The sequence below is a fragment of the Pedobacter sp. AC212 genome (assembly GCF_979258625.1).
On sequence record NZ_OZ409870.1, the window covers coordinates 2,768,234 to 2,998,919 of the forward strand.

Sequence of the window (230,686 nt, forward strand, 5' to 3'; positions counted from 1 at the left end):
GCAGTTCCCATCATTTAATAAGAACTATTATGGCTTTTCTGGGAGTTTAGGATTAACCTATAATCTATCAGATAAATTTTTAATCAAGGCAAATTTAGCTAGAGGATATAGAGCGCCCAACATTACCGAAATCGGTTCAAATGGTTTAGATCCAGGTGCGCACATCGTTTATTTGGGAAACAGAACTTTTAAGCCAGAGTTTAATCTTCAACAGGATATTGGCATTATCGCCTATTTAAAAGATGTAGATATTAGCATGGAAATATTCAACAATAACATTCAAAACTACATCTATCAATCGCGTTTAACTGATGAGAATGGAAATCCGGTGGTTATTGTTCCAGGGAATTTAACTTATCAATATCAGCAATCAAAAGCCCGCTTGTATGGCGCTGAATTGGCCATAAACTTACACCCATCAACATTAAAGTGGTTTGCCTTTAACAATAGTGTCGCTTATGTAGTTGGCTTAAATAAAAATGAAGCTTTATTGAATTTACATGGGAAAGCAGCAAAATATTTACCATTTATTCCACCATTGCAAATCAGATCTGAAATAAAGTTGACAGCACAAAAGAATATCGGTTTTTTGGATAAACCATATTTTAAAATTGATGCCGCAATATTTGCAAATCAAAATAAGTTTTATGCACTTGATGATACTGAGACTTTTACTAAAGGATATACTTTAATTAATGCTGGAATTGGTTCCTCTATAAAAGCTAAGTCAGGCAGAACTGTTTTGGATATTTTTATTCAGGCGGATAACGTTTTCAACATCGCCTACCAATCTCACTTAAATCGGTTAAAATATTTCGAGTATTATGAGTCATCGCCCAATGGCCGCTCTGGAATTTATAATATGGGCAGAAATATGAGCTTTAAGGTGATTGTGCCTTTTTGAATTGCGGAAAATGAGGAATAGGTGATGGGGAATGGAAAATGCAATATTGATCATGTAAGAAGGACGGTTTTTAAATATTTGTGAATAGAGAAAAAAATGGGCTTTCCATCTTAAAGATCGTGTTTCCATTGCTATATTTACTTCACCCATCATAGCTTAATATAACTTACATAAACATGGAACCATCAATAAGTGAGCAAAGATTAAATTTTCTAAGACAATCTATTGGCAAGGTGATCTCTAATTCACCATCGAATTTTATGAATTGGTTGGCGCCGGTTTTAATCAAAGCTGAAAATGGTATTTTGGTATGCCAATATACCATTCGTAAGGAGATGACTAATCCGTATCAAATTTTGCATGGTGGCGTTACCGCTGGAATTATTGATGATTTAATTGGTGCAACAGTTTACACTATGGGTTTAAATGATCGTTACACTACCGTAAATAATTATATCGATTACTTTGCCCCTGCGAAAGAAGGAGACGAGGTTGTTGCTGAAACATCAATTGTGAAGCGAGGGAAAACAATTCTAAATCTTCAGTGTGAGATATATTTACCAGCAAAAAAACGTTTAATAGCCAAAGGATATTCGAACATGTTAAACATAGGTTAACACATTCTTTGAAGCTTTAAAATAATTTGTTAATTCCTTTAAATTAGCGAAACATTCTCATTAATACATTGTTGTAACTTAACCAAAAATATAATGAGCCATGTTAGAAAATTATTCCACCCTGCAATTCATTGTTAGAGGCAAGATTTTTAAAGGATTTTGCATGCGTATTCAAGATGATTTTCATGAAACTTATGCCGTTGTTTTAGATGGCTACCATTCTTTTTGTATCTGGTTAGATAATAAAAATGAGAAGTGGTGTGCATCTAAAAATGTGGCTATCGATCCAGATGCGATCGATGAAATCATCAACAGGATATCTCCTCGTCCGCAAGTCTCTTAACAATCCATCAGAATAATGCTCAAAAAAAATCCCTGCTTTATTAGTTTCTAAAGCAGGGATTTTTTATGTTTGACATTTTCTATCCAAAGAATAAATAAGCCAAGCCAATTGCGGTACAAACACCCACTAAATCGGCCAATAACATTGCCCCAACGGCGTAGCGTGTATTTTTGATACTTACTGAACCAAAGTAAACCGCAATGACATAAAAGGTTGTATCAGAAGCACCTTGGAATATACCAGATAACTTACTTGGAAATGAATCGGCACCATAAGCCGTCATCGTATCCACCATCATTCCTCTGGCGGCACCTCCACTTAGCGGCCGAATCAAAGCAGTTGGCAGCGCCTCTACAAAACGGGTATCGGCTCCAAGCATTACAAATAAATTTTTAATACCCATAATTACCACATCAAATGTTCCACTGGTACGCAACATACTGATGGCGACCAACATGCCAACGAGATAAGGGATAATTTTTACTGCAGTTTCGAATCCATTCTTTGCGCCATCAATGAACGCATCAAACACATCGATTTTTTTATATAAGCCACCTAGCACAATTACTAAGAAGACAAATAGAATTAATCCGTTGCTTAATAAGCCTGAAAATGATTTAATACCATCAGCATTTAATGAGGTTACATACAAAACAAGCAATGCAATTACTAAAGATATGCTCAAAACCCAACCAATAATTACGGGCTGGAGTAAGTTAATCTTTTGCTTAAAAGAAACGATTAACATGGCTGCCATAGTTCCAACAAAAGTTACAATTAAGCATGGGATAAAAACGTCGGTAGGATCAGAAGCATTTTGCGAAGCACGTATTGCAATAACACTCACCGGAATTAAACTTAAACCCGCTGCATGAAGGCACAAGAACATAATTTGAGCGTTTGATGCAGTGTCTTTACTTGGGTTTAATTCTTGGAGACTTTCCATCGCTTTTAAACCGAATGGCGTTGCAGCATTGTCTAATCCCAATAAATTTGCAGAAAAATTCATGATCATGTGCCCCATTGAAGGGTGACCTTTAGGGATCTCCGGAAAAAGTTTTGAGAAAAAAGGACCCACAATTCTTGATAACAAGCGAATTCCGCCAGCACGTTCAGCAATGCTCATAAAGCCCATAAATAAGGCCAGAATTCCAATCAATTTAAGGCACAACTCTACTGATGTCCAGCAGGTTTCGATGATGCCATTAACTTTCGTGAGGTTGGTTGGATCATCTGCCTTACCAATCACCATCCAACTAAAAATTTCAGTTTGTCCGAAAAAGAAGCACTTTACCGCCGCTACTAAAATTGCGATAACAATAAATCCAGACCAAATTCTACTTAATGCCATTAGGGTTGTTTAGTTTTTTAACTGGTGTAAAATAGGGGTTTTAGTTTGTAAATCCATGGCCAAGTCCAAAGTCTGCAGTCATACGTATTCAGTCTTAAGTTTACAAATTATGAAATCAAAAAAGTCCATAGTTCCTAGTATAAAACTAAAGACTATGGACTTCAGACTTTAAACTCTGTACTAGCTAAGGTTTGTCATCAGTTAACTCGAAACCCCATGTTTTTCCTTTTTCAGTTGCCGGGATTCCACTGGTCATCCAGGCAGGCGCTTTTGCACCTTTTAAATAATAATCGAAAAACTGTTGTTCACGAATTTGAATATCTTTACGATTTTGGCGTTGCACTAAATTGTGTGCTTCCCCATTATAGTTTAACATCCAAACTGGTTTGCCCAATCGGCGTAAGCCAGTAAACATTTCTATTCCCTGGTACCAAGGCACCGCTCCATCGGCATCATTGGCCATTACCACCACTGGTGTATTTACCTTTGGAAACATAAATAGAGGGGAGTTTTCGGTGTATAATTCTGGCTTCTCCCAAAGGGTTGCACCAATTCTACTTTGTGTTTTTTCATATTGAAACTGACGGTTCATTCCGCTTTCCCAACGAATACCGCCGTAAGCCGAGGTCATGTTTACCACTGGCGCTCCTGCCCAAGCTGCAGCATACATGTCATTTTGAGTAATTAAATAGGCTACCTGATAGCCACCCCAGCTTTGTCCTTGAATACCAATTTTTGTTCCATCAACCCAACTGTTTTTCTTTAAACTCTCTACGCCCGAGTTGATAAATTCGACTGCCGATTGACCTGGATGACCAGTTTCGTAACTAATATCTGGAGCGAAAACCAAATACCCATTACTCACAAAGAAAGAAATGTTTAATCTTGAAGGGGTAGGCGCTGGAGCCTGATAAGTGTACAATCCATCAGAAAGCTTTTCGTAGAAATAAGCAATCATTGGATATTTTTTATTCGGATCAAAGTTCTCTGGTTTGTACAAAATACCCTCAGCTTTATATCCTTTTGGTGTAGTCCATTTAACCAACTCTGCAGTGCCCCAATTGTAATTTTGCTGTTGAGGATTGGTATTGCTTAATTTCGTTTCTGTCTTGAAATCATTCGTAACATAAACATTTGGCGATTCTGTGTAGTTTGCTTTATCATAAATATAAACATCTGCATCTTTGGCTTTGACTAAATTTGAGTATTTATATTTTGCCATAACCACCAATTCTGGTGTTTTTGCCGAACCTACATTCGTTCTGTAGAAACCATTTTCTTTAGTCACGTTATTAAATCCATCTAGCCACACCAATTCGTTTGCTTTAACAAACTTATTATCCACCATGCGATTGAACGGGTTGTTATCTTGTTCAACGCGTTCATAACGGAAGGTGATTTTATTTGCTCTACCGAAACCAGCAGTAATGTTTTTAGCAGGCGATTTTCCATCAGGAGAAAACGACCAAATATCATATCGATCATTTAATAAAACTGCTTTGTCGCCCTCTGTCCAGGTGGCAACTCCGTAGGCTGATGGAAGATCTGGAACATCGTTGTCCTCATCAACAAATTTTACGTTTAAGCTTTCTGTTAAGGCTACAATTTTGCCGGTTGCTACAGCGTAAGTGTACCAATTACCGTTTTTTCTATCGAAATATAAAATGTAATTACCACCCGGAGAAGCCATGGCATAACCATTTAATTCGCTGATGATCTTTTTGCGTTGGCCATTTTTAGTATCCACTAAGTGATAATCTTTCGATGTTGCACCACTCCATTGCGATTCAATTCTACGCCCGAAATCTGTAGATGCCAAAACGAAATTTGCATCACCTTCTGCGACCATATTAGCGTCAGGTAAACTTAAATCTGTTAACGGGATTGCTTTTGGATCGCTGCTATATACATCAATAACTGATAAATAACTTTTTTTGCTATCGCGATCTGCATTTTTCAATTGCATTGGCTGCAAGTAGTCGTCTTTGTAATTCCACACATCAACTTTAGCTACTTCAAAATCTACGATGGTCGTATCTTTTGGCTTTTTAATAGGAGAGATGCCAAAAAATAGTTTCTTACCATCTTTACTAAAGGTCACCCTGCCATCACCGTTAACCGACCATTTTGCAGGTAAACCTGGCATGTCATAATCTACAATGGTTTGTGCGGTATCTAATGTTAAAGAGTTGTAATAAACATTATAATTTTTAATCTCCTTTTTCTCTGGATCCTGCTCGCCAACAAACGCTAAGTGCTCACTTTCGTCATCGAAGGCAAAATTTTTAAAACTGCCTTTTCCTTTGATCAAGGTTTTAAGGGTTCCTTTTTCGGTGTTTAATAAAAACACTCCTTGAGGAGCTGTTTTATCCTTTTTAGATCCGCTGCAAGCAAAAACCAATTGTTTTCCATCTTTACTAAAAGAATAATCGGTCACATATTTATAGGTTTTATCGATTCCGGTTAATAAATTTTTAACAATAAGATCAGTTCCTTCTTCTGTTTTTCCTTTACCAGCTGGTTCATCATCAGCCAAATCTATTTCCGAATCTTTCTTTTCAACAGGTTTAGCTGGTGTTTTTTTAGCCGTGTCTGGTTTTTCAGTTAAGTAAGCCATAAAACCATTGCCTTCCTCAGGAAATTTAAACGATTTTACACGAGGTACTTTGGTAATTGCATTTGTGGTCAGGTTTGCAATACCTAAAGAGTCCTTGGGCATTTCATCAGGTTTTCTTTTCTTTATTTTTGCCTGGCGTAAATCTTTATTTAATGGACGGATATTGAAAACAGCAAATTTAGAGTCATTGCTAAATTGTGAATTCATTCCCCTAGGGACATTTATTTTAGCGTTTGTTTTGATATTGGTAATATAAAGTTGCGCATCGCCCTCTTGCTGCAACACACTATACATTGCCCAAGTACCGTTGTTTGATAATTGCTTGGTGCCTATTGACTCCCATTTATCATAAACACTATGATCTAATGGTTTTTTCTGAGCATAGGCAATGCCGACAACGAAAAACAGAATAATAGTTAGTCTTTTTTGCATTTTTTGAAATGAATTAATTTGTTGGTGGTGATTTAATCTCCTAAAATTGGAAATTTTTAGGTCATTTGAAAACTTGTACGCCAAATATTACATTGTAAAAATGTTTTTGGCATCTATTTGACCAATACTTCAATGAGAAATGGTTTTAGCGAATTTTCAACGGTAATGGTGAAGATGTGTATTTGCTACAATTTCGAACAAGATCTGTTTTTACAACTCCTGTGCTAGGTTGACTAGAAATCCCTTTAGTTTTTCTAATGAATCAATAATCCTTTGATTCTCTTTAACATCGCCCTTATTATTTTTTAAATGCTCTTTTGCTCCCTTTAAAGTGAAACCTTTTTCATCAACAAGGTTGAAAATAATTTTTAGGTTTTCAATATCTTCAGGAGTAAATAATCGGTTGCCTTTTTTGTTTTTCTTGGGTTGAAGAATGTCGAATTCCTTTTCGTAAAAACGGATTTGTGAAGCGTTTACATTAAACATTTCAGTGACTTCACCCATGGTATAATACATTTTATTAATCTCTCTTTCTTTATAGGGCATAAATTGTGCTTGATTATTAGGGTATTACAACGATTAATTAAAGTATTCAAATGTAGTGCGATTTTTCCTTATTAACGCAATAAAATTTTAATTTTGTTCCTCCAATCATAAAGTAATGACAGCTAAAGAAATTAGACAAGCCTTCCTGAATTTTTTCGAACAGAAACAACATCATATCGTTCCATCGGCGCCAATTGTTGTGAAAAACGACCCAACTTTGATGTTCACTAATGCCGGAATGAATCAGTTTAAAGATTTGTTTTTGGGTGAGGCTGCTATAAAATATTCGAGAGTTGCTGATACTCAACGCTGTTTGCGTGTATCTGGAAAACACAACGATTTGGAAGAGGTGGGTATTGATACTTATCACCATACCATGTTTGAAATGTTGGGCAACTGGAGTTTTGGCGACTACTTTAAGAAAGATGCAATTGCCTGGAGCTGGGAGTTATTGACTGAAGTTTACAAAATTCCGAAAGAAAAATTATACGTTACCTATTTTGAGGGTGATGAAAAGGAGGGGTTAGAGAAAGATCAGGAAGCTTATGACCTTTGGAAACAATATGTGGATGAAAGCCATATTTTACCAGGAAATAAAAAAGATAATTTCTGGGAAATGGGTGATACCGGTCCTTGTGGCCCTTGTTCTGAAATCCACGTAGACTGCCGTACTGATGAGGAAAAAGCTTTAGTTAATGGCGCCACATTGGTAAATGCTGATCATCCTCAGGTAATTGAAATATGGAATAATGTATTTATGCAATTTAACCGTTTAAAAGATGGTTCGTTGCAAAGTTTACCGGCCAAACACGTTGATACCGGAATGGGTTTCGAGCGTTTGGTACGGGTTTTACAGGAGAAAACATCAAACTACGATACTGATGTTTTCCAACCGATGATTCAGTTTATTGCTGAAAAATCGGGGATTAAATATGGTGCTGACGAAAAAACCGACATTGCCATGCGTGTAATGGCCGATCACATTCGTGCCATCTCGTTTGTAATTGCAGATGGACAATTGCCATCAAACAACAAAGCAGGTTATGTTATTCGCAGAATTTTACGCCGTGCTGTGCGTTATGCCTATACTTTTTTAAACTTTAAAGAGCCCTTTTTAAACCAACTGGTTCCTCTATTGGCCGAACAGTTTAAAGGTGTTTTTGATGAGTTGATTTCACAGCAGGATTTCGTTCAGAAAGTTGTACTGGAAGAAGAGGTTTCGTTTTTAAGAACTTTATCTACTGGTATTCAACGTTTCGAAAGATATCAGGCAGCCAATAATTTAGTGGAAGGAAATTTCGCTTTCGAATTATCTGATACCTTCGGCTTTCCTATCGATTTAACAGAATTAATGGCTAGGGAAAAAGGTTGGAGTGTTAATTTAGCTGGATATGAGCAAGCGCTTCAAAAACAGAAAGATGATAGTCGTGCAGCTACTGCAATTGATACCGGCGATTGGATTATCGTAAACGCTGATGACCAGAGCGAATTTGTGGGTTACGATGATTTAGAAATTGAAACCGAGATCTTAAAATACCGTAAAGTTAAAGCTAAAGGAAAAGAGCAATATCAAATTGTTTTACGACAGACACCTTTCTACGCCGAAAGTGGTGGTCAGGTGGGAGATATTGGTCGTTTAGAAGATCATAGTCGCCAGTTTTGGGTTGATATTACGGATACTAAAAAAGAAAACGGCTTAACGGTACACTTTACAGATTTGCTTCCTGACAACCTTGAAGGTAAATTTTGGGCAGTTGTTGATGAAGATAAACGCATTCTGACGGAGGATAATCACTCGGCTACACATTTATTGCATGCCGCTTTAAAGCAAGTTTTAGGTAAACATGTCAATCAAAAAGGTTCTTTGGTAAATCCTGATTATCTACGTTTTGATTTTTCTCATTTCGCTAAAGTAACCGATGAAGAATTGGCTCAAATTGAGGTAATTGTAAATCAGAAGATCAGACAGAACATTAAATTAAAAGAGCAAAGAAATGTGCCTTATCAAGATGCGATTGAAAGCGGGGTAACTGCGTTGTTCGGCGAAAAATACGGCGATTTCGTCCGTATGATTACCTTCGATGACCATTTCTCGAAAGAGCTTTGCGGTGGCACACACGTAAAGGCAACAGGTCAAATCGGTTCTTTCAAAATCATTTCTGAAAGTGCTGTTGCAGCTGGAGTACGCAGAATTGAGGCAATTACTGCAGATAAAGCAGAACAGTATTTCCTTGATCAACGTAAAGAACTTGGCCATTTGAAAGCATTGCTAAACGGATCTAAAGACTTATCTGCATCGGTTCAAGCCTTGCTTGACGAAAATGCAAAGCTTAAAAAAGAGATCGAAAAATCTACTTTAGAACGTGTGGGCGCTTTGAAACACGAAATTGTTCATCACGTTCGTGGAATAAATGGCGTTAACTTAATTGCGAAACACATCGACCTACAAAGCGCCGATGCCATTAAAAACCTTGCTTTTTCATTGAAAGATATGATTGATAATCTTTTCCTGGTTTTTACTACAGAAATTGAGGGAAAACCTGGAATAACGGTAATGCTATCAGATGATTTGGTGAAAAAAGGAATGAATGCCTCAAATATTGTGCGGGAGCTGGGTAAAGAAATTCAAGGTGGAGGCGGTGGCCAGCCATTTTATGCAACTGCCGGAGGTAAAAATTCTGCTGGTTTAACAGCGGTTTTAGAAAAAGCTGAAGGATTTATCGCAGGATAGATCGTTTTGATATTTGTTAATAGAGCGGAGAAATCTTAGAATTTGGCTACAAGTTCTAAAGATTTCTCCATTTTTTTGAAAGCCCAATTTTTAATGGGGAAGCCTAAGATTGTAAAAAATCTATATTCCTTTTTAGGCCAACAAGTTTGGTGCGTTTAATAGCCGACCCTTTAAAAACCTTTTTAAAAACTTCGTCGGTTATTTCGATAAGATCTTCCTTTGTTAAATCCAACAATCCGTTTTCAGGTTCTAAAGCAGGTTCGTTGTGTACTTTCGAAAACCGGTTCCAGGGGCACACGTCCTGGCAAATATCACATCCAAATGCCCAATTGCTCATTTTATCCTTAAACTCAGTAGGGATTTCATTTTTCAACTCTATAGTGAGGTAGGAAATACATTTAGTTCCGTCTACCACTTGTGGAGCAATAATCGCATCAGTAGGGCAAGCATCTAAGCAACGGGTGCAGGTGCCACAATGATCGGTTTGGAAAGCATGATCATAGTCCAACTCTAAATCGACGATCAACTCTGCCAAAAAGAAAAAAGACCCCTCTTTTTTGCTGATTAAATTTGAGTTTTTACCAATCCATCCAATACCTGATTTTTTTGCCCATGCCCGGTCTAAAACCGGAGCCGAATCTACGAAAGCTCTTCCAGAAACCTCTCCAATATGCTCGTGAATAAATTGTAAAAGTGATTTCAATTTATCTTTTATTACATGATGGTAATCTTGCCCAAAGGCATATTTTGAAATTTTTGGCGCCTCCGGATCTACCTGTTTTTCATCAGTATAATAATTTAACGATAAAGAGATTACTGACTTTGCATCATCAACCAGGAGGCGGGGATCAAGACGTTTATCGAAATAGTTTTCCATGTATTTCATTTCGCCGTGATGGTTTTGAGCTAACCATTTTTCAAGTCTGGGTGCTTCTTCTTCTAAAAATTCTGCTTTTGAAATGCCGCAAGACAAAAAACCCAAACGAAGGGCTTCATCTTTAATTTGTTGGCTATATTTTGCAGTATTACTAAACACGATATACAAAGATAAGGCTTAGGAAGCAAAACCTTTTTAACAATCACTTGTTCTATCTACAGAAAACTAAATTAATTAATTTGCAGTTCTTCAAAATTCGATGAATTGGATTAAAAGGAACTTAACTCACAACATAAATGGAAAACATAGATCCAAAACATACGGAATCGGGAGAAGCTCCTAAACCGATAGAACAAGATTACGAAAACCATAAAGAAGATCCAGGACCAGCACAACCTGCAGTTACAGAGCGTGATGAAAATGGGGCAGGTTCTGTTTTAAAATGGATCATCCCAATAGCAGTTATTATCGGATTGATAGTATGGTTTGCAATGAAAAAGTAATTAGCTTTAGATTATAATTGAACGCCGGTTGTTGATGCGACCGGCGTTTTTTTGTTTAAATAACTTCTGGTTTAGGTAATTAGCCCCGACTGATAGCGATATCCCGATTCATCAAACGATCAGTGAGTACCTAAGGACCGGGATTTAGCAAAAGGCGGGAACAAATTTTATGGTTTGCAGAAACTTGCGCTTCAAAAAACTATTTAAGCAGTTTTACCTGATACAAGTCGTTTCGTCTATCTTTTAACACTTTAACTGTTCCATAATGGTGCAATTCGTCAAGAAGATGCAAATCTACATCGACCACCAAAACCATTTCTGTGTTTGGAGTGGCCTCGGCCTTAACTGCATTGGTAGGGAAAGCAAAATCAGAAGGAGTAAAAACGGCAGATTGGGCAAATTGGATATCCATATTGTTCACCTTTGGTAAATTGCCAACGCAGCCTGCAATAGCTACATAACATTCATTTTCTATGGCTCTTGCCTGTGCACAATGGCGTACCCGTGTATAGCCATTTTGCGTATCGGTTAAGAAAGGTACGAACAAAATCTGCATTCCCTGATCGGCATAAATGCGGCTTAACTCAGGAAATTCTACATCATAACAAATTAAAATGCCGATTTTACCACAGTCGGTATCAAATACCTGCACCTTGTCGCCACCAATCATTCCATAATATTTTTGTTCGTTGGGGGTGATGTGAATTTTTCTGTACTCATCAATTTTTCCCGTTCTATGGCATAAGTACGTAGCATTATAAAGTTTTCCACCATCAAGTAAGGGCATGCTTCCGGTAATAATGTTCACATTATAGCTTAAGGCATACTCATGCATTCTGTCCACAATCTCCTGAGTTTTCTCTGCCAATTTACGCATGGCTTCAATTTCTGGAAGATGGTTGTAAGGCTGTAGCAACGGTGTATTAAACAGCTCCGGGAACATAATGAAGTCGGATTTGTAACCACTTAACGCATCGACAAAAAATTCCACTTGCTCATAAAAAACGTCCATATCTGGAAACAAACGCATTTCCCACTGCACCAAACCTAGACGAATGGTCATTGCTGAACGGGCGGAAGCATCGATACCCTGATAATAAATGTTGTTCCACTCAATTAACGTTGCATATTCTTTCGATTCCTTATCGCCGGGAAGATAATTTTTCAATACTTTTCTAACGTGAAAATCATTAGAGATTTGAAAGGTTAGGGTAGGATCATAGATTTCCTTAGCCTTTACTTTATCGATGTATTGCCTTGGCGTTAAAGTTTCTGAATAGGTATGGTAACCAGGAATTCTTCCACCAGCGATAATGCTTTTTAAATTTAAACTTTCGCAAAGCTCTTTTCGAGCTTCATAAAGTCTGCGTCCTAACCTTAAGCCTCTAAATTCAGGGTGAACAAATATTTCAATGCCATATAGTGTATCACCATTAGCATCGTGAGTGCTGAAAGAGTAATCGCCGGTAATTAGTTTGTAAGTATGTCTATCGCCATATTCGTCGTATTCTACAATAATTGAAAGTGAACAAGCTACTACTTTATCATCAACAGCAATACAAAGCTGTCCTTCGGGGAAGATACTTAATAATTTAGCGATGCTTGATTTTGGCCAGATTGAACCTCCCATGCTATCGTAGGCTTGTAACATTGATTCTTTTAAATCGGCATAATCTTCAAGCGTGAGCTTACGTAATTCGATATTCATAATTTGTTGGTTTTATAGATAAGGAACAGAAAGATGAGATAAATGTTCAAATATATTTGAGATTTTTTAAAAGAACTTTAAAAGCTTTGCAACCTTTTGTATTGATAAACGCTATTGTTCATCGACATTAACCAATCATTATTTATTATTAATAACTAGAAGGATTTCATCAGTTGTCAATAAAAGATTGGAGAATGCCCTATCATTAATACTCCATTTGGTATGGCAATAGGAGAGATATTCTTGTTCTCCTCTCGTCATTGCGAGTTCCGATTTTTCATCGGGACGTGGCAATCTTTATCACAGTCAACCTCTATTGAAATAAGCGCAGTAATATGCTAAACTGTTTTAAAACAGATATTAAAATGGCAAGGTAATAAACCTATTTTAAAACAACTTACCAGTTTGCCCAGGATAATTCTTTTTCAAATGTTTGTAAGCAGCTTCGGTCACTTCTCTTCCCCGGGAGGTACGCATAATGTAACCTTCCTGAATTAAAAAAGGTTCGTAAACTTCTTCAATTGTTCCTTCATCTTCTCCAACTGCAGTAGCTATAGTTTTTAAACCCACTGGGCCTCCTTTAAATTTATCAATGATCGTAGATAGAATTTTATTATCCATTTCATCTAAACCATGTTCATCGACATTTAAAGCATTTAAGGCATAGTTTGCTATTTCAGGATCGATATTTCCATTTCCTTTTATTTGTGCAAAATCTCTTGTTCTACGCAAAAGTGCGTTTGCAATACGAGGCGTTCCACGACTACGACGGGCAATTTCATAAGCGCCTTCGTCGTCAATTGGTGTATTAAGAATATCAGAAGAACGAAGCACGATTGTAGTCAAAAGCTTTGCATCATAATAAGCCAAACGACAATTGATGCCGAAACGAGCCCGTAGTGGTGCAGTTAACAAACCTGAACGGGTTGTTGCGCCAACAAGCGTAAACGGATTGAGTGAAATCTGCACCGAACGAGCATTGGGCCCGGTTTCGAGCATAATGTCGATTTTAAAATCCTCCATGGCAGAATAGAGATACTCTTCAACCAAGGGTGATAGGCGATGGATTTCATCAATGAACAGGATATCGCCTGTATCTAAACCGGTTAGCAAACCCGCCAAATCGCCGGGTTTATCCAATACAGGACCAGAAGTTACCTTAATGCCGGCACCCATCTCATTGGCAATGATATAAGATAGTGTAGTTTTTCCTAATCCGGGAGGGCCGTGTAATAAAACGTGATCAAGGGCTTCGCCACGAAGTTTTGCAGCCTGAACAAAAATCCGAAGGTTTTCCATCACTTTCTCTTGCCCGGTAAAATCTTCAAAAGCCTGTGGTCTTAATACCCGTTCAATATCTTTGTCCGTAGGACTTAAGCTGCTTGCGTCTGGATCAAGATTTTCGTTCATACAGCAAATATAAAATTAAATGCTAAAAAAATTAGGATTATTTGAATTTATCAGCAACCACCAATTCTTTTGATCCAGCTGTATATTTATAAAAACCTTCACCCGATTTTGCACCTTTTTTTCCGGCAACAACCATATTAACCAATAACGGACAAGGGGCGTATTTAGGATTTCCAAATCCATCGTGAAGAACTTTCAATATTGCTAAACATATGTCTAAACCTATAAAATCTGCCAGTTGCAATGGACCCATAGGGTGAGCCATTCCTAATTTCATTACAGTATCGATTTCGTAAACACCGGCAACGCCTTCGTATAAGGTGTATATTGCTTCGTTAATCATCGGCATCAAAATTCTGTTGGCTACAAAACCCGGATAATCATTTACTTCGACAGGCGTTTTTTCAAGGCTTTTAGAAAGCGACATAATCGTTTGAGTCGTTTCATCGCTGGTTTGATATCCCCGAATCACTTCAACCAATTTCATCACCGGCACTGGGTTCATAAAATGCATACCAATTACTTTATCTCCACGATTGGTGGCTGCAGCGATTTTAGTAATTGAAATAGATGATGTATTGGAAGCCAGGATAGCATTTTCTGGTGCTGCATCATCCAGATCTTTAAAAATTTGAAGCTTTAATTCTATATTTTCCATAGCTGCCTCCACTATTAAATCAGCATGTTTAACGCCTTCTTTTATCGACGTGAACGTAGAAATATTCTTTAGTGTTAGTGTTTTTTGATCTCCAGTAATTAGTCCCTTCGCAACCTGTCGGTCTAAGTTTTTAGTAATGGTTTGTATCGCCTGATCGAGGGCTGTCTGATTAATATCTACCAAACTAACCGAGTAATTAAATTGAGCAAACACATGTGCAATCCCATTGCCCATAGTTCCCGATCCTATAACTGAAATATTTTTAATCATTAAAATTTTGGTTAGGGGTTTCTGTAATGTTTTATTTTCGAAGTTTCCAAAGATATTACTATTTGATGTAAGTGTTGGGGTGGTTACAGAACACTTATGTTTTTCGATATAGATTTGCATCTTATTTCTGACAAAAATCTGATTGACTAACAAAACAAATAAGCCTTTCGATTGCTTGATAATGATAGAAAATAATCGTCAAGTTTTCAGTCATGACGTCTTTATAAAAGCACTTCCTAGTATCATTTAGGTTAGTTAATGATTAGTTAAAATAGAGATCTGGCTGGATAGCAGATCTCTATTTATTCGAAAACACTTTATGGGGCTAACCTGCTTTTCACCCAGCTACCCTTAACAAGTTCAAAATTAATTCTATCGTGCAACCTGCTTCGGCGACCTTGCCAAAATTCTATCCGAGTTGGCTTTACAATATAACCACCCCAGTGTGCCGGCTTGGCAATACTTTTACCCTCGCTTTTTTCTTTTAGCTCTTCAAATTTTTCTTCTAAAAATTTTCTGTCGGGAATAACCTGACTTTGCGGAGAGGCTACCGCACCAATCTGACTGGCTACTGGCCTGGTTACAAAATATTCTTCAGAGGTTTCTTTATCTAGTTTTTCTACCGTGCCTTCAATTCTAACCTGGCGTTCTAAATCTGGCCAAAAGAAAACCAATGCCGCGTAGGGGTTACGTTTCAATTCCTTACCCTTGGCGCTTAAATAATTAGTAAAAAATCTGAAACCATTTTCATCAACGCCTTTCAGTAATACAATCCTGGCATCTGGTCGGCCGGCTTTGTCAGCTGTGGCCAATGTCATCACATTTGGTTCATAAACTTGTGCTTCAACAGCATTTTCAAACCACTTTTGAAATTGCGTAATAGGATTGTTATCTACGTCAGCTTCATCTAACGTGGCGCTTTTATAATCTTGGCGCAGGTTTTGTAGAAATTCGTTTGTAACTTGCATAGAACAAAAATAGGCATCTTTTATGGTGCTTCAAATGATTATCGTGATGCTGAACAATATAAAACCAAAAACCGGAAGATTATTAATTTCTGAACCCTTTATGGCTGATCCCAATTTCAAACGTTCGGTGGTGTTATTAACCGAGCATGGAGAAGATGGAACAGTTGGCTATATTTTAAATCAGATGGGAAATTTGCTGGTTAAAGATGTGATTCAAGATTTATGGGAAGCCAATAACCACATCTATTTTGGTGGGCCGGTTGCCGCAGATACTTTGCACTTCATTCACCGGGCTTATGATAAATTACAAAGTGGAGAAGAAATTGGCAATGGTATTTATTGGGGAGGCAATTTTGAAACACTAAAAATTTTAATCAACAACAATGCGATTGACGAAAGCGAGATTAAGTTTTTTATGGGTTACTCAGGTTGGGATAACGGACAATTAGCAAGAGAGCTGGAGCAGAATGCCTGGATGGTGAGCGACATCTCACATCCGGAAATTATTTTCGGCAATGATGAAGAAAAACTTTGGAGAGATGTAATTGTAAACCTGGGTCCGAAATATGCCCATGTAAGCAACTTTCCAATAGATCCGAGTTTAAATTAATACAATTATCATATTGAGCTTGTCGAAGAATATTAAGCCACAACAAGCTCAACCTAATATTTATAGTCCGCTCATTTCAGCAGCACTTTCTTCTACCTTTCGTCTTAACTCATCTTTATAATCCTGCATTTTTACAGTCAGCGATTCATCGGCTGTAGCTAAAATTTGAGCAGCCAATAAACCTGCATTTTTAGCCGCATTTAATGCAACCGTAGCCACGGGAATACCATTTGGCATTTGTAGGATGGATAAAATACTATCCCATCCATCAATAGAGTTGGATGATTTTACGGGCACACCAATTACAGGTAAAGTTGTTATAGAAGCTACCATTCCGGGTAAATGTGCAGCACCGCCGGCACCAGCAATAATCACTTTTAAACCTCGTACTTGTGCCTCTTTTGCATAATCGAACATACGTTCAGGAGTTCTATGTGCAGAAACCACGGTAATTTCATATTCAATTCCGAATTCTTTTAATATATCTGCAGCATCTTGCATAACAGGCAAATCAGATTTGCTGCCCATAATTATTCCAACTCTCGCACTCATTTTTTGTGTTTTAACTTTAAAATCTTTGGTCCTTACTCTTTATTCTTCTAGGCAATCACCTTCAATGTTTTCTGAACGTATCTTGCTTTTTCAATAGCTTTTTCTCTATCGATATCAACAATAGTTACATGGCCCATTTTACGAAAAGGCTTGGTATATTTTTTACCGTAAAGATGGACGAAAACGCCATCAATGGCCAAAATCTTCTCCAGGTTTTCATATTTAGCTACACCTTCCGAACCTTTTTCACCAAGCAAATTAATCATCACTGCATTAGTAATGCTTGTGGTATCGCCCAGCGGCAAATTATAAATTGAGCGCAAATGTTGTTCAAATTGAGAAACATAATTGCCTTCAATTGTTTGGTGCCCGCTATTGTGTGGACGTGGCGCCACTTCGTTTACCAGAAGTTCACCATCGCTACAAACAAACATTTCTACTGCCAAAATACCAGTAATATTCATTGCAGAGGCGATACTTTTTGCAATGTTTTCAGCTTTTTGTTGCAGGCTTTCTGCAAAAGTTGAGGGCGAAATAAGAAACTCAACTAAATTGGCTTCAGGATTAAATTCCATCTCCACCATTGGGAAGGTTTTCATGTCGCCATTCGAATTTCGGGCAACAATCACGGCAACTTCCTTTTCAAAATCTACCAATTTTTCTACAATACATGGTGCATCAAAGGCCTTATCTAAATCGGCAGCACCATTAATTTTCATTACCCCTTTGCCATCGTAGCCATCTTTACGCAACTTTAAAATATAAGGATAGGGGATCGCACTATTTAACATATCCTCTTTGGTATTTGCGATGTGAAAAGGAGAGGTAGGAATATCGTTCTCTTTAAAAAACTGCTTTTGGACGCCTTTGTCCTGAATTAAACGAATTACCCTTGACTGTGGAAAAACTTGTTTGCCTTCTTTTTCCAGCTGTTCTAAAGCATCAATATTTACCTTTTCAATTTCTATGGTAATAATATCGGCTTTCTTTCCAAAGTTATAAACGGTGTCAAAATCGGTAATAGAACCGTTTTCAAAATAATTTGCAATGTGTTTGCAAGGAGCATCGGGGTCAGGGTCTAAAACTAAAGAGGTAACGTTATAGTTAATGGCTTGCTGAATGAGCATTCTGCCCAACTGACCGCCACCAAGAATACCTAACTTTAATTCGCTAATCTGTTTTGCCATTAATAAAGTAGATTTTTTGAATCGCAAAAATAGCAAAAAATAAACTTCAACAGGCCTTTTATAGCACTAAATCGCAAAGGTTTTGTAGCGCAAAAACAGTGCGAAAATTAAAATGCAGTCCCGCTTTACGTTCCAATCTTTTTGTTATTGTCAGTTTTAACATGCCGAAGACGCTGCTTCAAAAAGTATTTCCACTACAATCGCGGCTATTATAAAAAGGATTCTGCTAGCCACTTAGAAGGTAAAACTTATAACTTTGCGAAATGAATGCTGATGCAATAATTATTGGCGCAGGTGCTTGCGGGTTAATGTGTGCGGTACAAGCGGGCTATCTGGGGAAGAAAGTAATTGTACTGGAAAAGAATGAAAAACCAGGTGCCAAGATTTTGATTTCTGGTGGCGGTCGTTGCAATTATACCAACCAGTTTGCTTCAGCAGAACAATTTATTTCTGCAAACCCCCACTTTATTAAATCGGCTTTTACGCAATGGACGGTCGATGACACCGTAAGTTTTTTCGAAACTTATGGGATTCATGGTAGGGAAAAAACATTGGGACAATTGTTCCCCGATGAAAAAAATGCAAAAGATGTGGTACAGGTTTTCACATCAATCTGTGCAGATTTTGGTCAGGAAATTCGCTGCAATGCCAACGTTAAAGAGATTGAGATATTACCAGATGGTTTTCGGGTTACTTACGATAAGAATGGAAAAAATGTCACGCTAACGGCCGCAAAACTAATTGTGGCTACAGGCGGTTTACCCATCCAAAAAATGGGTGCAACAGATTTTGCATTACGTTTTGCCCGGAAGCATGATTTGAAAATTGTAGAAACCGCACCAGCGCTGGTTCCTTTAACCATCACAGGAAAAGATGAAGAATGGTTTGCACAGCTTTCTGGCAATTCAGTTTTTTGCGAAGTAAGTAATGAAGAAATTTCTTTCGAAGAAAATATATTGTTTACGCATTGGGGTTTGAGTGGCCCTGCAATTTTACAGATTTCGTCCTTCTGGAGAAGAGGAGAAAGCGTAAATCTTAATCTGCTGCCCGGTCAAAATATTGTGTCAATATTATCTGAGGAACGCCAAACAAATGGGAAAACACTTTTATCCACTTTATTAAACCGTTTCTATACGAAGAAATTTACTGATGCTTTAGGGAAATTTTTGCCGCTAACTAAACCGGTTGCGTCCCTAACAAATTCGGAAATCCAATTAGTTGAACAAACGATCCATCACTTTAAAATGAAACCAGCTGGTGATAAAGGTTATGATAAAGCCGAAGTGATGCGTGGCGGAATTGATACCAATGAAATTTCATCCAAAACTTTGGAATGTAAAAATATTCCTGGCTTATTTTTCGGCGGGGAATGCATGGATGTTACGGGTTGGCTGGGTGGTTATAACTTCCAATGGGCCTGGGCAAGTGGCTTCGTAATAGCGCAGAATATTTAATTTATTCAGCAGCTCGACATTGCGAAGTATCACTCTATAAGCATATCGCATTAAGATTGCTTCGTGCCTCGCAATGACGACCGCTTAATTAAATGCCAAATCTCCGTGTATTCTGTGTTTCCGTGGCAAAAAGTTTTTCCGTGGCAAAACCTATAGATAAACATTGGGCATTATTTCCCAGGCCCAAGGCTTTTTGAATGTTTTAAATGTTCTCAACTGAGAAAAATATAGAACCTCACTCGTTTTTCGGTTCGCGATATCTCTTCTGTGTAAATTCCCAACCGTAGTAAATAATTCACGCGTTTTAAAATCGTAAACACGTTCGGTCATTTCGCCGGTATTCTGGTTAAAATAGAGGTTTATCGCACTGGTTAAAAACCAGTCTTTATTTTCAAATTTAAAAGTATAGCCCAGTTCCCAGCGCCACTCTGCACCTCCCTGAAAGCGTAAATAAAGCTGCTGGTCTTTGATTCCGATTTGGTTGAGCGGATCGCCGAGTTTACCGCCTTCTTCAGATCTCAGAATAAAATCGTTATTCTGGGTAGATAAGCGGAAATTTCCTGTAGAATGATCTTTAAAAAAAATCGCTAAAATTCGTGGTTTCTGCGTTTCCTTTATAATTTCCGAATTATTATCCCCGTAGGTTCTCGTCTCATCAATCTTTTTATCAAATTGAAAAACGACAGCCATATCCTCAACCCCATCATGATTCAAATCTCCGTTTGCTGTTTCAATTACTGTCCAGTTTGTAGGAGTAAGCTGCTCAACAGAAACGCCTTGCGGCTTCACTCTAGGGAAAATGAATGTTTTTTGAGCGAAACAAAGATGTGCTGCTAGAAGAAAAGTAAGTAAATAAAAATATTTCATTCAGATAGAAAAGGTATTGATATCCATTTAAAACGCTTGGATTTGGGTTTTAGTTTAGTGGCTATCTCAACCAAATCATCGTGCTGAATTTTTTTAGCATTTCAATAGCTTCTCCTCAATCTGTATTTAAACAACCAGACATAAAAATTATGGAATGTTCTGTGTGGATACAAACCATGCAAATTTGACTTATAATAAATCCCTAAGTTCTAAAATTCCTTTACTTTTGCAGAAAAACAAATCTTTTGAAAACCGAAATCTTTGCCATTACGCCGCCATTTACTCAACTGAATACCCCGTATCCGGCAACAGCGTATATAAAAGGATTTTTAAACACTAAAAATATCTCTTCAACACAAGCAGACTTGGGGATTGAAGTAATATTAGAACTGTTTTCAAAAAATGGATTAGCTGATTTGTTTGAAGTTTCTAGTTCGAAATTGAAAAGTGATAATGCCAAACGCATTTTTGCGTTGAAGGATGAATACCTGAAAACCATCGATTCTGTGATTGCCTTCCTTCAAGGTAAAAATCCAACGTTGGCATTGCAAATTTGTGGAGATGATTTTCTTCCTCAGGCAGCTCGCTTTACGCAATTAGAAGAACTCGATTGGGCGTTCGGAGCAATGGGAACGCAGGATAAGGCGAAGCACCTGGCAACATTATACCTCGAAGATATTTCTGATTATATTGTAGAATGTGTAGATGAAAATTTCGGTTTCAGTCGCTACGCAGAACGTTTAGGCAGAAGCGCCAATTCTTTCGATGAATTATATACGGCGTTACAAAATGAACCAACTTACATCGATCAAATTCTTATTAAAATTTTAGAAGAGAAGATCGCAGCAATTGACCCGAGATTGTTTTTGATTTCTGTTCCTTTCCCAGGTAATTTATATAGCGCTTTTCGGTGTGCGCAGTGGGTAAAAGCAAATTATCCTGAAATTAAAATTTCTATGGGTGGTGGCTTCCCAAACACGGAGTTGCGCTCGCTTTCTGATGAACGTGTTTTCGAATTTTTCGATTTCATCACTTTGGATGATGGGGAATTGCCCATCGATTTGCTCATTCAAAACATTAGTGGAACCTTGCCGAAGGAAATGCAAACGTATAAGCGTACATTTTTGTTGGAAAATGACGAGGTGGTTTACAAAAATGATTCCTTTAGAAAAGACTACAAACAAACTGATGTTGGTACGCCCGATTACAGCGGATTGTTGCTTGATCAATATATTTCGGTGATAGAAATCGTAAACCCAATGCACCGAATGTGGAGTGACGGCAGGTGGAATAAACTGACCATGGCCCATGGATGCTATTGGGGAAAATGCACATTTTGTGATATCTCACTGGATTATATAAAGGTTTACGAACCAGTTCAAGCCAAACAAATTGTTGATCGGATTGAAGATTTATCTACCAAAACAGGGCAGAATGGGTTTCATTTTGTTGATGAGGCTGCTCCACCTGCTTTGATGCGTGAAGTTGCCCTTGAAATTATCAGAAGGAAATTAGCGGTTACCTGGTGGACAAATATTCGGTTTGAAAAAAGTTTTACAGCAGATTTATGCTTGCTGCTAAAAGCATCGGGCTGCATTGCTATTTCAGGCGGTCTCGAAGTGGCATCCGATAGGCTGCTAAAACTGATCGACAAAGGTGTAACTGTTGAACAGGTTGCCCGGGTAACGCGAAACTTCACAGCAGCAGGCGTCATGGTTCATGCTTACTTAATGTATGGCTATCCCACACAAACGATACAGGAAACTGTAGATAGTTTAGAAATGGTTCGTCAACTATTTGAGGCTGGCATATTGCAATCGGGCTTTTGGCATCAGTTTGCGATGACGGCACACAGTCCCGTTGGCATGTACCCCGAAAAGTTTGGAGTGGTAAAGGAAACAGAAGCAATTGGCACTTTCGCTAATAACGACATTAACTACTTCGATAAAACCGGCATCGACCATAACAAGTTTAGTTATGGGTTGAAAAAGTCGTTATTCAATTTTATGCATGGCATTTGTTTCGATTACGACTTACAAGACTGGTTCGATTTTAAGATCCCAAGAACCAAAATTCCAGCTGATTTTATCGAAGGTGCTTTGAGCAATGATGATCATTTTCATACTAAACCAACCGCTAAAGTGTCTTGGTTAGGAGGGAAGCCCGCTGCTGAATATTTTACCAAATCGAAAAAAGGGAATAGCTGGGAAATGGCATCGTTAATTTTTCATGATAAAAAACAAAGCTTTACAATTCAAACCAATAAGAGTGAAGGCGAATGGTTGGTTTCGATTTTAGGTAAAATTCACATCTCAAATGAAAAGGTTTACACCTTTGCTGAAGTTAAAGCAGATTTTGAAATAGAGATGGAAAACTTTGAATTGTTCTGGTATTCAAAACCTGTGAATACTTTAAGAGAATTTGGTTTGTTGGTTTTGTGATTTTACTTCCAAATTTCCCCGCAGATAACGCATATCCCGCAGACTAAAAGAATCTGCGTAAATCCTCTTAATCTGCGGGAAAAAATTAATCACAATGTGGAACGGTAAAAGTCCATGTTTCTGATTCGCTATTCGGAATTACAAATCCATTGCCTTTTGCGCTTTCGAACCACAATTTGCTACGAAGTTTTTCTCTCGTACCCACTTCATTCATCGTGGCGCTATCATACAGTCTGCCGTTAATCATCACATACTTAATCTTTTCGGAGTTCCTGATGTCGTCTAAAGGATTGGCATCCATAATGACTAAATCTGCTAATTTGCCAACTTCCAATGAACCAATTTCTTTGTCCATTCCTAAATAATGTGCGCCGTTTAAAGTAGCATTTCTAATGGCTTGCAATGGCGAAAATCCTCCTTGAACAAACATCCAGAGTTCCCAGTGTGCACCTAAACCCTGTATTTGCCCATGAGCACCCAAATTTACTTTTGTACCACCATCTGCAATTTGTTTCGTGGCTTTTGCAATATCGATATGGTTGTAATCGCTATATTCTGAGGTGGTTCTGCGTCTTGCCCTCGAATCGATAATCGAACGAGGTGTATAAGTCATTAACTTTTCATTCTCCCAAACATTAGTTCTATCGTACCAGTAATTTTCTCCCCACTGACCGCCGTAAGCAACGATTAAAGTTGGCGTGTAACCCACGGTGGTATTGTTCCAAAGGGTAGTTACATCTTTATAAACCGGTAAAACTGGAATACTGTGCTCAATTCCCGTATGTCCGTCGGCAACCATGTTCATATTATGGAAAAATGTAGAACCGCCCTCTGGCACCACTTCCATTTTTAGCTGTCGGGCAGCTTCCAAAATTTGCTGGCGCTGCTCTCTGCGAGGCTGATTGTAAGATTTTACTGAAAAAGCGCCAACTGCCTTAAGCCGTTTCAAATTAGCCAATGCATCGTCAAGACTATTGATTACCACTTTGAAATCGCCATCGGCTCCGTATAAAATAGAACCGGTCGAATATAACCTTGGCCCAACCATTCTTCCTGCTTTTAACATTTCACTCTGGCTAAAAACCATTTCAGTATTGCTTGATGGATCATGAGAAGTAGTTACACCGAAAGCTAAATTAGCCATGTAGCTCCAATCATTTTGTGGCGAAATCCCATCAGGACTGGTGCGTAAATGCGCATGAACATCAATAATTCCAGGCATAATTGTTTTGCCGTTTACATCAATAACCTTCGCATTTGCAGGTATCGCCACTGCATCAGCTTTTCCTATTGCCGTAATTTTATTTCCGTCTGTTAAGATTGTTCCGTTTTCAATCACTTCATCACCTTTCATTGAAATAATTCGGGCGCCTTTTAGGGCTACAATTCCGGTAGGAGCATCACTTTTTAAAGTGAGGTTGATATCAATTGAACTGGCTTGTGTTTTCGGGGTAGCACCATCAAAATTGAAAGCATTTTTCACATCAATAGTGAAATATTTCGGGCCTAATGTCCAATGAAGATTTTTGCTATCAGCGCTCCATTGCATGTAAGTACCACCATCTGTTGTAACTTTTGCCACAGGAATGGCTTTATTTCCAGCCGATGCATCCTGGGCCGTTCCTACATTAATCATTGGGGTGACGTATACATTAAAAAGCTCATTAAAAGCAAGCCATTTGTTATCAGGACTCACCGCAAACTGATTTGCATATTGTGATGTAAAGTGTGTTCTCTCGTTAGCACCATTTAAATCGATACTTTTTAAAGACTTTTTACCATCCGCATAACTTTGGAAATAGATTCGAGTATCTAGATTGTTAAAAGATGGTTTTATTCCATTATCTGAAACCAAAGTTTTAGTACCGCCAGCAGCAGGCATAATAAAAATTCCCGTTCCACGACCATAATTATAGCCTAAAACATCATTACCGCTTCCTTTTCTAAACACAATTTTATCCCCTTTGGTAGAATATTGAGGAGAATAATAAAATCCTTTTTCATCGCTTAAAGTGATGGTTTTACCAGATTTAATATCAGTTCTTTTAATCGCTCCGCGGAGTTCATCACTCCAGGTAGTGTAAATTACAAACTTGCCATCGGGACTAAAACTGGGCTCGAATTCGAAATCCATTCCACTTGTTAATCGTTCAGGTGTTCCTGTTGGTAACTCTTGTTTGTATAAAAATCCGGCTGCGTTGAATACTATCGTTTTTCCATCTGGTGATGTTGTTAACTGGCGCAACATTTTTGCTGAAAAATCATTATTGTACACTTGCTGTTCGAAATGCAAGGCCTGCTGAACCGTTTGAACCGTATTGGCCTGAAATGGAATAGTGGATGTAATCAAATTAGCGATTTCTGTTTTTCTGATTTTGCCCTTCGCATAAAATATTAAACTTTTGTTGTCTGGCGTCCAGGCGAAGTTTGGGTAAACACCAAAAATAGCCCAGGTTTCTTGTTGGTCGTGAGACAAATCCTCATTAACAGGCCATTCTTCGCCAGTCTTAATATTCTGAACATAGAGGGTTGATTTTAAACGAACCCGCTTAACAAAAGCAATTAAATTGCCATCAGGCGAAACCTGCGGACGACAGGCACCACCTTGTTGATTGATAAGGGTAGTTAATTTTCCGGTGTTTAAATCTAATTGGCGGATGGCATAGATGGTTCCGTTTGGATCTTTACTGTATTCGAAGTTTGGCCCGGGACTAACATCTTCGCTGAAATAGAGATATCGTCCATCTGGCGAAACATTTGGCTCGCCTGCATCTTGCTGGTCATTCTTGCGTTTAGTCAATTGAATTCCATCACCACCATTAATGTTATACATCCACATTTCTCCAGCACCCAATGAGCGGCCTGCTGTAAAGTGCTTACGGGCTACAATATATTCGCTGTTTGGCATCCAGGTGGCGTTATTTAAAAGCCTGAAGCTTTCTTTAGTCACCTGCTTTTTGCCAGAACCATCACGATTCATAATCCAAATATTGTCACCGCCACTTTTATCGCTGGTGTAAGAAATATATTTTCCATTCGGACTAAACCTTGGTTGTACGTCGTAAGCAATGCCACCACTAATTAGTTTGGCCTGACCTCCAGAAACGGGCATGGTGTAAATATCACCCAATAAGTCAAAAACAATTTCCTGTCCGTCGGCGCTTACGTCCAAATTCATCCAGGTTCCTTCATCGGTATTTAGCGTGAAATTTTTCGTAGTTCCCTGGTATTTTTCAACATCCCATTTTTTTTCCTGGGCGGTTATGTTTAAAAATAAAAGCGAAAGTGCAGATAGAAGGTAGAGGTGTTTCATTCTATATTTTTGATTAATTGTGGCGCAATTTAGCAATATCAACAGCTTTTTTATAGTTTTGATACCGCCGATTTATGACAGCAATAGAGATTTTACAAAAATATTGGGGCCATCAAGCTTTCAGGCCTTTACAGCAAGAAATTATTGCTTCGGTTTTAGAGGGCAAAGATAGCCTTGCGCTTCTGCCAACTGGTGGTGGTAAGTCGATCTGTTTTCAAATTCCTGCATTGGTAAAAGAGGGAATTTGCATTGTGGTTTCGCCGCTTATTGCGTTGATGAAAGACCAGGTAGAAAACTTAAAATCGAAAGGTATTGAGGCTATTGCCATTTATGCTGGTATGGGCAAACGCGAAATTGATATCTTATTGGATAACTGCATTTACGGCAAAATTAAATTCCTTTATCTTTCTCCCGAGCGATTGCTTTCCGAGTTGGTACGTGTACGTATTTCTTACATGAACGTAAACCTGATCGCTGTTGATGAAGCGCATTGTATTTCGCAATGGGGTTATGATTTTCGTCCACCATATCAACAAATTTCCAAGTTAAGAGAGATTCTTCCGGGTGTACCGGTTTTGGCACTCACTGCAACGGCTACAGAATTTGTACGCAAAGATATTGTAGAGAAGTTGGAGATGAAAAACCCACAGGTTTTCGTTAAAAGTTTTGCTCGAGATAATTTAAGTTATGTTGTTTTCGGACAGGAAGATAAATATAAAAAACTGATAGAGATTTGCCGGAATGTTAAAGGCACTGGGCTAGTTTATGTTAGAAACAGAAGAGAAACTGCCGAAGTTTCTAACTTCATAAACCGCAATCAAATTAAAGCCGATTTTTATCATGCAGGCTTAGATCGGGATGTGCGTTTTCATAAACAGGAAGATTGGAAACTGAACAAAACCAGAATTATGGTGGCCACAAATGCCTTCGGGATGGGGATTGACAAAGCAGATGTTCGGTTCGTGGTTCACCTGGATTTACCAGAAAGCCTTGAAGCATATTACCAGGAAGCAGGAAGGGCAGGCCGTGATGAAAAAAGAAGCTATGCGGTTTTGCTCGCAAATCAATCCGACGTTTTAAGTCTTGAATCTCGCTACATCAATAGTTTTCCATCTCCGGATGAGATCAGAAAGGTGTATCATTACCTGGGAAATTATTTCCAGCTGGCTTTCGGCGCTGGCGAAGGGTTGACCTTTACCTTTGATATCGCTGATTTTTGTAAGCGATTCAATATAAGTGTATTAAAAACAATTTCCGCGTTAAAATTTTTGGAGCATGATGGTTACATCACACTTTCAGAAAGTGCATTTTTGCCATCGAGGCTGATGTTTATTGTTGGGCATGAGGATGTGTATCGGTTTCAAATAGAAAATAAAGCATACGACGGAGTGATTAAAACAATTCTTCGTTCTCACGGCGGTGCCTTCGATGGTTTCGTTAAAATAAATGAAGCCGATTTAGCCAAGAAACTGAGTATTTCCTTCAAGGATGTGATTGCCATATTAAACAAACTCCAGTCTATTGAAATGTTAACTTACATACAGCAGACTGATCAACCGCAATTACAATACGTTCGTTCACGGGTAGATATGGATCACTTTGATCTAGATGTGAAATACCTTGAACTGAGAAAAGAAATTTTATTAAAACAGGTAAGTGCTGTGGTGGCTTACACCAGCACAAAAAAATGCAGAAGTATCCAACTACTAAATTATTTCGATGAACATACGGCGACAAAATGTGGGGTTTGTGATGTTTGCCTGGCAGAAAAAAGGGCAGAAAACGAAGTTCAGCTAAACGATGAAATAGAGTTTGAAATCATTTCTTTGCTTCAACAACAGCCAATAAGTTTAGATGATTTGGTTAAGCATATAAAAAATGGAGCTGAAAATGAACGGATAGCTGCCATTCGCGAATTATTAGATGCAGGCAAAATAAAAACTGATGGGAAGAAGTATTACATTTGATTTTAGATTTAAGAATTGCGATTGAAGATTTGTGAAAACGCCACTCAATTTGTGAATTAATATTAGTTTTGATATCCGTATAATCCAATAATCAGTATAATCATCCGCGAAGCGAAAAATGATAGAAAAAAACAACAAGAAAACCATCCGTTCCTGGGCTTTCTTTGATTGGGCAAACTCTGCCTATAATTTAGTCATTACCTCAACAATTTTCCCTGCCTATTACACCATTATTACCACCACAAAAGAGCATGGCGATAAAGTAACTTTTTTAGGCAGAACATTTGTAAACACATCTTTATCTAACTATGCCTTATCATTTGCATATCTGATTATGGCGCTGGCCTTGCCCATCCTTTCGTCTATTGCAGACAGGAGGGGGAACAAAAAATCTTTCATGAAATTTTTTACCTATATGGGCGGTTTGGCTTGTATGGCTTTATATTTTTTTAAACTTGATACCTTGCAAATCAGCATTGTTTTCTTTGTGCTGGCGGCAATGGGCTATATTGGAGGCGTATTGTTTAGTAATTCCTACTTACCTGAAATCGCCAGCGAGGATCATCAGGATCGCGTAAGCGCTCAAGGCTTTTCTTATGGTTACATAGGTTCAGTAGTGCTACAATTAGTTTGTTTTCTTTTTGTGCTTAAGCCGGAATGGTTTGGGATTGTAGATGCTTCATTTCCTCCACGGTTATCTTTTCTTTTAGTAGGTGTTTGGTGGATTGTTTTTTCACAGATTCCGTTCTCCGTTCTTCCGAACGGAACGCCTCAAACAGGCAAAGTAAAAACCAATATTATAAAGGATGGCTTCAGTGAATTGGCGAAAGTTTGGACGCAATTGAAGCAAATCAAAAGGCTCAAAGGCTTTCTATTTTCGTTTTTCTTTTACTCAATGGGTGTACAAACCATTATGTTGGCCGCTGCAGGTTTCGCTGAAAAAACACTGAAATTAGGTACAGCTAAACTAATTGCTGTGATTCTTATTATTCAGCTCGTTGCTATTCCAGGGGCATTGCTTATGTCATTTTTGGCAAAAAAATGGGGAAATGTTAATGTGTTAATGATGGTTGTAATCATCTGGATTGGCTGTTGTATCTATGGATATAACATTTCAAATGAATATCAATTTTATTCGTTAGCAGCTATTGTAGGCCTAATTATGGGCGGAATCCAATCCTTATCCCGTTCTACTTATTCAAAATATTTACCCGAAAATACGCCAGATAGCACTTCATTCTTTAGTTTTTACGATGTTACCGAGAAACTGGCCATCGTAATCGGACTTTTTAGCTTTGCTTATATCGAGGATTTAACCGGAAACATTCGCTTCTCCATTATCGCTTTAGCTTCATTTTTTATTATTGGATTGGTGTTTTTGGTAATCTTGAAAAAAATCGAGCGCAAAGAAACAGTAAAATTGTAAGTTTGTAAGCTAAAGAATATTTGTTGATGAAAGTAGAATTGTTTGTTCCCTGTTTTGTAGACCAATTATATCCTGAAACCGCTTTTAATACGTTAAGGTTATTAGAAAAATCGGGATGCAAAGTTGAATACAATTCAAAACAAACTTGTTGCGGTCAGCCGGCTTATAACGCTGGTTATTGGGATGAAGCAAAAGAAGTAGGTACTAAATTTTTGAACGATTTTACGGAGAACACCTACGTAGTTGCACCATCAGCATCCTGCGTGGGTATGGTTAAAGGCGGTTTTAATGACTTGTTTACCAATACAATCGTTCACAATAAATGTCGAAGCTTACAGTCAAACATCTGGGAACTTTCTGATTTTTTGGTTAATGTAGCTAAAAAAGACTATTTCGGTGCCGAACTTGAGGGTAAAGCGGTTTACCACGATTCTTGCAGCGCACTTCGTGAATGCAAAATTAAAGACGAACCTCGGCAGCTGCTATCTAAAGTACATGGTTTAGAGATGCTCGATCTTGTTGATAATGATATGTGTTGTGGATTTGGTGGTACTTTTGCAGTGAAATTTGATGCCATTTCATCAGCCATGGCCGAACAAAAGGTAAACCATGCTTTAGCACAACAAGCTGATTACATTATTTCTACCGATTTATCATGCCTCCTACACCTTCAAGGTTACATCGATAAAAATAAACTTCCCATAAAAACCATGCATATTGCCGATGTTTTATGTAATGGTTGGTTAGAAAGTACCGAATATTAACGAAGATATTACCACTGATCTTTAAGTATTTAACACTTTTTAACAGGTTTCACATTAAATCTGAAATATCTTTGTTAAACCTTTTCTCAGCTTTCGTATCTAAAACACAAAACACAGAACCCATGAAAAAAATAATTTTCGCTTTACTAGGCGTTTTATCTTTTGCATCAGTAGCAAATGCGCAAAAGAAAACTTCGGGAGCAATACAATTTGAAACCATTACAGATCCAGCGGCGATGATGGCTGCAAGTGGCGTCAAACTACCCGAACAAGCGATAGCCCGGATGCCATCGACAAGTAAAGCCAATTTTGAATTGCTGTTTACCGCAACTAATGCTAGTTATATGCCCGTAGAAGAAACCGAAGACAGTAACGGTGGTGGCGGTGGCGGCGGTATGGGCCGTATGATGATGCGTTTTGGTGGTGCAGGCGGGAATAGAGAATATTATTATTCTTTTGCAGATCAAAAACTATCAGAAGTGTTTGATTTAAACGACACCACTTATTACATGCCTAGCAAACTTACACTTTCAACTTCAGGACCGATTGGTTCATTTAGAATGGGAGGTGGAAATCCAGGTGATACCACAAAACCCAAACCTATTGTTGCACCAAAAATCGTAATAGAAAAAACCAATGCAACCAAAAAAATTATCGGTTTTGATTGTAAGGAAGTGATTGTAAAATCTATCAGATCAATGAAGATTTTAGGTGAAGATAGAGATATAACTGAAGAAACTCATATTTGGTATACTAATGATTTGGGTTTCAATTTTTCTCCGAATCCTAAAATGTGGACTGAAGGTACAGTTTTAGCTATAGAAAGTAAGGGTAACAGTACCATGGCTAAAAGCATTGAATACCGGGGTGTGAGCACCAAAGATGTTACCGCTCCAAAAAAAGCAAAGCTTATTACAGAAGACGAGTACAAAGTCAAAATGGAAAACATGATGAAACGTTTCAGAAATAATCGCCCAGGTGGAAACTTCGGAGGAGGTAGAACGGTAGTAATCGGCCAATAATAGTTAAAAATATTTTTTCCTACTGAAGCTTGCTCACTCAAATGAGCAGGCTTTTTTTATGCATCTAACTGTTGTTTTCTTGAAGCATAATTTAGTGTTTCATCCCCATTAATTCAAAATAGTAGGGAAAATTCATTATCTTCGCGATAATTAAAAATCACTTTGTATGTGATTGCGAACTAACATTTTTTTTAAACCGTTCTAAAGCTTTCCCGCAAAGCGATTAAGAACAAATCATAGTTGTAGATGATTAACATTACTTTACCTGATGGTTCTGTCCGTCAGTACGAAAAGGGCACATCTGCCCATCAAATTGCATTATCAATTTCTGAGGGCTTAGCCCGCAATGTTTTAGCTGCCGAAGTTAATGGCGAAGTTTGGGATTCAACACGTCCAATTGATGCTGATTCTTCAGTAAAACTGTTGACCTGGAATGACACTGCCGGGAAATCAACTTTTTGGCATTCATCAGCCCACTTAATGGCTGAGGCTTTAGAGGCACTTTATCCAGGTACAAAATTTGGTATCGGTCCGGCTATTGAAACGGGTTTTTATTACGATGTAGACTTTGGCGACAAAGAATTTTCATCTGATGACTTCAAAGCCATTGAAACCAAAATGATTGAGTTGGCTAAACAAAAGGAAACTTTTGTACGTGAAAGCGTAAGCAAAGCTGATGCAATTAAATATTTTACAGAAAAGGGCGACGAGTACAAGCTGGATTTAATTGATGGATTGGAAGATGGAAAAATCACTTTCTATACTCAAGGTCAGTTTACTGATTTATGTCGCGGGCCACACATTCCAAATACTGGTTTTGTAAAAGCTGTTAAATTGATGAATGTTGCCGGTGCTTACTGGCGTGGTGATGAAACCAAAAAACAATTAACACGTATCTACGGCGTAACGTTTCCGAAGGCTAGCGAGTTAACTGAATACCTGGCGATGATTGAAGAAGCGAAAAAACGCGATCACCGTAAACTGGGAAAAGAATTAGAGTTATTTGCGTTCTCAGAAAAAGTGGGGATGGGTTTACCGCTATGGTTGCCTAAAGGAACTGCTTTACGTGAACGTTTGGTTAACTTTTTAACAAAAGCACAAGCGAAAGCCGGTTACGAACAAGTAGTTACGCCACATATCGGTCACAAGAATTTATATGTAACTTCTGGCCACTGGGAGAAATATGGTAAAGATTCTTTCCAGCCAATTAAAACGCCGCAAGAAGGAGAGGAGTTCTTCTTAAAACCGATGAACTGCCCGCATCACTGCGAAATTTACAAAACCAAACCACGTTCTTACAAAGATCTTCCGGTTCGTTTTGCAGAATTTGGTACAGTTTACCGCTACGAACAAAGTGGCGAGTTACACGGTTTAACCCGTGTACGTGGCTTTACTCAAGATGATGCACACTTATTCTGTATGCCGGAGCAAGTGAAAGAAGAGTTCAAGAAAGTAATCGATTTGGTACTTTATGTATTCAAATCATTAGGTTTTGAAAACTATACTGCTCAGGTGTCGTTAAGAGATCCGGAGAACAAAGCGAAGTACATTGGTTCTGACGAAAACTGGAGATTGTCTGAAACTGCAATCATTGAAGCGGCTGCTGAAAAAGGTTTAAATACTGTAGTAGAATATGGTGAAGCGGCCTTTTATGGTCCGAAGCTGGATTTTATGGTTAAAGATGCTTTAGGTAGAAAATGGCAATTGGGTACTATTCAGGTTGATTATAACTTGCCAGAACGTTTCGAGTTGGAATATACTGGTAGTGATAATCAAAAACACAGACCTGTAATGATTCACCGTGCGCCTTTTGGTTCATTAGAAAGATTTATTGCAGTATTGATAGAACATTGCGCTGGCAATTTCCCTTTATGGTTAAGTCCGGAGCAATTTATTATTCTTCCTATCTCAGAAAAATATGAAGAATATGCAAAAAAAGTTTTAGATGAACTAAATAATTCCGATATTCGCGGGCTGATTGACTTTCGAGACGAGAAAATCGGACGTAAAATCCGCGATGCGGAAGTTAAAAAGATCCCATACATGCTCATTATCGGTGATAAAGAGATGGCTGAAGGTAAAGTTTCAGTACGTAAACATGGTGAGGGAGATTTAGGCGAAATGACGTTGGAGGAATTCAACAATTTATTAAGAAAAGAAATAACAGTTTAAATTAAAATAATACACATTTGGCATTAGGAAGACCAGGATTTAACAGGGGACCACGTCCACCTTTTAAGAAAAAAGAAGCAGAACATAACATTAATCAGTACATTAAATCGCCTGAAGTGCGTTTGGCTGGCGATAATGTTGAACCGGGGATTTATCCTTTGGCAAAAGCTTTGGCACTTGCTGATGAACTTGAATTGGATTTGGTAGAGATATCTCCAAATGCGGTGCCTCCAGTTTGTAGAATTATTGATTACAGTAAGTTCGTTTACGAACAAAAGAAAAAGCAAAAGGAAATTAAAGCCAATGCTAAACAAACTGTAATTAAGGAGATTCGTTTCGGTCCTAATACGAACGACCACGATTTTCAATTTAAACTTAAACATGCAGTAAGCTTTTTAGAGAACGGTGAGAAGGTTAGGGCTTATGTGCATTTTAAAGGTAGAGCAATCGTTTACAAAGAACAGGGTGAAATTTTATTGTTAAAGTTTGCCCAGGCTTTGGAAGATGTAGGAAAAGTAGAGTTATTACCCAAGTTAGAAGGTAAACGTATGTTCCTTACAGTTGCGCCTAAAGTAATAAAAAAATAAAAATAGGTTTATAAATTAAAAAACAGGTTATGCCAAAAATGAAAACCAATTCCAGTGCTAAAAAGCGTTTTTCGCTTACTGGAACAGGTAAGATCAAAAGAAACAAAGCATACAAAAGTCACATCTTAACAAAGATGAGTACTAAACGTAAACGTGCTCTTGGAAATGCAGGAATTGTAACAGATGCAGATTCAGGTAACGTTAAACGTATGCTTTGTATCGGAAAGTAATTTATTAATTCACCAGGTATCAGGCATTAAAGATTCTTAAATGAACGCCGCTTACCAAAAAACAACAACAACATGCCACGTTCGGTAAACGCAGTAGCTTCGAGAAGAAGACGGAAAAAAGTCCTTAATATGGCCAAAGGCTATTGGGGTGCAAGAAGTAAAGTTTTTACGGTTGCTAAAAACACAGTAGAAAAAGGTTTGCAATATGCATACCGTGACCGTAAAGTTAAGAAAAGAGAATTCCGCGGATTATGGATCCAACGTATTAATGCAGGTGCTCGTCAGCACGGTATTTCTTACTCTCAATTAATCGGTAAACTTGCTTCAAAAGAAATCGGTTTAAACCGTAAAGTATTGGCTGATTTAGCAATGAATCACCCAGAAGCTTTCAAAGCTGTAATCGATGCAGTAAAATAGAAATTCTCGCTTAGGCGTTAATGATATTAAAAAAAGGGGACCAGTTTGGTTCCCTTTTTTAGTTTAAATGAGGCTGTTGGTAAACTTCATTTTTATTCCGCTTTGAAAATTTAAGATGGTCTTAAATATTTCGATTAAAGTAACTTTTTCAATTTTTGTTAAATTATTAATTTCAATCAGGTTGCTTGGCGACCTGTTTTCTTTGATGATTTGGTTCGCCTGGTTTTTTAGCCGCAAACCCATCAAGTAATAATAAGACTGTGTCAACTCATTGAATTGACTTTGGCTAAAAACGCCTAAGTCTTTCAAAGCCCTTAGGCGTTCACCTGTGTTTTCCTTTTGGAAAATTCTATTCTGAAGCGCATAAACTCTTACCAGATCCACAATCGGTGTCATAGCCGTTTTAATGTCAAATACCTCTCTGCTCTCTATCTTCTGTGTTTTTATATTTCTGAAATAGGTTAGAGGTGGTTCGTAAAGCAGCGCATTCTTGGCCAGGTAAACATAAAATTTTTCAATGGGTTTCTTCAATTCGTCGTCAACAAAATGACGTAGATCATCCATAATTTCAGCGTCGCCATATATTGCCCGGCAATCGAAGAAAGCCGCGAACTTAACCGCTGCTTCCGGTAATGCTTCTTCTATCCAGTTTTTATAATTGTATTTCCAGTGTGATAAGGAATGCGTCCAATTGGGATTTGTAGCCATGTAATCGCCATCGCAATACACAAAACCTACATAATTTAATTTATCCGAAACCTGAGTGGCAAAATCGAGGAAATAGCTCCTAACCATTGCTCTTTGATCTTCAGGAGTGTCTCCGTAAATAATAGCATTGTCCTGATCTGTTTTTAACGAAAGTTCCTTTCTTCCCTCACTTCCAAGTACCATAAATACAAATTTGGCAGGCGGTGGACCAAGTTTACGGATCACATCTTCTATAATTTTACTCGAAATCGTGTCGGCAATGGTGGTAACCACTTCATTCACAATCTCGGCATGCACCCCACGGTCGAGTAGTTGCGCTACAATGGAAGGTACTTTTTGCCATTTTGCTTTCAGCTCTTCATTGCTTGTGGCGCTCTTCACCGATTGTATAAATACTAAAGGAGATTTTGTTTGCTCACTCAACAGCCTGTTTCTGCTCAGAAAACCGATGAATTTACCCTCATCTTCTATAAGCAAATACCGCGACTTACTGCTAAACATGAGTAATATGGCTTCATAAACATAGGCGTTGGTGGAGATGCTGATGATTTTATCATCCATAACATTGCTGATCTGCAGCTTCGGATCTATTAAACCAGCAATTACCCGATCCCGTAGTGTAATATCGGTTACGAAACCTACATATTGCTCCTGCTCATCCCTTACAAAGAGGCAGCTCGTTTTATTCTCCGCCATTTTAATTGCAGCTTCGAAAATTGGGGTATTTTTATTACAATAGATGATTTGCCTGTAGCCAATGCTTCTTATTTTCGAAGAATAAAGTTGATCAACAACTAAATAATTATCTTCAAGTGATCCATTCGTCTTGTAAAAATGAGCGTATTCATCATCAAGCATTCTCTTGCCAAAATCATTTGCAAAAAAATCGAAGAACTCCTCATATTCTGCACAAATTGCTTTGAAAATTTTTCTTGGTAATAAAAGAGCCTTCGTACCCGTCTGTGCCACAACTGTTTTAATAGGCTTCCTTTTATTGAACAAGATCGAAATCCCTCCACAAGTTGTGCCTGGTCCATATATTTCTACCTTGCGTTTTGCTTGCTGACTATCTAAGAAAAAAGTTTCAAAACTTCCTTCTACCATGATATGAACCCCTTTAACCTTATGATTTCCCTCATCAAATAGCCTGGTGTTTTCAGGGAAGTCGACTTCTTCAACCAGATTGGCTAATTCTTCTAAAACTTGATCGGGCAGCACACTGTAGGGAAGGGTAGCGGCCAGAAAATCAATTTTTTCTTTCATGAATTATAACGGGAATAGGCGATTTATAAAATTACGGGATTTTTCAGTTTTTTGTTCGTTTGCTTTTAACAAATTATCAGATTGTTTTCTTATCGCATCATGATCAACCATTCCGGTTTTCAGGAGATGAAAAAATATTTTTGATGTATTTAATGTATCTGCCAGTGCGTTATGATAATCCTCAGGTGCCTCAGCAAACAGCTCTTCATAAAACTCATTCAATTTAAGCAGTTCTACAGAAGGGTTTCTAACATAAGGCCTGCTTGCACTCATGGTACAAAAAAAGTCGATGCCATTGAAGATATCATTTAATCCCAGGCGGGAGAATTCGACATTAATCATATGGAAATCGAACTCGATAAAGTGACCAATTACCAAGGGTTTATATTTGTCAATATCTTTTTTAAATTCCATCATTACTTCTAATCCTGAAGCGCCGTTAGCCTCTAAAAAATCATGAGTAATGTGATGGATTTTCTGCGAAGCTACATCTAAAGCAATGTCGGGATTTTTAATGTAATGGTTTTTCCTCTGAATTTCGATATAATGTTCATCGTAAATGATCCAGGCGATTTGGATGATATGAGGCCAGTTGTTCTCCTGAGTATAGGAAGCTTTCCAGTTTTTGGGCAGGCCTGAAGTTTCGGTATCAACAACGAGAAAATAATTTTGCACAGGCTTATACTTGATTAGTTCGATACCAAATATAGGAATTTATCCTAAGCCTAAATCCTGTCTTGAAGCCACGTTGTAGGCAGAAAGCAATAAAATCAGTGAATCTAATTTCTATAAGCGGAAATTTTAATTGAACTATTGTTACCTCAACTTATTAAGAAAAAATCTTCACCGCTTTTACAGTGAAGATCCTATTTTATAAGTTTAGAGATAAGTAAAGCAAAGCAGCTAAAGTTGCTCCAATAATTGGGCCGGCAATTGGAACCCAGCTGTAAGCCCAGTCACTTGTGCCTTTTCCTTTCATGGGAATGATCGAATGAACAATCCGGGGACCTAAATCTCTAACGGGGTTAATTGCATAACCCGTTGTACCTCCGAGTCCAAGGCCAATTACCCAAACTAAAAATGCAACTGGAATTGCACCTAACGAACCTAAGCCAATGGGTGTTTTATCACTGCCCATCTCGGCATTTGTAAAGTAGAAAATCACGAAAATGAGAACAAATGTTCCTATGATTTCTGAGAATAGGTTTGATTTTAGATTCCTTATTGCCGGTGCCGTTGCAAATGGGGCAGCTTTTAACCCCTTATCTTCGGTAGCATCAAAATGATCTTTATACATTACCCACACTAAAAAAGAGCCAACAATAGCACCACAAAGCTGGGCTAAAATATAATATGGAACTTTAACCCAATTAAATTTTTGTGCAATGGCTAAGGCGATGGTTACCGCTGGATTTAGATGTGCCCCGCTGAAGGGCGCCGCGATAACTACCCCTACAAATACAGCCAATGCCCAGGCTGTGGTAATTACAATCCAACCGCTATTATTTCCTTTTGTGCCGTTGAGTACAACATTTGCCACTACGCCATTTCCAAGTAGAATCAGCAACGCTGTGCCAATAAATTCTGCAACAAATTCTGTCATGATGAATATTTGGTTAAATATTTTTGATACAATTAAAGTTAGTCAACTGCACTTGCTTTCGCTGCTTTTATTGCTCTGTTCCATCCCTTAATTCGAGCCGCGTTGTCAACCCCATCTTCGGCAACAAAAGTTTTATCTACTTTCCACTGAGATCGAATCTGATCTACGCTATCCCAAAAACCTGTAGCTAAACCAGCTAAATAAGCTGCACCTAATGCGGTAACCTCTGTAACCTGAGGCCTTATCACTTTACAATTTAGTAAATCGGCCTGAAACTGCATCAATAAATTATTCGCTGTGGCGCCACCATCTACACGAAGTTCGGCGATATTTACACCTGCATCAGCCTCCATTGCCTTTAGTACATCCATCGTTTGATAAGCAATACTTTCTAAGGCGGCTCTTGCAATATGCGATTTATTAGTGCCTCGGGTGAGACCTGTTATTGTTCCTCTGGCATGTTGATCCCAATGTGGCGCCCCTAAACCCGCAAATGCAGGCACTACGTAAACCCCATCGGTATCTTTTACTTTTTGGGCAAGCGTCTCTACATCGGCAGATTTAGAAATTAGTCCCATTTCATCTCTGAGCCACTGTACCACTGCACCGCCAATAAAAATACTGCCTTCTAACGCATAATGCACCTGATCATTTATCTTCCAGGCGATGGTGGTTAACAGATTATTCGAAGAGAGTTTGGCCTCGGTACCAATGTTCATGAGCATGAAACATCCTGTGCCATAAGTGTTTTTTACCATCCCGATTTCGGTACACATTTGTCCGAATAAGGCCGACTGCTGATCGCCGGCAATACCTGCGATGGGTATTTTAGCGGCAAGAATTCTTCCGGCCGTTTCACCATACACTTCGCTTGAGGATTTTACTTCTGGCAACATGCTTTTGGGAATACCGAATAAGTCGAGCAGTTCCTCATCCCATGCCAGGGTATGGATATTGTAAATCATCGTTCTGGAAGCATTGGTGACATCAGTTACATGTTTTTCGCCTGCTGTCAACTTCCATATAAGCCAGGAATCAATTGTACCGAATGCTAATTTTCCCGCTTCAGCTTTTTCTTTAGCCCCCTTAACGTTCTCTAAAATCCATTTTGCTTTGGTAGCTGAAAAGTACGAGTCGATAATTAAGCCTGTCTTTTCTTGTATTTTTTCGGACAAGCCTTGTGCTTTAATTTCATCACAGTAAGTGGAAGTTCTTCTGTCTTGCCAAACAATAGCATTATATATAGGCTGGCCGGTTTCCCGATCCCAAACGACAGTTGTTTCTCTTTGGTTGGTAATTCCGATTGAATCGATATCGGTTGCCGATAGTCCGGCTTTTACGATTACCTCAGCTGCTACCGATAGCTGAGTCGACCATATTTCCAATGGATCATGTTCTACCCATCCAGCCTGAGGATATATTTGCTTAAATTCGCGTTGGGCCATGGCAACAATTTCGCCATTATGATTAAAAATGATCGCTCTTGAACTTGTGGTTCCTTGATCAAGAGACATGATAAACTTGCTCATAATTATATTTGGTTAGGTTTTATTAGGTTAAGGCTTTCTCAATTTGCGTTGAGTCAATGTGGTAAGTATAGCCGTCGGCTAATTTATTAAAATTATCTACTTGATCATTTTCCCAACTAATTTGTTGCTTAAGTTCTTTAGCTAGGAGTGAGGCTACTTTTGGTGCCATCTCTTTAGCCGCGTTCGCATCAATAAACAGTATTCGTAATCTTCTACTTAGAATATCTTCAACGGTTTCTGCCATCTCATTTCTGGCCGACCAAACTACTTCTGCCAATAGGTACGGAAATTTTGGGTGAAGTTTTTGATTTAAATCCGGTTCTTGTTGAGCTAAATTTTCGATATTCTGACGATCGGAACCATAAATATCCAAATGATGATCCCCAGCTATTTCAGTACTGCCATGAATTTTTAGCTCTTTGGTAATGCATGGTTTTGCGTTTAAGCCAGCATGAGTAATGGCTAAATCAACCGTTTCTTCTGCCATGCGGCGGTAAGTGGTCCACTTGCCGCCGGTAATAGTAATTAATCCTTTGGCAGATACCATTAATTTATGATCTCGACTGATCTCTTTTGTGCTATTTCCATCCCTATTTGTTGGCGCAGCAAGAGGTCGCAAGCCAGAGAAAACACTTAAAATGTCTTTTTCCAAAGGTTTTCTTTTGAAATAGGTGGCTGCTGTAGCAATTATAAAGTCTACTTCTTCTTTTAATGCCCTTGGTTCCAAACTGTGCTCATCTAAGGGTGTGTCGGTTGTGCCAACCAATAAATGTTGGTGCCATGGAACAGCGAAGAGAACTCTGCCATCTGATGTTTTTGGTATCATCAAAGCTGATTCGCTATTCAAAAAGCTTTTATCCAATACTACGTGAACACCTTGACTGGGGCGCACCAATTTTTTAGACTGAGGATTATTCATCTGCAAGATATCATCAACAAACACTCCTGTAGCATTTATAATTACTTTCGCATATTGTTTCGATGTTTCGCCAGTGATTGTATCCTTAATTTCAATACCGTTCACTTCATTGTTGGCATTTTTTAATAATGCAGTAACTTTCGTATAGTTACATAATGTAGCGCCATTTTCAATGGCTGTCTGCGCAATGTTAATGGCTAGGCGGGCATCATCAAATTTGCCATCATAGTATCTGATACTGCCTTTTAAACCCTTTTCTTTAATGCCGGGCATCAAAGCTAAAGTTTGACTTTTACTGAAGAATTTTGATTTTCCAAAACTGAACTTTCCAGCAAGCCAATCGTAAAGGGTTAGTCCTGTTAAGTATTTCGCTACAGAAAACCAATCGTAACAAGGAATTAAAAATTCCTCTTTATTAACCAAATGATTGGCATTTTTTTGTAAATAACCTCGTTCGCGTAAGGCATGTTTCACTAATCCAATATCACCCTGGGCCAGATACCTCACGCCGCCATGTACGAGTTTAGTGCTGCGACTAGATGTGCCTTTAGCATAGTCTGATTGTTCGACCAATAAAGTTTTTAACCCCCTGGTGGTCGCATCTAATGCTGTGCCTAATCCAGTTGCACCACCACCAATAATGATGATATCCCAAGTATAATTATTTGGCAAAAGATGATGATGAAGTCTTTCCATTTATTTTTAAAAAATAATAAAACGAAACAATACGCAATTATAAGTAATCATTATCGAAATAATATAATATCGGTGTTAAAAAAATATTAATTATCTGACCGAATCAGATATGAGAATTTTATTTGCTAATTTGCAGCAGAAATAAATGATTAGATTTTATGATGAATTTAGCTGAAAGGCACCAATTTATTTTGAATCGCCTGCAGAGAGACCAATATATTAATGTGGTGGATTTATGTAAGGAGTTGAAAGTATCATCTGTAACAATTAGAAAGGATTTAAAACTCCTTGAGGATAAAACGCTACTTTTTAGAACCCACGGGGGGGCGACAATAAATAATCCATATACAGTAGATCGGCCAGTAAACGAAAAAGAGAAAATACAGTCGACTGAAAAGAATAAAATTGGGTTGGCGGCTGTTTCACTATTGAATGATAACGATTCTATTGTAATCGCCTCTGGCACTACGGTATTCTACTTCGCCAAAAATATTCCTTCAGGTACAAACTTAACGGTTGTTACTTCTGCACTAAACGTAGCTTTAGAATTAATGAGAGAACCCAGTATTGAGGTGATTCAGCTGGGCGGTTTGCTAAGGAAAAGTTCATCATCTGTTATGGGATCTTACGCTGAGCAGGTTTTAGGCGATTTTTATTTTAACAAGTTATTTTTAGGGGTAGATGGCATTGATTTAGATTTCGGTTTAACCACTACGAATGCTATGGAAGCGCACCTGAATCGCAAAATGATTAGCGCATCGCAAAAAACAATTGTATTAGCAGATTCAACTAAATTTGGGAAAAGAGGTTTTGGAAAGATTTGTGGTTTAGACGAAATTGATCATATTATCACTGATAAAGGAATTTCTGAGCAAATTGTAAAACATTTAGAAAGTTTAGGTGTTACTGTTACTATTGTATAGTTTATACTTAAGAACGAACCAAAACGATATAATTTGAATATGGAAACTAAACGAATACACATTTTAGAAGACGATCAAGAAATAAGAAATGTAATTGAAATCTTATTAAAAGAAGAAGGTTTTGAATTACAATTATCATCAACATTTGCCGAATTAAAAAAGAATATCCAGGATGCTATGCCTGATCTTTTTTTGTTAGACGTGATGCTGCCAGATGGAAATGGTGCAGAAATTTGCGAAGATTTAAAGACTGATATTTTTACGAAACATATTCCGATAATTGTAATGTCTGCACAAAACAATAGCGAACAAAAAGCTATTGCTGCTTTTGCAAATGATTACATCAGTAAACCATTTGATATTGATGACGTTTTAGAGCGTATTAATAAACAATTGAAAATTAGTTCGGAGAAAAGCGCTAGTAAAGCATAATTATTAGGGCATTTGAAACATAAAGAGAGGCATTGCCTCTTTTTTATGCGCTAATTTTCAACTTTTATAAGTTTATTTTTTTGAGTTACCCGAAATTTGATTAATTTGCTTGCTCTGAATCGTCCTGATTGTTAATCTAGTTTAAGTATTTTTTAGAATTTAAATTAACAGCAATGAGTGTCGACGTTGGTCAGGTTCTTGAGCGTGTAGTACGCAGAGATAGCATGGGAATTAGTGAGCTTTCCCGAAAGTTAAACGTAAGTAGAAGAACCATCTACAATTGGTTCGATCAAAAAAGTCTAAATCCAGAAATTCTATTGAAGGTTGGCCATGTAATAGGTCACGATTTTTCTAAAGAATTACCGGAAGCTTTTTCGAATAGCAGTCATCGACCTCACAATACTTACCATCATCCAAATCAAAATAATCCCACCAATGGCGATAGTAAGTCTGTTTACTTCTGGATGGATAAATACATTAAGCTATTGGAAAAATACAATGAACTTCTTGGTCAACTGTCGGATGAGAAAAAGGGTACAGAAACTAGTCAGGATCGCTTAATTTCACGTGATTTTAAGTCGTCTACTATTCTTTCCTAGCTAACAATCATTAGTATTGAAGGGAACAATTTATCTTTTTCATTGTCGTGGAAACTAGAAAATCGAAAACCCTCGCGAAATTCATAAGTTTTTAATTGTAACATCCAATTGATTTACCCTATTTATTGTATGCAGAGGAAATTCATCGCAAAACTAAACGTAAAAAATTTTTGTTAGATTTTAGAGTGTTAATCAGCTCTTTGCCAAAAGGTATTAATCATTAAGATATTTCATTACTTAGTATAGGAACAGTTTCTAGACCCTCAATGAATATGAATACAAGAAGAGATTTTCTACAAAAAATGGGTGCATCTGCACTAATGCTGCAGCTGAGTTCATTATCAACATTTGCGAACTATTCCGAAAAGAAAGATCAGTCTTATCAAGGGAAAGTGCTCAGAGTTGCTATTATGGGTTTAGGCGGGTACGGAACCCGTGTGGCGGAAGCAGTGAAAGCCTGTACTAAGGCAAAACTGGTGGGGGTGATTAGTGGTACGCCATCCAAAATTAAAGATTGGCAACTGAAGTACGACATTCCAGCGCAGAATTGCTACAACTATGAGAATTTCGACGAGGTAAAAAACAATCCTGATATAGATGCGATTTATGTCATAACGCCAAATGCACTTCATCACGATCAAGTTATCCGTGTGGCCAAAGCTGGAAAACACGCCATTTGCGAAAAACCAATGGCCGTGAATGCCAAACAGGCGCAAGAAATGGTTGCTGCTTGCAAAAAAGCAAATGTGAAATTATTGGTGGGTTATAGAATGCACTTTGAACCGCGGACCCTTGAAGTGATTCGAATGAGGAAAGCTGGCGACTTTGGAAAAATTATGTTTTTTCAGGGGCAATGCGGCTTTAAAGCAGGCGACCCAAACCAGTGGCGATTAAATAGAGCACTGGCTGGTGGCGGAGCAATGATGGACATTGGAATTTATGCGCTTAATGGCGCAAGATATATGGTAGGTGAAGAGCCTGTTTGGGTAACGGCACAGGAAACCAAAACCGATCCGGTGAAATTTAAGGAAGGCGTAGATGAAACCATACAATTCCAATTGGGTTTCCCTAGCGGCGCTATAGCTTCATGCTTGTCTAGTTATAATATCAACCACCTGGATAGATTTTTTTTGAGTGGCGAAAAAGGCTTTGCAGAGATGCAGCCATCAACAGGTTACGGTCCGATAAAAGGCAGAACACATCAAGGCGAACTCAACCAACCCATTACCACCCATCAAACAGAACAAATGGATCAAATGGCAGCGATTATTTTCGAAAATAAACAACCTGTTGTCTCTGTAGATGGTGAGGAGGGTTTGAAAGATCTTAAAATTATTGAGGCAATTTATCAAGCTGCGAAGACCGGACAAAAAGTCAAACTCCCTGGCTAGTGTTTGGTTGTAAAGTGCAAGCTTCTTATTGATAACCCTTATTGCTTTACAGCATAGTACTTAGCTTATCATACGTTTTGAACTCTTTAATTTTTCAGTTAAGGATTTATCTTCTATTCAAGTTTATAGTTTTTCACCTTCCTGGGTGGTATTTCTTGCGCTATTTCCTGAGCCAGCGTATCTATATTTCTTCCACAATCTTCTTTGGTAAAATGAATGAATTAAAATCAAGTATTTATGACCCTTGATAACGGGTATTTACCGTTCAACAAAAAAATAATCTGGCTGGTTATAAAATTATAATCATCGTTCCATCTATATGGAAGATCAGAATTAAACAAATCGGTTTGAATTTGCTCGACGTGTCAATAGGGATGTAAGCGGTAACAGGTTTAACTTCAAATAATATACTATGGAAGATTTCAATTCTCATTTTAGCAGTGCCTTTTTAGGCAAGAAAATATTGATAACTGGCGGCAGCACCGGAATCGGAAGAGCATCTGCAATTTTGTTGAGTTCTTTGGGAGCGAAATGTTTAATCTGCGGCAGGAATGACGAACCTTTGCAGGAAACAATAGCAGTCATCAAAAGTAAAAAATTACCAATTGCAATTGCTGTCGAAGCAGATTTGTCATCAGGAGCAGGCATACGGAAAGTTTTTGATGCCGTGGATTCTGAACTTGGCGGACTGGATATTCTTATCAACAATGCTGCACTCGGTTACGGAAGTATCACGGATGGTGGTTACGAGGATTGGCAATATATTTTAAATACGAATTTGCTAGCCTACATGGCCTGTAGCCAGGAGGCAATAAACCGTTTTAAATCCGCAAAAACAGGCAAATTATCAATATTGGATCCATGAGTGCCGATGTGCGGGAAGAGAAAAGCAGTGTTTATGTCGCAACAAAAGCTGGGATTCAAGGCTTTTCTGAGGCATTAAGAAAAGAAATTAATCCATTGGGGATTAGACTTTCACTTATCGAACCAGGAGCTGTTGATACTGATATGCAGCCGGCTAGCAAAGAAGAGAAATTGGAACAGATAGAAAAACATGAAATGCTTCCTGCAGATGACATTGCTTGGGCTATCGCATTTTGTATTGCCCAACCACCTGCTTCGGATGTTGTGAACCTAAAAATCCGCCCACATTTGCAGCTTATTTAATGTTTTTTATATAACGTTTAATGATATCGAATGAGCATTAAAATGAAAGCAGCCTTAAAAGAGGCGGACGGAACGTTCAAGATTGAACAAGTAGACAGGGTTAAAATTCCAGCCGATGACTGGGTTTTGGCCCGCATTAAAGTTTCGGGTATCTGTGGAACAGATTTACGGCACTGGAAAAAACATGAGCCAGATCTCGAATGTAAAATTATGGGACATGAAATGTCTGCAGTTGTTGTGGAAACCGGACCGGTAGTTCGAAATGTGAAGCCGGGCGATAGGGTGGTGGTAGAAACCTTGCTAGGTGATGGGACCTGCGACTGGTGCCGGGTTCAGCAATATAACCTTTGTCCAAATTTGTATAAGGTAAGGATGGATACCATATCCAGATCCTTTGCTGAATACGTTGTTGGCCCCTCTACCAAATTCCATATTCTTCCCGATAACGTGAGCGACGAAGAAGCTGCTTTGTTGGATACATTTTCTGTTAGCCTGCATGCACAAAAGCTTAGCGGACTGAGAATAAATAACAAAGTTGCGATAATAGGTGCGGGGCCAATAGGGTTGGCACAACTTCAACTGGCCAAGTTATCGGGTGCTGAAGTAGTTGTATTCGATATTGTTCAAAGTTCTTTGGCTTTGGCTAAATCTTTAGGAGCAGATAGGGTAGTGAATCTTGAGACGGAAGACCCTCAAGTTTGCATGAAACATTTCAACAATGGAAGAGGAGCAGATTTGACTTTTGAGTGCGCCGGAGGCGAATCGATGACCACCACGCTTCCTGTAGCGGTATCAATCACTCGAATTGGAGGAAAGGTAATAATTGTCGGGGGCTTTGAAAATGGAAATACTGCTATAGAATTGAATTGGCAGGATTTACAAAAATCGGAGATCAGTTTGATCCCAAGCGCCAGTTATGGCTTTTGGGATATTTATCCAGAAATGTCGATTTGTGTGGAACTGCTTGCTAAGGGGAAAATCAATGCAAAGAAAATGATCACTCATACTTATCCATTAGATCAAATAAACGAGGCGTTTGAAACTGCTCAGAATAAAAAAGAAACGGGAGCAGTGTTCGTAGCCTTAACAGTTTCATAGATTAATTATAATATCAACTTAATACGTTAAAAATATCCTGGTGAAGGCATTTTCACCAGGATATTTTTATTTTCTCATTGCCGGAAACGCTAAATTCGATAGCTTGTTTATCTATTTTCATCGGTTCAACTGCGTTGGAATCATTCCCGATATAGACAGTAAAGTTGTACGTATCTTTTGGTTCCTGAGGTAGAAGAACTATCCGGCAAGATAATCGCTGGTCGCCTTGGGTAGCAAAACTAACGGACTTCCCACGTTTTCGAAAACCGCTTACTGGATAATCACAGAATATCATAAAGGATTCATCTTTTACTTTGTGGTATTGTTTTTCTATAACGCCAAAAGCAACACCAGCACCATACACCTCCTGACCAACTTCGCCAGATTGTTCCCAGCCATCATGAAGATCTTCAAGCGCAATCCATAAAGAGGGGTCGATTTCGCCGGTTTTGGATTTTTCGACTATCGCATCGGTTTTAAGCATTGTAGGATAATAATATACCACGCGGCCAATGATGTGTTTCACAAACTCCGCAATTAGAAGCCTGATGGAAGGAAGCACTTCCAGATCCTGAATTTGAACAAGATAATCGCACAAAGCAGAATAAACCTCCTGCTCTTCATAGGCTGCTGTATATGGTGCATCTTTTAATGGAAATATGCCAAAAAAGGTAGGGAAGTTTTTGGCGTGCCCGTAATTGCATTCCCATAGTTGCATATTATCAAACAATGCTGCAATGCAAACGTAACTCAGTTCGAGATATGTTTTGTCACCCGTTTCCTTGTAAAGCCTAATCATTGCTCCTGCAGAAAATGCAGTATTGTTCGCCTGGTAAAATACTTCGAAGCTAAGGTTTTTAAGCTTTTCAGCTGCCTGCCTTGCTTCTTCAAAATATTTTTTGTCACCCGTCATTTTCCATAACCTGAGCATCAAATCTGCATAGGTTCCTGGTACGTCTTTTTCGCCGCCTTCACCTTCAGCAGTTTCGGCTTTAATAACTTCTAAGGTATCCATCTGATAAAAAACAGGCCACTCATACTTAAAATGTTGTGCCACCTTGATTGCGTAATCAATGGAATCCATGAGAAGGGTTTTTGCAGTCTTATTATTACGATCGCTCAACCTCGCCAAATTCATTAGTGGATGATGTAAGTACCAGGAATCCATTACACGAGGCTTCTTTTGTTCCTCTGAGTGGTCGAGGTTGCTCTCCAGAGCCGGCAACCAACGCACAATAGTTTTCATTTTTGGTTCATAAAAAGCTGGCAAACCTGCTATCAGTTCATCAACTAATTTATGGTCGGCCTCACCTTTCCATTCCAGATATTCGAGCATTGGCACTAACACGGCTAACTGAACCATTACCTCTGGTGGCGATTTGTAATCAGCTACGTAGGCGTTCAGATAGGAGTGGCCGCCCGCAAATGTCCAGCAACCCTTATGATAAACCAGATCCTGGAGGCCCTTCTCGGCGGTATCCAGCCATTTATAATAAGTGGTTTCAGGCCGGGGAAGTTGCAGATAAACATCAGCAAGCTTATCAAGGTATTGAACAGCTATGTCAGCAGGTGTTGTGGGAACTTCCTTTGAAAATACAACGAAGCTATCGTTCAGGATATATGATTTGTTCTTTTCCAGACTGGCATTTGAAGCGGGTAAGGAGAATCCGATTTCCGGCCATTCGCCACCAACCGTTTCACCTGCGCTAGATTGTGTACCCTCGCAATAATCATTTAGGGCTGTTAGGTTTTGAAAGTAAAATACTGATCCAGACTCCCCATCGTTGAAGTACATGATGCCTGAACGTGTACCTCGTTGCTGAGTATGTATTGTACCTTTCTGCTTGATTTTCCCCTTTCTATCAAAACTTAGGATATCTTTTGGCCAATAAGGAATTAAAAGCGGGATCTTAGGCGTAGCATTTAAAGAATATCTCAGTTGGCCATTTTCAGGATTCCAGGAGATGTCTACCTGATAACCTAGTGAGTTAGTCTCCAATTTAACGCTGGCTTTATTTGCTTTGAGATCCATGTTTTCCAAGGTTAAAACACCTGACGGAGAAAATGCCGTTCTAAATCCTATGCTTGAGTCATCTTGCCATCGTTTCACCAGCCATAAAGTATCACTGGTTAAATAAAGAGACAAGTCCATTTCTTCAGAAAGCGCTGCAATTGGTTTTAAATTTTTCAGTTCTGATTGAGCATTAGCCGCCCATGCTGATATTGGTTCCATATATAAATTCTTACCTATTTAAAACGATTGAGCCGATAACCATGTTTAGCGTATAAATACCTGATTTGGATGGTTAATACCTGGTTCGAAGGTATCAAGACCACAATACATCAGTCAAAGCTACATATTCAAAAGGGTGAAATACCTGGTGATTCATTGACGAGAAAACAAGAGTTTCAATAGAAAGCCTGCAACCCATTTTCATTATTAATGTTTTATAGAAGGCGTGTATTTGGTGTCAGCGCAACGGAAAAATTCTAAATTTGGAAATGACTAGTAGCACCATCAGTTTGTTAAATCTTAAGTATAGTGATATACTTTTGCCTATCATCATTATTGCAGGCATGATTTACAGTATTGTGGCTAAAAAACTCACTATTCCAGCATCCTTTACCGGAGGCTTAATGGCCTGTATAATCTTTATGGCCTCGGGCTTTGTTGGTGTGATGATGATGACCGCCTTTTTTATTATTGGATCAGTTGCTACTTCGTGGAAAAGGGATCAAAAGCGGAATTTTTCTGATCTGGATGAGAACAAAAATGGCAGAACAGCCGCTCAGGTTTTTGCTAATGCTGGTGTTTCTACTATCGCTGGTGTTATAGTAATTGTTTATCCTCAATCTGCTGCCCTTATGTTGACTACAATGGCCGCGGCTTTTGCATCTGCTACTGCAGATACACTTTCCTCAGAACTTGGAGTAATCTACGGCAAGCGATTTTATAATGTAATCACGCTGAAATCGGATCAACGTGGGAGAGATGGTTTGATCAGTTTAGAAGGTACTTTGATTGGTGTAATGGGAAGTCTGGTGATTGCGTTGGTATATGCAATTGGTTTTGGATTTGATATTAACCTCTTGTGGATTACTCTGGCGGGTACAGCAGGGAATTTATCAGATTCAATACTCGGAGCATTGTTGGAACGCAAAGGGTTAATAGGAAATAATGTAGTCAATTTTTGTAGTACGCTAGCTGCGGCGATTATCGCTTTGATGTTGCTCGCTATTTCATGAAAATTTAAAGTTCAATCTAAATATCATCCTTCTAAGCTTCGACATACCTCTTTTATTAAAAGAAGAAGCCAATGAGTTTATAGCAACCGATCAATTCCTGCCCAATCGGTTTGTGAAAAATACTTCCAGAGAGAATTTACTTGATTTACATTTTAGCAGAACAGAGCCAATAAAAAGCTTGTTGTTTGAGTATCTAAGGTTTTGAGGTGAAGGCACCCAAAATCGTTAGGAAAACAAAATCCTGATAAAATGTAACTAGGAAATATGGAAGGAATCGACATTCTTGGAATAGTGGCGGGTATATGTACATCGTCGTCTATTCTTCCCCAGATTATTAAAACCTTGAAAAAGAAAAAGGCAGAAGAGGTATCTATATTCATGTTTATTGTTTTAATGACCGGAAATGCACTTTGGATTTATTACGGATTCGTGAAGTCAGATATTGCGATAATTTCTACGAACTTCTTTGCGCTGGCATTGAACATTGTGATGATTGTGCTCAAATTTCGTTATCGCTAAGTTGTGTAGATGAATTCTGAATTATAAACCCTACTAAAATCTCTTAAAATGACAATAGCTTATCATGCTTCACACGAACAATTTGCCCCTAGCGTTTTACTCGAACTTAGCAAACTAGCGCAAGATTGTGGGTTTAATGCTATCTCCTCATCAGATCATTTTCATCCCTGGAGTGAGCGGCAGGGTGAAAGCGGCTTCTCATTTGCCTGGCTTGGGGCAGCACTTCAATCTACCACTTTACCTTACAGCGTAGTTTGTGCCCCGGGTCAACGTTATCATCCAGCCATAGTGGCTCAGGCTATTGCCACGCTCAATGAAATGTTTCCCGGACGACTATCGGTTGCCCTGGGAAGTGGCGAAGCTTTGAATGAAAGTATCACTGGAGATAAATGGCCGGAGAAATCTTTAAGGAATGCCAGACTTTTGGAATGCTACCAAGTAATTTCAAAGCTTTTAGATGGCGAAGAGGTTAACCATAGAGGTCTGGTTAATGTAGAGAACGCAAGACTATACACGTTGCCAAAAGAAAGACCACTGTTATTTTGTGCGGCAGTTAGCCTGGAAACTGCAAGGTGGGCGGGCGAATGGGCAGACGGCTTATTAAAGACGCATAAACCGCATCATGAACTAGAAAAAGTAGTGCAGGCGTTTAGAAGCAATGGCGGCGCAGGGAAACCCATTCATTTAAAAGTTCAGCTATCTTATTCACGAGCGAAGGAGGAGGCAGAAGCTGGTGCTTATGACCAGTGGCGCAGCAATATTTTTCAGGGAAGTGTACTGGGTGAATTGCCAACTGTGGCACATTTCGATGCCGCAGCTCAATTGGTAAAGCCGGCGGATATGGAAGAACATGTGAGAATTTCCTCCAGCCTAAATCAACATAAAAAGTGGATTGAACAAGACCTAAGTTTAGGAATAGATCGCATAATTTTACACAATGTAAATCGAAATCAAAAAGAATTTATCGAAGATTTCGGTGGCGAAGTACTTCCTAATCTTCGTTTTTAAATGAAAACATTCTCGCTATTCGTTTAGGAAAATGCGTTCGATATGATTTAACCTTTGGTTAGGTGAGCTTACTAAGAAGTAAGCTCACACATAAATATACTGACGGTGACAAATTGAGGCCTTATCTTTTTTTCCTGCAAAGCAGATATAAAGCGACGCCAACTGCTACTGTGGTCAACGCTTTTTTGGCGAAAGGGCCAGCGTTATATTTCATTTCCGATTTCATACCTCGCTCCGCAAAAATATTAGGAATTGTTCCTTTTTTAGGTCATCAACAATCCCTTCCCAAGCGTTCACGCGGTCGGCTAGAATGAGCGGAATCCAATGTCGGTAACGGTCTTCACTATGTTTAAATGCATATCTTCTAATCATTCCACTTAAACCTGATGGAGGAATCGACTCGCCAAATACCATACTAAACGCTGGCCTTTCATTCGATTTAAGTAATTCAATGTTCACCGGTTGTGGCTCTGACCGCTCATAAACGCTGCGTTTATGGTCGTCGCCCGTATAGTTTTTCATTGGATAAGTGGGTTCGTTTTCAGGGTCTATATCTATTCCCCAACCTGGAATGCTTTTGTAATCTATTGAATTTGTTTTCATCTTTCTTAATTTTTTGTTGAAGGAATTAATACCGTTTTGATACACTCGTCAAGTTTCTTCGAGAAAATGTTATAGGCATCTGCAATTTCTTCGAGTGGAACACGATGGGTAATTAAATCTTTGGGACTAAGCCTGCCGGATTGCACATGATCAATTAATTTAGGAAGAAGTCTTTTTACTGAAGCTTGATTGGCACGTAACGTTATTCCCTTGTTGAGTACATTTCCAATAGGTACGTAATTAAACGGTGGACCATAAACACCCACCACTGACACAATACCGCCTTTTTTCACGGAATTAATGGCCCATTGTAGTGCTGTGGCAGCACCCGCCTGCATCAGCGTAATTTTTCCAGTGAAGGTTTGCAATGCGTTCCCTTCTGCCTCGCAACCCACGCAATCGATACACACATCCGCACCATACCAATCGGTTGTTTTCTTAAGGAATAAAACCGGATCAGCCATAGATTTGAAGTTGTACGCTTCACACTTCGCATAATTTTTTGCAAACTCTAAGCGATAGTCCACGTGGTCGATGATGATGACCCTTGCAGCACCAAAAAACCAGGCACATCTTGCGGCCATAATTCCAATAGGTCCGGCACCAAAAACTACTACGGTATCGCCTTCTTTAATACCACCCATTTCTGCCGCCTGATAACCAGTGGGCACCACATCGGTAAGTAACACCGCGTCATCCGGATCCATATCTGGAGGAATCACTGTTGGTCCCACGTTAGCATAAGGCACTCGTACATATTCAGCCTGTCCGCCGTTGTATCCTCCCGCCGTATGTGAATATCCAAAAATGCCACCCACTGCAGTTGCCATGGTGTTTGATTCATGGCAGTTTCCATATAAACCTTGTTTGCAGAAATTACACTTTCCACATGCAATATTAAATGGAACCAGAACCTGATCACCCACTTTAACATTTGTAACCAGCGGTCCTACTTCCTCGATAATTCCGATAAACTCGTGTCCGAAGGTTGATCCAACTCTTGTATCGGGCACCATACCATGATAAAGATGAAGATCAGAACCGCATATACACGTTCTGGTCACCCTCACGATTGCATCCTCGGGATGAAGAATTTCTGGCATTGGTCGTTGCTCAGCCCGGACCCTAAATGGTCCTCTATAATTCATTGCTAGCATTTCAAAAAAAATTAATGGTTTAAGGATTTAGTTATTTGAAATTGATATCGGTATGAAAAAATTAGAGGAATAGATGGTAAAAATTTTATTTTTTTCATAGCGAAAAACTCTTGTTGTTAGTTGAAAAACATGCCCTGAGAAGCAAAAGTTTTGTAAATATTTGTTTCAATATATCTTCAGCAAGCTTATTGGTAATCAATTCTTTTTTGAAAAACGTCCATTATCGCTGGCTTTCCACATACTTAAGCGGTGCGAGTTGAAACGTGCCAATCTGATTTAAACGATTGCTTTTCGCCGCTATAAAAAAATCGATGTTGCCGCAAAATGATAAAACCATCATTTGAAATTCTTGGTTTTTTAGAAGCGGACTAATGTAAACCGTTTGAGAGGAGCTGCTCAAAGTTTAAAATATAATTGAAAATCTTTCTGCAAAGGTGAAATTGAAGAATCGAAAGCTTATGGAAAAAATATCTCAAAGTGAGGATAATCATTTTATCCCAATGACTTCATCATCCAGCTATGATGATGGAGTAATTTCTGGTGATGTATACTACTACACCAATCAAATTGTGAATATTGCTATGGTAGGTAAACCTGGTGAATCGTGGTTTTTAGTTGATGCTGGAATGCCAACTTCGGGAAAAGAGATTCTCAAAGTTGCAACAGAAAGATTTGGAGAACGAAAACCTGACTTTATTTTGCTCACTCATGGTCATTTTGATCATGTCGGAGGTCTTGTTGAACTTCTAGAAAAATGGCAAGTTCCAGTCTATGCACATCAGGCAGAGTTTCCTTTTCTAAATGGAACACAAGATTATCCTGAACCAGATGACACTGTTGAAGGTGGGCTTCTGGCAAAAATCTCGTCACTATATCCACACAAAGCTACAAATATCACCCCTTATCTAAAAGTTCTGCCTGAGAACCAAACCTTGCCAGGATTTGAAGATTGGAGCTGGATACATACGCCAGGACATTCGCCCGGGCATATTTCCATTTTCAGGCCAATAGATCGTGTACTGATAAGCGGCGATGCTGTTGTAACCGTGAGGCAAGATTCACTTTATAAAGTTCTCTTCCAGATTAAAGAAGTTAACGGCCCGCCACGGTATTTGACTACTGATTGGGATGCTGCCCATCAATCGGTGAAAACGTTAGCCAGCCTTGATCCGGAGTTTCTACTTACCGGGCATGGCCAAGTGATGGAAGGTGAAGAAATGAGATCGCAATTAAAAGATTTAGCCGAAAACTTTCACGAAAAAGCGGTACCGAAACATGGGAGATTTAGCTAAGATAGCGTCTACCATTTAATTATGATAGATACTAAATGGAAATCAATGTGAAATATTAAACGACATCAAAGACATGAAACTTACAGATACGTTAATTAAGGTAATTAATAAGGCCTATCCGGAAAATGAATTTATTGAAACAAACTTTGGTCGTTATGATCTTTCGCTGAAAACAGACGATGACGGCAGAGCAATTATGATTTTTATTGGCAAGAAGGATGCAAATGGAAAAATCAGAGGCGAGCGCTACGCCAGAAGGCTTAAATTCGGATCGAATGGTGAGGTTATTAAAGACCATTGGGAGCATAAAGGCCCTGCCACTCCTTAATAGAAACGGACGCGGCGCAATTGAATGGTTGCGCAGCGTCCATTAGAATACAATAAAAAAAGTTATAAAAGGGCATTAGCTGATAAGCATTAGGATCACTGTATAAAATCAGCTAACTCACTTAATATTTCTTCCCAGCTCATCTAGCAGTTCTTTCTCCTTTTTTAATCTCGGTAACTCGTCTTTTACAAAAGCTTTTACCCTTTGTTGTCTTGCGTTATAGGCATCCTCATAAGCTTCAATGTTTTTATTCAACTCAACTGATAATTGTTTATAAAATGGCCTGTCGAATGCTATACCTACCTGCCGAGATAACCAACGAAGCGAATCAACTTGTTCGATCCGCAATGCCTCATTTAAAAGCACTTTATTTTTATTGCAAAAACCCTCCAAGTTTTTTTTATAAAATCTGGTGCGTTCACGTGCCCTTTTTGCATATGTTTTAATTTCTTCACTGCTTCCGGAAGACAAAGCCGCAGTAAGTAAACTATCTTGAACAACTAGAGATTGGCTCGCTGCTTTCAAATATCCTGCTGCATCTTCCTCCATATTTGTTTCGAATGTTTCAACCCCTCCAACGTGATCTTTAACAGCAGTATCATTTCCAACGCTGTCTTTTTCCATTGATGAACGTTTGTCGGCTATATTGCAGCCCAAGCCAAGGTTGGCTAGTGCTATAATGGTAATTGTATTTCTCCACTTAAATGTTCTTTTAATCATAATATTATATTTTATCTTCTTGAAAACATCGCTCCTTAATTGTTTGTTGATGCGACCTGTGATAGGAGAGAAAAACACGTACATTTTGAAGCTAAGCAGGTATTTAACTTCGGTTTAGAAAAGATTGAGACTAATGAGATCTAATTCCGTTCAAATGAAGTAGCTCGACAAATGATGGTTCTAAAAATTCAAATCGCGATTGATTTGGTTTAGAAGTAATTAACCTGAGGTGGTCAAAACCAATTCATGCCAAATATGTTGTCTTTCATATTAGCTATGTTATGCAATCGTATAGTTTCAACATCAATACCTACAAAGTTGAGGTAAATCAGTTTAATAATGAATACCATGTCAGTCTTGATGGGGTTCATGCAGGTGTGATATTTCCCGAAAAGATAGAGGAACCGCCATTTACAATCTGGAAAACCAGTGATCTTATTCCTGAAGATTTGGTCCAAAAAATCGGCGCAGCGATTGAGCAAGAGCAACGCTAATTTCAATGGAAGTCTAGTTAGTCGTTAATTGGTTGGTTTTTGTAGGGAAACGTTCGGAATGTAAATGAAACGATTTAACCATCTTTTATCTTAATACACTACTTTAGTTTAACTCCATTACGTACTGAAATCCAGTTTTTTATTTCCCTCATTATCAACGTTTAGATCTTATATTTTAATTTAAAAAAATGGAAACGCTTATACCAGGTTTGTTCTTGTATCCAGATTTTATTGATCTAGCAAAAGAAACAAAATTATTAAATGAAATTGATGGTCAGTCATGGATAGTTGATTATCAAAGAAGGCTTCAATATTATGGCTTTAGAAATGAACTGGAGGTACCCTACAATCTGGTGAACTATCCGATCGCTATTCCTCAGGAAATAGATCAACTGGCGCTGGAAATTGTCGAAAAGCATATTTTAGATCATCAGCCTGATCAGGTAATAATCAACGAATACCTTCCTGGTCAAGGCATTAAATCACATAAAGACCGGGCTTATTATGAGAATCAAATTTGCGGGATCAACCTCGGAAGTGGATGTGTGATGAAATTTACTAATACCAGCACTTTTGAAGTTATTGACGTGGTGATTCCCAGGCGATCTTTATATGTGATGCAGGATGATGCCCGCAAAAAATGGAGTCATGCAATTCCGCCAAGAAAAAAAGATATGATCGATGGAAATATAGTTCATAGAGATAGGAGAGTTTCGATCACTTATCGAAAAGTGAAACCATCCAGGGTGCAGCCACTCGATCCAAACGGAAAAGTTGCCCAAATGTTAGCAGAAAACTTAGGTGTTTCAATGAGGTTGTGAGTCGAACTTAGCGTTCACTGTAAGCCTTTCGCCATGTTTTTCGGTTATAGAGCATGATGCTTAAGCTTTAGGATAACGGCAAAAAGCATTAATTGAGCTGCTACAGATTAAAAGTTTCCTATAACCCGTGACACGGAAACTAGATAAAGGAAATTTTATTTTACTGTTTTTTCAAATAGTAGGAAATGCTGTAAGGGCAGAAATTTGCCGTTTTTAACCAGCTTAAATCCACTCGCTCCAAGCTCTTTTTTCACTTGCTTTACACTCATTTTGTGCTCTGGTTTGATTGCTACCTGTGGGTCTTCTGCTTTATACTCTAATAGCAGTAGCTGACCATTAGGTTTAAGCGCTTTGCTTATCGCTGCGAGGTATGCTGCAGGGTTTTCTAATTCATGATAGACATCTACCATAAATGCCAGGTCAATTGAACTGGGTGGTAAATTGGGTGAGGTATCTGAGCCTTTGATCACTTCCACGTTTTTAACACCATCGTCGAACGCTTTTTTCTTTAGGTGAACAATTGCATCATTTTGGATTTCGACTGCATATACTTTACCTTTCGGAATACGCGTAGCAACACGGAAAGTATAAAATCCAGATCCTGCACCAATATCAGCAACAACGGTGTTGCTCTTTAGTGGCATCGACGCCAAAGCCAGATTAGTGTTTTCTTCCGCTGTCCGGCTGTTTCTTTCCAACCATTCTACGCCTTCGAAGCTCATTACCTGGGCAATCTCGCGGCCCATATATACCTTGCCTGTACCATTTGCAGATGGTTTTTTGAAAGTGTAAGGCGATTGTTGTTGTTGTGCAACGGCCGTTTGAAGCAATAACACCAAGAAAACGGGAAAGACAAAATTTGATATTTTCATAGTAATGAAGTATAATTTATGTGAAATTATCTATTTCTAAAACGATGTCATGAGGTTATAAAATCGACTAAACAAATGTACATTTCTTTTTTGGTGATGTTTTTTATCTCTACGAACGAGAGATGATCATATTATGATTTTTAACGGCGGAAGTTTTGAGTTTTGACCTAAACTCCTCATCACTTTTAAACCTGAGCTGCGTTATTGTTCTGGTTTCATAGCTGACTGAAAATTGATCTGTTTCAAAAGGCCATGGCTCAACAATGAGTGATTCTTCTTTTTGAAAGAGGAAATAGGGAAGTCCGTTAGGTCCGGTACTGATTTCTACCTTGCGACCTTCAGGCGGGATTTGCGACTGACAGATCAATAAGGAAAGGGCATCTGAAAATTCCAAAAGAGCGTAAGCCAGGTCAATTGATTTTTTTGTAACTTCTGTATCCTTAAGCCATCGGGGTTCGTGCTTTTTTAGATTTGTTATAAAACTTTTGGCTAATGGATCGCTCCCGTGGGTAAAAGAAATGTGTCTGGCGATTAATAGCGCAATAACCCGGCTTTTGGTCAATGCCATGTCCATCAATCTCGTCGAACTGTCCAGGTCAAATCTGGTACTCTTAAAATTGATCGGTGCTCCATTCTCATCAATAAGCGGACTGCGTTCGAATTCATTGTAAACGTCATCATGTTCAGCTGTTGCGATTAAGGTCTCAACCCATTTTTCGGGCTGATCCGTAACTTTCCATCGAGCGCAAATCTGCCCTGCGAGCAATCCGTGTGAACGCTGGGTAACGATGTGCCAGCCTTTTTCATCATATTGTACAATCATGATTAATTGACCTTTTCTTTCGGGTCCAAAAGATCAACAGAATTTAATTCAATAGGTTTTATCAATGTTTTGACCAGCAGTATGAGAAAGACTTAATATCCCTATTGTGAAATCGATTGCAAGTTATCCTGATAAACAACCTCCTGAGATAAAGGTATTTGGTAGTTTAAAATTCCAAAGACCGATGCGGCACCATTTTGTATCTAAAGCAAAATTCTGGTTACGCTTACTAATTTTGCGCTTTGGAAGATACTTTATGTCACCCTCCTTGCTACCTTTAAAGTCTAGAAGTTTTGCAAATGAAAAACAACCTTTCAATATTATCTCTTTTAGCAGGCTGGTTTTTGATGCTACCTATGTTAGCTCTTGCTCAAAATAACGGCTATCCTGCTCAATACGGTCAGCCGTTTACGGGCGTTCCCGATACTAGGGATGTGATGCTTTATCAGGTAAACACCCGGGCCTTCAGTAAAACAGGTGATTTTGCAGGCGTAACTCAAAGATTGAACTCGATTAAAGAGCTTGGTATTAATGTGATCTACTTAATGCCCATTTATCCAGTAGGTAAACTCAAAGGCGCAAATTCTCCTTACGCAACGATGAATTATGATGAGGTAGGAAAAGAATTTGGTACGCTGAACGATTTACGAAAGCTGGTGGATGAGGCGCATAAAAGAAATATTGCCGTAATGCTTGATATTGTGGCTAATCATACTTCGTGGGACCATCCCTGGATAAACAAACCGGGTTATTATCTGCGTGATAGTTTGGGTGAAATCAAATACCCAGAAACATGGCGGGATGTTGCCCAATTAGATTTTCGCAACCAAGAACTGAGGTTGTCACTGATTCATTCCATGAAGTCTTGGGTATATAAAGCAAATATCGACGGCTTTCGTTGTGATTATGCTGATGGTCCTCCACTTGATTTCTGGAAACAGGTAAATGATAGTTTGAAGACCATTAAAACCCATAATCTTTTGATGTTGGCCGAGGGCAGTAGTCCCAGATATTTTACTGCTGGTTTTGACTACTTTTTTGGTTTCAATTATTTCGGGAATCTGAAAAGTATCTTTAGCAATAATAAATCTGTAAAGTCGATTGATACGTTAAATAATAGTGACTATAAAGGTGCAAAGAGTGGCCAGGCAGTGGTTCGATACTTAACAAATCACGATGTAAACGGATCAGATGGCACGCCGCTTGAGCTTTTCGGTGGCAAAAAAGGTTCTGCTGCCGCCTTCGTTGTTACCGCCTACATGAAAGGCGTTCCAATGATTTATAACGGACAGGAGATAGGAACGCCATTCAGGCTTACCTTTCCTTTTACGGGAAAATCCATCGACTGGTCTCTCGAAGAAACCAACCGAGATGTGCTTGCGGAGTATAAGAAAATAGTGGCTTTCCGAAACAAGAGTAAGGCTGTACGCAAGGGTGTTATGGTTTCATATAGTAGCGATGATGTTTGTGTTTTCACCAAAACCCTTAATAAAGAAAATGTGCTCGTGTTAGCTAATTTGAGAAATAAACCTGTTACGTACAGTCTTCCAGTTAAGCTTAAGGGCAAGTGGACAAACATTTCAGATGGCTCAAAAACCAACCTGGCGCAAGTATTCAGGCTGAAACCTTTTCAATACTTAATTCTTCAAAAATAGAAATCATCAAGTTTAATATTGCCTTACATAAATTTAAGCCACCTTTTTTATAATATCATTCATCTCACTAAACTTTTGCGTCAGCGTATTGTTTGTTGGCATATGGAAAAACTTAGCCTCTCTGTAAATACGCTGTTTCTTTTTGTGCTGGCCTTTGGCGGACTGTATTTTGCCGCTCCATTCTTGATTCCGATAACGCTGGCTGCTGTGTTATCGATGGTTTTCATCAGGCTATCCAACTTCTTTGAACGCAAGGGGGCTTCCAGAGCCTTTGCTTCACTTGCATGTATTTTGCTTTTCGTTCTTGCCATGGGGCTGATCATTGCGCTGTTGTCCATCCAGCTGGGAAGTCTCGCGGATCATCTCGACGGGATGGAAAAGCGGATCGTTGGGATGTTGGAGTCTTTAAAGTCATGGATCAATGAAACGATTGGGATCAAAAAAGCGGAGCAGCAAAAGGCCATTGAGCAAGGTACTAAGGGCAAATCAGGTGGGTTAATCTTATCTTTTGCTTCTGGTTTGATGGGCGTTCTGATCAACACCGTTCTTGTGCTGGTTTATATGTTTCTTTTTCTTTCCATGCGTGGCCATATCAAAAAGTTTTTGCTGAAGCTGGTTCCAAAAAAGGAAAATGAGGATACAACTGAAGTCATTCATCAGGCAGGCAAGGTGTCACAGAAATATCTCAGCGGTCTTGCTGCCATGATTGGCGTATTATGGATCATGTATGGAATAGGTTTTAGCATTGTTGGGGTGGAAAGCGCCATTTTTTTTGCTGTCCTTTGCGGCCTTCTCGAAGTGATTCCATTTATTGGAAATCTGACCGGTACCGGTTTGACTGTGCTCGCCGTTGTAGCCCAGGGTGGAGATGGAAAGATGATTATCGGTGTTTTAATTACCTATTTTCTTGTGCAATTTTTGCAAAGTTATATTCTGGAACCCGTTATTGTTGGTGAGCAAGTTAACATTAACCCACTGTTTACCATTATGGCGATTGTGCTAGGTGAGTTGGTGTGGGGCGTCGCGGGAATGATTTTGGCAGTGCCGTTATTGGGGATGGCAAAAATCATTTGCGATCACTATCCGCATTTGCAGCCCTATGGTTTTCTCATTGGTCCCGAAAACCCCAGAAAACCAAAAACCTCCGTTTTGGATTATTTTAAGAAGGTGTTTGCTAAAAATTGATTTTAAGGATTTAAAAAGCTCTCGTTGTACTTGCTGTTCCGTTCCAAATTATTCATCCATCTGTTTTGTAAATAATTTTTCCGCTTTGATAATCTTCCTCTTGGTATTGCTTTAAGCTCCAAAGGCAATTTTCATTATATGATGAGCAGAGTTTATGCAAATGTTATCTTTGCGAAAATGAAAAAATCAAGAAAGGAAAATCTTCAAAAAATTTACGGTAACATCGACATTTATCTTTTCGATCAACTCCTGAAAGGGACTTACGATCATTGTGAAAAAATACTGGATGCGGGCTGCGGTGAGGGTCGCAATCTGGTGTATTTTCTTCGAAGTGGTTTCGAGATTTTTGGGGTTGATCAACAGCCCGAAGCGATTCAGCAAGTTGAGGAACTAGCCCACATTTATGCTGCGAAACCTTTATCTGGTCATTTTCAGGTGGCCGATATTACTTCTCTTCCCTTTCCAGATGCAGATTTTGACCTTGTGATTAGCAGTGCAGTTTTGCATTTCGCAGAAAACATGGAGCATTTTGAAGCCATGCTTAACGAGATGTGGCGGGTTTTAAAACCAGGTGGATATTTTTTCTGCCGGCTCGCCTCTGATATTGGAATTGAATCAAGTGTCCACTTTATTGGCAACGGACGTTATATTCTCCCGGATGAGTCTGAGCGATTTTTAGTTAATCAGGAAATGCTGATCCGTTTAACCAAAAAGATGAGAGGTGAGCTGCATGAGCCCATAAAAACCACAAATGTTCAAAACCTTCGCAGTATGACCACCTGGTGTGTACAAAAGCAATAGAATCACTTTTCATCTCCGATATTTGAGAACAAAGCTGTAGTGCTGCAGCTAATCTAGTTTTGCGAGTTATCAATCGCTAACTTAACGGTAGGATAACCTGTTGATGGAATGAACCGCCCGAGACCATGATTTTTTAGTTGTCAGATAGCGGTGAACTGCTATACGATATCATTTGCTGGAGCTATCTCCCAAGTTGCCAGATTTGGAAATATATTTCTATAATTGCATAAATCATTCCCTAACCAAATGATAAAAACGCTGATATTCCTGCTTGCTCTTTTCGTTGCCGGTAATTCCATGGCGCAGGAATTGCTGGGCACACCCAAAATCGTCAATTATACAAATGAAGTGTATAAGGGAGGAATTCAGAATTGGGATGTGAAACAAGATCGGGGCGGCATTCTTTACTTTGGAAACAATGAAGGATTGCTGACCTTTGACGGCAGACACTGGAATCTGCATCGTTTGCCTAATTTTACCGCTGTACGATCTCTAGGGATTGATTCCAGAAGCAGGATTTATGTAGGCGGCCAGGATGAATTTGGTTATTTTTTTCCTGATGCGCAAGGAATTCTCCGCTACCACTCGCTTTTATATTTACTACCAGAGGACTTGAGGAAACTAGCGGACATCTGGGATATTTCAATCGTAAAAGATGAAGTTTTCTTTCGTTCAAACAATGCTGTGCTGCACTACAAGAATGATGTTGTCAAATATTACAAAACCGCTACCACCTGGCTTCACCTTGGAGAAGTGAACGGAAAGGTTTTTGCTCAAGTGAGAGAGAAAGGGCTGCTCCTGTTTGACAAAGGTATCTGGACTCCATATTGTGCAGACACTGTGCTAAAGCAAGCCAGTGTTACCTCCATCATACCATACGGAAGGGATTCTATTCTCGTATCTACGTTGAAAAGGGGGTTGTTTATCATTTCAAAAGGAAAGCTAACCTCATTTAAAACTGGGTTTGATCCAGTACTGTTCAATGACAGGATTTTTTTTGCTAGCCAAATCAGTTCAGGTCAATACGCAATTGGTACCACTTCGGGAGGAATTTACATCATGAACAGGGTGGGTCAGGTGGTTCAAAAATACAATTATCGGGAAGGTTTACAGAATAACAATGTCCGGGGTATTTTGCTAGACAAGCATAAAAATGTGTGGCTCGCCCTTGATGATGGAATTTCATATATAGCCATTAACAGTGCGATCAAGAATATCTTTCCGGATAGAACTAAGCAGATCACCAGTTATGCTTTCCGGAAGCACAATCAATCTATTTACATCGGTACATCTAACGGACTTTACCGTTCCGCAATCACTGGCAATTCTGCTGATATAAGCTATTCTGTTTCTAACTTTCAGGAAGTGAAAAACACCAAAGGCCAGGTTTGGGGACTCAATGAATTCAACAACCAATTGCTTATGGCCCATGAAGAAGGGACATTTCTGATCAATAATAATGTAGCTGTGCCCATGTTTAGTTTGCCAGGCACGTGGATGTTCGAGTCTCTTGAAAACATCTTTCCCGTTACAGATGTGATTGCCGGAACTTATACCGGACTTCAAAAACTTGCCTATAGCAATGGAAGATTTGGCAATATGGGCAAGGTTGAAGGCATCAAAGAGACCCTTAGGTTCATCGTTGCAGATAACAATAATCCTGACTTAATTTGGGCTTCGCATCCATACCATGGCGTTTATAGAATTTTGCTGAAGCCTGATCATAAAAGCATTTTAAATGTTAAAATGTTTACTGATGTAGATGGGCTACCTTTCAAACTCTACAACTACGTTTATCGGATCAAGAACAGGGTAGTGGTCGCAACCACTAAAGGAGTTTATGAGTTCGATTCAAACAAAAATCGGTTTGTCCGTGTCAGCTTGTTTGGAAAGTTGTTGGATGATACACCGATTCAGTATCTGAAAGAAGATAACGACGGAAATGTTTGGTTTGTAAGTAATAAAAGGGTTGGGGTTATTGATTTTAGCAGACCTTCTGGTAAAAGTAATTTCAGCATTTTTTACATGCCTGAACTTGATGGGAAAGTGGTGGGAGGATTTGAATCGATCTATGCCCTGGATGACAAAAATATTTTTATTGGGGCAAACAAGGGAGCTTATCATATTAATTACAGCAAATATATCCGAAATATAACCAGACCAAATATTGTGCTCGGAGCTGTAAAGCTACAAGGCAAAAGCGATAGCCTGGTTTTTGGGGGATACTTTGTAAAGAACAATGCGATTGCCGAGCGGCAGGACGTCTCTCATATTCCAAGCTTTAACAATGAGTTAAACTCAATCCATTTTGAGTTTTCATCTACACTTTTTGAACAGGATAAGAATTTAACTTTCAGCTATCAGTTGGTTGGTTTCGATGATCATTGGTCAGTCTGGAGCGATAAGAGCGAAAAAGACTATACCAACCTCCCGGCCGGGTGCTATACTTTCAATGTCAAGGCAAGGTCTCATATCAATAACGAATCGAAGGTTTTGAGTTATGTTTTTGAGGTTAAGCATGCCTGGTACGATACCTGGTGGATGAAAATAATATACATCTTGTTAACTGCGCTTGCGATTAAAGTGTTGATCAAATGGCAGAAAGCAAAACATCAGAAGGCCCAGCATCGCATGAGTTATCTGCATCAGCTTGAGCTTGATCGAAATGAGAAAGAAATTATCAGACTGCAGAATGAGAAATTGGAAGCCGAAGTGAATTACAAGAATAAGGAGCTTTCTACCATGACCATGCACTTGCTGCAACGTGGAAAAGTTTTGGCCAAAATCAAGGAAGTTATCTCTGCAGTAGTTAAAAACCATGATATTACTGATAGTAGCACCAGCTTTCGGCATCTCATCCGGTTGATCAAAGACGTAGAGCGAAAGGATCAGGAACTCGATCATTTAAGTGTGCATTTCAGCCATGTGAATACCGACTTTTTCAATAAGCTAAAATCCAGATATCCTGAACTTAGTCAAAATGACTTAAAATTCTGTGCTTATTTATCGATGAACCTTTCTACAAAAGAAATGGCCCAGCTGATGAATGTTACCATCAAAGCGGTGGAAGTGGGCCGGTACAGACTTAGAAAAAAGTTGCAGCTTAAGCCTGAAACTAATCTCTACGAGTTTTTAAATGAAATTTCCAAAACAAAATGATCTAAATCGCCTCTTTAAAATCAACTTTAGTTTGTATCATCCAAGTTAGAATTACGCTTGGTTTGATGCTATACCCTTCATTTTGTCAGCTGGCCGATTGGTTCGTCAGATTAATTTCTATACTGAAGGATAAGCTTATCATGAAATTGATTATTAATTAGAAATGGCTTAATTAACAGGTTGTTAATGCTATTATTTCAAACGATTGAAACGTTAAGAAAAGTAGCTTTTTGTAGTATTTTAGTTATGCTATTGTATTCTTTATCTGTCTGGTTGGTAAATTTAAGAAAAGCAACTATCCATCATTTAGAAAACAGACAGTCCTATTATTTCCCTCAGTACAGCCTCCAGGAGATTGTCTGAGCAGCTTAACAAATCAGTTCATTTCTAACCAAATTCTTATGAGTTCAAAAATCAATTTATTATTGGCGGGCATTGCCATGCCATTATTTTTAAGCATCTTCTCTGGCTGTTCTAAGGAGGAACAAAGTCAAAATCAGTTCTCTACCGCTACTGAAGAGAAAGTTAGTTTGGAGAAAACCATGGCAACAGCTGCCGCCCAGGCCTATCCCAGTAATATTAATACGCAGTTTAGTCGAGCCGATGGTCCGTATAGTTCCAGTGCCGCAAGTGCGGATTTTGGTGGGGCAACACTTTCTGGCTGGAATCAGGATCGTGCCTACATTTCAAGTGGCTGGGCCAGGGCTACGCTGGCACCTAATGCAGTCTCCAATGGCTTGATTGCCGGAGCAGATATATCCGATGGATCAGCATATGAGGCTGATTTTAAAGTCCGTTTTCATTCTCAGTTCGACTGGAGCCGTGGAGGTAAAGTGGGCTTTGGGTTTCTGATCGGCGAGGGCAACACTGGTTGTGATATTGCTACCGATGGCAATGGAGGAAGTCTGCGATTGATGTGGTACAATAACGGGAGCAGGGTTTATTTTCAACCGTATGTGTACCATAGGGATATGGCGGGCCCTTGTGGAGATACCTTTGGAAAAAGTTATCCTTCGAGCGGAAGCCTGGTAAAAGGTGAGAGCTATAATGTTCATCTCTACGTGAAGGCCAATACAGGATCTAGTACAAACGGTTGGGTGCAGGTGCGAATCAACGGAACCGCTGTCCTCGATCAGGCCATTCGGTGGACGACCAATGATGCGCAAAGACTGATCAAGCGCCTTTCTTTCCATAATTTCCGTGGTGGAAAGGATGTTGCCGTATGGGGAAGCAGTCAAACCAGTTACATCTATTTCGATGACCTGGTGGTAAATAAAATTCAGTAAACTGGCGCTTCAAAGCGTGAAGCTTTAACCAGTCGTAAGCATAACTGCAACAGTCCCGGGCATGGATATTCCTGCCCGATCTTTATCCTTTGTTACCTGTTTAACCATCCGCTGAACTTCTTAAAGCATGACTTTACTTGTTTAACATAAAACTCAGGGTATGTTTTTTCAAGTGTCTGTTTATCAGTTTTTTGTATTGTACGTGTAGGGTCAATGTAGGGGCGGTTTCTAATTTTTTGTCATTTGAGGAAGCCTTTGTATGGTTGCTGTAGTAGTGCTGAATTGTGCGATTTTCATTTACCGCTTTAGATTTGATTCCATCATCCGGCAACCAAATCCGGATGTATATAACTAACCAAATATTAATTTAAAATTAATTTTCTATGAGAAGAAGATTTACATTCGTATTCTTCATTTACTGTCTCTTGGCATTTCCCTTTGTACTTTATGCTCAGGATATTGCCGTTACAGGAAAGATCACCGACCAAAAGGACGGTAGCCCATTACCTGGCGTAACAATTAAGCTTAATGGATCTTCCAGGGCAGCATCTACCGATCCTAACGGCGTGTTCACTATTCAGGCGCCTGTTGGTGGAACGCTTACGATCAGCCTAATCGGTATGAACAGTCAAACGGTTACTATACCTTCGGGAGGGAAGGTTAATGTATCATTAACAACCAATTCTCAGGATCTGACTGACGTTGTCGTGATCGGTTACGGCGTGCAAAAGAAAAGTGTGGTAACTGGTGCGATCTCAAGTGTTCGTGCTGCGGATTTGGAGAATCAACCAACAACCACCAGGATTGAGCAGGCACTTCAGGGTCGTACTTCCGGTTTAACTATTGCTGCACAATCTGGCCAGCCTGGCTCGGCATCAACTGTTCGGCTCCGTGGATTTACTTCCTTTGGAGGTAAAAATGATCCATTGTGGGTAATAGACGGGGTTGTGGTAGACAATGGTGGTATTGGTTATCTTAACCAAGCTGATATTGAGTCGATTGAGGTGCTTAAAGATGCGGCTTCAGCAGCTATTTACGGTGCCAGAGCTGCTTCAGGTGTGATCATCGTGACTACCAAAAAAGGAAAACAGGGTAAAATTGAAATGAGCTACAATGGCTATTACGGACAGGCCAAGGCAGCAAAGAAACTCGACCTCCTAAACGCCACGGAATATGCAACTTTGAGAAATGAAGCATATACCAATGATTATGTTTCAGGAACATTTACTTTGCCTTTTGCCAATCCAGCGGCATTTGGTGAGGGTACCGATTGGCAATCCACGGTATTCAATGACAATGCAGGCAGACAAAACCACGAATTCTCCATCAGTGGGGGCGGTGAGAAATCCACCTTTTATCTTTCAGCAGGTTATTTCAAGATTGATGGGATTGTAGCAAAGGACGTCTCAAAATTCAACAGGGCAAACATCAGGATCAATTCTACACATAAACCCTATAAATGGTTGACTATCGGAGAAAATCTTGGTTACAGTCATGCCATTACTAATTCTGTGGGGAATACCAATAGTGAGTTCGGTGGACCATTGAGTTCTGCGATCAATTTAGATCCGATCACTCCAGCCATTATCACTGATCCGGCTGTTGCCGGAGCTGCTCCCTACAGTACCCAACCGGTATTTCGCGATCAGTTTGGAAATCCTTATGGTATTTCCACAAGAGTGGCGCAGGAGATTACCAATCCACTTGGAGACATTCGAAGAAGAATCGGTAATTACTCGTGGGACCATAACATTGTGGGAAATGCTTTTCTGGAAGCGGAACCGATTAAAGGACTTCGTTTTCGTTCCACTTTGGGTTCAAAACTGGCTTTTTATGGCAGTGATGGATTCAATCCGATTTATTACTTAAACTCTTCTACAACCAATACCAGAACGCAGTTTTCACGTAACATCAATTACGTAATTACCTATAACCTGGAAAATACGTTGTCTTACACCCGTTCATTTGGCAATCATAATCTAAGCTTACTAGTTGGTCAGGGTTCCTATAGCGACGGGTTCAGCAGAAGTGTAAGTACGACCTTTTTCGATGTTCCCGCCCAGGATTTTTATTCTGCCTCGATGAGATTCAAACCTGTTGCTACAAACAGAACTTCAGACGGCAGTGAGGGCACTGATCATAAAGTATTCTCGCTTTTCTCCCGGTTAACTTATGATTATAAGGAAAAGTATCTGTTTTCGGCATTGATCAGAAGAGATGGTTCATCACGCTTCGGTGCCAATAATAAATACGGTTATTTCCCTTCAGGACAGATTGGTTGGGTGCCAACCAAGGAAGACTTTTTTACTCAAAACAAAGTGGTTAACTTTTTAAAACTTCGTGCCAGTTACGGAGTAACCGGTAATGATGGAATTGGAGATTTCGCTTATGTGCCTTTAGTGGGAAGTGGCAGAAACTACACTTTCGGTAATGAAAACATCGTGAATATCGGTTACAGTCCTGCGGCTTCGGCGAATCCAGATTTAAAGTGGGAGGAAACCCGTCAAACCAACATAGGTATCGATGCTACATTGTTCGAAAATGTTAATCTGGTTTTGGATTGGTATAAAAAGAAAACAGTAGGTATCCTTCAAAATCCACCTGTACCGGGCTACATCGGAAGCGGAAGTCCGGCGGCCAACATTGCAGATATGTCCAATTCTGGATTTGAGTTCGAGCTTGGCTATCGCAAGAAGTTCGGAGAGATCAACTTCGGCATCAGTGGCAACGGATCATTCCTGAAAAACCGAATTGATAAATTGAGTCCTGGTATCAACTTTATTGATGATTCTCAGGCCACTTTCCAGACACTGGGAAACATTACCCGTACACAGATCGGTCATTCGTACAATGAGTTTTTTGGCTATGTAAATCAGGGAATTTTCCAGAGCCAGGCAGAGATCAACGCTTACCGTGGTCCAAATGGAACAGTGTTACAACCTTTGGCAAAACCGGGTGACGTAAAGTTTGCAAATTTAAATAACGATGAAGCGATTGATGTGAATGATAGAGACTTTATCGGAAATGGTCTTCCAAAATTCACCTATGGAATCACGCTGAACCTGGGATTCAGAAACTGGGACCTGATCGCTTTCGGTAGCGGCGTGGCTGGCAACATGATCTTTCAGGGACTTAGACGCCTGGACATACCAAACGCGAATTATCAGACTTCAAGGCTGGATCGTTGGACACCAACCAATCCGTCAGCAACACAACCAAGGTTAACAGATGCAGATCCGAATAAAAACCTGACCAAATTTTCTTCCCTGTATCTCGAAAAAGGAGATTATTTCAGGCTGAGGACTTTTCAGATCGGATATACTTTGCCTAAATCCATAGTCAGTAAAGTAGGCTTGCAAAAATTCAGAGTCTATGTTTTATCTGAAAACCTGTTTACCGCCACAAAATATACGGGCTACGATCCGGAACTAGGCTCGAATAACAGTGGAAATGCTTTTAGTATCGACAGAGGTCTATATCCTCAGGCCCGCTCTTTTGTATTTGGTATCAACGCTAATTTTTAAGGAAATGAAAATGAAAAATAAATTGACTTATGCCATCATCATTGCCGCAGGTTTAGCGACAGTAGCTGGCTGTAAAAAATATCTCGAAATCAATCCACAGGAACGTATTCTGCTGGATAACTATTATAAAACCCCGCAAGAGGCAAAAGCCGCACTTATTGCCATTTATGACCGTTTTGGTTTTCAGGCAGGTGGTTTATATGATAAAATTGCGATTATGGATGCTGCTTCTGATGATCAGATCGCCGGAGGCGGCGGTCCTTCAGACATCAATGATCTGCAAGTAGTAAATAATTTTACCCTTAGTGCCACCGTAGGCCCTCAGGGATATCTTTGGAATAAAGGCTACGCCGGCATATTTCGGGCAAATGTTTTTCTATCAAAAGTGGGAGATATCAGCATGGATGCAACCACTAAGGCCAATTATATCTCCGAAGCTAAAACTTTAAGGGCCATCTTTTATTTTGATCTGGTTCGTTTTTTCAAGAACATTCCTTTACTCACCGCGGCGGTTGATCCAAAGGAAATTTATAATGTAACACAGGCTGCCCCGGCTGATGTTTATGCACTTATTGAAAAAGATCTCACGGAGGCAATTCCGGGACTTCCTAACACCGTGGTGGCTAGAACAGATGGAGGCCGCATTACAAAAGGTGCAGCACAAGCTATTTTGGGGAAAGTTTATTTATGGCAGGGAAAAAATGCGCAGGCGGCCGAGCAGCTTGCCCTTGTGAACGGAACTACACCTGGACAAGCCAATTCGGTTTATGGATATAGGTTGTTAAGCAATTATGGTGACCTGTTTAAGGTGGCCAATAAATTCAATGCCGAATCCATCCTGGAAATTGTTCACTCTAATTCTTCTAATGGAGGTTGGAATGATGCGGGTGCTTCTGAAGGGAATTTGCTCAACATCATCACCGGACCACGTGGTTATAAACCAGGCCCTGGCGCTCCGGATTATTATTCGGGATATAGTTTTCTGCTTTTCACCAAAGAATTTTTTGATTTTATTCATTTTGATCCGCGAAATAAAGCTACTGTAGCCAATTTAGACAGCTTGCAGCGAAATGGAATCGCTACCTACGAAGCTGGCTATCAAAACACCGGTTATTTTCTCGAAAAAACAATCGGAAGAGTAGCCGATAAAGCGCCTACCGGACAAACTGAGCTTAATTTCCCACAGAATGCTTATGAAATACGTCTTGCAGATACCTATCTTCTTGAAGCCGAGGCATTGCTAGCCAGTAACGCAGCAGTAGGAACGGGGAGCAGGGCGTACCAACTGCTTAATGCGGTTCGTGCCCGGGTAGGATTAAACCCTGTTGCCGTAACGCTTGATAACATCATCAGAGAAAGAAGGGCTGAACTGGCAGGCGAAGGTCATCGTTTTCTCGATCTGGTGCGTTGGGGTAAGGCGGCAAGTTTGTTGGCTTATAAAGGCTTCAAGTCTGGAAGAAATGAGATCTTTCCAATCCCGCAGGCAGAATTAGCCAATACCAAACTGGAGCAGAATAAAGAGTACGGGGGTACAAAATAACTTGGTTAGTACTATTGTTTAATTGTTAGCAGGAGAGGGGGCGATCCTCTTTCCTGTTTTTTAATCTATGATCCGATATGACGAGACGAAAACCCTTAATTTTTTTAGTATTTTTTTTGCTTCTGAACGGCTTTGTGAATGCCCAGGTTGTGCAACAATGGCTGACCGTGGCTGATCGATCAGTGCTGTTTACCCGTCAAGCTGATCTTTTGCCTTCTACTGCTTCAAAAAATAACGCACCAACGATCACCATTGATGATAGGCAGAAATTCCAGTCTGTAGATGGTTTTGGCTTCGCTTTGACTGGCGGAAGTGCACAGCACATCATCAAGATGTCGCCACCTGCAAGGGCAGCACTATTGCAGGAACTTTTTGCCACCGGGGGAAATTCCATCGGTATAAGTTACCTCCGCCTGAGTATTGGCGCTTCTGATCTGAACGAGAAAGTATTTTCATATAATGATTTGCCCGAGGGTCAGACCGATCTTTCGCTTGAGCGTTTTGATCTTTCTGAAGATAAAAAGGACATTATTCCGGCCATGCGAGAGATTTTGGCCATCAATCCAAAAATAAAAATTATGGCATCGCCCTGGTCGCCGCCGCTCTGGATGAAAACCAGTTACGATGCACGTGGAGGAATGCTGAAGCCGGAATATTATGATGTGTACGCCCGCTATTTTGTTCGCTATATTCAGGAGATGAAAAAAGAGGGCATCGCTATCGACGCCATTACAGTACAGAATGAGCCACTGCATCCTGGAAATAATCCCAGTTTGTTAATGGCGGCTCCAGATCAGGCGATTTTCATTAAAAACAATTTGGGACCGGCATTTAAGGCCGCCAATTTAAAAACGAAAATCATCATCTATGATCATAATGCAGATCGTCCGGATTATCCCATAAGCATTTTAGATGATCCGGGGGCCAGTCAATACATTGATGGCTCGGCATTTCATCTTTATGGTGGCAAGATAGAAGCATTGAGCGATGTTCACCGTGCCCACCCGGATAAAAACATCTATTTTTCCGAGCAGATGGTGGTTGAACCGCCTGATAGCAAAACAATCAATATTATAAATCCTGTCAGGAGACTGATTATCGGTTCGATGAGAAACTGGAGTAAAAATGTAATTGAATGGAACCTTGCGGCCGATCCGGATAATAAACCTTTTACTGACCGCGGCGGCTGCTCCATGTGTCAGGGTGCAATTACCATCAATGGCGATCGCTTTACGAAAAACCTGGCCTACTATTCTATTGCCCATGCCTCAAAATTTGTTCGGCCGGGGGCGGTAAGAATCGCCTCTAACGAACTGGTAGATTTACCAAACGTTGCCTTTAAGACTGCGGATGGTAAAACGGTTCTCATCGTGGCCAACACGGGCAAGGAACTTATCAAATTTAATATCACTCATCACCAGAAAAACCTTAGTGCCAGTTTGCAGAAGGGTGCAGTGGCAACTTATATTTGGTAACTCATTAATTAAAAAATATGTCTCGTTTATATTCAGCTCTCTTCGTTATTTTAGTATCTGGCTTAAGTTTAAATGGTTTTTGTCAGGGTTTTTTGAGGGCAGACGGAAAAAAGATTGTCAATGCTAAGGGCGAAAACGTACTGTTGCGTGGTATGGGACTTGGTGGCTGGATGTTGCAGGAAGGTTACATGCTCAAAATTGAAAAGGAAGGCCAGCAATACAGAATACGCGAACGCATAGAAGCGCTTATGAGTCCTGCACAAACACAGGAGTTTTATGATGCCTGGCTGGCCAACCACGTTCGCAAAATTGATGTAGATTCTATGAAACGCTGGGGCTTCAATTCTGTTCGCTTGCCTATGCATTATAACCTTTATACGTTGCCAGAGGATAAAGAACCTGTGGCCGGCGAGAATACCTGGCTGCAAAAAGGGTTTCAGTTGACTGATAGTCTGCTTTCATGGTGCAAGGCTAATAATATGTATCTCATTTTAGATTTACATGCCGCTCCTGGTGGTCAAGGTAATGATGTGAACATCGCAGACCGCAATCCTGCTAAACCTAACTTGTGGGATAGCGAGGCTAACCAATTGAAAACAATTGCTTTGTGGAGGAAAATTGCTGAAAGATATAAGGATGAACCGTTTGTTGGTGCTTATGATATTTTAAACGAGCCAAACTATGGATTCCAAAATCCTTCGGCAGACCCTAACGGCACGCAGGAGAAGCTTAATGCACCTTTAAGAAAATTAATGATGGAGATCACTACTGCTATTCGTGAAGTGGATCAGCAACATATGATTATTGTGGAGGGCAACGGTTGGGGCAATAATTACAATGGAATTTTCCCCCTGTGGGATAAAAACATGGCAATCAGTTTCCATAAATATTGGAATTACAACGATCAGGCTTCCATTGCACACATGATTAAAGCCAGGGATGATCAAAATGCGCCAATATGGCTAGGGGAAACCGGAGAAAATTCAAATGTTTGGTTCAGGGATGCCATCTCACTTCTGGAAAGCAATAATATTGGCTGGTCGTGGTGGCCTTTGAAAAAAATTGGCGTGAATAATCCTTTGGAGATCCGATCTAATCCTAATTATGATGCCCTGGTAAAATACCTTAATAAAGGCGGGAATAAGCCCAAAGAGAGTAATGTGTATAGCGGCCTGATGGAACTCGCAATTTATAGCCGACTGGAGCAAACCATTATTCATAGGGATGTTATTGATGCCATGCTTCGTCAACCATCCAGTAATGAAACTAAGCCTTTCAAAAATCACCTGATCAAAAACGGTTCGATGATATATGCCGTTGATTATGATTTGGGCAGGAACAATATTGCTTATTTTGATCTTGATACGGCCGATTATCATGTTTCAACTAAAAAGCGCTCTGCAGGAAACAGGGGGAGAATTTATAGGAATGATGGTGTAGATATTGCCAAAGATTCTACGGAATATGAACGTTATTATGTAAACAACATTGAAAAAGGGGAATGGTTGCAGTATACGGTCGATGTTCCGAAGAGTGATAATTTTAAGCTTAAAATGAATACTGCTGCCGCTCATGGGAATGGAAAATTAACCATTATCGTGGATGGGAAGGTGATTGTCAAAGCTGTGGCTATTCCAGAAACAGGCAGTGAGAAGAAATTTGTTCCGTTTGAGATTAAGGATGTACCGCTTAAAAAGGGAACGCACAAAATCAGGATCGTAGCAGATGAAGGTGGCTATAATTTTAGCTATATTCAGTTCATCAAATAACCAATTATAATATCCCTTTGAAAGCTTCTATTCGCATCTCCTTAATTTTATCTGCCCTATTTTTTATCGTAATAGGGCTTTCCAGGTGTATGAATACAGATGACGCTTTGCCAAAAGATCAAAGGGGCGAAGATTATGCGGGGGCTAAGGCTTGCATGAAATGCCATCAGGATCTTTCCACGAGCTATGCGCACAGTGCTCATGGCTCCACCTCAAGGCCTGTAGTAAATGCCGAGTTACTCGCGATATTTGATAAGGATTCCAATACTTTTCATTACGACGGGCAGCGAAAGGTAATGATTGAACAAAGGAAAAACGGCATTTTTCAAACCGCTTATCTGGATGGAAAACAGGATCATTCAGAGCGGTTTGATATTGTGTTCGGCTCTGGGGAAAAGGCTTATACCTATGGTTATTGGAAGGTTAAAAAGTTGTATGAGCTGCCCTTGTCGTATTTTAGTGCAATCCAAAATTGGGCCATCAGTCCCGGCTTTCCAGGCAACAATTATTACTATGAACGCGGCATTACCAGCCGTTGTTTTGAATGTCATGGATCGTACGTTGAAAAAAAACTGACTCAAAATTCCGCATTTTCCCAGGAGGAAGAAATGGAGAAAGGATCAATTATCTATGGTGTTGATTGTGAACGCTGCCATGGTCCGGCAAAAGCACATGTGGTTTTCCATACCGAAAATCCAGATGAAAAATCCGCGAAGTTTATTGCCGTTTTTAAGTCACTAACAAGAAAACAGAAAATGGATGCTTGTGGCGTATGTCATTCAGGAAATACTTTAATGAGCCAAAAATCCGTTTTTTCATTTAAACCTGGAGATAATCTCGATGATTTCTATGTTCAGGATTTTAGAGGTTTTGGTGGTGCTGAATTGGATGTGCATGGTAACCAGAGTACCATGCTTCAGAGCAGTGCCTGTTATGTTAAATCATCGGCGATGACCTGCCAATCCTGCCATCAAACGCATGAAAATATCAAAGGAAATCTCAGTGCTTATTCGCAGAAATGCATGGGCTGTCATCAGTCGGTAGCGCACAGCAAAACTACGCTATCGAAGGGGATGTTAACTACTAAATGTATTGATTGCCATATGCCAAAAGTAGCCTCAAAACTGATTTCTTTTAAACAGGCCGGACGCGATCAGGTTAGTCCGTACCCGCTACGTTCCCATCGAATAGCTATTTATTAATTTTGGACTTCCTAGCGAACATAGTATTCCAAACATTAGGCAAAAAAAATCGAAAAAATTGGGTTACATCTGAGGGGAAATCACGAAAGCTCTAAACGGAATACTTACCTTAACGATATTTATGCCAAGCCTCTGTACCTTTATTTCCCTGCTGCTATTTTCCGCTTTATCCGGCTTAAAGTTTCAGGTGCTATTCCGAGATAGGACGCGATTAAGTGTTGTGGGATTCGGTCGATTACCTCCGGATTGGTTTCAATAAATTCACTATACCTTTCACTGGCAGAGTAGGTTATGGAATTTCGAAGTCTACGTTCTTTTGTCACAATACTATTCTGGTATAAAATTCTGAAAAACCGATCCATTTTGGGTACTCGAAGGGTGAGCGCTTCATAGTTTTCTTTGGAGATCAAAAGCAACTCAGCATCTTCCAGGGCATCAATAAAGGATACTGATTTTATTCCTGTTAAAAAGCTACTGAAATCAGATAGCCACCAGCCTTCCCATCCGAAAATACTTACGCGTTCGATTCCTTTTTCATCAACATTGAAAGTTTTCAGCAAGCCGCTGCACACAAATGCCATATTCCTGCAGACTTCACCCTCACTTAACAGGTATTGCTTTTTCGCTAATTGTTTAGGTATAAAATGCTCGAAAACCATATGCTTTTCTTCAGGAGAAAGCGATATTTTTCGATCAATGTGACTGAAGAGGATTTCAAAACTGTTCATGAACTTTATTGGTTTGGAATATTAGTACTACCTGTTGTTTGAAGATATGGATTTGCCCTCTTGACAAATATCAAGTGTATTTCAATATATGGACTATAACTTTGCACAAATAAAAAGAAAAATATGAAAAGGATAGCATTAGTGGTTGGAGCAAGCGGCATCACTGGAGGAAATCTGGCAGAAAAACTGATTGAACAGGGGTGGGAAACATACGGTCTTTCCCGAAACCCAAATACGGAGAATGAAAAACTTATACCTGTTGCGGCAGACCTGCTTGATTTAAAAAGTTTAGAAACCGGACTTACTAATATTTCGCCGACGCATGTCTTTATTACCACATGGATGCGCAATGATACAGAAGCGGAAAATGTTAGAGTAAACGGATTAATGGTACGAAACCTGCTGAGCGTCCTTTCGCCAAAAAAAACAGTAGAACATGTAGCATTGGTAACTGGGCTGAAACATTACCTTGGACCATTTGAGGCTTACGCAAAAGAAAGTTTTCTTCCGGAAACACCTTTGCGAGAGGAACATCCCCGCCTGGATTTGGAAAACTTTTATTACGCTCAGGAAGATGAAGTTTATGCCGGAGCTGCAAGAGATGGTTATACCTGGAGCATACATCGGCCGCATACGGTAATTGGCCATGCTGTTGGTAACGCCATGAATATGGGAACCACATTGGCAGCTTATGCTACGATTTGTAAGGAAACCGGAAATGCTTTTGTATGGCCAGGTTCAAGGGCGCAGTGGGAGGGAATATCTGATGTAACGGATGCAAGAATTTTAGCTGCTCATTTAATTTGGGCTTCGACCACAGACGCTGCAAAAAATCAGGCTTACAATGTGGTAAATGGAGATGTGTTTCGCTGGAACCGGCTTTGGAAGAAAATTGCCGATTACTTTGAAATTGCTAGTGTTGGCTTCAACGGTGACATAAATCCATTGGAAGATCAGATGAGTAATGCTTCTTCAGTATGGGCAGATATCGCCAGTAAATATCATTTAAAAGAAATGAACCTGGATCGTTTAGCCTCAGCCTGGCATACTGATCTGGATCTGGGCAGGCCAATAGAGGTGATGACCAGCATGTCAAAAAGCAGGAAATTCGGGTTTATGGAATATCAGGATACAGAGGAAACATTTTTCAATCTGTTCGAAAGTTTGCGTGGTAAAAAATTGATTCCTTAAATAAAGTTTTTTAACAAAAAAGAATCTTATCAGCTTACTTTTTTTCGGATGGAGCTAAAGCAATTCATCAGGCAATGGATTATAAAAAGGAATGTTTAAGCTGTAAAATCATACACAAGCATCCCGATTAAACCGAGCAAAAATGGTGCAGGTGCGGCGATCATAATGGAGGTGTAAAATGAATTTTGGATATTTTAATAATTTCTGCTTAGTGTTTTTGATAGATAAAATTAATTTGAAATTCTAATTTAGCGCCGAGATTGACTTTAGTAACATTGTTTTATTCTGCTATATGAGGTATAACACCATTCGGTTTTGCGCTATAATTTTCTTTTTTGCCTCCGCTTTGCCTTGCTTTGGACAACTTACTACCAGTAATGATCTTGGGATTGTACGGGAAATTCCAATTAAATCTTTTATAGGAAAGCGCTTCAAGGCAGGAGTGGATATCAAGAATATACCATCCGACAGTATTGGCCTGGCGGGATTCTTTTTTCTTCAGGTTGGAAAAGGAGATTATGATTTTGTTCCCGGAACAAGGCAATCGAAACCTGCTACTAATAAAGATTCTGCCTGGCATCACTATGAGATCGCCGGAACAGTAGCGTCAAGTGCACAAAAGGTATGGTTATATGTGAATACCCATGGAAATGGGGATTTTTGTTACGATAATTTTAGCTTCGAGGTGGAAACGGTTGCTGGTTCGTGGAAAAAAGTGGTTATCCCTAATGCTGATTTCGAAGAATCGCCATTGCCACTTAAAGGCTTTAGGGGCACTGAAACTTTAAAGGAAAAACAAGGGGTAAAAATAGAACTGGCACTGGATAGCGATCGAAATGTTCTTCATCATCTGCATATAAACTCCAGAAATGCAAAGATCATTTATCCTTATGGACGTGATAAGCTCAAAGGTAAATACATCGATGTTGCGGGCTCAAAAATTTACTATGAAACTTATGGATCAGGCGAGCCTTTGCTGTTGCTACATGGTAACGGTGGATCTATTAGTGATTTCAAATCGCAGATAGGGGAGTTTGCTAAGCACTTTCAGGTAATCGCAGTAGATACCAGGGCACAGGGAAAAAGTTCAGGAAATAGGTCTGAATCCCTTTCGTATGATCTATTTGCGGAAGATATGAAAACGCTTTTAGATAGTCTACATCTCAAAAATGTGAGTATTTTAGGTTGGAGTGATGGCGGAAATACCGGTCTTACTCTTGCCATTAAAAATCCTGATTACGTTAGAAGATTGGTAGTGATAGGCGCTAATCTTAATCCTGAAGAATCCTCTGTTATCCGAAAATTTTGAAGCAAACTAAAAGTGACCTGAATAAGCTAAAGGCGAAAAACAATCCTGATGATAAAAATACCATGCTGCTCCTCGAGATGTTATTAAGGGAGCCGCAGATTGATCAAAAGTCGCTTAAAAAGATAACCGCCAAAACACTGGTGCTTGCGGGTGAGAAAGATATTATTTTAGAGGCGCATACCCGATCTATTGCAGAGGGAATACCCGGAGCAGAATTACAGCTGCTAAAGGGTGCAACCCATTTCGCTCCAAAGGAAAATCCGTCAGCTTTCAACAAAATTGTGCTGGATTTTTTGATGAGGAAATAATCGCTATCATCTAGGTTCAGTCGCCTATTTTATGCGTAAAGATCTAGGGTCTATTCAAGATGCTCGAGCAAGCGTGAGATCAAAATCCATCTGAGTAAAAGCCAAAAATACTTTTAAATGTTATTTGATTCGGCCACTTTCATTCTCTAAAGCAGAAGTTCGGGTTCTTGGACCTTTTGAGTTTCCGGTAGAAAACTTGTAACTGAAGCTCAGTTTTAGTTGTCTGGTTTCAAAATAGCTATAGTTTCGGATGGTAAAATTTCCGATGCTTTGGAAGGAGTTTGCCTGGCTTCCTTTGAAAATATCACTATAAACAACTCTTAAAGTGCCATTCTTTTGCCAAAAGCTTCGCTGTAATCCTATGTCTACCTGACTACTTGGTTCAAAAAACTGATTTGCCCCAACAAGGCGTTTAGAGTTGTAAAATCCTATCACTTCGCCAACAAAGCCCTTGGGCAATCGGAATGTCTGCTGGAGACTTAATCTCGCAGCTGTTTGGTTAAGATCAAGGGTTGGGCTATTCCCGAAATCAATGTTGTTATTAAGACGGAAAAGCGTTCCATTAAAGGTGATATCCCACCAAGCCACAGGCTTTAACGATTGGGTTAGTGTTAATGCAACATGCTGTTGATTGCCCAGGTTTCGGGGAATCATAACAATTTTCGATGAACCGATGGTATCCGTGACTTCCATGCTGAAATCATTGGTATATGTATAACTCAGGCCGATGATGGTACTTTTGTGTACATATTGTATTAGTCCTCGATGGCTGATCTGAGGTTTTAGGACTGGATTTCCTTGCCAGAAAGAAAGTTCATCCAATAAATAAATAAAGGGATTTAGATTTTGGTAAGCTGGCCGATCTATCCTTTTGGAATAACTAAAAGAAAAGCTATGTGAAGGGGAGGCCGTTAAACTGGCGGAAAAGAAAGGGAAGAAGTTCGTGTAGTTTCGGTTGATAGTTTGTTGATTGCCTGAAATTTCGGAAACTGCTTCGAGCATACCTGTCGAACGCGAATTTTCAACCCTCAAACCGCTCTGGAGTTGCCATTTTCCAAATGGCTTCTTATAGTTAATGTAGCCACTGCTAATGTTCTCCTCGAAAGAAAATCTGTTCGATCTTGAGGGATCCAGCACTTCACCTGCCGGCTGGATTTCCAGAAACCGGGAGTTGTTTGAAGAGGATACGCTTGAATATTTCGCACCAGTCTCTAGTTTTCCTTTCCAAAGATTTGTCGTGTAATCGACTTTAACCGCACCTAAACTGATGTCAATACCATTTAATGAGCGATACAGGTTATCACTGAGTACAGTTTGATCATTCAACGTATACTTGTTAGATTGAAGGTTTCCTGCTCGTTTGGTAAAATTTCCATAGTCCGCGTCAATATTCAGGATTCTGCCTAACGTATCTTCAAATTTATAATTCGCGTTAAAATTATAACGTTGGGTACCTTGCGCATAATAGTCGTTCACTGCAGTGAGCGTTTGCTCCACTATCTTCGTCGACTCCAGGCCAATTTCGGTTTTGGTATCTGTTATTCCTCCACCAAAAAGGAAATTACCATTTAGTAATATGCCTACAGTACTTTTTTTATTAATCATAAAATCTGCACCAATTCTCGATCCGATTTTATTTCTTTTGTCAACATCATCTGTGAAGCTATTATAGAATCTACCCTCCTGAATTCGGTCTCCTCCGTAGAGATAAGAATAATAGCCGAAAAAATGACTATAGGAACCATAAAAATTGAATTTGTTTTTTCTATAGTTGATGGAAAGATCTTGATTGTTTCTCAAATAAACGCCATAATTTAGCCCTGAGGTGATGCTCATGTTCAAGCCATCTATAGTCGATTTCAAAGTCTTTACATTGATAATTCCAGCTGTACCTGCAGCATCGTATTTGGCTCCGGGACTGTTGATGATTTCAATTGATCTGATATTAGAGGATGACATCGTTTTAAGTAGTTCTGCAACTTCTCCGTTAGATAAATAAGTCATCTTTCCATCAATTAAGATCGATGCGCCCGATTTACCATTCAGCGAGATGGAATTATCACTGGCAACGCTGACACCTGGTGCCCGGGCTAAAAGTTCAAGTGCATTTGTGCCTTGTGCGCTGATGCTTTTGGAAACGTTGAAGACAATATTTCCATCATTCATTTCAATTACCCTTTGATTTCCATTAACCTGTACCGATTGTAGATTTTTAGATTGGGATTCGAGTCTGATCTTTCCAAAATCGTGTATCCCGATAGGATATTTATCCACTGGAAATTTTAGAATCAGGTTGTCATATCCAAGGGAAGTCAGCTTCAGAGTGAAACCATTATTTTTTCTCAAAGGATAGGAGAATTTAAAATTTCCATGCTCATCTGCAATGGTTCCACCTACCAATACTCCGCTTTCTAAAAGTGAAACTGTTACAAATGGAACTCCATGGTCATCGCTATTCATCACTTTTCCGGAAATGATCACTTGATTAGGACTCGATTTTTCAAGCTCCATCTCTCTGCTTCTAATCACAATTAACGACGCTGAAAGTGTTTGGGAAATCAGATTTTTGAAGGCTAGGACGCTATCCAATAATTTATTTACGTTTAGTTTATTTGCCTCTATTGATATCAACGTAGAATCGGAAACAATCTCGTTACTGTAAATAATGGAGTATCCGGTTTGAATCTGTATCTGCTTAAATAGCTCAATAATAGGCTGTTTATCAAGTTTTACTGTAACTTGCTGCGCATACGCTGATAAACTCGCAACGATGAATAACGCAAGCGTGATAATGAAATAATGATATTTTTTAGCAGTCATAGCCAACACTCTTAAAGTAGTTAATTACCCATCCTTCTGTTTTCCTCTTTATTGCTTTGCTCAATGTTGTTTTGATTGAACTTATTACCGAGGCTGAAATTATAGCTGAAGGACAGACTGATATTCCGGGTTTGTCGCTTCTGATAAAAATCGATTATGGTGCCGTTATTAAACGAAAATTCCTTTTCTCGGACAGTATTGAATACATCGGAAAGATAAATTCGCAACACTCCTTTTTCTTTAATTATTTTTTGTGAAAGCATCAGATCAACGTAGAACAGATGCCCGAGCCTCGTGTTACCGGAAAGCGATGGGGATTTATATTCTGAAATGATATCCAAGCTCGGTAATTTTTTGAAACTTATGGTCTGCATAGATTTTGCGGCCAGCGTAGTCTTTGTATTGCCCAGGTTATTTGTAGAAGCTGAAGCCCGGTAAAGGGAAAGGCTGTAGTTACTCTTCCAAGCCTTCGAGATTTGCGGTGAAGCATTTAAGTTCAAGCCGTATTCTGTACCTTTTCTAAAGTTAAATGATTTGTACTCGACAACATTATTAGCAATTGTATTAGCCAGCAAGGCGATCAGATTAGAGGTTGAAGAGAAATAAACATCGAAATTGTAATGGCTCAGGAAATTATAACCTGCCTGAAAATTATGCGAATATTGTGGCAGTAGTTCAGGATTTCCCGTTAAAATCATATAATCGTGAACTTGCAAACGATAAGGGTTAAGATCATTAAAAGATGGTCGTTGAAGCCTTTTGGAGTAGTTGAGGAAGAGCGATGAACCTTTATCTTCATTGAGCGTTCTCATTAAGTAAACCGATGGAAATAGGCTAAAATATTTTCTCTTGAAAGCGTCGCCCGATGTAACTGAAAGTCCGTTGGAATGGGTTTGCTCAGCTCTTAATCCAATTTTAAGGCTATTTGGGCCGATAGTTTTTTCAAGCGTTGTATGCGCCATGGCCAACTGTTCTTTATACAGAAACTGATTACTGATTAGCGGATTATTTATCCACAAGCCTTGAATTAGGTTTTCGCTTATGCTTTCATTATCTCTGTGGATAGCACTATACTTTATTCCACTCTTCAATTCAAGTTTATTTTTCCAGTTTTTGGTGTAATCAATTTGGCCGGCATAAATTTCTGTACTGCTCGGTGTCAAGGTTCTGGATTGCATGTTGCTTAACGGGGAGCTATAAGTTGTTAAAAGCTGATTTTGCTCCTTTTTAGCATTTTCAGAATAATCTCCAATCACCTTTAATGAGGAGCCAAGACTGTCGATCTTCCATGTATAGTTAAGCGTGGTGCTATTAAATTTAATTTTTCTATCCCAATCTGCACGGGCATAACCTGTTCTGGTGGTGATATTTCGATAGATGATATCTGTTAAAAATAGTTGCGATGGTTGGTTCTTTGAACCTGTATTTTGTATTGCCAGTGATTGATTTGACGCAATGTCGTAAACCGCACTGAAACGATATTGATATCTCGAAATTTTGTTGCTGCGAACCGTTGTATTGCTAAACGTGCTTGCATCAGGGTAGTAAAAGGTTTCCTCACCATAAGAAAAATTTTTGTCATTGGTGTAAGAGCCATTACCAGCTAGATAAAGCCTTTTTAGCTTGTAAGCCAACGAGCTTCCACTAGTGATCAATCCCTGCTTTCCCTGTTTTTGATACCTCGCATTCAGGGATCCGTTAAGACCATCTTTCCGGGATTTTTTAAGCACAATATGAACGATCCCACCCGTTCCTGCGGCCTCGAATTCTGCAGGCGGGTTATATATCACCTCAATTCTACTGATATCTTCGGACCTTAGTGATTTTAGGTATTCTGCTAAGTCATCTTGCGACATCCGCTGAACAACGTCGTTAATCATCACCATCACAGATTGATTTCCCTTAATCCTGATGCTGCCATCCTGATTTACCCAAATTCCAGGGGATTTTTGTAGTACCTCGAAAGCTGATAATCCTTGTGCTAGTGAACCGTTCTCCACATTAACGATGTAACGGTCGGTTTTTCTTTTCGATGAGTGGTTTGGTATTGACTACTGTTACGGTTTGCAAGGTTTGTGCGTCTTCAAACATCACCAGCTTCTGTAAATGAGAAATATCTACAAGGGTAAAGGAAATTTCGAGTGGCTTATAACCGACAAAGGTTGCCAGTAGCCGATAGCCATGTTCGGGTAAAAGAGGAGAGCTGAGCTGGTAAAAACCGTTATCATCACTTACTGTTTTTTCTATGATATCTGATGATCGTAGTAGGGTTAAGGATACAAAGGGGATGCCTACGCCATTTTTATCTGTTATTGTTCCGGAGAATGCCGACCTGGAAACATCGCGGTTTTTCAGCGGGTAATTTTGATAACCAACTGCAATCAGTTTTTCGGAGATTAAATTAAAAACCAATCGATGGGCTTTAAGAGCCGTTCCAAGCACGTTGGAAACAGCCATGTCTTTTACCTTGACAGATACCAGCATCGTATCCTGAACAACTTCATCACTGTATATAAAACCATATTCACAATGTTTTTCGATTTGTTTAAACAATTCTTTAAGCGGTTGTTGCCGCAACGTCAAGGTTAATTTTCTTTCCTGAGCCGAAATATCGGAACCCACTATCCACATTAGCGCAAGGAGCATTATCGCCTTTCTCATTCCCGTTCCTTAATTACAACCAACCTTTTGTTGATTGTATAGTTGAGTGGGTATGACAATTTAAGGGACGCTATTGCCTGTTCTATCGTTTCGTTTATAAATATTCCGCTAAACCTTTTTTCCTTTAGCGCTTCGCTTTGGATATCTATTTTTACATCGTACTTTTTCTCAATTTTAAGGGCCAAATCCTTAAGCTTTTCTTTTCTGAAAACAAGGGTGTCCGCAATCCATCTGGTTTCAGCCAAAAGCACAGCTGGATTTACTAATTTAATTTGAAGGTTACTTTCTTTATCCTTTTGTTGTGTGTTGTAAACGATTTTTTGATTGGGGCGCAATAATAAGCTGTTATTTTTGCTTAGTCTGTCACTAATTTCAATGAGTCCTCTTAGTAGTGCTACCTCAATATCTTTACTATTTTTTTCAGCTTTGACATTAAAAGCGGTGCCTTTTACCTCGATATCAATATTTCCAGCGTGAACATATAGCGGAACCTGGTCATTTTTGACTACATCAAAATAGGCTTCTCCTTCTATTATTATTTCTCTTGCACCTGTGCCAAAGCCCTTATTGTAACGTAAGGTTGAATGTTTGTTTAACCAAACTTTGGTGCCATCGTCCAGCATTTTAAAAGTCTTCACTTCTTGAGTGGTTAGCTGCTCAAATTCAGTAGGTTGTTGCCTGTTTAGAAGTCGGTAAAGCAGTATGCCTGCGAAGAATATGATAATTATGGCGGCAGCTGATCTAATCCATATTGCCGAGCGGACAATTTTATTTGGTTTGGAATAGCTGTATTTACCCATCAACTGTTCATTTTCATTTGCCCCAATAGTGGCCCAGATTTGGTTTAACTGCTGCTGACCATCCTGACTGACGGTTGTAGGTTGATTACGCAGATAGTTTTCCAAATCATCTGCCAATGCTTTATAATGTTCATTTTCACTGATTGCGACGTTTAAAAGATCTTTGTTCTCGGCATTAATTTCACCCGAAATTTTTTGGGAAAATAATTTAATGAATTTTTGTCTGTTCATCACTCCATGCTTTTACATTAAAGACAGTTTCAATTTGAAAACTACTCACTACGGTTAGAAAAAAAAGGAAAGAAGCCATTGAGAAGCCACGCTACGCTTTTTCCTGTTTTGAGGGTGATAACCTAAATATAGACTCAGCGTATCCGCCAAAGATTTGACAGCTTTGTATAGCTGGTTTTCAACCGTCCTCACCGAAATCCCCATAATTTCTGCTACAGCTTTGGTCTTTAATCCATCTTCTTTGATAAGAATAAAAATAATTCTTCGCTGTTCTGGGAGTCCAGCCACTGCTTCATCAAGGAAATTGTATAACTCCTGGTCAGCCATACCCGAATTTTCTTGATTCATGGGTTCTTCTATGGGAGAAGAGAGGCTGAAGATTGAATTTCTCTTTTTTTCGGATCTAATCAGATTGAGACAGGCATTCTTTATTGAAATGAACAAATATACTTCTGGATTGATCACCTGAGAGAGATTGTGCCGTTTGAGCCATAGTTTCACAAAGAGTTCAGATGTGATTTCTTCAGCGCCTTCCTTAGTTTTAATATATTGTTTTGCCAAACACAGTAGCTTATGGTGATATAGCATGAAAAGCTCATCGAAAGCAGCTTTGCTACCCTGCTCAATGTTTTCAAATAGCGATAAAATCTTAAGTTCTTTCTCTGACATTAACAGGCAATCTCTTGTTGTCGTATGTTTTACTAGGCACTTTGTAATAAAGACACCGATGTTTCAAGATATACTTATTCCAACAGAAAATAAATTATTTTAGAAGAAAACGATGAGGAGTCATTATATGCTGATAATAGAACGAATAAATTATCCTTAAATGATTTATCAGCTTTAACTATTGTTTCAACAACTTCTTTCGAGAAGAGTTTTATAGTTAGATTTCTTAAGCCAGGAGAAAGCCGACCATCATCTGTTAATTGAATCAGAAACATTCTTTACGATCTGCTGATTTACCGTGTTAAGGAATCTTTTAAAGCCAATAGGTTTCACTAAAAAAGCATCTGCATTTACTTCAAATGCGGAGAGGGCATTTTCAACATGACCGCTGGTAATAATAATCGATTTTACCTGATTACGAACCATTTTTGCAATATCCAATCCTGATATCTCCATATTGATATCAAGGAATAAGATATCGGCTTTGAGTCCGTCTTGTAGGGCTTTCAAACCCGAAACTGGGTCAAGATAAAATTTAAGGAGATCAAGTTTTGGTATCTGGGAGATATATTCTTGAATTATCTCTATCGAACTAAATTCATCATCAATAATTACACAGCTGTATCGTTTTCCGGCATCTTTCATCGTAAGAAAAACGGGGCTAAGTACAGAATGTTTTCTGCTAACAACCAGGTGAAGTAGGGTATTGACAAATGCGTATAAAGCAACGTATTTCTCCGGTAACTGAGATTAAAAATGTCTGATGTTGAGTTTTCCGTCCTGATTTTTGTTTTCCTGGATTTAAGTTTGTATGCTGTTCCCGGTTAAGTGAATTGAAGATATCCGAGTGATTACAAAAATAAAACGGGAGCATGCGATATCTTTTGCTAGGCTGTTATTATATTTTTATTTTTAGCCATTGCTCATTACCACTATTATTTATATGAGAACATCAATTGATACCTTACAGGAATTATTGTTTGATTTAGCTGGGATTATGCCTGCGGATACCGGGCCTTTATTTGCCATGACCACTGCTGTGTCGCTGGAAACAAATGAAGCCTATATCCGCGAAGGCGAAAATAGCCGAAGACTGGCTTTTATAGAACAAGGCATCATTCGGGTATACATCATTAAGGAGAGTGGTGATGAAGCTACTCTTCTTCTGCGTGGCGAAGGCAAGTTTATTGCCTCACACGATACCATTATTAACCGCCAACCTTCAAGATTTATCTACCGTGCTCTTGAACCTGTAAAATTATTACAGATTGACTATGACGTTTTAGAGGAAATTTTGAAGACACACCCGGAGTACGAACCGCTCCGTAATTTTTTTCTGATGAAAATGCTGGCGGAATCCTTAAAAATGCTGGAATCGTTTGTTACGCAATCGCCTGAGGAGCGCTACCGGGAACTTCTTGCTGAGCGTTTTGACCTGGTAAACAGAGTGCCAGATAAATACATTGCCTCCATGCTCGGTATTACTCCGGTTTCTCTAAGCCGTATTCGAAAAAGGATGTATACAAAAGGCAAACAATGACATAAATTATCTTTTGTTAACGGCGCAAAATCTATCTGTTCTATACTTTTGAGAAACAAAAAATAATATAGATATGGAAAAGATAATAGAATCCGCCGTTGGTATTTTTAGTATTTCGGCCATCCGGTATTTTGTACTTGCCGGAATTCCTTTCATGCTGTTTTATCTCATGATGCCTGCTAAGCTGAATAAGTTTAAAATTCAGCAAAAGTCGGCAACAAAGAAAGACTTCATCCGTGAGGTATGGCATTCCATGCAGAGTACGTTTGTATTTTCAATCATCGCAGTGGTGTTAATTTTCACCCCACTTAAGCAGTACACCAGAATTTATAGTCAGATCGATGATTTCCCGGGATGGTATATCGGTGTCGCCTTGCTTTTGAGCCTCGTAATCCATGATACTTATTTTTACTGGATGCACCGACTGCTACATCATAAAAAACTGTTCAAACTTGCCCATCTGGTTCATCATAAAAGCACTAATCCGTCACCATGGACTTCTTATAGTTTCCATATACTAGAAGCCTTTACCGAAGGCTTTGTTCTGGTGCTGATTGTGATTCTGTTGCCGATGCATCCCTTAACAATATTACTGTTTACTGTGACAGGTTTCATCATTAATGTGTATGGTCATCTCGGCTACGAAATCATGCCTAAATGGTTTCGCTTCACTTTGGCGTTTGAAGTTTTGAATACTTCAGTTCACCATAACCTGCACCACAGTAAATTTAAGGGGAACTATGGACTGTATTTTAGGTTCTGGGATAGGGTAATGGGAACCGAACATCCGGATTATGTGAAGGAATATGACCGCTTGCAGGATCAGCGCTTTGCTCCGAATCCTTTTGATAAACGAGAGTTGAAGATACAGCAAAAGGAGAAATATGAGCAGGCGCTCTAACATCCGGCTCGGTCAAATATTTTGTTACAAAAATGCCCTGGAAACATTTGGGTTTCCAAGGCAAAATTACTTTTTTCAGTCTGAAAAAAAAGCTAGACCTAATTGATATCAAACCATAATTTGGTGGTCAGCAGGTCAGCACCCTGGCTGGCCACCGCATTTTTATAGCTTTGTCCGTTTAAGGATTGCTCTGTACCCGGATAAATAAAACGTACCGGAATCTGGCCATTTAGTACCGTATTTACCGAAGCGGTAAGTTGCGGGTAATCCAATCGGCGACGCTCGGCCCAGGCTTCCAAACCTTGCCCAAAAAGCGCAAGCCATTTTTGCTCACCGATTGATTTTTTATAATTAGCAGCATCATATTGAACTGATGCCTGCGCCAGATAAGCATTGGCTGCAGCATCTGATACACCAAATTGTTTCAGCGAAGCTATGATGCCTTGCTTGTAAAGATCTGCAGCATTTTCTGTAGTTAAGCCTCTTGCAGCAGCCTCGGCTCTATCGAAAAGTAATTCTGCATAGCTGAAAATTACGGCAGGGGATTGTGGCGCAAGAAAATAAGTTCCTGGCTTGGATGTTTTGGCAAAACCCAGGTTACTGGCTTCTGAATTGGTTAATCCATTGGGCAAACCCACATATCCTTCAGGGGTTGCGGTTTGTGTTCTGCTTGCATAAACTGGCAGGCGTGGGTCATTTAGCGAAAAAAGCTTATCAACTATTGTTTTGCTGATCCGGTAATCATCACGGGTATCAAATTGTGCACTCACGGGGTTCTGTTGTGGGGAGATCTGATAAATCAGTTGGGCAATATCCGTATTGTCACTGATATATTGATCGCCATCAGCCTTAATCTCATCCAATACCTGCTTTGCCTTTGCAGGTTCTCTATCTGCAATTCTCAAAGCGATTCTTAACCGTAAAGAGTTAGCGAACTTTTTCCATTTACCAATATTTCCACCATAGATAATGTCACCTGTAATGGCTTTCCCTGCAGGATCAAGAGCATTTTTAGCATTTTTCAGATCTTCCAAGAGGCCAAAATAGACGTCTTTTTGTTTGTCATAAGCTGGCGTAATGAATTCGTCTAATTTTCCTGCCTGGCTGTAGGGAATATCCCCATAGGCATCTGTAAGCAACAGGAATGACCAGGACCTTAAAGTTAAAGCCACACCCCGGTAGTTTGGATTGGCGGTGGTATTTCCGATTTCAATGATCTTGTTAAAACCGGTGATACTTTGCGAGTACAAAGTAGACCATAAAGAGATAAAACTACTGTTGGAATAAATAAAGCGATCTTCTTCGGTATACTGGACCTTTGCCCAGTGTTGCGCAAAAAGAAGACTCGAATTCATGTTGTTTGTTGTTCCCCAATAGGCATCGGTAGTGTTTTTTATCGCAGCAGTAAGCAGATAATCAGGCTGTGCATTTTCAGTAGCGTTCGGATTGATGTTTACTTCGTCGAGTTCCTTGCCGCAGGAGGCTGCTAAAATTGAAACGAAAGCAGTGATATATATAAATTTATTTTTCATGTGGATAGGATTAAAATTTAATGTTCAGGTTAATGCCATAGCTGCGGGTTGTTGGGTTAGAAAGGCTCTCAAGCCCCTGGCCATTACCAGTGTTAAAGGCTACCTCCGGATCGATATCGGCTACATTACGGTGCAGTATCGCCAGGTTTCTTCCTACAAGTGATACCGAGACGCCTTGCAGACTTAAAGGACGTATCCATTTCGAGGGTAGGTTATAGCTCAGTTTAATCTCGCGGAGTTTGACGTAGGAAGCATCAAATATATTGGCCTCATCAATGGTGCGAAACGACTTGTAATAGGTTTGTGCAGAAAGTATTTTCTCATTGCGTTTCCCATCAGCCGTTACCCCGTCGAAAATCATCCCGTCATCGTAAACCGTTACACCGGCAGGCGCCGTAGCACCATCAGCCAGTCTTACCGTTCCATTTGCTTTCACATTTCCCGGATAATAATAGGAAATTCCCCCAAATTCTGCCGCTCTGCCTGGCAGGGTAGAGGCCAGCACGCCTGTATAGGTTCCTGTTGCATAGGTGCCGTTGTAAATTGAGCCGCCAAAGCTGGCATCAATCAACACGCCCAAACTAATACCCTTATAGGTGAAGGTATTGGATATGCCGCCTATCCAATCTGGTGTATATTTACCCAGGACCCTTTTGGTAGGATCAGTCTGTGGAGCTCCTGTTGCATTGACGATGATATTTCCACTGCCATCTCTTAAAAAAGCGTTACCAAACAGCGTTCCATAAGGTTGGCCAACAGCTGCGATGACTTGAGCCGAGTTCGTTGCCACGACATAGTTTTGCAACAGCCCCGCTTGATCCAGCTCGATGACCTTACTTCTGTTCGCGGCATAATTCACATCAATATCCCAGGTCAGCTGCTTTCTGATAGGAGTAACCCCCAATTGTACTTCCACGCCTTTATTGTTGATTTTTCCTGCATTTAATAATTTGGACCTGAATCCGGTACTTTGACTAACATCCACACTTAAAATCTGGTCGTAGCTATTGGTATTGTATAAACTTACATCAAAACGAAGGCGCTTGTTGAACAACACAGCTTCTGCTCCTAATTCAGATGAGGTCGTGGTTTCAGGTTTCAGATCAGGGTTCAAATCCGTGGCCGAAGGGCTGAGTTGAGGATTGCTCCCAAAAGGGGCACTGAAAGAATAAGTGTTAATCAGGCGATATGGATCGGCATCCTTACCTACTTTTGACCAACCTCCACGAATTTTGGCATAATCGAGCACCTCGCTCTTGATATCAAAAGCCTCTGTCAGCACAAGGCTTCCGTTAAAGGAAGGGTAGAAATAAGATCTGTTCTGGGCCGGCAATGTCGATGACCAGTCGTTACGGGCCGTCACATTTGCAAAAAGGTAATTCCTAAATCCAATCTGCGCCGATGCGTAACCACTGTAGGATTTCAATTTACTATAATTATTAGAAGAGGTAAGCGGATCTCTGGAATTGTTCAAAGTATATAAGCCAGCGACAGCAAGCCTCGGTGCACTCTGATCATTTTGTTCGATATATCTTGAACGTATATTTGTTCCCAATAAGGCTTCCACGCTGAAATCATCATTAAGCTGTTTAGTGTAGTTCAAGGTTGCATCGGTATTGCTTTCGTTCACGGTAAAAGCACTTTCGGTATAGGAACCAAATGGAGTTCCGTTAGTACCATATGCAATCCTGATTTTGCGGCGATCATTGTAATAATCCGTTCCCGAACGGAAGTTAAAGTTAAGACCATCAGTAATTTTATAATTCAGGCCAATGTTTCCGATAATCCTGTTCCGGTTTTGTGATACTGTATTTTCATAGGCCACCCAGTACGGATTACTGTAGTAACTGGTGTTCCAGTTGAAAGTGTTTCCGTTTTCATCCCGGTAGTTTTTCAATTGATTAATGTCTACCTGTCTGCCAAACCAGGTAAACTGAAGCATGGTACTGGTCGACCTGGAACCGCCCGTTCCTGGTAAGTTGTCAGAACCAAGTTTACTGTAATTTGCGTTGGCAGTAAGGGTCAACTTGGGCGTAATTCTCAAAGTGGTGTTCAGGGCAAACGAATTCTTGTCCTGCCCGGAGTTAGGCACCACACCAACCTGTTTTAGATTGTTGTAGGATAAGCGGTAATCAAATTTCTCTCCGGCATCTTCAAGGGCAATGCCATTGGAAAGAGAATAGCCAGTTTCAAAAAAATCACGAACATTATTTGGATTGGCTACAAATGGAACGGCTACTCCCTTTGAAAAAAACTGGGGAATCAGCCTGCCATCCATTCTCGGGCCCCAGCTTTCATCCACACCGTCATTCGTTCCGGCACCCTTGCCATCTACGTAGCTAAACTTGCCTTCTGATCCCTGACCAAAAATATCCTGGTACTTTGGCAGTGTAAGTAAACTTTCAATAACCCCATTGGAGTTAAAGCTGACCCCCAAACCCTTTTTCGATTTTCCGGATTTTGTTTTGATAATAACTACTCCGGCCGCTGCCCTTGAGCCGTACAACGCTGCTGCGTTCGGGCCTTTAAGCACACTGATTGATTCTATATCATTTGGATTGATATCGGAAATTGTATTTGCGTAATCTCTTGCGCCAGCGGAATTGAGCTGCGAATTGTCAACCGGTATACCATCCACAACAAAAAGCGGCTGATTATTGCCAGAAATAGAAGTTTCTCCTCTAATCACTATGCGGGAAGAACCCATATCGCCCTGGCTATTGGTTACCCTCACGCCAGCAACCTTACCCGCCAACGCATTTACCAGGTTGCTTTCCCTCGCTTCAGTCAAGCTCTCACCTTTGAGCTCCTGTACGGCATAACCCAGCGATTTTTTTTGTCTCGAGATACCCAGAGCCGTAACCACAACTTCATCTAAAGCGTTATCCGCATCATTTAAAACCACGTTGAGCACCTGTGTATCGCCAGATACTTCCACTTCTTTAGTAGCGAAGCCGATATAAGAAAATACCAATGTGCTTTTGCCAGTTACCGTAATGGTAAAACTGCCGGCACCATTACTTGTTACTGCCTGTTTGGTACCTTTTACAAAAATGGAAACACCGGGCAGAGTTTCTCCTGATGAACTTTTAACCGTGCCTGATATGGAGATGTTTTGTGCACGTACGAATGGGGAAAGCAATAGCAGAAATAATATTGCCGGAAGCTTAATCTTGTTGAACATAATAGATATTGTTGATGATTAATTAAGGGATGATGTCGCGAAATTTAGGCAAAGCTCTTCCACTCCGCTTTTGACGAATTTTTTAACACACTAATAATGAAAATTTTAAGTTTTTGTGGTATTTGCTAACTTTAGTCTGTACAAATACCCGTTCGCATTCGGTCTCTTTTACTTCGGTTTGAAATGCATGCGTAAATTGATTTTTGCTCGTTAGTTTTTTCCATTTAATTTATTTTTCTGATAGATCAACACTTATCAATTGTAGCAATCCGCTTATAAAAAAAAGCACTCCTATAAATCAGGAGTGCTCTCATATTCATTAACAATGATTTGGCCTTCAACTGACTTAACTATCCCGGACTTTCCGGGATGGAATTAGCACCATACCTAAGGCTGGTTGCTAAGGTTTCACAGGGCCATTCCCTCCACCTTTCTTGATAAGTATTTTAAAATAACTGGCGCAAAGATAATAGAAAAATCATATTGTCTAGTAATTCTATAGATTTTGTTTAAATATTTTTTTCTTAAGGCTAATCATGCCTACATTTGCGCTGTTAATTGATCAACATCCCATGAAAATAAAATATATTTTAATAGTTGTAGCAGGACTTTTCCTACAGAATGCAGCAGCGCAGTCAAAAAATGAAATCAAAAGCAATAGTGTCGAATCTCCGAAATCTTTTCGGGCAGATGGAATCTGGAGAGGTGTCTTTAATCTCAAACCCGGTGTTGAAGTACCATTTAATTTTGAAATTAAAAATAGAAACGGTGATCAACCCTTTCTCAGCTTTTTAAATGCCGATGAGCGCTTCGACGGGGGAGTTGTAAAAAGGAAAGGAGATTCATTGTTGATTAACCTGGATCAGTTCGACAATGTTCTTGCTTTTAAAATCCAGAAAGATTCACTTGTCGGCGTATTGAAGAGACAGGATGGATCTGGAAAACCACTGCCTGTGTATGCCAGTAAAGCAAAGCAATATCGGTTTGCAACCAGTGGTCAGGCACCAGATGCAGATTTTTCTGGAAAATACGATATTGTTTTTCAGTCACAGAATGGCAAAAAGGAAAATGCAGTAGGACTTTTTAAGCAGGCCGGAAATAAAATTACAGGTACATTTCTCCGCATTACCGGCGATTCCCGCTATCTTGAAGGCAGTGTTGATGGAAACCATTTTTATCTTTCCGGTTTCATCGGTTCGAGCCCTGCTTACTACAAAGGCACATTTTCAAAAGAAGGTAAAATTGTGGGAGAAGTAGTGAGTGCCAGGGGGAATACGCCCTTCACCGGAACTCAAAATCAAAATGCTGCCCTCCCGGATGCGACCAAATTAACTTTTTTAAAAGATGGGTATAAAACGCTTGACTTTTCTCTTCCGGATGTTAATGGAAAGAAGATTTCGTTAAAGGATGAAAAATTTAAAAATAAAGTGGTGATCCTGACGATTACCGGAACCTGGTGCCCTAATTGTGTAGATGAGGCAGCATTCATCGCTCCATGGTACAAGGAAAATCGCAGTCGTGGCGTTGAAGTTATTGGCATTCATTATGAGCGGCAACTGGATTCGGCTTATGTAAAAAAAGCATTAGGAAGATTTCGCGATAAGTTTGGCATTGAATATGATCAGGTGATTGCTGGCAAACCCGATAAAAAACAGGTTGCAGAATCACTTCCTGGACTAAGTAATTTCCTTTCTTTTCCAACGATGATCATCATCGATAAAAATGGAAATGTTGCTCAGATCCATACAGGTTATAGTGGACCAGCAACGGGAAAATATTACACTGATTTCGTCAAAGCATTTAATGATGAAATTGATGGATTGTTGTCAAAAAAACTGCTGTAGAAGAGGCTCTAACAAGAAATTAGTTTATTTGAAAGTCCTTCTCCTAACATTCGATTTTTTAAATATTTCGAGTACTTTGAGAAACAAAAAAGCCCGCTATCTTATGATTTGCGGGCTTTTGAAATTTTTAATACTAAATCTGCGGAAAGCGAGGGATTCGAACCCCCGGACCTGTTACAGTCAACAGTTTTCAAGACTGCCGCATTCGACCACTCTGCCAGCTTTCCGGAGGCAAAAGTACAAACTCCGGTTAAATCTGCAAATTAAGAATGCATTTTTTTTATATTAAATTGATAATTGCTTAACGCAGAGGTAGAAAAATTTATTTTTTTTGGATATTTCCTTCGATTGGATCAGATTTTTTGAACAAATTGAAAGTAGGCCTTATTATTTTAACACTGCGTTTACTTACATCAACGCTGGCATTTAACTCAAAACCGATTAATAAAATGAGAGAGTTTAGATATAACCAGATCATCACCACGATTAGGGTTCCGATAGATCCGTAGACTTTGTTGTACGATGCAAAATGATTAATGTAGTAGGAGAATCCCCAAATGGTTAAAAAAGCTAAAATAGTTGCCAGCCACGAGCCGGCACTAAATAACTTCCACTTTTTCGTGTGCGAAGGTCCATATCTATACAAAATTGAAATGGTGATGAAATATAAAATGGCCAATAATGCCCATCGTGTAAATTGAATGGCAAAAACTGCCAGACTTTCTTTGATGTGTAATTCTCCTTTAATATATTTTAATGCCAATTCGCCTATTGCCATTGCACTGATACAAATAATAATAGACAAACATATTACTGTGGTTAAAACAAACGCTATTAATCTTTGCTTCAACCAGCCTCGGGTTTCTATAATGAGCGAGGATTTATTAAAGGCCTTCATTAAGTTTTTAACACCATTGGTAGCAAAAAATATAGCCGATAGAAATCCGAGAGACAACAAACCTGTATTTTGATTTTTGACAATATCTTTTAGTGTTGACTCAAAAGCATCGTAAGCATTGTGAGGTAAAACCAGCTCAATTAAACTTAGCAATTGGTCTTGGAAACCATTAATTGGAATGAAAGGGATTAACGTAAAAAGGAAAATTATTCCAGGGAATATGGCTAGCATGAAACTGTAAGCCAAAGATGAAGCTTTGTTCACCAACGTATCTTTACCAATTTCTCTAAAAAAAAATGTTGCAACGGTGTAGAGTGGCAGTGGGCTAAATCCAGGCAATACACATCCTTTGGTCCATTCGATAAAATTAGAATAGATTTTAAGATGTAGCAATTGCCGATGTAACCATTCCATTTGTCTTTTCTAAAAATACTGTTTCACACCATCCATAAAATTTTGGGGTGGGTGGCAAGGTCTTCTGGTTTGTTTGTCAACAAAAACAAGTACAGTTTTTCCAATGTTGATTAATTCTTCCTTTTCATTATAGATTTCGTACTCTACGTTTAAACGTACTGTTGGCAAATCTTTAACAATACATTTAACGGTAAGCAACTGATTGTATAAGGCAGGTTTCAAAAACTTAGATTGAAGCTCTAACAAAGGAAGCATTACACCTTCCGCCTCCATCGATTCGTAGGTAATGCCAGAACACGCTTCAAAACACTCTGTTCTTGCTAATTCATAATACAAAGCATAGTTTGCATGATGAACAACTCCCATCTGATCCGTTTCGGCATAACGTACTTTTACTTTTGTTTCATGTACAAACATTACCTGAAGATATTTCTTTTATTTAAGGCGTCACGATATTTTTTTGCATTAATTTCATGCTCTGCTTTAGTTTCTGCAAAGTTATGATAGCCAGAAAAATCTTCCTTTGCACACATATAAATGTAATTGTTCTCGTTACGATTTAACACGGCATCAATGGCATTAATACTAGGCATCATAATTGGCCCCGGAGGTAAACCTGCATATTTATAAGTGTTATATAATGATTGCACCTGCAATAATTTTCCCGTAACGCGTTTCACAGTAAAATCATCATTCGCAAAAATTACAGTAGGGTCGGCCTGCAATAAAATCCCTTTATTTAAACGGTTGAGATATAAACCAGCAATGATGGGCATTTCTTTATCATAAAGTGCTTCTGCATCTACAATCGAAGCCAACGTGTAAACTTGCGCAGGGCTTAGGTTCAAACTTGCAGCTTTTTGTTTACGCTCTGCGGTCCAGAATTTATCGTATTCATTATGCATGCGTTCCAAAAAATCGGTAGGCTTAATATTCCAGTACATCTCATAAGTATTCGGGATGAACATGGTATAGATATTATCCTTATTGAAACCGTATTTGCTGATCAATGCGGCAGAATCCAAAACGTTTATAAAACTGAGGGAATCGGCTTCTAAATTACTGGCTAAATAGGCGGCAAAATTCTCTTTCTTACGAATATTTTGAAATTTCAGTTTAACAGGTTCTTGATTTCCAGCTTTAATTAAATTAATTAACGTTCTGTTAGTCATGCCTTTTTTCAACCGATAGCGACCAGGTTTTAAGTTGGCGGGTAAATTCATCTTCCCAGCAGCAGTAGCAAATGAAGAGGCGCTATTCAAGATATCTCTTTTCTTGATTTCGAATAGAAGCTCGTCATAACTTTCACCGGTTTTAATGTATAGATATTTTTGGTTCTCGGTTACATTGGGGGCAAAGTAAAGCCTATAAAAATTTAAGGCAAAATAACCTGCAATCAAAATAATGACTACAGTTATGGCAATAACAGCTTTTTTACCGGTGCTCGTTTTCTTTTTTTCTACTTCGATCATTGTATCTTATTGTTCTTTATTCGAAAGCGTAATGTTAATTCTTGTTCCGATAGCTACTTTTGTTACCGAATCGGCTGGCATGGGGTCTTGTTTGGTGATTACTGCATTTGCACTGTCGATAATGTTGCCCTCGTACATAATATCTCCCAAACTTAGGTTCGACCCTTTTAAGCTGAACTTAGCCTCATCAACAGTTAAGCCAACCAATTGCGGCACATCAACTTCCTGACTTCCTCTACCATCTCCCAATACCAAATTGATTCTCGATCCTACAGGGATAATATCGCCGGCTGCAATGGCAGAGCCGCCGAACGAAGCTTCTAAAACTACATCTTTACTCACGTCCGGTTTGTACGTAGTATCACCAAGTTTTAATCTGGAACTTTCAATAATAGCCTGTGCTTCTCTTAGTGTTTTAAAAGCAATATCAGGAAATTTAGTATTAGGCGTTTTACCTGCGTTTATAGTTAAATAAATTGTTCTGTTGTCCTTAACAAAGGTGTTAGGGTCAGGATCTTGGTCGATTACAATCCCGGCAGGCTGATCCAGGATAAAAACAGAATCTACCTCGTATTTTAAACCTACATCTTCCAGTTTTTTTACCGCTTGATCAAATGATAATCCCTTAACCATTGGTACATTTAATCCCTGACCATGTTTGGTATAATACCTTAAACTAAAAAAAGCGATAAGTAGTAGTACAACCACTGTGATTACGGCAGCTAAAATATTGTTTCTAAAGCTTTTGGTTTTTAAATAATCTATAAATTTAGACATGAATCTTTAATTCTGGTGTTAAGCGTATAAACTCAAATGTAGTTAATTTAATTTTTGAAAGCATTTTGCAAACAATCGGGTTCATTGCTTTGAGCAAATATAATACCATCAATTATCAATTCTCTGGATCAAAATTAAACAATGCGCAAAGATATTTATATTTTTGATGATATAATTACGATCAAATTCTATTTACAAATAAGGATTTTAAAGATGAAGAAAACTATTGCGTTGTTAACAGGCGGTACCACAGGCGAATGGGTTGTTTCTGTAAAAAGTGCAGCAACTATTGCTCAAAATATCGATGCCGATTTGTATGATGTTTATAAAATAATGTTAAACGATAAGGGATGGTTTTACGAACCTGCAGATTCTGTTAAAATAGATATTGATAAAAATGATTTCTCTCTAATGTTAGAGGGTCGTAAAATTAAATTTGACGGCGTATTCATTGCCATACACGGATCGCCGGGCGAGGACGGGAAACTGCAAGGATATTTCGATATGTTGGGGATACCTTACACCACTTGCGATGCCTTAACTTCATCGATAACGATGAATAAAGGTTATACTAAAGCAATCGTTGAGGGCATCGATCATTTATATACTGCAAGATCGATTCAGATTTTTAAGAATGGCAATTATAACATCAACCAAATTAAGGAAGACTTAAGGTTGCCCTATTTTGTAAAACCAAATAGTGGTGGAAGTAGTATCGGAATGAGCAAGGTGAAACATGCTGATGATCTGGAAATGGCGCTTGAAAAAGCATTTGCTGAAGATACACAAGTGCTAATAGAAGAATTTGTGAGTGGTAGAGAATTTTCTATCGGCGTGTATAGCGCTAAAGGCGAAATCACGGTTTTACCTACTACAGAAGTGATTCCAGCAAACGAATTTTTTGATTTTGAAGCCAAATATACGCCAGGCGCAACTCAGGAAATCACGCCAGGATATATGAACGATGAAGAATATGATCGAGTTCATCAAATCGTAAAAAGCGTTTATTCAAAATTAAATTGTAGGGGAGTAGTGCGGATCGATTATTTTTTGGAAAACGAAACAGGAAATTTTTATTTTATTGAAATCAACACTATTCCAGGGCAAACTGCTACCAGTTTTATTCCGCAACAGGTTGCTGCCATGGGCATAACGTTAAAGCAATTTTACACCAATTTAATGAAAGAAACATTGGGTTAGTGCTTCATGGATATTCAACAACTTATTGAGCACGGTTTTGCAATAAAGGTTTATCCGAAAGATGCGCCTATTTATGAACCAGGAATGTTACCACGCTATGTCTATTTTATCAAATCTGGCGAAGTTAGGATGGTCACGGTAAGCGAAGATGGGAAAGAATTTATTCAGGGAATTTTTAAAACGGGACAATACTTTGGTGAACCTGCTCTAATCATAAATAGGAAGTATTTAGCTTATACCATTGCAAATAAAGAATCGGAGATTATTCTGGTTGGAAGAAAGCAATTTTTCGACTTAATTGAAACGATACCAGGTTTCAGCATCAATCTTATTCAAACGCTAAGCAACAGGTTGTTTTACAAATCAATGATGCTGGAAGAACTGGCCAATGAAAAAGCAGAACACCGGTTATTAACCATCATAAATTACCTTCTAAACGATATTGAAGTTGGTGATAGTTTGAAAGTAACCAGACAAGATTTAGCCGATATGACCGGTTTGAGGGTAGAAACGGTTATTAGAGAAATCAAAATTTTGTCTGGTAAAGGATTAATTGAAGTTAAGCGGGGAAAGATTATTCGTCCTGATATAAAATAGATTTGCAACCACATTCCGAAACATGATGTAGATCATAATTTGCATATTTATAATAATGTAAATTTGTACATTAATAATATTAAGTATGGCAGAGTTATCTAAATTTCAAGCATTTATAAATTGTAAATGCCCTCGTTGCCGACAAGGTGATATATTTACCGGAAGCGCTTACTCGTTTAAGTTGCAAAAAACAAATATCAACTGCCCGGTTTGTAACTTAAAATTTGAGCGTGAGCCTGGTTTTTTTTATGTAGCAATGTTTGTGAGCTACGCTATGAATGTAGCTGAGATTATTACTATCGGAGTGGCAGCCTATGTTTTAGGTCTAGAACTTATCTACGAAAACCTTTGGTTTTATGTTGGGGTAATTTTATTTGGCGTATTTTTATGCTCTCCAATAAACTATAGATATTCAAGGGTAATTTTACTCCATTATTTAACACCCGGTTTGCATTATGTTCCCGGAAGTGGAAATAAATAGTCATAAAAAAAGCTCCAATTTTTTGGAGCTTTTTTGTTACATTTTCATCGGGTGCTGCACATATTCTGATAAACCTTGTACCTTCCCATCTTTGATTTTGAAATCGTTATACAATTGAATGGTATCGATTTTTCCATCTTTTGTGGCAGTTACTTGTTTATACCATAAGCTCACCCATTCTTCTGTCTTATCTCTATTGATTACAGATGCCATATCCTCCATCTCAATTTTGAAGCTGCTCATCTTGGCAAATTCTCCTTGGATTTGATTTAGAAATTGTGCCTTTGTTCCTTTAAATTTGTAGCCATCCAAATTAAACCAAACACTATCTGCAAGCAGTTTCCCCATCGCAGTAGTATCCATATTTTCAAAAGATTTAATCGTACTAAGGGCAATGACACCATTTTTACTGTCTTTATTCATTTCCCAGCCTTGTTGTTTTTTAAAGGTATAAGGATATTTCGTAGTGTCTGCTGAGTCAGCTTCAGTAGTTTTTGCGTCTTTATTTTGGCATGCTGCAAAAAATAACGCCATTAGCAATAGAGATGAGATTTTTTTCATAACAAATTAATTTAGTTTAGGTATTTAAATATACTAAATATCTGAAGACTGAATGATTGAAATTGAATTTTGTAAAACAGCTTTACACTTTTGCAGTAGAATATTTCATTCTGATTAAACTAACCAACACATTAATAAGAGGAAGGATTTGAATGATGATGAACGTAAGTATAAGTTTGTGGAGCGTCCTTTGATGATTCAATATGTAATCCATCGATCCAGCATCAGTCATTTCTATTAATGCCAATGACTTGTGGAATGAATGGCTAATCCACATTGCAAAAAATGGTAATACTATTGATAGAATGATATGTAGCCATGTTAAGAGTTTAATGGAAAAATATTTCTTTAGATACTTATAAAGTGCAGCGAATATCAGCAGAAGCCCACAAATGAATGCCACAATTAATGTGTAATCAATAAAAAAATAAGTGTCGGCTAAATTGATTTCTATCTTTTCATGCACAAAAACAATCGAGATTAAATAAAGCAATGCTGCAAACAATAAAACTTTATGTGGTTTAAAACTTGCTACCATTTAATTTCTGTTGATTTCGTCAACCAGCTCTTTCACTTTCTTCACTGAAGTTAATTCGTATTGATATTCGTCTGTAATACTTCCCATTTTTGTTTCTGTATTACGAAATTGCATTTTGCTAGGTACATAATTCTTGCAGGAAGCGTGGAACTGTTTGGCCCCGGTACTTTGGATTAACTCCTGAATATTAGTGATGTTTATTCCTGCCCCGGGCATAATTGAAATTCTGCCATTTGCTTGTTTAACTAAATTTGCCAAAGTTTCTGCACCCGCTCTCGCTGATGTAGCGCCACCCGACGAAAGCACACGGACAATTCGCAGATCAATTAAATCCTCCAGTGCCTGGTGCATATCGTTACACATATCAAAAGCCCTGTGGAAAGCCACTGGAAGGGGATTAGCCAAGGTCATAAGTTCGCTGCATCTTTTTTTATCAATGCTTCCATCAGCCTTAAGTATCCCAATAACAACACCATCGCAACCTAATGATTTGCAATTTTTTATATCTTCTTTCATTAACTCAAACTCGAAGTCAGAATAGAAAAAATCACCCCCGCGAGGTCGGATGATTGGCCAGATTTCAATTTGTAGATTTCTCTTGGCCAAAGCAATTTGAGCATAACTGGGTGTTGTGCCACCTTCGGCAAGGTTATCACACAATTCTACTCTTATTGCACCACCAAGTTGTGCGTTCAATGCCGATTCGTATCCGTTAGCACAAACTTCAAGGCCCCAAATGTCTACAGGGTCATTTGAAAATTCATTTTTAAACTCATCAATTCCTGAATTGGAACTTGAATTTATATCGTTCATAATAAGTGTCAATTTATTTAGATGAGCAAAAAATGTCTGCTAGTCCTCTTGTTGCTCCCCATCAGCAGGTTTGGTGCTTACTGGTCCTAATACTTTCCATCCATTGGATGATTTATAAGTACTCAGCTGTTGAAAAGATTTTCCATTATCCGGATACCAACATATTTCTGTGATGATCCAATGCGTTTCACTTACTATCTGTCTTTCTGGGAAAGCATTTTTAATTTGCGAGAAATCGGGGAAACCGTGTTCCTCGATGCTTTTGATAAAGGACAACTTTAAAACTTCAGCCGTTTTTTCGATGATTTCTTCGTCAAGTTCAATATTTATTCCACCAAGCATAGTCCTTGCTTCTTCATAAAAATCTTTACAATCAACGGCAGCGTCTATATCTTTATTACTGTACGCTTCTTCAAGCGATAAGATTGCGCCTTCGGGTGTGTCTCTATTAATCTTGAAGTAATCAACGCCTTCATCGATATATAAACCGATACTCTGATCAAATGCAGGCTGTTCATTTGCTGGAATACCTTCTCTAATTGCCCGAATGGTGTAGCCGCCGATTAGCTTTCCACCTTCAATAATCATCCAATCTGAAATCAAATCACGCTCAATTCCAATTTTCTGATTTAGCTTTACCGTGTTCACATCAACAGGTTCATTCCCAACTGTACCATACAAATTTCCTTCGGCATCAAAATGTGGGTCAATTAACCAGATGTGTTCACCCTTATCACCATCCACAATCTTCACTTTAATGGAGAAATACGCTTGTTCAGGTTTTGGATTTTCTAAGCTGTCTTCGAAGTACCAAAGTGTTAAATTGGCCTTTTCAATTGCCCAGTTCATGCGCTCATCTTCGTTAGCCACATAAACCAAATCAGGTTCGCCTTTACGTTCTTCGACATTCTTTTTGCCGAAAATTTTAGAGAGTAATCCCATAATATATCTTTAGATTTATAATACTTGTTTTGGGATGATTTTAAATTATTAGTAATAGCTTTTTCCTTTGATTAATAAATCTTGCTTTTCGGCGTTGCAAACCGCGTAACTAAATCCTTGCTGAATAGCGTAAGCGCCGTACTCACCTTTTTTATTTATGGCCAGGAACCCAACCTGAATATTTTTTGCAGTTTCAGGTTTCTTTTTGATAATACGCATCACGGCCTCTTTACAAGCGGCTTCGGGTGTATAACCCTGTCGCATTAACTCAACCACCAAAAACGAACCAACATTTCTTACAACTTCTTCTCCAACACCTGTTGAAGTGGCACCACCAACCTCATTATCTACATAGAGCCCAGCTCCAATAATTGGGCTATCGCCAATTCTACCATGTAATTTATACGCCATGCCGCTTGTTGTACAGGCACCAGAAATATTTCCTTTGCTATCAATGGCCAACATTCCAATGGTATCGTGATTGTACTGGTTGCCTGGTAATTTCTGTGGAGCTGCCTTTTCGTACAGCATATTTTCGATATTCATCACCGGCTCGTACTTCGCAGTCTTTAACCAATCTTTCCAGGCCTTTTCGCTCGATGGGGTAAGTAAATTTTCTTTTTTAAAACCTTGTTCCAAAGCAAACTGTAAAGCACCATCACCAGCGAGCATTACATGAGGCGTTTTTTCCATTACTTTTCTAGCAACAGAAATTGGATGTTTGATATGCTCCAGCGCTAAAACTGCTCCACAATTGCCATTTTCATCCATAATACAAGCGTCAAGCGTTACTTTGCCATCTCTATCGGGCAAGCCACCATAACCTACAGATTGATTTTTTTCATCAGCCTCTGGTACCCAAACGCCCTGTTCTACTGCGTCTAATGCTTTGCCACCTTTAGATAAGACCTTCCACGCATCTGCATTTGCTGCAATTCCAAAATCCCAGGTCGAAATCACAATAGGGAGATTAGTAGCTTTTTCTTTATGAGACGGAATGGCATCAGCCATGCTGGTTTTATCGAGAACGAGTAAACCTGCAGAAAGGGTAGATGCTTTTATAAATTTGCGACGGTTGAACATGTTGAGGTTAATTACTAATGTTTGACTTTTTTTGACGAGTTATTTTTTTGTAAAATAGTTAAGTGATAGAAAATTGATCAGCATCCTTTAGGAAAGGAAATTGCCTTCTAATTTTTACCAATTCCTCATAATTAATGGTTACCGTATACATGTCTTCATCTTCTGGTTTGTAATATACGGTGCTGCCATAAGGATCGATTACCATGGAATGCCCGCCATGATAAATCTGATTTCCATCGTGACCAACACGATTAACACCTATAACGTAACTTTGATTTTCAATGGCTCGAGCCGGAATTAATGCCCTCCAATGCGCCGAACGTTTATCTGGCCAGCTGGCCACAATAAGTAATATATCATATTCCTCATTAACGTTGCGTAACCAAACAGGGAACCGCAAATCGTAGCAAACCGCTAATCTAATTTTCCAGCCTTTAAGTTCGACAATAAGTTTATCCTTACCAGCAGTAAAATTTTTATCCTCTTCGCCTAAACCAAATAAATGCCGCTTATCATAATATTTATAATCGCCGTTTTGTTCCATCCAAATTAAACGATTATAGTAATTTCCATTCTCTTTAATGATAAGACTTCCCGTAATCACACAATTATATTGATAGGCTGTTTTTTGCATCCATTGCATGGTAAAACCGCCCATTTCCTCGGCCAGGGCCTCCGAGTTCATGCTAAAACCACTGTTAAACATTTCGGGTAAAATGATTAAATCTGTCTTTTCCCGAACGCCCATTGATAATCTCAGGGCAAGGTTTTGTAGGTTTTTTTCGATGTTTTCCCAAAATAGATAAGCCTGGAAAATAGTGACTTTCAGGTTTTCTATTTGAGTGTAAACAGGTGTATCCATATATGTTTATTTTACGGGATGATTAAACATTTTTTAACTTTTCTGCAGCCGAAGCTAGCGTAGCATTTTCTTTTGCAAAACAAAATCTAATAATCTTGTGATCGGTTGATTTTTGATAGAATGCTGAAACAGGGATGGTGGCAACGCCAAACTCCTTAATTAGCCTCATGCTGAAATCTACATCCTTTTCATCGCTGATATTACTATAACTTACACATTGAAAATAGGAACCGTTGCAAGGAAGTAACTGCAATCGGCTAGAAGCCAGTAGCTTTCTAAAGTAATCTCTCTTTTCCTGAAAAAATTTGCCAATACCTAAATAATGTTGGGGTTTTTGAAGGTAGTTAGCGATAGCTTGTTGCATAGGGCTATTAACGCTGAAAACATTAAATTGGTGTACTTTCCTGAATTCTTTTGTAAGCACCTCGGGCGCCAAGCAGTAACCTAATTTCCAGCCGGTAGCATGTAAAAGTTTACCGAAAGACGCGATAACGAAGCTCCGCTCACGCAATTCCGGAAAAAGCATTACGCTTTGATGTTTCTGCCCATCATAAATTAAATGTTCATAAACCTCGTCGCTCAAAATCAGAATATCCGTTCCGTTAATTAATTTGATCAACGATTTCATATCGTCCGTTGATAAAATGCTGCCAGTGGGATTGTGAGGTGAATTTAAAATAATCATTCTGGTACTGGAAGTAAAAAGCTTCTTCACCATTTCCCAATCAATAGTATAATTAGGTGGGTCCAGTTCATAAGTTTTTACTAAGCCTCCCAAAAGTTTAATAGTAGGAGCATAGCTGTCATAAGCGGGCTCAAAAATAATTACCTCATCACCAGTATTGATTATTGCTGCAAGCGCAGTAAATATAGCTTGCGTACCGCCAGCGGTAACGGTTATTTCTGTATCAGGGTTATATTTAATGTTGTATAGGGTCTCGACTTTTTCGGCAATAGTTTCTTTAAGTAAATTATTACCAGGCATTGGGGCATATTGGTTGAAACCATCTTTCATAGCTTTGTTAACCAAGTCTGTCAGTACAGGGTCGCAAGTATAATCAGGAAAACCTTGTGATAAATTAATGGCATTATGCTCTGCTGCAAGTTTAGACATTACCGAGAAAATGGTAGTGCTTACACCAGGAAGTTTCGATTGTATATTCAACATGTTATAAGCGAAAATAGTAAAAAAAACATTAAATGTGTTAAACGGGATAGGGTAGGTAAAACTTAAAACCTTTAATTGGTCTCGTCAAACGTTTCCGGTAATAGCAATCCTTTAAACAACCGGAGGATGTTTTATAGTAATGTCTAAGAAAATTCTACTCGTTTGAGATTAAGGCTAAACATCGTTTTACAAATTGCCAATACAGCAATAAATCAGCTTATATGGCTCGATTTTTTAACAAAATGTGATTTTTTTGGATAAGATTTTTTAGGCATAACTGCTTTAAAAATTTTACATTTACCGCCATAATCATTTATATAATAAGATGAAGCATAATTTCGGCGCAGGCCCTTGTATTTTACCTCAAGAAGTGTTTAAACAAGCTGCACAGGCAGTTTTAGATTTTAACGATGGATTATCAATTTTAGAAATTTCGCACAGAACAACTGAATTTGAGGCAGTTGTTGCTGAAGCTGACAAGTTGATTAAAGAGTTATTAAATGTGCCATCGGGTTATTCCGTTTTATTTTTGCAAGGCGGTGCAAGTTTGCAATTTGCAATGGTACCCATGAATTTATTGGGCGATGGACAAACAGCAAGCTACCTAGATTCGGGTGTTTGGGCTACGAAGGCTTTAAAGGAAGCTAAATTTGTAGGAAATGTGAATGTTATTGCATCATCCAAAGATTCGAATTATACTTTTATTCCAAAAGATTTCGAAATCCCTGCTGATAGTGCTTACTTTCACTATACTTCGAATAATACCATTTATGGTACTGAATTATTCGATGTTCCTGAAACGAGTGTTCCAATCGTTTGCGATATGTCATCGGATATCATGAGCCGCGTAATTGATGTATCGAAGTTTGATTTAATTTATGCGGGTGCACAAAAGAATGTCGGTCCTGCAGGTTTAACCATTGTGATTGTTAAAGATGAGATTTTAGGCAAAATCGATCGTAAAATTCCTTCAATGCTAAACTATCAATCTCATATTGATAATGGTTCGATGTACAATACGCCTCCGGTTTTTTCAGTGTACGTTTCATTATTAAACCTTCGTTGGTTAAAATCGAAAGGTGGCGTTGCAGAAATCGAAAAAGAGAACAAGCAAAAAGCCGAAGCACTCTACAGAGAAATTGACAGAAACCCATTGTTTAAAGGTACCTGTGCTGTAGAAGATCGTTCTAAAATGAATATTTGTTTCGTAATGGAAAACCCTGAACTGGAAAAACCATTCCTAAAGTTTGCAGAAGAACAAGGGATTATTGGTATTAAAGGACACAGAAGTGTTGGTGGTTTCCGAGCATCGATGTATAACGCACTTCCTATTACCAGCGTTCACGCTTTAATTGATGCAATGCAATCATTCGAAGAAAAACAAGCAAAATCAAATTAAGATTTAAATTATACCGCAGATAAGCTAGGGTAGGTACATTTCTGTTATTAGGATCTGTATAATCTAAAAATCTGTGTAATCATAAAAGTAACAATGATTAAAATATTAGCAAACGATGGGATAGACCCAATCGGAAAAGAACTACTAGAGAAAGCAGGTTTTCAGGTTGATACCGAAACCATTCCTCAAGATCAATTGGCTGAAGCTTTAAAAAGCTATGATGCCATTACGGTTCGTAGCGCAACGAAAGTTAGAAAAGAGTTAATTGATGCTGTTCCAAATATCAAATTGATTGGTAGAGGCGGCGTTGGTATGGATAATATTGATGTTGAATATGCCCGTAGTCAAGGAGTTGCTGTGGTAAATACGCCAGCTGCATCTTCATTATCAGTAGCCGAATTGGTTTTCTCTCACTTGTTTACGGGAATAAGATTTTTGCAAGACGCAAATCGTAAAATGCCTGTTGAAGGATCTACTCAGTTTAACAACCTCAAAAAAGCTTATGCAAAAGGAACTGAGTTAAGCGGAAAAACAATCGGAATTATAGGTTTCGGTCGCATTGGTCGTGCAACGGCAAAAGTGGCTTTAGGTTTAGGGATGAATGTTTTAGCTTACGATTTGTTTCCATCAGAATCTGAAATTACTTTGGAGTTTCAGGGCGGAAAATCGGTAAGTATTCCGATAAAAACAGTTTCACTAGATGAAGTAATTGCTGGTAGTGATTTCTTAAGCTTGCACACACCATTTGCTGATAAACCAATTTTAGGTGCAGAAGAGTTCGCTAAAATGAAAAATGGTGTAGGAATCGTAAATTGTTCTCGTGGAGGAACTATCGATGAACCGGCTTTAATCGAAGCCTTAAATTCAGGTAAAGTTGCTTTCGCTGGTTTAGATGTTTTTAATAACGAACCGACACCTTTGGCAGAAATCTTAACTCACCCGAAAATTTCATTGACACCACATATTGGTGCATCAACTAACGAAGCGCAAGAACGTATTGGTACGGAATTGGCGACTTTGATTATTGAGCACTTTAAGAAGTAAATATGACTCAAACCTCGTAGGTTTTTCAAAACCTACGAGGTTTTATGTATTTAATCCAAAGCTTTCGTCAACACCCAATAGCGGTATCCCAATATCGCTTTCTGAAAAGTGGTCAATTTATTCGGATCCTTTTTTATTAAACTTGGCAAGATTGCATTATTTATCTTTACCAAAACTTTAAATACTGCCTTTCTCATACTTTTTATATCGCTGTAGTTTCTTATTGAAGAAGTAAAATCCGCCAGCCATTATCAGAATTAAGAATATGATAAAATAGGTTGATAAACCTCCACCATTTTTTTTGGACAGATCGCTGTTTAGTTTTTCGTTTTGATCTTGAAGTTTCTTAATGGTTAACATATAGTTTTCAATTCTTTCTTGTGAATTGTCGGCTACAGCAACCTTCTTTTGATTCTCCAGATCCTTGTAATCCATTAAAACCTTCAGCTCTTTAAAAATATTATTGTCCGTCAGTACAACCTGGCGTAGAATTTCATTTGAATTCTTTATATCTTTTTTGGTTTGCCAGCCGAATATTCCTGTGCGTTGATTTAAACTTTCGTCATATTGACCAAACTTTGCACTTCTTTCTGCAAGCAGTGAATTAACCTTAACGCGTTGAGCTGCATAAGATGCTGTATCTTGTTGAGCAAAAGTTTGAAAACTTATGAATAGGATGGAGAGTAAATGATAATATTTCTTCATGTGGTAATAAACGTGAAAAGAGTAGAAGTTGTTTGAACGCTTTGTTTATTGGTTTATTTGTCATCAGTTCATTGGTTTGCAACGTGGTATTTTGCTTTCGTCATTGCGAGGCACGAAGCAATCTTACAACAATGGTTACACAAAACGTATTTAGATTGCTTCGTTCCTCGCAATGACGGCCGTTCAGGTATGGCGTGCGTGCTAACTTCAGCTTCGTTCTTTAATCTTTCATCTCTTTAAGGATGGAATTCAACTCTAACGATATCGCCAAGGTGCAAACCGAGCAAACCGCTGGCTTTACCTTTGTTGATTGCAATTTCTAGGTGGTTACTAATTCCAAACAAGCATAGCTTTTCTCCTTCCTGAACTTCGTTGTAATGCCAGCTTAACTGGGTGATGGTTTCGCTCTTTCTAAAATACAATGTAAAATCGCGATTCTTCTGAATTCTGGTAAAAAGGTCTTTCGTGATGTTGGTAATTACGTTACAAAAAGTATCGATGTAAACTACACTCCCACGAATGATATCACGCTCAATAACAGGATGTAAAAGCATCTTCTGCTCAATTTCTGCTACAGGTAAACCGATATCTTTTAATTTCCCACCTTTTGCCAAATGCGTCGCAGCTTTCACAAAAATATCTACCAGTGGGAAGTGAAGATATTTCAAATCCTGCATAATATTTAGTTCTACAACATCTTCCGGAACATCATCAAAAAGCAATGAAAAAATACCATTATCAGCGCCAACGAAATAATGATCACGGTGTTTAACAGCAATATATTTGGTGTTTTCACTGTAAACCGAATCTATTCCAATTAAGTGTACCGTATTCTTCGGGAAATATGGATAAGCATTTTTTAAAACGAATGCAGCATAAGAAATATTAAAAGATGGAACTTCATGGGTAATATCAACTAAATTAACGTTAGGCATAAGACTTAACAGACTACCTTTAAGGGCGCTCTGGTAAAAATCTTTTGAACCTAAATCTGTTGTTAAAGTAATTATACCCATTAAAAATTCGTTATTATTGCTTATTCTTGTGTAGAGGCGTAAGCGTCTGCAAATATTCAAATTTTAATTAATATACCCCGATAACTTTTTAAAATACTACAGTTTGAACGAATTAAAATTAACTCTGGATACCGTAAATCCTGCTCACTTTTGGGGGGCAAATAACGAGAATTACGAAATGATTAAAGGTGCTTTCGCTAAATTAAAATTGGTAGCGAGAGGGAGCGATGTTAAGGTTCTCGGTGATGAACAGGAGCTTAAGGCATTCGAAGAGAAGTTTAACCAGCTGGTGGCTCACCTTGAAAAATATAGCTCATTAACCAATAATGATGTTGAATCTATTCTAGGAGCAAAAGCTGCCGGCGTTGCAAAGAAAGATGTAGAGCAACCAACTGGCGGCGGCGGCGAGGTGATTGTTTTCGGCACTAACGGCTTGTTGGTGAAAGCAAGAACGGCTAACCAGCGCAGAATGGTAAGCAGTATTGCTAAAAACGATATTCTTTTTGCCATCGGTCCGGCTGGAACTGGTAAAACCTACACTGCGGTTGCGCTGGCTGTGAGAGCGCTAAAAAACAAAGAAATTAAGCGGATCATTTTAACTCGACCTGCGGTTGAGGCAGGAGAGAACCTCGGTTTTTTGCCTGGAGATTTGAAAGAAAAAATCGATCCTTATTTACGTCCGCTTTACGATGCCTTGGATGATATGATTCCGGCAGAGAAGCTAAAGTTTTATATTGAAAATAGAACCATCGAAATTGCGCCATTAGCTTTTATGCGTGGCCGAACATTAGATAATTGCTTTGTGATTTTAGATGAAGCGCAAAATGCGACAGATATGCAGTTGAAAATGTTTTTAACGCGTATGGGGCCGACGGCTAAGTTTATTGTCACAGGTGATGTTACGCAAGTCGATTTGCCAAAAAAACAAATGTCTGGCTTGTTTAATGGATTAAGGATTCTTGAAGATATTAAAGGAATCGATATCATTTACCTAAGCGGTGAAGATGTTGTCCGTCATAAATTGGTTAAAGACATATTGAAAGCCTACGGCGATATTCAGTAAGATCGAGGTTGCGAAGGTGGTCTTCACCCTGAATTTAGTTCAGGGGCTTGATAGCATGAAAGGTGCTCAAATAAATTCGGCATGACAATGAGGAAAAGCTTGATGTTATCTGTTCTCTTCCAATAAAACTTCAGTTAGATTTAATTTTATGGAAACTATTAGTCTTCAAAATGATTTAAAATTTTCGTTTGAGAAATTGCCTTACACCATCAGACTAATCATTTCAAAAGATGACGAAGAATGGGTATGTCGAAAGGAAAAGCTTAAAAAGCTTTTTGAATTTGCAGAAACTCAGGATGAGCATCTTTTCAAAGGAAGACTGCAACTATTCAAATCAGAAGATAAAGTTAATATTAAAGTTAAAAACGAATTTGTCGCAACGGTTTTAAAAGACGACTTTATCAGAATATTAAACAGATTGAAATAATTTAAACCTGATAGCCAACCGAGCTATCAGGTTTTTTAATTACTATATTTTTAACTCTCGACTCCAGACTTTCCGACTTCGTACTCCAGACTTTCAAGACTTTTTTACTATTTTTATCGCCTCATGAAAGCACAAAAAGAAACAAACTTCAAATTTCCAAATCAGAGCAATTTTTATAAAGGTAAAGTACGCGATGTGTACACCATAGCTGATAAATTAATGGTGCTGGTCGTTTCAGACCGGATCTCTGCATTTGATGTAGTTTTACCCGAAGCCATTCCATTCAAAGGTCAGGTTCTAAACCAAATTGCAGCCAAATTCTTATCTGCAACACAGGATATCGTTCCAAACTGGGTTTTAGATGTTCCAGATCCAATGGTAACCATCGGCCGTATTTGCGAACCTTTTAAAGTAGAAATGGTAATAAGAGGGTATTTGGCAGGTCATGCCTGGCGTGAATACAGTGCAGGAAAACGTTCTGTTTGTGGCGTTTCTTTGCCCGACGGCCTAAAGGAAAATGATAAACTGCCTCAGCCAATCATCACCCCAACAACTAAAGCATCTGTTGGTCACGATGAAGATATTTCAAGAGAAGATATCCTTGCAAAGGGAATTGTATCATTGGCTGACTATGAAAAGTTGGAAGAATATACTTACGCTCTATATCAGCGTGGAACAGAAATCGCGGCGAAAAGCGGATTAATTTTAGTCGATACTAAATATGAATTCGGCAAAGCTGATGGCGTAATCTACTTAATTGATGAAATTCATACTCCAGATTCGTCACGTTATTTCTATGCCGATGGTTACGAAGATCGTCAAAAAGCCGACGAACCTCAAAAACAACTTTCTAAAGAGTTTGTGCGGAAATGGTTGATCGAAAATGGCTTTCAAGGTAAAGATGGTCAGGTTATTCCAGAAATGACTCCCGAGATTGTTAATTCAATCTCAGAACGATACATAGAACTTTATGAGCATATTGTTGGAGAAAAGTTTGTGAAAGCTGATGCTGATTCTATTTCAAGTCGTATAGAAAGCAATGTTACGAAGGCTTTGGAAACGCTTTAAATTTTTATACATTAGTAAAATAAAGATTAGAAGAGATGAAATTTTCAGTTGACAAACACGATAAATACGTAACCTTAAAGTTAAAAGAACCTAAGTTTACAAATGATAATTCACCAGGTTTAAAATCTGAATTATATTTACTTAATGCAGAGGGTTTTAAGAATATCATTGTTGATTTGAGCCATGTAAAAGAATGCACTGATGCGCAGGATTTAAGTTGCTTATTAGTGGGTGACAGACTTTGCAAATCTGCTGGTGGATTATTTATCGTAACTGGTATCAATGATGAAATTGCACCAATTATAGAATTATCAAACATATTTCAATCTGTAACGTTTGTTAATACATTAGAGGAAGCTACTGATTTCATCTTTATGGATGAATTGGAAAAAGAGTTCAGAGGCGCAAAATAACTTACTTATAAATACAACACTGGCCTCGTAGTTTTCAAAAACCTACGAGGCTTTTTATATCAATAGAATATGAAATTTGAGATTACAATTCTTGGAAGCAGTTCGGCAACTCCTGTTTTTAATAGGAATCCATCAGCGCAGCTTTTAAATTGTAATGAAAAATTTTATTTAATTGATTGTGGTGAAGGTACACAACAGCAGCTCACTAAGTACAATTTAAAAGCGGCAAGAATCGACCATATTTTCATTAGCCATTTGCATGGCGATCATTATTTTGGTTTGATCGGTTTACTTTCTAGTTTGCATTTAAACGGCCGGACAAAGTCCATGCAAATTTTCGGACCGAAACCACTTTTAGAAATTCTAGAGATTCAGTTTAAGTACTCAGATACGATTTTAAGATATCCGTTAGAATTTTTTCCCATCGAAGCAGACGTATCAAAGCAAATATTTGAAAATCAAGATTTGATTGTGGAGACGATTGTACTCAATCATCGCATTCCGACAACAGGTTTTATTTTTAAGCAAAAGCCAAGACAACGTAAGCTGATTAAAGAGAAAACAGATGAGATTCCGATGGCTTATTACACTGCCTTGAAAAAAGGAGTTGATGTTGAATTGCCTGATGGACAGATTTTAAAAAGTGAAGACTATACTACGCCTGCAGATCCGCCTAGATCTTATGCTTACTGTTCTGATACCAGGTATGACGAACGCTACTTTTCTAGTATTAAAGGCTGTGATACCTTATATCATGAAGCTACCTTTATGCACGAGCTTTTAGATAGGGCAAATGAAACTCACCACACTACTGCGTTGCAAGCAGGAGAGGTGGCTAAAATTAATGGCGTGGAGAAATTACTGATTGGTCATTTTTCATCGCGATATAAAACGCTTCAGATGTTATTGGAAGAAACCCAATCTGTTTTCGAAAATACTGAGCTAGCCATTGAGGGAAGAACCTTCCAGTTGTAAACCAAAAGAATTTTTTAAACCTTATAGCAGCGGTATCCTTTTAACTTTTTCTGTTAAAAGATTTAGCGGAAAGAAGGAACGAGCTTAAATATTTGTACTTCAATTGTTTTTCTAAATATTTTCAACGAAAAAAGCCTTGCAACTTAAAATTGCAAGGCTTCTCACTTATAGAATAGACTATTTGTCCTTTTTGTTTCCACCACCAAATACAGAGAAATGAACGTAGCGCTTAGGATTTGCTTTTAGATCTATCATCAACTCATCCAGATTTTTAGATGCATTATTTAAGTTTTGATACATTTTATCATCATTTAATAATAATCCCAAACTTCCTTTTCCATCTTTAATACCAGAGATAACGCTTTGTAAGTCGGCAATAGCATTATTAGCATTATCTAATGTTTGTTTAAAATTAGCAGCAGCAAACTTATCTGTAACGGTATTTATATTGGTTAGTATGTCACTAATTTTTTGATTGTTATTGTTTAAGTTGGCAGTAATACCTTCAACATTTTTAAAAATAGCCTCTATGCGGGCACTTTCTGATCCTACTAAACCATCAACCTTTTTAGAAGTTGTTTCTAATGATGCAAGTGTTCCTGCAATACTATTAAAGCTTTTGTCAACATTTTTCTGGAAATTCGGATTTAAGATAGAATTCACGCTACTTAAAATGGAGTCCATTTTTCCAATAATTAATTCTGCTTTCTTCTGTACAGGTTGAACTTGTTCCATCAAGCCTTTTTCTACGTTGGCATTTAATGTGTAGCCATCTTCAGCCATTTTTTTTGAGTTACCTAACGACATTACAATCGCCTTGCTACCTAAAAGGTCAGTTCCCTCTAATCGAGCAATACTATTTTCTGGAATATCATATTTGCTATTGATACTCAAAGTAGCCAAAATAGTTCCACCAGGTTCTAGCTGCAGTTTAGCAACCCGACCGATTTGGTATCCATTAATTAAAACAGGTTTAGAAACGGTTAAACCGTCTACTCTCGTATATCTTGCAAACAAGGTAGTTTCGCTAGAAAAAATGGAATTACCTTTTAAAAAATTGTATCCTATTATGAGTAAAGCGATGGCAAATGCTGCTAAAATACCTACTTTGGTTTCGTTTTTAATCTTCATGAGTGTTTATCTTTGACGGATACAAGCGGTAAAATTAGTAATTATTACTTGTCCGAGGCGTAATTCTTTAATTTATCGTGCAAATATATGTTGTTATTACATAATGCTTACACAGTTATTTTTGTTTGGTGAATAAGTGGTTTTATACCATTTAAAAACTAATTCTACTATTATTTTACCTCAACAGATTTTTTGTAGCTCTTAATTGCAGCCAATATCGAATCTGCAATTTCATTCTGACCTTTTTCAGAGTTGATGTATTTCTCTTCTTCTTTATTCGATATAAACCCAACTTCAGTTAACACGGCTGGCATTCCACATCTTTGAAGCACCAAAACTCCCTGTTCTTTAACCCCCCGGCTTGCTCTTTTATCTCTGCTGATGTAACTTGTTTGAATGAGTTTCGCAAATTTAATGCTTTTATCTCGAAACGTATTTTTTAGTAATGATAAAAGAATGAACGTCCCCGGATTATTTGGATCGTAACCATCGTATTTGCTTTTATAGTTTTTCTCTAGTTTGATATCGGCATTTTCTCTAATCGCAGCATCTTGTTCCTTTAATCTATGCGATCCTGCAACAAGTGTTTCGGCACCTTTTATGTGTTTATTTCCAGGAGGCATCGAATTGCAATGAATGGAGATAAAAAGATCAGCATTGGCATCATTGGCAATTTCAGCCCGTTTATATAAGTCCACATCAACATCCTTCGTTCGGGTATAGATTACTTTAACGTCTGGTAATTCTGCCTTTAACTTTGCGCCTAATTTAAGGGCAACTTTTAATGCAATAGCTTTTTCGGTAGAAAAACTTCCAGATGCACCGGGCTTTTTACCTCCATGACCAGGGTCGATAACAATTGTCTTAATTTTATATCCTTGAGCAATGGAGTGGCTTGGGACGAACGGAAATGTTAAAAATAGAAAGGCTAGAAGTTTGATCTTCATTTTGATAGGGATGGGGTAGATTAGAAAGATGTTTCGGCAATACGTTTATAGTTTTTAATCGCTTTAATTATTCCATTAACAATTTCTGTTTGACCTTCTGCAGAGTTCATATAATCTTCCTCATCGGGATTACTTACAAAACCAATTTCAGTTAAAACTGCAGGCATTGATGCTCGTGCTAATACTGCCAAACTTTTTTCCTGCACGCCCCGGTTAATTCTGCCAGCATTGATATATTCTTGCTGTAAAAGCGACGCAAATTTTAAACTTCTTTCTCTATTGGTTTGTTTCATCAAAGAAAGCATAATGTCATTCTCAGGTGTATTGGCAATAAAACCTTCATAGTTTTTCTGATAATTATCCTCTAAAAACATCGAAGCATTTTCCCTTTTGATTACTTCATCTTGCTCTCCTAAACGGCCTGTGCCAGATACAAAGGTTTCCGTGCCCCGTGTAGAAGTACTTTTCGAAACGACAGAACGGTAAACAGGAACTTTTCTACCTTTAACTTTTTTATAATAATCAACCACTTTCGATACCCTTACCGGCATATCATTCAAGTGAATAGATATAAATAAATCAGCCTTTGCATTATTAGCGATGTTGATGCGTTCGTACAATGGAATGAAAACATCGGTTTGCCTCGTGTAAATTACTTTAATATCTTTAATACTATCTTGAAGTGCTTTACCCAAGTTAAGTGCTGTTTTTAAAGCAACATCTTTCTCTTTAGAATAAACACCATGCGTGGCGCCATCCTTTCCTCCATGACCAGCGTCGATTACGATTGTTTTAATTTTATATTCTTGCGCAAAGGCTTGATTATCAATTGTATTGAATAAAGCAAAACAAATAATAAATGTTAAAATGGTTTTAAGATACATCAATGGTATATTTTTCACTAATTTTGAACGTTTTTGATTAAACATTTGTGCAAAAATAACATTCAAATACGAATTTGAAACTTCTTACTAGCTCTATTTTACTAATTTCTGTCATTTTATTAACACATGGTGTTGGTAAAGCTAACGCATTTTCTTCTTTTTCATTGCAACAAATCATCCAGCAAGACACATCAAAAAGAGATACATCGAAAAAAGCATCTCCAAATAATAGTGGTTTGGATCAAAAAGTAGAGTACCGGGCCGATTCAGTTCGTTTCAGCAAGAACAAGAGTATCATATACATGTATGGAAACGCCAGGGTAAATTATGGCGACTTCGAACTCGATGCAGATTATATCCGTTACGATTCGCAAAATAAACTGATTTTTGCCAGTGGAAGAACGGATCCTAAAACCAATAGATACGTTGGTAAACCGATATTTAAATCCGGTACCGATGGTTCTGCAATAGCCGATTCACTTTATTATAATTCTGAAACTACTAAGGCAAAAGTTTACGGTGTATTCTCTGAGCAGGAGGGTGGCTTTTTCTCTGGCGGACAAAGTAAAAAACAAATTGATGATGAGTTGCACATTAAAAATGTAATGTACAGCACGTGCAACTTGCCTCATCCTCACTTCGGGATTTTGATTACAAAAGGTATTGCCACGGAAAAGCAGATTATAAGTGGACCAATGTACATGGTTTTTGAAGGTGTACCTACGCCAATAGGTTTACCATTTGCATTTTTTCCTAAACCAAATAAAAGAACTTCAGGCATAATTTTACCAAGCCCTGGAGAGGATGCAACACGTGGTTTCTTTTTACAAAATGGAGGTTACTACCTTGGTTTAAATGATTACTGGGACGCTAAATTGCTGGGAAGTATTTACACAAATGGTTCTTACGAGACCAATTTGACCAGTAACTACATCAAAAGATATAAATTTAGCGGAAACATAGGTATTAGCTACAACAGTGTAAAAAATGGTTTAGAGGGCACTGAAGCTTTTGAAAATCCTAACAAGGATTTTAGCATTAGATGGTCGCACTCACAAAACGCAAACGCCAACCCTGGAACAACTTTTAGTGCCAGTGTTAACGTTACTTCCAGTAGCTATTACACCAATAGTCCTGCTAATTTGAACTACGATTTAAATGCGATTGCAAACAATACCACCAATAGTAGTATTAGTTATTCTAAAACTTTTTCCAACAATATGAATTATTCGTTATCGATGACGAGTAATCAAACCTTGCGCACAAGGGATGTATCCATTAGATTGCCCGATGCAACTTTTAACGTGCCAACTTTTAGTCCATTCGATTCAAAAACTCGCGTGGGGGAGCAAAAATGGTATCAGAAAATTACCATTGGATATGCTTTGCAAGGAACGAATGCCATAGATACAAAGGATAGTTTATTGTTTCAAAACGATGGTTTAAAGCGGTTGAGATCTGGTTTCAGTCACAGCATTCCTATCAACATGTCGTTTACAGCCCTAAAATATCTAAACTTCTCTTTGGGTGGTAGCTATAACGAGGTTTGGAATTTTCAACATATCAATAAAAGATTTACCAGTTTCGATGATGGAACTTATACAGAAAGGATAGATACCCTTAGCGGTTTCAAACGGGCCGGAAGTTATAGTCTTTCTACCAGTATGTCTACCAAAATTTATGGTCAAAAGAAGTTTAAAAACCTGGGGAACATTATGGCTATGCGCCACGTAATTACACCTAACGTTTCATTTAATTATTCGCCAGATTTTACTAAAGCAGGTAGAGGTCCGTTTTTGGCTGCAATTGATCAAAATGGTAAAGAAATAAGAGATACTTATCAACAGCCGTTAACCTATTCTGTTTTTCAGGGGATGGCTTATCAAGGTTCTTTTCCTGGCAAAGCTGCCGCTATCGGTTTTGGTGTAGATAATACGGTGGAATTAAAAGTTAAATCGAGCAAAGATACCACTGGTACCGGAGAGCGAAAAATTCCAATTATTCAAGGTTTAAGTATTTCTGGTTCTTATAATTTTCTGGCTCCGAGAAATAAACTTTCTACCTTAAGTTTTAATGGTCGTTCTCAGTTTACAGATAAATTAGGAATTAACTACAATGGTACGTTCGATCCTTATGATTTGGATGAAAGTGTAGATCCTGTTACCGGACAAAGAACCTTTACGCGAAGCAATAATTTCACCCTGAGGAGAGGTGGCCGCTTAGCCCGACTAACTAACATCGGATTTTCATTCGATTACAGCTTAAATCCGGATGCCTTGAAAAAGAAAAATGAAGCCAATGATAAATTGAGCGAAACTGCAAAGGAAAAAGGCTTGTCGCCATTGCAATCAGAACAATTGGCTGCCATCAGCAGAGATCCAAATGCTTTTGTGGATTTCAATATTCCATGGAATTTCTCATTCTCTTACAGTTTTCAATACAGTAACGATTTTGGCGTAAGCACAACAAGTAATACGCTAAACTTCAACGGAGATTTTAATCTGACACCTAAATGGAAATTTACTTTCAATTCGGGTTACGATTTTCAAAATAATGGTCTAACACCAATGAACATAGGGATTTACCGTGACTTACATTGTTGGGATATGAGTGTGAATTGGGTTCCTTATGGTGCTTATAAGAGTTATTCCGTAACCTTAAAGGTTAAGGCCTCAATTCTTCAAGATTTAAAATTGAGCAAAAGACAAGGTTTCTACAATACATACCAGTAAAATTATGCTAGCTGAAATTATAACCATTGGCGATGAAATTCTCATCGGTCAAATTGTTGATACCAATTCGGCCTGGATGGCTAAACAATTAAATTTAATTGGCGTTTCGGTTAAACAGATTACATCAGTTTCTGATGATGAACAACATATTTTATCTGCATTAGCTGATGCTGAAACCAGAGCAGATATCATTTTAATAACCGGTGGTTTAGGTCCGACGAAAGATGATATTACCAAGAAAACTTTGGCTAAATATTTCAATATGGGTTTTAGAAACGATGCCGGAGCCTTAGAAATGGTTCGTCAGATTTTCGAGAAATTCAAACGCCCTTTGTTGGATATTAACATTCAGCAAGCTGATGTACCAGATGGTTGCGAAGTGATCGTTAATAAAAACGGAACCGCTCCATGCATGTGGTTTGAGCAGCACGATAAGATTTTTGTGTCAATGCCTGGAGTTCCGTACGAAATGATGTATTTAATGGACGATGAAGTATTACCAAGAATTAAATCCCGGTTTAAGTTACCGTCAATTGTACACAAAACTATTCTGACGGCTAATATTGGTGAATCCTTTTTAGCCAAGGAAATTGAAGAAATCGAAGATGGTTTGCCACCGCATATTAAGCTTGCGTATTTACCTAAATTAGGCCAGGTGCGTTTGCGTTTATCTGCAAAAGGCGATAATGAATTGGCTTTAAAGGCTGAAGTTGAAGTTTATGCTCAACAGATTATCACAAAAGTTAAAAAGTTTGTTGTAATTGATGAAGATCTCCCGCTCGAGCAGGCCATTCTCAATCTAATGAAATCGAAAGGTTTAACCTTATCTACTGCAGAAAGTTGTACTGGTGGCTATATTGCCCATTTGATTACTCAACATCCTGGCTGTTCATCTGTGTATTGGGGCGGAGCTGTGGCCTATGCCTACGAACTTAAAGAATCGATTTTGGGCGTGAAAGAAGTTACCTTATCTAAATTTGGTGCGGTGAGTGAAGAAACGGTTACCGAAATGGCCGAAGGAGCAATTAAACATTTCAAAACTGATTATGCTATTGCAGTAAGTGGTATAGCCGGACCAGATGGTGGTACCGAAGATAAGCCGGTTGGAACCGTGTGGATTGCGATTTCATCAAAGAATAAAACAGTTGCTAAAGTGTTTAATTTCAGTAATAAACGCCTTCAAAACATCGAACGTTCGGCAGCATCAGCATTAATGATGTTATTAAATCTACTTAGGGAAGACTTTTACAACGAATAAAAACTGTATTTTTGTCGCAATACCAATATATAATACTGTAATTTAATATGGCTCAATACGAACTATTGTTACCAAAAATGGGTGAAAGTGTTGCCGAAGCAACCGTAATTAAATGGGTAAAACAAATTGGAGATTCAATTGATTTGGATGACACAATTTTAGAAATTGCAACAGATAAAGTAGATTCTGAAGTACCTTCACCTGTTGCCGGTAAATTGGTAAAGCAATTATTTAAGGAAGATGAAGTTGCACAAGTTGGTGATGTAATTGCTATTATAGAAACTGCAGGTGGTAACGACGTTAAAACCGAAGAAGCTGCTCGACAAATGCCTGTTGTAGAAGAAGAACAACCTCAAGACATTCCAGGCTTAGCAGAATTACAGCAAGAAAAAACTTCTGAAGTGCAAGCTGATTTTGCTTCTTCAGACCGTTTTTATTCTCCTCTGGTAAAAAGCATAGCTTCTCAAGAAAATATTTCCATTGAAGAACTCGATTCAATAAAAGGCTCTGGTGCAGATGGCAGGCTCAACAAAGATGATTTATTAAATTATATCTCAAACAGAAACGGTGGGCAAGCGAATGCCTCACCAACCATTTCAAATGTTCCTAATCAGCCAGCTGCTGAACCTATTACCGCATCACAACAAGCACCGGTTGCAACTAAAACATCAACAACATCAGTCTCTGGTGGCGATGAAATTATTGAAATGGATAGAATGCGTAAACTTATTGCCGATCATATGGTGATGAGTAAAACGACATCTCCACACGTCACTTCATTTGTTGAGGCCGATGTGACGAATATGGTTTTGTGGCGCAACAAAGTGAAAAATACCTTTGAAAAACGTGAAAATGAGAAAATAACATTTACGCCAATTTTTGTTGAAGCTGTAGCAAAGGCCATTAAAGATTTTCCAATGATCAATGTTTCGGTTAACGGAACGCAAATTATCAAAAAACGCGATATCAATATTGGTATGGCAGCGGCTTTGCCAAGTGGAAACCTCATTGTTCCGGTGATAAAAAATGCCGATCAGTTAAATTTAGTTGGTTTAACAAAAGCCGTTAACGATTTAGCTGCAAGAGCCAGGATTTCAAAACTTAAACCGGATGAAACACAAGGTGGGACTTTCACATTAACAAATGTAGGTTCATTTGGAAACGTGATGGGTACACCTATTATAAACCAACCACAAGTTGCTATTTTAGCTGTGGGCGCCATTAAAAAGAAACCTGCAGTGTTAGAAACTGAACACGGGGATGTTATTGCAATTCGCCACATGATGTTCCTTTCATTGTCTTACGACCATAGAGTTGTGGATGGTTCGTTAGGAGGGATGTTTATTAGAAGAGTGGCTGATTACCTGGAAAACTGGGATTTTAACAGAGAGATTTAATTAAAATAAAAAGAAGTCAAGTTTTTCAAAGCTTGACTTCTTTAGTTTAAAACCAAATCACGTTAATTCTGTTTTTTGACTAACGACTAACGACTTAAATTATGGCTAAGTTTTCAGAATTAATAAATGGAGAGAAACCAGTTTTGGTAGATTTTTTTGCCGAGTGGTGTGGACCTTGCAAAATGATGAAGCCCATTTTAGAACAATTGAAATCGCAGGTTGGCGATTCCGTATCTATTATTAAGGTCGATATTGATAAAAATCAAGCGGCTGCATCAGCCTATTCGGTTCAAAGTGTACCTACTTTAATGTTATTCAAACAAGGAAAACAAGTTTGGCGTCAAAGTGGTGTTTTGCAGGCTTCGCAATTGAAACAGATTATCGATTCTCATTCTTAATTATACTTCGACCACTTTATTGGGCGTAACCGCAAATATTTGTTCATTAGTCTTCGGGTAAATGTTATAAAGGCCTGTAAACGTACTGAAAGCTGGCAAAACTGCATATTCTTTTCCAAAGAAGAAACAAGGAAATTTTAAACGCTGTTTTGCTTTACCCACTACAGTAACCCCAGGATGAATGTGGCCACTTATCGGATACAATTCTTCTTCGGTACATTTTGGTACATCATGAATAAAGCAAAAAGGCCCCAAACAAAAACTCGGTTCATGTATTTCAATTTGCATTGATTCATAATCAGCATTTGCTAACCTATCATGGTTTCCTTTTACAAGCAAGAAAGTGAGTTCGCGAAATTGCTTTTTCCATGATGCAAACTCATCGATATCGGTGTTTAAACCATGATGAAACATATCACCATTAATCAATAACGTTTTAGGTTTGTACTTTTCAATGAGCAAACCTAATCGTTGTAAATCATTTTGAGCGATGGTAGATGGTACTTGTACACCAGCAGAACGGAAATGTGCAGATTTACCCAAATGCAAATCGCTAATGGCTAAAAGTTGATGTTGTGGTAAGTATAAAGCCCTTTCTTTATCTAGAATCAGTTCTTCTCCGTGGCTTGTTATTGTCATTAATTTTTATCTAATATAGTCCGTAGTTGCGAGCAATGACGAAACAGTAAAAGGGTAATCTACTTAAATTTCTCCGATTCTGCTTTCATCCTTGCAATTCGTTGTTCCAATTCTTCCGAACTCATATTTTCCCGTAAACTATCAACCTTGATCGGAAATGATAATGGTGTAAAACTCTGTGGATGGGTAATGATTACCTCACTATTTTGAATTCTTTCTAACGCGGCAGCCAATCTTGGCTCTTCCAACTGCTGATAAAAAACTTCATCGTATGCCTGGCGCAAAAGTAAATTATGTTTATCGTAATCGCTAAAAACATTAAAAAATAAACCTGCCGATGACTGGAGATGTTTATTGGCAACATATTTACCAGGATACCCCTGAAAAACCAAACCTGAAATACAGGCAATATCGCGGAACTTTCTTCGAGCCATTTCTGTTGAATTGATACTTAGCGTAATGTCTTCTGTTAAGTTTTTTGGCGAGAAAACTTCGTATGCGATAGATTCATCCATAGGAATTTCTGTTTCACTTAATAGTTCAAACCCATAATCGTTCATTGCAATAGAAAAACTGATGGGCAAAAGCTTGCTCAAGCGGTAAGCTACCAAGGCTGCCAACACTTCATGAACTAAACGCCCTTCAAATGGATAAGCAAAAAGATGAAAACCTTCTTTGTTATTAATCAATTCAATTAGCAATTCATCATTACGTGGTACATGAGAACGCTTTTCTTGCAAGAGAAATAATGGATAAACAGAATCCAATTCTTCATCATTATGGGTTTTATCTAACGCTTCATTATATTTTTTCCGCAATACCGAACCTAGATTTGAAGATAATGGCAAACGGCCACCATTCCAGCTAGGTGAAATAGCATTTTTTTGTTTGCTCACCCGAACAATCACCGTCATATCTTTAACATGAACAAATTCTAAAACCCGACCGGCCAAACGGAAATTATCGCCGGCTTTTAATCGGGTAACAAAATATTCTTCTACCATGCCGATATACCCGCCGGAAAGAAATTTTACCTTTAACATCGCATCACTTACTATAGTTCCGATGTGCAAACGATGTCGCATGGCCAGCTGTCGGCTTTTAACTTTCCATAATCCGTCTTCATCTTTAGTTACCTTTTTAAACTCGTTATAAGCGCCTAGGCTATCGCCACCTGAAGTAATAAATTGCATTACCCAAGCCCATTCCTCTGGCAAGATCAATCTAAAAGCGTGGGTATTTTTGATTTCCTCATAAATAATTTTGTCATCAAAGCCATCTCCAATAGCTAAAGTAACCAGGTATTGAACCAGAGTATCAAAAACCATAATGAATGGCTCACGACTTTCTATATTATTCGTTTTCGCTGCCTCTTTAATTGCTGCTGCTTCGACCAATTCGAGAGCATGTGTTGGCAAAAAATAGATTTTGGAAACCTCGTGGGGCGAATGCCCCGAACGGCCGGCACGTTGCAAAAACCTGGCAACACCTTTAGGGGAACCAACCTGGACAACGGTATCCACGGGTTTGAAATCAACCCCTAAATCCAAAGATGAAGTCGCAATAACAGCTTTCAGTTGCCCCGTATGTAACGCATCTTCAATCCAGTTTCTGAGTTCAAAATCTATCGAGCCGTGGTGAATAGCAATTCTTCCTGCCAATTCAGGTTCGATATTTAGCAGGTGCTGGTACCACATTTCCGATTGACCACGAGTATTGATAAAAATAAGAGTGGTTTTGCTTTTCTCAATAATAGGCAGAAGTTTATAAGCCAGTTTTAAACCCAAATGCCCAGCCCAAGGCAGGGTTTCAATATCATCAGGAAGGATAGATTTAATGATGATTTTCTTTTCTAGGTCGGCTTTTATAATGATCCTTTTCGCCGTTTCATCAGGCTCCAAAACATCCAAAGCCTCTTCAATATTTCCAATGGTCGCCGAAATTCCCCATACTCTTAAAAACTGATTTTTTTCCAATTTTTGCAAACCTTTAATCCGGGAAATAGCAAGTTCTACCAATACACCACGTTTACTTCCTAACAATTCATGCCATTCATCTGCTACTATGCATTTCAGATTTTTAAATAAAGTTGAAGAGCCTTTTTGCGCCAATAAAAGATGCAAACTTTCAGGTGTAATCAATAAAATTTCGGGCATCGATTTCTTTTGTTGAACCTTTTCTGCCTGCGAGGTATCGCCGTTTCTTACTCCAACATGCCAATCTAATTCAAGTTCGGTAAGTGTTTCACGCATCGCTCTTGCAATATCTTTAGCCAGGGAGCGAAGTGGGGTAATCCAAATGAGTTGCAAACGGTCTTTTGCTTTTTTATTGCTTAATTCTGATGCATTTAGCGCCTCTATGGCTATGGCCAAAAACAAAGAAAATGTTTTACCAAATCCTGTTGGAGCATTCACCAATCCGCTGTAACCGTTTAAGTAGTTTTGCCAGGCATCTTCCTGAAATTTAAATGGTTTACGACCATTGGCTTTAAGCCATTGCTTAATTTTTTTGTAGCCTTTGGTTTTCGTTTGGTCCATGTATAATTGTAATTTCTAAATTTTTAACTTGAAAAGCAATTTCAGTAATTCTTTGGTAGTATTAGTCCCGCCATTTACTAAAATCTTATATTTGTAGAGTTGACAACTTTCTGTGCAATCAGCTATTAAAGTTGTCAACTCTTAAAAAACAAATAAAAGTATTTCCACGTCTGTAGGGTTTAAGTGGCAAGGCCAACCTAAATAAAATAAACCTTCAACAGCCTCATAGTGTTGATGCCAGCAATTGCCTTAAATCTTCTAATGTATTTATTTCAGCAGCTTTTTTATCTTTCCGCCATCTTAAAATCCGTGGAAAACGGAGTGCCAAACCAGCTTTGTGTCTTTTACTTTCTGCGATTCCCTCAAATGCAATTTCGAAAACAAGTTCAGGTTTTACGGTTCTAACTGGTCCAAATTTTTCTATTGCATTTTTAGTTACAAAAGAATTTACTTCTTTAATTTCCTTATCGGTTAGGCCAGAATAAGCCTTTGCAATAGTAACCAGGTTTCCGCCATCGCGAACAGCAAAAGTATAATCGGTGAAAAAATTTGCTCTTCTGCCACTACCTTTTTGGGCATAAATCATCACTGCATCAACGGTATAAGGATTGATTTTCCATTTCCACCAATCGCCACGTTTACGACCACTGTGGTAATGTGAACTCAGTTTTTTAAGCATAATTCCCTCACTATTAATTGAACGTGAGGTTTGTCTTAACTCCGCTAATTCTTCCCAGGTTTTACAAGCTATAACTGGTGATAGAATCACAGCACTTTCATCTAAACTACCAATTAACTGCTCTAATATTTTTCTTCTTTCACTAAGAGGATGTTCGCGAAAATCATTTGCCTCAAACTCCAGAATATCGTAAACGAAGAACCCAATAGGGGCGTCTTCCAGTTGTTTTTTACTGATCGTTTTGCGGTTTAAACGTTGCTGCAAAGTACTAAAAGATAAAACCTGCTTATCCTGTACCGCTAGTATTTCACCATCTAAAACTACACCATCTGGCAAAATATCAATTAAAAAATGTAGTTCTGGGAATTGCTCTGTTACCAATTCTTCGCCTCTGCTCCATATAAATAATTCACCATTTCTTTTAACAATTTGTCCGCGGATACCATCCCATTTCCATTCGGCTTGCCATTCGGTAATATCGCCTAACTTTTCTGGCTCTTGCTCCAAAGCATAGGCAAGGCAAAAGGGATATGGCCAGGAGTTATCAGTATTTACATGTGCCCCATTAATCAGCTCGGTAAAAGTAATTTCATAAGGATTCCACTTGCCCATAATGCTATGCATAATTTGGGCACTATCCAAACTACTTTGCTTGGCCAGGGCATTCACAAGCATTTTATTGGAAACCCCAATTCTGAAATTGCCTGAAATAAGTTTGTTGAAAATGAATCGTTCTTGTGTTTCTAAGGTATTCCAAGCATTTAAGATAAAATCTTTTTTAGTTTCATCATCTTTACCTTCCAAATCGTGCAAATTTTCAATCCATTTATGCAATTGAATATCTGAAGTATTCTCTGCAGGCGGGAGGAGCAGGGCAATGGTTTCGCTTAAATCGCCCACGTTCGAGTAACTTTCAGAAAATAACCATTCGGGTGTTTGTGTAATTTCTATTGCCCAATATTTAAGCAATGCTGATTTAATTGGTCGACGAGGTTTTTTACCTGTGAACAGGGCGATGACCCAAATCTTATCTTTATCATCAGCAAAATTAAAATAATCAACTAATGCAGCAATTTTGTCATTGGTTTTATTGCTCAATTCTAGCTGCTGAATGAGTTTTGCAAATCTTTTCATTCTGCGCTTATGTTTTCAGTTTCATTCTTTTGATTCTCACCATCCGCCAGATCAACTTTGTTTTCTTCATCGTCTTCTTGCCCAAACTTGGTCATTACTTCTTCTGATTCAATGCCCTCATCATTTAAAAACCGACTAAAAGCGGCCGTGAAACCATGGGTAACATAAACTTTTTCTGCGCCGGTTGCAGTAATGGCATCCATTAGCCCTGTCCAATCGGCATGGTCACTGAGGGCGAAACCAGCATCGGCACTTTGCCAGCGACGGTGTGCCCGAACCTGCATCCAACCTGAGCAAATACCAGTAACCGGATGGGATAAATTCTTAATCCATCGGCTATCACGCATGGCTGGTGGCACAATTACAATTCCCTTCTGTAATTCATCCTTGGTAGTTTCGGGTGTAATTCTAATCGTTTCTGGCAAGTTTACACCAGCATTGATAATTACTTCATTTAGGTTTGCGATACTATTGTGAACATAAATAGGAACACTACCCGCAAGATTTTTAATTAAACGTTGTGCTTTCCCTAAACTATATGCAATTAATACGCTCGTTTTTTGTTGTGGAATATTATCGCTAACCCAACTTTTAATTTTATCGAAAACAAGATCTTGTTTTTGCCATTTATATACAGGCAAACCAAAAGTACTTTCAGATACAAATGAATGGCATTTTACGGGTTCAAAAATATCACTAATCCCATCATCTTCCGTTTTATAGTCGCCTGAAATAACACAGATTTCCCCTTTGTATTCTAATCTAACTTGTGCCGAACCAATGATATGGCCTGCAGGATAAAATGAAATATTTACACCGTTACGAACGATGCTTTCGCCATAATTAAGGGTTTCTACATTTAAATCTTCGCTAATGCGGCGTTTAATTATAGGCTTTGTTAAGGTATGGCAGAGGTAATGTTTATTTCCAAAACGTACATGGTCGCTATGGCCATGTGTAGTTACGGCGTAATCTACAGGCCACCAAGGATCTACATAAAAATCTCCTTGCTTACAGTAAATACCTCTTTTTGTAAATTCTATTAATGCCATGAGTACTAAACAATAAATTATGCTATAAGTTTTAAATCAATATCGGCTAATTAGCCGATAATTTAAAATATCGGGTAATTAGCCGATAAATAGAAATATCGGGTAATTAGCCGATAATTTTTGAAATATGATTTAATAATCCGATATTGTATTATGATTTGCATTATAACAGGTGATATAATAGGTTCAAGAAAGATAAAAGATAGCTGGTTATTGAGTTTGAAAAATGCTTTAAAAGTAGTTTCAAAGCAGAATAATAAGTGGGAGATTTATCGCGGAGATAGCTTCCAGGTAGAGGTAGAGACAGAAAATGCCATTAAAACTGCAGCTTATTTAAAAGCCTGTATCAGAATAAATAAACCTGCAGATGTGAGGATGGGCATTGGAATCGGAGATATAAAAAGCAAGCGTAAAAAACTTTCAGAATCAAGCGGAGATGCATTTGTAAGCTCTGGAGCAGCTTTTGATAGCTTAAAACAAGCAAAAGTTAATCTGGCTATTAAAACTGACTTCCCTGATTTCGATGAAGAAATTAATGTTATGATTAAGCTTTCTTTAATTGCAATGGATAGTTGGGGAATAGTTGCAGCAGAAATGGTCAAGCTGGCATTAGAAAACGAAAATGTGTTGCAAAGTGAGCTAGCCGTGCTTTCAGGCAGAACCCAATCTTTGGTAAGTGAGGCTTTAAAACGTGCTCATTATTCTGAATTGATGGAGATGGATAAATTATACCGTAAAAAATTGAACCAAACGCTTTCGAAATAATGGAGATCTATTTAATTAAAATCATTATAGCGCATTTAGTTGGAGATTTTTTTCTGCAGCCTAATTCATGGGTGAAAGATAAAGAAAGAAAGAAGCTAAAATCAAGCAAGTTATATTTACATGTCCTGGTTCATATAGGATTAATTTTTGTTGTTTTTTTAAGCTTTAATGTTTGGAAAATAGCTTTATCAATCGGTGTATTGCATCTTCTAATTGATGCCTTAAAATCGATCTTTCAAACAAATAAAAATGCCAGAATCTTATTTTTTGTTGACCAGGTTTTGCACTTTAGCTCTATTGTATTGGTATGGAATTTTTTCTATAATGGTTATTTAAATATCAGTTTTATCAATGAAACGCACACGTGGATTATAATTTCGGGCATTTTGTTTTTGACTATGCCAACATCCATCATTATGAAAGTGATTATTGCCAAGTGGTTACCAGAAAGTGATGATGAGAGTCCGAAATCGTTACAGAATGCAGGGAAATATATTGGAATTTTAGAACGCACATTGATTTTTGTTTTCATCCTCACCAATCACTTTGAGGCTGTAGGTTTTCTGTTGGCGGCTAAATCTGTTTTCCGCTTTGGCGATTTAAAAGAAGCACATGATTTAAAATTAACCGAATATGTACTAATTGGCACCTTGCTGAGTTTCGGAATCGCCATAGTAGTTTCACTAATGATTATGGGATTGATAAAATAAATTTTCCCTGCCGCATATTAAGCTTTATGCTAAGCTAACATTAAGGAGCGTGTAGAACATTGCATTCTAAACCCGATTGAAATGTAATACTTTTTTGAGAAACCTCGCAGGTTTTAAAAACCTGCGAGGTTGATTTTCACAAAAAAGATTAAAATGAAAAGCGGGGATATCGAATCCGATTCCCCGCTAAATTGCTTTTCAAATACTAATTCTATTTTGCGCCTGGAGGGCAGTTATCTTTCAAAAACTTAGTATAAGTGAGCGATAAATGCTCACTGGTTCCATCGCCCTCAGAAATACTGTGCGTACGATTCGGATAGCTCATTAATTGGAAAACCTTTCTGTTTTTAATCAATTCGTTAATTAACATTTCTGCGTTTTGATAATGAACATTATCATCGCCAGTACCGTGAATGTAAAGTAAATTACCCTTCAGATTTTTGGCATAAGTAATAGGAGAGCCCTTAACATAAGCTTCTTTGCTTGGAAAAGGAGTGCCCATATAACGTTCCTGATAAATATTATCGTAAGTTAATTGGTTACCAACAGCTGCAATGGAGATACCTGTTTTGTAAATTTCAGGATATTGAAACATTAAGTTTAAAGTGGATGAACCACCGCCACTCCAGCCCCAAACGGCAACACGATCTTTATCCATAAATGCATTTGTAGCCAGCAGTTTTTTTGCGGCCATGGCCTGATCGCGGATATTAATTACACCAATGTTTTTGTAAATACCCTTTCTCCAGGCTGCACCTTTAGGAACAGGCGCACCACGGTTATCCATAGAAATATAGATATAACCATCTTTGGCCATATCGCCGGCATAAAGGGGATTTCTACCGGCTCCATAAGTATCAGAGGCTGTTGGAGAAGCAGGTTCGCCATAAACATAAAATACTACAGGATATTTTTTATCGGGATTAAAATTATCTGGTTTTTTCATCCAGCCATCCAATTCAACACCATCTTCTGTAGTTACTTTAAAGAATTCTACTTTATTTTTAGGTGCTTCTTGTTTTGATAATTGGTTAGTAATGCTACCATCCATGGTGAATGGATTGCCTGTAGTAAAATTCATCCATTCGGTTACCGGCCTTACTGTAGCGCTATTGTAGGTATGACGAGCGAAAGCTGCATTAGGGGAAATATCATAGCTGTGCGTGCCAGGAAGCAGGATAGATGGCGTAACTTGTTCTAACTTGCCCTTACCATCGAGCTTGGTTTTATACAAATAACGTTGTGTGGCATTATTAGGCGAAGCGATGAAATACAAATAGTTATTCTTATCGTCGATTAATTTTACATCGACAACATCGTAATTTCCTTTTGTTACCAGCGTTTCTTTTTTTCCATCACGACTAATTCTATAAAGGTGTGCCCATCCATCTTTATCAGATAAAATGGTAAACTCCTTATTGTCATTTAACCATTTCCACTCATCTTGGGCATCAATCCATGCTTTTGCTTTTTCGGTATAAATGGCTTTAGCAGCGCCACTGGTTGCATCGCAAATAAATACAATACTTTCATTTTGCTCGCGATTTAATTGTTGGAGAATTACCTCATTGCTATTTGGAACCCATTGCATCCGAGGAATATAATGTTGAATATTATCGCCAGGGATATTTAACCAATTGGTTTTAGCAGTATTTACATCGACAATACCAACTTTACAAGCTGATGGATTTTCGCCAACTTTCGGATATTCTACAGGAATGGTGAAGGGATAAATCGAATCGGTATTATTAATCATTAAAAAATTCTTGATTTTGGTAGCGTCGATTTGCCAATAAGCAATAGATTTTCCATCAGGACTCCATCTAAAACCATCTCTGCAATCGAATTCTTCCTCGTAAACCCAATCAAAAGTGCCGTTAATCATTCGGTCTGTTCCATCGGTTGTTAAGGCCTTCATGTTAGTACCGTCAGAATTTTCTACGTACAAATTGTGTTTGCTTACATAAGCAACCTTACTTCCATCGGGCGATAATTTTGCAAACATCAACGATGATGCAGGCTTGTCTTTGCCGATTTGAGTGATCTTATTCGCTGTTAAATCAGCCAACCAATAATCTCCACGCGTATCGTAGCGCCAAACTTTTTTACTATTGGTGTAAATTAAAGCTTTAGTTCCATCGGCAGAAAGTTGAAAACTACGAACTGCAATTGGGGCATCTTTTCCTGAAGGCGTTAGAAGTGTCCGGGAAATAATCGTCTTTTTCTCACTTTTGGGTAGTGTAACAGAAACAATTTCTCCACTGGTAATTTGATAATAAGAATTGCCATCTTTTGCCCAATTTATGCCTTGAGCTTTTGCATCAACAAGTACACAAACGGTAATGCAAACTATTGAGAGTTTGAGTAATAAGTTTTTTATCATAGAAAATTAGTCATAAAAAAAGCTTTTTAACTTTTGGGCTAATTTAAATAAAAGCCGGCAGTTAAAAAGCCTTTGATTGTAAGATATAAGTTAGTTATTCTCCGCCACCTTGCATTTTCATTAATTCGTCCATAGTTACTACTTCGTAACCTGCCGGAACGTCTTTCGAAATTGCACCCACTTTACCTTCAGCAATTGATTTTAATGTTGTTGTAGTTTCGATACCGCGTTGAACCATTGTAAACTTTACCGGAAATGCACCTAAACCTGGGAAATAGTTTTGAGAACCTACGTTTGGAAGTTCTACATCTTTAGTTGCCCATAATTCGTGAGCGCCACCTTTATCATCTTTAAATGTATATTTTTCAGCATTGTAACCACCTACAGTTTGTTTTTCGCCAGTTGCTTTGAAATCTGAAAACTTAGCAATTGCACCCATAGCTTTTTCTACATCTTCTTTTGATTGTTTTACGGCGAATTGTTTTTGAGCGATAGGCACATCAATTAATAATAAACCCGTTTTTTCGTTGTTATCAGAAACGATACCAATTAAAGCAGGACCTTGTTCCATTTCAATTTTAGTTAAACCATTATTGAATTTAACTTTCATTTCTGCAGGTGGTTCCTGACCGCCCATTGCAGCTTTTTGCTCATCAGTTAATTTATATTCCAAGCCGTAAGTAATCGTACCTTCAGCAATTTTTTTTTGCGCATGTGCGATTATTGCACCACTAACTAAGATTAAAGCGACAACGCTTGTTTTGATTGATTTTAACATGTTTTTATTTAAGTTTAGTTTTTTACCAGTTAATTTTTTCTTTATTTAAAAATGAAGCAATTCCTTTTTTGAAATCTTCACTTTCCCTCACTCTAGCGTTTATTTGTACTGCAAATTCCAGACTTTTCTCCAATAAGGGATTTGTTGTTTGGTTAATTAGCTGTTTTGTGATCATCAACGAATTACCAGAACTCCCGCTACACAAACGTAGTGCAAATTCTTTAACACTTCGATTAATTTCTGCTGAATTTGTTACATAATTTATCAATTTATATTCCAAAGCCTCCTGAGCTGTGAAAGTTTTTCCAGTTAGCAATAATTCTTTAGCTATAGTTTCGTTTACCTTTTGCTTCAAAAAACACGAAACGATAGCCGGTACGAAGCCGATTTTAACTTCTGTATAGCCAAAACTGCTTTCAGGAGTGGCGAAAATAATGTCGCATATTGTGGCTAATCCGCACCCCCCGGCGATTGCATGTCCCTCTACCTGTGCAATAACTATTTTCGGAAGATAATAAATGGTTGTAAAAAGCTTTTTTAAATTATTCGAATCTATAACATTTTCTTCAAAGGTATTTTGTTGTAATTGTTGAAGATACTCTAAATCTGCACCCGCACTGAATGAACCTCCATTTGCTTTTAATACGATCACTTTAACCGCATCATCTTCTGATGCATGAATAAATTTCTCAGTTAATTCCAAAATTAATTGAGGATTTAGTGCGTTTCTTTTTTCGGGTCTGTTGAGGGTTATGGTGGCAATTCTTTCTTCCACACGGTACAAAACCAGGTTTTCCATGTTATTGGGTTAGGTAAACCAAATATGCAGGATTTTTCTTTAAAATATGAGCTTCTATTTTATTATTCTCCGCAAATTTTTTAAAGGTTGCTATTTTATAATCTTTATTTGTAGCGTCGATAATTAAATGTCTAAATGTTAATTCTTTAGGAAGATTTTGCAAATTGTATTTGTTATTAGCTGTTAACCAAACGCTTGAAAATTTACTATCGATTACTATCTTTTTATAATTAAGGTGTTCATCAATCAGTAGAATATTGTACTTATAAAATACAATTTGGTTATCTTTTTTAATGAAATTCTTCGAAACGGTGTCTCTTTCCAAATTGGTAAATCTAATTGCATTAATCTGAGATTGTTGCAGTGCGGGCTCAATAAAGAATTCGTAATTTCTATCGTCTGAGCTTAAATCGGTAAGTAAAATTGCGGTTTTACCATCAATAAATGCAGCTGCATAATTTTTTCTTAAGGTGAAAAAGATAATTTTCTTCTGATGGATAGCCGCCCAATCATTATAAAGGGTAATTGCAGAACAGGCGACATAAATCAACGCGGAAAAGATATAAAATTTAGCACTCTTACTGACAAGCCCGTAAATCAATAAGCCCAAAGCAATACTCATCAAGATTAATTCTGGAAGAGTAATCCATACCGATGAAAAAGTAGAAAATGGTAAATCGGCAATCCGTTTTAGAACGATGTTTGTAGTAACGATTATCCATTCAAAAATCGGGGAAATTTTATCTATAAATGGAACTAGAATAGCAATTCCTAAAACCATAATGAGGATAAGCGGAATAGAGATAAACAAATTCCCCATTAAAAAATAGACAGGAAATTGATGGAAATAATAAATACAAAGCGGAAATGTAACCAATTGTGCCGATAGAGAAAGTGCAATCAATTGCCACACTTTATTCAGCCATTTATTTTTAACGTAGATCCATTTGTAAATCTTTGGTTGAAGATAAATTAAACCAAAAACGGACAGGTATGACAGTTGAAAACCAACATCCCAAATTAAGAATGGATTGTAAATCAGCTGGCAAAATGCCGCAAATGCTAAAGTGTTATATCCGTTTTTATTTCTGGCGAAAGTTTTAGCTGTGATGAAAATTGTGATCATAATCGTCGCCCGGACGACAGATGGAGATAAACCTGTAATTAATGAATAGCCGCAAATCAAACTACAGATGAGGATAAACTTTAAAATTTTAAGTGAACGTTTTTTGTCCAGAAAAGCTAAACAAAAATCTAGCACAAAGAAAATTATCGCCACATGACTACCGGAGACAGAGAGAGCATGGATGGTTCCAGTTTTAGAATAAGCTGCTAGCGTTTCCTTACTTAAATCCGCCCGATATCCTAAAATTAGTGTCGATGCAACTGCAAAAGCTTCATCATCTTTTATCAGTTTTCGGTATTTTGCCACCTGCTTTTCCCTCAAATCCAAGGCAAACTTTATAATCGGATTTCCAGTATTTCTATTAGTTTTAAGCAAGTGCTTTTGGTTGATAAATGTTTGTTCGTAAACGTTTTTGCTGGCCAGCCACCTTTTAAAATCAAATTCAGCGGGATTATATGGGGGTTCAACTTCCAGATATTTTGCGAACACTATCAACTCATCACCATATTTTAATTTTACTGGGCTTAGGCTATCTACCTTCAAAGCCAGCAATAATTGTCCGCTCAGCTTAACGTGGTTCGAATTCTCGTAACCCGAAACTACGTTTGCCGTAAACCTTAAAATATCATTTGTTTGCTCGGGTTCATCATTTATCCAAATTTTTAAGTAAGTATATTTCTTTTTGGCGAAGTAATCTTGCCTCAGCTTGTGATTATTTAAGAGGCATAGTAATCCTCCCAGTATAAAAAAGAAAATAAAAATTAATGATCCTGTTATGCCTTTAAACTTATAGCCCTTAGCCTTTTTGTAAATTATGTTAATAGTTAATAAAAAAATGAAAATCACTACCAACGTAATCTCAGTAATCAAAATCATTCTTTGCGTTGCGATGAAGTAAAAAATGCCAATCCCAATTAAAAAAGGAATTAGAATCCTTGCGAAAATATATTCTGCTTTAAACATATTTTAAAATTGATACCTCAACTGAATTTTTATCTCTGATTTTTTATTGCCTTGTATTTCGTCCAAATATGAACCAACTGTTTCTACATTTTTATAAACAAACATGGCGTATCTTGCCCAAATATTTAATTTTTTAGCAAGGTTATATTTCAGGTTTAAGTAAGTCCTGAAACCTTTTCCACTGTACATTCCGAAGGCAAAACTATATAGCACATCATCTTCGTAGGCATAAATCCGGCTGTTGTAACTTGGTGTGTTGAAATATGCAATTCTCAGATTTCCGGTGACTTTAGAAAACATCGGAGAGTAATCTACATCCTGGTAAATCAGATAGCCAAATTCACGATTTGCTTCGCCTTTTTTATATTGAGAAACTTCCATTCGGTTTTGAAAGCTCCATTTTTTATTGAGTTGCCAACTCACTTCTATGCGGTAGCCTTCTTTCTTAACATCATCCAAAAAGTTAATCGGGACATCCAAATCGGTGTTTTGTTGTTTGTGTTCAGTTTTAAATCTTGCTAAAAATTTAAAGGTTTTGCTCGGGGTGTAAACCGCCTGACTTAAGATTTCGTAACCTTTTGATGGTGCATCTATACGATATTTTAACCAAGGAAATTGGAAGTAATCACCATAAATGGAGAACGCCCATTTTTTGTTTGGAGTGATGTTTAAGCCTGCATACAATCCTTTTTCGTTTATCGCTTCGCTTGCCTCAGCCAGTGCCTGATTAAAAAAATTATGATAATCTTTTTCATAATTCCGATACGTTATTGCAGCAGAAACTACAGGAGAAAGACTGATTAAAGCACCGTTAACGTAAGCCAAACCACTATTTAAACTTTTTCCAACTTCACCAAAGAGATAAATATTTTCGTAGGTATAATTATAATAAGCACCAACATTTGTTAATGAATTTCCTGTAAAACTAGACCGATCGTAAACCGCAGTTTGTGTAATGAAACTATTTCCGTATTTACTATGATAAGCAATGGCACCAATCCCCAATTCATTTTTGGTATATTGAAGTGCTGCTCCATAAACCTGTTGACTCAAAGAATTTTTGTTTTCAATTTCTGTCGGGGTTCTGTGGTAACCACTTTGATTAATTGTTGCTTGAACTAGATTGCCGTCAAAATCTAGCTCCTGACTTGCATCAAGATTTCTAAAAGAGACGAAAGGAGTGATGTCAATATTTTTGTAAAGATTAATTGTTGCGGATACGCCTCTTAAAAAGGAATATTCATTGGCTGAAGTATAAGGACGCAAGCCCAAATCTTTTTTCGCCACGCTGGTAACATCTGGCCCTTTACCAAAGGCAAATCCCGACCACATGGTAACACCTTGTCCAAATTGTAAGGTGTAATCTCCAATTACTAACTTTTTAACTCGACCTAATTTAAATAAGGCAATATTTCCAGAGTAGAAATCAAATGGTTTACCAATGAATTTTTCACCAGCATCTTTATCCATTGTGATTGCGGCTGAAACAATTGTTCCATAATGGTAACGATAGCGGGCTTGAAACTTTTCTGGAGATCCTAAATATCGGTTTCCAGGTAAATCTGTAAAACCTTTTTGCGTCTGCAAAGTTTGTGCAAAACGCATCACTAAATCATTCTCTCCTAAAGTTAAGATATTTTTAAAGCTAAGTTTTTCGTACTCTGTTGCAACACTTAAAGTAACAAAGGGTAACAAACTTTCTACCGTTTTTATATCAAATGCATCAATACTTTGAAGCTCCAATACATTGACAAAATCTCCGTTATCTTTTAGATAGGCAAAGAAGTTACTGATTTGAAGAGGAGACAAAAATACAAGTGTCTTCAATTCTTCTGGTGAAGTTTTGTTAAGATTAATTGGATGCTTTTTATATCTCGTCAGCACCTCAATTAGTTCAGTCATATCATAATCGTCAGGAAGATTTTCTGCTACACTTTCCAAAATATCTCGAACATCAACTTCTTGCTCAGCAATTTGAGCGTTTGCAATGAAACCCGTCACTACAAATACCAATGTTATAAGTCTAAAACGCATAGCCAATTGCAATTTGGGGTGCATAACCAAGGTTGGCATCGTAGGTAGTTGCCATATCAAACAAGAACTTTTTATAGTTTAAACCGAAACCAGCATATTGCTTAAAAGGCTTTGCACTTAAACCACCGCGTAGGCTCAATAAACTGATAATTTTATAATCGATACCCAATCTGACATCAATCGATTCATTAAGTTTTTTACTGACAGATGTAGCAATTAATACCTTATCAGAGGCCAAATAACTCGCACCAACATTAATCGATGTTGGAATTTCTATTAATATTTCAGTGCTGCTGAATTTTTGTTTGGATGGATTACTTAAAAAAGCTCCGAAAGTAAATACATTATTAAAATGGTAAAGCGCTCCAAAATCTATCGAAAAACCTGTTGAAGCACCATAGTTCGCAATTTTAAGCTGATGATAGTTTGCGTTAAGGCCGATTGATAGTTTGTTTCCAAATTTTTTGGCATAAGCAAAACCAATTTTGCTCTCATTGTATTCTGTAAATCCGTAGCGTTGGAAACTAAGTCCAACAAAATTGTTTTTTAAAGGTAGAACAGCAACTAGCGCTTGTGTACTAATTTCATCACTAAAAAGATGTTTAATGTAGTTTAAGGCAATGGTTGGCTGCTCGAGCGAGGTTATTCCCGATGGATTTGCCTGTAGCGCCCAAACATCGGTAACGGCGGTGCCACTGTTGCCCATGGCAGTAAGCCGAGGACCCAGACTGTTTTGACCGAATAAATAAAAAGGCGTAAGGGAGATTAACAATACATTCCATATTTTCATTTGAGGGCGTTAAACCAGTAAATAAAAAATAGGGAGGATTGTGTTTGGTTATTTCAATTTAGTGAAATTAAATTAGAATTGATAACTATAATATTTTTAAAATTCTCAGTAAAAATAAAAACCTCGACTGTTTTCACAATCGAGGCTCTTTTATTATTATTTAATTATTTTTTTGCCTGTTGTTGCTGACGCATGTAATCATCTAAACGTTGTTGAAACTTAGATTTCTTCTTTTTATCATCAGTTGGTCTTGCTTTATTCTGTTGAATTAAAGCATGGATTTTATCATCATCTACCATTTTACGAATTAAGAACTGCTGTCCGAAAGTCATTAAGTTGGCCAAGAAATAATAATAGTTTAAACCCGCAGGGTAACTGTTCAAAACACCTAAGAAAATGATTGGCATGATGTAACCAATGTATTTCATTTGGCCAGTTGCACCCGAAACCTGATTGTTAAAGTAAGTCATGATTAATGTCGAAACTGTCATCAAAACACACATTAAACTCAAGTGATCGCCAATAAATGGAACTTTAAATCCGAATTTAATAAACTCATCATAGGTTGATAAATCTTTCATCCATAAGAAACTTTCTCCACGTAATTCGAAAAGGTTAGGGAAGAAGAAGAAGAAAGCCATTACCAACGGTAATTGTAAAACCATTGGTAAACAACCACCAAGTGGATTTACACCAGCCTTTTTGTAAAGTTTTAAATATTCTTGTTGAACCAAGGTTGGATTATCTTCACCTACTTTGGCTTTAATTTCATCCATTTCTGGCTTCAATACCCTCATTTTAGCCATTGATAGGTATGACTTATAAGTTAATGGAGATAATGCAACTTTTAATAAAATGGTTAATACCAAAATAATTAAACCGAAGTTCCAGCCGAAGTTGTTAAGGAAATTAAATACAGGCAATACGATAAAACGGTTGATGTATTTTAACGGCCAGTAACCTAAATCTACTTGTTTCTCTAAATCGTAACCTTGATCTTTTAAAGCAGAGAATTTGTTGGTACCAAAGTAGAATTCCATGCTGTATGCCTGGTTTGCAAGATGCGCATAAGGTAATTGCATATTAGCATCATAAAATTTAACCTGACCAGGAGCTGTTGGGATTTTTACTTCTAAACTTCCTTTTTCGAAACCATCCTTCGAAATCAGCGTTGCAGAGAAAAAATGTTGTTTAAATGAAAACCACTGAATTTTTCCTTTGCCTAAATCTTCTTTTTCATCTTTTGATACACTTAAGTGATCAACATCGCCGTCAACATATTTATAGTATGGTGCCGAATAACGGTGCTCGCTTTCTAAAGATTTTTCTTGCTGTAATAAAATAGTTTGCCAGTTTAAAGAAATGTTATTTCCGGCAATTACTTGTTGTAAGCCAACCAGGTTGATGTTAAAGCCAACTTTATTACTTGCAGCTTTTAAATCGTAAACATACTCAACATAAGCATTTGCGCCATAATTAGCACGCATGGTTACGGTATTACCAGCTTTAGTAGGAGTGAAGTATAAATCGTTAGTGTTGATTACTTTGCCAGCAGCATTTAAAGTCAAGCCAAATTTATTGGCATTTCCGTCAAATAATATTAGCGGCTTGCCAGCATAGGTTTTTTGTCCTTTAACTTCTACTGAAATAATTCTACCACCTTTATTACTTAGGTTGATTAATAATTTCTCATTCTCTAAAACTGTTTTTGCATCTGTTCCTGTTATTGCAGAACCGAAAGGACCTTTTAAAGCCAAAGAATCTACAGTGGGTGTAGTTGCTACAGCAGTTGTGTCTTTTAAAACTGGTTTAATTCCAGCGTTTTTTAGTGAATCAGCTCTCTTTATAGAGTCGATTCTGGCATTTTCTTTTTTTATTTCAGCATCTTTTGGCCCAAAAAAGTAGAATGATCCCGCCAAGATGATCATAATCAGGAATAATCCTGTAAAGGTATTTCTATCCATTATATTTGTTTGTACTGCTTTTAATTCGTTTTCTTTTTCGCAAACTCCATCGCAGCGGCGACAAATTTAACAAAAAGTGGGTGAGGATTAGCAACTGTTGATTTTAATTCTGGGTGAAACTGTCCTCCAACGAAAAAAGGATGGTTTTTTAACTCTACAATTTCAACCAGGTTTGTTTGTGGATTAATTCCAGAAGCAATCATTCCAGCATCTTCATACTGCTTTAAATAATCGTTGTTAAATTCGTAACGATGACGGTGACGCTCATTTATGTGTGCTTTGCCGTAGATAGCAAATGCTTTCGTTCCTTTCTTAATGTCGCAAGGATATGAACCTAAACGCATGGTACCGCCCATGTTTACAATATTTTTCTGTTCTTCCATCATGTTAATCACAGGATTTTTAGAATCAGCTTCAATTTCGGTAGTATGCGCATCTTTTAAGCCCAAAACATTCCGTCCGAACTCAATAACAGCACATTGCATACCTAAACATATTCCAAAAAATGGAATATTATTTTCGCGGACGTATTTAATGGTGTCGATTTTTCCTTCAATACCACGACTTCCGAAACCTGGTGCTACTAAAACACCATTTAAGTGACCTAATTTCTCTTTTACGTTATCAGGAAAAATGCCTTCAGAGTGGATATATTCAACACGAACTTTACATTCGTTTTTAGAACCTGCATGCACAAAAGATTCGATAATCGATTTGTAAGCATCTGGTAACTCAACATATTTACCAACCAAACCAATAGTTACATCAGCTGTCGGATTTTTTAAATGTCCTAAAAACTCCTTCCAGCTTTCCATATCTGGTTCGTTTTTAGTTGGGAGTTTTAATTTCGCCAAAACCGTTTTATCCAGCTGTTCTTTCATCATCAACAACGGAACATCATAAATAGTAGATGCATCCATAGATTCGACAACGGCGTTAATGTTAACGTTACAAAAAAGAGCAATTTTTTTTCTTAAATCAGAACCTAAGTGATGTTCAGTACGACAAACTAAAATATCTGGTTGGATACCGTATTCCAATAATGCCTTAACCGAATGTTGTGTTGGTTTAGTTTTTAATTCGCCTGCAGCAGCTAAATAAGGCACTAATGTTAAGTGAATTACAATTGCATTTGAACTTCCTTCTTCCCATTTAAACTGACGAACAGCCTCAATGAAAGGTAGAGATTCAATATCACCGACAGTTCCGCCTAGTTCAGTAATAACGATATCGTAATCACCACTATCGCCCAAAATACGCATGTTGCGCTTAATTTCATCGGTTATGTGGGGCACAACCTGGACAGTTTTACCTAGATATTCACCTTTACGTTCTTTGTTAATCACGTTTTGGTAAATACGACCAGTAGTAATGTTGTTTGCTTGTGAAGTTGGAACGTTCAAGAAACGTTCATAGTGACCAAGATCCAGATCGGTTTCGGCACCATCTTCAGTAACAAAACATTCGCCATGTTCATATGGATTCAGTGTTCCTGGATCGATATTGATATAAGGATCGAATTTTTGAATGGTTACACGGTAGCCACGTGCCTGTAAAAGTTTAGCTAAAGATGCGGAAATGATGCCCTTACCCAATGAGGAAGTAACACCGCCCGTAACAAAAATATACTTAGTCATGTTTGTGATTTTTTACGGCAAATGGTAAATATTGCCGCTTTTTGTACGGGATACAAAGGTAGGAAAATTCCTTGTTTCTGCTGATTTAAAATTTAGATATTTTAAAAATGATAATGCGATGTCTATCAGAAAATTAGCGATGACTCATCTTCAATTTTTTATAATAAGGAAAGCGAATCCTACGTTATTAGTTATTCTTAGCCGTGTTTTTCCTGACTATCCAGTAGGCAATTTTCATATTTTTTAGTTTTTAGCAAGATCAGTTAGATCTATCGATAGCGCTGTTTACAAATGTGAAAGTTTGATAACATTCCAATAAGCTAAAAAAGATTGGTAATTGGGATGTTAACTGTTTTACAACATCCGTTGACCTTTACAAGCAGCGTATTACACTTACGCTTGTCAATTTATTATCCTTATCATAAGAATAGGTTTTCGTCGATCCATCTTTAGCAGTGTAAGTTACAGATATGAAATTCAAGCCTCCAGTTCCATTTCTCCCAATAAAGGTTTGCTTGTTCGTATCTCTAATTACCTCATTTTGTAGATCAAGCCTTCTGGGATTTAGGCTGTAGGATTTGAAGCCAGAGAAAATGGCATCAGAATCATTTTTATAACTATAAATCATTTCGCTATCTAATTTTCCTTCTCGAATGATACGTCCAAATTTGTCATAAATGTAAGTGATGTCCCAAATGATAGATTGATCGGATCTTTTGGATAACCGACGAACGCATTGCATTTGATCATTTAAAAAAAACGTCTCTAAAGAATAAGGCCTTGAGCCACTGAAGCTAATGGTGTGGTATTTATCTTTCTCATAAATAAAAACAGTCGAATCGGTACTGTTTTCATCACCACTAACAATCTTTTTGATTAAGCCATTTTGATCTCTCAAATATTTCGAATAACCACTCGGCTTACCATTCATTGTATTGTCCATCGATTGCATTATGTTGTTTTTATCATAAACATAGTTGGCGCCATAAGGCGATTTGGTCGTCATTAAACTATCGCCAAACATTTCGAACACTCTATTTGTACAAGTCATTTTCGGACTTCCGTCTTCATAAGTGTTACTGTAATGTACCGAACTTGCATTTTTAATTAGCTTTTGAGCATACGATTGATCGGTTACGAACTTTATGTTTAGAACATCTTGCATCTCTGTAACCGCATTTTGTTGATCTCGTTCATCTAACGTTTTAGGAACTAAATCATCAGCACTACTAATATTGAGGTAAGTTTTTATGGTTTTCAAATATTGGTCTGGATTGAAAACAAGTATTGGCTTGTCTTTCCCATTGGAAACAATCATTCCAAATTGTCGTTTAGTATTCGGTCTGTAAAAAACGAATTTTCCATTGGCGTTACTATATTCTACAACACGTTCTTTTCCAATGTCGAAGATCGGGAAGTTGCTGTAAACCGAACCAAAATAGGCGTTGACTTCTTTTTCGTTTTGCTTATGATTTTTCCAACTATCGCTTCCATCATTTACATCAAAAAACATCACACTTGGCGCATGGTCATTGATACTAACTGCAGCTTTTTCGTTAGCTGGTTTTTCTTTTAAAAATACACTTTGCGCATTAGTAACCACAGCACAAAAAACAAAATAGCACAACAAAACAGCTCTTTTCATATTAGATTAGTTTAATAGGATATAGGGATGTTGTACGAAGAATAGGGATTTTTTTAACAGCAGTTATAGTAGATTTTTACCTTTTTTTCTTTTTCGCTCCAGGCGATATAGAGATTTTTTTCTTTACCTAAACGATACTTGAAGCCATTCAAACCAGATTTTTTAAGCTCTTCGTATAGCGCTTTATCCGGAACGTATTTGTCTGCCTTGTCTTCTGGCATCACTGCAGGCTCGAGAAAATTATCTTCAGCAAAAAAATCATCTGCTATGGTTTTTAAGAATACAATCTGCGCTTTTTCTTTTGATAAATCAAGGTTTGGATCTGTATTTCCTAACAAATCCGTTCCTTTTAGTTTTACGTTATAAATTTCTTTTCCATCAAAATTTTTAATGGTAAAGGTTAAAACCATTTCTTCCGGTTTCCTGCCAGTTAGCTCAATTTTAAAAGTATCGAGCTTATTTAGATCAGAAAATGATTGAGCTATACTTTGATTTACATTCTTAAATTCTATAGAATCGTTGTTTTTCTGTTTGTCAGTTTGGCAAGCATATAACAATAAGGCAACGGAAAGTAGGAGCAGCAATTTTCTCATTTCCGAAAATACTAATTTTAAGTTTTTATAAACAATTAAATTGTAATTAGAAGGTATAGCCTACTGATAACCATAATTGGAAATCCAAATAACCTTTCGGACCAGCTCTACCTTGAAATGTTTCTAAGTTGAAATATTTGCCATAACCTAAGCCTGTAATGGTTTCTATTAAAAATCTTTTGGTTGGGAGATATAAAAAGCCCAAATTCATCCCTGAACGAATTGAATTCGCCTTGAAATTTCTGTTGTTTCCAAACGATAAAAATCCTGTAGGATGAACATAGGCATTGTTAGAAACGATGGTCTTATTCAGGTTTCCAGCATACAATCCCCAAAAGGGTGTGATCTCTTTGGCCTCAATATCATAAGCATACATTTTCCCTCTGAGCAAAAAACCACTAAACTTGTAGTCTCTACCCCAGTTTAATTCGCCTGATGAATAGGAAAGTTCCAGACCGTATCTCTGACGAAAGGTTTTCTCAATAGAAAAAGATGGCTGTTTAGCCAATAAATTTAACAAATTGGATTTTACGGAGATACCGATAGGTTCTTGAGAACTAGCCGTTTGAATAATTAGAAATGATATAAAAATGATTACAATCTTTTTCAACGATTCAAATTTTGAGGGTATTAAATCATATTTAAGTGTAATTTAAGAATATTATTTTATTCTCGTTTTAAAGCCGCTAATAAGTTATTCAACTTTAATAAATCCTCTGGAGTATCTATTGCAACTGTTTCTAAATCTGTAACTTTCGTTTGAATATAAAAACCATTTTCAATCCACCGCAATTGCTCCAGACTCTCTGCAATTTCTAATGATGATGGTGGCAGTTTGGTAATTTCTTTTAATGATTCGGTTCTATATCCGTAGATACCAATATGCTTATAAAACTGATGTTTCTCTGCCCAAACGCCTGGCTCACCATTTCTAATAAATGGTATCGGGCTTCGGCTAAAGTACATTGCTCTGCCGTTTACATCAATCACCACTTTCGGGCTATTTGGATTGTAAATGCTTTCCTGACTTTGGATGGGTTTAATGAGCGTGGCCAACTGAACTTTATCCTCAATAAAACAACTTGCTAATAAATCTATTTGGCTAGGCTCTATAAAAGGTTCATCGCCTTGTATGTTGATTACAATATCAAACCCGGGGATTTTATCAATCACTTCGGCACATCGATCGGTGCCGCTTTGATGCTGAGCAGATGTAAACACAAACTCACCGCCAAATCTCTTAACTTCATCCGCTATACGCTCATCATCTGTAGCAATAACCACTTTCGACAAACTTTTTGCTTTCAGCGCTTGCTCATATACGCGTTGAATCATGCTTTTTCCTGCGATATCAACTAAAGGCTTCCCAGGAAATCGGGTAGAAGCAAACCGGGCAGGAATAATACCTATGGCTAAATTTGCACTATCAATCATGTTTATGGTAGGTTACTTAAGATATAAGCTAATATAAAGATTAGCGCCAACACAACGTAAGACAATGGATGAGCGAAATTCAGTGTCCAGCCAAAAATTCTGATCCGCTTGTGCACAAACAAACGTTTATCATTTCGATTGAAATAAAAAATGCCAAGTTTCCAATTCGAATAGTTCTCGTGTTCTAAATCTTTTTCCGTCATCTTTATAATATAACTAAAGCGATAAACAAAAACAAATTTTAAGCAAAAAACGGCTTGTTCCTCAATACATCAGGGTGAAGATGTATTTGAAATTCAATCTACAAAACGAAATTAAAACAGCCCGTTTATTTCAGCTTCAATCGACTGAATAACAGTACCTAAATCTTCTGGATTGTTGGTGAAGTCCAGTTTGTCTTTATCTAGAATTAACAATTTACCCAAGTTATAATTTTTGATCCACGCTTCGTATTTTTCATTTAATTTAGATAAATAGTCTATCCGAATGCCTGCCTCGTACTCGCGGCCACGACGTTGAATGTTATTTACTAACGTAGGAACCGACGCTCGTAAGTAGACCAGTAAATCAGGTGGTTTAATGAAAGAAGTGATGTTATCAAATATCGCACGATAGTTGTCATGATCACGAGTGGTCATCAGCGCCATATCGTGCAGGTTTTCTGCAAAAATATGTGCATCCTCATAAATGGTTCTATCTTGAATTACATTACGTTTATTTACTTCAATATCAGTAATTTGTTGAAAACGACTGTTGAGGAAATAAATTTGAAGATTAAAGCTCCAACGTTTCATGTCGCTATAAAAATCTTCCAGGTAGGGGTTATTGTCAACCGCTTCATACAAAGCTTCCCATCCATAATTTTTGGCGAGTAAACCCGTTAAAGTCGTTTTTCCGGCGCCTATATTTCCTACAATTGCTATGTGCATATATATCTAGATATGAGATATGAGATATCAGATATGGAGTCGAGCATTGTCTCAAATCTCATATCAATCTTCTCAAATCTATTTAAAATTACTAAAAACTTTTAAAACCGATTAAACTACGAACCTCTCTGATGGTTTTCTGAGCACTTTCACGGGCTTTTAATGCACCGTGTTTAGCAACTTGCCTTAAATAAGTTTCGTCTTTCGAAAGTTCTTCAATACGTTCTCTGATAGGGGAGTTAAACACAATCATATCTTCAGCCAGTTGCTTCTTCATATCTCCATAACGGATTTGCATTTTATTATACAATCCATCAAAATGCTCAATGGTATCAGGCGTAGAAACAATTTTCATCAAATCAAAAAGATTTTGAATCGCTTCTGGTTTTTCTTGATTTTCTTCTGTTGGTCCGCTATCGCTCACTGCTCTGGCTACTTTCTTACGAATAATTTCAGGGCTGTCGGATAGATAGATACAGTTTCCATCACCATCGGATTTACTCATTTTGCCTTTTCCTTCCAAGCCAGGTACTTTAACTAAATTTTCAGCATAATTAAACGCAAAAGATTCAGGGAAAAAATCGGCATTATACATCCTGTTAAAACGGTTGCCGAAATTACGGGTCATTTCTAAATGTTGTTCCTGATCTTTTCCAACCGGCACTTTAGTAGCTCTGTGAATTAGAATATCTGCAGCCATCAAAGTAGGATAGGTTAATAAACCAGCATTTACATTATCTGGGTTAGATCTTATCTTTTCTTTAAAAGAAGCGCTTCGTTCCAATTCACCTAAATATGCGTTCATATTTAAATACAAATAGAGTTCCGAAACTTCTGGAACATCAGATTGAACATATATGGTGGTTTCTTCTGGATTAATTCCGCAAGCTAAATATTCCACTAATACATGGCGAACATAACCATGCAAATCACCCGGAGTAGGATGAGTAGTTAATGAATGTAGATCGGCAATAAAAAAGTAGCAGTTATAATCATACTGCATTTTTACAAAATTGGTTACCGCACCAAAATAATTTCCTAAATGTAGCTTTCCAGTTGGCCTAATGCCACTCACCACTGTTTCTTTCATAATGGCACGAAATTAAAAATAAAAAGCAAGCAACGTATAAGATATAATCAATTTTATATGAATAGATTTTTTCGGCTTAATTTGATGGATCAATCCTTTGTGATTCATATTATTAAATAACCAATCATTTAATTGGTGGTGGCTAATCAGTATTTGAAATGATAAAGTATTTTATATTTTTGATTATCTATGATTCACTTTCTAAGGCAAGTACACCGAGTATGGTTTTTATTTTGGATAATTTTTTTCTTTATCCTTTTTTATCCAATGTATTACCTCACATCTCGTAATCCAAAGTATTACACCATTTTAAATCTTTGCAGAAAAGCCAATAGTTTCTGTTGCAGTTTGCTTTCCGGTGTTTGGTACAACTATTATTACGAGGAAAAACTAAATTACAAGCAAACGTATATTTATTGCGCCAACCACTCTTCGAATTTGGATATTATGGTGTTTTGTATCATGTGTCACGGTAAATTCCATTTTATGGGCAAAGATGAACTGTTAAATAATCCTGTTTTAGGAATTTTCTTTAAAACAATTGATATTTCGGTAAACCGTGATAGTAAAATTTCTGCCTTTCGGGCATTTAAAAAAGCTGGCGAAAATTTAGAAAAAGGAATGAGCTTGATTATTTTTCCAGAGGGAAAAATAGATGATCATTATCCGCCACGGTTGGGCGAATTTAAAAATGGTCCTTTTCGTTTAGCTATAGATAAAAATATTTCGCTCGTGCCAGTCAGCATTACCAATGTTTGGAAAATTAATTGGGACGACGGCGCCAAGTATGGAAGTAAGCCAGGAATTTGCGATATTTACGTCCACAAACCGATAGACACAGCAAAGTTGGCAGACGTTGATTCTGATTTGTTAAAGGAAAAGGTATTCCAACTCATTGAAAGTAAGCTAGTAAAATGAATTTAGACGCAAAAACCATTTATAAAATTGCCGATTTGGCGAGAATTCATATCGATGAAAAGGAAGTTGAAACCTTAATTCCTGAAATGAACAAGATACTTTCGTTTATGGAAAAACTCAACGAACTCGACACCTCAACCGTTAAGCCTTTAGTTTATATGAATGAAACGACCAATGTTTGGCGAGAAGACATTGTGAAACAAGAGATATCAACGGCAGATGGACTTAAAAATGCAGCAAAACATACTGATCAATTTTTTATGGTTCCAAAAATTATCGAAAAGTAATTTTGTTACTATTGTAACATCTTACCCTTTACGCTTGTCTAAAAACGAAAAAACATGGAGAAACCACTTATTACCATAAAAGAAATTGGCCGTAAATATGTAATCGGATCAGAAGTTATCCATGCTTTAAAATCAGTTTCTTTAGACATTAATAAAGGCGAATTTGTTGCGCTTATGGGCCCCTCAGGTTCTGGAAAATCAACCTTGATGAATATATTAGGCTGTTTAGATACACCATCAAGTGGCACTTACATCTTAAACGGAACGAATGTGAGCCAAATGACTGATGATGCTTTGGCCGAAGTTCGTAACAAAGAAATAGGATTCGTTTTTCAAACTTTTAATCTTTTACCTCGTTCTACCGCGCTTGATAATGTGGCTTTGCCTTTAATTTACGCAGGTAGTAGCAAAAAGGACCGCGAAGCTAGAGCTGCAAAAGCCTTAGAAAATGTAAATTTAGGTAACCGTATGGATCATAAACCGAACGAGTTATCTGGCGGTCAGCGCCAACGGGTGGCTGTAGCACGAGCATTAATAAACAATCCATCTATTATTTTGGCCGATGAACCAACCGGTAACCTGGATACCAAAACCTCAATAGAAATTATGGGTCTACTGGAAGAAATACACAGTAAAGGGAACACAATTATCTTGGTTACTCACGAAGAGGATATTGCGCAACATGCACACAGAATTGTGAGAATGCGTGATGGTTTAATTGAGAACGATTACGTGAATACTGATATCAAAAATGTTTCTCCACGCCTGCAAGCTTTAAATGATAGTGGCAGCGATTGGGAAAAAATAAATTAACCCCTAAATCCCCTAATGGGGACTTTTAGGATTTTGTATAATAATTCCCCTGAAGGGGCTAGGGGTATGAAAATCTACACTAAAACTGGCGATAAAGGACAAACATCATTAATTGGTGGTACTCGTGTCCCGAAATATCATTTACGCATAGAAACTTATGGAACAGTTGATGAACTAAATTCTCACATAGGTTTAATCATGTGCCAGGATATCGCTTCCGAATACAAGAAATTATTGAAAGAAATTCAGGATAGATTATTCACGATAGGGGCAACGTTGGCGGCAGATCCAGAAAAATCTAAGATGAAAATTCCTGATCTACATGAAACTGATATTGTTTTATTGGAACAGGAAATGGATTTAATGAATGAAGTGCTGCCACCTTTAAAGCACTTTGTTTTACCAGGCGGAAATACTACTGTTTCTTACTGCCACATTGCCAGATGCGTTTGCAGAAGGGCAGAACGCTTAACTGTTGAGCTTGCAGAAAATAGCTTTGTAGACGAAAAAGTTAGCGTTTATCTAAATCGCTTAAGTGATTATTTGTTTGTTTTGGCACGAAAACTGAACATGGATTTTAGCGCAGAAGAAAACATCTGGATACCTCGGATTTAATAGTGGAAAAATAAGTTTGTTTTGCTCAAAAATTTTAATATACTTTGCGCATTGTTAAGAACAAGAATTTAATTGAATTGAAGATATGTATTGGACATTAGAACTAGCATCGCACTTGGAAGACGCACCTTGGCCTGCAACTAAAGATGAATTAATTGATTATGGTATCCGTTCTGGCGCACCAGTAGAAGTTATTGAGAACTTGCAAGCGTTAGAGGATGATGGCGAACCTTATGAAACTATTGAGGAAATCTGGCCAGATTATCCAACTAAAGAAGATTTCTTCTTTAATGAGGATGAATACTAAATTTTATAAAGCATAAAGAAACCTTTCGCAAAAACGAGAGGTTTTTTTATGACTTCTTTACAACGAAAAGGAGTTTGATTATCAACGAATTAAAAATATAATTTACATTTTTTAAACAAAAGTATTCCAGCTGTGTTAATACATCAACATTTACTTAAAAAATTAACACTATGGGAAATTTATTGTATTTAGTCGCAGTAGTATTGGTTATACTATGGGTGATCGGCTTTGTGTTCCACGGCTTTGGCGATGTGGGTAACATCATTCACGTTTTATTGGTAATCGCAATTATTGCAATCTTGCTTAAAGTTATAGGCAGAGCAACATAAAATATGTTAAGCGAACATTCATCAATTTGCAGCGTAAAATCTTAAAATATTGATGAATTAGAAAGGGTGTTTCATTATTATGAAACACCCTTTCTTTTATTAACGCTTTAATAAAAGTTCTGCTAACTCTAAATCAACAGGATAGGTTATCTTAATATTATTTCTTTCGCCTTCCAAAATGTGAATAGCTTCACCAATAGCCTCAACAACGCTGGCGTCATCAGTAAAACTCACCGAATAATCTTGTCGGTAAGCCTCTCTTAAAATTTTTAAATTAAAGGTCTGAGGCGTTTGTACTAGGAAGATTTCATCTCGCTTCAATGCCGATGTTTTATCGTCTTTAAACATTCTTACACTGTCGCTCGATTGAACAGCAGCAATAACGTTACCATGCAGTTCAGCCTCCTTAAAGCACCCGTCAATCAATTCTTTCGAAACTAACGGACGAACGGCATCATGGATAGCGACAAAACATTCTTCATTAATGGAGTTAATTGCATTTTTAACCGAATAAAAGCGTTCGGTGCCACCATCAATCACTTCGTGTGGTACCCTAAAATTGAACTCTTCGCAAAGCCTTTTCCAGTAGCCCTGTTGTTCTTTATTTAAAACTAATAAAATTTTAGGTTGAGTATCGCTTTGCGCAAAAGCTTTTATGGTGTGCATTAAAACCGGGAGGTTTTTTAGCAACAAAAATTGTTTTGGGGTTTCCGTCTGCATCCGATTGCCAGAACCGCCTGCTACAATTATAGCGTAGTATTTCATTCGAGTATTTAGAAATTAGTATTTAGTACTTAGACAAATTTATCTAAATACTAAATACTAAGTACTAAAATCTATATAATTAGCATGGCATCACCATAACTATAAAATTTATATTTTTCTTTAACTGCTACTTCGTAAGCATTCATTACATTTTCATAACCACCAAACGCACTTACCATCATCAATAATGTCGATTCTGGCGTGTGGAAGTTTGTAATCATTGAATTAGCAATATTAAATTCGTAAGGAGGGAAGATGAACTTGCTTGTCCAGTCATTTGCAGCCTTTAATGTTCTGTTTGCTGATACAGCCGATTCTATTGAACGCATTGAAGTAGTTCCAACTGCGCAAATTCTTCTTTTTTCCTCTATGGCTTTATTTACAATATTAGCATCTTTTTGCTCGATGATAAATTGCTCTGAATCCATTTTGTGTTTTGTCAAATCCTCTACCTCAACGGTTCTAAAGGTTCCTAACCCAACGTGTAAGGTTACTTCCGCAAATTCTACACCTTTAAGCTCAAGGCGTTTCATCAACTCGCGACTAAAGTGTAAACCCGCAGTTGGAGCTGCTACAGCACCTTCGTGTTTTGCGAAAATGGTTTGGTAGCGTTCTTTATCCTCAGCAGTTGCCTTACGTTTTATGTATTTCGGAAGCGGCGTTTCACCTAAAATTTCTACGTTTTTTCTAAATTCTTCGTCTGTTCCCTCAAATAAGAAGCGAATGGTACGCCCACGAGAAGTAGTATTATCAACAACTTCAGCAACCAATAAGTCATCGTCGCCGAAATATAATTTATTACCTACCCGAATTTTACGAGCTGGATCTACTAAAACATCCCATAAACGTAACTCTTTATTTAATTCGCGAAGCAAAAAAACCTCGATAGTAGCGCCAGTTTTCTCTTTATTACCGTATAAACGAGCAGGAAAAACTTTTGTGTTATTCAGTATCATTACGTCTTTGTCATCGAAATAACCCAGCACGTCTTTGAAAATTTTATGTTCAATTTTACCACTGTCTTTGTGTAAAACCATCAAACGTGCTTCATCGCGTTGTTCGGCTGGATTGTTAGCAATTAATGACTCTGGTAAGTTGAATTTGAATTGTGATAATTTCATTCTTGATGAATTTTTTGAGGTGCAAAAATACGAATTTAATTTTTCTTTTTCGTATTTTATCAAACGTAATTACAGTATACAATGTTTTGGTTAATTAAATATTGAAAAATAAGTCGCTTAACTCTGAAACGCCACAAAATTAACTAGTTTTGAAAATGAGTTGTAACCTTTTTACATGCTGTGCATCTAACCACTAATTATGATAATCTTTAGGCTAATAGGGGAAAGTTTTCGTTTTGCTTTTGATGCACTACGCCAAAATAAAATGCGTACCATGTTATCGCTTCTTGCGATTACGATTGGGATTTTTACCATCATCGCTGTTTTCTCAGCAGTAGATACCTTTCGTGGTAAACTTCAGTCAAGTGTAGATAAATTGGGATCGAATACGATTTATGTTCAAAAATGGCCTTGGAGTTTTGGCGATAACTATCCTTGGTGGAAATACATGAACAGGCCACAGCCTTCGCTTCGTGATTTTGCTGCTTTGAGAGAACGAATGGGGAATGCCCAGGGAATCACTTTTGAAATCTCGACGAGTGATAGGACAATAAAATACAGAAGTAACTCTGTTGAAGGGATAAATGTTTCTGCAGCTTCGCATGATTTTGAAAAAACCTGGAATTTCGAACTTCAAGCCGGTCGTTATTTTACTGAAACCGAAAGCAATAACGGCTCACCTGTCTTATTGATGGGAGCAGATGTTGCTGACGGATTATTTGGTGGAGATGACCCGATAGGAAAACAAGTGCAAGTTTTAGGCAGGAGATTAACAGTAATTGGTGTATTTAAAAAAGAAGGCGAGGATATGTTGGGTACTTCTTTGGATAAAAATGTGAATATTCCGATAAATTTTGCCAAAAGCATTCTTGACATTCAAAATGAACGATACGGGCCACAAATTACAGTGCGTGGAAATGATAATGTTTCGCTTGAAGAAGTAGAAAGCGAATTGAAAGGTTTAATGCGATCTATCCATAGAATCAGACCTGGACAGGAAGAAGATTTCGCCCTGAATAAAACAACCATACTTTCTAATCAACTAGATTCGATGTTTACCATGGTAAACTGGGCAGGTTGGATTATTGGAGGTTTCTCGATATTAGTTGGAGGCTTTAGTATTGCAAATATCATGTTCGTATCCGTTAAAGAGCGAACAAACATTATTGGTATTCAAAAATCATTGGGAGCAAAAAATTATTTTATTCTATTGCAATTTATATTCGAATCTATTTCACTATGTATTTTGGGAGGGCTGCTCGGGCTGTTGCTGGTCTATTTGATTGCACTATTACTAGGAGCACTTACCGGATTTTATATTATACTGGGAGTAAATAACATTTTACTCGGCATTTGGATATCTGTCATTATTGGAACGATATCGGGATTCTGGCCGGCATATTCCGCATCAAGATTAGATCCGGTTGAGGCCATTAGAAGCTAAAATGTTATTCGTCTTGAAGGAATTAGCCAAGACGGATCTTTACTGTCAGTTTCGACCTTTGCTATTTGTTATTCATATTATAATACGAAAACTCTAAAATTAAAAACCCTTCGCCAGATCATTTCTAGCGAAGGGTTTTATATATAAACTGAAAATTCCGAATTACTAACTGCAAATAACTATGCTAGCTTGCCTAGTGCTTCTTTAATTCGTCTTAAAGCTTCTACTAAACTTTCATCCGAAGCTGCATAGGATAAACGGATATAATTATTGTTTCCAAAAGAATCACCACCAACGGTAGCTACGTGGCCAACGTTTAGCAGATACAGCGCTAAATCAGAAGAGTCTTTGATGATATTTCCGTCCGCATCTTGCTTGCCGAAAAATGAACTGATTTCTGGAAAGAAATAGAATGCGCCATCCGGAAGGTTCGTTTTAACACCAGGGATTTCGTTTAGTAAATTGTAAACCAATTCTCTACGACGAAGAAATGCCTCTTTCATGGCTAAAACACTGTCCAGGCCCTGCTCATAAGCTACGATGCCCGCTCTTTGTGCAATTGAACAAGTTCCTGAGGTGGTTTGTCCCTGCAATTTATCATTTGCAGCAGCAATTTCTTTGTTTGCTGCAATATAACCTAATCTCCAACCGGTCATTGCGAATGCTTTCGAAAAGCCATTAACAATAATTACTCTATCTTTAATACTCTGAAATTGTGCGATAGATTCGTGCTGATCAACAAAATTGATATGCTCATAAATCTCATCCGACAGGATATAAATGTTAGGATGTTTCTCAAAAACCTTAACTAAAGCTGCCAATTCATCCTTGCTGTAAACTGAACCAGTAGGGTTACATGGCGATGAAAACATAAACAACTTCGATTTTGGCGTTATGGCCGCTTCTAATTGTTCGGGCGTAATTTTGAAATTGCTCTCGATATCTGTATCGATGAAAACTGATTTTCCTTCCGCTAAAACAACCATTTCCGAGTAGGAAACCCAATATGGCGTAGGAATAATCACTTCATCATCTGGATCTATCAAAGTTAAAATTACATTTGATAGCGATTGTTTTGCGCCGGTAGAAACTACAATTTGCGAAATATCATAATCGAGATTATTTTCGGTTTTTAATTTATTAACAATAGCTTGACGTAAATCTGGGTATCCTGGAACTGGCGAGTAACGGGTGTAGTTATCATCTAAAGCCTTTTTTGCGGCATTTTTAACATGTTCAGGCGTATTGAAATCGGGTTCACCAACACTTAAACTTATAATATTAACACCTTTTGAGGCCAGTTCACGGCCTAATTTGGTCATTTTAAGTGTCGCAGATTCTGATAGATTGTTGATTCTTTTGGATAAGGTGCTCATGGTTAATTACTTTGAACGCAAATATATAAACCAAATATTATTCTGCACTAAAAAAGGCATAGTTTTTCTCATTTAATTTGAGTGATAAGCGTATTTTTGTGAAAAATATCCCGTGACGATTAAAAAGCAAGCGATTATAATTTCATTAGTGGTTAGTATTTTTTTAATGCTAGCCAAATTTGTGGCTTATTTCATCACCGGCTCAAATGCCATTTTAACCGATGCAGCAGAAAGCATTGTAAACGTAATTGCTGGCAGTTTTGCGTTCTACAGCATCTATTTAAGTACGCAACCCAGAGATGAAAACCACCCTTATGGCCACGGAAAAGTAGAATTTTTCTCCGTCTTTGTTGAAGGAATTTTGATTCTTCTAGCAGGTATCATTATTATATTCAAATCATCTTATAATTTAATTTATCCCCATGCCGTCGGGCAGCTTTTACAGGGAACCATAATTATAGGAATTACTGGTCTGGTAAATATGATCGTTGGTTTATACCTGGTTAAAGTTGGCAAAGAGCAGCATTCTATAACGCTACAGGCTGACGGAAAGCACTTACTTACAGATACTTATACTAGTGTGGCTATAGTTCTCGGCTTAGTGCTTATTCAAATAACAAATATAATTTGGTTGGATAGTCTGCTTTCTATTATCGTTGGCTTTTACATTGTATATTCTGGCTATAAGTTAACCAGAAGTTCAGTTGGTGGGTTAATGGATGAAAGCGATTTTACCTTAGTAGAAGAAGTTGTTGATGTACTGCAGAATAATAGGCATAATCCCTGGATTGATGTTCACAATCTTCGTACCCAACAATACGGCCCTGATTTTCACATAGATTGCCACGTTACATTGCCTTACTATTTCGACCTGAATCAAGTTCATCGAGAAATTTCACAGATTGATGAACTTATTAATAAAAACGGAATTCGAAAGGCAGAACTATTTATCCATGCCGACCCTTGTTTGCCTGCGTGCTGCCATTATTGCCACATGAGCGAATGCCCGGTGAGGGCAGAAGCCTTTAAAAAGGAAATTATCTGGACGCCTGAAATTGTGATCAAGAACAAAAAGCATTACGAAAATGAGTTACTTTAATGTACGTGTTTATGGTTTGCTAATTAATGCTAACCAACAGATTCTAATTAGCGATGAAGAGGAGCATGGCTTTCGTTTCAGCAAATTTCCTGGTGGTGGTTTAGAAATTGGCGAAGGTCTTATTGATGGGCTAAAGCGAGAATTTATGGAAGAATGTAATGCTGAGATAGAGGTTTTATCACATTTTTACACGACTGATTTTTACGAAAAATCTTCTTTTAACGATAGTCAGGTGATAAGTGTGTATTACCTGGTTAAAGAAAAGGCACCTTTACAACTTGCCTTTAAAACAAAAATTTACGATTTCGATGCAGAAGGAGAAATTCTTCAAGCCTTTCGTTGGGTTGCGATAAGTGAATTGGATGTGAACGCAATTACCTTCAAAACGGACAAAACTGTTGCTGAACTACTGAAGAAAGCATTAAAATAGCAAGCAATTATTTACAGAACTTGTAAGAAATTTTATAAGGCATCATTTACAAAGTAATTCCATCCAGCTTTAAAACTTTCTTTTTGGAAATCTTTACCATTTTCGACAAAGGTTTCAACGCCTGTATGGGTTAGTTTTAGCCGGGTATTGTTTCCCTGCTCAAAGATTTCCCATTTCACTATTGAGCTGCCTGGGTAGTTATCATATTTCCATGAATAAGCAATTACAGCTCCTTCATCAACTTCGATGATCTCACAAAGATGTAAGTATTTTGGTCCTTCGTCAGCACCACCAATAAAGTCGAACTTGAATCCAATCCTCGGTTCGAACTTATCCAATTGAAAATACCATTGTTTAAGTTGGTTGTTATCTGTTAAGGCTTGCCAAACTTTATCAATTGGCACATTGTAAACGCATTCGACTATTAGCGGTTTAGCATCCATATGTTTAGATTTTATGACTTAAACTAACCCAAAGGCATTTTGCTGAAATCCATAAACAAAATGCTCCATCTTTGGCCGTCAAGATCTATAAAGCCGCAACCGTACATCCAACCATCTTTATAACCAGGTTCGCCATAAATAGAACCACCCGCTTCCGCCACTTTTTTAGCCAAATCATCTACTTCCTCCGGACTCTCGGCATCGAAGGAAAATAATACTTCGTTTCCAGAAAAATTTCCTGAAACTGCGCTACCGGCAAAACCCTCGTATAACGATTTCTCAAAAAGCATTAAAACCAGACCTGCATCACCAACCAGGAAACTAGCACTATCTTCGCGAACACCATATTGCAAGTTTAATTTGAAACCCAGTTTGGTGAAAAATTCTTTAGATTTTTTTACATCCTTAACTGGAAGATTTATCCATAGTGATTTGATCATAGCTATAAAATTTTATTAAACTTAATCAGATTTTCAAAAGAAAAAGAATGGTATTTATGAAAATTTACCGGGTGAATTAAGACAATTTGTTACTTCTTAACAGCTTTCTTCTTATATTTCTTAGCTAAATCTTCAGGCGCTACGGCGCAATAAGAAAGTCGAACCGCATCATTAAGAACTTCGTCTTCTATGAAACTTAATTCAAAAATTGTCCATCCTTGTTTGCCCCAGCCCGCCTGTGCAGGATAGATTGCTGATGGGTCTAAATCCGAAAATTTGTTTTGCTCTTTTGGTGATAATCTAAAAACTGCTTTTAAGTTTGAATTATCAATTGTAATAAAGATTTTATCGTCAACTTTAAATGAGTTTTTGTTGGCATTTGGTGTTTCTACTACGTCTTCAAAAGACAAGGCAAGTTCTCTAAAAGAATCTGGAGATATCATAATATGTGTTTTAAATGACCTTCAATCGAGTTATCATTAAAAATTTGATTTAGCAAACTTACATCAATTTTAAGCTTTTAAGTCTTTTATATCTAAATAAAAAGGTAAAGGATTGAAAGATAACTGATAAAATTAGCTCGTAAATTTCGAGAGCCTAAATTACAATTTATATAATTTCTGCGGAAATTCTGCAGCATGATTAAGAATTAAATTAAGAATATAACTGTTGGATTGATAAATTGACAAATCGTTTTTGATAGGAGCTAAGCCATCCGCTAAATAGGTTTTATCTTTAAAATATCCCATTCCGTAGAATCTTCCATTTTCTACCACAAGACAGCTAAGTTCTTCTGCCTCACGTCCGTCGTCAACCAATGCGAAGCTGGGCTGTAAACTCTGGAGGTCAGCTAGCGCATTATTTAAACGCTTATTGTAAACGGCAACTGTTTCTATGCCGCTACAAACGCCAAAGCATTGTCCGTTATCGTGTGCAGTGCATTTTGTAGCCGTTTTTTGAAGATAGCAGAGCTTAGCACAAAGTTGATATTTTTCAATTAGCTGATTCAAAAAATTGTAACCTTCTAACAAGCTATTAAAACTTTGAAGTGATTTATTGTTTGTTTTGTGCTTATCTATCGCCAACCTTAAATAACCATTTTGATCTTCAAAAACATAAAGATCATACTTATGCTCATAACGCTTCATGGCTCTGTTATTTTCTGGCCAAAGTCTTTTAATTTCGTTCGCTTCTAAAATTAAAGCCATCAACTCGGTACCGCAAACAACATAGTCAACATTATAAATCGTTCTTAAGAAATCTTGTCGTTGCTTATTTGGTTTGTTGCCAGTAAAATGGCTTATCACTCGTTTTTTTAAGTTTTTAGCTTTTCCCACATAAACTATCTTTCCCTTATTATCCTTAAAATAATATACGCCAGGTTGGTTGGGCAACCTTAAAATTGAAGCACGATCTAGATGTGGGGGCAAAACCTGTTCTTTTGAACTCTTCTTTAACATTTCGGCAATAATACCTTCATGATCGGTTTCTAAAAGCATATTAAACAATATACTGGTTGCATCGGCATCTCCTCCAGCACGGTGTCGATTTTGAATGGAGATATTTAATGCACTACATAACTTGCCCAAACTATATGAAGCCTTTCCTGGGACAAGCTTTCTACTTAGCCTTACTGTGCAAAGTTTACGGCAGTTCAAGTCGTAACCCGCAGCCGCTAGATGATGTTTTAAAAAAGAATAATCGAAATTAACATTATGTGCTACAAAAACCTTTTCATTTAAAAGCTGGTAGATTTGCAGTGCGACATCCTCAAAGTGGGGTGCGTCTGCTACCATATCGTTGTCAATCCCTGTTAAAGCAGTGATATAAGCAGGTATAAATTGCCTTGGATTGATTAAGGTTGTATAGGATTCCACCACCTGATTTTCATCATGAATGTTTATGGCTACCTCAGTAATTCCATTTGCAGAGGCATGGCCTCCCGTGGTTTCTATATCTACAACTGCGTACAACATCGGCAAATTTTCAAACACAAATCTATACTAAAATATTTAGTAATAAAAATAATTTTGAGCTATTTTTTGATGGTTTTTTTAGTTGTATTGCATTTTTAGTAATGCTTTAAAACAAAACCAGCGAATACGTAATAACGCAATCGCTGGTTAACTATTATTAATATTTTATTAAAGCTTACTCAATAATTTGCTTAAATTAGGCTTAATACCTACGCTAACAGGAACGGTGTTAAATACGCGATTTTGAATTTTACCAAAACCATACATATAACTAACCTCTACGAATAAGTTGGCGCCGCCGATATTGTATTCAATTCCACCGCCACCTTCAGCAATACCTAAACTATTGGTTTTGTTTTCCATATTTACCTGCAATGTATTAGCATTAACACCAGCTTGAGGAGTCAAAATAAAGCCGCCACCTGCACCAGCGAATCCATAAAAGGCCCATTTATCTACTATTTTACGATACCCTAAGGCAATGTTTAATAAATAAGTAGTTGATCTGCCTTTCTGAATGGTATAAGTGTAACCGGGGTCGGCGATCTGTTGGTTGAATGTAAAAGCATGTAAACTCACCTTTGGATAAACGAAAAAGCCTCCGTTACCTACAGCTAAATTTACTCCAAGAGAGGTCGAGAATTTCGGTTTAAAGTAATCTGCTGTTTCGCCCATCGGGAATGCAAAACCAATTCCACTCATAGAATAAAGTTTATCAGGACGGTTACTTTGTGCGCTAGCTTTCATTGATATTGCGGCGCAAAGCAATATAATCGGGGTTAGTAATCTTGAGTTCATATATGGTTTTTTAATTAGCAATTAGCTTATTTACTTTTCGCAGTAAATCTGAAATGTTAAAAGGTTTAACTAAATAATCATCCGGGTTTAGTTTTTGCGATACGATGTAATTTTCATCATAACGGGCAGAGGCCATTATTACCGGGATATTTTCTGTTTCAGGATTTAGTCTTAGCTCTTTGAAAACTGCTCTGCCATCCATTCCGTTCAGCATAATATCCAGAATAATTAAATCTGGCATAAACTCTTTTATTGTTTTAAATATAAATCTTGGAGATAATAATGGGTAAACGCTGTAATGCTCGGTTTCTAGTGCCATCTGAAAAACCTCCAAAATATCGGGATCATCATCAACAACTAATATTCTTTTCAAAACGGATCTTCAATTAATAAAAAATAGACTATCCCTAATACAAAGAAACATCAGGAATGTTTTAACCGCTATTAAAAACTTAAATTAAACTTCCCGATGACATCAATTATCAGCTATCTTTCAAAGAATTGTTATTTGCAAATTCGTTAAAAAGCAATTTGTGCGAATCTTCAATTGTATAAAGAACGCCGCTGGCAAGCAAAATCTGATTGCCTAAAACACTTTTGATGTGCTTTTTAGAAATGATTGTATCGGTACTAATCTGGATAAACCCTGGGTGCGATCGCAACATATTAATCATCTTCGCGAAGTTTATTTTAGCACTTGATATAGATAGCTCCGTGGTAATAAAATTAATATCGTGTTTATGATCCTCGACCGCAATCAAATCCTCAAAATTTACTCTTACTAATTCGTCATTCTCATTATGTAATGGAATGTAAAAGTAATGGTCATTAAATATGGATAAAGTTTGATGGTCGGTTTTACCAGTAGGAAATAAATTATTAATGGTTTTGGTGAAGTTAAGAATAGAATAGGGCTTCAATAGGTAGGCATCTGCCTCAACTCTAAAGGCATCTAATGCGTATCTCGGATGAGCTGTGGTAAAGATAAGATGCTTAGCCTTTTGCCTCAATAAGCCAGCGAGCTCAATGCCAGAAAGTGCCGGCATCTCTACGTCTATGAAAATAATATCAACAGGATTTGCCATAGATATTTCTGCCAACGCCTGCAAAGGTTCAGTAAAAGTTTGAACTAACTCCAGTTCGGGCAACTTTTCCATGTAAGCAATTAGATTTTCTAAGGAATGGGGATCGTCATCAATGGCGATGCAACTTATAGACATTTTGTGAGTTTTAGATGCTGCAAAATACAATTTAGAGTGATAAAATCGAAAAATAATTTATAATGTATTGGCAAATAGTAGATTTAATTGTGTAGTGTTAATTTCACGAATATGAATTAATAAACTGCAAGCATATACATTTTATTAGAGGTATAAATATGCGATTAATAATAATAAATATGTAGTTTTAACATAAATGATTGATGTGATTTACAATTTATTGACCATTTGATAATATTTCGGGTTTAAAACCGTAATAATCTTAAGATGATCCTTAAATACAACTCAATAATTATCTACCTAAAATACATTCCTATGAAAAACAGAACCGCCATCACTACTACGTTGAATAAATCTATCACCAGAAAAGTGATTGAATTGCAAGAGTTAGGATATGATTGTGATTTCCTTTTGCTTGCTAACGGTAATTTATTGTGTATTCAAACCAATCGGAAATACCCAATTAAATCGGTTTCGATAGAAACAATGGAACACGGTTATGATTTTTTTAGTCAAACATATAAACATGTTCACACCATTGTTACGGGAAACGGAGAGAGTGGGGTTCTGCTAACTGAGCGAGCCTACAATTGAGTTTTAACATGCGTTATGAGTGTTAAAATTCTTTAGTTTCGACTGAGCATTCCAACGGAGCTGCCTTGAAATTTTATTACTTCGAAATTGTAAATTTTGTTTCGGATAGAAAAAAACTATTCGACTTTCTTTTTGTTTAGATTTTATTGAATATATTTAAACAAAAATGACTTATACCATTTCAGATCTAGAACAGCTTTCGGGCGTACATTCGCATACTATTAGGATTTGGGAACAAAGGTATAATGCTTTAACACCTATGCGATCGCAGGGTAATACTAGATTGTATGACGATGAACAGCTTGTAAAGCTATTAAACATCGTTAGCTTAAATCAAGTAGGTTTAAAAATTTCAAAAATCTGTAGTCTTTCTAACGAAGCAATAGAAGATCTTTTAGATCAACAATACGAGCATCAATCTGACGATGATCTGGCTGAATTCTATCTGTCGAGGTTAATTAAGTTTGGTTTAGAATTTAATCACTTAGCTTTTAACAATCTACTCAACGATTGCATGCAGATAATGGGTGTTACCAATACCTACCGTAGAGTAACATACCCTTTACTTGTTCGTTTAGGATTGATGTGGAGAAAAGATGATATTTGTCCTGCCCACGAACATTTTATCAGCAACATTATCAGACAAAAACTTTTTGCCCAAATCGATAAAATAAATACCACTAACCAGGATACTGCTACCTGGCTACTTTTTCTACCCGAAGATGAAGACCATGACATCGGTTTAATTTTCGCTTACTACCTGCTAAAACTAAATAATCAAAATGTTATTTTTTTAGGCAATAGAACGCCATTAGATTCTATAAACGCTGTAATTTCGACGATAAATATTGATCACGTTTTGCTTTTTATGGTTAAATCACGAGCAGAAGAACCAACAAATAAATATATTATTAACCTCACTAATAAGTGCAAAACTGCTAAAATTCATCTGGCAGGAAATGCAACAGTTATAAAAAAACTTAAAAATATTGATCATATCAATTGGTTTAAATCGCTTGATGAGTTCGAAAAATCAATACAAATCCCTATTTAACATGAAAGAAATTTTCGATCAACTATCGGCCAATTGTAGTAAACTCACCACCACTAGTTATAGTACCAGTTTTTCTTTTGGCATCTATTTTTTAGGTAAAGAGTTGCGCCAACCCATTTATGCTATATATGGTTTCGTTCGTTTAGCGGATGAAATTGTTGACAGCTTTCATAATTTTGATAAAAAGTATTTACTCGAAAAATTTAAGCAGGACACCTTCGAATCTATCCAGTTAGGCATCAGCTTAAATCCTGTGATTAATTCTTTTCAGAAAGTAGTTAATGAGTTTAAGATTGATCATGAACTCATTCGTCTTTTTCTTAGAAGTATGGAAATGGATTTAGAGGATAAATTATACACGCAAGATTTATATGATGAATACATTTTGGGTTCAGCGGAAGTTGTAGGGCTTATGTGCTTAAAAGTGTTTACCAATGGTGATGAAAGTGAGTATAATAGACTTAAGCCTTTTGCGATGAAGCTTGGTTCTGCCTTTCAAAAAGTTAATTTTTTGAGGGATGTGAAAGCAGATCATCAGGCTTTGAACAGGAATTATTTCCCTAATGTGAATTTAGCGGCGTTCTGTGATAACGAAAAACGAAAAATTGAGCAAGAAATAGAGGAGGAGTTCAATGAGTCTTTGGTTGGCATTAAGATGCTCCCGTTAAGTTCGAGAAACGGCGTTTATTTATCATATATCTACTATAAAAAGTTATTTAACAAAATAAAGGGATTGAGTGCAGAGAAAATTATGACTGAAAGAATAAGAATACCTAACCACCATAAGATTGGTTTAATGTTCGATTCTATGATCCGCCATAAATTAAATGTGATCTAGTTTAATGGAAGAACACGTAATATTAGTTGATCAAAATGATATACCGCAAGGTAAAATGGAGAAATTAGAAGCCCATCAAAAGGGTGCTCTGCATAGGGCGTTTTCCATTTTTATCTTTAATGATAACAATGAGCTTTTATTGCAGCAACGGGCCGAGGGAAAATACCATTCCGGTGGGTTGTGGACTAACACTTGCTGCAGTCACCCTCGGGAAGGCGAGAGCAATTTAGAAGCCACACAGAGAAGGTTAGGGGAAGAAATGGGAATGAGATGTGATTTGAGTTATGCCTTCAACTTTCTTTATAAAGTTAAATTTGAAGATGGATTGACGGAGCATGAACTTGATCATGTTTTTTTCGGCAGATCTAATAAGAAGCCCGTAATCAATCTAGACGAGGTGATGGATTTTAAATACATGACCCTCGATCTGTTGAAAAAAGATATTGAATACAACCCAAACAACTACACGATTTGGCTGAAAATATGCTTGGAAAAAGTAATTCAGCATATGGAATTCGTTGAAAATAAAAACGGGCATACAGCCTAAGCCATATACCCGTATCTAAATTAACGCTCTCGAGGACAAATATAGAAGTAGTTTATATAATTCCTAAATGTTTAACAATTCTTTTACTTTAAGATTATAGTTCACTGTCATCGTTAAGAAATACAAGACGAAACATCGGTATTTGTGGTAGAAATTATTGTTTAGAATAATTTCTCTGACAAAAATCGCACACATAACATTGCCTGTGTGTCTTCCCGAGTTCTTGTTTAGTAACCTTATGATCTGCAGCGCACTTCTTCTGCAGATACACTTCCCAATGCTTACTCAATGTGTTTTCCTTTTTCCAATCCAGAAAATCAAAGCTATATCGTTGGCTTTCACTAATAACCTCTTTAAGTTTAGCTAAAGGAATATCTTCAATTTTACTAAGTGGATGAACTTTAGTTCTATATAACACTTCGTTTTTTATGATATTGCCAACGCCTCCAAAAATCTTTTGATCTAATAATACATCGCAGATATAGGAAGATGCGGTTTCTTTCAATTTTTTTAGTGCCAGTTTGGGATCCCATGATTTAGACATAACATCAGATTTCCAGTCGTAATGTTCGTTAATATCACCCTCAAGTAGGTCAATTTTACAGGTGTAGAAATTTAGCTGATCATTTTTAAAGGTGAGTCCAAGTTTGATTGGTGTTTTTTTACTATCATTTATTAAATATGTTCCGAAAAGCATGAAGTGAATACGGACAGTAAAATCATCAAAACAAATTAAAAAGTGTTTTCCCCAGCTCTTGAAATCATTAACCTTTCGATGCAAAAGCCGGTCTTTATCAATAGTCGTCACATTTCCTGTCACTTCCAAAACCTCAGGTTTTCTTAAGTGCAGTCCAGCCACCAAATCTTTTAATATCACAATTGATGGTCCTTCAGGCATCTGCTAGTTTTTTAAATGAGTAATGTTCTTTGATATAATAATTGAAATATCTGCCTTTTGATCTGGCAGCCTTGAAGCTTTCGAATACCTTCTGCGGCACACCTTTATATTGATAGACCATTCCAGAGACAAAGGTGATATTGAGTGCTTTCGCTTCTGGATTATAACTAAAATGATCTATAACGGATGATGGCATAAAAAGTATTTTCTTAACTCAAATTTTTACTCTCCCTTAAGTTCTGATTCTTCTTTGGCTGCTCGAATTTTCTCTTTCTTTAAATCAATTCGTATAATATTATATAAGCTCATGTATACATTTGCAATCCAAACAATTGCAAAGAACGCTATAATGTATCCTCTCCAATCTGGATAGATAAGCGTGTATTTCGTAATCAACAGGATAATCAAGGTGATATAGTGACTGAAACAATATTCGCAGGTGAACACATAAAAAAATTTCCGCTTAATTAGCTTGTCGCAATTTTTAGATCGATCAACACAAAATTCTCTCGCCTCTCTAAAAATTTCTTCTTTGGTAACCGTCCAGGCGATGCAAGCTACGGGGAGCGCTAAAACAAAAATGTAATAGATGTGTGGTTCCATGAAATCGAATTAATTTTAAATACAACCTTCAACCATCGAAAATGTTTAGATCCTGAAGTAAACATTTTAATGCTACAACTGTTTAGTACTTCAAAAACCATAATTATGGAAAGATCAGAAATTGTATCTCTATTAGAGGTTATCAATCAGCAAGTAAGTTCTCCAATTTTAGGCGGGATGGAAGATGATTACGAGGTATTGGAAAGCATGGGCTTAGTTAAAATTAACAGGGAATCTATTCAATGGACAGCCGTGATGACACCAGCAGGCAATGCGTATCTAGGGCATGATTAATTGACCGTATAGGTTAATGATATTAATATAAATCTTCTAAATTTGTGGCGAGGTTAGCACGTGACCTATTTTTATAATTGTTACGCTAATTAAGCTTATGAATGAAATTCAACTAAGAACGGTTAGTGTTACGCGGTATGTTACGCCTTTGCGAGAGGGCGGATCAATGCCTGCAATTGCTGAAGCCGACGATAATTTCTTATACGTATTAAAATTCCGTGGCGCCGGCCAGGGAACAAGGGCATTAATAGCCGAGCTAATTGGTGGCGAAATAGCAAGAATTTTGGGCTTACGGGTTCCGGAATTAGTTTTTGCTAATCTGGATGAGGCATTTGGAAGAACCGAGCCGGATGAAGAAATTCAAGATTTACTAAAAGCAAGTGTCGGTTTAAATCTCGCACTTCATTACTTATCAGGTGCCATAACTTTTGATCCAACAGTTACTACTGTCGATGCCAAACTGGCCTCGCAAATTGTGTGGTTAGATTGTTTTTTAACCAATATGGATCGTACATGCCGCAACACCAATATGCTCATTTGGCATAAGGAACTCTGGCTCATCGATCATGGTGCGTCGCTATATTTTCACCATTCATGGCAAAACTGGAAAGAACAGGCTACGAGACCGTTTTTTCTGGTAAAAGACCATGTTTTATTGCCTTGGGCATCTGAGTTAGATGTTGTTGATCAGGAATTTAAATCGATCTTAAATCCTGAAAAAATTCGGGCAGTTATCAACTTAATTCCGGATGATTGGTTGGAAGGGGAGACTAACTTTGAAAGCAATACAGCACACAGGAATGCCTACTCGTATTTTCTGGAAACCCGTTTAGCAAATTCTGAACTATTTTTAAAAGAAGCGCAGCATGCAAGAGAAATTCTTATTTGAGTATGCCGTGATTCGTGTTATGCCTAGGGTAGAGCGTGAAGAATTTATGAATGTGGGCATTATTCTTTTCTGTGCAAAAAAGAAATTCTTGCAAAGCATTTTCATTGTTGATGAAGTTAAACTATCTACTTTTTCAGCTAAAATCGATATTGACGAAGTACAGGCAAATCTTTCAGCTTTTGAACGAATTAGCATAGGCGCAAAAAATGCTGGTCCGATTGGTCAATATGATCAGGCCTCCCGTTTTAGATGGCTTACTGCCACTAGAAGTACTGTAATTCAATGCTCTAAAGTACACCCTGGTTTTGCCACAGATCCTTACGAGACGATGATGAGGCTCCATCATGAATTGGTGTTGTAATTGCAAATTAGTCTCATTAATTATATAATTCACTGATTTTTTTTTATCCTATCCATTGTTAAAAGAATATTTTAAAAAGCTTCAAGATCTACTTAATACAGAGCCTGAGGCAGATCTGCAATCCTATCTAAAGCTTACAGAAAATACTTCGCCTGCCGATCGCCGTTCCCTGGGGCTTACCTGGTATCCAATTGCTATCCGAAATAATGAGATCGGAAGGGGCGATTATTTAACCGTGGAGGTGGAACGTACAACACATCAAGATTTTTCTCATCAGTTTAGATTTGGATCTTCTGTGGTGTTATTCTCCAATCATGATCCAAAGGAAGATCAGCTAGAAGGAATAATCACCCACCAAACGGGCACTAGAATGAAAATCAACTTTCGGGTTGATGAATTGCCAGATTGGACAAGAGATGGTAAACTTGGTGTCGATTTGTTATTCGACAACAACAGCTACGATGAAATGCAAAATGCATTGAAACGAGCGTCAGTTCTTTCGGAAGATGATTCAGAAAATAAACTGATCAGAATATTGGCCACAGCTGAGAAACCATCGTTTCAGACGGAAGAAAAGTTTGTTATCCCTAGCACATTGAATGATTCGCAAAGGCTTGCGGTAAATAAAATTGTCACCGCTAATCATTTGGCAATTGTTCACGGTCCTCCTGGTACAGGAAAAACGACTACACTCGTTCATGCCATAAAATCATTGATCAAGCATAATAACCAAAAGATTTTGGTAGTTGCCCCTAGCAATACTGCCGTTGATTTATTAACAGAGAAACTTTTGCTGGAGGGGTTGAATACCATCCGTATTGGTAACCCAGCTCGGGTTTCAGAACGACTACTAACCTCGACTCTAGAACACAAAATGGCTGATCATCCGGATATGAAAACCATTAAATCGCTAAAAAAACAGGCCAACGAATATAAAAACATGGCCCATAAGTATAAGCGAAGTTTTGGCAAGGCTGAAAGAGATCAACGGAAAGCTTTATTTAATGAGGCGCATAAAATTGGGAAAGAAGTAGAAAAAATTGAGCAATATATTACAGACCATTTGTTTGATAAGGCACAAATTATCACTGCAACCTTAGTGGGTGCAAACCATTACAGCGTCCGCAATTTGAAGTACAATACCGTAGTGATTGACGAAGCTGGCCAGGCATTAGAACCCGCCTGCTGGATACCAATTTTAAAAGCAGAGAAGATAATCTTTGCAGGAGATCACTTTCAGCTTTCACCGACAATAAAATCCCAAGAAGCCGGAAGTAATGGCTTAAGCAAAACATTATTAGAAAAGTTGATAGACATTCACCCTGAGTCTGTTGTGCTTTTGAACGAACAGTATCGAATGCACCAGAACATTATGGGCTATTCCTCTAAAGTTTTTTATCAGAACCAATTAAATGCTCATCATTCCGTTGCAAGTCATTTAATTTTCGACGATGATAAACCACTTATTTATATCGATACTGCTGGCTGCAGTTTTGATGAAAAACTAGATGGCACAAGTACTATAAATCCTGATGAAGCTGCTTTTTTAGTTAATCATCTCACCTCATTCGTGCAGGAAGTTACTTCCAAAGAAATTGATAATTTTCCATCAATAGCAATTATCTCACCTTATAAACAACAGGTACAATTTATAAAGTCCTTAGTTGAAGAAAATGAAGCTTTAATTCCTCTAAAAAATAAAATTTCGGTAAATACAATAGACAGTTTTCAGGGGCAGGAACGTGATGTTGTTTATATCAGTTTAACCAGAAGCAATTCCGATGCATCAATTGGGTTTTTATCAGATACCAGAAGAATGAATGTGGCTATGACAAGGGCACGAAAGAAATTGGTAGTAATAGGAGATAGTGCAACATTATCAAAGGCCAAATTTTATGCAGACTTTATTGAATATGCCGATAAATTAGGTGCCTACCATAGCGCTTGGGAATTTATAAATAGCTAACCTATTAGGTCATTTATTTTGCGTATAAATTATTACATTTGAGTAAATCATCCTGGATTTATTTTATCGCTTTAAAATTCCCTTTAACCATCAAGGAAGAAAACTGTGTTATATAAATTTCATTGTAAAGGATGATGGTTTAATAATTAACGGAAATGAAAGTAGGAATTAAAGTTTTAATTGCAGACGATAGTGATTTGATGAGAATGGTGATGAAAGGTTTTTTCAAAAAATTTCTCGACAATCCAACTATCACTGAAACTACTAATTTACCAGATACATTTGAGTTGCTAAATCAAACCCAGTTCGATTTTTTGCTTTTGGATATCAATATGCCAAGGGGAGATAGTAACCCTGAAACTATAAGAAAAGTTCATGCCATCCAACCTCAAATAAAGGTGTGCATGTTTACAGGTAACGATAAGGCCACTTTACAGCACCAATATAAAGATGCAGGGGCGATAGGTTTCATCAAAAAAGATGAAAACATGGGTATCTCGATTGAGCAAGTGTTAAAGAAAGCTTTCGATTAAGCTTTCTCTAGTTTTTTATCTTCTAGCTTTCCAGAAATACTGGCTCCCGCAATCAATAATTCGTTGGTAATCATTTTCGTGTATTCCGTAATTTCCGATTTAAAATCTGCCACGGAAGATCCCGATCGAATTTCTTCCAATCGCTTTTCCCATTGTCCGGTTAGTTCAGCTTGTGCAATTTGTTTGTCTTTTACCACTTCGTAAACTGCCAAGCCTTTATTAGTAGGCAACAAATTACGTTTTTCGCGTACAATATATTCTCTGGTAATTAAAGTTTCAATAATTGAAGCCCGTGTTGCTGGGGTACCCAAACCACTGTCTTTCATGGCATAACGCAATTCCTCATCCTCAATTTCTTTTCCACAGGTTTCAAGTGCCTTTAATAACGAAGCTTCGTTGTACATGGCTTTTGGTTTGGTCTGTTTTTCGAGCAAAGACTTTTCTAAAATAGGCAATTGCTCACCTACAACAACTTTAGGCAGCGCCGCATTGTCTTCATCTTTTTTATCTTCATCGGTTTCGTTAAAAACCGAGCGCCATCCTGCAGAGCGGATAACGGTTCCATTCGCTATGAAAGTTAAACCCGATTGGATAGTAATTTTGGTAATTTCCTTAAGGCATTCCTGATGAAAAGCTTCAATCATCCTCCCCACAACCATATCGTAAACCGCTTGTTTATCGCTGCTTAAACCATACGCTTCTTCGCCGGTGGGCAATACGGCATGGTGATCAGTTACCTTTTTAGCGTTTACACTTCTTTTATTTAGGCTAAACGTTTGAAGAAACTGTGCTTGTTTACCAAAATCAGGATGAGTGGTAAATTTCGAAATTAACGTTGGAACGCCAGCAAAAACATCATCACCAATATACCTTGATCCGGTACGTGGATAGGATACCAATTTGCTTTCGTATAAATTTTGCAAAATATTTAAGGTTTGGTCGGCGGTAAATCCTTTCTTTTTATTTGCTTCCTGCTGCAGGCTACTCAAATCGTGCAAAAGTGGTGGTGGTTCTTTGCGGGGTTTAGCCTCTACAGCAGTGATGTTTCCTCCAGTGGCAAAACCAGAAGCTACATCTTCTACCAATGCAAAAAGTTTTTCAGCTTCTTCTTTATCCTTATAGTTTGAGGTAGATACTGCCTTAAATTGCTGCTCATCCTTGATCAGTTGGATGGCTATTTGGCAATAAGTTTGGGGAACAAAATTTTTAATTTCCAGGAACCGGGCACAAATCATTGCAAGCGTTGGGGTTTGTACTCTGCCCAAAGATAATACGCTTCTGTTCCCAGCCGAGATACTTAAAGCCTGAGTGGCGTTCATCCCTACCAACCAGTCAGATTCTGAGCGGCAATGTGCCGAATTAAATAAGGTATCATAATCTGTGCCGGGCTTTAGGTTTCTGAAGCCATCTTTTATCGCTTCATCTGTTTGAGATGATATCCAGAGTCGTTTGAAAGGTTTTTTACATTTCAGATAATAATAAATATACCTAAAAATTAATTCGCCCTCACGCCCGGCATCGGTAGCAACAATGATTTCGGTTGCTTCATCAAACAAGCGCTTAATGGTGTCCAACTGTTTTCTAACTGCCGGATCTTCTACAAAACCATCTTTGGTTTTTACCTTTCTTACTGCTAACTTAAATTTAGCTGGCAACATTGGTAAATGTTGTTTTCTCCAACCAATAAAACCATAATCTTGTGGAGGTGCCAATTGAAGTAGGTGTCCGAAAGCCCAGGTAAATGAATATCCTTTACCTTCGATATATCCATCTTTACGGGTTGTTGCGCCGAAAACTTTAGCAAGTTCACGACCAACAGAGGGCTTTTCTGCAATAACTATCTTCATTAATTAGGCGTATTTTTCAACCTCAAAGATGACTAAAATAATCCTTTCAACAGCTAAAATTTTACTCACAGGGTAACCAGCTGAACTTAAACATTTTCGGCATCAAGCTGTTTGGAATACATCGTTTAGTAACAATAAATCGATTTTTAAATCCAATATTAAAAAATGAGAAAGATTTACGAATTAGCAGCATGCAGGATAAAAGTTGATTTGCAACCGGGCATAATTCGTGTATACAGTGATGCTGAATTGTGGCGCTTTTTGAATGGAAACGTTAACGAAAGATTTAATTTGTTAGCAAAAACGATTAAGAGTAATTACAAAAATCTGTTTAACAAGGATTTAGTCATTTCCAATGACTCGTTAATTGTTGAAATATTGGTACATGTTTACTGCGATTATGTAGGGTTAAAGTTTAATAGCGTTATTAAATTAACACCTCTGAACAATTTTGTGAAGAAGTTACTACTGAGAGCAGAAATTGTGGACTGCGGCGAAAAGGAAAAAGACAGCAATCGTTGGGTATGGGATTTTTTGGCCCGGTTTAAACCAATTTTTGTTAAAATGCTCCCTAAAAATTTAAACAACACCAACCTCAAAATGTACTAATCCATTTGGGCAGCCATCATATTATTTTGATTTAAAGCTGCATTAGCCGCTAGTGTTTCGTTTAAAAGAGAAGACTGATAAGCTTGTTCTGAACTATTTATAAATAAGACTGTCCGATCTGCAATGGCATCAATTACTTTATTGGCGAGTTTAGTGGGCACAGCAGGACAGCCCTGACTTCTTCCTAATCTACCCAGTTTATTTATGGTTTCTTGCGAAACATAATCTGCCCCATGTACAACAATCGCTCTATCTCTGGCTTTGCTATTAAAATTCTGATCCATTCCATCTAGTTTTAACGATCTGCCATGTTTTCCAAAATATATTTCTCCAGTGAGATAAAACCCCAAACTACTTTGGTTCGAATTCTGAATATTCGAAAAATTAGAGGGTTTATCCCCACCGCTATTCTGGCCGTGTGCCACCCATGTATTTAAAATTAGTTTCTTTTTATCTATATCAATAATGTACAAGCGCTTTTTACGACTTTCCTGATCAAAATCTGCGATGGTTAGCACTGATTTGTCATGCAATAAGCCAGAATATTTCATATTATAATAACCGGTCAATGCTTTCTCAAATACCTGCTCACTCAAACCAACCGAATCCAAATCGGCCGTTTGATATAAATCCAAAATGTACTGGTTGTAAACGCTATCTGCTGCAAAGTTTTTTAAAGGTTGAGATTGGGATTGATCAGCTGCTTTAAAACTTGTTCCAATAAGAGCAACACATACTAAAATGATGGAAGCAAAGTATAAAATGTATTTATTCATACAGGGATGTTTGGTTTAATACTACATATACGATAGATTAAACCAAATGTTGTCCAAAACACAGTGTAGCTTTAATAATACAGCTTGTTTGACCTTCAAATGACTTTAGGTTTTTATTTTATAGCTTAGTGGAATACAAATTCTTTTAAATCAGTAGGAAAAGAAATAACAAAACAGTTTTTAAGGTGTTGTGAAATAAATAATTACTTGATGAAAATACTGCTCACTGGCGCAAACGGATACATAGGTACACGATTACTCCCTTTATTATTAGATGCGAAGCATCAGGTTGTTTGCATGGTGCGTGATAGCAGAAGATTTGCGGCACAATCTGACTTAGTGGATCAGGTTCAAATTATCAATGGTGATTTATTAAATCCCGATTCTCTAAATGAGATTCCGGATGATGTTGATGCAGCTTATTACCTGGTTCACTCCATGTCGTCAAGCGACGAAGGGTTTTCTGATTTAGAGAAAAAATCTTCAGAGAATTTTGCTAACGCAATAAAAAAAACAAAGTGTAAGCAGATCATTTACCTTACTGGTATTGCTAACGACGAGCATTTATCCAAACATTTAGGCTCCCGGCTGGCGGTCGAAGAAGAATTAAAATCATCGGGAATTGCCTGTACCATATTGAGAGCTGCAATTATTATCGGTTCTGGGAGTGCATCTTTCGAAATTATCAGAGATCTAACAGAGAAAATCCCGGTGATGGTGGCTCCAAAATGGGTAAAAACAAAATGCCAGCCTATCGGTATTCGCGACGTATTGGGCTATTTAACTGGTGTTCTCCATAACAAAGAAGCATTTAATGAAACGTTTGATATCGGTGGTCCGGATATTTTAACTTATAAAAATATGTTGTTGGGCTATGCAAAGGAACGCGGTCTGAAAAGGTGGATTATCACCGTACCGGTACTTACCCCACGATTATCATCTTTATGGTTGAATTTAATTACACCTGTACCTTACTCACTGGCAAAAAGCTTGGTTGATAGCATGAAAAATGAAGTGATTTGTAAAGATGACCGAATTAAAGAGGTGGTGCCGCGGCAATGCTTAACCTATGCCCAGGCTTTGCATTTGGCTTTTGAAAAAATCGATCAAAATTCTATAGTTTCAAGCTGGAAAGATGCCTTAAATAGAGGCTACCTGCAAACCGATTTCATGGATCAAATTAAAGTTCCACAAAATGGTACGTTGGAATATAAGGTGAAAATGCCTTTTGAACGCAAGGCGGAAGAGGTTTTTGATAATATTTGGAGCATCGGCGGAAGTAGAGGATGGTATTTTATGGATTGGCTTTGGCAGCTAAGAGGTTTTTTAGATAAAATTTTCGGCGGCGTAGGCACACGCAGAGGCAGAACCAGTAATATTGATCTTCAAGCTGGTGATGTGCTTGATTTCTGGCGGGTGCTTTTAGCCGACAAAAAGAATAAACGATTATTACTTTATGCCGAAATGAAAGTGCCTGGTGAAGCCTGGCTAGAATTCAAATTGGTAGAATTTCATGGCCAGGCGTTTCTATCGCAAATTGCTACCTTCAGGCCGAAAGGTTTATGGGGAAGAATGTATTGGTACGCCATGTGGCCATTTCATATTGTATTATTTAAGGGCATGGCCAAACAGATTACTACCTTTCAACCTGAATCTTAATCCAATTTTGTTAGTTTTGCTGCTTAAACGAAAAAAATGCCAAATCAGGACGACGATTATTCCTTCTGGACAAAGTATAAACGCTTTGCAAGTACAGAAATTTTAATGTACTTAATTATGATTGTTGGAATTGCCTTGGGTATTATTTTTTTAAGTTAAGGATCAACTTCAAATTATCGGCAGTATTTACGTCGGTCATAAACTTTGCAAATAAGCTATATTTTTCGGCAGGAAATGTTCCATCGTTAATTTTGATTTTTCTGTGGTAAATAATTTTTCTACCCTCAACAGTTACCTTCGATTCATAAGACCCAAAATCGCTTTCCAGACTTTTATTCATCGGTAAAATAAAATCAGTTAATACGTTTTCTGGAATCGAATAAGTGATGGTGTCATCATCAGTATAGCCTCTATTTATATAAACAGGAAGCTTTCTTACTTTTATTTCCGGAATACCTCTCGAGATGTTAAAAGCATTTAACTGTAGATACATCTTATTGTTTTCCACTGGCGCATATTGACGGATATTAACTTTAACATCTTCTGTAATCTTCGGATTATCAGTTTTATCTCTTAAGTAAGTGATGTTTTCGAAATCTATATGATCAAGATTATACCAAATTTTAAGTGCTTTCAGTTGCTCGGTTATCGATTTTTCGATATTGGTTTCATGATTATCGTATTGCGAGCCCGAAAAAACCGTTTGCATATTGCCTAGAGCTGTACCATCATAACTAATGCTCAAATTTACTTTTCTTATCTGAAGATTATTTTGTGCACTTAGTTTAGGTGTTCTAAGTAATTTTCCGCCTTCTGGAGTACAGGCAAACACCAGCCGGTCATCCGTAAAATCGCCTAAAAACCCAAAAGGAATTTTTTGATTGGTACATTCCAGCCAGGTCGTATCTCCTTTAAGTGGTAAACAGAGAATGATGTGATTACCCTGAGCCATATCGGCAAATTGAGGGTCAAGACTTATTTTTTCGCTTCCAGCTTCCACTACGCAATAATAGGATTCAATATCAACAGCTTTCAACATACTTTGCATGTAGTTTACAAGCGCTTTACAATCTCCATATCCTAAACGATCGACCTCACTTACTGCAATAGGCTGCAAACCACCAATACCAATTTGAACACTGATGTATCGTGTTTTATCCTGCAAATACTGATAAATTTTTCTGGCTTTATCTTTATCAGTTTTTTCATCCTTTACCAAATCTTTCACCATCGTTATGGTAGCTGGCGGCAAGGTATTTCGCTGTTTAATCAAATCATCATAAACCCATTTCCCCAACTCCTCCCAATTTTGATAACTACCCTTGCGGTTGTAATAAGTAAACTGTTTGGGTGCAATTTGAATGCTTGTTCTATAAGTTTCGGGGTTAGGACTAAAAGGTTCACTTTTAACAGCTAAGATATTGCTGGTTTTCCATACCATTTTTTTTTGCTTTTCATCTGTAAAAACCTCTGGTTCCATAGCATAATTCACAGTTTTTATGCGCACCTCATCAGTTGGTTTACAGATAAATGTGTATGAACTTTTTTCCACCGAAACATCATCGCCAGGCTTTGGGACCCATCTGGGAATAATTAAATTCTGTTTATTACGAATTTCATAGTTGTAAACGATGGTATACGGATATTGATTCACATTCGGCAGATAATGCTTTACGCGGCTATCTACAAACAAAGAAAACCCATCTGCTGCACTTACATCACTAAAGTCATTTTGCGTAAACTTGCTTATTGCTTTACCAACAGCATTGTAAACTTCACCCTTTATTGTTTTTATAGCGGTATTTTTATCATAGTTTAATACCAGCCTTGCTTCATCTTCTCCATTTTCGTTAAATACAGTAATCGCTTTCTTTACGGTTAACAATACGTTTTCTGGCGAACGCATATCAACTAATATTTCCTCATTTCTGATACAAGAGTTAGCTCTGTTTTTGAGTGTTCCGGGAATTAAATCAACATCGTAATTATCCTGCGAAAAAGCGGTGTTAATCAAAGTAAAAAGGCATATTATTATAAGTTTGTATCTCATATTATTCGCCTTTTCTTAATAAATACTCTACCTTTTGATTTTGGATTATTTTACTATAAAATTCCTTTAGAAAGGGATACTCATCAGGTTGATAAACAGCATTGTTGAATTGCAAAATCTGGCTCAATGACAGGGTGTTATTATCCAATTGAGTTTGCAGCAGATACTTACCACCACCGTTGGGTAAGCCAATAGCCAGATTTTTTGGTTTTTCTACTAAATTATACTTTGCTGGCAGTTCGATATTGATGATAATCCTTTCATCAGATGCTGCACCCAAATCAACAGGATAAGTTCTGATATTTAAATTAAAAGGGTTTTTAGAAATCGCATTAATAAAAAACGGACTTAAATAAAATTCATTTTTATTTATTCCATCGTTCATGGTAAACTCTATTTCGTACTTTTCTGTGAGTGGATTTTCTACGCTATCTAAATTACTAATTACAGGGTCGGAAATCTTTATTTTAACCAACCGTTCGTCTAGTTTTTCTACAAATTCATCAGTGGAGGTGTATCTTTTAATTTCTTTCCTTTTGGCAAAAGCGGCGTAACCCTGATAAATGGTCGTAAGTGTACCCGCTATTTTACCCTCGTTAGTCAGTTTTCCATTTAAAATGTAATTGGTCACCGTTTTCTGGCTCGCTTTTAAATCGATCCAATAAGAGGGTTTTTTCAAGTTAATAACCCGGCCTTGATCGTTCATACAGCGCAAAGGCAACAAACCGAAAGGCAAAAGCGGTTCCGTAGCATCAAGAAGATAACTTTTGTCACCAATGTTTAATTTGGCAACCACATAATTAAAATCGCTGATTACGGGATAGAGTTTATTTATCGTGCCGTTCTCTCGGGTAGATAAGATAACGGCTTCAGCATCAAGGTTTGCAGCAGAAAGTGCAGCAATAAGATTTAAATTCAAATCAGCGACGTTTCCCGATCTGTTATCGAAGGATTTCTTGATGTTTTCCGCACAATAAATTCCGTAATAGTTATCCCACTTAATTTGTTTTTTGATGTAGTTTAAAATCGCTTTCGCTTTCGTCAAATCGTCTGGCGCATCTTTAATTATAGAAGGGATAAGATCTTTATACATATCCTTGCGCTTCATTTGTGATCCAAACGATTTATCACTGGATAGTTCGTAATCAATATCTTTCCATGTTTTTGTGTAGGATGTTTTGCCCCCGGACGGATTGGTAACATCAGAAAGTTCGAAATAAATAGCCGATTTAAAATTACTTGGAGCGGTCATATTATCTTCTTCAATGAATGCGGGTATATCTTTCATCAGGTAAGAAATTTTGGAGCAATCTATATTTGCCCCATTAATGCGCAAACATTCTTTAGCTAACTCGACCTTTTGATCGCTTAGCTTTTGATAACCCCTAAGGGAAACATTGTAATTGTAAATACCAGGAATGTAAACCAGATACTCACTGGTGACCTTTGGTATTTTCCACTGAAACTCCCATGTTTTAAAATTAAATAGGTTTGGAGATTTTAACCTGTAGCTATATTCTATTATTGATCCTTCCTTCAAATTCGGTAGCGTAAATTTTAAAAGCTTCGTATACTTTGATCGGTTCTCGAAAAATATAGCTTTTTTATCCATAGGTGTTGCAACAAACTTGCCGTCAGTATAGTTAAAGGTTGATGCAGTTAAATCGTTAATGGTTTCTTCCCGAGAATCATCCTTATATAAAGGCACTACAACATTTGCGTTTTCGAATCCCTCTTTGTTATAAATCTTGATTTTTACATGATAATCGAAAATAAGTTCAAGCCTTCCTGTAGCATCATCGAGATCTATCCTTGCTGTACCAAATTCTTTGAGCACTATTGCATTTGCGTTACTATCAAGCTTGTTTCGGTCAAATTCGTAGTCATCATAGGTAATGGCTCCAAAATTAAAGTTTTGAGCAAAAACCGGTATGTATGCGGAAAATAGTAAGAGAAAAAGTATTAGTTTTTTCATAGAGTGCGTCTTTAAATTTTGCAGCAATTTAAAGCTAGCATTTAATATTCAGAAATAATTTGAAAATTATATTTCGAATTTAATACGGTGTTTTACAAACAAATCAAACCTTTTTAGCACTTTTGGATAAACATAATTTTCGATGCAGTAAGACGCTGTATTCTTTCTCTTATTCAATAAAATGAAATTAAATTTAAAACGTCCATTAGCATTTTTCGATTTAGAAGCTACTGGTATAAATGTAGGTGCTGATAGAATAGTAGAAATTGCGATTTTAAAAGCATATCCAGATGGTAAAGAAGAGGTTAAAACCTGGCGTGTAAATCCAGAAATGCCGATTCCTTTGCAAACTTCTTTAATTCACGGCATTTACGATGAAGACATTGCAAACGAGCCAACCTTTAAAATGTTAGCAAAAGAAATTGCCGAATTTATCGGAGAAAGCGATTTGGCTGGCTACAACTCAAATAAGTTTGATATTCCGATGTTGTTGGAAGAATTTTTAAGAGCTGATGTAGATTTTGATATGAACCAACGCAAATTCGTTGATGTTCAGAATATTTTCCACCAGATGGAGCAACGTACATTAAAAGCAGCTTATAAATTTTATTGCCAGGAAGATTTAATAAACGCTCATGCTGCAGAGGCAGATGTAATAGCAACTTATAAAGTTTTGCTTGGTCAGCTGGAGATGTACAAGGAAAAAGAATTTGAAGATAAACAGGGCAACAAAAGCATTCCTGTTGTGAATGATGTAGATGCTTTACACATATTTACTAACATACATAAGCCTGTAGATTTTGCTGGCAGAATGGTTTATAATGATAAAAATGAGGTTTGTTTTAACTTCGGAAAACACAAAGGAAAAACGACCGAACAAGTTTTTGCTGTTGAACCAAGTTATTATGCCTGGATGAAGCAAGGTGATTTTCCTTTATACACGAAGAAAAAACTGGATGAAGAATGGGCAAAATTTAATGCCAAGAAAAACGAAAACCGCACGCCAAAACCACAACCAACGGCTGCTGCGCAAAAGCCACAATATCAACAAAAGCCTCAGCAAAAACCAGATAAGCCTGCACAACCTATTAATAACGACATGCTTGAGCAGCTAAAGATGAAATTTGGTAAATAAGCTGACGGTATTAAGGTTTGATTTAAAATGAAAGTGATTAAAATATTTAGCATTATACTTTTTTCTGCAGTATATGCAAACGCTCAGGTTCAATTGCCTATTGAACCGGTTTTTCAGAATACATACAACAAAGAGACCCGTAGTGTTAGTGGAAAACCAGGGAAAAACTATTGGCAAAACTCTTCAAAATACGATTTAAAGGTTGATTTTAATCCATCAACACGGTTGTTAAAGGGTAAGGTAGATGTGGTTTATACCAACAACAGTCCGGATACCTTAAAAGAAATTTGGTTCAAGCTATATCCAAATTTGTATAAAAAGGGTTCGATCAGAAAATCAAAAATAGCAGATTCTGATTTGGGTGAGGGCGTACAAATTACAGCCGCAGCCCTAAACAATAGTCAGTTAGCGTTAGGGAGTTTACAGATTGACGGTACGAATATGCATATCATGATTCAACCGCTTTTACCTGGCAAAACCATCAAGTTCAACTTCGACTACAATTATATCCTAAACAAGGGCTCACACATTCGTACCGGGCAAGTAGATGATGGCTCGCATTTTATAGCTTATTTCTTTCCTCGAATTGCCGTTTACGATGATGTGGATGGCTGGAACAAATATCCTTATACAGGAGCAGAAGAATTTTACAACGATTTTGATCAGTTTAATGCAGAAATTAAAGTTCCTGGTGGGTTTGCCGTTTGGGGTACAGGCGATTTAAAAAATGCTAATGAAGTATTCCATAAAGAGATTGCCGCTAGAATCGCTTCAGCGGAAAAAAATGATGGGATTGTAGATGTGATTACAGAAAAAGATTTGGCAATGAAACAGGTAACTAAGCTTAATACTTTTAACACCTTCAAATTCGAAGCCAAAAATGTTACTGATTTTGTTTTTGCTTTAAGTGATCATTATTTATGGAAATCAACCAGCTTAATGGTTGATCCAAAGACGAAACGTAGAACCAGGGTTGATGCTGTTTTTAACGCTAAGCACAAAGACTATTATGAAGTAATTGATTTTGCCCGTAAAACTGTTGAATCAATGAGTTACAAATTTCCGAAATGGCCATTTCCATATAATCATGAAACTATTTTCGATGGTTTAGACCAAATGGAATATCCGATGATGGTTAATGATAACCCAGTTGATAATAGGGAAGATGCGATTACTTTAACAGATCACGAAATTTTCCACACCATGTTTCCGTTTTATATGGGTATAAATGAGACTAAATATGGTTGGATGGATGAAGGCTGGGCCACGATAGGTGAGTGGCTAATTTCACCAATGATCGATTCCACCATCGTAGATGAATATGGTATTCAACCCACGGCAGCTTCATCAGGAAATAAAGATGATTCTCCCATTATGACATTGACACCTGACTTAAAAGGATCTGGAAGTTTTACCAATTCTTATCCGAAACCTGGTTTAGCGTATTTGTATGTTAAGGATTATCTTGGCGAGGAGTTGTTTACTAAAGCGCTTCACAACTACATCAACAACTGGAACGGGAAACACCCAATGCCTTACGATTTCTTTAACAGTATGAATGAAGGAAGTGGAAAAAATTTAAACTGGTTTTGGAAGTCATGGTTTTTCGAGGGCGGCGTTTTGGATATGGCAATTAAATCGGTGGATAAAATAGACACTGGTTATTCAATAAAAATTGAAAATAAAGGGATTAAAGCGTTACCGATTGATTTGGTGTTAAACTATGCAGATGGATCAAAAGAAACCAATCATAGTACGATCGCTGTATGGCAGGATGGCGCAAAGGAAGTGCAAATCGAAATTAAAACTTCGAAAAAACTGAATAAAGTAACAATGGGCAATAGTCATGTTCCAGACAAAGTGAAAAGTGATAATACTTATAATGTAAACTAATCATAAAAAAAGAGGCCTAAAGCCTCTTTTTTTATTAACGTCTACCATGTTTTATCGATTGAATATGCTCAAGATACGGCGTCTTAAAAAAGTTGCAAAATATTTTGTACTCAAACTATTTTATTAGTTTCGTTTAAAAATATCTAGATGAAAAAAATACTCTTATTCTTAGCGCTATTAAGCTCAACAAATTATTTAAGGGCACAAGACAAAAACATAGATAGTCTTTCCCAGTCTATCAAACTTAAATCTGAAGCCATCGGCCATGGCGGGAATAATGAGATTAAGATTAATTTGTTTTATTCCATTTTAGCACTTCCTGAAATTACCTACGAAAGAATCATTGAAGACAACATGGGTGTTGGATTATCGGTTGCTATCGGTGCAACTAATGAAAATGTTTTTGGCAGCAGAATAAATTATGTCATTACCCCGCACTATCGCATATATTTTGGTAACAAAAAAGCGAACGGTTTCTTTATTGAAGGAAATGCTGGGATTATATCGCACAAAGAATTTGATTATACATCTTTGGCTTACACCAGCTATCCTGCTGGTTATGACTTTACTTTACCAGAAAGAAACTACACGGACGTTGGCTTAGGCGCCGCTGCCGGAGCAAAATTTTTAACTCGAAATGGTTTTTTAGGTGAAGCGTACCTAGGTGTAGGTAGGGTATTTGGAAGTAAAAATCAATCCTTAGAAGCTTACCCAAGATTTGGTTTAACAATTGGTAAGCGATTTTAAATAAAAAAAGAGGCCTAAAGCCTCTTTTTTTATTTAACGTCTACCATGTTTTTCTCTATGTCCTCTAGAAAATAAACTAGCATTAACTCTTTGATCGTGACGTCTATAATCTACGCGTTGTGGCCTGTAATGGTTTCGCGGTGCGTTATAACGACCCCTGTTTCCGCCGCCATATGATGAACGAAACACATTCTTATGGTTAGAATATCTAACTCTATGCGTATTGTAACTGCGATATGGGCTGTTTCCATATACAACTACCTTTCTTCCTCGGTGTAAATCATAGCCTCTATATCTAGCCGGTAAATATCTAGATCGAGTCCAGCGATTTCCATTTAAATAAACAAACTGGCGTTGCGGAACATAATAATAAGACTGTACTTCAGGTAAGTAATAGTAATTTACGTTTTGATAACCAACAGGAACCCAAGCCGGTTGTGCGCCAATGTTAACGTTAATACTTACCTGGGCGTTAGATTGATTTGATGTTAAAGCCACGATACCTACAATCGCGGAGATGATAAATAACTTTTTCATAATCGGTTCTATTTGTGTGTTTAATACAAATTCAAACGCTATGCCAAAAAATCTATTGTAACAGAGATATAAAAAAAGAGCTTCTTTCGAAGCCCTTTCTTAATCACTTAACAATTATTTGTGTTTTCCCTTTCCGTTTCCATTGCCATGGTTACCATTTCCCTTGTTCGCTTTACCGAATATTTTTTTAGCTTGTCCCGGTGGCATTCCATGTGGATGACCTTTTACTACGTAGTATTTGCTGTCGCGGCTATCTCTTATTACCAACTGACCTTTGTTACCTTTGAATTTTCCGTATTTAACCTTATCATTTTTAAAATTTAGATAAGGTTTTGGAGAGTTAATTACCACTTTATACCCATTGTATAAATCGTAATTTCCGTATCTCGATGGTAGATTGTTCGCAAAAACCCAGTCGTTTCCATTTAAATATACAAATTGCTTTTTCGGAACATAGTAGTAACTTTCCACATCTGGAAGATAATAGTAATCAACGTGATCATAACCAGTGGGTCCCCAAAGCGGCTGTGAACCAATATTTACATTCAAATTTACTTGAGCCTTTGCCGGCATGCTGAGGAATGAAATCATCATTACTACAGCAACTAAAAATAATCTTTTCATAATCGATTTAATTTGTGTTGATAGACCCATATTTCCAAAAGGCGTGCCACAAAAAAGGGAGCTTCTTTCGAAACTCCCTAATCACAACTAAATCACGCTATTTACTTCTACCATTTGCTTTATTTCTATCTGGACGATCATTTTCTATTCTTCTATCGTTGCCACGATTGGAATTTCGAGCTGTCCTTGAGTTTTGATTTATTTTTACAACAGTTTTTTGTGTACGATTTTGGCGATTGCTATTATTATTCACCGCAACAGCTTTATAGTTGGGGTGGTTTTTCACCACATCATATTTCCTATCACGACTATCTCTAATTACCAATTGGCGGCCATTATAGTTTTTAAATCTACTGTATTTAGCTACATCGACGTTATTTCTTAAATATGGTTTGGGTTCGTTTACAACAACTTTGTATGCTCGGTATAAGTCAAAATTTCTGAATTGACCTGGCAAACTGTTTGTCCAAACCCAATTGCCTTGATTCGAATAGATATATTGTTTGGATGGGACATTGTAATACGCATTGATATCCGGCAGGTAATAGTAATCTACATGATCATAACCTGTAGGGCCCCAAACTGGTTGTTGGCTAATATTAATGCTTAAATTAATTTGAGCTTTTGCATCATCTATGCTGAATAATGAAACCATCAAAACTGCAGCAAATAAAACTAACTTTTTCATAATGTTTTTTAATTAAAGGTTCCTTGTGTGTGTTAATTATTGAAATAGACAAAAGCATTTTCGCGTAGTTTAATTGAGGCAATTCGTTTTAACATTCTTTAACTATATTTGCCAGCTCAATACATTTAAAGGCATCATTTATCTATGGGTTTAGGGACAACCGAAAACAATTACGAACTAGTTTCAGGACTGGAAATTCACGTTCAATTAAACACCAATACCAAAATATTCTCTGCCGATAGTGCATGTTTCGGGGCTTCGCCTAATCATAATATTTCAACTGTTTCATTGGCGTTACCGGGTGCTTTGCCTAAGCTAAATAAAGAGGTGGTAGCCAAAGCGGTTAGGATTGGCCTGGCCTTAAATTGTACAATCAATCAAACCAATCACTTTGATAGAAAAAATTACTTCTATGCCGACTTACCAAAAGGCTATCAAATAACGCAGGATAATCAGCCAATCTGTGTAAACGGTTTCCTTGAAGTTGAATTAGCTGATGGCTCATTGAAGAAAATAGGAATCAACAGAATTCATTTAGAAGAAGATGCAGGAAAAAGTATTCACGATCAGGATGATAACTATTCTTTAGTTGATTTAAATCGTGCTGGAGTTCCTTTGATAGAAATTGTAACGGAGCCTGATATTCGTAGCGCCGAAGAAGCATCAGCACTGCTTACTGAAATTAGAAAGTTGGTCCGCCATTTAAATGTGAGTGATGGAAACATGGAGGAGGGGAGTTTGCGTTGCGATGCAAATATTTCTATCCGACCGAATGGCTCCACAGCATTTGGTACCCGTTGCGAAGTAAAAAACCTAAATTCTATGCGTAACGTACGTAGAGCAATGGATTTTGAATTTGGAAGACAAGTGGAGGTTATTGAGAATGGCGGCAAAATCATCCAAAGTACATTAAATTTTGATGCTGATAAAGGCACAACATCGCCAATGAGAACAAAAGAGGAGGCAAACGATTACCGCTATTTCGCTGATCCGGATTTGCAGCCTATTTTTATTTCAGACGATTGGTTGGCAGAAATCAAATCGGCCATGCCCGCTTTACCAAATGAAATTTCGAAGCAAATGGTTGCCGAATTTGGTATTACAAAAGCAGACGCAGCTTTATTTGCAGAGGATTTGGATCTGTTAAATTATTTTAATGAAGCTTTACCAATTGTTAATACTAAAAAAACACTTATTAACTGGTTAATTGGCCCGGTTAGGGCCGTATTAAGCGAAAAGGGTATAATTATTAATGATTATAATGTTAAACCAGAGCAATTAGCTGCTGCAATTAATTTGGTTGATGATAAAAAGCTTACACAACAAATCGCGATTCAGCAGTTATTACCAGCAATTGAAACGCAACAAAATGCTAATGTGGATACACTTGCACAATCATTAAATTTACTGATTTCAGAAAACAGCGATGAATTAGGTGCATTTATTGATGAAGTGTTAGCCAAATATCCACGACAAGTTGAGGCTTATAAAAAAGGTAAAAAAGGCGTTTTAGGCTTGTTTGTTGGCGATGTAATGAAGTTGGCAAAAGGTAAAGCAGATGCTAAGAAATTGAATGAATTAATACTAGAAAAATTAAAATAATGAGATTAAAAAATTTAAGTCTGATCGTATTAATTGCGATTGCTTTTACAGCATGTAAACCGAAAGATAGTTTTACAATTGACGGAACATTCCAGAACACTGGAACAGAGAAGAAAGTTTTCCTATACGGGATGCAAAGCAGTCAAATGGTCGCCATCGATTCGACTAATTTATCCGAAAAAGGCGAATTTAAATTTATTCGTAAAACGCCATCTGTAGATTTTTTCCGTGTTTCAATAGGCAATCATGAATTTATGCTAATTGCCAAAAATGGTGATCAAATTAAATTAGAAGCTGATTTAACTGATAAAACAATGGCTTACAAAATATCTGGAGCCACTGAGGTTGAAAAACTATCAGAGTTAAATACCATTCGAAATAATTTCTCGAAACAAGCTGAAAAATTGCAGGCGGATTTTGAGGCTAAAGTGGCTACTCAACCACAAAACAGAGCAGCAATATTAGAGGAAATGAAGCCTCAGTATCAGTCGTATATAAATCAATTGAACACGCAGATCATTAAATTTGCTAAAGACAATAAAGGTACGCTTGCCAGCTTTTACGCGATGAATACGCTTAGTCCGCAAGAATATGAGGCGGAGCTTGTACAATTTGCAGATGAAGTTAAAAATGAAATTAAAGGTAATGCTACAGTAGATACTTTTGTGAAGCAGATGGCGCTTTTAAAGGCTGTTCAGGTTGGACAAGTGGCTCCAGATTTTACTATGAATACGGCCGACGGGAAAGCAGTTAGTTTAGCAGATTATAAAGGTAAATACGTCCTTTTGGATTTTTGGGCTTCCTGGTGTCAACCATGTCGTCAGGAGAATCCGAATGTGGTGAAAGCTTACAATAAATTCAAAGTTAAAAACTTCGACATCTTAGGAATATCCTTAGATACTGATAAAGCTGCGTGGTTAGGTGCTGTTAAGGCAGATGATTTAGCGTGGAATCAGGTATCTGAATTAAAAGATTTCAATGGAGAAACAGTCAAAAAATATCAGGTTCAGGCAATTCCTACTTCTTATATTATTGATCCGACGGGAAAGATTGCTGCTAAAAACCTCCGTGGAGAGGAGCTGGAAGCGTTTCTAGCTAAAACGTTACGTTAAAAGAAACTCAATGTTAAACTAATTTAAGTCGTTAACAATTTCTTAACTTAGGCTTAACTAGAAATTACATCAGAGACAGTACTTTCGTAACAAATATTTAACTATGAACAACGCAGGTCAGAAAATATTAATTGTTGATGATGAACCAGATATTCTGGAACTGATTGAATACAACCTAAAAAAAGAAGGTTACCAGGTTTTTACTGCTACCAATGGTCAGGAAGGAATTACGGTTGCTAAGAAAGTTCATCCAGATTTAATCATTTTAGATATTATGATGCCTAAAATGGATGGAATTGAGGCTTGCAGATTAATGAGGGCAATTCCTGAATTCAAAAACACTTTTATGGTTTTCTTAACTGCCAGAAGTGAGGAATATTCAGAAATTGCAGGTTTCAATGTAGGTGCCGATGATTATATTGCGAAACCAATTAAACCTCGGGCTTTAGTAAGTCGCATTAACGCAATTTTAAGAAGGAACACTGGAACTGAAGAAGTGTCAGAAAACAAATTAGAAATTGGCGATTTAGTGATCGACCGTGAAGCTTATTTAGTTTTTCAAGGCGGAAATAAAGTTGTTCTTGCCAAAAAAGAATTTGAGTTATTATATCTCTTAGCCTCTAAACCTGGTAAGGTTTACACCCGTGAATCAATCCTTAAAAATATTTGGGAAGATTCTGTAGTGGTTACCAATAGAACTATTGATGTTCACATCCGTAAACTTCGGGAAAAATTAGGCGAAACTTATGTTTCAACGGTAAAAGGCGTTGGTTATAAGTTCGAGCTTTCTTAAAGATTGATTAAAAATATTAGAGCCGTAGATTCGCTGATTATTCAGGAAGCCTGCGGCTTTTTGTAATGATTAATCCGTGCTTCTTTTTATGAGGAATCATTTTTTTATTAGTATTTTTGATAAAAGCAATAACAAAATGTATAGGCAAGTTTTAATTCCAGATAAAAATAATCACACTATTGAAATGCCAAAGAAATTCTTCGGTAAAAAAGTAGAAGTTATTGTAATTGAATTATCAAACCAAAATCCTTTGCCACCAGCAGGCAAAAAGATTTCAAAAGCCGAATTATTCGAAACTTTTGGCCAGGGATTAAATTTCCCATCAGTTGAGGAAATCAGAAAAGACTCATGGCCATCTAAATGGTGATTTTTGATACAACAGTTCTAATTGAACTTTATCGTGGTAACACAGAAACAAAAGAAATAATTGAAGAAATAAAATCAGATATTTTTTATGTTAGTAGCATAACCGTTGCCGAGTTTTTAGTAGGTGCAAGAGATAAAGAAGAACTATTCAGAATAAAAAAGCAGATCAAAAAATACACTGTAATCCCCATTAATTCTGATATCTGTGATTTGTTTTTGAGTCTATTCGAACAATTTGCATTAAGTCATAGATTAGCTATTGCCGATACTTTAATTGCTTCAACAGCATTGTATTATAATCTTCCCGTTTTAACACACAATAAAAAGCACTTTCAATATATACCCGATTTGATTCTATTGTAATGCAATCTGTGGTTAAATTCTGAACCAATAAAATAAAATCCGTATTTTTGCGGCTCATTAATAGCACACAGTTTGAAGTACCCGAATTTTAAAGACCTTATTCTTTTTGAAGACAACGATTTTATTGTAATCAATAAACCACCATTCTTGGCCTCTCTCGATGAAAGAGGTGGTTCTGGGGAAACTAATGTGTTGCGTCTGGCTAAACAATATAGCGATGATGCACAGGTTTGTCACCGTTTAGATAAGGAAACTTCTGGTGCTTTAATTATTGCTAAAAATCCTGAAGCTTATCGCCATGCATCCATGCAGTTCGAACGCCGGAAAGTGGATAAAACCTACCATGCAGTAGTTGATGGCCATGTAATATTCGACAAGTTATTGGTTGATTTACCCATTCTAAATGATGGAAATAAAAACGTAACTATTGATAGAGCGGAAGGAAAAAGAGCGGAGACTGTGTTCGATTCATTGAAATATTATAAACATTACACATTAGTAGAATGTAAACCGATTACCGGCCGTATGCACCAAATCCGTATCCACCTGGCTACACAACGTGCTGCTATCGTGGGTGATGACATGTACAAAGGAAAACCAGTATTTTTATCATCAATTAAAAGAGGATATAGATTATCTAAAGGAGAGGAGGAGCAACCGATTATGAAACGTTTTGCGCTTCATGCCCGACATTTAATTTTCAAAGGCTTAGATGATAAAGACATTGTAATCGATGCGCCATATCCAAAAGATTTTGCTACATTAATTAAACAGCTGGATAAATTTGACGCTTAAAATCAATAACCAGAAAATAGAATAACATGTATATCCGATTTGTAAATTACCTTGATAAGATTAACCAATATAGAAAGTCAAAAATATCAAACCGTAATTTCCTAATCATACTTGCTGTTATTGTTGGTATTCTCGCTGGCCTGGCGGCCGCCGCGTTAAAGAGTTTAACACACCATATCGAAGAGTTTCTTCAATCAGACTGGCATTGGAAATATAAGTACTATTTATATTTCATTTTTCCGATGATTGGAATCCTGTTGACGGTTCTGTACATCAAATATTTCATCAGAAAAAGTAAGTTCGAAACTGGCTTAACTCCCTTGCTCTACGCTATCTCCAAAAAATCGAGCAGGGTAGAGGCACATAATATTTATTCTCAAATCATCACTGCTGCAGTAACGGTAGGTTTCGGTGGATCAACCGGTTTAGAGGCCCCAATAGTTACTAGTGGCTCGGCAATTGGATCCAACTTAGCACGTATTTTAGGTTTATCCTATCGCGAAATTACCATGCTTGTGGCTTGTGGAGCGGCTGCCGGTATTGCCGGCGCTTTTAATAGTCCCGTTGCCGGAATCGTATTCGCAATCGAAATATTACTTCCCGAGTTTACAATACCGGCCTTTATCCCACTTTTGTTGTCGGCTGCAACTGCCGCAGTTGTTGCTCGTATATTTTACACCCAACAGTTATTTTTTTTGGTAACAGAAGGATGGCAAATTAACGCCTTATTTTACTACGTACTTCTGGCTGGATTAATTGGTTTGTTTTCAATTTATTTTACTAAGGCAAACTATGCTGTTAAAGGCCTCTTTTATAAAATTAAACATCCTTACACCAAAGTTATTATTGGTGGTTTGATGTTAGGAGCGCTAGTTTTTCTTTTCCCAACGCTTTATGGTGAAGGCTATATTACCATTAAAGGCCTTTTGAAAGGCGACTATTTAACGGTAATTAACAACAGTATCTTTTCCGATTACAGCAGCATTCCGGCAGTGGTTATACTTTTCACAATTGTAACCATTTTTATGAAATCAATTGCTACCCTGGTTACTTTGGGTGCAGGAGGCAACGGGGGTACTTTTGCGCCGAGTTTAATTATGGGGGGATTAATTGGTTTTATTTTCGCTTACATGGTCAACTTATCGGGAATTGCCCATTTGAACGTTTCGAATTTCATAGTTGCAGGTATGGCAGCTGCTTTGGGAGCGATCATGCATGCACCATTAACAGGTATTTTTCTGATTGCCGAAATTACCGGAGGTTATATATTAATGGTTCCGCTAATGATTACTACTGCGATTTCTTATGCTATTAACCGTAGTGCACAGAAGCATTCTATCTATACCAAGGTACTAGCGGATAAAGGCGAACTATTATCACACGAAGATAAAGACACAACAGTTTTGAATCAGATGAAGTTAAAATATCTAATAGAGAAAAATTATCCTGCTCTCTATCTTAATGATTTAATTTCCATGAAGATGAATGAAATTGTTCAGTCGCATAAAAATATTTGTGCAGTTATTGATGAGTTAGGAGATTTCAAAGGGATTATCTACGTGGAAGAAATTTTCGGAGAGATGATTAAAGAGGAGCAAAAGGAAAGACTGACTGTTTCCCATCTGCTTCAGCAAGCTCCACTCACCATTAATATTGCTGATGATTTAAAAACGGTTCTGAAGAAAATGGAACAGGAAAATGCATGGATTTTGCCGGTGATCAATAACGAAAACCAATATCAAGGTTTCGTTTCTAAAACAGCTATTTTCAATAAATACAGGGCTTTATTGATGAGACAGAATGATTATATGGGTTAATTTAAGTTGTAAGTTTTAAGCCCTAAAGCTCATCACTTACAACCTATAACTTTTTAAATTATTCTCTCTTCAAGCCGAATTTTTCAATCTTGCTATATAAATGACTTCTTTGAATATCGATTTCGTCCGCAGTTTTTGAAACGTTCCAATTGTTTTTTTCCAGTTTAAATTTGATAAATTCCTTCTCCGCATGATCTTTATAATCTTGGAAATTGTTAAAGCTATCGAAAGAAGAAGACATCCCTGAACCATTCGCAGAACTAGCAATTTGTGTACTTGTTGCCGCACCAATGTTCGTTCCGCCGCCTGGATTGGCAAAAGCACGTACATCATTTTCGGTAATCACTTTATCACTCAAAATAATTAAACGCTCAATCATATTGTGCAACTCACGAACGTTACCTGTCCAGGGTAAAGCTTGTAATGCAGCCATACCACCTTCGTTAATTTTTTTAACAGGCATGCCATAGTCATTGCAAATACTTTCCAGAAAATTCTGTGCAATCACTGGAATATCATCAGTACGTTCTGTTAAGTGAGGCACGTGAATGTTGATTACATTTAAACGGTGGTACAAATCCATACGGAAATTGCCATCTTCAATCTCTTTTAATAAATCTTTATTGGTTGCTGCTAAAACACGAACATTAACTTCGATTTCCTTTTCGCCACCAACACGAGAAATCTTATGTTCCTGTAAAGCACGAAGCACTTTAGCTTGTGCAGAAAGGCTCATGTCGCCAATTTCATCTAAGAATAATGTTCCGCCATTTGCCAGTTCGAATTTACCAATACGTTGTTTAACAGCCGAAGTAAATGAACCTTTTTCGTGACCAAACAACTCACTTTCAATTAATTCTGATGGAATTGCAGCGCAGTTCACCTCAATTAGCGGGCTATCAGCACGATTTGATTTTTCGTGTAGCCAACGGGCAACCAGTTCTTTACCACTACCATTTGCACCTGTAATTAAAACTCGTGCTTCAGTAGGGGCAACTCGTTCAATCGTTTCTTTAATTTTCGAGATACTCTCAGATTCACCTAGAATTTCACGGGTTTTACTTGCTTTACGCTTTAAAACTTTTGTTTCAGTAACTAAATTTCCACGATCTAAACCATTGCGAACGGTGATCAGTAAACGATTTAAATCTGGTGGTTTTGAAATGAAATCGAAGGCACCTTTTTTACTGGCCTCAATGGCTGTTTCTACAGTTCCGTGACCAGAAATCATGATGAAAGGTAGGTCTGGTTTGATGATTTGTGCCTGTTCGAGCACTTCCATACCGTCCATTTTATTCATCTTGATATCGCAAAGAACCAAGTCGAAATTGGTTTTCTTGATCATTTCAAGGCCGTCGATACCATTATCGATATCTTCAACATCGTAATTTTCGTATTCTAAGATTTCGCGTAGGGTGCTACGAATTGCCCGCTCATCATCAATAATTAATAGTTTGGCCATTTGGTATTCTTATTCTAATTGAAGTGCTAATATATAATTTTAAATTTATGTATAGTTTATTATACAATCAATTTAGCCTATAAACGAGAAATCATTAAAAAGGTTTTAAGTTTTTTATCGGAAAATAGTAGATAGAAATTTGTTTGGATAATTCAAGCAAGTTACCTTTTTAGGGGAAGATAAATATGAATATTGTCAGTTCCGTTAGGTTATTAACTCAATGCTCTATTAAACATCGAATGTTAACTCAATAACCTTTCACACTGCATTAAATAGACTTTTGTATTATCAATAATATATTTTCCGTGAATTCCGTGTCTCCGTGGCAACCGATAGAGATTGATGATAAGAAAATTTAGAGTTTTGGATCATCACCTAAAACGAAATCATAGTAGATAGTTGGAAAAACAAAAAAATTCTAGTTTTTGCTTTCGAAAACGAAAAAAATGCAGGTCTATAAGCCGGGTTCTGTTTCCTGATTGCTCAGGATTTCTATCATTAATCCACTATAAACGTTGCCGTTTATCTCTAACGACCTACCCACTAACATCGGACGGGCAGCCCTACATGCGTTAGCCTATTTGGTCTTTCAACTCTCGGGGTTTACAAACCATTGCAGTCGCCCGCAATGCTCGTACGCTCTTACCGCACGTTTTCACCCTTACCTCGATTGCTCGGGGCGGTATATTTTCTGTTGCACTGATCCGTAATTCAGGTTTTCAATCCTGAACTCCTTTCCGTTAGAAAGCGAGATGCCCTGCGTTGCCCGGACTTTCCTCTCTCCCGATGAATCGGAACAGCGATAGAACAACCTGCATTTTGCGCAAAGATGGGCTTTTTAAGTCAAATTATTTGAAGAAGTTTGATTATTTACAATTTTGCAATTGTGTAGAAACCTGTGAGTAGGGAACAAAACCTTGATTATTCCCGAACGAATTGGTAACAAAAACCATTACCTGAGCCACATCGATATCTGCCAATTCAGGGAAGCCCGGCATTTTTTCCTGGTATTCTTTACCGTGAATGGTCATTTTTTCATCCGTTCCATTTCTAATAATGCAAGCCAGACGTGTTTTATTGGCTTTCAAAAATACTGAATCGGTAAGTGGAGGAGCGAGCTGACCTAAACCTTCGCCATTTTCACCATGGCAGTTCTGGCATTTTGCTTTGTAAATATCTTTTCCATTAGACATGTAGTTCTGCAAGTCGATCGTTTCCTGATTTTGGCAAGAAACAATGATGGCAACAATCGAAAGTAAAAAAATGGAATTAATGATGTATTTGCGCATGGATTTTTATTTAATATCAACCACAGATAAGGAAAGATGAACACAGATTTTGTGTTGTTATCTGTGCTTATCCTTTTCATCTGCGGTTAAAATTTATTTTTTATACTCTGCTAATAAAACCGGAATATCTTTTTTCAACTGTTCAACCTGGTCTTCCTTGGTGCCGTCATAAGCGCCGCGAATCCTTCGGTCTTTATCAACCAGGACTAAATATCCCTGGTGAATATAACCATCTTTTGCTGTGCTATCTTCGCCAACCGCTACCAGGTAGTTTTTCTCAGCAAGCGTGTACACACTGTCTTTACTTCCATAAAGAAATTGCCATTTCGGTCCATCAACACCGAGTTTCTTTGCATATTTTTTAAGTGCCGAAGGTTTATCGTATTTAAAGTCGATGGTGTGTGATACAAACATCACATCAGGGTTGGTTTTAAATTCGTTGTAAACCGTCATCAAATTACGATGCATGGTGGGGCAGATGGTGGTACAAGAGGTAAAGAAAAAATCGGCTACATAAACTTTTCCGTCAGTAACTTTATTTGTCGTAATCACACTATCTTGATTAAGGAAAGACCAATTTGGAATGGTTTGATAAACCGTGTCTATCTTTTCAACACCTGCAGCATCTCTAACGGTTTCCGCATGTCGTTCGCCATAAAACGGAAGTTTCTTTTCTTGCTGACAAGATGAAAATAAGGTGATTGATAGCATACAAACGGCTATCGAAGAAATCAATTTATTCATGATGATTTTATTAAAATGTAAATATACAACCTCTAGTATAAAGGATGGGATTAATTGTTCTTTTGTTGCCAGTTCAAATCGTTTCCCGCTGATTGAATCAAATTTTTGCTAATCTTTCCATCAGCGGGAAAACAATTAGTGCTTATGATTTTTCATTTCTGTGGTTTCTACAGATTTGATATTGTAATTTCTCAAAACCGAATCTGATACCTTTGTTACTTGGATATACTGGTCTTCAATGGCTCTGACTTTAATCATCTGCGATTTGTAGTACGCCATATTTTCTTGCTCATTTTTACCTTTAAAATCATCTTTAAAGAAATGCATCCAATCCATCATGCGCTCATCGGCTTTGTATAATTGATTAATCAGGTTAGCCATTTTAAGCGAATCTACCGCAGATTTGATTTTTCCACTTTTTAGAATAGAATCTAATTTGATTCTGTTTTTCACTACTTTCTCCCCATCCATCATCAGTTTGTCGTGAATGTTTAGTACTTCTTTCTTTACCGCATTTGCATCGGGTTCGGTTTTACAAGCAGCGAAAAACAGAAGCGTTAGGCCCAATTGTATTATTATGAAATTTTTCATTTTCGTTTTTTAAAAATTGTAAGTTATTCCTAAATGAACACGTCCAGCGCTCATCGGGTGATCAGTTTTGGCTTCCCAAATGTTTTTCTGTAACCCAGCATTTAATGCGATATTGTTGTAAAAAACATCTACACCTACGCCACCCATTAAATTATTCATTACATGTTCGCCGGTTTTAATAGCCTGGTATTTTTCTCCGCCAGAATATTCATAGAAGAACTGTGCTGAAGGCATTACCTGTACATCTTTTCCAACTCTTTCGGTATAAAAAATATTTAGAAAACTGGTTGTGCTGTTTGCAATCCCCTCATCACGGCTATTGGTTCCATTCACTTTATAGGAGGTGTTTAAACTTGCCCCAAAATTCCCTAAACCAACAATATAATTTAAGTATACAAATCCATCTGTACTGCCCGTTCCAGCCTGCATCAGAGATGAATATCTAATTCCTTCGTTATTTTTGAAGTCGTTTTTCCCTGTGGGAAGTTTTACACCTATACCGGCAATTAACTGTTGCTTGAAGTTATTTTCCAATTGTTGTACAAGGTGATACCCTGCGTAAAGGTTTACATCACCTATGCCAGAAATGGATGAGGTATAACCGTTGTATCTTTCGCTATTGGATACATACGGTAAAATTGCATTAATTTCCAGTCGACTACTAATAAAATATCGTCCTCTAATTTCCATTGAACGATATAACTCATAATCTGCCTGATTTCCGGCGTGGCCGGTTATCGGTGAATTTCGTTGCCTTGCGGGGATAAAAAATTTACCTCCTGTAGGAAACAAAGAATGATTTTGACCATCATAACCGTTAAAAGAACGATAGCGATAAAGAAGACTAATGCTATTGCGGTTAAAATAGGGGGTAATCCCCATAAAACAGCCACAAATGTCGCAGGCGAATGTTTGGCTACCAACCAAAACAAATAGTAGAATTAATATTTTACGATTCACTATATAATGTATTTTTAATAAACTCATTGTCTGTTAATGTTTTTAGAAATGATTTGATTTGATCTTTTTCAGTATCATTTAACCTGATTCCGGCTCTCAAACTTTTATCTAGATTCGGGGAATTCTTCACTCCAGAATTATAATGTTCAAGTACCTCATCCAGATTATAAAATCGGCCATCATGCATATATGGTCCCGTGTATTCAATGTTACGTAACGTTGGAACGCGAAATGTTCCAAAGTCGGCAGCCGCACCGGTGATATGCGAACGACCTTCATCTAGACTAACCAAATCCAGACCATTGCTTCGGTAAGAAAAATCGGTAAAGAGTGGCTCTGCATGGCAGGATGAACATTTTTCTTTAAATAAATTGTAACCTGCCAACTCCGTTGTTGTAAAAGTGACGCCTTTTTCTTTTCGCATTATCTTATCATATCTGGAATTTCCTGATACCAAAACACCCACAAACTGAGTAATCGATTTTAGTACTTTTTGCGAATTGATATCGCCAGCGCCGAACGCTTTTTTGAATAATTCGGGATAGGGTTGCGTGTTTTGCAAAAACGATACAACTGTTTCTAAATCGGTCTTCATCTCACAGGCATCTGTAAAAGCATTTAAGGGAGATGTTTCGAGGTTTTTTACCCCACCATCCCAAAAGAAAGCCTTTTGCCAGGCCAGGTTGAAAAGAGGAGGAGCGTTCCTTTTGCCCTGACAATTATCTACACCATGGCTCACTTTATGATCAAGATTTGCAAATGCAGCAAACTGCTGGTGGCAACTACCACATGAAACACTTTTGTCAGCAGATAAACGGGCGTTGTAGAATAATTTTTTACCTAATGCAAAACCCGCATTAGTCAGCTGGTTTTCTTCGAAATTGTATGCCGGCGCAGGAAAATTAGCAGGAATAGAAAATATTATTTTTTCCTCTTCTGGAGATATCCCTGCTTCTTTTTTGCTGCAGGCATACATTAATGCAATGCTTAAGAAAAGCATTGCAAAAACGTTTAGTTTACGCCTCATATTAATTATGGATGTGATCTAAACGGAATAACCCTTTCGCATAATTATTTGCTACCACAACAGAGTTGGCCCCGCCCATGGTAAAATTCAATGTAGCAAAACTAACATCACTAACGCCTGTAAATAGCGCTGCAGCATTTACAATAAAGTGCATATTGGGTTTGGCATCAGTTCTAATTCTTAACGGATTTGCTACGTTAATTTCTGCTGAAATAGTTCTAATGGTATTATTTGGATCGATAACACCACCAATATGGAAGGTGATGGCATTGTTCGCAGCTGTAGACTGAGGAGAAGTTCCTTCCAGTTTTACAAAAATATAACCGCTGTTCCAGGTCCAGAACATGCCGTTAATTGGATCTAATGCTCCGGTTTGAGCACCAGCAAAATTCCTGGCATAATCAACGCCAATGGTATATTCAATTCTTGTATAATCTCCTGTCGGAACATTATTTAAGGTGATCATCTTTGAGTCACTTTTCGATTCATCAATCAGAAAATAACTTTCTGGTATCAGGTAAGTTGTGCCATCAGCTTTGCTTAACTTGATATTGCTGACATAATATTTGAATACGTTGATTTTGAAATCTTCGCCCTTAGCATTCTTGTAGTTCGTTGTATTGAGCGCCAATGCAGCACCATCAACCTGATGTTCGAATTCGATTGTAAAGCTTGACTTTGTATCTGCTGTTATTTCATCGCCGCTTTTTTTGCAAGAGGATAAAAGCATAATTGGGCATAATAATGCCAATAGATATTGATGTAATTTCATTGTTTGAAAACTGGGATAAGTAATTAAATAATTGTTGTTATTCTGAATGCAATGAAGAATCTCTAACGTTTTAGCAGAAAACCAGCATTACAGCAGAAGGAAATAATTGTAAGCAATTAGATTCTTCGCAATGTTCAGAATGACAAATAGACTAGACCTGCGATGGGCAAAGCCGCCGCATAGAAAAGTGAAATTTACTTACACCATTTTCGGCGGATGAAAAATAGAAACAGAAAGGTCTTTAACTGGTTTTTCGAGATAACCGCTTTCTGATTTGATAATGAAGTATGGAATTTGATGATTGATAACAGTAATCTGAAATTTTGGTTCAGCTTCTACAATTCGTTTGAGATTCTCCTGAGCTTGTTTGTTTTTGCTATCTAAGTCTTTCAGCTTTTTAGCTAAAAAACATTGTCCATCGCAATGCAATTCAGGATGTTCCTTGTTAATACAAAACACACTTGTAATGTATTCTTTGTTCATTTTGTAACCAGAATAAACCACCAGTTGCATCGCTCCGTTTGAAACCGAACAAATCACTAAAAAGTATATCAGGATTTTTTTGAACATTGTACTTGCTGCAAAAGTATTAAAGAAAATGATTGAAGCAAAGAAAAGAAAGTCATTTTTAAAAAACGTTGATTGAAATCAACGGCAATGAATACCTAATAAAATTGTAATCCAGTGGAGCATCTTTTAATTACCAACAGAAAGATTATACTAAATGCCACTTATTACCACCAGTTTCAACTGACGGGTATAAAAAAACACAGATGAAATTCTTCATCTGTGTTAATCCTTTTTATTCTGTGGCTAAAACCTAAGCCTGCAAATCGGCCATTACAGCTTTAATTTTATCACCCAGCTCTTCATTTACTTTAGCAAAATCTGATCTATCTGCCAATGGTGCATTTACGCTGCAGTAAAATTTAATTTTTGGCTCGGTACCACTCGGACGAGCAGAAACGATACTTCCATCTTCAGTAATAAACTGTAAAACATCAGAAGTTGGATAATCCAACTTCGTTACTTTTCCGGTAGTTAAATCAGTTTCCTGGCTCAATTCATAATCTTTTAATACTGAAACTTTAGAACCACCCAGGGTTGCAGGTGGATTCTCACGGAATTTAACCATCATGGCTTTGATTTCTTCAGCACCTGTTTTACCTTTTTTAGTCAATGAAACCAAATCTTCTTTATACAAGCCATATTCAACATACATATCTAACAAAGCATTGTATAAACTTGCTCCCTTATCTTTATAGTAGGCCGTCATTTCTGAAATGAAAGCAGCAGAAACAACTGCATCTTTATCACGAACTAAATCGCCAATCAGGTAGCCATAACTTTCTTCACCACCGCCAATAAAATACTTTTTACCTTCTAATTCAGTCATTAACTGACCAATGTATTTAAATCCAGTTAAGGTATTGTAATAAGTAACATCCTTTTTCTTTGCGATTTCTTCAATCAGGTTCGAGGTCACAATTGTTTTCACAATGAACTGATTGCCATCTAATTTACCGCTTTCTTCCCAGGCAGATAAAAGATAATTGATCAATAAACTTCCAGTTTGATTACCATTCAACAATACCCATTCGCCATCATTATCTTTAACAGCGATACCCACGCGATCTGCATCTGGATCAGTTGCCAAAACCAAATCAGCATCAATCTCTTTAGCTTTGTTCATCGCTAAAGTCAAGGCATCTTTTTCTTCAGGATTTGGATAAACGACGGTAGGAAAATTACCATCAGGTTTACTTTGCTCTTCAACAATGGTTACGTTAGTAAAGCCAAATTGTTCCAATGCTTTTGGTACCAAAGTAATTCCGGTACCATGGATAGGAGAGTACACTATTTTTAAATCGTGTTGTCTTTTAATCGCTTCGGGTGAAATGGAAAGCGCAGTAATTCCATCTAAGTAAAGTTTATCTACAGCCTCGCCAATTAACTCAACATTTGCATCAACGCGATCAAATTTAACTTCGTCAATGCTCTTAATTTTATTTACTTCATCGATAACCAATTTATCATCAGGAGAGGTAAATTGTCCGCCATCTGCTCCATAAGCTTTGTATCCATTATATTCTTTAGGATTATGGGAAGCGGTAAGCATTACTCCACTTTTACATCCGAAATGACGAACGGCAAAAGATAACTCGGGAGTTGGTCTTAATGCCTCAAAAAAGTATACGTGAATACCATTTGCTGAAAAAACATCAGCCGTAATTCCTGCAAAATAATCAGAATTATTTCTGCTATCATGAGCAATGGCTACGCTGATTTTCTCACCCGGGTATTTATTATTCAAATAATTTGCTAAACCCTGAGTGGCAGTACCGATGGTATATTTATTTATTCGGTTAGAGCCGGCACCCATTATGCCCCGCAAGCCACCTGTACCAAATTCAAGGCTTTTATAAAAAGCATCGGTAAGTTCTGTAGTTGCATTTTTATCTACAAGTTCCTGAATTTCAGACTTTGTTTTATCGTCGTATTTTCCGCTTAACCACTGATTTATTGTGGTTTGTGTTGATTGATCAATTGATTGCATTGAGCTCTATTTTTAATTTAATATCTGGTGTTGAACAAATTTAATTGGATGAAGTTTTGTTAAAATATCGAAATTTTAACTAATCCAAATTTTATTTTGTTGAGGATGTTGCTTTTAAGCTGCTTTTGTTTATTTTCACGCCCCGATACAATTATAAGAAAATCCAGTATTATAAATGGGCCGATTGTAACTTTTTCACAATAATTGTAAAGTTCAGGCGGCTCATCCGGTTAACCAATTTATAAATAGATGAAAATATTAAAATTTGGGGGTACTTCTGTAGGTAGTCCCGAGCGCATGACGAAATTATTGGATATCATTAATCCAAATGAAGAACAGATTGTGGTTTTATCAGCAGTGTCTGGTACTACAAATAGTTTGGTAGAAATTTCTAATTATTTTTTAGCTGGGGATAAGAAGAAGGGGAGCGAATGTGTTGAAAATTTATATCAAAAATATAGGGATTTTGTAATCGAGTTATTGCCCGATGCCGATTTTCAGGAGATGGGCAATGAGGTAATTGATTATCATTTCAGCTTTTTAGCTGTTTTAACCAACGATATTTTTACTTCAATTGAAGAGAAAGTTGTTTTGGCTCAAGGCGAATTATTATCCACTACTTTATATCATATTTATTTAAAGTCAATCGGTGTCGAATCAGTGTTACTTCCAGCATTAGATTTTATGAAGACTGATGAAGACAATGAACCTGATATTCCATTCACAACCAAACATTTAACGCCATTATTAGAAGCAAACAAAGGCAATAAATTGTTCATTACTCAGGGATTTATTTGCCGCAACAGTTTTGGCGAAGTGGATAATTTACGTCGTGGTGGAAGCGATTATACTGCTTCTTTACTTGGAGCAGCAATTTTAGCCGAAGAAGTTCAAATTTGGACAGACATCGACGGGATGCACAATAATGATCCTCGAATTGTAAAAGGGACAAAACCAATTGCACAACTATCTTTTGATGAGGCTGCAGAATTGGCTTATTTTGGAGCGAAAATTTTGCATCCGCAATCTGTTTTTCCGGCACAGAAATATAAAATTCCTGTTCGTTTGTTAAATACCATGGAGCCTTCTGCCGCTGGTACTTTGATCACGCATAACAGCGAAAAGGGTAAAATCAAATCAATTGCAGCAAAAGATGGCATCACTGCTATTCGCATTCAATCTAGTCGGATGCTTTTAGCTTACGGCTTTTTACGTCGCGTGTTTGAAGTATTTGAGCGTTACAAAACACCGATTGATATGATCACCACCTCTGAGGTTGCGGTATCGTTAACTATCGATGAGACAGGAAATCTTTCAAAAATAATTGAAGAATTAGAGAGCTTCGGCACCGTTGAAGTTGATACCAACCACAGTATTGTTTGCGTTGTAGGCGATTTTGGATCAGAGAAGCATGGTTTTGCTAGTCGGGTTTTGGAAGGGTTGAAACATATTCCAATTCGTATGATTTCTTATGGAGGAAGCAACTATAATGTTTCGCTACTCATATTGAGCGAATACAAAACAGAAGCTTTAAGAAGTCTGCACAATAGATTATTTGAATAGCAAATAAAATGCACCCATAATCACCAGCAGGCCGATAATGAAGTGAAAACCTAAGAAGTTTACTGGTAACAATTGATTTTTGTATTTCTTGTAAGAATTAAATAACCCTAACGAGATAATTAAAATGACAAAAAGGGCTGCAATTATTTTCATTTTCTAATAAAGAATAAGAACAATACAATTAAAATAAGAACAAGAGAAAATCTAATTTTCCCATTGTATTGTTTTCGGGTGATGCGTCCATGCTTCAAATCAAGATAGTTGCCCCAGTAAATGAGTACAAAAAATAAAATTAAAACGATTATAAGGAATTTGAACATGTTCGCCGATAAAGATATATCAAAGTTTAACAATATAGAAACGCCTTTTTACTATTACGATACGGATTTATTGCAAAAAACGCTAAGCACTTGTGCTGAAGCCGCCGCACCCTACAAATTTCACATCCATTATGCTTTAAAAGCCAACTTCAATTCTGTTTTACTCGAGCAAATTAAACAGATTGGCTTTGGTGCAGACTGTGTAAGTGCCGGAGAGGTGAGAAGAGCTGTTGAAGTTGGTTTCGATCACAAAAAAATTGTGTTCGCTGGTGTCGGTAAATCCGATAAGGAAATAAATGAGGCTTTGGATTTGGATATTTTCTGCTTCAATGTAGAATCTATCCAAGAGTTGGAAGTTCTGAATGAGCTAGCAGCTGCAAAAGGCAAGACTGCACAGGTAGCTATTCGTATCAACCCTAATGTAGATGCCCATACCCACCACAATATTACCACAGGTTTAGACGAAAATAAATTTGGAATCAATTCTTGGGATTTACCCCAATGTGCGGAAACTTTAAAGTTATCTAAAAACCTAAAATTTATTGGTATTCACTTCCATATCGGTTCTCAAATTACCAACCTCGATGTTTATAAAAACCTTTGTGTTCGCGTAAACGAATTCTGTACTTGGTTTGAAGATAAAGGTTTCATTGTCGAGATTTTAAACGTCGGTGGTGGTTTAGGTATTGACTATTATAGTCCTGATAACCAAATCCCTGACTTTAAATCTTACTTCAAGATATTCAACGATTTCCTGGACGTAAAACCTAATCAGGAAGTTCATTTTGAATTGGGAAGAGCATTGGTTGGCCAATCGGCAGCTTTAATCACCAAAGCATTATATATCAAAAAAGGTAAGAAGAAAAACTTTGTGGTTTTAGATGCTGGAATGACTGAATTGATGCGTCCTGCCTTATACCAGGCCTACCATAAAATTGAGAATTTAACTCGGGGTAACGGAAATGAAATCAAGTATGATATTGTAGGACCCATTTGCGAAAGCACCGATTGCTTCGGCAAAGAAGTGGAGCAACCAGAATCATTTAGAGGTGACGTTTTCGCCATCCGCAGTGCTGGTGCTTATGGTGAAGTAATGGCATCCAAATATAATTTGAGAGATGCGATAAGATCTGTCTACAGTAACGAACTATAGATCCAAATTCATCATTGTGAGGTACGAAGCGATGTTAATCAGCAAGATAGATTGCTTCGTTACCTCGCAATGATATTTAACATTATTTTTTTTTCGAGGCCACAAGTACAACTACACCTGCAACTAAAACTATTCCACCAACATACGGCGGCCAGTTTACCGATTTTTCTTTGTCAGCTGATATCTGAATGGGTCCGGCATCAACTATCTTTTCTTTTTGAGTATATGAAAAACCCGTCCAAACGAGCATAATCACTCCAATTACAATTAAGATAAGTCCTATAGATTTGTTCATGATATCTTTATTTTTAATAGCTGAACAGCAAACCTGAAATTATGTTTTATTAAAATGAATAGCCCAGTGTAATCTTACCAGAGTTGTTCATTAAATTGGTTCCTGAACCTAAAATTCCGTAAACATTTTTAATCTTGAGAAAAAACGACAGGTCAGTTGCTAAGCCAGTAATTTTATCCTCACTATAATTAATGTTATTTCTTAAATCAATAGTGCTACCCACAAATAGGCGGAAACCATATTGTCTATCGGTATTTTTACGTCCAGACCAAATAATTTCTGTTGAGCCACCCGTTGTAAAAAGTGCAGTTTTATCAGAAGCTATCGATAATGGATCGTTTTTACTTCGCACATCTTTTCTGAATGAAGCATAGCTACCTGCCTCATAAACAAAAGCACTTTCCCAATTCAAAATCCGAAATTCTGTATTTCCAGACTTTTCAGCTATTCCAATTGATGTGCGTAAACCAAAACCATAGAATCCTTGATCATGATATGCTTCGATAATCTTTCTTTGAGTGTTTTCGTAACCTCTGGAAGTGCCTCCAAAATATCCGAACCCGCCATAGGCGAAATTGAAATTCTTAACTACGTGAGACCGATTGTAGTTAATGTAACCCATGGCCATGTCTCCAACATTATAAGGCAGACTGTTGTTGGCGAAACTAGCGCTAACGTAATTTTTTACTTTAACACTATCTTCCATCATCGGTTTTGGAAGGTAGGACATGTGGTTTGAACTAGCGGGAGGGGTATAAAAAACCGGCAGATTATTTACAACAACGCCACATGAAGATAATAATACGGTTGAAAGTATGGCAATAAGAATTATAGGATGTTTAGAGAGCGGCATAATTAGTTTGAAAAGGGTTGATATGTATTTACAATTTATAAAGTTTAGTTTTATTCATCAAAAAAATCAACTAATCCCCCGATAAAATATTCTTCAATTCCTTCTGTGAAATCTTTATAATCTTCTTCTGGGATGTTTGTTTGTTTAAATTCCAACGACGTTCCTTTTTTATCTTCGTGAAGTTTAATCGTTACGATTGACGGTTCGGCATCTTCACCAAAGTACCATTGCTGCACAATTTTTTTGTTTGGCTCAAACTCAAGATTTTTTCCCACGATGTCGCCATCCCAAAATGAAAATTCTGTATCGGGCTTTTCTTCGAATTCAACATCCGCACCCGTCCATAGTTTGATGCTAATGTCTTTTGTAAGTGCTAAATAAACCTCTTCAGGTGAAGCGGGGATGTAAGTGTATTTTTTGTAATCTCTCATTAACTTATATATTGTATCTGCATTATTTAAAAGCGTTCAATCCGGTCACATCCATACCTGTAATTAATAAATGGATATCATGCGTTCCTTCATAGGTTACTACCGATTCCAGATTCATCATGTGGCGCATAATAGAATATTCTCCTGTGATTCCCATTCCTCCAAGCATTTGGCGAGCGTTTCTGGCGATATCTAATGCAATTTCTACGCTATTTCTTTTTGCCATTGATATTTGTTCAGCTGTTGCTCTGTTTTCACTTTTAAGCACACCTAAACGCCAAACCAAAAGCTGCCCTTTAGTAATCTCCGTAACCATTTCGGCTAGCTTTTTCTGCTGCAATTGAAAACCTCCAATTGGTTTTCCAAACTGAATTCGCTCCTTTGAATAACGAAGAGCAGTATCGTAACAATCCATTGCTGCTCCTAAAGCGCCCCAGGCAATACCATAGCGTGCTTGATTCAAACAACCTAGCGGGCCTTTCAAGCCACTTATTTCTGGAAAAACATTTTCTTTTGGAATTTGGACATTATCAAAGACCAACTCGCCAGTAGCTGAGGCTCTCAAGCTCCATTTGTTGTGTGTTTCAGGAGTAGAAAATCCGTCCATTCCACGTTCTACAACCATGCCTCGAATTTTACCAGATTCATCTTTTGCCCAAACTACAGCGATATCGGCAAAAGGAGCATTGCTGATCCACATCTTGGCACCATTCAAAATGTAGTGAGATCCCGCATCTTTAATATTGGTGACCATGCCACCAGGATTTGATCCATGATCAGGCTCTGTCAAACCAAAACATCCCATCGTTTCGCCACTTGCTAATTTTGGTAAATATTTTTTTCGTTGCTCTTCACTTCCGTAGGCATAAATAGGATACATCACCAGCGATCCTTGAACAGATGCGGTAGAACGGATTCCGGAATCGCCGCGTTCAATCTCCTGCATCAAAATTCCATATGCGGTATAATCCAATCCAGCGCCACCATATTCTACCGGAATTGTTGGCCCGAAAGCTCCAATATCAGCCAATCCTTTTATTAAATGCTTCGGAAATTCTGCCTTTTGAGCGTAATCTTCGATAATTGGGCTCACTTCCTTCTTAACCCATTCTCTAGCCGATGCTCTAATCAGTTTGTGCTCATCAGTAAGCAACTCATCCAATAGATAATAATCTGGAGCCTCATAAAGGTCTTTCTTCGACGATATACTCATTTAAAATTCTATTATTTGGTTAAGAAATCCGTTCATTTCAAAGGTAACAATTTACCGCAAGGGGCATTATATTCCTGAATAAAAAATTAATTTTGCTAAATACAGAAACACACCTATATGAGTCATTTCAAACAAACCGTAGCATTAAAGGAAGTTAGTTGTTTTGCATTGCATGGCTGGTATCCCGAAGAACAAGTAATTGGAAGTCATTTTATAATCGATCTTGAAACTGAATTTACTCCATTGGTTATTGATGATGAGCTTGCCAACACAGTTAATTACGAAGATTTGAATACCATTATATTGGATGAGATGAAGAATACTCAAAAGCTCTTAGAAACAGTTTTAAATAATATCATATTAAAAGTAATCGAGGTCTATCCTTTTGTTGAAACCATAAACGTGAGTATCAAAAAACTTAATCCACCAATGGAAGGGCAAATCGGGCATTCTTTTGTAAAGCTGACTTACAATGCATAAGCTTAGTAACGCGGTTAATCATTTTGCGGTGCTAGTCTATTAATCTAGCTGCAAAAAAGTTAGGCTATCCATCGCGGATAGCCTTTGCTAACAACAAAACAAATATAAGATAACCAAATCTTGCCTGATTGAGCAGAATCAGGTTTAAGTGCTATGAGATACACTTAGCGGCCTAGTGTTGGATTCGAACCAACATTTCAAAGTTTATAAAACCTTAACCTTCCTATCGGTCACTGGCCAATTTCGTTAAACTGGTTTTAAGGATAAAAAATCTTTCATTACAATAATCTCTTCACGATTAATTTTATCTTCATCCTTTATTTGCTTAGCATCGACTGCCGTGATTTCGGTATAATAGCTAAAACTTGGATAGTCGCTGATTGCTGGATATTGAAAATATATTGACATATTCTTTGCCTTTAATAGTTTAACATATTTTAGTTATCAATTCAATATTCAACAAATATATAAATAAGTATATAATGTCTATAGATTTTGTAGTTATTTATTTGATAACTTGATAACTTTTTGATATAGAAGCAATTATTTTATTTCTTTCTGTGCTTTGATAGGTTTCTCACAAAGCGAAGCTGAAAGAAAGATTCAATTTTTAATCTTAAAGCCATAGCTTATAAGGCGGAATTAGCTGTAGATATAATACATTCATTATTTAAGCCTGAATTCAATTTCTCAAAAGCTAATTATTTTAAGGATATTTGCATTTTCAAATATTAAAACGATAAGCGTGTCATTAGAGAAATTAAAGCTTAGTAAGCCACTTGTTGCAGCCATGACTGATGCAGGATTTTTAACTCCAAAAGAGATTCAAATCAGAACCATGAGCAGAATTTTGGGTGGACAAGATGTTATTGCGATAGCACCAGAAGGAGCAGGAAAAACAACAACTTATGTTTTAGCTACCTTAATGAAGTTGAAATATGCTTTCGAAGAAGCGCCAAGAGCTTTAATTTTGGTTCCAGATGCTGAACATGTTGATCATGTATTAGAACAATTCAAGTTATTAAACCGGAATAATACGTTCAGAATTCTCGGAATTGACAGTCGTGGGGCTGTTGAAACACAAATAAATGAGATTACCGATGGCTGCGATATTATTGTTGCTGTGCCCGATAGGGCTCGTGCCTTGTATTTGAAACTTGCCCTAAACACCAATAAAATTCAATTATTTATTGTAGATAATGCCGAACTGATTGTTAAAAAAGGATTACAGCTTCCTGTAGTTGAATTGGCAAACAGTGCTTATAAATCTCAACATGTTGTTTTTACAGAAGTAATTCATGAGAAATTGAATCACATGATTTCTCCTTTTATGAAAGATTCTGCAACAACCATAGAGGTTGATGAAATTGGTGAACAGCAAGCAGAAGTTTATCCGCAGATGTTATATCAAGTTCCAAACTTCCGTACGAAGTTGAACTTGTTAACACTTTTGCTAAATGATGCTGAGTTTTTTGATAAAGTAGTTGTGTTTGTAAATACCAGATTAACGGCCCAAACGGTTTATAAAAACTTCAATAATCCAAAAGAAGGCGAAATTAGTATTTACCGTTCTTTGTTTTTCGATGATAAGGGTTACGATGACATTGAAGACTTTAAGGAAAATCCTGATGCGAGAGTGCTTATTGTCGCTAATGAGAACCTAGGGGAGCTAGATATTCAGGGAATTCCATTTATTCTTCATTTAGAATTGCCTGAGCAAAAGGAAACGTTAATTCAGCGTATTGTTAAAACAGGAGAAGAGGAAGTGGTTGCGATTACATTTTCTACTGATATAGAACTCGTTGAGGTTAAGAAGATTGAACAAGCCATTGGTCAGCGGATGGATGTTATGGAGCTCCCTGAAGATCTAAAAATAATGGATGCCGCCGCAAAACCAAAGAAAAAGAAAAAAGAGGAAGAAGAGGATGTTACCGAACGTGGTGCCGCATTTCACGAGAAGAAAGCAAGTAATTTAAAGAATTACAACTACAGTGCGGGTACGAAAGCCAAAATGACTTATAAAAATAAAAAAGGTTTATCTTAATTGTAAATCGTCATCGCCAGAGATCAGTTGCCTGTGTGATAGTATAGATTGCTTCGTGCCTCTCATTAACGAAAAATTTAAACGCAAAAAGCCCCGATTTTCATCGGGGCTTTTTTATATCATTTTACTATTGACTAGTATAATGTAAATTCTACACGACGGTTTTCTTGACGACCCGCTGCAGTTTTGTTTGTCGAAATTGGTTGATCAGGTCCGTAACCAGTAGCTTCAATTCTTGATGCGTTAGCACCTTGAGATACTAAATAAGCTTTCACTGATTCTGCTCTTTCTTTAGATAAACGTAAGTTTAACTCTCTACCACCAGTGTTATCTGTGTGACCAGCTAATTTTAAGCTAAAGTTTTTCTCTACTAATAAACCAGCAACTCTGTTTAATGAAGCATAAGATTTAGAACGGATAGTAGACTTACCTAAATCAAACTCTAAGTTTGAAATCGCATCTTTAACAACTTTACGATCTTCTTCAGTTATTACTTTAGTTTCTCTGATAATTTCGCGTTGAACTTTGATTGGGCAACCTGAACCATCAACTACAGTACCTGTTGGAGTTCCTGGGCATTTATCAAATTTGTTAGCTACACCATCATTATCATCATCAGCTAAATCTTTAGCATATTGCTCTCTGTCTCTGGCTGCATTTTGTTCTGCTGTAGATAATGCTCTTCTTAATTCAGCACTTTCTTCTGCACTTTGCTTACGTAAATCGGCAACAGCGCTATAGTTCTGCAATTGAGAATTTTCTCTGTTTCCTAAAGCAAACTCTAAACCTGCGTGAGCGTAAGAGAATCTGCTTTCGTTATAAGCATTTTTAACTGTTGGTGAAGATTTGATAAAATTGATATCATAACCTAAATCGATGTTAATACCTTTAGCAACACCTAATTTAAATCCAACTCCTGTTGGGATAAACCAACCTTCTCTATCTGTAAAACTTTGCACGGTTCCGATTTCTGAATCAGATGACATGTAACCAGCACCAGCTTTTACGTATGGAATTAAAACTGCATTTTCAGTATTTAAACTAAAGTTTGCAATATTTAAAACTGCTGTTAATGATCCAGACCAATTGATACTGTTTTTTTGTTGTACTGTGCTTGTCGAATTTAAAGTTTTGATTTCTCCACGAAGAAAGTCAGCTTGTAAACCTAAAGCTGGTAAAATTTGCTTTTTAACGAAGGCACCGTAACCAATACTTTTAAATTCATCTGCCTTTACACTAGAGCCACCTAAGAAAGTGTTTTGGCTTAAGATACCACCGTGAGCACCAACGCTCCAGGTTCTTAATGATTGTTTACCAAATCTACTTGTTGTAGTCGGCGTTTCCTGTGCAAATAATTGTGATGATAGTCCTAATAAGGCAACCAACATTGTTGATTTTGTAATTCTCGAATTCATTTTTATTAATTTATAAATAATAGTCTCTTAACAGTTTTTTTATAATACTGTTTGGTTGCCTCTAAGAAAAAACCTTGCCAAAAAAGAGAAAATCCATCCAACCATCATTAAATCAGATGATTATAATTGATAAAATAATTCACAAAAATGTTACCTAACAGCCCTTAGCGGGATAAAAACTGTCTATAATTCTATACAAAGATTAGATTTCGATTAAAAATTGACTTCACCACGCAAATGGCTCTAGCAAATATTTATAGTCTTAACTTTGCAAAGAAATCCCAAAATACAATACCGGCCGAAATCACAATATTAAAAGAATGTTTGGTTCCAAACTGAGGAATTTCGATGCATTCATCAATGGTTGCCATCACTTCATCACTCACGCCATCAACTTCATTACCAAAAATTAACGCATATTTTTTGTTGGGATCTGGCTGAAAACTATTTAGCATGGTACTATTTTCTGCCTGCTCAATGGCGACAATTTCATAATCTTCAACACGTAAGGCATTTATGGCAGATAAAGTGTCAGGATAATAAATCCATTCTACAGAGTGTGTTGCCCCTAAAGCAGTTTTTTCGATTTCACGATGTGGAGGTTGTGCGGTAATTCCACACAAAACAACCTTTTCCAGTGCAAAACCATCTGCTGTGCGAAAAACAGACCCAACATTATGCATGCTGCGAACATTATCTAAAACCACGACGACTGGAAGTTTATCTTGCGCCTTAAACGCTGCAATATCTGGACGATTGAGTTCGTCTAATTTTAATTTTTTCATTGTATTAACCGCAAATTTGCAGTTTATCTGGAAGATTATCGTTATTGGCTTTCTTAAATATTTCAGAGCCTTGTGGGGCCATCTCCAATCTCACTAATGTAAATCGCTGCAGGATAACCGATTTTCCCCACATAATACGCTGTTAAATGTTTGGCAAAATCTTCCTCATAACCTTTTTCAAGCAAAGCGATGGCACAGCCTCCAAATCCAGCGCCAGTCATTCGGGCACCAATTACATGATCGTAAGTCAAACAAAAATCAACAACTGCATCCAACTCATCTCCACTAACCTCGTAAAGCTCCTTCAATGATTTATGCGATGCATACATTAACCGGCCGAATTCTTCTAAGCTGCCGTTATTAAGTGCTTTAGCCGCAAGATGAACGCGGTCGTTTTCTTTTACAACGTGTGTAGCTCTATTCAGAATTGTTTCATCATGAATCAAATGACTATGCAGTGCAAACTTCTCTGCATTTAGTTCACACAAATTGTGAAGTGTAATTTCCTCATTCAACAATCTTAAAGCTTCCTGACATTCTGCAACACGCTCATTATATTTAGAATCAGCCAATTCTCGGGGCTTATTAGTATTGATAATGGCCAAAGAATATTTACCTAAGGCAACATCAACCATTTTGTATTTCAGCGTTTCGCAATCAAGTACAATGGCTTTATCTTTTTCACCAACTGCTACTGCAAACTGATCCATAATTCCAGAGTTTAAACCGATAAAATCATTTTCAACCTTTTTGGCAATTTTGACTAGTTCCAGTTTATCATAGCCCAAATTCAAGTAATCGTTCAATGCAAATGCCGTAGCGATTTCAATTGATGCTGAAGAAGATAGGCCGGATCCGATTGGAATGTTGCCAAAAAACAGAAAATCAAATCCATTGATTTCTTTCCCATCCTTTAAAAACTCATTGATTATTCCGATAGGGTAGTTGGCCCATAAACTGCCGTTTTTATCATGGATCTTATTGCTCTCTACCTCAACCTGAGCTTCAAAATTTAAACTTTTAAACCTGAATTTGCCATCGTTATTTGAGGCAATAGCAACCCAGGTTCCTAATGTGATGGCGCAAGGCATTACTAGTCCACCATTATAATCTATATGCTCGCCAATCAGGTTGATCCTTCCAGGAGTGAAGTAAACTGCATCAGAATTACGATTATAATTTGCTAAAAAATTTTGCTCAAGTTCGATTTTCATTTGGTTAAAAATATTTATAAAAGCATTAATAATGCTATGTTTGTTACGAAACAAAAATCCTAAGTTACAATTTATGAGCGTTCAGCAAACATCAACAGGAAAATTTATTGATGACGAAGAAATTTTCGCACTTGAACTAACCAATAGCAAAGGCACTTACGTTAAGATTTTTAATTATGGTGCTATCATTAACAAATTTATAGTTCAAAATGCCAAAGGTGAGATGCAGGATATTGTATTAGGCTTCGATACTTTTGAGCAATATCTTGATCCTGAATATTTGAAGAACTATCCTTACTTCGGAGCGGTAATTGGTCGTTATGCCAATCGCATCAAAGATGGTCGTTTTAGCATTGGCGAAGAGCGCTTCCAATTGGTTCAAAATGCTGGTGCAGCAACATTACATGGCGGCACGGTAGGTTTTGATAGAAAAGTTTGGGATATTGTTGAAGTTGATGAAAATCAAACCTTGGTTACGTTAGAATATGAAAGTGAAGATGGCGAGGAAAATTTTCCAGGCAATTTAGTGATCTCTCTAACTTTTGAATTGACTGAGAATAATGAACTTATTTTAAGCTACGAAGCTGAAACAGATAAAGCTACTCCCATTAATTTAACCCACCATGGCTATTTTAACCTATCTCCTGATGGTGGAAATGTTGCTAATCATCAACTTCAAATTTTTGGGTCGAATTATTTAGAGCAAGATGATAATTATTCAGTAACTGGAAAATTAATTCCGGTAGCTGGAACACCGCTCGATTTTACACACTTAAAGGAAATTGGAAAAGATTGGGACCCTGAAGAAGGTTATGATCAGAGCTTTGTTCTTGATAAAATTTATGGTGATTTATCTCTGGCAAGTAAAACGAGCGAGTTAGAGAGTGGTTTAACTTTAAGTGTTTACACCACCGAGCCTGTTGCACATTTATACACCGCAAAATACGTTGATGTAAAAAATGGCAAAGGCGGAAAAGATTATAAAGCTTACAGCGCTTTTTGCATTGAAACCCAGCACCACCCAAATGGAATCAATATTCCTGAATTTCCGAGTACTATTTTACAGCCTGAGGATTTATACACACAAACTACCATTTATAAAATATCACTAGCCAAATAATTTATGTTTAGCCTTCAAGATATTAAAACTGCAGAAGCGAAAATAAAAACCGGTGCTGATTTCCCTCAGTTTATTAAGGAAATTAAAGAAATGGGGGTAGTCAGAAATGATGTTTATGTGGCTAACGGACTTTCCATTTATTTTGATGATGAAGACAATGCACAGCAGGCAAGTCCGCAGGAGTACCCGGCACTTATCATTAACGATGAATCATCTGCAGATAAATTGGGTAATGCTTTAAAAATACATCAAAAAGGAGATACTGATTATTTGACCTTCTGTAAGCAAGCTGCAGATGCTGGCGTAGAAAAATGGGTGATTGATTTGGGAGCAATGACTTGTACTTATCTAGATAGTGAGGGCAATGAATTGGTACAGGAAAAAATTCCAACTGCTTAAAGGCTGGAAATAAAAATGTGTGAGTTGCATTTCGAGGAAAATAGATAACGCTAGAAAACAGAATAAGCTAGCGTGACTAAATTCTTTCTAGCACCAGTTTAATAGCCTGCTCTACAATTTTATTCGGTTCTTTACTAAATTCAAAGTTTACACGGCTTGCCAAAATTGCATTTATTGATAAAGCTTTATGTCCTAATATCTTAGCCAATGCATAAATACCCGCTGTTTCCATTTCCAAATTGGTAATGCGATATTGATTGCTATTGAAACTATTTATTAAACTTATGAAGTTAGGGACAGCATTCTCAGCTCTCACTACCCGTCCCTGTGGCGCATAAAATCCAGGAGCAGTAATGGTGATTCCTCGTGGTAAATCTTTTCCAATTGTATTTAGCAAAGTATCATTAGCAGCAGTTAAATAGGGATTAACGTTTTTTAAATGCTCAAAATGCCTATTTATATCAGCCTTTAAAGTTCTATCATCATTAGCAACTTCCTGAACATAATAGTTCATTAAGGCGTCCATACCCAACCCGTAATTCGAAGCCAAAATAGTACCCATCGGGATATCGGCCTGAACGGCACCAGAAGTACCCACACGAATAATATTCAATGAAGTAAGATTTTTTTTAATTAATCTGGTTTCAAAATCTATATTGACCAAAGCATCTAATTCGTTAAAAACGATATCTATGTTATCCGTACCAATACCGGTAGAAAGCACAGTTACCCGCTTTTTACCTACATAACCGGTATGCGTGATGAATTCTCTTTTCCCCTTTTTTAATTCTATTTCATCAAAATACTTACTTACTTCAGCCACCCGATCCGGATCGCCAACAGTAATTACTGTTTCTGCAACGTCTTCTGGCAATAAATTCAAATGATAAATGCTCCCGTCTGGATTGATAATTAAGTCGCTTTCGGATATTTTCATAATTGCTTAGCTTAAAGTAAATTTTGTTTAGGCACTTAAGTGGTTTGGAGATATTTCAGTTTTACGTTACTTATCTTATCAAACTTACTTAAAACTTGATTCAGTTGTGCCTTTCTCACCTCAAGTTTTAAAATGCAATTGGCATCAAAGTGTTGCTGTAGAATAATCAGGTTTTCCTCTTTAACCAGTTTCATCACATCATTCATCTGGAGATAATCAAAATTTACTTCGTACAAATCATTTATTGTTCTAGTAACAATTTTTGCAGAGGTAATCGCCTCTAAACTGGCATTTTTATAGGCATTTATTAAACCAGGAACACCAAGTAATGTGCCACCAAAATAACGGACCACCACGATCACTATGTTTGTAAGATCGGCAGAAAGTAAGCAATTCAAAATTGGTCTGCCAGCAGTGCCTGAGGGTTCGCCATCATCGTTAATACGAAAAACAGAACGATCGGGAGTTAAACGATAGGCATAACACCAATGTCTAGCCTTGGAATGTTCATTACGAAGATTTGCAATAATAGGCTTTACCTCATCTTCATTGCGGATAGGATAGGCGTAAGCGATGAATTTACTGCCTTTATCACGAAAAATTCCTTCTGAAGGATTTTCTATCGTTTTATAAGAATCATCGAACAGCATTTTGCGACAAGGTAATAAAGATGACAGCAGCAAGGGCTAACACGATTCCGAGGTAATTTATTTTTGTTAATTTCTCCTTAAATATGATTATTCCAATTAAACTTCCTACTACGATTACCCCCATATTCATTGCTGCAAAAACCGTTGATGGATTGTTGGACAAGGCTTTATGGGCTTTCATATAGAACAAAATGTTACCAAAATTAAATAATCCTAGAACCAAGCCGCAAGCCAAATTAACCAGCTGAATCTTGATTTTTCTACTGATCATTAATACGATTACAATGATGAGCGAAACGATAAACGCTAGGCAAAAAATAACGAAGAGCGAGGTTGTGTATGGAAGTAACTTATATAAGGCAATTTGTTTGAAGAGTACATCTATAACACCAAAACCTATAAAAACCATTAATGGATAAATCCAATTTACCTGGTTTTCCTTCTGATCAGTTTTTCGAAGGAAAGTTAAAACGATAGCGGGAAACCCAACTAATAAACCAATTATTTTTAGTTGATTAAAATCTTCACGGAATATAAAATAAGCAGCCAAAATTGGGATAAAAAGAGATAATCGCTGGGCGATATCGGTTTTTACAATACCAAGGTTTCTTATTGATGCAGCCAAAAGCAAAAATACCGAAGGCAATAATACTGCTAGCGATAAGTAAATTGACCATGGAGCACTGGAATTTAAAACAACAACATCTGGCTTAAAGAAAACATAACATAAGATTAAAGCAGCAAAATAATTTACTGTAACTGCCTGAATGATATTGATTTGATAGCGTTTTGCCAATTTTAGCAATACGGCAACTGTAACGCTGCAGCAAATGCTTAATAGTATGTATATCATTTAGTTGTGCTGATTAATATAGATGGATAGTTGATCAGAACCAACCTGCATTTGCTCTTGTAAACGACCGTTAATCACTGGTGAAGGAATGCCGTCGTTCCAACTGCCCTGAGAACTAAAAATCCTGGCTTCATCCCAGATATTAGCCGCCAAAAATTGCTTTAAAATATTCGCACCACCTTCAACAATTACCGCTTGCGTATCCATCAAATAAAGTTGAAAGGCTATTTTTTGAGCCAGATAGAAATGCATATCTTCCATTTGAATGTAGTGAACGTTTCCAACCACATCAGTTTTAATTTCATTGAAGATGATGGTCTTAGCCTCAGCATTAAAAATATGATTGCTTTTTGGAACATCGAGATTCTTATCAATTACAAGGCGAGTGGGATTTTTTCCTGGCCACTCTCGTGCTGTGAGTTGAGGATTATCGATGATGGCCGTTTGCTTGCCAATTAAAATGGCATCTTCCTCTGTCCGCCATTGATGGGCCATCCTTTTGGCTAAAGCGCCACTGATCCATTTCTGGTGACCATCATTTGTTGCAAAATACCCGTTTGCGGTTTCTGCCCATTTAAGGATGATATACGGGCGCTGCTGCAGAATTCTTGTGAAAAATCTGCGGTTAAAATATTTGCACTCTTCCTCTAAAACACCACTTATTACTTCTATACCCGCATTTCTTAACTTCTCAATCCCTTTGCCATCTACCCCCGAAAACGGATCACGATTGCCAATTACAACTTTTTTCAATTGATGTTTTACAAATAAATCGGCACAGGGAGGGGTTTTACCAAAATGCGCACAAGGTTCTAAGTTTACATAAGCAATGGCTTGCTTTAATAATTCATTTCCTTCATCACCGTACTGATCGAAAACCGATTTTATAGCATTCGGTTCTGCATGGGCCTTACCAAATTCTTGATGATAACCTTCACCGATAATCTTCCCATTATGAACAATTACGCAGCCAACCATGGGGTTAGGACTTACATTTCCAATTGCTAAGGCCGCCAGCTCTACGCAGCGTTTCATGTAAAATTCGTTGGTCATTTGCGCAAAAATACTAAAAAATGAGCCATTAGCCTTAAAAACATCATCGATATGGTTTCAAAAATATTAAATTTACAACGATGAAATTAGGAGAGTTAGAAGAGCATTTCAAAGAAGAATTAAGTCAACAATATGATGGTGATGAAGCCAGAGCGATGTTTAGTCTGGCTGCAGAACATGTTTTGAGATTTTCACCAGGGAGATTGCGCATGATGGGCGATAGTGTAATGGACTTCGTTCATCTCCAAAAAATGCTAAGTATTCTCAACGATTTGATCATTGGAAAGCCCATTCAATATATATTGGGCGAAGCCCATTTTTATCGTTTAGTCTTTATCGTGAATGAAAATGTACTCATTCCAAGGCCTGAAACAGAAGAGTTGGTAGATTGGATTATTTCAGACTACAAGATTAAAAATCAAAAAAATACCATTACAATATTGGATATTGGAACAGGCTCGGGCTGCATTCCAATTACCCTAAAAAAGCACCTGTCGAAAGCATCGGTTTCAACATTAGATGTCTCTGCTGATGCACTTGAAGTAGCGCAGCGAAATGCGGTTCAGCTGAATACACCACTGTCATTCATCCATGCGGATATCCTGAAATATTCAAGTGAAGAAAAATATGATGTAATTGTGAGTAACCCACCTTACATCAGAGACTTAGAAAAAGCAGGCATGCATGCTAATGTGTTAGATCACGAGCCACAGCTGGCATTGTTTGTTGAGGATGATAATCCATTGATTTTTTACAACGCTATTTCAGAGTTTGCCAAAACCAACTTAAACCCAAATGGTAATTTGTACCTCGAGATTAATGAATTTTTGTCATCGGAAACGATGGAAATGCTCTCTACTAAAGGATTTACAACTATCGATTTGAGAAAAGATATGCAGGGTAAAAACCGAATGATTAAAGCGAGCTTTGTTTAGACAATTACGATCGCGGATGAAACTGCGTGATTACTTCCCGCAAGTAATCCCTATCGATATGGGTGTAAATTTCAGTTGTTGTAATACTGGAATGCCCCAGCATTTCCTGTACTGCTCTTAAATCGGCGCCACCTTCTATTAAATGTGTTGCAAAAGAATGGCGCAAAGTGTGCGGACTTATTGTTTTTTTGAGGCCCGTAGCTAAAGCAAGACTTTTAACTAAATTAAAAATCGAAATGCGAGAAAGTTTTGCGCCAAAGCGATTAAGGAAAATAAAATCTTCATTTCCCTTTTTTATCGTCATGTGATTGCGAACTTGATTTAAGTATATATCCAGTAGTTTTAAAGCAACTCCACCAATAGGAACCAATCGCTCTTTGTTCCCTTTGCCGATAACTTTTATAAATTCAATCTGTGGATATAAGTTCGAAATTTTCAAATCTGTTAGTTCAGAAACCCTCAACCCGCATCCATAAAGCACTTCTAAAATAGCTTTGTTGCGCATTCCTTCTGGTTTCGAAGCATCAATAGCCTCAATAAGACCATTGATTTCGTGAATATTCAGCATATCAGGCAACTTTCGACTTAGTTTTGGCGCTTCGATCAATGCCATCGGATCGATTTGAATGACTTCTTCCAACATTAAATAGGTGAAAAATGCTTTCATACCTGAAATTACCCGGGCTTGCGTACTGGCTAGCATACCTAGGTTATTTAACCAACTGATAAATGATTTGATATCAGAGGCCTTTATATCCGTTAATTTGGGTTCCTCTTTTACAGCTTCGAAATACTGGCTCAATTTAGTGATATCATTCAGGTATGCCTGTACAGAATGATCAGAAAGCGATCTCTCTAATTTTAAGTAAGCTCTAAATCCTTTAATATATGATTGCCAAAGCATGCTTTTATTTAAGATTTTTTATAACATTGCAACGTTACAACATAAAACCATTAATTGATCATGAAAATTCAAATAATTAACGGCCCAAATTTAAATTTACTTGGCGTTCGTGAACCTTCTATTTATGGCAATGTAAGCATTGAAGATTATGTGAAGGAGCTTAAATTATTATATCCCAACATAGAAATAGCGTATTTTCAAAGCAATGTAGAAGGCGAATTAATTAATAAATTACATGAAGTTGGCTTTAGTTATGATGGGGTAGTGCTAAATGCAGGTGGTTATACACATACTTCTGTAGCGATTGCCGATGCCATTGCAGCAATTAAAGCACCAGTGGTTGAGGTACACGTATCGAACATTTATGCCCGTGAAGAATATAGACATGTATCTTTAACCGGAAAAAATTGTCAGGGTGTGTTAACCGGGTTTGGAATGAAAGGTTATCGTTTAGCTATTGAAAGTTTAATACAGAAATAAGTAGCCTATCCTAATCAAGATGCATTTTCACCGCATCCGATAACTCGATGAAGCTATAGATTAGTAGAGTTTACTAAAATATTTTATTTTCTTGATGAAGAATGCCCAAACTACGCTATTGTTATATACGCCAGCGTGTGTAGCATAAGGCTTCTGTACCGAAGTTCGTTTTTTATTTGTTTTGGCAATCGATTTGATAAAATGCCAATGTCCTTTTGTTACAGCCAATGTAAATTTAGGTTTTCCCGATAATAGGAAGTGCCACCAAGCCACAAAATCTATCCACATTCTAATGCCTATTCTAAAAAAAGCATCACTTGCAGGCAAATTTTTCTGCATAATAATCAGGTTGTTCCTGAAATTTAGATAAGTTTTAAAAGGGTTTTCAGTTTGTAATGTACCGCCGCCAACATGAAAAACTTCCGAGGTAGGGCAGTACATAATTTTATAATTTAAATTTTTCAATCGCCAGCACAAATCTATTTCTTCCATGTGGGCAAACAAGTCGGCATCCAGGCCTCCTGTTTCTATCCAGCATCTGCTTTTAATAAAAAACGCTGCACCACTTGCCCAAAATATTTCTTTTTGATCGTTGTACTGCCCCTCATCCGACTCGTAAACATTAAACAAACGACCTCTGCAAAATGGATAGGCATAAATATCCAGATAACCACCGGCGGCACCTGCATATTCAAAATCGCTTTTCTTTAACTGAGATTTAATTTTTGGCTGGGCGGCCGCGATAGAATCATCGCTTTCCATTAAATCGATAACGGGCTTAATCCAGTTGGATGTCACTTCAACATCCGAATTTAAGAGCACAAAATACTCCGCTTCAACCCGCTCCAAAACCTTATTGTAACCACCAGCAAAACCATAATTTAAATCGTTTTTAATGATTTTAACTGTAGGAAAGTTAATTTCTAAAAATGCCACAGAATCATCTGTAGATGCATTATCACCTACAATAATTTGCAGATTATCGTATTGGGTAAGTAATATTCCTGGTAAAAATTGTTGTAGAAAAGCCTTTCCATTCCAGTTTAATATGACAACGGCTACTGAGGGATTCATGTTGTTATTCAGGTTTAAATTTCCAGCGTTTATGGCTCCATAACCAATACTGTGGCTGTTCTTTTATAATATCTTCTAAAAATTTAAAGTGCAAGTTAGTAATTTCGTATTCATCCACTAATGACGGATTTAAACACATAGGCAAAACCTCAACATGGTAATAACCTTTCTTCACTACTGTAACTTTAAAATAATAAATTGGTCTGTTTGTTGATTTGGCAATTTTTTCTACGCCTAACAAAGCTGCAGTGGGCTGATTTAAAAAATCAACAAAATATTTGGTTTCCTGACGGGTAGGGGCCTGGTCTGTTGCAAAACAAAACAATGTAGGTTCGTTTTTATAAGCAGCCAAGCCTCTTAAAGTTTGGCGCATGGCGATAAAAATATTTCCATATTTTGTTCTAAAACAGTTAAACCACGCTTCGAAGATTTTATTGGTTAGCGGTTTATAAATAACCATTGTTTTGGCAGAGATATTTAAACCTAATGCTAAAGTTCCTAATTCCCAATTTCCGTAATGCCCGGTACAGGCCAAAACACTTTCACCAGCATTAAAATGTTTCTCCAATTGTTCCAAGCCCGAAAATTTCACCCTTTTTAAAGTTTCTTTTTCAGAGATAGTAGTCATTTTGATGATCTCAAAAATCAGTTCTGATAAGAAAATAAAAAACTTTTTCTCTATAGCGATAATTTCATCACTTGATTTTTCAGGAAAAGAGTTCACTAAATTCTGGCGAACAACTTTTTTTCGATAACCGATTACATAATAAAGAAGATAATATAGTAATCTTGCAAAAAAAAACAAAACAGGCAGTGGTAGTAGCGACACGAGGTATAAAAAAAATACGCCAATGTGCGCCATCACTCTTTTAATCATTATTTTTATTGGTTTCAGCTACAAACATAAATTTTCAAATGCAGAATACAGCTATACTACCATTATTTTATCTTCCTCCTGTAGGTTATTTTAGCTTGATACAGCAATTTGGTAGTGATTTTTTAATAGAAAAACATGAACATTTAGCAAAGCAAACGTACCGCAATAGAGCAAGTATCTATTCTCCAAATGGGAAATTAGATTTAACGGTTCCATTGGTAAAAGGATCAAAAACGCATAAAAAAATGAAAGATGTTCGCATCAGCTATGATTTCAATTGGCAACGCTTACATTGGTTGAGTTTAGAAACTTGCTACCGCAGCTCTGCTTATTTCGAATATTATGAGGATGAACTATCGAAGTTTTATCAAAATAGATTTGAATTCCTTTTTGACTACAATATGGAGCTGATGGAATGGCTTTTGCAAAAACTAAAGCTAAAGATAGATTTGGGTACAACAACCTCTTATGAGGATCAAATTGCTCCGGAATTAGACTTTAGAGGGATAATGAATCCTAAAAAAAATGAGGATATTGTAAACGCTAAGCCATATTATCAGGTTTTTGAAGACAGGCATCAATTTTTAAACAACTTAAGTATAGTTGATTTGTTGTTCAACCAAGGTCCACAAGCCAAGTTGTATTTATAAAATGGGAAAAAACAAACCTCGCAGTCGCCACAAGCATTATAAAGTTCCAGCGCCAGGAACAAGCCCAGGGCTTTATGCCATTGATGATGAGGCTTTGAAGCCCGTGATCGTTCTTCATACTTACAATGATAAATCTCATAAAAAAGAGGAACTGAAAAACATCAATAATATAGAAAAGCTTATTCAGGATAAGAGCTATAATTATTGGTTCGATATAAAGGGTTTGGCAGACCCAAATATGTTCGAAACACTTTATTCGAAATTCGACATTAGCAGGTTGGTTTTGGAAGACATTACAAGTTCTTATCAAAGGCCAAAACTGGATGAATATGACAACGATAATTATATTTTTTCTGTAAGCAGACATCTTTATTTAGGTGAAGACGGCACTTTATGCAATGATCAAATCTCTTTTATCTTATCAGAAAGAACCTTAATTACTTTTCAGGAAACCTATTCTGATTGCTTTGAGCCAGTGAGGAAGCGATTGGAGATTGGCAAAGGGAATATCCGCATCGGTGGAAGCAGTTATTTGATGTATGCGATAATGGATGTAATTGTCGACAATTATTTTTCACTGTTGAACTTTTGGGGAGAGGAGCTTGATGCCATCGAAGATAGACTTTATGATCGTCCTGATAAGAGAATCATGTACGATACCCAAGCCATTAAACGATCATTAATCACCATTAGGAAAATTGCCTGGCCAGAACGAGATAAGCTGAACGACATCATTAGAACGGATAGTCCGCTGATTTCTGATCTGACCAAAACATACATGAAAGATGCCTACGATCATTGCATCCAAATCATTGATTTTATTGAGTCTTTGAAAGAAATTGCATCAGCAAATATTGATATGAATCTCTCAATCATCAGCAATAGGATGAACGAGATTATGAAAGTGCTGACCATCATCTCGTCTATATTCATTCCTTTAACATTCATTGCAGGTATTTATGGAATGAATTTTAGCCGGGAAGATCCCGTAACCGGCAAAGTAATGCCAGACAATATGCCCGAACTCTATAGTCCGCATGGTTACACCTATACCTGGATTGTAATGGGCATAATTGCTGTGATACAAGTGATTTATTTTTGGCGCAAGGGCTGGTTTAAGTAAGTAAATTCTATTTGCTTTTTATACCTTAGTAGCTTCAAACACATATTGGTTAGGTCAAAGGAGCGATGCAGTCATTCGAAATAGATAAAAGCGATGTACTAAAGGTAAAAAATGCCATTTTAGCTGGTGATGAAACTTTAAAGGAGGTTTTAGAGGAATACCATGCTTCGGAAATTGCTATTTTATTCGAAAGATTAGACAAATCTGAGCAAAGGCATATCATCAATATCCTTCCTGCAGAAATTGCATCAGAAATTATTTCTGAGATGGATGAAGAATCCCATCCAGAAGACTTGCTATTTGAACTTCATCCTGATAAGCGTACAGAAATTGTAGAAGAACTAGACTATGATGATGCAACCGATATTATTTCTCAACTCGAAGATCACGAGCAGGCAGAAATTCTGGAAGATTTGCAGGATGAACATGCAACAGAGATTAGGAATCTTTTAACCTACGACGAAAAAACTGCAGGTGGTTTAATGAACACAGAAATTATCTGTGTTAATATTAATCTCACTAAAAAAGATGCCATTGAGGAAATCATTCGCCAGAGTGAAGAAATGGAAGAGTTTTACACCATTTATGTAGTAGACGACGAAAAAATATTCAAAGGAATTGTATCATTAAAAGATATCATTAAAGCGAAACATAACGCTCAAATTACCGAGCTGGTTAAAATGGATGCCGTTTATGTTCATCCGGATACTGACCAGGAGGAGGTAGCATATCTAATTTCGCAGTATAACTTAACCAGTATTCCGGTAATTGATGACAACCAAAAATTATTAGGCAGGGTTACATTCGATGACGTGATCGACGTGATGGAAGCAGAGAGCACTGAAGATATCTTGAAAATTTCCGGGGTATCCGAAGATGAAGAACTAAGCGGTAATTGGGTAGAGGCAGTAAAATCACGTTTGCCTTGGTTAATCATTAACCTCGGCACGGCATTTCTAGCTTCTTCTGTTGTACGGTATTTCGACCCAACCATTAAATTAATCCCATCGCTGGCCGCTTACATGACTATTATTGCCGGGATGGGTGGGAACGCAGCAACACAGGCGCTTGCGGTAACCGTAAGGCGTATCTCACTTTACGATTTAACAGACAAGCAGGCTTACAGAACGGTTTTAAAAGAATTTACGGTAGGTTTAATTAATGGAGCTGTAAACGGAATAATCGTATTTATTTTTGCTTTTTTCTTTGATGGAAACCCTATGTTAGGTTTAGTCATATTTTTAGCCATGACAGGAAATCTTTTAATAGCCGGGGTAACAGGTGCGGGGATTCCGTTGATATTAAAACGTGTTGGGATTGATCCAGCTATTGCATCATCCATCATTATAACCACTTTTACCGATGTTTTTGGTTTCCTCCTCATTCTCGGTTTAGCCAGCAAGTTATTATTACTCTAACACTATTAAACAAAAAAGTCGGAAGAATTTAATCCGCCGACTTATAATCAAAATTGCAGTTGCTTAAACTGCCGTTACTCTAACCTCTATATTGCCTTTAACAGCTTTCGAATACGGGCAAGCTCTGTGTGCTTTATCAGCAATAGCCTGCGCTTCTTCATGAGATATTCCAGGAATATGTACATCTAAATCTGCAGATAATACAAATGAATTTCCATCCTTATTGAAAGAAACCAACACTTTAACATTTGCTTCGCTCACATCAACGCCTTCACGCTCTGCAACCGAACCTAAAGCCCCTAGATAACAAGGTCCCCAAGCCGCAGCAAATAATTCTTCGGGATTAGTAGCTCCGCCTTGCCCACCAAGTTCTTTTGGCTTTCTAAGTTCGAAATCTAAAATTCCATCGCTCGATTTAATGTGTCCATCTCTTCCTCCAGTAGCTGTAACTTCAGCTGTATATAGCTTTTCCATAATAATTTATTTAACAAGATAAACAAACACTATCCGGCATTGTTTGCAACCACTACACGCTTAACATAATCGCAGATTAAACCCAATTTTTAGCTAAAACTAGATAGGCAAAGATATTTTGTGTAAAAAAGCAAAAAAAATCAAGGTTTTAATAGAGGTGAGTAAGGTACCCACAACTGGTACAACAATCGTTACAGAGGTTTAAAATTCTATTTATCAATAGGTTATATCTAGTCTGTTATCAATACCGATGGATATAAAGATCTATTCCGAATAGCGAGCGTCATATTTCGTGTAATAAAAGCCTTTGTAAGGGGTACTGAAATGTTAAGCAGATACTAAAATAATATTTTTACAATATCACTTTTTAATTATCGTCCCGTTGATTAATAAATTGTTATTGATGTTGCTGATAGCGATAATTGCTATTCCATCAAAATTGAGTGCTCAAACCTGTCCGGAAAATATCGGTTTCGAAAATGGAAATTTTTCGAACTGGAAGCTTTTTACCGGACTTGCAAGTATCGACAAAAACAAGAATGTAATTTATACCAATGAAGTTAACAATCCGGCTTCTGGCAGACATACGCTAATCTCTGCTAAAACGGAGAAAGACTTTTATGGAGGCTTTTCGCTGATCCCAAAAAATGGCGGCAACTTTACTGTAAAGTTGGGAAACAATGGTACAGGAGCCCAAGCAGATGGCATATCTTATTTATTAAACGTGCCTGCAGACAGGCCGGAATTCACTTTAACCTATCAGTATGCTGTTGTCTTGGAAGATCCAAATCACCCTTTGGAGGAGCAGCCAAGATTTATAGCCAGAGTTAAAGACCTTGAAACAAACGCTTATATTCCTTGTGCATCCTTTGAGTATGTAGCAACATCGTCATTGCCAGGTTTCACAAAATCGAAGGTCAACAACTCCGTAATTTATAAAGAATGGACACCAGTTACCATTAACTTATCTGGCTATCAGGGCAAAAAATTATTGATAGAATTCATTAGCGCAGATTGTGCCCTAGGTGGTCATTTTGGCTACGCTTATGTAGATGTAAATAATCTTTGTGGCGATTTAATTGTAGGCAATACCTATTGTAAAAGCGCCGACGAGCTAAATATATCTGGACCTAGCGGCTTCAAAAATTACAATTGGTATAATGCAGATAGATCTGTGAAATATGGTTCAGGCCAATCAATTACGTTAAAACCCACACCCGCTGAAGGATCAAAAATTATCCTGGATTTAATGCCATATGATGGATTTGGATGTCCTAGCTCCGTAGAAGCTGTAGTGCATAGTGTCGATTATCAGGTTCTAGTCCAAGAAAAAAACACAGTATGCGAAAACACTGAAATTGATTTGACCAGTGCTCATTATATTCTGAATAAAAATGAGGGATTTACTTATC

214 protein-coding genes, 1 tRNA gene, 1 other RNA gene, 1 pseudogene and 1 riboswitch (2 of these 218 cut by a window edge) are annotated in these 230,686 nt (G+C 37.6%); of the genes and pseudogenes, 103 read left to right on the forward strand and 114 right to left on the reverse strand.

Going from position 1 to position 230,686, the window contains the following annotated elements:
• From ACZZZC_RS12025 to ACZZZC_RS12035, 3 genes are all read left to right on the forward strand, one after another.
• Nucleotides 1-904, forward strand: the 3' end of a protein-coding gene (locus ACZZZC_RS12025; protein WP_463487309.1) for a TonB-dependent receptor. The gene continues 1,550 nt to the left of window position 1, outside the view; 904 of the gene's 2,454 nt are visible here — the last part of the coding sequence; its start codon lies off the left edge, out of view; its stop codon occupies nt 902-904.
• 176 nt (nt 905-1,080) lie between these two features.
• Nucleotides 1,081-1,521 (forward strand): PaaI family thioesterase, encoded by a 441-nt coding sequence (locus ACZZZC_RS12030; RefSeq protein WP_265798642.1) that lies wholly within the window; start codon nt 1,081-1,083, stop codon nt 1,519-1,521.
• A gap of 100 nt (nt 1,522-1,621) precedes the next feature.
• Nucleotides 1,622-1,864, forward strand: a complete 243-nt coding sequence (locus tag ACZZZC_RS12035; RefSeq protein ID WP_010602041.1) for a hypothetical protein — start codon at nt 1,622-1,624, stop codon at nt 1,862-1,864.
• A gap of 79 nt (nt 1,865-1,943) precedes the next feature.
• Here ACZZZC_RS12035 and ACZZZC_RS12040 read toward each other — a convergent pair whose 3' ends face one another.
• From ACZZZC_RS12040 to ACZZZC_RS12050, 3 genes are all read right to left on the reverse strand, one after another.
• Nucleotides 1,944-3,215: a nucleoside recognition domain-containing protein gene (locus tag ACZZZC_RS12040; RefSeq protein WP_463487310.1), complete on the reverse strand. Its 1,272-nt coding sequence runs from the start codon at nt 3,213-3,215 to the stop codon at nt 1,944-1,946.
• A gap of 184 nt (nt 3,216-3,399) precedes the next feature.
• Nucleotides 3,400-6,264, reverse strand: coding sequence for a S9 family peptidase (locus tag ACZZZC_RS12045; RefSeq protein WP_463487311.1), 2,865 nt, complete (start codon nt 6,262-6,264; stop codon nt 3,400-3,402).
• 210 nt (nt 6,265-6,474) lie between these two features.
• Nucleotides 6,475-6,810: a MerR family transcriptional regulator gene (locus ACZZZC_RS12050; protein WP_056848823.1), complete on the reverse strand. Its 336-nt coding sequence runs from the start codon at nt 6,808-6,810 to the stop codon at nt 6,475-6,477.
• A gap of 115 nt (nt 6,811-6,925) precedes the next feature.
• Here ACZZZC_RS12050 and alaS point away from each other — a divergent pair, with 115 nt between their 5' ends.
• A complete protein-coding gene (alaS, locus tag ACZZZC_RS12055; protein ID WP_463487312.1) occupies nt 6,926-9,541 on the forward strand; it encodes an alanine--tRNA ligase in 2,616 nt (871 codons plus the stop codon).
• A 103-nt stretch (nt 9,542-9,644) separates the two neighbouring features.
• Here the strand turns inward: alaS and queG are convergent, their stop codons facing one another.
• Complete coding sequence (gene queG / locus ACZZZC_RS12060; RefSeq protein WP_463482264.1) at nt 9,645-10,577, reverse strand: tRNA epoxyqueuosine(34) reductase QueG; 933 nt, start codon at nt 10,575-10,577, stop codon at nt 9,645-9,647.
• 137 nt (nt 10,578-10,714) lie between these two features.
• Between queG and ACZZZC_RS12065 the strand changes: the two genes are divergently transcribed.
• Nucleotides 10,715-10,921 (forward strand): hypothetical protein, encoded by a 207-nt coding sequence (locus tag ACZZZC_RS12065; RefSeq protein WP_056848826.1) that lies wholly within the window; start codon nt 10,715-10,717, stop codon nt 10,919-10,921.
• 199 nt (nt 10,922-11,120) lie between these two features.
• Here the strand turns inward: ACZZZC_RS12065 and ACZZZC_RS12070 are convergent, their stop codons facing one another.
• The 4 genes from ACZZZC_RS12070 to pdxH all read right to left on the reverse strand — a co-directional run bounded on the left by ACZZZC_RS12070 (nt 11,121) and on the right by pdxH (nt 15,935).
• Nucleotides 11,121-12,629 carry a carbon-nitrogen hydrolase family protein gene (locus tag ACZZZC_RS12070; RefSeq protein WP_265798647.1) on the reverse strand — a complete coding sequence of 503 codons (1,509 nt, stop codon included), beginning with the start codon at nt 12,627-12,629 and terminating at the stop codon, nt 11,121-11,123.
• A gap of 387 nt (nt 12,630-13,016) precedes the next feature.
• A complete protein-coding gene (gene ruvB, locus ACZZZC_RS12075; protein WP_056848828.1) occupies nt 13,017-14,039 on the reverse strand; it encodes a Holliday junction branch migration DNA helicase RuvB in 1,023 nt (340 codons plus the stop codon).
• A gap of 37 nt (nt 14,040-14,076) precedes the next feature.
• On the reverse strand, nt 14,077-14,967 hold the full coding sequence (locus ACZZZC_RS12080) for a 3-hydroxyacyl-CoA dehydrogenase family protein (protein WP_463487313.1): 891 nt from the start codon (nt 14,965-14,967) through the stop codon (nt 14,077-14,079).
• A 317-nt stretch (nt 14,968-15,284) separates the two neighbouring features.
• Nucleotides 15,285-15,935, reverse strand: coding sequence for a pyridoxamine 5'-phosphate oxidase (pdxH, locus tag ACZZZC_RS12085; protein ID WP_463482266.1), 651 nt, complete (start codon nt 15,933-15,935; stop codon nt 15,285-15,287).
• 46 nt (nt 15,936-15,981) lie between these two features.
• Between pdxH and ACZZZC_RS12090 the strand changes: the two genes are divergently transcribed.
• Nucleotides 15,982-16,545 carry a YqgE/AlgH family protein gene (locus ACZZZC_RS12090; RefSeq protein WP_265798650.1) on the forward strand — a complete coding sequence of 188 codons (564 nt, stop codon included), beginning with the start codon at nt 15,982-15,984 and terminating at the stop codon, nt 16,543-16,545.
• Between the two features lie 60 nt (nt 16,546-16,605).
• Here ACZZZC_RS12090 and purE read toward each other — a convergent pair whose 3' ends face one another.
• On the reverse strand, nt 16,606-17,097 hold the full coding sequence (gene purE / locus ACZZZC_RS12095; RefSeq protein WP_463487314.1) for a 5-(carboxyamino)imidazole ribonucleotide mutase: 492 nt from the start codon (nt 17,095-17,097) through the stop codon (nt 16,606-16,608).
• Between the two features lie 47 nt (nt 17,098-17,144).
• Complete coding sequence (locus ACZZZC_RS12100) at nt 17,145-18,284, reverse strand: 5-(carboxyamino)imidazole ribonucleotide synthase (protein ID WP_463487315.1); 1,140 nt, start codon at nt 18,282-18,284, stop codon at nt 17,145-17,147.
• A gap of 263 nt (nt 18,285-18,547) precedes the next feature.
• Here ACZZZC_RS12100 and ACZZZC_RS12105 point away from each other — a divergent pair, with 263 nt between their 5' ends.
• On the forward strand, nt 18,548-19,738 hold the full coding sequence (locus tag ACZZZC_RS12105; RefSeq protein WP_463487316.1) for a BaiN/RdsA family NAD(P)/FAD-dependent oxidoreductase: 1,191 nt from the start codon (nt 18,548-18,550) through the stop codon (nt 19,736-19,738).
• Nucleotides 19,739-19,888: 150 nt separating this feature from the next.
• Here the strand turns inward: ACZZZC_RS12105 and ACZZZC_RS12110 are convergent, their stop codons facing one another.
• On the reverse strand, nt 19,889-20,605 hold the full coding sequence (locus tag ACZZZC_RS12110; protein WP_463482270.1) for a hypothetical protein: 717 nt from the start codon (nt 20,603-20,605) through the stop codon (nt 19,889-19,891).
• Nucleotides 20,606-20,850: 245 nt separating this feature from the next.
• Between ACZZZC_RS12110 and ACZZZC_RS12115 the strand changes: the two genes are divergently transcribed.
• A complete protein-coding gene (locus ACZZZC_RS12115) occupies nt 20,851-23,046 on the forward strand; it encodes a B12-binding domain-containing radical SAM protein (protein ID WP_463482271.1) in 2,196 nt (731 codons plus the stop codon).
• 85 nt (nt 23,047-23,131) lie between these two features.
• Here the strand turns inward: ACZZZC_RS12115 and ACZZZC_RS12120 are convergent, their stop codons facing one another.
• Nucleotides 23,132-26,359 carry an amidohydrolase family protein gene (locus tag ACZZZC_RS12120; protein ID WP_463482272.1) on the reverse strand — a complete coding sequence of 1,076 codons (3,228 nt, stop codon included), beginning with the start codon at nt 26,357-26,359 and terminating at the stop codon, nt 23,132-23,134.
• Between the two features lie 74 nt (nt 26,360-26,433).
• On the opposite strand from ACZZZC_RS12120, the gene ACZZZC_RS12125 reads away from it, so the two are divergent.
• The 8 genes from ACZZZC_RS12125 (at nt 26,434) to rplT (ending at nt 34,944) form a co-directional block, all read left to right on the forward strand.
• Nucleotides 26,434-28,326 carry a RecQ family ATP-dependent DNA helicase gene (locus ACZZZC_RS12125; protein WP_463487317.1) on the forward strand — a complete coding sequence of 631 codons (1,893 nt, stop codon included), beginning with the start codon at nt 26,434-26,436 and terminating at the stop codon, nt 28,324-28,326.
• Nucleotides 28,327-28,444: 118 nt separating this feature from the next.
• The gene (locus ACZZZC_RS12130; protein ID WP_463487318.1) at nt 28,445-29,752 is read left to right on the forward strand and encodes an MFS transporter; all 1,308 of its coding nucleotides are present in this window, start codon (nt 28,445-28,447) and stop codon (nt 29,750-29,752) included.
• Nucleotides 29,753-29,778: 26 nt separating this feature from the next.
• On the forward strand, nt 29,779-30,516 hold the full coding sequence (locus ACZZZC_RS12135) for a (Fe-S)-binding protein (RefSeq protein WP_056848838.1): 738 nt from the start codon (nt 29,779-29,781) through the stop codon (nt 30,514-30,516).
• Nucleotides 30,517-30,638: 122 nt separating this feature from the next.
• Nucleotides 30,639-31,538, forward strand: a complete 900-nt coding sequence (locus ACZZZC_RS12140; protein ID WP_463482275.1) for a hypothetical protein — start codon at nt 30,639-30,641, stop codon at nt 31,536-31,538.
• A 246-nt stretch (nt 31,539-31,784) separates the two neighbouring features.
• Complete coding sequence (thrS, locus tag ACZZZC_RS12145) at nt 31,785-33,710, forward strand: threonine--tRNA ligase (RefSeq protein ID WP_463482276.1); 1,926 nt, start codon at nt 31,785-31,787, stop codon at nt 33,708-33,710.
• A gap of 17 nt (nt 33,711-33,727) precedes the next feature.
• Nucleotides 33,728-34,297 carry a translation initiation factor IF-3 gene (infC, locus tag ACZZZC_RS12150; RefSeq protein ID WP_463487319.1) on the forward strand — a complete coding sequence of 190 codons (570 nt, stop codon included), beginning with the start codon at nt 33,728-33,730 and terminating at the stop codon, nt 34,295-34,297.
• 29 nt (nt 34,298-34,326) lie between these two features.
• Complete coding sequence (gene rpmI / locus ACZZZC_RS12155) at nt 34,327-34,527, forward strand: 50S ribosomal protein L35 (protein WP_010600880.1); 201 nt, start codon at nt 34,327-34,329, stop codon at nt 34,525-34,527.
• Between the two features lie 72 nt (nt 34,528-34,599).
• A complete protein-coding gene (gene rplT / locus ACZZZC_RS12160) occupies nt 34,600-34,944 on the forward strand; it encodes a 50S ribosomal protein L20 (protein WP_029285460.1) in 345 nt (114 codons plus the stop codon).
• A 63-nt stretch (nt 34,945-35,007) separates the two neighbouring features.
• On the opposite strand, the gene ACZZZC_RS12165 is transcribed toward rplT, so the two are convergent.
• The 5 genes from ACZZZC_RS12165 to ACZZZC_RS12185 all read right to left on the reverse strand — a co-directional run bounded on the left by ACZZZC_RS12165 (nt 35,008) and on the right by ACZZZC_RS12185 (nt 41,662).
• Nucleotides 35,008-36,915, reverse strand: a complete 1,908-nt coding sequence (locus ACZZZC_RS12165) for a DUF294 nucleotidyltransferase-like domain-containing protein (RefSeq protein WP_463487320.1) — start codon at nt 36,913-36,915, stop codon at nt 35,008-35,010.
• Nucleotides 36,916-36,918: 3 nt separating this feature from the next.
• The gene (locus ACZZZC_RS12170; protein ID WP_463482279.1) at nt 36,919-37,590 is read right to left on the reverse strand and encodes a 3'-5' exonuclease; all 672 of its coding nucleotides are present in this window, start codon (nt 37,588-37,590) and stop codon (nt 36,919-36,921) included.
• A 196-nt stretch (nt 37,591-37,786) separates the two neighbouring features.
• On the reverse strand, nt 37,787-38,518 hold the full coding sequence (locus ACZZZC_RS12175) for an MIP/aquaporin family protein (protein WP_463482280.1): 732 nt from the start codon (nt 38,516-38,518) through the stop codon (nt 37,787-37,789).
• Nucleotides 38,519-38,556: 38 nt separating this feature from the next.
• Nucleotides 38,557-40,047 carry a glycerol kinase GlpK gene (gene glpK / locus ACZZZC_RS12180; RefSeq protein WP_463487321.1) on the reverse strand — a complete coding sequence of 497 codons (1,491 nt, stop codon included), beginning with the start codon at nt 40,045-40,047 and terminating at the stop codon, nt 38,557-38,559.
• Nucleotides 40,048-40,069: 22 nt separating this feature from the next.
• Nucleotides 40,070-41,662, reverse strand: a complete 1,593-nt coding sequence (locus tag ACZZZC_RS12185; RefSeq protein ID WP_463482282.1) for a glycerol-3-phosphate dehydrogenase/oxidase — start codon at nt 41,660-41,662, stop codon at nt 40,070-40,072.
• Between the two features lie 158 nt (nt 41,663-41,820).
• Here ACZZZC_RS12185 and ACZZZC_RS12190 point away from each other — a divergent pair, with 158 nt between their 5' ends.
• From ACZZZC_RS12190 to ACZZZC_RS12215, 6 genes and pseudogenes are all read left to right on the forward strand, one after another.
• The gene (locus tag ACZZZC_RS12190; RefSeq protein WP_463482283.1) at nt 41,821-42,585 is read left to right on the forward strand and encodes a DeoR/GlpR family DNA-binding transcription regulator; all 765 of its coding nucleotides are present in this window, start codon (nt 41,821-41,823) and stop codon (nt 42,583-42,585) included.
• Nucleotides 42,586-42,624: 39 nt separating this feature from the next.
• On the forward strand, nt 42,625-43,017 hold the full coding sequence (locus ACZZZC_RS12195; protein ID WP_056848848.1) for a response regulator transcription factor: 393 nt from the start codon (nt 42,625-42,627) through the stop codon (nt 43,015-43,017).
• Between the two features lie 173 nt (nt 43,018-43,190).
• A complete protein-coding gene (locus tag ACZZZC_RS12200) occupies nt 43,191-43,616 on the forward strand; it encodes a helix-turn-helix domain-containing protein (protein ID WP_463482284.1) in 426 nt (141 codons plus the stop codon).
• A gap of 272 nt (nt 43,617-43,888) precedes the next feature.
• Complete coding sequence (locus tag ACZZZC_RS12205; RefSeq protein ID WP_463487322.1) at nt 43,889-45,007, forward strand: Gfo/Idh/MocA family protein; 1,119 nt, start codon at nt 43,889-43,891, stop codon at nt 45,005-45,007.
• A 412-nt stretch (nt 45,008-45,419) separates the two neighbouring features.
• Nucleotides 45,420-46,052 (forward strand): annotated as a pseudogene (locus tag ACZZZC_RS12210) (SDR family oxidoreductase); the annotation flags it as partial.
• 152 nt (nt 46,053-46,204) lie between these two features.
• Nucleotides 46,205-47,272, forward strand: a complete 1,068-nt coding sequence (locus ACZZZC_RS12215) for a zinc-dependent alcohol dehydrogenase (RefSeq protein ID WP_463482287.1) — start codon at nt 46,205-46,207, stop codon at nt 47,270-47,272.
• Nucleotides 47,273-47,324: 52 nt separating this feature from the next.
• Here ACZZZC_RS12215 and ACZZZC_RS12220 read toward each other — a convergent pair whose 3' ends face one another.
• Nucleotides 47,325-49,505 carry a hypothetical protein gene (locus ACZZZC_RS12220; protein ID WP_463482288.1) on the reverse strand — a complete coding sequence of 727 codons (2,181 nt, stop codon included), beginning with the start codon at nt 49,503-49,505 and terminating at the stop codon, nt 47,325-47,327.
• Between the two features lie 269 nt (nt 49,506-49,774).
• Here ACZZZC_RS12220 and ACZZZC_RS12225 point away from each other — a divergent pair, with 269 nt between their 5' ends.
• The 3 genes from ACZZZC_RS12225 (at nt 49,775) to ACZZZC_RS12235 (ending at nt 52,045) form a co-directional block, all read left to right on the forward strand.
• On the forward strand, nt 49,775-50,518 hold the full coding sequence (locus ACZZZC_RS12225) for a DUF92 domain-containing protein (protein WP_463482289.1): 744 nt from the start codon (nt 49,775-49,777) through the stop codon (nt 50,516-50,518).
• 264 nt (nt 50,519-50,782) lie between these two features.
• Nucleotides 50,783-51,037, forward strand: coding sequence for a SemiSWEET family sugar transporter (locus tag ACZZZC_RS12230; RefSeq protein ID WP_265798677.1), 255 nt, complete (start codon nt 50,783-50,785; stop codon nt 51,035-51,037).
• A gap of 48 nt (nt 51,038-51,085) precedes the next feature.
• Nucleotides 51,086-52,045: a TIGR03885 family FMN-dependent LLM class oxidoreductase gene (locus tag ACZZZC_RS12235; protein ID WP_463487323.1), complete on the forward strand. Its 960-nt coding sequence runs from the start codon at nt 51,086-51,088 to the stop codon at nt 52,043-52,045.
• A 222-nt stretch (nt 52,046-52,267) separates the two neighbouring features.
• Here the strand turns inward: ACZZZC_RS12235 and ACZZZC_RS12240 are convergent, their stop codons facing one another.
• Nucleotides 52,268-52,648 carry a hypothetical protein gene (locus tag ACZZZC_RS12240; RefSeq protein WP_463487324.1) on the reverse strand — a complete coding sequence of 127 codons (381 nt, stop codon included), beginning with the start codon at nt 52,646-52,648 and terminating at the stop codon, nt 52,268-52,270.
• A gap of 5 nt (nt 52,649-52,653) precedes the next feature.
• Nucleotides 52,654-53,796 carry a zinc-dependent alcohol dehydrogenase gene (locus tag ACZZZC_RS12245; protein ID WP_463482292.1) on the reverse strand — a complete coding sequence of 381 codons (1,143 nt, stop codon included), beginning with the start codon at nt 53,794-53,796 and terminating at the stop codon, nt 52,654-52,656.
• A gap of 467 nt (nt 53,797-54,263) precedes the next feature.
• Here ACZZZC_RS12245 and ACZZZC_RS12250 point away from each other — a divergent pair, with 467 nt between their 5' ends.
• A complete protein-coding gene (locus ACZZZC_RS12250; protein WP_463482293.1) occupies nt 54,264-55,097 on the forward strand; it encodes an MBL fold metallo-hydrolase in 834 nt (277 codons plus the stop codon).
• Between the two features lie 73 nt (nt 55,098-55,170).
• Nucleotides 55,171-55,425, forward strand: a complete 255-nt coding sequence (locus tag ACZZZC_RS12255) for a hypothetical protein (RefSeq protein WP_463482294.1) — start codon at nt 55,171-55,173, stop codon at nt 55,423-55,425.
• 117 nt (nt 55,426-55,542) lie between these two features.
• Here the strand turns inward: ACZZZC_RS12255 and ACZZZC_RS12260 are convergent, their stop codons facing one another.
• The gene (locus ACZZZC_RS12260) at nt 55,543-56,145 is read right to left on the reverse strand and encodes a DUF4142 domain-containing protein (protein WP_463482295.1); all 603 of its coding nucleotides are present in this window, start codon (nt 56,143-56,145) and stop codon (nt 55,543-55,545) included.
• A gap of 281 nt (nt 56,146-56,426) precedes the next feature.
• On the opposite strand from ACZZZC_RS12260, the gene ACZZZC_RS12265 reads away from it, so the two are divergent.
• On the forward strand, nt 56,427-56,639 hold the full coding sequence (locus ACZZZC_RS12265; RefSeq protein ID WP_463482296.1) for a hypothetical protein: 213 nt from the start codon (nt 56,427-56,429) through the stop codon (nt 56,637-56,639).
• 188 nt (nt 56,640-56,827) lie between these two features.
• Nucleotides 56,828-57,460 (forward strand): alpha-ketoglutarate-dependent dioxygenase AlkB, encoded by a 633-nt coding sequence (locus ACZZZC_RS12270; protein WP_463482297.1) that lies wholly within the window; start codon nt 56,828-56,830, stop codon nt 57,458-57,460.
• A gap of 155 nt (nt 57,461-57,615) precedes the next feature.
• Here ACZZZC_RS12270 and ACZZZC_RS12275 read toward each other — a convergent pair whose 3' ends face one another.
• Nucleotides 57,616-58,332, reverse strand: a complete 717-nt coding sequence (locus tag ACZZZC_RS12275; protein WP_463482298.1) for a class I SAM-dependent methyltransferase — start codon at nt 58,330-58,332, stop codon at nt 57,616-57,618.
• Between the two features lie 109 nt (nt 58,333-58,441).
• Nucleotides 58,442-59,155 (reverse strand): DUF3891 family protein, encoded by a 714-nt coding sequence (locus ACZZZC_RS12280; RefSeq protein ID WP_463482299.1) that lies wholly within the window; start codon nt 59,153-59,155, stop codon nt 58,442-58,444.
• Nucleotides 59,156-59,454: 299 nt separating this feature from the next.
• On the opposite strand from ACZZZC_RS12280, the gene ACZZZC_RS12285 reads away from it, so the two are divergent.
• The 10 genes from ACZZZC_RS12285 (at nt 59,455) to ACZZZC_RS12330 (ending at nt 76,751) form a co-directional block, all read left to right on the forward strand.
• On the forward strand, nt 59,455-60,810 hold the full coding sequence (locus tag ACZZZC_RS12285) for an alpha-amylase family glycosyl hydrolase (protein ID WP_463482300.1): 1,356 nt from the start codon (nt 59,455-59,457) through the stop codon (nt 60,808-60,810).
• A gap of 102 nt (nt 60,811-60,912) precedes the next feature.
• Nucleotides 60,913-61,995 carry an AI-2E family transporter gene (locus tag ACZZZC_RS12290; RefSeq protein WP_463482301.1) on the forward strand — a complete coding sequence of 361 codons (1,083 nt, stop codon included), beginning with the start codon at nt 60,913-60,915 and terminating at the stop codon, nt 61,993-61,995.
• Between the two features lie 177 nt (nt 61,996-62,172).
• Complete coding sequence (locus tag ACZZZC_RS12295) at nt 62,173-62,796, forward strand: class I SAM-dependent methyltransferase (protein WP_463482302.1); 624 nt, start codon at nt 62,173-62,175, stop codon at nt 62,794-62,796.
• Nucleotides 62,797-63,042: 246 nt separating this feature from the next.
• Nucleotides 63,043-65,955: a triple tyrosine motif-containing protein gene (locus ACZZZC_RS12300; protein WP_463487325.1), complete on the forward strand. Its 2,913-nt coding sequence runs from the start codon at nt 63,043-63,045 to the stop codon at nt 65,953-65,955.
• A 401-nt stretch (nt 65,956-66,356) separates the two neighbouring features.
• Nucleotides 66,357-67,241, forward strand: a complete 885-nt coding sequence (locus ACZZZC_RS12305; protein WP_463487326.1) for a polysaccharide lyase — start codon at nt 66,357-66,359, stop codon at nt 67,239-67,241.
• Nucleotides 67,242-67,624: 383 nt separating this feature from the next.
• Complete coding sequence (locus ACZZZC_RS12310; RefSeq protein WP_463487327.1) at nt 67,625-70,765, forward strand: SusC/RagA family TonB-linked outer membrane protein; 3,141 nt, start codon at nt 67,625-67,627, stop codon at nt 70,763-70,765.
• Nucleotides 70,766-70,775: 10 nt separating this feature from the next.
• Complete coding sequence (locus ACZZZC_RS12315) at nt 70,776-72,305, forward strand: RagB/SusD family nutrient uptake outer membrane protein (RefSeq protein ID WP_463487328.1); 1,530 nt, start codon at nt 70,776-70,778, stop codon at nt 72,303-72,305.
• Between the two features lie 77 nt (nt 72,306-72,382).
• Nucleotides 72,383-73,780, forward strand: coding sequence for a glycoside hydrolase family 30 protein (locus ACZZZC_RS12320; protein ID WP_463487329.1), 1,398 nt, complete (start codon nt 72,383-72,385; stop codon nt 73,778-73,780).
• Nucleotides 73,781-73,797: 17 nt separating this feature from the next.
• Nucleotides 73,798-75,549, forward strand: a complete 1,752-nt coding sequence (locus tag ACZZZC_RS12325) for a cellulase family glycosylhydrolase (protein WP_463487330.1) — start codon at nt 73,798-73,800, stop codon at nt 75,547-75,549.
• Between the two features lie 89 nt (nt 75,550-75,638).
• The gene (locus ACZZZC_RS12330) at nt 75,639-76,751 is read left to right on the forward strand and encodes a cytochrome c3 family protein (protein ID WP_463487331.1); all 1,113 of its coding nucleotides are present in this window, start codon (nt 75,639-75,641) and stop codon (nt 76,749-76,751) included.
• 140 nt (nt 76,752-76,891) lie between these two features.
• Here ACZZZC_RS12330 and ACZZZC_RS12335 read toward each other — a convergent pair whose 3' ends face one another.
• Nucleotides 76,892-77,479: a Crp/Fnr family transcriptional regulator gene (locus ACZZZC_RS12335; protein ID WP_463487332.1), complete on the reverse strand. Its 588-nt coding sequence runs from the start codon at nt 77,477-77,479 to the stop codon at nt 76,892-76,894.
• 123 nt (nt 77,480-77,602) lie between these two features.
• Here ACZZZC_RS12335 and ACZZZC_RS12340 point away from each other — a divergent pair, with 123 nt between their 5' ends.
• The 3 genes from ACZZZC_RS12340 (at nt 77,603) to ACZZZC_RS12350 (ending at nt 80,287) form a co-directional block, all read left to right on the forward strand.
• Nucleotides 77,603-78,670 (forward strand): SDR family oxidoreductase, encoded by a 1,068-nt coding sequence (locus tag ACZZZC_RS12340; protein WP_463487333.1) that lies wholly within the window; start codon nt 77,603-77,605, stop codon nt 78,668-78,670.
• Between the two features lie 292 nt (nt 78,671-78,962).
• Nucleotides 78,963-79,979 carry an alpha/beta fold hydrolase gene (locus tag ACZZZC_RS12345; protein WP_463487334.1) on the forward strand — a complete coding sequence of 339 codons (1,017 nt, stop codon included), beginning with the start codon at nt 78,963-78,965 and terminating at the stop codon, nt 79,977-79,979.
• Nucleotides 79,976-80,287, forward strand: a complete 312-nt coding sequence (locus ACZZZC_RS12350) for an alpha/beta fold hydrolase (RefSeq protein ID WP_463487335.1) — start codon at nt 79,976-79,978, stop codon at nt 80,285-80,287. Before ACZZZC_RS12345 ends, ACZZZC_RS12350 begins: the two co-directional genes overlap by 4 nt.
• Nucleotides 80,288-80,407: 120 nt before the next feature.
• Here the strand turns inward: ACZZZC_RS12350 and ACZZZC_RS12355 are convergent, their stop codons facing one another.
• The 6 genes from ACZZZC_RS12355 to ACZZZC_RS12380 all read right to left on the reverse strand — a co-directional run bounded on the left by ACZZZC_RS12355 (nt 80,408) and on the right by ACZZZC_RS12380 (nt 88,113).
• Entirely contained in the window at nt 80,408-83,107 is a 2,700-nt protein-coding gene (locus ACZZZC_RS12355; RefSeq protein WP_463487336.1) for a TonB-dependent receptor, read from the reverse strand.
• Between the two features lie 20 nt (nt 83,108-83,127).
• Nucleotides 83,128-85,107, reverse strand: coding sequence for an outer membrane beta-barrel protein (locus tag ACZZZC_RS12360; RefSeq protein ID WP_463487337.1), 1,980 nt, complete (start codon nt 85,105-85,107; stop codon nt 83,128-83,130).
• Nucleotide 85,108: 1 nt separating this feature from the next.
• Nucleotides 85,109-85,768: a carboxypeptidase regulatory-like domain-containing protein gene (locus ACZZZC_RS12365; protein WP_463487338.1), complete on the reverse strand. Its 660-nt coding sequence runs from the start codon at nt 85,766-85,768 to the stop codon at nt 85,109-85,111.
• Nucleotides 85,765-86,799, reverse strand: coding sequence for a FecR family protein (locus tag ACZZZC_RS12370; RefSeq protein WP_463487339.1), 1,035 nt, complete (start codon nt 86,797-86,799; stop codon nt 85,765-85,767). Before ACZZZC_RS12370 ends, ACZZZC_RS12365 begins: the two co-directional genes overlap by 4 nt.
• A 54-nt stretch (nt 86,800-86,853) precedes the next feature.
• Entirely contained in the window at nt 86,854-87,468 is a 615-nt protein-coding gene (locus ACZZZC_RS12375; protein WP_463487340.1) for an RNA polymerase sigma-70 factor, read from the reverse strand.
• Between the two features lie 249 nt (nt 87,469-87,717).
• Entirely contained in the window at nt 87,718-88,113 is a 396-nt protein-coding gene (locus tag ACZZZC_RS12380) for a LytR/AlgR family response regulator transcription factor (protein WP_463487341.1), read from the reverse strand.
• A gap of 298 nt (nt 88,114-88,411) precedes the next feature.
• Between ACZZZC_RS12380 and ACZZZC_RS12385 the strand changes: the two genes are divergently transcribed.
• Together ACZZZC_RS12385 and ACZZZC_RS12390 are read left to right on the forward strand one after the other, a co-directional pair.
• Complete coding sequence (locus ACZZZC_RS12385; RefSeq protein WP_463487342.1) at nt 88,412-89,008, forward strand: Crp/Fnr family transcriptional regulator; 597 nt, start codon at nt 88,412-88,414, stop codon at nt 89,006-89,008.
• A gap of 73 nt (nt 89,009-89,081) precedes the next feature.
• Nucleotides 89,082-89,909 (forward strand): sterol desaturase family protein, encoded by an 828-nt coding sequence (locus ACZZZC_RS12390; RefSeq protein ID WP_463487343.1) that lies wholly within the window; start codon nt 89,082-89,084, stop codon nt 89,907-89,909.
• Nucleotides 89,910-90,007: 98 nt separating this feature from the next.
• Here ACZZZC_RS12390 and ACZZZC_RS12395 read toward each other — a convergent pair whose 3' ends face one another.
• Both ACZZZC_RS12395 and ACZZZC_RS12400 read right to left on the reverse strand, forming a co-directional pair.
• Entirely contained in the window at nt 90,008-91,441 is a 1,434-nt protein-coding gene (locus ACZZZC_RS12395) for a SusD/RagB family nutrient-binding outer membrane lipoprotein (RefSeq protein WP_463487344.1), read from the reverse strand.
• 10 nt (nt 91,442-91,451) lie between these two features.
• Nucleotides 91,452-94,625, reverse strand: a complete 3,174-nt coding sequence (locus ACZZZC_RS12400) for a SusC/RagA family TonB-linked outer membrane protein (RefSeq protein WP_463487345.1) — start codon at nt 94,623-94,625, stop codon at nt 91,452-91,454.
• 343 nt (nt 94,626-94,968) lie between these two features.
• Nucleotides 94,969-95,069: riboswitch (SAM riboswitch) on the reverse strand.
• Between the two features lie 128 nt (nt 95,070-95,197).
• Between ACZZZC_RS12400 and ACZZZC_RS12405 the strand changes: the two genes are divergently transcribed.
• The gene (locus ACZZZC_RS12405) at nt 95,198-96,469 is read left to right on the forward strand and encodes a peroxiredoxin family protein (RefSeq protein ID WP_463487346.1); all 1,272 of its coding nucleotides are present in this window, start codon (nt 95,198-95,200) and stop codon (nt 96,467-96,469) included.
• 142 nt (nt 96,470-96,611) lie between these two features.
• Here ACZZZC_RS12405 and ACZZZC_RS12410 read toward each other — a convergent pair.
• From ACZZZC_RS12410 to ACZZZC_RS12430, 5 genes are all read right to left on the reverse strand, one after another.
• Nucleotides 96,612-96,696 (reverse strand) — tRNA-Ser (locus ACZZZC_RS12410).
• 95 nt (nt 96,697-96,791) lie between these two features.
• Entirely contained in the window at nt 96,792-97,781 is a 990-nt protein-coding gene (locus tag ACZZZC_RS12415; protein WP_463487347.1) for a YihY/virulence factor BrkB family protein, read from the reverse strand.
• Nucleotides 97,782-97,790: 9 nt separating this feature from the next.
• On the reverse strand, nt 97,791-98,198 hold the full coding sequence (locus ACZZZC_RS12420; RefSeq protein WP_056848881.1) for an acyl-CoA thioesterase: 408 nt from the start codon (nt 98,196-98,198) through the stop codon (nt 97,791-97,793).
• Nucleotides 98,198-99,253: an endolytic transglycosylase MltG gene (mltG, locus tag ACZZZC_RS12425; RefSeq protein WP_463487348.1), complete on the reverse strand. Its 1,056-nt coding sequence runs from the start codon at nt 99,251-99,253 to the stop codon at nt 98,198-98,200. The genes ACZZZC_RS12420 and mltG overlap by 1 nt, the downstream gene beginning before the upstream one ends.
• A gap of 6 nt (nt 99,254-99,259) precedes the next feature.
• Nucleotides 99,260-100,030, reverse strand: coding sequence for a PASTA domain-containing protein (locus ACZZZC_RS12430; RefSeq protein ID WP_463482325.1), 771 nt, complete (start codon nt 100,028-100,030; stop codon nt 99,260-99,262).
• A gap of 213 nt (nt 100,031-100,243) precedes the next feature.
• Between ACZZZC_RS12430 and ACZZZC_RS12435 the strand changes: the two genes are divergently transcribed.
• The 3 genes from ACZZZC_RS12435 to ACZZZC_RS12445 all read left to right on the forward strand — a co-directional run bounded on the left by ACZZZC_RS12435 (nt 100,244) and on the right by ACZZZC_RS12445 (nt 102,308).
• A complete protein-coding gene (locus ACZZZC_RS12435; RefSeq protein WP_463487349.1) occupies nt 100,244-101,230 on the forward strand; it encodes a D-alanine--D-alanine ligase in 987 nt (328 codons plus the stop codon).
• Nucleotides 101,231-101,236: 6 nt separating this feature from the next.
• Complete coding sequence (locus ACZZZC_RS12440; RefSeq protein ID WP_463482327.1) at nt 101,237-101,827, forward strand: Crp/Fnr family transcriptional regulator; 591 nt, start codon at nt 101,237-101,239, stop codon at nt 101,825-101,827.
• A gap of 85 nt (nt 101,828-101,912) precedes the next feature.
• Entirely contained in the window at nt 101,913-102,308 is a 396-nt protein-coding gene (locus tag ACZZZC_RS12445; protein ID WP_463482328.1) for a DUF983 domain-containing protein, read from the forward strand.
• A 36-nt stretch (nt 102,309-102,344) separates the two neighbouring features.
• Here the strand turns inward: ACZZZC_RS12445 and ACZZZC_RS12450 are convergent, their stop codons facing one another.
• The 7 genes from ACZZZC_RS12450 to ACZZZC_RS12480 all read right to left on the reverse strand — a co-directional run bounded on the left by ACZZZC_RS12450 (nt 102,345) and on the right by ACZZZC_RS12480 (nt 108,275).
• Nucleotides 102,345-102,869 carry a nuclear transport factor 2-like protein gene (locus tag ACZZZC_RS12450; protein WP_463482329.1) on the reverse strand — a complete coding sequence of 175 codons (525 nt, stop codon included), beginning with the start codon at nt 102,867-102,869 and terminating at the stop codon, nt 102,345-102,347.
• A gap of 82 nt (nt 102,870-102,951) precedes the next feature.
• Nucleotides 102,952-103,407: a hypothetical protein gene (locus tag ACZZZC_RS12455; RefSeq protein ID WP_463482330.1), complete on the reverse strand. Its 456-nt coding sequence runs from the start codon at nt 103,405-103,407 to the stop codon at nt 102,952-102,954.
• A complete protein-coding gene (locus ACZZZC_RS12460) occupies nt 103,408-104,220 on the reverse strand; it encodes a copper homeostasis protein CutC (RefSeq protein WP_463487350.1) in 813 nt (270 codons plus the stop codon). It abuts the gene before it with no gap.
• Between the two features lie 39 nt (nt 104,221-104,259).
• Nucleotides 104,260-105,162, reverse strand: a complete 903-nt coding sequence (locus ACZZZC_RS12465) for a YegJ family protein (protein WP_463487351.1) — start codon at nt 105,160-105,162, stop codon at nt 104,260-104,262.
• Between the two features lie 48 nt (nt 105,163-105,210).
• Nucleotides 105,211-106,245, reverse strand: a complete 1,035-nt coding sequence (locus tag ACZZZC_RS12470) for a N(4)-(beta-N-acetylglucosaminyl)-L-asparaginase (protein WP_463487352.1) — start codon at nt 106,243-106,245, stop codon at nt 105,211-105,213.
• 58 nt (nt 106,246-106,303) lie between these two features.
• Entirely contained in the window at nt 106,304-107,107 is an 804-nt protein-coding gene (locus tag ACZZZC_RS12475; RefSeq protein ID WP_265798728.1) for a nitrilase family protein, read from the reverse strand.
• A gap of 22 nt (nt 107,108-107,129) precedes the next feature.
• Nucleotides 107,130-108,275 carry a methionine aminotransferase gene (locus ACZZZC_RS12480; RefSeq protein WP_463487353.1) on the reverse strand — a complete coding sequence of 382 codons (1,146 nt, stop codon included), beginning with the start codon at nt 108,273-108,275 and terminating at the stop codon, nt 107,130-107,132.
• A 325-nt stretch (nt 108,276-108,600) separates the two neighbouring features.
• Here ACZZZC_RS12480 and serC point away from each other — a divergent pair, with 325 nt between their 5' ends.
• Nucleotides 108,601-109,674, forward strand: coding sequence for a 3-phosphoserine/phosphohydroxythreonine transaminase (gene serC, locus ACZZZC_RS12485; protein WP_463487354.1), 1,074 nt, complete (start codon nt 108,601-108,603; stop codon nt 109,672-109,674).
• 93 nt (nt 109,675-109,767) lie between these two features.
• A complete protein-coding gene (locus tag ACZZZC_RS12490; RefSeq protein ID WP_463487355.1) occupies nt 109,768-110,718 on the forward strand; it encodes a D-2-hydroxyacid dehydrogenase in 951 nt (316 codons plus the stop codon).
• Between the two features lie 177 nt (nt 110,719-110,895).
• Here the strand turns inward: ACZZZC_RS12490 and ACZZZC_RS12495 are convergent, their stop codons facing one another.
• Together ACZZZC_RS12495 and ACZZZC_RS12500 are read right to left on the reverse strand one after the other, a co-directional pair.
• Nucleotides 110,896-111,423, reverse strand: a complete 528-nt coding sequence (locus tag ACZZZC_RS12495) for a hypothetical protein (protein WP_463487356.1) — start codon at nt 111,421-111,423, stop codon at nt 110,896-110,898.
• A 236-nt stretch (nt 111,424-111,659) separates the two neighbouring features.
• Nucleotides 111,660-112,439 (reverse strand): SAM hydrolase/SAM-dependent halogenase family protein, encoded by a 780-nt coding sequence (locus ACZZZC_RS12500; protein WP_056848893.1) that lies wholly within the window; start codon nt 112,437-112,439, stop codon nt 111,660-111,662.
• A gap of 103 nt (nt 112,440-112,542) precedes the next feature.
• Between ACZZZC_RS12500 and ACZZZC_RS12505 the strand changes: the two genes are divergently transcribed.
• The 5 genes from ACZZZC_RS12505 (at nt 112,543) to ACZZZC_RS12525 (ending at nt 116,385) form a co-directional block, all read left to right on the forward strand.
• Entirely contained in the window at nt 112,543-113,502 is a 960-nt protein-coding gene (locus ACZZZC_RS12505) for a PhoH family protein (protein WP_265798733.1), read from the forward strand.
• A 148-nt stretch (nt 113,503-113,650) separates the two neighbouring features.
• Complete coding sequence (locus ACZZZC_RS12510; RefSeq protein WP_463482338.1) at nt 113,651-113,929, forward strand: hypothetical protein; 279 nt, start codon at nt 113,651-113,653, stop codon at nt 113,927-113,929.
• A gap of 123 nt (nt 113,930-114,052) precedes the next feature.
• Nucleotides 114,053-114,997 (forward strand): phosphoribosylaminoimidazolesuccinocarboxamide synthase, encoded by a 945-nt coding sequence (locus ACZZZC_RS12515; protein ID WP_463482339.1) that lies wholly within the window; start codon nt 114,053-114,055, stop codon nt 114,995-114,997.
• 35 nt (nt 114,998-115,032) lie between these two features.
• Nucleotides 115,033-115,410 carry an STAS domain-containing protein gene (locus ACZZZC_RS12520; RefSeq protein WP_056848896.1) on the forward strand — a complete coding sequence of 126 codons (378 nt, stop codon included), beginning with the start codon at nt 115,033-115,035 and terminating at the stop codon, nt 115,408-115,410.
• A gap of 69 nt (nt 115,411-115,479) precedes the next feature.
• Complete coding sequence (locus tag ACZZZC_RS12525) at nt 115,480-116,385, forward strand: ribonuclease Z (protein ID WP_463482340.1); 906 nt, start codon at nt 115,480-115,482, stop codon at nt 116,383-116,385.
• A 177-nt stretch (nt 116,386-116,562) separates the two neighbouring features.
• Here ACZZZC_RS12525 and ACZZZC_RS12530 read toward each other — a convergent pair whose 3' ends face one another.
• From ACZZZC_RS12530 to ACZZZC_RS12540, 3 genes are all read right to left on the reverse strand, one after another.
• Entirely contained in the window at nt 116,563-117,516 is a 954-nt protein-coding gene (locus ACZZZC_RS12530) for an MlaD family protein (protein WP_056848898.1), read from the reverse strand.
• Between the two features lie 170 nt (nt 117,517-117,686).
• Complete coding sequence (locus ACZZZC_RS12535) at nt 117,687-118,463, reverse strand: N-acetylmuramoyl-L-alanine amidase family protein (protein ID WP_463487357.1); 777 nt, start codon at nt 118,461-118,463, stop codon at nt 117,687-117,689.
• A gap of 20 nt (nt 118,464-118,483) precedes the next feature.
• The gene (locus ACZZZC_RS12540) at nt 118,484-119,347 is read right to left on the reverse strand and encodes an N-acetylmuramoyl-L-alanine amidase family protein (RefSeq protein WP_463486268.1); all 864 of its coding nucleotides are present in this window, start codon (nt 119,345-119,347) and stop codon (nt 118,484-118,486) included.
• A 74-nt stretch (nt 119,348-119,421) separates the two neighbouring features.
• On the opposite strand from ACZZZC_RS12540, the gene ACZZZC_RS12545 reads away from it, so the two are divergent.
• The 4 genes from ACZZZC_RS12545 to trxA all read left to right on the forward strand — a co-directional run bounded on the left by ACZZZC_RS12545 (nt 119,422) and on the right by trxA (nt 125,132).
• Nucleotides 119,422-122,079 carry a putative LPS assembly protein LptD gene (locus ACZZZC_RS12545; RefSeq protein WP_463482342.1) on the forward strand — a complete coding sequence of 886 codons (2,658 nt, stop codon included), beginning with the start codon at nt 119,422-119,424 and terminating at the stop codon, nt 122,077-122,079.
• A gap of 4 nt (nt 122,080-122,083) precedes the next feature.
• Complete coding sequence (locus ACZZZC_RS12550) at nt 122,084-123,337, forward strand: competence/damage-inducible protein A (RefSeq protein WP_463482343.1); 1,254 nt, start codon at nt 122,084-122,086, stop codon at nt 123,335-123,337.
• 47 nt (nt 123,338-123,384) lie between these two features.
• A complete protein-coding gene (locus ACZZZC_RS12555) occupies nt 123,385-124,734 on the forward strand; it encodes a dihydrolipoamide acetyltransferase family protein (protein ID WP_463482344.1) in 1,350 nt (449 codons plus the stop codon).
• Nucleotides 124,735-124,835: 101 nt separating this feature from the next.
• Nucleotides 124,836-125,132: a thioredoxin gene (trxA, locus tag ACZZZC_RS12560; protein WP_463482345.1), complete on the forward strand. Its 297-nt coding sequence runs from the start codon at nt 124,836-124,838 to the stop codon at nt 125,130-125,132.
• On the opposite strand, the gene pdeM is transcribed toward trxA, so the two are convergent.
• The 4 genes from pdeM to ACZZZC_RS12580 all read right to left on the reverse strand — a co-directional run bounded on the left by pdeM (nt 125,133) and on the right by ACZZZC_RS12580 (nt 131,173).
• Nucleotides 125,133-125,771: a ligase-associated DNA damage response endonuclease PdeM gene (gene pdeM / locus ACZZZC_RS12565; RefSeq protein ID WP_463482346.1), complete on the reverse strand. Its 639-nt coding sequence runs from the start codon at nt 125,769-125,771 to the stop codon at nt 125,133-125,135.
• Between the two features lie 59 nt (nt 125,772-125,830).
• Nucleotides 125,831-128,308 carry a ligase-associated DNA damage response DEXH box helicase gene (locus ACZZZC_RS12570; protein WP_463487358.1) on the reverse strand — a complete coding sequence of 826 codons (2,478 nt, stop codon included), beginning with the start codon at nt 128,306-128,308 and terminating at the stop codon, nt 125,831-125,833.
• Nucleotides 128,309-128,531: 223 nt separating this feature from the next.
• A complete protein-coding gene (locus tag ACZZZC_RS12575; protein ID WP_463487359.1) occupies nt 128,532-130,121 on the reverse strand; it encodes an ATP-dependent DNA ligase in 1,590 nt (529 codons plus the stop codon).
• Complete coding sequence (locus ACZZZC_RS12580) at nt 130,118-131,173, reverse strand: ligase-associated DNA damage response exonuclease (RefSeq protein ID WP_463482349.1); 1,056 nt, start codon at nt 131,171-131,173, stop codon at nt 130,118-130,120. The genes ACZZZC_RS12575 and ACZZZC_RS12580 overlap by 4 nt, the downstream gene beginning before the upstream one ends.
• A 153-nt stretch (nt 131,174-131,326) precedes the next feature.
• On the opposite strand from ACZZZC_RS12580, the gene ACZZZC_RS12585 reads away from it, so the two are divergent.
• Together ACZZZC_RS12585 and ACZZZC_RS12590 are read left to right on the forward strand one after the other, a co-directional pair.
• Nucleotides 131,327-131,938, forward strand: coding sequence for a SatD family protein (locus ACZZZC_RS12585; protein WP_463482350.1), 612 nt, complete (start codon nt 131,327-131,329; stop codon nt 131,936-131,938).
• Nucleotides 131,938-132,648: a DUF3307 domain-containing protein gene (locus ACZZZC_RS12590; protein ID WP_463482351.1), complete on the forward strand. Its 711-nt coding sequence runs from the start codon at nt 131,938-131,940 to the stop codon at nt 132,646-132,648. Before ACZZZC_RS12585 ends, ACZZZC_RS12590 begins: the two co-directional genes overlap by 1 nt.
• Before the next feature lie 211 nt (nt 132,649-132,859).
• Here ACZZZC_RS12590 and ACZZZC_RS12595 read toward each other — a convergent pair whose 3' ends face one another.
• The 15 genes from ACZZZC_RS12595 to trpS all read right to left on the reverse strand — a co-directional run bounded on the left by ACZZZC_RS12595 (nt 132,860) and on the right by trpS (nt 150,813).
• Nucleotides 132,860-135,031: a S9 family peptidase gene (locus ACZZZC_RS12595; RefSeq protein ID WP_463482352.1), complete on the reverse strand. Its 2,172-nt coding sequence runs from the start codon at nt 135,029-135,031 to the stop codon at nt 132,860-132,862.
• A gap of 94 nt (nt 135,032-135,125) precedes the next feature.
• Nucleotides 135,126-135,809, reverse strand: a complete 684-nt coding sequence (locus ACZZZC_RS12600; protein ID WP_056848912.1) for a DUF4412 domain-containing protein — start codon at nt 135,807-135,809, stop codon at nt 135,126-135,128.
• Between the two features lie 22 nt (nt 135,810-135,831).
• Nucleotides 135,832-136,608 carry an enoyl-CoA hydratase/isomerase family protein gene (locus ACZZZC_RS12605; protein WP_463487360.1) on the reverse strand — a complete coding sequence of 259 codons (777 nt, stop codon included), beginning with the start codon at nt 136,606-136,608 and terminating at the stop codon, nt 135,832-135,834.
• A gap of 1 nt (nt 136,609) precedes the next feature.
• Nucleotides 136,610-138,697, reverse strand: coding sequence for a ComEC/Rec2 family competence protein (locus tag ACZZZC_RS12610; protein ID WP_463487361.1), 2,088 nt, complete (start codon nt 138,695-138,697; stop codon nt 136,610-136,612).
• A gap of 3 nt (nt 138,698-138,700) precedes the next feature.
• Entirely contained in the window at nt 138,701-140,731 is a 2,031-nt protein-coding gene (locus ACZZZC_RS12615) for a helix-hairpin-helix domain-containing protein (protein WP_463482355.1), read from the reverse strand.
• Entirely contained in the window at nt 140,721-141,521 is an 801-nt protein-coding gene (locus ACZZZC_RS12620) for a PorV/PorQ family protein (protein ID WP_463482356.1), read from the reverse strand. The genes ACZZZC_RS12615 and ACZZZC_RS12620 overlap by 11 nt, the downstream gene beginning before the upstream one ends.
• A gap of 164 nt (nt 141,522-141,685) precedes the next feature.
• Entirely contained in the window at nt 141,686-143,485 is a 1,800-nt protein-coding gene (gene yidC / locus ACZZZC_RS12625; RefSeq protein ID WP_463487362.1) for a membrane protein insertase YidC, read from the reverse strand.
• 20 nt (nt 143,486-143,505) lie between these two features.
• Entirely contained in the window at nt 143,506-145,122 is a 1,617-nt protein-coding gene (locus tag ACZZZC_RS12630) for a CTP synthase (protein WP_463482358.1), read from the reverse strand.
• Between the two features lie 373 nt (nt 145,123-145,495).
• Nucleotides 145,496-146,767: a hypothetical protein gene (locus ACZZZC_RS12635; RefSeq protein WP_463487363.1), complete on the reverse strand. Its 1,272-nt coding sequence runs from the start codon at nt 146,765-146,767 to the stop codon at nt 145,496-145,498.
• A gap of 53 nt (nt 146,768-146,820) precedes the next feature.
• Nucleotides 146,821-147,360 carry a hypothetical protein gene (locus ACZZZC_RS12640; RefSeq protein ID WP_463482360.1) on the reverse strand — a complete coding sequence of 180 codons (540 nt, stop codon included), beginning with the start codon at nt 147,358-147,360 and terminating at the stop codon, nt 146,821-146,823.
• 46 nt (nt 147,361-147,406) lie between these two features.
• Nucleotides 147,407-147,970: a DUF3575 domain-containing protein gene (locus ACZZZC_RS12645; protein WP_463487364.1), complete on the reverse strand. Its 564-nt coding sequence runs from the start codon at nt 147,968-147,970 to the stop codon at nt 147,407-147,409.
• A gap of 56 nt (nt 147,971-148,026) precedes the next feature.
• Nucleotides 148,027-148,794, reverse strand: coding sequence for a 3-deoxy-manno-octulosonate cytidylyltransferase (gene kdsB / locus ACZZZC_RS12650; protein WP_265798757.1), 768 nt, complete (start codon nt 148,792-148,794; stop codon nt 148,027-148,029).
• A 2-nt stretch (nt 148,795-148,796) separates the two neighbouring features.
• Complete coding sequence (locus ACZZZC_RS12655; RefSeq protein ID WP_463487365.1) at nt 148,797-148,997, reverse strand: DUF5808 domain-containing protein; 201 nt, start codon at nt 148,995-148,997, stop codon at nt 148,797-148,799.
• Between the two features lie 111 nt (nt 148,998-149,108).
• Complete coding sequence (locus tag ACZZZC_RS12660) at nt 149,109-149,723, reverse strand: deoxynucleoside kinase (protein WP_056848923.1); 615 nt, start codon at nt 149,721-149,723, stop codon at nt 149,109-149,111.
• Nucleotides 149,724-149,814: 91 nt separating this feature from the next.
• On the reverse strand, nt 149,815-150,813 hold the full coding sequence (trpS, locus tag ACZZZC_RS12665; RefSeq protein WP_265798761.1) for a tryptophan--tRNA ligase: 999 nt from the start codon (nt 150,811-150,813) through the stop codon (nt 149,815-149,817).
• 267 nt (nt 150,814-151,080) lie between these two features.
• Here trpS and ACZZZC_RS12670 point away from each other — a divergent pair, with 267 nt between their 5' ends.
• From ACZZZC_RS12670 to ACZZZC_RS12695, 6 genes are all read left to right on the forward strand, one after another.
• Nucleotides 151,081-151,731 (forward strand): lysophospholipid acyltransferase family protein, encoded by a 651-nt coding sequence (locus ACZZZC_RS12670; protein ID WP_463487366.1) that lies wholly within the window; start codon nt 151,081-151,083, stop codon nt 151,729-151,731.
• Complete coding sequence (gene gatC, locus ACZZZC_RS12675) at nt 151,728-152,018, forward strand: Asp-tRNA(Asn)/Glu-tRNA(Gln) amidotransferase subunit GatC (RefSeq protein ID WP_463487367.1); 291 nt, start codon at nt 151,728-151,730, stop codon at nt 152,016-152,018. Before ACZZZC_RS12670 ends, gatC begins: the two co-directional genes overlap by 4 nt.
• Before the next feature lie 54 nt (nt 152,019-152,072).
• Entirely contained in the window at nt 152,073-152,831 is a 759-nt protein-coding gene (locus tag ACZZZC_RS12680; protein ID WP_056848927.1) for an ABC transporter ATP-binding protein, read from the forward strand.
• A gap of 66 nt (nt 152,832-152,897) precedes the next feature.
• The gene (locus tag ACZZZC_RS12685) at nt 152,898-153,446 is read left to right on the forward strand and encodes a cob(I)yrinic acid a,c-diamide adenosyltransferase (protein ID WP_463487368.1); all 549 of its coding nucleotides are present in this window, start codon (nt 152,898-152,900) and stop codon (nt 153,444-153,446) included.
• An 85-nt stretch (nt 153,447-153,531) separates the two neighbouring features.
• Entirely contained in the window at nt 153,532-153,753 is a 222-nt protein-coding gene (locus ACZZZC_RS12690; RefSeq protein WP_010603503.1) for a DUF2795 domain-containing protein, read from the forward strand.
• 170 nt (nt 153,754-153,923) lie between these two features.
• On the forward strand, nt 153,924-154,082 hold the full coding sequence (locus ACZZZC_RS12695) for a lmo0937 family membrane protein (protein ID WP_131557824.1): 159 nt from the start codon (nt 153,924-153,926) through the stop codon (nt 154,080-154,082).
• 99 nt (nt 154,083-154,181) lie between these two features.
• Here the strand turns inward: ACZZZC_RS12695 and ACZZZC_RS12700 are convergent, their stop codons facing one another.
• Together ACZZZC_RS12700 and queA are read right to left on the reverse strand one after the other, a co-directional pair.
• Nucleotides 154,182-154,847, reverse strand: a complete 666-nt coding sequence (locus ACZZZC_RS12700; protein WP_463487369.1) for a 2-C-methyl-D-erythritol 4-phosphate cytidylyltransferase — start codon at nt 154,845-154,847, stop codon at nt 154,182-154,184.
• 71 nt (nt 154,848-154,918) lie between these two features.
• Nucleotides 154,919-155,968, reverse strand: a complete 1,050-nt coding sequence (gene queA / locus ACZZZC_RS12705; protein ID WP_265798766.1) for a tRNA preQ1(34) S-adenosylmethionine ribosyltransferase-isomerase QueA — start codon at nt 155,966-155,968, stop codon at nt 154,919-154,921.
• A 199-nt stretch (nt 155,969-156,167) separates the two neighbouring features.
• Here queA and ACZZZC_RS12710 point away from each other — a divergent pair, with 199 nt between their 5' ends.
• Nucleotides 156,168-157,412 carry an ABC transporter permease gene (locus tag ACZZZC_RS12710; RefSeq protein WP_463487370.1) on the forward strand — a complete coding sequence of 415 codons (1,245 nt, stop codon included), beginning with the start codon at nt 156,168-156,170 and terminating at the stop codon, nt 157,410-157,412.
• Between the two features lie 179 nt (nt 157,413-157,591).
• Here the strand turns inward: ACZZZC_RS12710 and ACZZZC_RS12715 are convergent, their stop codons facing one another.
• Nucleotides 157,592-158,788, reverse strand: a complete 1,197-nt coding sequence (locus tag ACZZZC_RS12715; RefSeq protein WP_463487371.1) for a pyridoxal phosphate-dependent aminotransferase — start codon at nt 158,786-158,788, stop codon at nt 157,592-157,594.
• Nucleotides 158,789-158,900: 112 nt separating this feature from the next.
• Here ACZZZC_RS12715 and ACZZZC_RS12720 point away from each other — a divergent pair, with 112 nt between their 5' ends.
• On the forward strand, nt 158,901-159,887 hold the full coding sequence (locus tag ACZZZC_RS12720; protein WP_463487372.1) for a cation diffusion facilitator family transporter: 987 nt from the start codon (nt 158,901-158,903) through the stop codon (nt 159,885-159,887).
• Complete coding sequence (locus ACZZZC_RS12725) at nt 159,874-160,317, forward strand: NUDIX domain-containing protein (RefSeq protein WP_463487373.1); 444 nt, start codon at nt 159,874-159,876, stop codon at nt 160,315-160,317. The genes ACZZZC_RS12720 and ACZZZC_RS12725 overlap by 14 nt, the downstream gene beginning before the upstream one ends.
• A gap of 32 nt (nt 160,318-160,349) precedes the next feature.
• Here ACZZZC_RS12725 and ACZZZC_RS12730 read toward each other — a convergent pair whose 3' ends face one another.
• The 7 genes from ACZZZC_RS12730 to ACZZZC_RS12760 form a co-directional block, all read right to left on the reverse strand.
• Nucleotides 160,350-160,760 (reverse strand): SRPBCC family protein, encoded by a 411-nt coding sequence (locus tag ACZZZC_RS12730; protein WP_463487374.1) that lies wholly within the window; start codon nt 160,758-160,760, stop codon nt 160,350-160,352.
• 23 nt (nt 160,761-160,783) lie between these two features.
• Entirely contained in the window at nt 160,784-161,200 is a 417-nt protein-coding gene (locus tag ACZZZC_RS12735) for a VOC family protein (RefSeq protein WP_463487375.1), read from the reverse strand.
• 89 nt (nt 161,201-161,289) lie between these two features.
• A complete protein-coding gene (locus ACZZZC_RS12740; protein ID WP_463487376.1) occupies nt 161,290-161,643 on the reverse strand; it encodes an MmcQ/YjbR family DNA-binding protein in 354 nt (117 codons plus the stop codon).
• A 159-nt stretch (nt 161,644-161,802) separates the two neighbouring features.
• Nucleotides 161,803-163,176, reverse strand: coding sequence for an exonuclease domain-containing protein (locus tag ACZZZC_RS12745; RefSeq protein WP_463487377.1), 1,374 nt, complete (start codon nt 163,174-163,176; stop codon nt 161,803-161,805).
• Nucleotides 163,177-163,344: 168 nt separating this feature from the next.
• Complete coding sequence (locus ACZZZC_RS12750) at nt 163,345-163,974, reverse strand: autotransporter outer membrane beta-barrel domain-containing protein (RefSeq protein ID WP_463482375.1); 630 nt, start codon at nt 163,972-163,974, stop codon at nt 163,345-163,347.
• A 10-nt stretch (nt 163,975-163,984) separates the two neighbouring features.
• Complete coding sequence (locus ACZZZC_RS12755) at nt 163,985-164,347, reverse strand: response regulator transcription factor (protein WP_056848937.1); 363 nt, start codon at nt 164,345-164,347, stop codon at nt 163,985-163,987.
• A gap of 109 nt (nt 164,348-164,456) precedes the next feature.
• Nucleotides 164,457-165,194: a LytR/AlgR family response regulator transcription factor gene (locus ACZZZC_RS12760; protein WP_463487378.1), complete on the reverse strand. Its 738-nt coding sequence runs from the start codon at nt 165,192-165,194 to the stop codon at nt 164,457-164,459.
• 315 nt (nt 165,195-165,509) lie between these two features.
• On the opposite strand from ACZZZC_RS12760, the gene ACZZZC_RS12765 reads away from it, so the two are divergent.
• The 4 genes from ACZZZC_RS12765 to idi all read left to right on the forward strand — a co-directional run bounded on the left by ACZZZC_RS12765 (nt 165,510) and on the right by idi (nt 168,227).
• Complete coding sequence (locus ACZZZC_RS12765) at nt 165,510-165,788, forward strand: hypothetical protein (protein WP_056848939.1); 279 nt, start codon at nt 165,510-165,512, stop codon at nt 165,786-165,788.
• Between the two features lie 166 nt (nt 165,789-165,954).
• Nucleotides 165,955-166,842 (forward strand): MerR family transcriptional regulator, encoded by an 888-nt coding sequence (locus tag ACZZZC_RS12770; protein ID WP_463487379.1) that lies wholly within the window; start codon nt 165,955-165,957, stop codon nt 166,840-166,842.
• Nucleotide 166,843: 1 nt separating this feature from the next.
• Nucleotides 166,844-167,680, forward strand: coding sequence for a phytoene/squalene synthase family protein (locus ACZZZC_RS12775; RefSeq protein ID WP_463487380.1), 837 nt, complete (start codon nt 166,844-166,846; stop codon nt 167,678-167,680).
• A 4-nt stretch (nt 167,681-167,684) separates the two neighbouring features.
• A complete protein-coding gene (idi, locus tag ACZZZC_RS12780; protein ID WP_463487381.1) occupies nt 167,685-168,227 on the forward strand; it encodes an isopentenyl-diphosphate Delta-isomerase in 543 nt (180 codons plus the stop codon).
• Between the two features lie 154 nt (nt 168,228-168,381).
• Here the strand turns inward: idi and ACZZZC_RS12785 are convergent, their stop codons facing one another.
• Genes ACZZZC_RS12785 through ACZZZC_RS12795 form a run of 3 tightly spaced genes read right to left on the reverse strand, consistent with a single transcriptional unit; the run spans nt 168,382 to nt 169,728 of the window.
• Nucleotides 168,382-169,125, reverse strand: a complete 744-nt coding sequence (locus ACZZZC_RS12785; protein WP_463482380.1) for an endonuclease — start codon at nt 169,123-169,125, stop codon at nt 168,382-168,384.
• Nucleotides 169,118-169,321 (reverse strand): KTSC domain-containing protein, encoded by a 204-nt coding sequence (locus ACZZZC_RS12790; RefSeq protein WP_463482381.1) that lies wholly within the window; start codon nt 169,319-169,321, stop codon nt 169,118-169,120. The genes ACZZZC_RS12785 and ACZZZC_RS12790 overlap by 8 nt, the downstream gene beginning before the upstream one ends.
• Nucleotides 169,322-169,347: 26 nt before the next feature.
• Nucleotides 169,348-169,728: a hypothetical protein gene (locus ACZZZC_RS12795; protein WP_265798783.1), complete on the reverse strand. Its 381-nt coding sequence runs from the start codon at nt 169,726-169,728 to the stop codon at nt 169,348-169,350.
• Between the two features lie 105 nt (nt 169,729-169,833).
• On the opposite strand from ACZZZC_RS12795, the gene ACZZZC_RS12800 reads away from it, so the two are divergent.
• The 5 genes from ACZZZC_RS12800 to ACZZZC_RS12820 all read left to right on the forward strand — a co-directional run bounded on the left by ACZZZC_RS12800 (nt 169,834) and on the right by ACZZZC_RS12820 (nt 173,771).
• Entirely contained in the window at nt 169,834-170,022 is a 189-nt protein-coding gene (locus tag ACZZZC_RS12800) for a hypothetical protein (protein WP_463482382.1), read from the forward strand.
• Nucleotides 170,023-170,119: 97 nt separating this feature from the next.
• On the forward strand, nt 170,120-170,911 hold the full coding sequence (locus tag ACZZZC_RS12805) for a HipA family kinase (protein WP_463482383.1): 792 nt from the start codon (nt 170,120-170,122) through the stop codon (nt 170,909-170,911).
• Nucleotides 170,889-171,272, forward strand: coding sequence for a DUF3037 domain-containing protein (locus ACZZZC_RS12810; protein ID WP_463482384.1), 384 nt, complete (start codon nt 170,889-170,891; stop codon nt 171,270-171,272). Before ACZZZC_RS12805 ends, ACZZZC_RS12810 begins: the two co-directional genes overlap by 23 nt.
• Nucleotides 171,273-171,327: 55 nt before the next feature.
• Nucleotides 171,328-173,238 carry an AAA domain-containing protein gene (locus tag ACZZZC_RS12815; protein ID WP_463487382.1) on the forward strand — a complete coding sequence of 637 codons (1,911 nt, stop codon included), beginning with the start codon at nt 171,328-171,330 and terminating at the stop codon, nt 173,236-173,238.
• 155 nt (nt 173,239-173,393) lie between these two features.
• On the forward strand, nt 173,394-173,771 hold the full coding sequence (locus ACZZZC_RS12820; protein ID WP_463482386.1) for a response regulator: 378 nt from the start codon (nt 173,394-173,396) through the stop codon (nt 173,769-173,771).
• Here ACZZZC_RS12820 and topB read toward each other — a convergent pair.
• Nucleotides 173,768-175,618, reverse strand: a complete 1,851-nt coding sequence (gene topB, locus ACZZZC_RS12825; RefSeq protein ID WP_463482387.1) for a DNA topoisomerase III — start codon at nt 175,616-175,618, stop codon at nt 173,768-173,770. The two genes, ACZZZC_RS12820 and topB, sit on opposite strands and share 4 nt — an antisense overlap.
• A 165-nt stretch (nt 175,619-175,783) precedes the next feature.
• On the opposite strand from topB, the gene ACZZZC_RS12830 reads away from it, so the two are divergent.
• Nucleotides 175,784-176,227 carry a hypothetical protein gene (locus tag ACZZZC_RS12830; protein ID WP_463482388.1) on the forward strand — a complete coding sequence of 148 codons (444 nt, stop codon included), beginning with the start codon at nt 175,784-175,786 and terminating at the stop codon, nt 176,225-176,227.
• On the opposite strand, the gene ACZZZC_RS12835 is transcribed toward ACZZZC_RS12830, so the two are convergent.
• Nucleotides 176,224-177,003 (reverse strand): murein L,D-transpeptidase catalytic domain family protein, encoded by a 780-nt coding sequence (locus ACZZZC_RS12835; RefSeq protein ID WP_463482389.1) that lies wholly within the window; start codon nt 177,001-177,003, stop codon nt 176,224-176,226. The two genes, ACZZZC_RS12830 and ACZZZC_RS12835, sit on opposite strands and share 4 nt — an antisense overlap.
• Nucleotides 177,004-177,213: 210 nt before the next feature.
• Between ACZZZC_RS12835 and ACZZZC_RS12840 the strand changes: the two genes are divergently transcribed.
• Nucleotides 177,214-178,662, forward strand: coding sequence for an SDR family oxidoreductase (locus tag ACZZZC_RS12840; protein WP_463482390.1), 1,449 nt, complete (start codon nt 177,214-177,216; stop codon nt 178,660-178,662).
• A gap of 142 nt (nt 178,663-178,804) precedes the next feature.
• Here ACZZZC_RS12840 and ACZZZC_RS12845 read toward each other — a convergent pair whose 3' ends face one another.
• Nucleotides 178,805-180,712: a DUF3857 domain-containing protein gene (locus tag ACZZZC_RS12845; protein WP_463482391.1), complete on the reverse strand. Its 1,908-nt coding sequence runs from the start codon at nt 180,710-180,712 to the stop codon at nt 178,805-178,807.
• A 1-nt stretch (nt 180,713) separates the two neighbouring features.
• Nucleotides 180,714-182,687: a DUF3857 domain-containing protein gene (locus ACZZZC_RS12850; protein WP_463482392.1), complete on the reverse strand. Its 1,974-nt coding sequence runs from the start codon at nt 182,685-182,687 to the stop codon at nt 180,714-180,716.
• Between the two features lie 181 nt (nt 182,688-182,868).
• On the opposite strand from ACZZZC_RS12850, the gene ACZZZC_RS12855 reads away from it, so the two are divergent.
• The 3 genes from ACZZZC_RS12855 (at nt 182,869) to ACZZZC_RS12865 (ending at nt 186,462) form a co-directional block, all read left to right on the forward strand.
• Nucleotides 182,869-183,822: an exonuclease domain-containing protein gene (locus ACZZZC_RS12855; RefSeq protein ID WP_463482393.1), complete on the forward strand. Its 954-nt coding sequence runs from the start codon at nt 182,869-182,871 to the stop codon at nt 183,820-183,822.
• 27 nt (nt 183,823-183,849) lie between these two features.
• Nucleotides 183,850-185,715: a M1 family metallopeptidase gene (locus ACZZZC_RS12860; RefSeq protein WP_463487383.1), complete on the forward strand. Its 1,866-nt coding sequence runs from the start codon at nt 183,850-183,852 to the stop codon at nt 185,713-185,715.
• A 147-nt stretch (nt 185,716-185,862) separates the two neighbouring features.
• Nucleotides 185,863-186,462 carry a hypothetical protein gene (locus ACZZZC_RS12865; RefSeq protein ID WP_463482395.1) on the forward strand — a complete coding sequence of 200 codons (600 nt, stop codon included), beginning with the start codon at nt 185,863-185,865 and terminating at the stop codon, nt 186,460-186,462.
• Nucleotides 186,463-186,495: 33 nt separating this feature from the next.
• On the opposite strand, the gene ACZZZC_RS12870 is transcribed toward ACZZZC_RS12865, so the two are convergent.
• The 3 genes from ACZZZC_RS12870 to ACZZZC_RS12880 form a co-directional block, all read right to left on the reverse strand.
• The gene (locus tag ACZZZC_RS12870) at nt 186,496-186,999 is read right to left on the reverse strand and encodes a hypothetical protein (protein ID WP_265798796.1); all 504 of its coding nucleotides are present in this window, start codon (nt 186,997-186,999) and stop codon (nt 186,496-186,498) included.
• Nucleotides 187,000-187,113: 114 nt separating this feature from the next.
• Nucleotides 187,114-187,623, reverse strand: a complete 510-nt coding sequence (locus ACZZZC_RS12875; protein WP_463482397.1) for a hypothetical protein — start codon at nt 187,621-187,623, stop codon at nt 187,114-187,116.
• A gap of 97 nt (nt 187,624-187,720) precedes the next feature.
• Entirely contained in the window at nt 187,721-188,311 is a 591-nt protein-coding gene (locus ACZZZC_RS12880; RefSeq protein ID WP_463487384.1) for a hypothetical protein, read from the reverse strand.
• A gap of 144 nt (nt 188,312-188,455) precedes the next feature.
• On the opposite strand from ACZZZC_RS12880, the gene gatB reads away from it, so the two are divergent.
• From gatB to ACZZZC_RS12915, 7 genes are all read left to right on the forward strand, one after another.
• Complete coding sequence (gene gatB, locus ACZZZC_RS12885) at nt 188,456-189,913, forward strand: Asp-tRNA(Asn)/Glu-tRNA(Gln) amidotransferase subunit GatB (protein ID WP_463487385.1); 1,458 nt, start codon at nt 188,456-188,458, stop codon at nt 189,911-189,913.
• Nucleotides 189,913-191,025 (forward strand): redoxin domain-containing protein, encoded by a 1,113-nt coding sequence (locus tag ACZZZC_RS12890; RefSeq protein ID WP_463482400.1) that lies wholly within the window; start codon nt 189,913-189,915, stop codon nt 191,023-191,025. The genes gatB and ACZZZC_RS12890 overlap by 1 nt, the downstream gene beginning before the upstream one ends.
• Nucleotides 191,026-191,128: 103 nt before the next feature.
• Nucleotides 191,129-191,818 (forward strand): response regulator transcription factor, encoded by a 690-nt coding sequence (locus ACZZZC_RS12895; RefSeq protein ID WP_029274338.1) that lies wholly within the window; start codon nt 191,129-191,131, stop codon nt 191,816-191,818.
• A 136-nt stretch (nt 191,819-191,954) separates the two neighbouring features.
• The gene (locus ACZZZC_RS12900; protein WP_463482401.1) at nt 191,955-192,185 is read left to right on the forward strand and encodes a hypothetical protein; all 231 of its coding nucleotides are present in this window, start codon (nt 191,955-191,957) and stop codon (nt 192,183-192,185) included.
• Nucleotides 192,179-192,547 carry a PIN domain-containing protein gene (locus tag ACZZZC_RS12905; protein WP_463482402.1) on the forward strand — a complete coding sequence of 123 codons (369 nt, stop codon included), beginning with the start codon at nt 192,179-192,181 and terminating at the stop codon, nt 192,545-192,547. Before ACZZZC_RS12900 ends, ACZZZC_RS12905 begins: the two co-directional genes overlap by 7 nt.
• 72 nt (nt 192,548-192,619) lie before the next feature.
• Entirely contained in the window at nt 192,620-193,342 is a 723-nt protein-coding gene (locus tag ACZZZC_RS12910) for an RluA family pseudouridine synthase (RefSeq protein ID WP_056848962.1), read from the forward strand.
• 26 nt (nt 193,343-193,368) lie between these two features.
• Nucleotides 193,369-195,159: a chloride channel protein gene (locus ACZZZC_RS12915; RefSeq protein WP_463482403.1), complete on the forward strand. Its 1,791-nt coding sequence runs from the start codon at nt 193,369-193,371 to the stop codon at nt 195,157-195,159.
• Nucleotides 195,160-195,217: 58 nt separating this feature from the next.
• On the opposite strand, the gene ACZZZC_RS12920 is transcribed toward ACZZZC_RS12915, so the two are convergent.
• The 10 genes from ACZZZC_RS12920 to ACZZZC_RS12965 form a co-directional block, all read right to left on the reverse strand.
• A complete protein-coding gene (locus ACZZZC_RS12920; protein ID WP_265798802.1) occupies nt 195,218-196,621 on the reverse strand; it encodes a sigma-54-dependent transcriptional regulator in 1,404 nt (467 codons plus the stop codon).
• Between the two features lie 441 nt (nt 196,622-197,062).
• Nucleotides 197,063-197,440, reverse strand: an RNA gene (gene rnpB / locus ACZZZC_RS12925) — RNase P RNA component class A.
• A 47-nt stretch (nt 197,441-197,487) separates the two neighbouring features.
• Nucleotides 197,488-197,910: a c-type cytochrome gene (locus ACZZZC_RS12930; RefSeq protein ID WP_463482404.1), complete on the reverse strand. Its 423-nt coding sequence runs from the start codon at nt 197,908-197,910 to the stop codon at nt 197,488-197,490.
• Between the two features lie 93 nt (nt 197,911-198,003).
• Entirely contained in the window at nt 198,004-198,654 is a 651-nt protein-coding gene (locus ACZZZC_RS12935) for an SCO family protein (protein ID WP_463482405.1), read from the reverse strand.
• A gap of 135 nt (nt 198,655-198,789) precedes the next feature.
• A complete protein-coding gene (locus tag ACZZZC_RS12940; protein ID WP_463482406.1) occupies nt 198,790-199,245 on the reverse strand; it encodes a hypothetical protein in 456 nt (151 codons plus the stop codon).
• Nucleotides 199,246-199,254: 9 nt separating this feature from the next.
• Nucleotides 199,255-200,205, reverse strand: a complete 951-nt coding sequence (locus ACZZZC_RS12945; RefSeq protein WP_463482407.1) for a transporter family protein — start codon at nt 200,203-200,205, stop codon at nt 199,255-199,257.
• Nucleotides 200,195-201,232, reverse strand: a complete 1,038-nt coding sequence (locus tag ACZZZC_RS12950) for a cytochrome-c peroxidase (protein ID WP_463487386.1) — start codon at nt 201,230-201,232, stop codon at nt 200,195-200,197. Before ACZZZC_RS12950 ends, ACZZZC_RS12945 begins: the two co-directional genes overlap by 11 nt.
• A 1-nt stretch (nt 201,233) precedes the next feature.
• A complete protein-coding gene (locus ACZZZC_RS12955) occupies nt 201,234-202,004 on the reverse strand; it encodes an MbnP family protein (protein WP_463482409.1) in 771 nt (256 codons plus the stop codon).
• 198 nt (nt 202,005-202,202) lie between these two features.
• Entirely contained in the window at nt 202,203-202,574 is a 372-nt protein-coding gene (locus ACZZZC_RS12960) for a hypothetical protein (protein WP_463482410.1), read from the reverse strand.
• Nucleotides 202,575-202,824: 250 nt separating this feature from the next.
• A complete protein-coding gene (locus tag ACZZZC_RS12965) occupies nt 202,825-204,561 on the reverse strand; it encodes a phospho-sugar mutase (protein ID WP_463482411.1) in 1,737 nt (578 codons plus the stop codon).
• A 249-nt stretch (nt 204,562-204,810) separates the two neighbouring features.
• Here ACZZZC_RS12965 and ACZZZC_RS12970 point away from each other — a divergent pair, with 249 nt between their 5' ends.
• On the forward strand, nt 204,811-206,124 hold the full coding sequence (locus tag ACZZZC_RS12970) for an aspartate kinase (RefSeq protein ID WP_463482412.1): 1,314 nt from the start codon (nt 204,811-204,813) through the stop codon (nt 206,122-206,124).
• 318 nt (nt 206,125-206,442) lie between these two features.
• Entirely contained in the window at nt 206,443-207,597 is a 1,155-nt protein-coding gene (gene lysA / locus ACZZZC_RS12975) for a diaminopimelate decarboxylase (RefSeq protein WP_463482413.1), read from the forward strand.
• Nucleotides 207,598-207,679: 82 nt separating this feature from the next.
• Here lysA and ACZZZC_RS12980 read toward each other — a convergent pair whose 3' ends face one another.
• From ACZZZC_RS12980 to ACZZZC_RS12995, 4 genes are read right to left on the reverse strand one after another with little or no spacing between them, the layout of a single operon-like run.
• Nucleotides 207,680-207,892 carry a hypothetical protein gene (locus ACZZZC_RS12980; protein ID WP_056848975.1) on the reverse strand — a complete coding sequence of 71 codons (213 nt, stop codon included), beginning with the start codon at nt 207,890-207,892 and terminating at the stop codon, nt 207,680-207,682.
• A 49-nt stretch (nt 207,893-207,941) separates the two neighbouring features.
• Nucleotides 207,942-208,745 (reverse strand): hypothetical protein, encoded by an 804-nt coding sequence (locus ACZZZC_RS12985; RefSeq protein WP_463482414.1) that lies wholly within the window; start codon nt 208,743-208,745, stop codon nt 207,942-207,944.
• 50 nt (nt 208,746-208,795) lie between these two features.
• Nucleotides 208,796-209,176, reverse strand: coding sequence for an SRPBCC domain-containing protein (locus tag ACZZZC_RS12990; protein ID WP_463482415.1), 381 nt, complete (start codon nt 209,174-209,176; stop codon nt 208,796-208,798).
• A gap of 22 nt (nt 209,177-209,198) precedes the next feature.
• A complete protein-coding gene (locus ACZZZC_RS12995; RefSeq protein WP_463482416.1) occupies nt 209,199-210,389 on the reverse strand; it encodes an acyl-CoA dehydrogenase family protein in 1,191 nt (396 codons plus the stop codon).
• A gap of 117 nt (nt 210,390-210,506) precedes the next feature.
• Here ACZZZC_RS12995 and ACZZZC_RS13000 point away from each other — a divergent pair, with 117 nt between their 5' ends.
• Nucleotides 210,507-210,869 (forward strand): dihydroneopterin aldolase, encoded by a 363-nt coding sequence (locus tag ACZZZC_RS13000; RefSeq protein ID WP_463482417.1) that lies wholly within the window; start codon nt 210,507-210,509, stop codon nt 210,867-210,869.
• Nucleotides 210,870-211,115: 246 nt separating this feature from the next.
• Here ACZZZC_RS13000 and ACZZZC_RS13005 read toward each other — a convergent pair whose 3' ends face one another.
• On the reverse strand, nt 211,116-211,277 hold the full coding sequence (locus ACZZZC_RS13005; RefSeq protein WP_463482418.1) for a hypothetical protein: 162 nt from the start codon (nt 211,275-211,277) through the stop codon (nt 211,116-211,118).
• 337 nt (nt 211,278-211,614) lie between these two features.
• On the opposite strand from ACZZZC_RS13005, the gene ACZZZC_RS13010 reads away from it, so the two are divergent.
• Nucleotides 211,615-212,913, forward strand: a complete 1,299-nt coding sequence (locus ACZZZC_RS13010) for a DEAD/DEAH box helicase (RefSeq protein ID WP_463482419.1) — start codon at nt 211,615-211,617, stop codon at nt 212,911-212,913.
• A 134-nt stretch (nt 212,914-213,047) separates the two neighbouring features.
• Here the strand turns inward: ACZZZC_RS13010 and ACZZZC_RS13015 are convergent, their stop codons facing one another.
• The 3 genes from ACZZZC_RS13015 to ACZZZC_RS13025 form a co-directional block, all read right to left on the reverse strand.
• Nucleotides 213,048-214,328, reverse strand: coding sequence for an OmpA family protein (locus ACZZZC_RS13015; RefSeq protein ID WP_463482420.1), 1,281 nt, complete (start codon nt 214,326-214,328; stop codon nt 213,048-213,050).
• A gap of 254 nt (nt 214,329-214,582) precedes the next feature.
• Nucleotides 214,583-215,113: an RNA methyltransferase gene (locus ACZZZC_RS13020; protein WP_463482421.1), complete on the reverse strand. Its 531-nt coding sequence runs from the start codon at nt 215,111-215,113 to the stop codon at nt 214,583-214,585.
• 62 nt (nt 215,114-215,175) lie between these two features.
• Nucleotides 215,176-216,327: a galactokinase gene (locus ACZZZC_RS13025; RefSeq protein ID WP_463482422.1), complete on the reverse strand. Its 1,152-nt coding sequence runs from the start codon at nt 216,325-216,327 to the stop codon at nt 215,176-215,178.
• Nucleotides 216,328-216,400: 73 nt separating this feature from the next.
• On the opposite strand from ACZZZC_RS13025, the gene ACZZZC_RS13030 reads away from it, so the two are divergent.
• Nucleotides 216,401-217,447 carry an aldose epimerase family protein gene (locus ACZZZC_RS13030; protein WP_463482423.1) on the forward strand — a complete coding sequence of 349 codons (1,047 nt, stop codon included), beginning with the start codon at nt 216,401-216,403 and terminating at the stop codon, nt 217,445-217,447.
• A gap of 3 nt (nt 217,448-217,450) precedes the next feature.
• On the forward strand, nt 217,451-217,846 hold the full coding sequence (locus ACZZZC_RS13035) for a DUF1398 domain-containing protein (RefSeq protein WP_463482424.1): 396 nt from the start codon (nt 217,451-217,453) through the stop codon (nt 217,844-217,846).
• Nucleotides 217,847-217,922: 76 nt separating this feature from the next.
• Here the strand turns inward: ACZZZC_RS13035 and ACZZZC_RS13040 are convergent, their stop codons facing one another.
• From ACZZZC_RS13040 to ribD, 4 genes are read right to left on the reverse strand one after another with little or no spacing between them, the layout of a single operon-like run.
• Nucleotides 217,923-218,783 (reverse strand): nucleoside phosphorylase, encoded by an 861-nt coding sequence (locus ACZZZC_RS13040; protein WP_463482425.1) that lies wholly within the window; start codon nt 218,781-218,783, stop codon nt 217,923-217,925.
• Nucleotides 218,784-218,818: 35 nt separating this feature from the next.
• Nucleotides 218,819-219,433, reverse strand: a complete 615-nt coding sequence (locus ACZZZC_RS13045) for an IMPACT family protein (RefSeq protein ID WP_463482426.1) — start codon at nt 219,431-219,433, stop codon at nt 218,819-218,821.
• Nucleotides 219,420-220,286, reverse strand: a complete 867-nt coding sequence (locus ACZZZC_RS13050) for an EamA family transporter (protein ID WP_463482427.1) — start codon at nt 220,284-220,286, stop codon at nt 219,420-219,422. The genes ACZZZC_RS13045 and ACZZZC_RS13050 overlap by 14 nt, the downstream gene beginning before the upstream one ends.
• The gene (ribD, locus tag ACZZZC_RS13055; RefSeq protein ID WP_463482428.1) at nt 220,287-221,339 is read right to left on the reverse strand and encodes a bifunctional diaminohydroxyphosphoribosylaminopyrimidine deaminase/5-amino-6-(5-phosphoribosylamino)uracil reductase RibD; all 1,053 of its coding nucleotides are present in this window, start codon (nt 221,337-221,339) and stop codon (nt 220,287-220,289) included.
• Nucleotides 221,340-221,419: 80 nt separating this feature from the next.
• On the opposite strand from ribD, the gene prmC reads away from it, so the two are divergent.
• Nucleotides 221,420-222,274 (forward strand): peptide chain release factor N(5)-glutamine methyltransferase, encoded by an 855-nt coding sequence (prmC, locus tag ACZZZC_RS13060; RefSeq protein ID WP_463482429.1) that lies wholly within the window; start codon nt 221,420-221,422, stop codon nt 222,272-222,274.
• Between the two features lie 4 nt (nt 222,275-222,278).
• Here prmC and xerD read toward each other — a convergent pair whose 3' ends face one another.
• Nucleotides 222,279-223,178: a site-specific tyrosine recombinase XerD gene (gene xerD, locus ACZZZC_RS13065; protein WP_463482430.1), complete on the reverse strand. Its 900-nt coding sequence runs from the start codon at nt 223,176-223,178 to the stop codon at nt 222,279-222,281.
• 60 nt (nt 223,179-223,238) lie between these two features.
• Between xerD and aroQ the strand changes: the two genes are divergently transcribed.
• Nucleotides 223,239-223,658: a type II 3-dehydroquinate dehydratase gene (aroQ, locus tag ACZZZC_RS13070; RefSeq protein ID WP_463482431.1), complete on the forward strand. Its 420-nt coding sequence runs from the start codon at nt 223,239-223,241 to the stop codon at nt 223,656-223,658.
• Between the two features lie 60 nt (nt 223,659-223,718).
• Here aroQ and ACZZZC_RS13075 read toward each other — a convergent pair whose 3' ends face one another.
• Nucleotides 223,719-224,732: a glycosyltransferase family 2 protein gene (locus tag ACZZZC_RS13075; protein WP_463482432.1), complete on the reverse strand. Its 1,014-nt coding sequence runs from the start codon at nt 224,730-224,732 to the stop codon at nt 223,719-223,721.
• A 4-nt stretch (nt 224,733-224,736) separates the two neighbouring features.
• A complete protein-coding gene (locus tag ACZZZC_RS13080; RefSeq protein WP_463482433.1) occupies nt 224,737-225,609 on the reverse strand; it encodes a lysophospholipid acyltransferase family protein in 873 nt (290 codons plus the stop codon).
• A gap of 38 nt (nt 225,610-225,647) precedes the next feature.
• Here ACZZZC_RS13080 and ACZZZC_RS13085 point away from each other — a divergent pair, with 38 nt between their 5' ends.
• From ACZZZC_RS13085 to mgtE, 3 genes are all read left to right on the forward strand, one after another.
• The gene (locus tag ACZZZC_RS13085; protein ID WP_463482434.1) at nt 225,648-226,259 is read left to right on the forward strand and encodes a WbqC family protein; all 612 of its coding nucleotides are present in this window, start codon (nt 225,648-225,650) and stop codon (nt 226,257-226,259) included.
• Nucleotide 226,260: 1 nt separating this feature from the next.
• Entirely contained in the window at nt 226,261-227,382 is a 1,122-nt protein-coding gene (gene corA / locus ACZZZC_RS13090; RefSeq protein ID WP_463482435.1) for a magnesium/cobalt transporter CorA, read from the forward strand.
• 65 nt (nt 227,383-227,447) lie between these two features.
• Nucleotides 227,448-228,800, forward strand: a complete 1,353-nt coding sequence (gene mgtE / locus ACZZZC_RS13095) for a magnesium transporter (RefSeq protein ID WP_265798836.1) — start codon at nt 227,448-227,450, stop codon at nt 228,798-228,800.
• 63 nt (nt 228,801-228,863) lie between these two features.
• Here mgtE and ACZZZC_RS13100 read toward each other — a convergent pair whose 3' ends face one another.
• Nucleotides 228,864-229,274: an organic hydroperoxide resistance protein gene (locus ACZZZC_RS13100; RefSeq protein WP_265798837.1), complete on the reverse strand. Its 411-nt coding sequence runs from the start codon at nt 229,272-229,274 to the stop codon at nt 228,864-228,866.
• 382 nt (nt 229,275-229,656) lie between these two features.
• Here ACZZZC_RS13100 and ACZZZC_RS13105 point away from each other — a divergent pair, with 382 nt between their 5' ends.
• Nucleotides 229,657-230,686, forward strand: the 5' end (the start) of a protein-coding gene (locus ACZZZC_RS13105; protein ID WP_463482436.1) for a T9SS type B sorting domain-containing protein. 1,382 nt of this gene lie beyond the right edge of the window; the window shows 1,030 of its 2,412 coding nt (coding positions 1-1,030); it begins with the start codon at nt 229,657-229,659; its stop codon lies beyond the right edge, outside the window.

Excerpts from the sequence above, each read along its gene's own strand:
- ACZZZC_RS12460 (WP_463487350.1), bottom strand. The coding sequence starts at position 104,220 with ATGAACGATATAAATTCAAGTTCCAATTCAGGAATTGATGAGTTTAAA.
- ACZZZC_RS12480 (WP_463487353.1), bottom strand. The coding sequence starts at position 108,275 with ATGTTGAATATACAATCGAAACTTCCTGGTGTAAGCACTACCATTTTC.
- ACZZZC_RS12370 (WP_463487339.1), bottom strand. The coding sequence starts at position 86,799 with ATGAACAGACAAAAATTCATTAAATTATTTTCCCAAAAAATTTCGGGT.
- ACZZZC_RS12390 (WP_463487343.1), top strand. The coding sequence starts at position 89,082 with ATGGAAAAGATAATAGAATCCGCCGTTGGTATTTTTAGTATTTCGGCC.
- ACZZZC_RS13030 (WP_463482423.1), top strand. The coding sequence starts at position 216,401 with ATGAGCGTTCAGCAAACATCAACAGGAAAATTTATTGATGACGAAGAA.
- ACZZZC_RS12880 (WP_463487384.1), bottom strand. The coding sequence starts at position 188,311 with ATGAAAAAGTTAGTTTTATTTGCTGCAGTTTTGATGGTTTCATTATTC.
- ACZZZC_RS12590 (WP_463482351.1), top strand. The coding sequence starts at position 131,938 with ATGGAGATCTATTTAATTAAAATCATTATAGCGCATTTAGTTGGAGAT.
- ACZZZC_RS12520 (WP_056848896.1), top strand. The coding sequence starts at position 115,033 with ATGAAATTTTCAGTTGACAAACACGATAAATACGTAACCTTAAAGTTA.
- ACZZZC_RS12730 (WP_463487374.1), bottom strand. The coding sequence starts at position 160,760 with ATGGATGCTAAACCGCTAATAGTCGAATGCGTTTACAATGTGCCAATT.
- ACZZZC_RS12775 (WP_463487380.1), top strand. The coding sequence starts at position 166,844 with ATGAAAGAAATTTTCGATCAACTATCGGCCAATTGTAGTAAACTCACC.
- ACZZZC_RS12200 (WP_463482284.1), top strand. The coding sequence starts at position 43,191 with ATGAGTGTCGACGTTGGTCAGGTTCTTGAGCGTGTAGTACGCAGAGAT.
- ACZZZC_RS12475 (WP_265798728.1), bottom strand. The coding sequence starts at position 107,107 with ATGGATACACCTGTTTACACTCAAATAGAAAACCTGAAAGTCACTATT.
- ACZZZC_RS12920 (WP_265798802.1), bottom strand. The coding sequence starts at position 196,621 with ATGGCCAAACTATTAATTATTGATGATGAGCGGGCAATTCGTAGCACC.
- ACZZZC_RS12820 (WP_463482386.1), top strand. The coding sequence starts at position 173,394 with ATGAAAGTAGGAATTAAAGTTTTAATTGCAGACGATAGTGATTTGATG.
- ACZZZC_RS12715 (WP_463487371.1), bottom strand. The coding sequence starts at position 158,788 with ATGAGCACCTTATCCAAAAGAATCAACAATCTATCAGAATCTGCGACA.
- ACZZZC_RS12835 (WP_463482389.1), bottom strand. The coding sequence starts at position 177,003 with ATGAATAAATACATTTTATACTTTGCTTCCATCATTTTAGTATGTGTT.
- ACZZZC_RS12215 (WP_463482287.1), top strand. The coding sequence starts at position 46,205 with ATGAGCATTAAAATGAAAGCAGCCTTAAAAGAGGCGGACGGAACGTTC.
- ACZZZC_RS12955 (WP_463482409.1), bottom strand. The coding sequence starts at position 202,004 with ATGAAATTACATCAATATCTATTGGCATTATTATGCCCAATTATGCTT.
- ACZZZC_RS12600 (WP_056848912.1), bottom strand. The coding sequence starts at position 135,809 with ATGTTAAAATCAATCAAAACAAGCGTTGTCGCTTTAATCTTAGTTAGT.
- ACZZZC_RS13075 (WP_463482432.1), bottom strand. The coding sequence starts at position 224,732 with ATGAATCCCTCAGTAGCCGTTGTCATATTAAACTGGAATGGAAAGGCT.
- ACZZZC_RS12495 (WP_463487356.1), bottom strand. The coding sequence starts at position 111,423 with ATGAAGAAATATTATCATTTACTCTCCATCCTATTCATAAGTTTTCAA.
- ACZZZC_RS12640 (WP_463482360.1), bottom strand. The coding sequence starts at position 147,360 with ATGAGAAAATTGCTGCTCCTACTTTCCGTTGCCTTATTGTTATATGCT.
- ACZZZC_RS12455 (WP_463482330.1), bottom strand. The coding sequence starts at position 103,407 with ATGGTAGCAAGTTTTAAACCACATAAAGTTTTATTGTTTGCAGCATTG.
- ACZZZC_RS12680 (WP_056848927.1), top strand. The coding sequence starts at position 152,073 with ATGGAGAAACCACTTATTACCATAAAAGAAATTGGCCGTAAATATGTA.
- purE (WP_463487314.1), bottom strand. The coding sequence starts at position 17,097 with ATGAGTGCGAGAGTTGGAATAATTATGGGCAGCAAATCTGATTTGCCT.
- ACZZZC_RS12315 (WP_463487328.1), top strand. The coding sequence starts at position 70,776 with ATGAAAAATAAATTGACTTATGCCATCATCATTGCCGCAGGTTTAGCG.
- ACZZZC_RS12445 (WP_463482328.1), top strand. The coding sequence starts at position 101,913 with ATGGCAGAGTTATCTAAATTTCAAGCATTTATAAATTGTAAATGCCCT.
- ACZZZC_RS12050 (WP_056848823.1), bottom strand. The coding sequence starts at position 6,810 with ATGCCCTATAAAGAAAGAGAGATTAATAAAATGTATTATACCATGGGT.
- ACZZZC_RS12700 (WP_463487369.1), bottom strand. The coding sequence starts at position 154,847 with ATGAAATACTACGCTATAATTGTAGCAGGCGGTTCTGGCAATCGGATG.
- mltG (WP_463487348.1), bottom strand. The coding sequence starts at position 99,253 with ATGATCGAAGTAGAAAAAAAGAAAACGAGCACCGGTAAAAAAGCTGTT.
- rpmI (WP_010600880.1), top strand. The coding sequence starts at position 34,327 with ATGCCAAAAATGAAAACCAATTCCAGTGCTAAAAAGCGTTTTTCGCTT.
- ACZZZC_RS12750 (WP_463482375.1), bottom strand. The coding sequence starts at position 163,974 with ATGAACTCAAGATTACTAACCCCGATTATATTGCTTTGCGCCGCAATA.
- lysA (WP_463482413.1), top strand. The coding sequence starts at position 206,443 with ATGTTCGCCGATAAAGATATATCAAAGTTTAACAATATAGAAACGCCT.
- ACZZZC_RS12230 (WP_265798677.1), top strand. The coding sequence starts at position 50,783 with ATGGAAGGAATCGACATTCTTGGAATAGTGGCGGGTATATGTACATCG.
- ruvB (WP_056848828.1), bottom strand. The coding sequence starts at position 14,039 with ATGAACGAAAATCTTGATCCAGACGCAAGCAGCTTAAGTCCTACGGAC.
- ACZZZC_RS12255 (WP_463482294.1), top strand. The coding sequence starts at position 55,171 with ATGAAACTTACAGATACGTTAATTAAGGTAATTAATAAGGCCTATCCG.
- ACZZZC_RS12855 (WP_463482393.1), top strand. The coding sequence starts at position 182,869 with ATGAAATTAAATTTAAAACGTCCATTAGCATTTTTCGATTTAGAAGCT.
- ACZZZC_RS12320 (WP_463487329.1), top strand. The coding sequence starts at position 72,383 with ATGACGAGACGAAAACCCTTAATTTTTTTAGTATTTTTTTTGCTTCTG.
- ACZZZC_RS12330 (WP_463487331.1), top strand. The coding sequence starts at position 75,639 with ATGAATACAGATGACGCTTTGCCAAAAGATCAAAGGGGCGAAGATTAT.
- ACZZZC_RS12725 (WP_463487373.1), top strand. The coding sequence starts at position 159,874 with ATGAGTTACTTTAATGTACGTGTTTATGGTTTGCTAATTAATGCTAAC.
- ACZZZC_RS12415 (WP_463487347.1), bottom strand. The coding sequence starts at position 97,781 with ATGGAATGGTTACATCGGCAATTGCTACATCTTAAAATCTATTCTAAT.
- ACZZZC_RS12515 (WP_463482339.1), top strand. The coding sequence starts at position 114,053 with ATGAAAGCACAAAAAGAAACAAACTTCAAATTTCCAAATCAGAGCAAT.
- ACZZZC_RS12990 (WP_463482415.1), bottom strand. The coding sequence starts at position 209,176 with ATGAGAGATTACAAAAAATACACTTACATCCCCGCTTCACCTGAAGAG.
- ACZZZC_RS12830 (WP_463482388.1), top strand. The coding sequence starts at position 175,784 with ATGAGAAAGATTTACGAATTAGCAGCATGCAGGATAAAAGTTGATTTG.
- yidC (WP_463487362.1), bottom strand. The coding sequence starts at position 143,485 with ATGGATAGAAATACCTTTACAGGATTATTCCTGATTATGATCATCTTG.
- mgtE (WP_265798836.1), top strand. The coding sequence starts at position 227,448 with ATGCAGTCATTCGAAATAGATAAAAGCGATGTACTAAAGGTAAAAAAT.
- ACZZZC_RS12760 (WP_463487378.1), bottom strand. The coding sequence starts at position 165,194 with ATGTCTATAAGTTGCATCGCCATTGATGACGATCCCCATTCCTTAGAA.
- ACZZZC_RS12125 (WP_463487317.1), top strand. The coding sequence starts at position 26,434 with ATGACAGCAATAGAGATTTTACAAAAATATTGGGGCCATCAAGCTTTC.
- ACZZZC_RS13080 (WP_463482433.1), bottom strand. The coding sequence starts at position 225,609 with ATGATTAAAAGAGTGATGGCGCACATTGGCGTATTTTTTTTATACCTC.
- ACZZZC_RS12610 (WP_463487361.1), bottom strand. The coding sequence starts at position 138,697 with ATGTTTAAAGCAGAATATATTTTCGCAAGGATTCTAATTCCTTTTTTA.
- ACZZZC_RS12275 (WP_463482298.1), bottom strand. The coding sequence starts at position 58,332 with ATGAAAATATCAAATTTTGTCTTTCCCGTTTTCTTGGTGTTATTGCTT.
- ACZZZC_RS13020 (WP_463482421.1), bottom strand. The coding sequence starts at position 215,113 with ATGAAAAAATTAAAATTAGACGAACTCAATCGTCCAGATATTGCAGCG.
- ACZZZC_RS12405 (WP_463487346.1), top strand. The coding sequence starts at position 95,198 with ATGAAAATAAAATATATTTTAATAGTTGTAGCAGGACTTTTCCTACAG.
- ACZZZC_RS12555 (WP_463482344.1), top strand. The coding sequence starts at position 123,385 with ATGGCTCAATACGAACTATTGTTACCAAAAATGGGTGAAAGTGTTGCC.
- ACZZZC_RS12530 (WP_056848898.1), bottom strand. The coding sequence starts at position 117,516 with ATGAAGATTAAAAACGAAACCAAAGTAGGTATTTTAGCAGCATTTGCC.
- ACZZZC_RS12970 (WP_463482412.1), top strand. The coding sequence starts at position 204,811 with ATGAAAATATTAAAATTTGGGGGTACTTCTGTAGGTAGTCCCGAGCGC.
- ACZZZC_RS12850 (WP_463482392.1), bottom strand. The coding sequence starts at position 182,687 with ATGAAAAAACTAATACTTTTTCTCTTACTATTTTCCGCATACATACCG.
- ACZZZC_RS12265 (WP_463482296.1), top strand. The coding sequence starts at position 56,427 with ATGCAATCGTATAGTTTCAACATCAATACCTACAAAGTTGAGGTAAAT.
- ACZZZC_RS12500 (WP_056848893.1), bottom strand. The coding sequence starts at position 112,439 with ATGGGTATAATTACTTTAACAACAGATTTAGGTTCAAAAGATTTTTAC.
- ACZZZC_RS12045 (WP_463487311.1), bottom strand. The coding sequence starts at position 6,264 with ATGCAAAAAAGACTAACTATTATTCTGTTTTTCGTTGTCGGCATTGCC.
- ACZZZC_RS12810 (WP_463482384.1), top strand. The coding sequence starts at position 170,889 with ATGCAAGAGAAATTCTTATTTGAGTATGCCGTGATTCGTGTTATGCCT.
- ACZZZC_RS12270 (WP_463482297.1), top strand. The coding sequence starts at position 56,828 with ATGGAAACGCTTATACCAGGTTTGTTCTTGTATCCAGATTTTATTGAT.
- ACZZZC_RS12735 (WP_463487375.1), bottom strand. The coding sequence starts at position 161,200 with ATGATCAAATCACTATGGATAAATCTTCCAGTTAAGGATGTAAAAAAA.
- ACZZZC_RS13005 (WP_463482418.1), bottom strand. The coding sequence starts at position 211,277 with ATGTCAATATATTTTCAATATCCAGCAATCAGCGACTATCCAAGTTTT.
- ACZZZC_RS12260 (WP_463482295.1), bottom strand. The coding sequence starts at position 56,145 with ATGATTAAAAGAACATTTAAGTGGAGAAATACAATTACCATTATAGCA.
- ACZZZC_RS12630 (WP_463482358.1), bottom strand. The coding sequence starts at position 145,122 with ATGACTAAGTATATTTTTGTTACGGGCGGTGTTACTTCCTCATTGGGT.
- ACZZZC_RS12365 (WP_463487338.1), bottom strand. The coding sequence starts at position 85,768 with ATGAGAAAGGCGATAATGCTCCTTGCGCTAATGTGGATAGTGGGTTCC.
- topB (WP_463482387.1), bottom strand. The coding sequence starts at position 175,618 with ATGAAGATAGTTATTGCAGAAAAGCCCTCTGTTGGTCGTGAACTTGCT.
- thrS (WP_463482276.1), top strand. The coding sequence starts at position 31,785 with ATGATTAACATTACTTTACCTGATGGTTCTGTCCGTCAGTACGAAAAG.
- ACZZZC_RS12140 (WP_463482275.1), top strand. The coding sequence starts at position 30,639 with ATGAAAAAAATAATTTTCGCTTTACTAGGCGTTTTATCTTTTGCATCA.
- ACZZZC_RS12100 (WP_463487315.1), bottom strand. The coding sequence starts at position 18,284 with ATGGCAAAACAGATTAGCGAATTAAAGTTAGGTATTCTTGGTGGCGGT.
- ACZZZC_RS12960 (WP_463482410.1), bottom strand. The coding sequence starts at position 202,574 with ATGTTCAAAAAAATCCTGATATACTTTTTAGTGATTTGTTCGGTTTCA.
- ACZZZC_RS12205 (WP_463487322.1), top strand. The coding sequence starts at position 43,889 with ATGAATACAAGAAGAGATTTTCTACAAAAAATGGGTGCATCTGCACTA.
- ACZZZC_RS12790 (WP_463482381.1), bottom strand. The coding sequence starts at position 169,321 with ATGCCATCATCCGTTATAGATCATTTTAGTTATAATCCAGAAGCGAAA.
- ACZZZC_RS12325 (WP_463487330.1), top strand. The coding sequence starts at position 73,798 with ATGTCTCGTTTATATTCAGCTCTCTTCGTTATTTTAGTATCTGGCTTA.
- glpK (WP_463487321.1), bottom strand. The coding sequence starts at position 40,047 with ATGAGCAAGTTTATCATGTCTCTTGATCAAGGAACCACAAGTTCAAGA.
- ACZZZC_RS12685 (WP_463487368.1), top strand. The coding sequence starts at position 152,898 with ATGAAAATCTACACTAAAACTGGCGATAAAGGACAAACATCATTAATT.
- ACZZZC_RS12070 (WP_265798647.1), bottom strand. The coding sequence starts at position 12,629 with ATGAATATCGAATTACGTAAGCTCACGCTTGAAGATTATGCCGATTTA.
- ACZZZC_RS12040 (WP_463487310.1), bottom strand. The coding sequence starts at position 3,215 with ATGGCATTAAGTAGAATTTGGTCTGGATTTATTGTTATCGCAATTTTA.
- ACZZZC_RS12110 (WP_463482270.1), bottom strand. The coding sequence starts at position 20,605 with ATGAAATATTTTTATTTACTTACTTTTCTTCTAGCAGCACATCTTTGT.
- ACZZZC_RS12120 (WP_463482272.1), bottom strand. The coding sequence starts at position 26,359 with ATGAAACACCTCTACCTTCTATCTGCACTTTCGCTTTTATTTTTAAAC.
- ACZZZC_RS12510 (WP_463482338.1), top strand. The coding sequence starts at position 113,651 with ATGGAAACTATTAGTCTTCAAAATGATTTAAAATTTTCGTTTGAGAAA.
- ACZZZC_RS12575 (WP_463487359.1), bottom strand. The coding sequence starts at position 130,121 with ATGAAAAGATTTGCAAAACTCATTCAGCAGCTAGAATTGAGCAATAAA.
- ACZZZC_RS12175 (WP_463482280.1), bottom strand. The coding sequence starts at position 38,518 with ATGACAGAATTTGTTGCAGAATTTATTGGCACAGCGTTGCTGATTCTA.
- rplT (WP_029285460.1), top strand. The coding sequence starts at position 34,600 with ATGCCACGTTCGGTAAACGCAGTAGCTTCGAGAAGAAGACGGAAAAAA.
- ACZZZC_RS12800 (WP_463482382.1), top strand. The coding sequence starts at position 169,834 with ATGGAAAGATCAGAAATTGTATCTCTATTAGAGGTTATCAATCAGCAA.
- ACZZZC_RS12280 (WP_463482299.1), bottom strand. The coding sequence starts at position 59,155 with ATGATTGTACAATATGATGAAAAAGGCTGGCACATCGTTACCCAGCGT.
- ACZZZC_RS12490 (WP_463487355.1), top strand. The coding sequence starts at position 109,768 with ATGATTAAAATATTAGCAAACGATGGGATAGACCCAATCGGAAAAGAA.
- ACZZZC_RS13025 (WP_463482422.1), bottom strand. The coding sequence starts at position 216,327 with ATGAAAATCGAACTTGAGCAAAATTTTTTAGCAAATTATAATCGTAAT.
- ACZZZC_RS12860 (WP_463487383.1), top strand. The coding sequence starts at position 183,850 with ATGAAAGTGATTAAAATATTTAGCATTATACTTTTTTCTGCAGTATAT.
- ACZZZC_RS12440 (WP_463482327.1), top strand. The coding sequence starts at position 101,237 with ATGGATATTCAACAACTTATTGAGCACGGTTTTGCAATAAAGGTTTAT.
- ACZZZC_RS12470 (WP_463487352.1), bottom strand. The coding sequence starts at position 106,245 with ATGTTCAACCGTCGCAAATTTATAAAAGCATCTACCCTTTCTGCAGGT.
- ACZZZC_RS12655 (WP_463487365.1), bottom strand. The coding sequence starts at position 148,997 with ATGACGGAAAAAGATTTAGAACACGAGAACTATTCGAATTGGAAACTT.
- ACZZZC_RS12345 (WP_463487334.1), top strand. The coding sequence starts at position 78,963 with ATGAGGTATAACACCATTCGGTTTTGCGCTATAATTTTCTTTTTTGCC.
- ACZZZC_RS12900 (WP_463482401.1), top strand. The coding sequence starts at position 191,955 with ATGTATAGGCAAGTTTTAATTCCAGATAAAAATAATCACACTATTGAA.
- ACZZZC_RS12220 (WP_463482288.1), bottom strand. The coding sequence starts at position 49,505 with ATGGAACCAATATCAGCATGGGCGGCTAATGCTCAATCAGAACTGAAA.
- corA (WP_463482435.1), top strand. The coding sequence starts at position 226,261 with ATGGGAAAAAACAAACCTCGCAGTCGCCACAAGCATTATAAAGTTCCA.
- ACZZZC_RS12300 (WP_463487325.1), top strand. The coding sequence starts at position 63,043 with ATGATAAAAACGCTGATATTCCTGCTTGCTCTTTTCGTTGCCGGTAAT.
- ACZZZC_RS12420 (WP_056848881.1), bottom strand. The coding sequence starts at position 98,198 with ATGTTTGTACATGAAACAAAAGTAAAAGTACGTTATGCCGAAACGGAT.
- ACZZZC_RS12950 (WP_463487386.1), bottom strand. The coding sequence starts at position 201,232 with ATGAGGCGTAAACTAAACGTTTTTGCAATGCTTTTCTTAAGCATTGCA.
- ACZZZC_RS13045 (WP_463482426.1), bottom strand. The coding sequence starts at position 219,433 with ATGCTGTTCGATGATTCTTATAAAACGATAGAAAATCCTTCAGAAGGA.
- ACZZZC_RS12035 (WP_010602041.1), top strand. The coding sequence starts at position 1,622 with ATGTTAGAAAATTATTCCACCCTGCAATTCATTGTTAGAGGCAAGATT.
- ACZZZC_RS12380 (WP_463487341.1), bottom strand. The coding sequence starts at position 88,113 with ATGAAAGATGCCGGAAAACGATACAGCTGTGTAATTATTGATGATGAA.
- ACZZZC_RS12570 (WP_463487358.1), bottom strand. The coding sequence starts at position 128,308 with ATGGACCAAACGAAAACCAAAGGCTACAAAAAAATTAAGCAATGGCTT.
- ACZZZC_RS12190 (WP_463482283.1), top strand. The coding sequence starts at position 41,821 with ATGATGAATTTAGCTGAAAGGCACCAATTTATTTTGAATCGCCTGCAG.
- serC (WP_463487354.1), top strand. The coding sequence starts at position 108,601 with ATGAAGCATAATTTCGGCGCAGGCCCTTGTATTTTACCTCAAGAAGTG.
- ACZZZC_RS12290 (WP_463482301.1), top strand. The coding sequence starts at position 60,913 with ATGGAAAAACTTAGCCTCTCTGTAAATACGCTGTTTCTTTTTGTGCTG.
- ACZZZC_RS12965 (WP_463482411.1), bottom strand. The coding sequence starts at position 204,561 with ATGCAATCAATTGATCAATCAACACAAACCACAATAAATCAGTGGTTA.
- ACZZZC_RS12465 (WP_463487351.1), bottom strand. The coding sequence starts at position 105,162 with ATGGGATTACTCTCTAAAATTTTCGGCAAAAAGAATGTCGAAGAACGT.
- ACZZZC_RS12940 (WP_463482406.1), bottom strand. The coding sequence starts at position 199,245 with ATGAAAAATTTCATAATAATACAATTGGGCCTAACGCTTCTGTTTTTC.
- ACZZZC_RS12635 (WP_463487363.1), bottom strand. The coding sequence starts at position 146,767 with ATGAAAAGAGCTGTTTTGTTGTGCTATTTTGTTTTTTGTGCTGTGGTT.
- pdxH (WP_463482266.1), bottom strand. The coding sequence starts at position 15,935 with ATGCAAGTTACAAACGAATTTCTACAAAACCTGCGCCAAGATTATAAA.
- ACZZZC_RS12285 (WP_463482300.1), top strand. The coding sequence starts at position 59,455 with ATGAAAAACAACCTTTCAATATTATCTCTTTTAGCAGGCTGGTTTTTG.
- ACZZZC_RS12890 (WP_463482400.1), top strand. The coding sequence starts at position 189,913 with ATGAGATTAAAAAATTTAAGTCTGATCGTATTAATTGCGATTGCTTTT.
- ACZZZC_RS12185 (WP_463482282.1), bottom strand. The coding sequence starts at position 41,662 with ATGGAAAGACTTCATCATCATCTTTTGCCAAATAATTATACTTGGGAT.
- ACZZZC_RS13040 (WP_463482425.1), bottom strand. The coding sequence starts at position 218,783 with ATGAAAATATCCGAAAGCGACTTAATTATCAATCCAGACGGGAGCATT.
- ACZZZC_RS12875 (WP_463482397.1), bottom strand. The coding sequence starts at position 187,623 with ATGAAAAGATTATTTTTAGTTGCTGTAGTAATGATGATTTCATTCCTC.
- ACZZZC_RS13050 (WP_463482427.1), bottom strand. The coding sequence starts at position 220,286 with ATGATATACATACTATTAAGCATTTGCTGCAGCGTTACAGTTGCCGTA.
- ACZZZC_RS12595 (WP_463482352.1), bottom strand. The coding sequence starts at position 135,031 with ATGATAAAAAACTTATTACTCAAACTCTCAATAGTTTGCATTACCGTT.
- ACZZZC_RS12580 (WP_463482349.1), bottom strand. The coding sequence starts at position 131,173 with ATGGCATTAATAGAATTTACAAAAAGAGGTATTTACTGTAAGCAAGGA.
- ACZZZC_RS12670 (WP_463487366.1), top strand. The coding sequence starts at position 151,081 with ATGTATTACCTCACATCTCGTAATCCAAAGTATTACACCATTTTAAAT.
- ACZZZC_RS12795 (WP_265798783.1), bottom strand. The coding sequence starts at position 169,728 with ATGGAACCACACATCTATTACATTTTTGTTTTAGCGCTCCCCGTAGCT.
- ACZZZC_RS12295 (WP_463482302.1), top strand. The coding sequence starts at position 62,173 with ATGAAAAAATCAAGAAAGGAAAATCTTCAAAAAATTTACGGTAACATC.
- ACZZZC_RS12660 (WP_056848923.1), bottom strand. The coding sequence starts at position 149,723 with ATGCACATAGCAATTGTAGGAAATATAGGCGCCGGAAAAACGACTTTA.
- ACZZZC_RS12450 (WP_463482329.1), bottom strand. The coding sequence starts at position 102,869 with ATGAAAAAAATCTCATCTCTATTGCTAATGGCGTTATTTTTTGCAGCA.
- ACZZZC_RS12740 (WP_463487376.1), bottom strand. The coding sequence starts at position 161,643 with ATGATATCTCCAGATTCTTTTAGAGAACTTGCCTTGTCTTTTGAAGAC.
- ACZZZC_RS12690 (WP_010603503.1), top strand. The coding sequence starts at position 153,532 with ATGTATTGGACATTAGAACTAGCATCGCACTTGGAAGACGCACCTTGG.
- ACZZZC_RS12400 (WP_463487345.1), bottom strand. The coding sequence starts at position 94,625 with ATGTTCAACAAGATTAAGCTTCCGGCAATATTATTTCTGCTATTGCTT.
- ACZZZC_RS12165 (WP_463487320.1), bottom strand. The coding sequence starts at position 36,915 with ATGAAAGAAAAAATTGATTTTCTGGCCGCTACCCTTCCCTACAGTGTG.
- prmC (WP_463482429.1), top strand. The coding sequence starts at position 221,420 with ATGAAATTAGGAGAGTTAGAAGAGCATTTCAAAGAAGAATTAAGTCAA.
- ACZZZC_RS12430 (WP_463482325.1), bottom strand. The coding sequence starts at position 100,030 with ATGTCTAAATTTATAGATTATTTAAAAACCAAAAGCTTTAGAAACAAT.
- ACZZZC_RS12105 (WP_463487316.1), top strand. The coding sequence starts at position 18,548 with ATGAATGCTGATGCAATAATTATTGGCGCAGGTGCTTGCGGGTTAATG.
- ACZZZC_RS12335 (WP_463487332.1), bottom strand. The coding sequence starts at position 77,479 with ATGAACAGTTTTGAAATCCTCTTCAGTCACATTGATCGAAAAATATCG.
- alaS (WP_463487312.1), top strand. The coding sequence starts at position 6,926 with ATGACAGCTAAAGAAATTAGACAAGCCTTCCTGAATTTTTTCGAACAG.
- pdeM (WP_463482346.1), bottom strand. The coding sequence starts at position 125,771 with ATGACAATAACAAGCCACGGAGAAGAACTGATTCTAGATAAAGAAAGG.
- ACZZZC_RS12065 (WP_056848826.1), top strand. The coding sequence starts at position 10,715 with ATGGAAAACATAGATCCAAAACATACGGAATCGGGAGAAGCTCCTAAA.
- ribD (WP_463482428.1), bottom strand. The coding sequence starts at position 221,339 with ATGACCAACGAATTTTACATGAAACGCTGCGTAGAGCTGGCGGCCTTA.
- ACZZZC_RS12930 (WP_463482404.1), bottom strand. The coding sequence starts at position 197,910 with ATGCGCAAATACATCATTAATTCCATTTTTTTACTTTCGATTGTTGCC.
- ACZZZC_RS13085 (WP_463482434.1), top strand. The coding sequence starts at position 225,648 with ATGCAGAATACAGCTATACTACCATTATTTTATCTTCCTCCTGTAGGT.
- ACZZZC_RS12130 (WP_463487318.1), top strand. The coding sequence starts at position 28,445 with ATGATAGAAAAAAACAACAAGAAAACCATCCGTTCCTGGGCTTTCTTT.
- ACZZZC_RS12845 (WP_463482391.1), bottom strand. The coding sequence starts at position 180,712 with ATGAGATACAAACTTATAATAATATGCCTTTTTACTTTGATTAACACC.
- ACZZZC_RS13100 (WP_265798837.1), bottom strand. The coding sequence starts at position 229,274 with ATGGAAAAGCTATATACAGCTGAAGTTACAGCTACTGGAGGAAGAGAT.
- ACZZZC_RS12535 (WP_463487357.1), bottom strand. The coding sequence starts at position 118,463 with ATGAAGATCAAACTTCTAGCCTTTCTATTTTTAACATTTCCGTTCGTC.
- ACZZZC_RS12985 (WP_463482414.1), bottom strand. The coding sequence starts at position 208,745 with ATGCCGCTCTCTAAACATCCTATAATTCTTATTGCCATACTTTCAACC.
- ACZZZC_RS12840 (WP_463482390.1), top strand. The coding sequence starts at position 177,214 with ATGAAAATACTGCTCACTGGCGCAAACGGATACATAGGTACACGATTA.
- gatB (WP_463487385.1), top strand. The coding sequence starts at position 188,456 with ATGGGTTTAGGGACAACCGAAAACAATTACGAACTAGTTTCAGGACTG.
- ACZZZC_RS12395 (WP_463487344.1), bottom strand. The coding sequence starts at position 91,441 with ATGAAAAATAAATTTATATATATCACTGCTTTCGTTTCAATTTTAGCA.
- ACZZZC_RS12235 (WP_463487323.1), top strand. The coding sequence starts at position 51,086 with ATGACAATAGCTTATCATGCTTCACACGAACAATTTGCCCCTAGCGTT.
- ACZZZC_RS12090 (WP_265798650.1), top strand. The coding sequence starts at position 15,982 with ATGCTGAACAATATAAAACCAAAAACCGGAAGATTATTAATTTCTGAA.
- ACZZZC_RS13000 (WP_463482417.1), top strand. The coding sequence starts at position 210,507 with ATGAGTCATTTCAAACAAACCGTAGCATTAAAGGAAGTTAGTTGTTTT.
- ACZZZC_RS12935 (WP_463482405.1), bottom strand. The coding sequence starts at position 198,654 with ATGAATAAATTGATTTCTTCGATAGCCGTTTGTATGCTATCAATCACC.
- trpS (WP_265798761.1), bottom strand. The coding sequence starts at position 150,813 with ATGAAAGAAACAGTGGTGAGTGGCATTAGGCCAACTGGAAAGCTACAT.
- ACZZZC_RS12525 (WP_463482340.1), top strand. The coding sequence starts at position 115,480 with ATGAAATTTGAGATTACAATTCTTGGAAGCAGTTCGGCAACTCCTGTT.
- ACZZZC_RS13035 (WP_463482424.1), top strand. The coding sequence starts at position 217,451 with ATGTTTAGCCTTCAAGATATTAAAACTGCAGAAGCGAAAATAAAAACC.
- ACZZZC_RS12710 (WP_463487370.1), top strand. The coding sequence starts at position 156,168 with ATGATAATCTTTAGGCTAATAGGGGAAAGTTTTCGTTTTGCTTTTGAT.
- ACZZZC_RS12240 (WP_463487324.1), bottom strand. The coding sequence starts at position 52,648 with ATGAAAACAAATTCAATAGATTACAAAAGCATTCCAGGTTGGGGAATA.
- ACZZZC_RS12435 (WP_463487349.1), top strand. The coding sequence starts at position 100,244 with ATGAAGAAAACTATTGCGTTGTTAACAGGCGGTACCACAGGCGAATGG.
- kdsB (WP_265798757.1), bottom strand. The coding sequence starts at position 148,794 with ATGATTGATAGTGCAAATTTAGCCATAGGTATTATTCCTGCCCGGTTT.
- xerD (WP_463482430.1), bottom strand. The coding sequence starts at position 223,178 with ATGCTTTGGCAATCATATATTAAAGGATTTAGAGCTTACTTAAAATTA.
- ACZZZC_RS12865 (WP_463482395.1), top strand. The coding sequence starts at position 185,863 with ATGAAAAAAATACTCTTATTCTTAGCGCTATTAAGCTCAACAAATTAT.
- ACZZZC_RS12995 (WP_463482416.1), bottom strand. The coding sequence starts at position 210,389 with ATGAGTATATCGTCGAAGAAAGACCTTTATGAGGCTCCAGATTATTAT.
- ACZZZC_RS12310 (WP_463487327.1), top strand. The coding sequence starts at position 67,625 with ATGAGAAGAAGATTTACATTCGTATTCTTCATTTACTGTCTCTTGGCA.
- ACZZZC_RS12550 (WP_463482343.1), top strand. The coding sequence starts at position 122,084 with ATGCTAGCTGAAATTATAACCATTGGCGATGAAATTCTCATCGGTCAA.
- ACZZZC_RS12540 (WP_463486268.1), bottom strand. The coding sequence starts at position 119,347 with ATGTATCTTAAAACCATTTTAACATTTATTATTTGTTTTGCTTTATTC.
- ACZZZC_RS12615 (WP_463482355.1), bottom strand. The coding sequence starts at position 140,731 with ATGCGTTTTAGACTTATAACATTGGTATTTGTAGTGACGGGTTTCATT.
- ACZZZC_RS12305 (WP_463487326.1), top strand. The coding sequence starts at position 66,357 with ATGAGTTCAAAAATCAATTTATTATTGGCGGGCATTGCCATGCCATTA.
- ACZZZC_RS12340 (WP_463487333.1), top strand. The coding sequence starts at position 77,603 with ATGAAAAGGATAGCATTAGTGGTTGGAGCAAGCGGCATCACTGGAGGA.
- ACZZZC_RS12905 (WP_463482402.1), top strand. The coding sequence starts at position 192,179 with ATGGTGATTTTTGATACAACAGTTCTAATTGAACTTTATCGTGGTAAC.
- ACZZZC_RS12895 (WP_029274338.1), top strand. The coding sequence starts at position 191,129 with ATGAACAACGCAGGTCAGAAAATATTAATTGTTGATGATGAACCAGAT.
- ACZZZC_RS12695 (WP_131557824.1), top strand. The coding sequence starts at position 153,924 with ATGGGAAATTTATTGTATTTAGTCGCAGTAGTATTGGTTATACTATGG.
- ACZZZC_RS12785 (WP_463482380.1), bottom strand. The coding sequence starts at position 169,125 with ATGCCTGAAGGACCATCAATTGTGATATTAAAAGATTTGGTGGCTGGA.
- ACZZZC_RS12605 (WP_463487360.1), bottom strand. The coding sequence starts at position 136,608 with ATGGAAAACCTGGTTTTGTACCGTGTGGAAGAAAGAATTGCCACCATA.
- ACZZZC_RS12915 (WP_463482403.1), top strand. The coding sequence starts at position 193,369 with ATGTATATCCGATTTGTAAATTACCTTGATAAGATTAACCAATATAGA.
- ACZZZC_RS12770 (WP_463487379.1), top strand. The coding sequence starts at position 165,955 with ATGACTTATACCATTTCAGATCTAGAACAGCTTTCGGGCGTACATTCG.
- idi (WP_463487381.1), top strand. The coding sequence starts at position 167,685 with ATGGAAGAACACGTAATATTAGTTGATCAAAATGATATACCGCAAGGT.
- trxA (WP_463482345.1), top strand. The coding sequence starts at position 124,836 with ATGGCTAAGTTTTCAGAATTAATAAATGGAGAGAAACCAGTTTTGGTA.
- ACZZZC_RS12030 (WP_265798642.1), top strand. The coding sequence starts at position 1,081 with ATGGAACCATCAATAAGTGAGCAAAGATTAAATTTTCTAAGACAATCT.
- ACZZZC_RS12805 (WP_463482383.1), top strand. The coding sequence starts at position 170,120 with ATGAATGAAATTCAACTAAGAACGGTTAGTGTTACGCGGTATGTTACG.
- ACZZZC_RS12870 (WP_265798796.1), bottom strand. The coding sequence starts at position 186,999 with ATGAAAAAGTTATTTATCATCTCCGCGATTGTAGGTATCGTGGCTTTA.
- ACZZZC_RS12355 (WP_463487336.1), bottom strand. The coding sequence starts at position 83,107 with ATGACTGCTAAAAAATATCATTATTTCATTATCACGCTTGCGTTATTC.
- aroQ (WP_463482431.1), top strand. The coding sequence starts at position 223,239 with ATGAAAATTCAAATAATTAACGGCCCAAATTTAAATTTACTTGGCGTT.
- ACZZZC_RS12375 (WP_463487340.1), bottom strand. The coding sequence starts at position 87,468 with ATGTCAGAGAAAGAACTTAAGATTTTATCGCTATTTGAAAACATTGAG.
- ACZZZC_RS12765 (WP_056848939.1), top strand. The coding sequence starts at position 165,510 with ATGAAAAACAGAACCGCCATCACTACTACGTTGAATAAATCTATCACC.
- ACZZZC_RS12225 (WP_463482289.1), top strand. The coding sequence starts at position 49,775 with ATGACTAGTAGCACCATCAGTTTGTTAAATCTTAAGTATAGTGATATA.
- ACZZZC_RS12385 (WP_463487342.1), top strand. The coding sequence starts at position 88,412 with ATGAGAACATCAATTGATACCTTACAGGAATTATTGTTTGATTTAGCT.
- ACZZZC_RS12620 (WP_463482356.1), bottom strand. The coding sequence starts at position 141,521 with ATGAAAATATGGAATGTATTGTTAATCTCCCTTACGCCTTTTTATTTA.
- ACZZZC_RS12135 (WP_056848838.1), top strand. The coding sequence starts at position 29,779 with ATGAAAGTAGAATTGTTTGTTCCCTGTTTTGTAGACCAATTATATCCT.
- ACZZZC_RS12080 (WP_463487313.1), bottom strand. The coding sequence starts at position 14,967 with ATGATTAAAAATATTTCAGTTATAGGATCGGGAACTATGGGCAATGGG.
- queA (WP_265798766.1), bottom strand. The coding sequence starts at position 155,968 with ATGAAATTATCACAATTCAAATTCAACTTACCAGAGTCATTAATTGCT.
- ACZZZC_RS12245 (WP_463482292.1), bottom strand. The coding sequence starts at position 53,796 with ATGAATTATAGAGGACCATTTAGGGTCCGGGCTGAGCAACGACCAATG.
- ACZZZC_RS12195 (WP_056848848.1), top strand. The coding sequence starts at position 42,625 with ATGGAAACTAAACGAATACACATTTTAGAAGACGATCAAGAAATAAGA.
- ACZZZC_RS12585 (WP_463482350.1), top strand. The coding sequence starts at position 131,327 with ATGATTTGCATTATAACAGGTGATATAATAGGTTCAAGAAAGATAAAA.
- ACZZZC_RS12745 (WP_463487377.1), bottom strand. The coding sequence starts at position 163,176 with ATGTTGTACGCAGTTGTAGATATAGAAACCACGGGAGGCCATGCCTCT.
- ACZZZC_RS12250 (WP_463482293.1), top strand. The coding sequence starts at position 54,264 with ATGGAAAAAATATCTCAAAGTGAGGATAATCATTTTATCCCAATGACT.
- ACZZZC_RS12980 (WP_056848975.1), bottom strand. The coding sequence starts at position 207,892 with ATGAACAAATCTATAGGACTTATCTTAATTGTAATTGGAGTGATTATG.
- gatC (WP_463487367.1), top strand. The coding sequence starts at position 151,728 with ATGAATTTAGACGCAAAAACCATTTATAAAATTGCCGATTTGGCGAGA.
- ACZZZC_RS13015 (WP_463482420.1), bottom strand. The coding sequence starts at position 214,328 with ATGAATTCGAGAATTACAAAATCAACAATGTTGGTTGCCTTATTAGGA.